The sequence below is a fragment of the Streptomyces wuyuanensis genome (assembly GCF_900103455.1).
GTDB lineage: Bacteria > Actinomycetota > Actinomycetes > Streptomycetales > Streptomycetaceae > Streptomyces > Streptomyces wuyuanensis.
The window spans coordinates 1-167,318 of sequence record NZ_FNHI01000019.1; the positions used below are offsets into that span (position 1 = coordinate 1).

Annotated in this window: 133 protein-coding genes and 10 pseudogenes; 69 read left to right on the forward strand and 74 right to left on the reverse strand. The window is 72.3% G+C overall.

Annotated elements, in window-relative coordinates; all coding sequences use genetic code 11:
- Positions 1–171: transposase (locus BLT82_RS38110; RefSeq protein ID WP_244529598.1), on the reverse strand; the 171-nt coding region annotated here is incomplete at its 3' end.
- 156 nt (positions 172–327) lie between these two features.
- Between BLT82_RS38110 and BLT82_RS25170 the strand changes: the two genes are divergently transcribed.
- Both BLT82_RS25170 and BLT82_RS25175 read left to right on the forward strand, forming a co-directional pair.
- Positions 328–651, forward strand: coding sequence for a molybdenum cofactor biosysynthesis protein (locus tag BLT82_RS25170; protein WP_342029424.1), 324 nt, complete (start codon positions 328–330; stop codon positions 649–651).
- 753 nt (positions 652–1,404) lie between these two features.
- The gene (locus BLT82_RS25175) at positions 1,405–3,162 is read left to right on the forward strand and encodes a lysyl oxidase family protein (RefSeq protein WP_093658714.1); all 1,758 of its coding nucleotides are present in this window, start codon (positions 1,405–1,407) and stop codon (positions 3,160–3,162) included.
- 356 nt (positions 3,163–3,518) lie between these two features.
- On the opposite strand, the pseudogene BLT82_RS25180 reads toward BLT82_RS25175, so the two are convergent.
- Positions 3,519–3,844: pseudogene (locus tag BLT82_RS25180) on the reverse strand (hypothetical protein).
- 58 nt (positions 3,845–3,902) lie between these two features.
- Positions 3,903–4,307 (reverse strand): annotated as a pseudogene (locus BLT82_RS25185) (DJ-1/PfpI family protein); the annotation flags it as partial.
- Positions 4,308–4,369: 62 nt separating this feature from the next.
- Between BLT82_RS25185 and BLT82_RS38850 the strand changes: the two are divergent.
- Both BLT82_RS38850 and BLT82_RS38115 read left to right on the forward strand, forming a co-directional pair.
- Positions 4,370–4,498 (forward strand): annotated as a pseudogene (locus BLT82_RS38850) (linear amide C-N hydrolase); the annotation flags it as partial.
- 50 nt (positions 4,499–4,548) lie between these two features.
- The gene (locus BLT82_RS38115; protein ID WP_244529579.1) at positions 4,549–4,689 is read left to right on the forward strand and encodes a hypothetical protein; all 141 of its coding nucleotides are present in this window, start codon (positions 4,549–4,551) and stop codon (positions 4,687–4,689) included.
- Between the two features lie 199 nt (positions 4,690–4,888).
- Here the strand turns inward: BLT82_RS38115 and BLT82_RS25190 are convergent, their stop codons facing one another.
- Complete coding sequence (locus tag BLT82_RS25190) at positions 4,889–5,335, reverse strand: hypothetical protein (protein WP_093658716.1); 447 nt, start codon at positions 5,333–5,335, stop codon at positions 4,889–4,891.
- A 227-nt stretch (positions 5,336–5,562) separates the two neighbouring features.
- Positions 5,563–6,726 (reverse strand): NAD-dependent formate dehydrogenase, encoded by a 1,164-nt coding sequence (locus tag BLT82_RS25195; protein ID WP_093658718.1) that lies wholly within the window; start codon positions 6,724–6,726, stop codon positions 5,563–5,565.
- A gap of 268 nt (positions 6,727–6,994) precedes the next feature.
- Between BLT82_RS25195 and BLT82_RS38855 the strand changes: the two genes are divergently transcribed.
- The 3 genes from BLT82_RS38855 (at position 6,995) to fmdA (ending at position 9,350) form a co-directional block, all read left to right on the forward strand.
- Positions 6,995–7,273 carry an FmdB family zinc ribbon protein gene (locus BLT82_RS38855; protein ID WP_093658720.1) on the forward strand — a complete coding sequence of 93 codons (279 nt, stop codon included), beginning with the start codon at positions 6,995–6,997 and terminating at the stop codon, positions 7,271–7,273.
- A gap of 151 nt (positions 7,274–7,424) precedes the next feature.
- The gene (locus tag BLT82_RS25205; RefSeq protein WP_093658722.1) at positions 7,425–8,066 is read left to right on the forward strand and encodes an AmiS/UreI family transporter; all 642 of its coding nucleotides are present in this window, start codon (positions 7,425–7,427) and stop codon (positions 8,064–8,066) included.
- A gap of 33 nt (positions 8,067–8,099) precedes the next feature.
- Entirely contained in the window at positions 8,100–9,350 is a 1,251-nt protein-coding gene (gene fmdA / locus BLT82_RS25210) for a formamidase (RefSeq protein WP_093658724.1), read from the forward strand.
- Between the two features lie 251 nt (positions 9,351–9,601).
- Here fmdA and BLT82_RS25215 read toward each other — a convergent pair whose 3' ends face one another.
- Together BLT82_RS25215 and BLT82_RS25220 are read right to left on the reverse strand one after the other, a co-directional pair.
- Positions 9,602–10,258, reverse strand: a complete 657-nt coding sequence (locus BLT82_RS25215; RefSeq protein ID WP_093658726.1) for a fasciclin domain-containing protein — start codon at positions 10,256–10,258, stop codon at positions 9,602–9,604.
- Between the two features lie 91 nt (positions 10,259–10,349).
- A complete protein-coding gene (locus tag BLT82_RS25220; RefSeq protein ID WP_093658728.1) occupies positions 10,350–11,960 on the reverse strand; it encodes a molybdopterin-dependent oxidoreductase in 1,611 nt (536 codons plus the stop codon).
- 331 nt (positions 11,961–12,291) lie between these two features.
- Between BLT82_RS25220 and BLT82_RS25225 the strand changes: the two genes are divergently transcribed.
- From BLT82_RS25225 to BLT82_RS38120, 3 genes and pseudogenes are all read left to right on the forward strand, one after another.
- On the forward strand, positions 12,292–12,885 hold the full coding sequence (locus BLT82_RS25225; RefSeq protein ID WP_093658730.1) for a sigma-70 family RNA polymerase sigma factor: 594 nt from the start codon (positions 12,292–12,294) through the stop codon (positions 12,883–12,885).
- A complete protein-coding gene (locus tag BLT82_RS25230) occupies positions 12,882–13,628 on the forward strand; it encodes an anti-sigma factor (protein ID WP_244529580.1) in 747 nt (248 codons plus the stop codon). Before BLT82_RS25225 ends, BLT82_RS25230 begins: the two co-directional genes overlap by 4 nt.
- A 27-nt stretch (positions 13,629–13,655) precedes the next feature.
- A pseudogene (locus tag BLT82_RS38120) lies at positions 13,656–13,742 on the forward strand (mycothiol transferase); the annotation flags it as partial.
- 70 nt (positions 13,743–13,812) lie between these two features.
- Here the strand turns inward: BLT82_RS38120 and BLT82_RS25240 are convergent.
- The 5 genes from BLT82_RS25240 to BLT82_RS25260 all read right to left on the reverse strand — a co-directional run bounded on the left by BLT82_RS25240 (position 13,813) and on the right by BLT82_RS25260 (position 22,199).
- Entirely contained in the window at positions 13,813–17,367 is a 3,555-nt protein-coding gene (locus BLT82_RS25240) for a tetratricopeptide repeat protein (protein WP_093658734.1), read from the reverse strand.
- Positions 17,345–17,737 carry a hypothetical protein gene (locus tag BLT82_RS25245; protein ID WP_093658736.1) on the reverse strand — a complete coding sequence of 131 codons (393 nt, stop codon included), beginning with the start codon at positions 17,735–17,737 and terminating at the stop codon, positions 17,345–17,347. The genes BLT82_RS25240 and BLT82_RS25245 overlap by 23 nt, the downstream gene beginning before the upstream one ends.
- 309 nt (positions 17,738–18,046) lie before the next feature.
- Positions 18,047–19,702, reverse strand: coding sequence for a hypothetical protein (locus BLT82_RS25250; RefSeq protein ID WP_093658738.1), 1,656 nt, complete (start codon positions 19,700–19,702; stop codon positions 18,047–18,049).
- A gap of 332 nt (positions 19,703–20,034) precedes the next feature.
- The gene (locus BLT82_RS25255; RefSeq protein WP_093658740.1) at positions 20,035–21,159 is read right to left on the reverse strand and encodes a PP2C family protein-serine/threonine phosphatase; all 1,125 of its coding nucleotides are present in this window, start codon (positions 21,157–21,159) and stop codon (positions 20,035–20,037) included.
- Positions 21,160–21,461: 302 nt separating this feature from the next.
- Positions 21,462–22,199: a hypothetical protein gene (locus BLT82_RS25260; protein WP_093658742.1), complete on the reverse strand. Its 738-nt coding sequence runs from the start codon at positions 22,197–22,199 to the stop codon at positions 21,462–21,464.
- A gap of 343 nt (positions 22,200–22,542) precedes the next feature.
- On the opposite strand from BLT82_RS25260, the gene BLT82_RS25265 reads away from it, so the two are divergent.
- Positions 22,543–22,737 (forward strand): hypothetical protein, encoded by a 195-nt coding sequence (locus BLT82_RS25265; protein ID WP_208868032.1) that lies wholly within the window; start codon positions 22,543–22,545, stop codon positions 22,735–22,737.
- Between the two features lie 42 nt (positions 22,738–22,779).
- Here the strand turns inward: BLT82_RS25265 and BLT82_RS25270 are convergent, their stop codons facing one another.
- Positions 22,780–23,724: a hypothetical protein gene (locus BLT82_RS25270; protein ID WP_093658744.1), complete on the reverse strand. Its 945-nt coding sequence runs from the start codon at positions 23,722–23,724 to the stop codon at positions 22,780–22,782.
- 223 nt (positions 23,725–23,947) lie between these two features.
- On the opposite strand from BLT82_RS25270, the gene BLT82_RS25275 reads away from it, so the two are divergent.
- The 3 genes from BLT82_RS25275 to BLT82_RS25285 all read left to right on the forward strand — a co-directional run bounded on the left by BLT82_RS25275 (position 23,948) and on the right by BLT82_RS25285 (position 25,731).
- Positions 23,948–24,541 carry a recombinase family protein gene (locus BLT82_RS25275; RefSeq protein ID WP_208868034.1) on the forward strand — a complete coding sequence of 198 codons (594 nt, stop codon included), beginning with the start codon at positions 23,948–23,950 and terminating at the stop codon, positions 24,539–24,541.
- A gap of 225 nt (positions 24,542–24,766) precedes the next feature.
- Positions 24,767–25,261, forward strand: coding sequence for a MarR family winged helix-turn-helix transcriptional regulator (locus tag BLT82_RS25280; protein WP_093658748.1), 495 nt, complete (start codon positions 24,767–24,769; stop codon positions 25,259–25,261).
- A complete protein-coding gene (locus BLT82_RS25285; RefSeq protein ID WP_093658751.1) occupies positions 25,258–25,731 on the forward strand; it encodes a MarR family transcriptional regulator in 474 nt (157 codons plus the stop codon). The genes BLT82_RS25280 and BLT82_RS25285 overlap by 4 nt, the downstream gene beginning before the upstream one ends.
- Before the next feature lie 192 nt (positions 25,732–25,923).
- Here the strand turns inward: BLT82_RS25285 and BLT82_RS25290 are convergent, their stop codons facing one another.
- Positions 25,924–26,823, reverse strand: coding sequence for a hypothetical protein (locus BLT82_RS25290; RefSeq protein WP_093658753.1), 900 nt, complete (start codon positions 26,821–26,823; stop codon positions 25,924–25,926).
- A gap of 171 nt (positions 26,824–26,994) precedes the next feature.
- On the opposite strand from BLT82_RS25290, the gene BLT82_RS25295 reads away from it, so the two are divergent.
- Both BLT82_RS25295 and BLT82_RS25300 read left to right on the forward strand, forming a co-directional pair.
- On the forward strand, positions 26,995–27,534 hold the full coding sequence (locus tag BLT82_RS25295; protein WP_093658755.1) for a GNAT family N-acetyltransferase: 540 nt from the start codon (positions 26,995–26,997) through the stop codon (positions 27,532–27,534).
- Positions 27,535–27,982: 448 nt separating this feature from the next.
- The gene (locus BLT82_RS25300; RefSeq protein WP_093658942.1) at positions 27,983–28,525 is read left to right on the forward strand and encodes a GNAT family N-acetyltransferase; all 543 of its coding nucleotides are present in this window, start codon (positions 27,983–27,985) and stop codon (positions 28,523–28,525) included.
- A gap of 39 nt (positions 28,526–28,564) precedes the next feature.
- On the opposite strand, the gene BLT82_RS25305 is transcribed toward BLT82_RS25300, so the two are convergent.
- Positions 28,565–28,852 carry a DUF1905 domain-containing protein gene (locus tag BLT82_RS25305; protein WP_093658944.1) on the reverse strand — a complete coding sequence of 96 codons (288 nt, stop codon included), beginning with the start codon at positions 28,850–28,852 and terminating at the stop codon, positions 28,565–28,567.
- 403 nt (positions 28,853–29,255) lie between these two features.
- On the opposite strand from BLT82_RS25305, the gene BLT82_RS25310 reads away from it, so the two are divergent.
- The 3 genes from BLT82_RS25310 (at position 29,256) to BLT82_RS25320 (ending at position 32,811) form a co-directional block, all read left to right on the forward strand.
- A complete protein-coding gene (locus BLT82_RS25310) occupies positions 29,256–30,095 on the forward strand; it encodes an SDR family oxidoreductase (protein WP_093658757.1) in 840 nt (279 codons plus the stop codon).
- Between the two features lie 470 nt (positions 30,096–30,565).
- Positions 30,566–31,705 (forward strand): tetratricopeptide repeat protein, encoded by a 1,140-nt coding sequence (locus tag BLT82_RS25315; RefSeq protein WP_093658946.1) that lies wholly within the window; start codon positions 30,566–30,568, stop codon positions 31,703–31,705.
- Positions 31,706–31,737: 32 nt separating this feature from the next.
- The gene (locus tag BLT82_RS25320; RefSeq protein ID WP_093658948.1) at positions 31,738–32,811 is read left to right on the forward strand and encodes a polyprenyl synthetase family protein; all 1,074 of its coding nucleotides are present in this window, start codon (positions 31,738–31,740) and stop codon (positions 32,809–32,811) included.
- A 426-nt stretch (positions 32,812–33,237) separates the two neighbouring features.
- Here the strand turns inward: BLT82_RS25320 and BLT82_RS25325 are convergent, their stop codons facing one another.
- The 5 genes and pseudogenes from BLT82_RS25325 to BLT82_RS25345 form a co-directional block, all read right to left on the reverse strand.
- The gene (locus BLT82_RS25325) at positions 33,238–33,855 is read right to left on the reverse strand and encodes a TOPRIM nucleotidyl transferase/hydrolase domain-containing protein (RefSeq protein ID WP_093658760.1); all 618 of its coding nucleotides are present in this window, start codon (positions 33,853–33,855) and stop codon (positions 33,238–33,240) included.
- Between the two features lie 601 nt (positions 33,856–34,456).
- Positions 34,457–35,200 carry a lysophospholipid acyltransferase family protein gene (locus tag BLT82_RS25330; RefSeq protein WP_093658762.1) on the reverse strand — a complete coding sequence of 248 codons (744 nt, stop codon included), beginning with the start codon at positions 35,198–35,200 and terminating at the stop codon, positions 34,457–34,459.
- A 367-nt stretch (positions 35,201–35,567) separates the two neighbouring features.
- Entirely contained in the window at positions 35,568–35,903 is a 336-nt protein-coding gene (locus BLT82_RS25335; protein WP_208868033.1) for a hypothetical protein, read from the reverse strand.
- Positions 35,904–36,663: 760 nt separating this feature from the next.
- A pseudogene (locus BLT82_RS25340) lies at positions 36,664–37,125 on the reverse strand (response regulator transcription factor); the annotation flags it as partial.
- Positions 37,095–38,435, reverse strand: a complete 1,341-nt coding sequence (locus BLT82_RS25345) for a lysine N(6)-hydroxylase/L-ornithine N(5)-oxygenase family protein (RefSeq protein ID WP_093658766.1) — start codon at positions 38,433–38,435, stop codon at positions 37,095–37,097. The gene BLT82_RS25345 and the pseudogene BLT82_RS25340, both read right to left, overlap by 31 nt.
- 119 nt (positions 38,436–38,554) lie before the next feature.
- Between BLT82_RS25345 and BLT82_RS25350 the strand changes: the two genes are divergently transcribed.
- On the forward strand, positions 38,555–39,502 hold the full coding sequence (locus BLT82_RS25350) for a methionyl-tRNA formyltransferase (protein WP_093658768.1): 948 nt from the start codon (positions 38,555–38,557) through the stop codon (positions 39,500–39,502).
- A gap of 80 nt (positions 39,503–39,582) precedes the next feature.
- Here BLT82_RS25350 and BLT82_RS25355 read toward each other — a convergent pair whose 3' ends face one another.
- The 3 genes from BLT82_RS25355 to BLT82_RS25365 all read right to left on the reverse strand — a co-directional run bounded on the left by BLT82_RS25355 (position 39,583) and on the right by BLT82_RS25365 (position 42,675).
- A complete protein-coding gene (locus BLT82_RS25355) occupies positions 39,583–40,407 on the reverse strand; it encodes an ABC transporter ATP-binding protein (protein WP_244529601.1) in 825 nt (274 codons plus the stop codon).
- Positions 40,408–40,520: 113 nt separating this feature from the next.
- Positions 40,521–41,630: a FecCD family ABC transporter permease gene (locus BLT82_RS25360; protein WP_093658772.1), complete on the reverse strand. Its 1,110-nt coding sequence runs from the start codon at positions 41,628–41,630 to the stop codon at positions 40,521–40,523.
- Between the two features lie 4 nt (positions 41,631–41,634).
- The gene (locus tag BLT82_RS25365) at positions 41,635–42,675 is read right to left on the reverse strand and encodes a FecCD family ABC transporter permease (protein WP_093658774.1); all 1,041 of its coding nucleotides are present in this window, start codon (positions 42,673–42,675) and stop codon (positions 41,635–41,637) included.
- A 172-nt stretch (positions 42,676–42,847) separates the two neighbouring features.
- Here BLT82_RS25365 and BLT82_RS25370 point away from each other — a divergent pair, with 172 nt between their 5' ends.
- Together BLT82_RS25370 and BLT82_RS25375 are read left to right on the forward strand one after the other, a co-directional pair.
- Positions 42,848–61,972, forward strand: a complete 19,125-nt coding sequence (locus BLT82_RS25370) for a non-ribosomal peptide synthetase (protein ID WP_093658776.1) — start codon at positions 42,848–42,850, stop codon at positions 61,970–61,972.
- 77 nt (positions 61,973–62,049) lie between these two features.
- Complete coding sequence (locus tag BLT82_RS25375; RefSeq protein ID WP_093658778.1) at positions 62,050–62,259, forward strand: MbtH family protein; 210 nt, start codon at positions 62,050–62,052, stop codon at positions 62,257–62,259.
- Between the two features lie 94 nt (positions 62,260–62,353).
- On the opposite strand, the gene BLT82_RS25380 is transcribed toward BLT82_RS25375, so the two are convergent.
- From BLT82_RS25380 to BLT82_RS25390, 3 genes are all read right to left on the reverse strand, one after another.
- Positions 62,354–63,421, reverse strand: coding sequence for an iron-siderophore ABC transporter substrate-binding protein (locus BLT82_RS25380; RefSeq protein WP_093658780.1), 1,068 nt, complete (start codon positions 63,419–63,421; stop codon positions 62,354–62,356).
- Positions 63,422–63,586: 165 nt separating this feature from the next.
- Positions 63,587–65,398, reverse strand: a complete 1,812-nt coding sequence (locus tag BLT82_RS25385) for an ABC transporter ATP-binding protein (protein ID WP_093658782.1) — start codon at positions 65,396–65,398, stop codon at positions 63,587–63,589.
- Positions 65,395–67,119 carry an ABC transporter ATP-binding protein gene (locus tag BLT82_RS25390; protein WP_093658784.1) on the reverse strand — a complete coding sequence of 575 codons (1,725 nt, stop codon included), beginning with the start codon at positions 67,117–67,119 and terminating at the stop codon, positions 65,395–65,397. Before BLT82_RS25390 ends, BLT82_RS25385 begins: the two co-directional genes overlap by 4 nt.
- A 324-nt stretch (positions 67,120–67,443) precedes the next feature.
- On the opposite strand from BLT82_RS25390, the pseudogene BLT82_RS25395 reads away from it, so the two are divergent.
- Both BLT82_RS25395 and BLT82_RS25400 read left to right on the forward strand, forming a co-directional pair.
- Positions 67,444–69,016 (forward strand): annotated as a pseudogene (locus tag BLT82_RS25395) (amidohydrolase).
- 198 nt (positions 69,017–69,214) lie between these two features.
- Positions 69,215–69,709: a peroxiredoxin gene (locus tag BLT82_RS25400; RefSeq protein WP_093658786.1), complete on the forward strand. Its 495-nt coding sequence runs from the start codon at positions 69,215–69,217 to the stop codon at positions 69,707–69,709.
- A gap of 146 nt (positions 69,710–69,855) precedes the next feature.
- On the opposite strand, the gene BLT82_RS25405 is transcribed toward BLT82_RS25400, so the two are convergent.
- Entirely contained in the window at positions 69,856–70,014 is a 159-nt protein-coding gene (locus BLT82_RS25405) for an Arc family DNA-binding protein (protein ID WP_093658788.1), read from the reverse strand.
- Between the two features lie 90 nt (positions 70,015–70,104).
- On the opposite strand from BLT82_RS25405, the pseudogene BLT82_RS25410 reads away from it, so the two are divergent.
- The 5 genes and pseudogenes from BLT82_RS25410 to BLT82_RS25430 all read left to right on the forward strand — a co-directional run bounded on the left by BLT82_RS25410 (position 70,105) and on the right by BLT82_RS25430 (position 75,157).
- Positions 70,105–71,285: pseudogene (locus tag BLT82_RS25410) on the forward strand (RNA-guided endonuclease InsQ/TnpB family protein).
- 10 nt (positions 71,286–71,295) lie between these two features.
- Positions 71,296–71,808, forward strand: a complete 513-nt coding sequence (locus tag BLT82_RS25415; RefSeq protein ID WP_093658790.1) for a DUF1707 SHOCT-like domain-containing protein — start codon at positions 71,296–71,298, stop codon at positions 71,806–71,808.
- A 164-nt stretch (positions 71,809–71,972) separates the two neighbouring features.
- Entirely contained in the window at positions 71,973–72,887 is a 915-nt protein-coding gene (gene htpX / locus BLT82_RS25420; RefSeq protein WP_093658792.1) for a zinc metalloprotease HtpX, read from the forward strand.
- 56 nt (positions 72,888–72,943) lie between these two features.
- On the forward strand, positions 72,944–73,561 hold the full coding sequence (gene pspAB / locus BLT82_RS25425; RefSeq protein WP_093658794.1) for a PspA-associated protein PspAB: 618 nt from the start codon (positions 72,944–72,946) through the stop codon (positions 73,559–73,561).
- Between the two features lie 240 nt (positions 73,562–73,801).
- On the forward strand, positions 73,802–75,157 hold the full coding sequence (locus tag BLT82_RS25430) for a mycothione reductase (RefSeq protein ID WP_093658796.1): 1,356 nt from the start codon (positions 73,802–73,804) through the stop codon (positions 75,155–75,157).
- Between the two features lie 143 nt (positions 75,158–75,300).
- Here the strand turns inward: BLT82_RS25430 and BLT82_RS25435 are convergent, their stop codons facing one another.
- Positions 75,301–78,999 (reverse strand): S8 family serine peptidase, encoded by a 3,699-nt coding sequence (locus tag BLT82_RS25435; protein ID WP_093658798.1) that lies wholly within the window; start codon positions 78,997–78,999, stop codon positions 75,301–75,303.
- A 219-nt stretch (positions 79,000–79,218) separates the two neighbouring features.
- Complete coding sequence (locus tag BLT82_RS25440) at positions 79,219–79,671, reverse strand: DUF6463 family protein (protein ID WP_244529584.1); 453 nt, start codon at positions 79,669–79,671, stop codon at positions 79,219–79,221.
- 97 nt (positions 79,672–79,768) lie between these two features.
- Here BLT82_RS25440 and BLT82_RS25445 point away from each other — a divergent pair, with 97 nt between their 5' ends.
- Both BLT82_RS25445 and BLT82_RS25450 read left to right on the forward strand, forming a co-directional pair.
- Positions 79,769–80,326 carry a TetR/AcrR family transcriptional regulator gene (locus BLT82_RS25445; protein WP_093658800.1) on the forward strand — a complete coding sequence of 186 codons (558 nt, stop codon included), beginning with the start codon at positions 79,769–79,771 and terminating at the stop codon, positions 80,324–80,326.
- A gap of 455 nt (positions 80,327–80,781) precedes the next feature.
- The gene (locus tag BLT82_RS25450; RefSeq protein ID WP_143041531.1) at positions 80,782–81,087 is read left to right on the forward strand and encodes a hypothetical protein; all 306 of its coding nucleotides are present in this window, start codon (positions 80,782–80,784) and stop codon (positions 81,085–81,087) included.
- Between the two features lie 431 nt (positions 81,088–81,518).
- On the opposite strand, the gene BLT82_RS25455 is transcribed toward BLT82_RS25450, so the two are convergent.
- On the reverse strand, positions 81,519–84,137 hold the full coding sequence (locus BLT82_RS25455; RefSeq protein ID WP_093658954.1) for a SpoIIE family protein phosphatase: 2,619 nt from the start codon (positions 84,135–84,137) through the stop codon (positions 81,519–81,521).
- A gap of 345 nt (positions 84,138–84,482) precedes the next feature.
- Here BLT82_RS25455 and BLT82_RS25460 point away from each other — a divergent pair, with 345 nt between their 5' ends.
- Together BLT82_RS25460 and BLT82_RS25465 are read left to right on the forward strand one after the other, a co-directional pair.
- Positions 84,483–84,956, forward strand: a complete 474-nt coding sequence (locus BLT82_RS25460) for a VOC family protein (protein ID WP_093658804.1) — start codon at positions 84,483–84,485, stop codon at positions 84,954–84,956.
- 302 nt (positions 84,957–85,258) lie between these two features.
- Positions 85,259–85,609, forward strand: a complete 351-nt coding sequence (locus tag BLT82_RS25465) for a DUF6191 domain-containing protein (RefSeq protein ID WP_093658806.1) — start codon at positions 85,259–85,261, stop codon at positions 85,607–85,609.
- 9 nt (positions 85,610–85,618) lie between these two features.
- Here the strand turns inward: BLT82_RS25465 and BLT82_RS25470 are convergent, their stop codons facing one another.
- Positions 85,619–86,098, reverse strand: a complete 480-nt coding sequence (locus tag BLT82_RS25470; RefSeq protein WP_244529589.1) for a MarR family winged helix-turn-helix transcriptional regulator — start codon at positions 86,096–86,098, stop codon at positions 85,619–85,621.
- Positions 86,099–86,383: 285 nt separating this feature from the next.
- On the opposite strand from BLT82_RS25470, the gene BLT82_RS25475 reads away from it, so the two are divergent.
- Positions 86,384–87,289, forward strand: coding sequence for an NAD(P)H-binding protein (locus tag BLT82_RS25475; RefSeq protein ID WP_093658808.1), 906 nt, complete (start codon positions 86,384–86,386; stop codon positions 87,287–87,289).
- A gap of 84 nt (positions 87,290–87,373) precedes the next feature.
- On the opposite strand, the gene BLT82_RS25480 is transcribed toward BLT82_RS25475, so the two are convergent.
- Positions 87,374–88,831 carry an MFS transporter gene (locus BLT82_RS25480; protein ID WP_093658810.1) on the reverse strand — a complete coding sequence of 486 codons (1,458 nt, stop codon included), beginning with the start codon at positions 88,829–88,831 and terminating at the stop codon, positions 87,374–87,376.
- A gap of 232 nt (positions 88,832–89,063) precedes the next feature.
- On the opposite strand from BLT82_RS25480, the gene BLT82_RS25485 reads away from it, so the two are divergent.
- Positions 89,064–89,642 (forward strand): TetR/AcrR family transcriptional regulator, encoded by a 579-nt coding sequence (locus tag BLT82_RS25485; protein ID WP_093658812.1) that lies wholly within the window; start codon positions 89,064–89,066, stop codon positions 89,640–89,642.
- Positions 89,643–89,727: 85 nt separating this feature from the next.
- Here BLT82_RS25485 and BLT82_RS25490 read toward each other — a convergent pair whose 3' ends face one another.
- Positions 89,728–91,005 (reverse strand): ROK family transcriptional regulator, encoded by a 1,278-nt coding sequence (locus BLT82_RS25490; protein ID WP_093658958.1) that lies wholly within the window; start codon positions 91,003–91,005, stop codon positions 89,728–89,730.
- Positions 91,006–91,313: 308 nt separating this feature from the next.
- Between BLT82_RS25490 and BLT82_RS25495 the strand changes: the two genes are divergently transcribed.
- A complete protein-coding gene (locus BLT82_RS25495; RefSeq protein ID WP_093658814.1) occupies positions 91,314–91,598 on the forward strand; it encodes a hypothetical protein in 285 nt (94 codons plus the stop codon).
- A gap of 454 nt (positions 91,599–92,052) precedes the next feature.
- On the opposite strand, the gene BLT82_RS25505 is transcribed toward BLT82_RS25495, so the two are convergent.
- From BLT82_RS25505 to BLT82_RS25515, 3 genes are all read right to left on the reverse strand, one after another.
- Positions 92,053–92,562, reverse strand: coding sequence for a hypothetical protein (locus BLT82_RS25505; RefSeq protein ID WP_093658818.1), 510 nt, complete (start codon positions 92,560–92,562; stop codon positions 92,053–92,055).
- 325 nt (positions 92,563–92,887) lie between these two features.
- On the reverse strand, positions 92,888–93,550 hold the full coding sequence (locus tag BLT82_RS25510) for a response regulator transcription factor (protein WP_093658820.1): 663 nt from the start codon (positions 93,548–93,550) through the stop codon (positions 92,888–92,890).
- Positions 93,538–94,665, reverse strand: a complete 1,128-nt coding sequence (locus BLT82_RS25515) for a sensor histidine kinase (RefSeq protein ID WP_143041532.1) — start codon at positions 94,663–94,665, stop codon at positions 93,538–93,540. Before BLT82_RS25515 ends, BLT82_RS25510 begins: the two co-directional genes overlap by 13 nt.
- Before the next feature lie 161 nt (positions 94,666–94,826).
- Here BLT82_RS25515 and BLT82_RS25520 point away from each other — a divergent pair, with 161 nt between their 5' ends.
- The 3 genes from BLT82_RS25520 (at position 94,827) to BLT82_RS25530 (ending at position 96,889) form a co-directional block, all read left to right on the forward strand.
- Complete coding sequence (locus tag BLT82_RS25520) at positions 94,827–95,396, forward strand: RICIN domain-containing protein (RefSeq protein ID WP_143041533.1); 570 nt, start codon at positions 94,827–94,829, stop codon at positions 95,394–95,396.
- Between the two features lie 697 nt (positions 95,397–96,093).
- Positions 96,094–96,348 (forward strand): EF-hand domain-containing protein, encoded by a 255-nt coding sequence (locus BLT82_RS25525; protein ID WP_093658960.1) that lies wholly within the window; start codon positions 96,094–96,096, stop codon positions 96,346–96,348.
- Positions 96,349–96,598: 250 nt separating this feature from the next.
- A complete protein-coding gene (locus BLT82_RS25530; protein WP_093658826.1) occupies positions 96,599–96,889 on the forward strand; it encodes a WhiB family transcriptional regulator in 291 nt (96 codons plus the stop codon).
- 127 nt (positions 96,890–97,016) lie between these two features.
- Here the strand turns inward: BLT82_RS25530 and BLT82_RS25535 are convergent, their stop codons facing one another.
- Entirely contained in the window at positions 97,017–97,502 is a 486-nt protein-coding gene (locus BLT82_RS25535; RefSeq protein ID WP_093658828.1) for a PaaI family thioesterase, read from the reverse strand.
- 93 nt (positions 97,503–97,595) lie between these two features.
- Here BLT82_RS25535 and BLT82_RS25540 point away from each other — a divergent pair, with 93 nt between their 5' ends.
- Positions 97,596–98,078 (forward strand): winged helix-turn-helix transcriptional regulator, encoded by a 483-nt coding sequence (locus BLT82_RS25540; RefSeq protein WP_093658830.1) that lies wholly within the window; start codon positions 97,596–97,598, stop codon positions 98,076–98,078.
- 124 nt (positions 98,079–98,202) lie between these two features.
- Here the strand turns inward: BLT82_RS25540 and BLT82_RS25545 are convergent, their stop codons facing one another.
- On the reverse strand, positions 98,203–98,763 hold the full coding sequence (locus tag BLT82_RS25545; RefSeq protein ID WP_093658832.1) for a TetR/AcrR family transcriptional regulator: 561 nt from the start codon (positions 98,761–98,763) through the stop codon (positions 98,203–98,205).
- Between the two features lie 123 nt (positions 98,764–98,886).
- Here BLT82_RS25545 and BLT82_RS25550 point away from each other — a divergent pair, with 123 nt between their 5' ends.
- The 3 genes from BLT82_RS25550 to BLT82_RS25560 all read left to right on the forward strand — a co-directional run bounded on the left by BLT82_RS25550 (position 98,887) and on the right by BLT82_RS25560 (position 101,433).
- A complete protein-coding gene (locus BLT82_RS25550; RefSeq protein ID WP_093658834.1) occupies positions 98,887–99,573 on the forward strand; it encodes an SDR family oxidoreductase in 687 nt (228 codons plus the stop codon).
- Positions 99,574–99,626: 53 nt separating this feature from the next.
- Positions 99,627–100,676, forward strand: a complete 1,050-nt coding sequence (locus tag BLT82_RS25555) for a hypothetical protein (RefSeq protein ID WP_093658836.1) — start codon at positions 99,627–99,629, stop codon at positions 100,674–100,676.
- A gap of 142 nt (positions 100,677–100,818) precedes the next feature.
- Positions 100,819–101,433, forward strand: coding sequence for a hypothetical protein (locus BLT82_RS25560; protein WP_093658838.1), 615 nt, complete (start codon positions 100,819–100,821; stop codon positions 101,431–101,433).
- Positions 101,434–101,561: 128 nt separating this feature from the next.
- Here BLT82_RS25560 and tpg read toward each other — a convergent pair whose 3' ends face one another.
- Together tpg and tap are read right to left on the reverse strand one after the other, a co-directional pair.
- Positions 101,562–102,116 carry a telomere-protecting terminal protein Tpg gene (tpg, locus tag BLT82_RS25565; protein WP_093658840.1) on the reverse strand — a complete coding sequence of 185 codons (555 nt, stop codon included), beginning with the start codon at positions 102,114–102,116 and terminating at the stop codon, positions 101,562–101,564.
- An 8-nt stretch (positions 102,117–102,124) separates the two neighbouring features.
- Entirely contained in the window at positions 102,125–104,350 is a 2,226-nt protein-coding gene (gene tap, locus BLT82_RS25570; protein ID WP_093658842.1) for a telomere-associated protein Tap, read from the reverse strand.
- A 362-nt stretch (positions 104,351–104,712) separates the two neighbouring features.
- On the opposite strand from tap, the gene BLT82_RS25575 reads away from it, so the two are divergent.
- The 4 genes from BLT82_RS25575 (at position 104,713) to BLT82_RS37265 (ending at position 107,548) form a co-directional block, all read left to right on the forward strand.
- On the forward strand, positions 104,713–105,429 hold the full coding sequence (locus BLT82_RS25575; RefSeq protein ID WP_093658844.1) for a chloramphenicol phosphotransferase CPT family protein: 717 nt from the start codon (positions 104,713–104,715) through the stop codon (positions 105,427–105,429).
- 158 nt (positions 105,430–105,587) lie between these two features.
- A complete protein-coding gene (locus tag BLT82_RS25580; RefSeq protein WP_093658846.1) occupies positions 105,588–106,271 on the forward strand; it encodes a ribonuclease H family protein in 684 nt (227 codons plus the stop codon).
- A gap of 469 nt (positions 106,272–106,740) precedes the next feature.
- Complete coding sequence (locus BLT82_RS25585; RefSeq protein ID WP_244529590.1) at positions 106,741–107,418, forward strand: helix-turn-helix domain-containing protein; 678 nt, start codon at positions 106,741–106,743, stop codon at positions 107,416–107,418.
- Positions 107,408–107,548 (forward strand): DUF6126 family protein, encoded by a 141-nt coding sequence (locus tag BLT82_RS37265; protein ID WP_167746081.1) that lies wholly within the window; start codon positions 107,408–107,410, stop codon positions 107,546–107,548. Before BLT82_RS25585 ends, BLT82_RS37265 begins: the two co-directional genes overlap by 11 nt.
- 538 nt (positions 107,549–108,086) lie before the next feature.
- Here the strand turns inward: BLT82_RS37265 and BLT82_RS37270 are convergent.
- Both BLT82_RS37270 and BLT82_RS25590 read right to left on the reverse strand, forming a co-directional pair.
- Positions 108,087–108,263, reverse strand: a complete 177-nt coding sequence (locus BLT82_RS37270) for a hypothetical protein (RefSeq protein ID WP_167746082.1) — start codon at positions 108,261–108,263, stop codon at positions 108,087–108,089.
- A gap of 212 nt (positions 108,264–108,475) precedes the next feature.
- Positions 108,476–109,051: a CGNR zinc finger domain-containing protein gene (locus BLT82_RS25590; protein ID WP_093658848.1), complete on the reverse strand. Its 576-nt coding sequence runs from the start codon at positions 109,049–109,051 to the stop codon at positions 108,476–108,478.
- 271 nt (positions 109,052–109,322) lie between these two features.
- On the opposite strand from BLT82_RS25590, the gene BLT82_RS25595 reads away from it, so the two are divergent.
- Both BLT82_RS25595 and msrA read left to right on the forward strand, forming a co-directional pair.
- On the forward strand, positions 109,323–109,745 hold the full coding sequence (locus BLT82_RS25595; RefSeq protein ID WP_093658850.1) for an Ohr family peroxiredoxin: 423 nt from the start codon (positions 109,323–109,325) through the stop codon (positions 109,743–109,745).
- Positions 109,746–109,887: 142 nt separating this feature from the next.
- Complete coding sequence (gene msrA / locus BLT82_RS25600; RefSeq protein ID WP_093658852.1) at positions 109,888–110,403, forward strand: peptide-methionine (S)-S-oxide reductase MsrA; 516 nt, start codon at positions 109,888–109,890, stop codon at positions 110,401–110,403.
- A gap of 46 nt (positions 110,404–110,449) precedes the next feature.
- Here the strand turns inward: msrA and BLT82_RS25605 are convergent, their stop codons facing one another.
- The 3 genes from BLT82_RS25605 to BLT82_RS25615 all read right to left on the reverse strand — a co-directional run bounded on the left by BLT82_RS25605 (position 110,450) and on the right by BLT82_RS25615 (position 112,778).
- Positions 110,450–110,830: an FAD/NAD(P)-binding protein gene (locus BLT82_RS25605; RefSeq protein WP_143041534.1), complete on the reverse strand. Its 381-nt coding sequence runs from the start codon at positions 110,828–110,830 to the stop codon at positions 110,450–110,452.
- Positions 110,827–111,918 (reverse strand): FAD/NAD(P)-binding protein, encoded by a 1,092-nt coding sequence (locus tag BLT82_RS25610; protein WP_244529604.1) that lies wholly within the window; start codon positions 111,916–111,918, stop codon positions 110,827–110,829. The genes BLT82_RS25605 and BLT82_RS25610 overlap by 4 nt, the downstream gene beginning before the upstream one ends.
- A 164-nt stretch (positions 111,919–112,082) precedes the next feature.
- Positions 112,083–112,778 (reverse strand): SDR family oxidoreductase, encoded by a 696-nt coding sequence (locus BLT82_RS25615; protein WP_093658858.1) that lies wholly within the window; start codon positions 112,776–112,778, stop codon positions 112,083–112,085.
- Positions 112,779–113,122: 344 nt separating this feature from the next.
- Between BLT82_RS25615 and BLT82_RS25620 the strand changes: the two genes are divergently transcribed.
- Complete coding sequence (locus BLT82_RS25620) at positions 113,123–117,544, forward strand: DUF7507 domain-containing protein (RefSeq protein ID WP_093658860.1); 4,422 nt, start codon at positions 113,123–113,125, stop codon at positions 117,542–117,544.
- 314 nt (positions 117,545–117,858) lie between these two features.
- Here BLT82_RS25620 and BLT82_RS37275 read toward each other — a convergent pair whose 3' ends face one another.
- Complete coding sequence (locus tag BLT82_RS37275; protein WP_093658862.1) at positions 117,859–118,239, reverse strand: hypothetical protein; 381 nt, start codon at positions 118,237–118,239, stop codon at positions 117,859–117,861.
- Positions 118,240–118,778: 539 nt separating this feature from the next.
- Here BLT82_RS37275 and BLT82_RS25630 point away from each other — a divergent pair.
- Together BLT82_RS25630 and BLT82_RS25635 are read left to right on the forward strand one after the other, a co-directional pair.
- Positions 118,779–119,381 (forward strand): tetratricopeptide repeat protein, encoded by a 603-nt coding sequence (locus tag BLT82_RS25630; protein WP_167746083.1) that lies wholly within the window; start codon positions 118,779–118,781, stop codon positions 119,379–119,381.
- A 6-nt stretch (positions 119,382–119,387) separates the two neighbouring features.
- On the forward strand, positions 119,388–120,662 hold the full coding sequence (locus BLT82_RS25635; protein WP_093658866.1) for a glycosyltransferase: 1,275 nt from the start codon (positions 119,388–119,390) through the stop codon (positions 120,660–120,662).
- A gap of 241 nt (positions 120,663–120,903) precedes the next feature.
- Here the strand turns inward: BLT82_RS25635 and rfbD are convergent, their stop codons facing one another.
- From rfbD to BLT82_RS25660, 5 genes are all read right to left on the reverse strand, one after another.
- Entirely contained in the window at positions 120,904–121,806 is a 903-nt protein-coding gene (gene rfbD / locus BLT82_RS25640) for a dTDP-4-dehydrorhamnose reductase (protein ID WP_093658868.1), read from the reverse strand.
- Positions 121,803–122,777, reverse strand: coding sequence for a dTDP-glucose 4,6-dehydratase (rfbB, locus tag BLT82_RS25645; RefSeq protein WP_093658870.1), 975 nt, complete (start codon positions 122,775–122,777; stop codon positions 121,803–121,805). Before rfbB ends, rfbD begins: the two co-directional genes overlap by 4 nt.
- 214 nt (positions 122,778–122,991) lie before the next feature.
- A complete protein-coding gene (locus BLT82_RS25650) occupies positions 122,992–123,621 on the reverse strand; it encodes a dTDP-4-dehydrorhamnose 3,5-epimerase family protein (RefSeq protein ID WP_093658872.1) in 630 nt (209 codons plus the stop codon).
- Between the two features lie 51 nt (positions 123,622–123,672).
- A complete protein-coding gene (gene rfbA, locus BLT82_RS25655; RefSeq protein ID WP_093658874.1) occupies positions 123,673–124,611 on the reverse strand; it encodes a glucose-1-phosphate thymidylyltransferase RfbA in 939 nt (312 codons plus the stop codon).
- Between the two features lie 115 nt (positions 124,612–124,726).
- Complete coding sequence (locus tag BLT82_RS25660) at positions 124,727–125,884, reverse strand: FAD-dependent oxidoreductase (protein WP_167746084.1); 1,158 nt, start codon at positions 125,882–125,884, stop codon at positions 124,727–124,729.
- Positions 125,885–126,182: 298 nt separating this feature from the next.
- Here BLT82_RS25660 and BLT82_RS25665 point away from each other — a divergent pair, with 298 nt between their 5' ends.
- Positions 126,183–127,037 (forward strand): class I SAM-dependent methyltransferase, encoded by an 855-nt coding sequence (locus BLT82_RS25665; protein ID WP_093658878.1) that lies wholly within the window; start codon positions 126,183–126,185, stop codon positions 127,035–127,037.
- Between the two features lie 57 nt (positions 127,038–127,094).
- Here BLT82_RS25665 and BLT82_RS25670 read toward each other — a convergent pair whose 3' ends face one another.
- The 4 genes and pseudogenes from BLT82_RS25670 to BLT82_RS25685 form a co-directional block, all read right to left on the reverse strand.
- Positions 127,095–127,655 (reverse strand): nitrobindin family protein, encoded by a 561-nt coding sequence (locus BLT82_RS25670; RefSeq protein ID WP_093658880.1) that lies wholly within the window; start codon positions 127,653–127,655, stop codon positions 127,095–127,097.
- A gap of 215 nt (positions 127,656–127,870) precedes the next feature.
- A complete protein-coding gene (locus tag BLT82_RS25675) occupies positions 127,871–128,722 on the reverse strand; it encodes a phosphotransferase (RefSeq protein ID WP_093658882.1) in 852 nt (283 codons plus the stop codon).
- A 247-nt stretch (positions 128,723–128,969) separates the two neighbouring features.
- Positions 128,970–129,683 (reverse strand): annotated as a pseudogene (locus BLT82_RS25680) (bleomycin resistance protein).
- A 160-nt stretch (positions 129,684–129,843) separates the two neighbouring features.
- Entirely contained in the window at positions 129,844–130,602 is a 759-nt protein-coding gene (locus BLT82_RS25685) for an SDR family NAD(P)-dependent oxidoreductase (protein WP_093658884.1), read from the reverse strand.
- Between the two features lie 177 nt (positions 130,603–130,779).
- Between BLT82_RS25685 and BLT82_RS25690 the strand changes: the two genes are divergently transcribed.
- On the forward strand, positions 130,780–131,664 hold the full coding sequence (locus BLT82_RS25690) for an AraC family transcriptional regulator (protein ID WP_093658886.1): 885 nt from the start codon (positions 130,780–130,782) through the stop codon (positions 131,662–131,664).
- 15 nt (positions 131,665–131,679) lie between these two features.
- Here BLT82_RS25690 and BLT82_RS25695 read toward each other — a convergent pair whose 3' ends face one another.
- Positions 131,680–132,522 (reverse strand): hypothetical protein, encoded by an 843-nt coding sequence (locus BLT82_RS25695; RefSeq protein ID WP_093658888.1) that lies wholly within the window; start codon positions 132,520–132,522, stop codon positions 131,680–131,682.
- A 514-nt stretch (positions 132,523–133,036) separates the two neighbouring features.
- On the opposite strand from BLT82_RS25695, the gene BLT82_RS25700 reads away from it, so the two are divergent.
- A complete protein-coding gene (locus BLT82_RS25700; RefSeq protein WP_093658964.1) occupies positions 133,037–133,354 on the forward strand; it encodes a hypothetical protein in 318 nt (105 codons plus the stop codon).
- Between the two features lie 56 nt (positions 133,355–133,410).
- Here the strand turns inward: BLT82_RS25700 and BLT82_RS25705 are convergent, their stop codons facing one another.
- A complete protein-coding gene (locus BLT82_RS25705; protein ID WP_093658890.1) occupies positions 133,411–135,135 on the reverse strand; it encodes an MOSC and FAD-binding oxidoreductase domain-containing protein in 1,725 nt (574 codons plus the stop codon).
- A 430-nt stretch (positions 135,136–135,565) separates the two neighbouring features.
- Between BLT82_RS25705 and BLT82_RS25710 the strand changes: the two genes are divergently transcribed.
- Entirely contained in the window at positions 135,566–136,435 is an 870-nt protein-coding gene (locus tag BLT82_RS25710) for an alpha/beta fold hydrolase (protein ID WP_093658892.1), read from the forward strand.
- Between the two features lie 217 nt (positions 136,436–136,652).
- The gene (locus tag BLT82_RS25715; RefSeq protein WP_093658894.1) at positions 136,653–136,922 is read left to right on the forward strand and encodes a type B 50S ribosomal protein L31; all 270 of its coding nucleotides are present in this window, start codon (positions 136,653–136,655) and stop codon (positions 136,920–136,922) included.
- Between the two features lie 45 nt (positions 136,923–136,967).
- Here BLT82_RS25715 and BLT82_RS25720 read toward each other — a convergent pair whose 3' ends face one another.
- From BLT82_RS25720 to BLT82_RS25735, 4 genes are all read right to left on the reverse strand, one after another.
- On the reverse strand, positions 136,968–138,902 hold the full coding sequence (locus tag BLT82_RS25720; RefSeq protein ID WP_093658896.1) for an ABC transporter permease: 1,935 nt from the start codon (positions 138,900–138,902) through the stop codon (positions 136,968–136,970).
- Between the two features lie 92 nt (positions 138,903–138,994).
- Entirely contained in the window at positions 138,995–139,801 is an 807-nt protein-coding gene (gene modA / locus BLT82_RS25725; protein ID WP_093658898.1) for a molybdate ABC transporter substrate-binding protein, read from the reverse strand.
- A 97-nt stretch (positions 139,802–139,898) separates the two neighbouring features.
- Positions 139,899–140,294 carry a TOBE domain-containing protein gene (locus BLT82_RS25730; RefSeq protein ID WP_093658900.1) on the reverse strand — a complete coding sequence of 132 codons (396 nt, stop codon included), beginning with the start codon at positions 140,292–140,294 and terminating at the stop codon, positions 139,899–139,901.
- Between the two features lie 158 nt (positions 140,295–140,452).
- The gene (locus BLT82_RS25735; RefSeq protein ID WP_167746085.1) at positions 140,453–141,463 is read right to left on the reverse strand and encodes a glutathione S-transferase family protein; all 1,011 of its coding nucleotides are present in this window, start codon (positions 141,461–141,463) and stop codon (positions 140,453–140,455) included.
- A 400-nt stretch (positions 141,464–141,863) separates the two neighbouring features.
- On the opposite strand from BLT82_RS25735, the gene BLT82_RS25740 reads away from it, so the two are divergent.
- Positions 141,864–142,088 (forward strand): response regulator transcription factor, encoded by a 225-nt coding sequence (locus tag BLT82_RS25740; RefSeq protein WP_093658904.1) that lies wholly within the window; start codon positions 141,864–141,866, stop codon positions 142,086–142,088.
- A gap of 280 nt (positions 142,089–142,368) precedes the next feature.
- Here BLT82_RS25740 and BLT82_RS25745 read toward each other — a convergent pair whose 3' ends face one another.
- Complete coding sequence (locus BLT82_RS25745) at positions 142,369–143,190, reverse strand: SGNH/GDSL hydrolase family protein (protein ID WP_093658906.1); 822 nt, start codon at positions 143,188–143,190, stop codon at positions 142,369–142,371.
- Positions 143,191–143,598: 408 nt separating this feature from the next.
- On the opposite strand from BLT82_RS25745, the gene BLT82_RS25750 reads away from it, so the two are divergent.
- Positions 143,599–144,528: a GNAT family N-acetyltransferase gene (locus BLT82_RS25750; RefSeq protein ID WP_093658908.1), complete on the forward strand. Its 930-nt coding sequence runs from the start codon at positions 143,599–143,601 to the stop codon at positions 144,526–144,528.
- A gap of 65 nt (positions 144,529–144,593) precedes the next feature.
- On the opposite strand, the gene BLT82_RS25755 is transcribed toward BLT82_RS25750, so the two are convergent.
- The 4 genes from BLT82_RS25755 to BLT82_RS25770 form a co-directional block, all read right to left on the reverse strand.
- Positions 144,594–144,908 (reverse strand): hypothetical protein, encoded by a 315-nt coding sequence (locus BLT82_RS25755; protein ID WP_093658910.1) that lies wholly within the window; start codon positions 144,906–144,908, stop codon positions 144,594–144,596.
- Positions 144,909–145,130: 222 nt separating this feature from the next.
- Positions 145,131–146,318, reverse strand: a complete 1,188-nt coding sequence (locus BLT82_RS25760) for a GDSL-type esterase/lipase family protein (protein ID WP_093658912.1) — start codon at positions 146,316–146,318, stop codon at positions 145,131–145,133.
- Positions 146,319–146,496: 178 nt separating this feature from the next.
- Positions 146,497–147,066, reverse strand: coding sequence for a TetR/AcrR family transcriptional regulator (locus tag BLT82_RS25765; protein WP_093658914.1), 570 nt, complete (start codon positions 147,064–147,066; stop codon positions 146,497–146,499).
- Between the two features lie 268 nt (positions 147,067–147,334).
- Positions 147,335–148,426: an NAD(+)/NADH kinase gene (locus BLT82_RS25770; protein ID WP_093658916.1), complete on the reverse strand. Its 1,092-nt coding sequence runs from the start codon at positions 148,424–148,426 to the stop codon at positions 147,335–147,337.
- A 177-nt stretch (positions 148,427–148,603) separates the two neighbouring features.
- Here BLT82_RS25770 and BLT82_RS25775 point away from each other — a divergent pair, with 177 nt between their 5' ends.
- From BLT82_RS25775 to BLT82_RS25785, 3 genes are all read left to right on the forward strand, one after another.
- Complete coding sequence (locus BLT82_RS25775) at positions 148,604–148,945, forward strand: DUF5713 family protein (RefSeq protein WP_093658918.1); 342 nt, start codon at positions 148,604–148,606, stop codon at positions 148,943–148,945.
- A gap of 312 nt (positions 148,946–149,257) precedes the next feature.
- Positions 149,258–149,977: a restriction endonuclease gene (locus BLT82_RS25780; protein WP_093658920.1), complete on the forward strand. Its 720-nt coding sequence runs from the start codon at positions 149,258–149,260 to the stop codon at positions 149,975–149,977.
- Between the two features lie 117 nt (positions 149,978–150,094).
- A complete protein-coding gene (locus BLT82_RS25785; protein WP_093658922.1) occupies positions 150,095–150,931 on the forward strand; it encodes a DUF1206 domain-containing protein in 837 nt (278 codons plus the stop codon).
- Between the two features lie 92 nt (positions 150,932–151,023).
- Here BLT82_RS25785 and BLT82_RS25790 read toward each other — a convergent pair whose 3' ends face one another.
- Both BLT82_RS25790 and BLT82_RS25795 read right to left on the reverse strand, forming a co-directional pair.
- Complete coding sequence (locus BLT82_RS25790) at positions 151,024–151,470, reverse strand: hypothetical protein (protein WP_244529594.1); 447 nt, start codon at positions 151,468–151,470, stop codon at positions 151,024–151,026.
- Positions 151,471–151,695: 225 nt separating this feature from the next.
- Complete coding sequence (locus BLT82_RS25795; RefSeq protein ID WP_093658926.1) at positions 151,696–152,403, reverse strand: SDR family NAD(P)-dependent oxidoreductase; 708 nt, start codon at positions 152,401–152,403, stop codon at positions 151,696–151,698.
- A 102-nt stretch (positions 152,404–152,505) separates the two neighbouring features.
- On the opposite strand from BLT82_RS25795, the pseudogene BLT82_RS25800 reads away from it, so the two are divergent.
- Positions 152,506–153,340: pseudogene (locus tag BLT82_RS25800) on the forward strand (helix-turn-helix transcriptional regulator); the annotation flags it as partial.
- A gap of 270 nt (positions 153,341–153,610) precedes the next feature.
- On the forward strand, positions 153,611–153,874 hold the full coding sequence (locus BLT82_RS25805) for a GlsB/YeaQ/YmgE family stress response membrane protein (RefSeq protein WP_093658928.1): 264 nt from the start codon (positions 153,611–153,613) through the stop codon (positions 153,872–153,874).
- A gap of 132 nt (positions 153,875–154,006) precedes the next feature.
- Here BLT82_RS25805 and BLT82_RS25810 read toward each other — a convergent pair whose 3' ends face one another.
- Positions 154,007–155,053, reverse strand: a complete 1,047-nt coding sequence (locus BLT82_RS25810; protein ID WP_093658930.1) for a class I SAM-dependent methyltransferase — start codon at positions 155,051–155,053, stop codon at positions 154,007–154,009.
- Positions 155,054–155,303: 250 nt separating this feature from the next.
- Here BLT82_RS25810 and BLT82_RS38715 point away from each other — a divergent pair.
- Both BLT82_RS38715 and BLT82_RS38150 read left to right on the forward strand, forming a co-directional pair.
- Positions 155,304–156,536 (forward strand): annotated as a pseudogene (locus BLT82_RS38715) (BTAD domain-containing putative transcriptional regulator); the annotation flags it as partial.
- A 1,141-nt stretch (positions 156,537–157,677) separates the two neighbouring features.
- On the forward strand, positions 157,678–158,376 hold the full coding sequence (locus BLT82_RS38150; protein WP_244529611.1) for a hypothetical protein: 699 nt from the start codon (positions 157,678–157,680) through the stop codon (positions 158,374–158,376).
- A 32-nt stretch (positions 158,377–158,408) separates the two neighbouring features.
- On the opposite strand, the gene BLT82_RS25820 is transcribed toward BLT82_RS38150, so the two are convergent.
- Positions 158,409–159,305 carry a PIG-L deacetylase family protein gene (locus BLT82_RS25820; RefSeq protein ID WP_093658932.1) on the reverse strand — a complete coding sequence of 299 codons (897 nt, stop codon included), beginning with the start codon at positions 159,303–159,305 and terminating at the stop codon, positions 158,409–158,411.
- Positions 159,305–160,513, reverse strand: coding sequence for an MFS transporter (locus BLT82_RS25825; RefSeq protein WP_244529595.1), 1,209 nt, complete (start codon positions 160,511–160,513; stop codon positions 159,305–159,307). Before BLT82_RS25825 ends, BLT82_RS25820 begins: the two co-directional genes overlap by 1 nt.
- Before the next feature lie 408 nt (positions 160,514–160,921).
- Between BLT82_RS25825 and BLT82_RS25830 the strand changes: the two genes are divergently transcribed.
- The 3 genes from BLT82_RS25830 to BLT82_RS25840 all read left to right on the forward strand — a co-directional run bounded on the left by BLT82_RS25830 (position 160,922) and on the right by BLT82_RS25840 (position 164,195).
- Positions 160,922–161,845 carry an endonuclease/exonuclease/phosphatase family protein gene (locus BLT82_RS25830; protein ID WP_244529596.1) on the forward strand — a complete coding sequence of 308 codons (924 nt, stop codon included), beginning with the start codon at positions 160,922–160,924 and terminating at the stop codon, positions 161,843–161,845.
- Positions 161,846–162,218: 373 nt separating this feature from the next.
- Complete coding sequence (locus BLT82_RS25835; protein WP_093658934.1) at positions 162,219–162,986, forward strand: hypothetical protein; 768 nt, start codon at positions 162,219–162,221, stop codon at positions 162,984–162,986.
- 447 nt (positions 162,987–163,433) lie between these two features.
- Positions 163,434–164,195: a metallophosphoesterase family protein gene (locus tag BLT82_RS25840; RefSeq protein ID WP_093658936.1), complete on the forward strand. Its 762-nt coding sequence runs from the start codon at positions 163,434–163,436 to the stop codon at positions 164,193–164,195.
- Between the two features lie 33 nt (positions 164,196–164,228).
- On the opposite strand, the gene BLT82_RS25845 is transcribed toward BLT82_RS25840, so the two are convergent.
- The 3 genes from BLT82_RS25845 to BLT82_RS25855 all read right to left on the reverse strand — a co-directional run.
- Positions 164,229–165,581, reverse strand: a complete 1,353-nt coding sequence (locus BLT82_RS25845; protein ID WP_404205269.1) for a PP2C family protein-serine/threonine phosphatase — start codon at positions 165,579–165,581, stop codon at positions 164,229–164,231.
- A gap of 406 nt (positions 165,582–165,987) precedes the next feature.
- Entirely contained in the window at positions 165,988–167,025 is a 1,038-nt protein-coding gene (gene sbnB, locus BLT82_RS25850; RefSeq protein WP_093658938.1) for a 2,3-diaminopropionate biosynthesis protein SbnB, read from the reverse strand.
- 143 nt (positions 167,026–167,168) lie between these two features.
- On the reverse strand, positions 167,169–167,318 hold a 150-nt coding region (locus tag BLT82_RS25855; RefSeq protein WP_143041536.1), incomplete at its 5' end, for a TauD/TfdA family dioxygenase.

The following is a 167,318-nucleotide window of genomic DNA, read 5'->3' on the forward strand; positions in this document are numbered from 1 at the left end:
GACGCGTTCCTCGCTGACCTGCCCGTACTCCGCGTTGCAGAGGGCGTCGGCCTCCGCCGACATGAGCGCATCGGCGAACGTCTTCACCATCGCGCGCAGCAGATCGGGACTCGCCGAGGCGAGGTTGTCCTCGGCGAGGGCGTGCAGGGGCAGACTGTCTGGTGCGGTCATCGTGCTGATCTCCTTCGAGGCTTCGACACTTCGAAGATCAGCCGGTGGCCGTTCGTCTATGCGGGCGCCATCCCGATGCCGGAGCAAACCCCCGGATCAGGTCGAACCCGTACACCACTTCCCAGGACGCAACCCCGCCGCGCCGCCATTACTCTGATGGCAGCGGAGAATCTTCCGTTGCACATCAATGCTGCGGTCGACCTTCGGCAGACGCGTCGGAACGTGCTCCTCAAGGGAGTGGATGTCGATGCGTGTGTGGGGTCGATGATCAGTTTGGACAGCGGTGGCGGCCCGGTCCTGCTGGCGGTCAACAGCGCGGCACGGCCCTGTGCCTGGATGGAGACCACTATCGGAGCCGGTGCCCAGCGCGCGCTGAGAGGCAAGGGCGGCGTGCGCTGCACACCCCTTTCCGATGGTGTTCTGACTTTGGGAGCCGCAGAATTCACCATCACTGACATGGAGTCTCAAGGAGCGCACTGAGGAGAACCCCGTCCCGAGGAGCCCGAAGCCGCTTTGGCGCGCAGACTGGGCAAGTCGGTGCGTGCAGCGCAGGCTCCGGGCAAAATACGGTGGGTGCGGCGCAGGCTCCGGGGAAACAGCCGCCGTGCTGACGCTCGGGCAACGACGAGGATTGCCGACCGGCACGGTACAACGTCAGCAACACCCCTGAGCGCGGCGTGACTTCGCAACACCCGCTCCAGCCCGGGCCGGGCATTCCCCCGCGTAAGCCGCCCTACCTCGACAGGGCAGCTTCCCCCGGAGAACCGCGCGTCCGGCCGAGCCCCGCTCGCGAGAGTCCGCCGGGCCCGACGGGAGACCGCCCAGCGTCCGGACACTTCGACGGCGGGGCCGCGACCGGGCGCGAGACAGGGGGAGCGTGGTCCGACGGCGAGCCCGGCCTGGAGCAGGACGTCGATCTCGCCGATGGCGTCACGCCGCCCCGCCCCGTGCAGCCGATGGTTCAGGAAGTCAGCAGTCCGGACTGGGGTCCTGAACACCGCGGCATCTTCTACCAAAAGGTCTACCGCCAGTTCGGGCATACCCGCGACAACGGCCTGTTCCTTTCTGCACCGGCTCTATCCGGCCAACCTCGCAGCGTCTTCGGCCCTGCGGACAACCGAGCGTCCGGTCCGTTCCTCTCACCACCCGGGGATGCGGTTGTCGCATGTCGTCGAGCCGCGTCGCCCGCTGTCTGCTTGCTTGCCGCACAGCATCCCGGAGGACGAGGGAACGATGACCAGAACGCGTACCACCCGGCTACGGCGTCCGCTGCTCGCGGGCACCACGGCCATCGCCGCCATGGCCGTGACGGCCGGGTTCGTGGCCAACACGTCGGACTCGGCGAAGGCCGCGACGGGGCCCAACATGAGCCTCATCGCGGCGAGCACCTCGATCACGCTCACGTCGTGGAAGGAGGATCCGGGCGTCTACCTGGATCTCGGGACCTACCTCACCGCGGAGGGGATGCCGCTGGAGCTGAAGGTGACCCGGAAGTCCTACAAGGACCCGGTGGTCATCACCCAGACCGTGTACGAGGGCGGTAAGGCGAAGGCCAAAGCGCTTCCCAACGGCACCGTGAAGGACTTCTCCGGGCTGCCGGGCTTCGCGGAGATCACCATCACCGACAAGGCGGGCAAGCAGGTCCTGCGCCGTGCCGAGAGCTTCTGCCCGAACAACGCCAGTGGCCGCGTACGGCCCGACGCGCCCGCCACCTCGAAGTATCCGGAGAGCTGCCCGACCAACCCCTTCACCCTCGGTTCCGTGTGGGGTGTGGAGAAGGGCTGGGCCGCCAACACGTACGCGGGTTCCTACACCAAGCCGGTCAAGCTGGCCGCCGGCAGCTACACCGCCAAGGTCTCGGTCGCCAAGAAGTACCGCGACCTGTTCGGCATCGCGAACAAGCCCGCCACGGTGAAGGTGACCGTGGAGGAGCGCAGCTTCGAGGACGGTCGGGGCGTCGCGCCTCGGAGCGCCAGGTCCGATGAGCACGCCGGGCACCGCGCCGCCCACCAGGCTCCGCCGGCAGCAGGCGCCGCACACGCCGGCCACGGGCAGGGGCACGCCCCGACGCCCGCCCAGGCCGCCGCGCCGGTGACGAGCGGCGCGGGTCCTTCGTACAACGTCGGTCACGGGCCGTTGAAGGCCGCCCCTCCGGCTCTGCCGTGGGCACTGAAGAAGCAGCAGGCGGGGCGTTCGATGAAGGTCGGCGACACCGCGGGCCGGACGGACGGCTCGCGCAAGGCGCCCGCGCTGGGGCCGCAGTCCAAGCGGCCCACCGGCAAGCCCTCCGTCCCGAACGTCCCCAAGCCCGACCTGCGGTCGCTGCCGGCCTACGGCATCACCATCAGCGACGGCGGAGAGGACGTCCCCGGCAAGGACTACCTGGCCTTCAGCGCCAATGTGTGGAACGCCGGCCCGGCTCAGCTCGTGGTGGACGGGTTCCGCGCGCCCGGCAAGACCAAGATGGACGCCTACCAGTACTTCTACGACGCCAAGGGCAAGCAGGTCGGCTACACCCCGACCGGCACCATGGAATGGGACCCGCGGCCGGGCCATGTGCACTGGCACTTCACCGACTTCGCCAGCTACCGGCTGCTGAAGGCGGACAAGAAGGAAACCGTGCGCAGCGGCAAGGAGGCCTTCTGCCTCGCCAACACCGACGCGGTGGACTACACGGTGAAGAACGCCAACTGGCACCCGTACAACACCGATCTGGCCACCGCCTGCGGCCAGGAGAACTCGATCTCCGTCCGCGAGGTCCTGGACGTCGGCTCCGGTGACACCTACACGCAGGACCTGCCCGGCCAGTCCTTCGACATCACCGACGTGCCCAACGGCACGTACTACATCCAGGTGCTGGCGAACCCGGAGAACCGGCTGAAGGAGACCAGCACCGCCAACAACAGCGCTCTGCGGAAGGTCGTGCTGGGCGGCAAGCCGGGCAAGCGGACGGTGACGGTGCCGGCGCACGACCTGGTGAACGCGAACTGACGGTACGTCCGCAGTATCACGGCCGCTCGTGGCGTCATTGAAGGGGATCCGCCCGACGGCCGTGATCCGCCGGGCGGGTTGGGACGGTCGGCGCCCGCCGTTGTGACAGGTGATCAGCGAGGAAGGCCTCCCCATGCGCTTCACGGGGAGGCCTTCACATCCCGACTGCCCACGCCCGCCCGCGCAACCCGCCGTCAGAGCACGGCTCGTCGGTCGCGGCGCCCGTCGCGTCGTGGCCTGCACCTTCATGCTTCTTGCCGGCGTGTGACTCTCGAAGCAGGCACTCACAGCCGGCCGTGCGTCGAACGTCATCGGATGCCGCACCGTGAGCAGCCCGGGCATCTCGAGCACCTTGGTCACGGTCGGTGCTCGGCGCCCGCCCGGCCGGTGCGGCGCACTCCGGTGACCTTCGAGGCGGGGAGGCGGCCGGCCCTTGAGGTGCCCGTCAGGGTGTCCCCGTCGATCCGCACCGTGAAGGCCGGGTTCAGCCGCAAAGGCTTGGTGACGGCCTGACTCCATGTGAGGCGGTCGCCGTCGAGGACGACGTCGCCGAGGGGTACTTCCTCTCCCGCGCCGTGGGCGGTCCCGGTGAGGGCGCCTTCTCGCGCCGGAACTCGGCCACGGCCTTGATCCTGCCGATGGGCGTCGAGACGGACAGGTCCCAGGTTCCTTCTACGGACATGGCGGTTCTTTCCTCGCAGAAGCGGTGTGCGGGTCACGGGCCAGGGCGTTCGGAGGGCGGCGGGCGCGGGCCCGTGGTTGCGCCAGAGCGTGCCGCGGCGCTCGTGGGCGAACAGTGCCTCGACTGCATGGGCGATCCGGGGTCCCACCCCGCGTTCCAGCAAGTACAAGCCCAAGTCGAGGCCCGAGGTGACACCGGCACCGGTGACGAGATCGCCGTCGTCGACGACCCGGCCGTTCACCACGTGAACCCCGGCGGCGTCGAGCATGTCCAGGCCCATGTGGTGAGTGGTGGCACGGCGCCCCTCCAGCAAGCCGGCCATGGCCAGGACGAGCGAACCCCCGCACACCGCTCCGACCGTCACCTCCGGTTCGGCCATCGCCGCTCGCAGCAGCGCGGGCAGCTCCGTCGCCAGGGTGCGGCCCAGCAGCACCGGGATGAGTTCGTCCGGCCGCCACTCCCCTGCCGGCAGACGGCGGACGGCAGACGGCAGACGGCCTCAACGAGGCCGGCCTGTCGGCGCACATGCTCTGCCTGGACGAGAGCGGCCCCGGCCCCCGCGACCCGGCACAGTCCCGTCTCCAGGTCGCCCTGTGGATCCGGTACCTGCTCGACAGCGCCGCGAGCGTCGGCCAGGCCCTGGACCTGCTCGACACCTTCCGGCTGGTGCCGATCGAAATGCGGAGCTGCGCGGCCCGGTCCACGTGGCCCTGGAGGACGGCTCCGGAGACGCGGCGATCATCGAGTACCCGGCGGGTGAACGTCGGGTGCACCACGGCCGCGAGTACACGAGCATGGCGAACGCACCCGCCCGCGACGAGCAACTGCGTCTGCTGAGCAGGTGAGCCCTGCGCAGGCTCGGCCACGAGGAACCGACAGCGAACTCCACCTGCCGGGAAACGTCAACGCCCGTCGACCGCTTCCCGGCGGGCGACCCGCTTCAGCTCGCCGCTGCCGGAACCGGGCGACGGGCAGGAGGCGCATCGCACTGGCGTCCGTCCCGACGCTGACGGGCGTCGATGATCAAGCCATTGGCGAGTCGGCTCAGAAGCTCGGCCCGTCAGGCCTGCCTCCGTCGATCTCGCATGCCTGGCAGGCGGGCCTGCCGCAGATGCACTGCATGATCGCTTCGAGTACGCCTCGATCGTGGTAGAGGCATTCGTCCTTGCAGGTGTGGCGCGGGATGAACCCGGCCTCGATCTCCCCCGGCCAGGGCTCGTGGCCGTCCCGGCATCGGGCGAAGCGCTCCGGGTCGGCGGAGTGCAGCTCGTGCATCGCGCTGCGGGCCGCTTCCTCCAGCTCCCGTACCCGCGTCACCAGGGCCTTGAGCTCGGCGGCGACACCGGCATAGTGGTCGGCGCCCGTCCGCACGTGGGCGGCTCGCAGCGCCATGGCTGCGTTGCCCAGGAACCTTCCGGCGTCCTGGAGGTCGGTCACGTGATGCAGCTGGATGCCCTTCACGCCCCTGACCCATACGGCCTCGGTGCTCACAGCTTCACCTTTCCGGCGTTCACCTTGCTCTGTGGGAAGCGCTCTGCCTTTCGGTGTGCGCGGCGCCCTTGCCACCGGATTCACATAAAGGAGAGGTAGATATGAACGCTAAAGCCGTCGGATAGGTACGTCCAGGAAAGAACCAGTGAATCGACTCACAATGGGCATACGGACGCCCCTGGTCCGGCGCCCGTACGAAGCCCCGGTCGGTATGTGCCGGCCCCCATCTATCCGGCCACCGTGTACGAGTGCGCTCCCGCCCCGGCGAGCCCGCCGCCGTCGACGATGAGGTACTCCGGGCGGATCGGGCGCTCGGCGAACCAGCACTCCAGGATCTCCCGCACCCCGGCCGCGTAACGCGCCTGGGCGGAGAGTGTCGACCCCGACACGTGCGGTGTCATCGCCTCGTGCGGCATGGTCCGCCAGGGATGGTCGGGCGGGGGCGGCTGCGGATACCAGACGTCTCCCGCGTATCCGGCCAGCCGACCGCTGTCGAGGGCCCTGACCACGGCGTCCCGGTTGACGATGAGCGCGCGTGCGGTGTTGACGATGTACGCGCCGCGCTTCATCGCCCCGAGCAGCTCGTCGTCGAAGAGGTCCAGGGTCTGCGGATGCAGCGGTGTGTGGATCGACAGCACGTCGACCGAGGACGCCAGGGAGCGTGCGTCGGGGTGGTATGTCAGCTCGAGTTCCTCCTCCACTTCCTTGGGCAGACGGTGCACGTCGGAGTAGTGGAGTCTGACGTCGAACGGCTTCAGGCGGCGCAGCACGGCCTGGCCGATGCGGCCGGAGCCGAGGACGCCGACGTCCATGCCCTCGATGTCGTAGGCGCGCGAGACCGCGTCGGCGATGTTCCAGCCTTTCTTCGTGGTCACCCACTCGTGGGCGGGCATGTAGCTGTGCACCAGCGTCAGGATCTGCATCACGGCGTGCTCGGACACACTGATGCTGTTGCTGAAGGTCACTTCCGCCACGGTCATGCCGTGCGAGATGGCGCTGGGCAGGTCCACGTGGTCGGAGCCGATCCCCGCCGTGATCGCCAGCTTGAGACGGGGCGCCGCGGCGATGCGCTCGGGGGTGAGGTAGGCGGGCCAGAAGGGTTGTGAGATGACCACGTCGGTGTCGGACAGCTCGCGGTCCAGGACGGAATCCGGCCCTTCCTTGTCCGAGGTGACGACGTAGCTGTGGCCCGCCCCCTCCAGGAAGCGGCGCAGGCCGAGTTCGCCCGAGACACATCCGAGCAGCTGCCCCGGGGTGAAGTCGATCGCCTCGGGGGTCGGCGCGCTCTGCCCGCCCGGATAGCCGGTGATGGTGGGTATGTCATCGCGAGCGTACGGCGGTGGATATCCGCCAACGGGGTCGGGATACAGCACAGAAAGGATCTTCGCCATGGCCGTCCTCCATCGATCGGGCCGCAGCTCAGGTAGGAAATCCCCCGCTACTGATCGAGCATACGCCGGACACGCAGTCCGAAAACCACCGCCGGCACCGAAAACCCTCACCGGCACCTCGAGGCCGGACCGGTGCGACCCGCCTTGACAACTCTCAAGCCGAGACGTCTCCTTGAAAGAGGCAGAAAGATTCCCCGACGGGCGCCCCTCGGGGCGCGTCGGGGACGTCGAGGTTGACCAGAGTGCGCCGGCATCCGGAGGCGACTTGATGGCAACCTATGAATACTCATGCAGCCTTTGCGGGCCTTTCGACGTCAAACTGGCCATCGGTACGGCACCGCAGACCTACGGCTGCCCTGTTTGCTCGGCCGTGGCCAGACGCGTCTTCTCGGCCCCTGCCCTTTCCGTGATGCCACACGGGGTCGCCTCCCTGCACGAACGGGAGGAGAAGTCCCGTGAGGCTCCGGCAGTCGTCTCCGAGGTGCCGTCGGGCAAGCGCCCGCAGCCGCGGCCCCACCCGGCACTCTCGCGGCTGCCGCGACCCTAGGGCGGTGATCGGCTGCACAGAGCCTCTCGGGTTTCTCGTGCGGGTTCCGGCGCCGGAACGCGGACGCCGGTCCCGTCGTGGCGGTATTCCGTAGCGCCACGAGCGTCATGACGGTATTCCGTCCCCACGCGGACTTAGGAGGTGCGTCCCCGTGGGAAACGTGGGACTGCTCTTCGTCGGTGCCGTGCTCTTCATCAACGGACTGCTGTTGCTGGGGAAGGTCGACGCCAAGGCCGGGGCGGTGTTCAACCTCTTCGTGGGCGCACTGCAGGTGCTGACACCGACCTATCTCATCTTCATCGCCGCCGGCAACCCGGCCCTAATTCTGGCGGCATCCGGCATCTACTTGTTCGGATTCACGTACCTCTATGTGGGAATCGGCCTGCTCACCGGTCTCGACAGCAGCGGAGTCGGCTACTACTCCCTCTTCGTGGCAATCGTTGCCCTGGGGTACTCGTTCGTCAATTTCCGCCTCTTCAGGGACTACCCGTTCGGGGTCATCTGGCTCTACTGGGCATTCCTGTGGTTCCTGTTCTTCCTGCTGCTCGGCCTCAAGATTTCCCACCTGACCACCTACGTGGGCTGGGTGACGGCCATCCAGGGCTGGGTCACCGGCGTCATCCCCGCCTTCCTGCTGCTCTCGGGCTACTGGAGGCACCCCGTCGAGACCGCCATCGCCCTGGCGGTCTTCGGAGTCGTGGTGTTCGGGGCGCTCTGGCCGCTCACCAGGCGACGGCGTCCGGCCACCGCCTCGTCGGACGCAGCAGCCGAAAGCACGGGCTCAACGTCCTGAACGTCCGGACCTGATCAGAAATGAGAGACCGACATGCCTGAAGTCATTTTCAGTGTGGACCAAACGAAGTCGATGCGTGATCAGGACACTCCTGGGCACAACAGGTGGCACCCGGACGTCCCCACCGCCACCATGGTGAAGCCCGGAGCCGAGTTCCGTATGGAATGCCGTGACTGGACCGACTGCCAGGTAGGCAACAACGACTCCGCGAACGACGTACGCGACATCGACCTGACCATCCCCCACATGCTCAGCGGCCCGATAGGCGTCGAGGGGGCCGAACCGGGCGACCTGCTCGTCGTCGACATACTCGACCTCGGCCCCGTGCCACAGCAGTCCGGGGACTCGGCGGGCCAGGGCTGGGGCTACACCGGCATCTTCGCCAAGGCCAACGGCGGCGGCTTCCTGACCGACTACTTCCCCGACGCCTACAAGGCGATCTGGGACTTCCACGGCCAGCAGGCAGTCTCCCGCCATCTGCCCGGGATCCGCTTCACCGGCATCACCCACCCCGGGCTCTTCGGAACGGCTCCTTCGGCGGAGCTGCTGGCGCGGTGGAACGCCCGCGAGAAGGCACTGATCGACACGGACCCGGACCGGGTGCCGCCCCTCGCCGTACCCCCGGACGCCTCCCACGCCCTCGCCGGCACGGCCACCGGGGATCTCGCCCAGCGCATCGCCGCGGAAGGAGCGCGCACGGTGCCGGCCCGTGAGAACGGAGGAAACCACGACATCAAGAACTTCACGCGGGGTTCGCGGGTGTTCTACCCCGTGCACGTGAAGGACGCCAAACTCTCCGGCGGAGACCTGCACTTCAGCCAGGGCGACGGAGAGATCACGTTCTGCGGCGCCATCGAGATGGGTGGCTTCATCGACTTCCACGTCGACTTGATCAAGGGCGGAATGGAGACCTACGGGATCTCCACCAACCCTGTGTTCATGCCCGGAAACGTCGAGCCGCGCTACTCGGAGTTCCTCACGTTCATCGGAATCTCCGTCGACCACGACACGGACACGAACTACTACCTGGACGCGACGCTGGCCTACCGCCGCGCCTGCCTGAACGCCGTCGAGTACTTCAGGAGGTTCGGCTACAGCGGTGAGCAGGCGTACCTCCTGCTCGGCTCCGCGCCCGTCGAGGGACGTATCAGCGGCATCGTCGACATCCCGAACGCGTGCTGCTCGCTGTACGTGCCGACCGCCATCTTCGACTTCGACGTGCGGCCGTCTCCCTCCGGACCGATGAAGGCCGATCGCGGCCAGGCCGCGCTGACCAGCACCTGACCGGACAGCCACGGTCCCCGGCCACGGCCCCGCAGACCCCGCCTGCGGGGCCGTGAGCATGGGCCCGGCGTCCGTGCGCGACGCCCCGGTCGAATCTCTCCCGTGCGGATCCGTCAAGCCGGCGGGCCTGACCCGCGGTCGTTGGACGGGCAGTGCGTCGCCACCGCTGAACCGCCATGGCTTCCGAGCTCGCCGACACACACGCCAAGGCCGGGCAGCCGGAGCAAATCCGGCGACCCGGCCTGCGCAGATCAGGACTTGGGCATCAGGACCGTGTCGACGATGTACACGGTGGCGTTGGCCGTGGGGACGTTGCCGCAAACCACCTTGGAGTTGTCGTTGACGGTGTAGCTCTGGCCGGAGCCCCTGGTGGTGAGGGCGGACTTCTGGAGGGTGTCGTAGGTGCCGGTGCCGAGTTGCTGCGGGGTGAGCCTCTCACCGACGACGTGGTAGGTGAGGATCTCGGTGAGCATCTGCTTGTCGGCGAGGACCTTGTCCAGGTCGGCCTTGGGAATCTTGGCGAAGGCGTCGTTGGTGGGGGCGAAGACGGTGATGTTCTCGGCGTTGTTCAGAGTGTCCACCAGGCCCGCCTTCTTCACGGCGGCGACGAGGGTCGACAGTGCGGGGTTGTTGGAGGCGGCTGTGGCGACGGGGTCCTTGGCCATGCCGTCGAAGGAGCCGGCTCCTTCCTTCGGCACGGAAGCGCAGGCCGGACCGAAGGGGCCGGCCGCGGGTGCGGCCTCGTCCACAGCGGGCGTCGACTGCTCCTCGGCCGGGGCCGAGGTGGCGGCCTTGTCCGCGGCCGCGTCGGAGCCGCTGTCGCCACCGCCGCAGGCGCTCAGGGTGAGCGGCAGAACGGCGGCCGCGGTGACGGCGACGGCGGTACGACGGAAGCGCAGGGCATGCATCTCTGTCTCCTTGGGTGTTCTCATGGCTACCTGACGTGATGGTCAAGTGGTGTGAGGGCCTGCCGCACAGCGCGGCGAGGCAGGCGGTGGTCTAGCCGACGCTGACGAGCACGGAGTGCCGGCCGCTCGCACCGTCGGGCGCCGTCCGGGTTCGCATCTCCGTCTGCGTCTCTCCGGTGCGGTCGGTCGCGCGGACGGTCAAAGTGTGGCTTCCGGGGGTGGCGTTCCAGGGGAAGGACCACTGGCGCCAGGTGTCGGTGGTGTGTTCGGCCGCGAGGGCGGCGGGCTTCCAGGGGCCGTCGTCGACGCGGATCTCCACGCTGTCGATGCCTCGGTGCTGGGCCCAGGCGACTCCGGCGACCATGACGGTTCCGGGTTTCGGCCGGGCGAACGGTTTGGGGGTGTCGATGCGGGACTGGGTCTTGACCGGAGCCTTGGGGGCCCAGTTGCGCCTCACCCAGTAGGCGTCGTAGTCGGCGAAGGTGGTGAGTTCGATGTCCTCGATCCACTTGCAGGCGGACACGTACCCGTAGAGCCCGAATACCACCATGCGGACCGGGAAGCCGTGGTCGAACGGGAGGGGCCGGCCGTTCATGCCGACCGCGAGGATCGCGTCGCGACCGTCCATGACGTCCTCCACCGGAGTTCCCAGTGTCATGCCGTCGACGGACCGGGACACCAACTGGTCGGCGGGACCGCCGCGTGACGGGGGCTTCACTCCCGCCTCCTGCAGGAGAGAGGCGAGCCGTACGCCCGTCCAGCGCGCGTTTCCCACGTAAGGGCCGCCGACCTCGTTGGAGACACAGGTCAACGTAATGTCTCGCTCGATCAGTTCACGCTCGAGCAGGTCCTCGAAGGACAGCGTGAGCGGACGGCGCACGCCATTGCCGTGGAGCCGCAGACGCCAGGTCGTCGCGTCCACTTTCGGAACCACCAGGGCCGTGTCGACCCGGTAGAAGTCCTTGTTCGGAGTGATGAACGGCTTCAGGCCCGGGACCTTCAGCACCGCACCGGAAGGTACGGGTCGGGCCGGGGAACCGGAAGCAGGCAGACGGACCGCCGCCCGGGACCTCAGGGCGCTGCCGCTTCGGGCGGAGGCGAGTTCACGTCCCAGCACGGTTGCCCCGGCCGAGGCGGCGGCAGCGGCGGAGGCGGCGATGAGGAATCCCCGGCGGTCCCAGTCCCCGGCCCCGGCAGGGGTGCCGGGCGCGCTGTCGCAGCTCACTGCCAGTCGGCCCGCCAGCAGATACAGCAGCGCGGACGCGGCGAGCGCCCCCACCACAGACGGCAGCGCGTCCGCCCAGGACGCCGAATCCGGTCGTCCGAGCGCGGCCGCGGCACCCGTCACGCCGAACAGCAGCGACCCGAACACGGCCGTCCTCCGGTGCCGGAGTGCCAGTAGGCCGTGTACGACGGCGAACACCGACAGCACCATCACGATGCAGAGTTGCAGAACCAACTTGTCGCTGGTCCCGAACTGACGGACAGCCCAGTCCTTCACCGGCGCCGGGGTGGCGTCGACGACCCAACCACCTACCGCCTTCACCGGGCCTGCCTCCGGCCTGACCGCGGCCCCTGCGAGTTCCGCCACTGCCAACGCCCCGAAAGCAGCCAGCAAACCACTGGCACAGGCCAGGAGCCGACGGCTCACGGAAGAAGCACTCTCGATCGTCACACCGGGAATTCGGCACGCCCGCCGCATCCGGATTGGTCCGCCATGCGAATGGATGAACGGGGGCGGACTTCGTTGACACAGGACCAGTGCATCCACTCCCCCACGGGAGGACCCGAGCCATCCATCGGTGCGGGCAGCCGGTGCACGGTTCGTGGGTCATCGGGTGATGCGGAGAGACCGGACGCTGACCGGACCCGCGGGCCCGGCGGTCCGGACGCGAACCCGGATTGAACGCTGCCGATCGGGACAACGGCGTACGGCGCGCTCCGGTACCGGATTCCTCGCGCGCCAATCCGCATGGCGCTCAGCAGCGAATGGCTGAAGAGGGCTGCTTCGCCCTGATTCGTTGAGGAGATTCATGCCTGTCCCACGACCCGCCCGGCCCATCGCGGCCGCCGCCGAACACGGTCCGTCAGCGGACGCTCTCCTCGTCCAGGTCGCGCGCGGCGATCAGGACGCTTTCGGTGAGCTCTACGACCTGGTCAGTGGTGCGGTGTTCGGCACCATCCGCGGTGTTCTACGCGACCCCGCCCAGTCGGAGGAGGTGATGCAGGAGGTGATGATCCAGGTCTGGCGTACGGCTCCCAGGTTCCAGGCCGACAAGGGCAGCGGAATGAACTGGGTGCTGACGCTGGCGCACCGTCGCGCGGTGGACCGCGTCCGCTCGGAGCAGGCAACCGTCGACCGCGACCACAAGGCGGCGCTCCTCGACAGCACACCCGCCTACGACCACGTCACCGAGCAGGTCGAGGCGCGTCTCGAGCGCCAGCAGGTGCGGCGCTGTCTGCGGTTCCTCACCCAGCTCCAGCGGGAGGCTGTCACCCTCGCCTACTACCGGGGCCTGACCTACCGAGAGGTGGCGGAACTTCTCGGAGTGCCACTCGGCACCGTCAAGACTCGGCTTCGTGACGGGCTCATCCGGCTCCGCGACTGCATGGGGGTAGAGGCATGATGCGCCGCGCAGACAGCGCCGGCCTGCACACGGCGACCGGCGCGTACGCCCTGCACGCACTGCCCGACAACGAACGCGGCAGCTTCGAACGGCACCTCGTGGACTGCGGCGCATGCGCTCAGGAAGTCCGTGAGTTGCAAGCGACGGCCGTCCGGCTCGGTCTGGCCGCGACCGTACGGCCGGCTCCCGAAGTGCGGAACCGGGTCGTGGAGCGGATCCGGCACATCCGGCAGGAACCGCCACCGGTGGCCCAGTACCGGACACACCGGCTCCGCCGTCTCCCCCGTTTCGTCCTTGCGGCCGCCATCGCCGTCGGCGTCGCGGGCGGTGTTGCGTTCTGGCAGTACCGGGAAGCCGGCGACGCCCTCGCCGGGGCGGAACACGCACAGGCCGGGGTCGCCGAGGTCTCCCGAGTGCTGACGGCTTCGGACGCTACCTACACCAGCGGTAGGACGAAGGACGGTGCACGGACGACCGTGGTCGTCTCGCGAGAACGCGACCAGGCGGTACTGCTCGCCTCCGGCCTCCCGGCGCTGCCGAAAGGCAAGGTCTACCAGCTCTGGTTCGACGACGCCGGAACCATGCGCGATGCGGGCCTGCTCGACGGTGACACACGAACCCACACCGTCCTCATGCACGGTCCTGCCCGTGCCGCGTCCGGCATCGGCATCACCGTCGAGCCTTCCGGCGGCTCGGCCGCGCCGACGAGCGCACCCCTGATGCTCATGGAACTCCCCGCCTGACGGAACGCGGCAACCACCGGCCCCGCCCGCACCTCCGTCCGCTGGGCACCTGCCCATCTGCTCGAGGAGACCGGCCGCCACTACGGCCACGCCGACATCCTCGGCGAACTGATGGTCGATCAGCCGGACGCTGCCCCCGGCGAAAGCAGACGACAGTTCCGTCATGGCCAACGAGCGCGGTCCGTCAGGCTCGAGTGGTTGACCTGGTGACATACGTGCGCACGGAGTCGGGAAGCTCCCGGCCCGTCACGGCGGTCCACGTGTGGGTCAGGGCGTCGAGGCCGAGCGCGGCGGTGAGGCGGCGCAGGTGGTCCGCCCCCGGGCCCGTGCCCGGGTTGGGGAAGTCGTCGAACTGTGTCACGCAGCGCACGACGTGCTCCAGCGCGGCGGGCAGGTCGCCCTGGCGCTGGGCGAGTGAGCCGAGCGCGCCGTGGCTGGTCGCCGTGCCGGGCCTGTTGCCGGCCTCCTCGAAGTCGGCGAGGGCCTGCCGGTACCACGATTCGGCCTCTGCGTAGCGGGAGCGTGCCTCGGCGAGCCGTCCCAGTGCGTGGTGTGTCGTGCCGAGCGAGGAACGGTCGGCGATGGCGGTGAAGGCGGGGAGGCTGCGCAGGAGCCATCCTTCCGCCTCGTCCCAGCGCTCCCGCAGGTGCGCGAGTTCGCCGAGGAGGTAGTCGATTCGGGCCGCGCCGACGGCGTCGCCCAGCTTCTCCCGGGTGACGAGGGCGTCGCGGTACAACCGCTCGGCCGTGTCCAGGTCTCCCCGGTAGTGGGCGACTTCGCCGAGCGCGAGCGTCACCGCCGCCTGGCCCGGGACGTCCTGGAGCGCCCGGAGCGTTCCCAGCGCCACGCGGTAGTGCCGCTCGGCGTCGTCCCAGCGCCGCCGCATCCACGCGACCCAGCCGAGCTTCTGTCGCGCGGTCGCGGTGCCGCCCTGGTCCTTCACGGCTTCGCATTCGGCGCGGCTCTGCTCGTACCAGCGGTCGGCCGCGTCCCATTGGCCTTCCGCGAGCGCGAGGTCACCGAAGCCGAGGCAGATGGCGGCCACGCCCTGCCGGTAGCCGAGGTCGCGGGCGGCCGTGAGCGCTTGGTCCAGCCACGCCCTTGCCTCGGCGAGGCGTCCCGTCTGCATGTAGACCCTGCCCAGTTGGGAGGCGACGACGGCGCTTTGGCGCCGCCGCCGCTCGTCGTCGGGCTGGTCGAGCAGCAGGGCGTGGGCCTTGTGGTAGGTGCTCTCGGCGGTGGCGAAGTCGGCGAGGGGCGAGGCGGTCAGCTCGGCGGTGACGAACAGCAGCCAGAGACTGCTGCCTTGCTCGGTCGTCCTCGGCGGGTTGCCCTCGTCGTCCTCGACGGCCAGCTGGACCCGATCGGTCCAGCGGCGCAGCTCCTCGGTGCGGCCGGTGCGCGTCCATTCGGAGTGCAGCAGGAGTCCGAGGTGGCCGGCGGCCTGCCACCACCCTTCGTCGAGGGCTTCGCGGAGCGCGTGGGTGAGGTTGGCGGTGTGGAGCTCCGCGACCGCGGTCCCGATCTCCGCGTTGCCCGACACGATCTGTGTGTACGTCCAGGCCGCCAGTCTCGTCATGGCGTAGACGAAGGAATGCCGTGCGGCGCACAGCTCCGCGTCGAAGTCGGCGCCCTCGTCGGCCGCGTCTGCCTGCCACTGGTCGCGGAAGTGGGCCGGCAACGCGGGGTGCAGCCGGTACACGGCGCCCCCGACTTCGACGAGCAGCCCTGCGCGCGCGGCCTCCTCGAGCGCCGCGCTCCACTGTTCGTGCGGGGTCGCGCGGAAGCGCTCGGGGGCGCCGCTCTCCTCCGACAGCAGGGCCAGCACGTCCGCGTCGGCGACGGCGTGGCACAGGGCGGTCGCGGCGAGGAGCCCGCGAGTGCGGGGTGTGAGCCGGGCGGTCGAGTAGGCGAGGCTCGCGGCCAGCGAACCGGTGCGGCCCGTGCCGTATCCGGTGGGCAGCGGGGTGGTGCCGCGCAGCCCGGCGAGGAGGACGTCGGCGTCGGTGTTGTCCAGGTGCGGCAGGACGAGGCGCATGGTCAGGGGGTGCCCGTCGAGCCACCTGAGCAGTTCGGCGAAGGCGGGCGCTGCACGGCGGGGCAGTGCGTTGGGGTAGGGCGCCAGCAGGTCGTCGGTGTAGGCGGAGCTCTCCTCGGGGGACAGGCCGGTGAGCTCGATCCGGCGCAGCTCACCGAGGCGGCTTTCCGGGGTACGGCTCGTCATCAGCACCGCGCTCGCGCCGAGGTCGCCGAGGAAGCCTGCGATCGCGGCAAGGTCGTCGTCGTCCAGCGCCTCGACGTTGTCCCAGACAAGCAGCAGCCGTTCGCGGTGCAGCAGGTCCCGGACCATGGTGCGCCGCCGGGTCTCGTCCGCCGCGGCGAAGGGCTGGCCGAGGACGCTCATCCCGATGCCCGCAACCACCGCTGCCGCCCCGAAGGCAGGCAGTCCGGGGTCGAAGGTGTGCCATACGACGTGTTCGGGCGCCCGGACGCCTCCCGTGTCGCGCCACCAGCGGCCGAAGGCCTTCGCCAGTTCGGACTTCCCTGTACCGGCCGGACCGTGCAGCAAGGTCACCGGGCAGGCGGCGATCGAGGCTTCCAACTGGTGGAATTCGTGGTCGCGGCCGACGAACGTTCCCACCCCGGCGAGCGGATCGCGGACGGCGGGCCGCGCGACGGGGGACGCGAAACGGGGGAAGCGCACGTCCGCGCGGGCGTAGTGCACCGGTATGAGCCAGTCCTGCAAGGGGATGTGTCCCGTGGGGCCGGGACGGTCCGGGTGGCGCGACATCCTGGCGCGTCCGGCGACGACCGCGTCGGACACGCTGCCGCCCGCGAAGAGGTTCGCGTAGAAGGCGGTCATGAAGTGCGTGGCGGCGACCGCGTACACGGTGTAGGCCATGGCCACGACGGCGACGACGCCGTCCGCGATGAGCCTGGTCGCGATCGCGGTCTCCAGGGCGGCGCCCACGGCACCCGACTGGCACGCGTTGAGCACGACGACCGGGACCCTGGCGTCGGCCAGTACCCGGGCCACCTGGGAGGCGCGGACGCGTTCGGCGCCCACGCCTGGTTTCTCGAACAGGAGCATGGCCTCGTCGCCGAGTTCGCCGTGGCAGTCCAAGTGGACCACCTGGAAGGGCCGTCCCTGTTCAGAGGCCGCGGCGAGCGCGTCGGCGAGGCCGTCCAGCGTCGGCGGCCGTACCACGACGACCTCCACGGTGTCGTTGTCGACGGCGGCGAGCATGGGCCGGGCGATCGCACGGAAGGCCACGTCGCGGGCCCCGGACGGCCGGGAGATCATCATCAGCACCCGCGGCCGCTTCCCGGTCACGGCGAAGCCGGGTATGTCGTCGGGGGTGTCGAGCACCCGGGTGAACCGCACACCGTCCAGCGCGAGCGGGGTCGGGCGCGCCGGGTCCGTGATCAGCTCCCACGGCAGGCGCAGCCACGCTGGGTGGCTGGAGCGCAGTTCCATGACGGGCGCCTGCGTCATACGCCACGTCCGGTAGGCGTCGGGCACGTCGCCGAAGGCCGCTGCGAACATCCGGCGGCCCCAGCCGGTCAGTTCGGCGGCGATCCGCCTGCCCCGTTCGGCGTACTCGCCGAACGGGACCTGCGGGTAGTCTTCCAGGTACCAGCGCAGGTCGGCAGGTCCGGTGTCACCAAGCAGGGCGAGGTCGTCTCCGGCGGACGTGACGACGGCGCGCCCGGGTTCAGGGAAGCTGACCCGCGCCACTCTGTCCCCGGTCGCCCTCCTGGCCGGTGTCCTCGCGCACGATCTGCTCCACCACCGCCTCGATGACGGCGTCCCGCTCCGCGGCGGACACCGTCCCGTCGCCGGCCAGCTCGATCCGGATGCGCCGTGTGACGACCTCGCGGCGCCGCTCGGCGCCCCGGCTGCGCAGGTCCTGGACGATGACCCAGCCCGAGGTGGCCGCGGTGACGATGAGCGACGTGAGCGATATGAGGTCCAGGTAGCGGTGTGTCCCGCCGTCCGGTGAGCGGAGCCGCGCGAGGACGTCCGCGCGCAGGCTGTCCCCGCCGCCGACACGCTCCACGGCCGCGAGTGCGGCTCGCTCTACGGCCTCCAACGGGATCTCAGTCATCGATCACGTCCCCCTCCCCTGCCCAAGCTGTGACAACGGGACCATATCCGGGCCCGGCGGTCGAACGCGCGGCGTTTGCGAGATTCCGGACAGGCTTCACAGACGAACGCTGCCTGTGCAGCGCGTGCGAGGTACAGAGATCGAAATGCCCTCTGGCTGCTCACCGGAGTCGACAACCGCGAGCTGACAAGAGGGCCCGCTTTCACACTCTGGTTCCGGCCAACTCATCGGCTCCAGCGCCTCGTTCGAAGCGGCCGAGTACATTGGGCGGACAGAGAAGCGCCGCTTACGGCCCCTGCTCCTGCGGATTCAGGAGAGGCGGGCGGTCGTGAGGGTGAGGCCCGGACGGAGTTCGCCGCAGCCTGCGTTGGGGTTCCTCTCGTACCGGTTCAGCACCCTCGGCACCTCTCGGGCGGCCCATGACCTGGTGGCGGCAAGCCGCTGTGGGTCGGGAGCGGCGTCTGCGCGCACCCAGTCGCCGCCGGTGCCCTCGGAGAAGAGGCGGATGTACCCCGCGGCTGTCAGCCGGGAAACGGTCAGTCCGGGTGTGGTGACCCAGATGCCGTGGGTGTGGATGAAGGTGGGTCGGAGGGTTGTCAAGACGTGGTGCCGCAGGGCGGTCATGTCCCGGTTGGCGTAGGCGTCCGCGATGGTGGGCTCGGTCAGGCCCGCGAGGTCTCTGACGGCGAGGTCGCTCGTGAGGAGAGTACCGCCGAGGTCCGGGGCGAGAAGTGTGCCGTCGGTCAGTTCCAGGCGCTTCGCGTACTCGTTGAACACGGCACCGTATCGGTGGGCGACATGGCACACGGGCAGAGTGGGATGGGCTTGGAATGAGGCGGCGCGCTCCCGTTGCCCGCTCCAGGACACGAGCAACGCCGTGCAGACGGTCACGCCGGCCACGATCCTGGCGCGCTGGGATCCACGTTCCACCTGGTCCGTCAGGGCGATGCCGACGGCGAGCGACGCCAGCGCCCACACCGGCGTCGCGAAACGGAACATGCGCATCCAGTCGGGATTGAGCACACCGAAGGCAGCGAGGGTGAGGGCAAGAGGCACGAGCACGCCCGGCAGTGCCGTCCGCACCGGTCCGGGGCGTCCCAGGGCCACTCCCGTCACCAGAGCGCCGGCCAGCACGGCCGTCCACCCGGCGAACGACAGGAGGGACCCGGTCCCGGCGAATGACTCCCACGTCGGGGTGTCCTGCGCCTTCGCCAGCGCGGTGTTGGGCACGAGCCGGCCGAAGACGGCATAGCGCCAACCGAGGAAGGCGGCATACGGCACGACGAAGGCAGCGACCGCACAAACCGCCGCTCGTGCTGACGCGCCCAGCGTCGCTCGACGCACCCGCAGCAGCACCACCACGGGGTAGGCGGCTGCCAGTACTGCCCCGTCCGGGCGGGTCAGAGCCGCCATCAGCGCCAGAAGACCCGTCACCACAGCGGGCCCTGTGGTGGTGAGCCGGTTCTCCAGCAGGGCACGCGCGAGCACGGCACCCGTCAGCGTGGCCAGCAGGGCGTACAGCGGATTCTCCAGACCGGAGAACATCCAGGCCACGAACGACATGTTGCCGGCGAGGAACACACCGCAGAACAGCACGACGACCCAGGAGTTCGACACCAATCGCCGAGCGACGCGCGAAACGGCGATCAGGATCCCCAGCGTGCACAGGACACCGAGGGCCTTCGGGTACAGGACCTGATCCGGCACACCGAAGTAGGTGCGGTGATCGAACAGGCCCAGACGCCTGCCCAGAACCAGCAGAGCGAGCCAGGTCGGGTTGGAGTAGCCCTCGACCGGGGGCGACCCGGCCTGTTGCACCGGCCCGAGACCCTCGTCGATGCTGCGGGCGTACGCGAAGGTGATCGCGGCGTCGTCGACCACCCAGCGACCGAGCTGCGAGCCCCGCGCGGTGATCAGGACCGTGCCCAGCAGGACGGCTGCCGTGTCGCGAAGCGAGCGACCCATGAGGCCGGATCTCGCGGGCCAGGACCACGCGTCTTTCTGCGCGACGGGGAGGACTTCACGGACACTGGAAGGAGGCAAGGCAAACCCATCGCTCGATCGACCTGGGCATATGAGAGAGCAACGGCCCACCAGGCCCGCCGGTTACGCCCGATACACCGGCAGTGGCGCACACGTGAGGCTCTCAGGCCGGGACGGATGCGCCGTGATCGTCAGCCTTCCGGCAGGGACACTCCTCCACGGACGTACGGCCGTCCGGATCACCGTTGCCGAAACGCCCTCGCAGAACGGCGGCACATGCCCCACGGGCACGGCCGCCGGCCCGTACGGGGTACCTACTCGGCCCTCTCGACGACCACCATCGCGACATCGTCGGCGAGGCAGCCCGCGGCGTGCCGCACCAGTGCTTGGTGGAGCTCGTCCAGGAACTCTCCGGGGGCGCTGCCGCGCACGGCCTCGAAGGCATCGGGCAGCGCGAAGAATTCGTCGTCGCCGTTGCGTGCCTCGATCACACCGTCCGTGTACAGCAGCAGGCGGTCGCCGCGGGCGAACCGATAGGACTCCGCCTTGCCTTCGGAGGGCTCGGCCATGAACTCGTCGAGGCCGAGCGGCGGCAGCGGGCACCATGGCGTCAGGGCCTCCGCCCTGCCGCAGTGGAGCATCAGCGGCGGCGGATGGCCGCGGTTGACGATTTCCACCACCGGCTCCCGCGGGACCTGGGCGACCAGAGCCGTGACGAATCCCTCCAGCCGGGCGTCCGGGTCCACGCCCGGGGACAGGCGCTCCCGTTCCAGGGCCGCCGCGCAGTGGTCCATGACGTCCACCAGGTTCTCCTGGTAGTGGGCGGCCTCCCTGAAGGCCCCCAGCACGGCAGCGGCGGCGCGCACTGCGGGAAGGCCCTTGCCCCGGACGTCGCCGACGATGAGCCGTACGCCGAAGCGGGTTTGTACGGCCTCGTAGAGATCGCCGCCGATCTGGGCTCCGGTCTCCGCCGCGACGTACATGCTGCCCGCGCGCAGCGGGCCGATCCGGGCGGGCACCGGTCGCAGCAGCACCTCCTGCGCGGCGGCGGCGATCCTGCGGATCTGGTTGAGCTCGTTCTCGCTTCGCGTGCGGGCGGCGCTACTGATGGTGATGCTCGCCGTTGACACCAGTGCGAGGGCGAGGAGGTTCGTGTAGACCTGCTGAGTGTGCCAGGCCTGGTTGTAGGTGGCGGTGATCATACTGACGACGAGCGCGAAGGCGGCCGCCGCGATCGTGCCCCTGGGACCCATCGCCACCGCCGCCAGTGCCGGTGTCGCGGTCAGCAGCGGTCCCGTGTACATGACGTGCAGCGGCGTGAGCTCGACAACGACCACCAGGACCGCGATGGCGAAGGGCAGGCATTGCGCGAGCACCCAGAGGACCCGGTGGTGACCGTCCGCTCGCGGGCGCACTGATGAGCGGATGTCCGACCGCATACCCTCAGCCTGCCTGCTCAGGGCACACTCTTCCACTCATCACGGCTCCATGCGTCACGGCCGGCTGCGCTCATCACGGTCAGCACAGGCAGACGGGCCCGCGCGGAGGGTACGAGGGTCTTCATGCACCCCTGCCGGCCGGCCGATGCCGGTCAGCGATGAGTCGGCCGGGCAGCCCTGGTCACCGGCTTCCCGGCCATCGGGGGAGATCGCTGCGCAAGTCATGACCATGCCACCGCCCCGCCCCACACCGGACGGAACGATTCACCGGTCAGCCTGTCACGCGACCCCTCGGACGGGCCCTAGAAACGGTCCGTGCCGAACACATTCCGCGCGGCCGACACCAGCTCGCGGCGTACCCGGATGTGGTCCTCCTTCCGCGTCTCCCTCTCGCTGGCGGCGGCCTCCCAGTGCCGTTGCGTCCTGTCCAGCAGGAGAGCCGCCTGCTCGCTGCCGAATCCGGAAACAGCGTCGAGAGCCTGCGCCGCGTCCGTGAACTCCTGGGACGATTCCCTCTGCGCAGGGGTGAACCGGTCGTCGAGCTCCCAGAGTCTCCCGACCGCCTCTCTTGCCCGGACCGCTGCCGGTTCCCCCTGCTTCGCCCGCCTGCGGAGCTCCTTCACGGCGCGCGCGGCGGGAGCGGCCTGCTGAGCGGTCCAGTACATGCGGCCCACGGCCTTGCGGAGATCGTCGACGGGATCGAGGAGCGCCGCCGGTGCCGCCAGTTCGGCCTCGGCGTGGGCGAGCGTGAACGCGTGCCAGCGCCGCCGGGCGTCCGGGAGGGAGTCCGTGGTGTAGAGCTGGTCCGCCGCTTCCATGCATTCACTCGCGGCTCGCAGGTAGGCCGCGAGGAGCGACCAGCGGCGGTCGTACAGAGCCTGATGGTGCGTAGCCTGCGCCGCTATCTGGGCGGCTTGCTGAGCGGCCCTGGCCTGGGCCTGGCCGCCTCGCGCCTGGACCCATCCTCCGAGCACCGTGCCCAGGGCCGTACCGCCCACGGCGACGGCTCCGATCACGGCCGACGTGACACTCGCGTCCACGTGACACCCCCCTGGTCCGCGTTGTGCAGGTGAGTCCGGGCGGCTCCCGGACCGTCCGGCACACGGCCGCACGACCTTACCCGCGTGAGGGTTCCGTCGGCCTCGCGGCAACATACCGGCAGGCGTGACGGATCGTGCGACCCGTTGTGGTCGCGTCGCCCCCGGGGACGGAACCGGACGAAACAGCGACTCGGCAGACGACCAATCGCCCTGACGGCGATTGCTCTTTCCTTGCCCTGCTCCGCAGGGGTCCGATTCCTCCCCGGCCTGAAGGCCGGGGCATCGTCGGAGGTATCAGGTGAACACGCTGCTGTTGCAGCAGGCCTTGGCCGAGCCGAAGTGAGTGGAGAAGCTCAGCGCCAAGGACCGGCGCGGTCTGACGGCGCTGTTCTGGTCGAACGTCAACCCGTACGGCACCTTCCGCCTGGACATGGACAAGCGCCTCGACCTGGGGACGGTCGCCAACGTGCCCCACCCCCGGGGCCCGGCGGACGCCGCCGACCGATCGCGTGCGGTGACACGAGGAAAGGTGTCCTGAAGCAGACGCGTTATGGTTCGCCCGGGTCAGCCGCAGGGTCCTCTATGCGTCGGTCCAGCGGATCGGGTGACCGGATTGATCGGCGGTCAGCCAGGATCCGTCTCCGAGGAGCTGGATGTCGTAGGGATTCTCCGCGTGCGCATCGAACGCAGCTTGGACCTGGCCGGAGCGCACATCGACGCGGTAGTGGCGGAACCACTCCTGCTCGTCCTCAGTTTCGCCGGCGAGGGTGACGATGACGGTGTCCTGGTTCAGGTAGCCGCCGCTCCATTCCACACAGATCTCGTCCGGGTCGTGTCCGAAGGCGTCGACGGCGAGGATGAACGTCACCTCGCCGTCCGGGTAGGTGTGGATGGCGACGTCGGCCTGCTCGTGGGCGACGGTCACGAACTGGCGTCCGTCGGGCGCCAGGTCGATGAGGCACCGGTCGCTCCAGGGATAGCGGATGAGATCCATCCGGCCGTCGGCCACCGACGCGCGGTAGATGACCGAGCCGTCCTGTCCTTCTCCCACATCGAGGAACACCTGATCGCCCGCTGGGTGCATCAGATGCTGACCACCATGGCCGACTGTGTCCAGATCCGCCTGCGCGATGACCGCTCCGGTCCCAGCGTCCAGGGCAACCCACTGATCGGGGCGGTTACGACCGGCCATGGCATCAGGCCGGTAAACCCAGACCACAAGTCCGTCCAACGACAGCACGCAGCTGGGCCGGTGCCCGAATTGCTGGTCTGACTGCGGCTCGAACTCCGACCGCCAGACTTCGGTCCCGTCTGCTGTCACGCAGACAACTGCGTCCAGGGTCGTGTAGTAGGCGCGCTGGAGATCTGCGGGAACGGCGTGGTCGACGACGTCATCCTCGGCAGACGGCCGACAGATCATGGCGGGTGACAGCACACCTCCGACATCGGCAGCCAGGTCATAGGCGCAGATGCTTCCGTCAACGAGCCGCGTGATGACCTGGAGGGGTCGAGTGGATTGAGCCATGTCAGGAGGTTAGCCTCCAGCGGATCTTCAAGAAGCCATCGTTTTCTGAAGGTCTGGCGCTCAAGACCGAACAGCCGCGACACGCCTTCAAAAACTCCCTCAGAAACCCGGACTGCAACAACCCTGTGCACATCGTTGCTTGAGAAGATCTCGTGCGTAACGCCCCCTCCTGGAGCCCTCCGAACTCCTCACGCCCTCGCCCGCCGTCCTCACCGACATCCGGATCGGCTACGCGAGGGTGTCGACCGGCAGGCAGAAGCTCGACTGTCAGATCGACGCGCTCACCACGGCGGGATGCCGCCGCATCTTCGCCGACAAGAAGTCCGGCAAGAACGACCTGCGACCCGAGCTGAAGGAGTGCCGCGCCTTCCTCACCCCTGGCGACACCCTCGTCGTCCCCGCGCTCGACCGCTACGGCCGCAGCCTCCAGGACCTCGTCAAGATGGTCGCCGAGCTGCGTGAGCGCGGCATCGGCTTCCGGTACCTGCACGAGGCACTCGACACCACCACCCCCAGCGGGCGCCTGATCTTCCACGTCTTCGCCGCCCTCGCCGAGTTCATCCGCGAACTCATCGTCGCCGGCACCCACGAGGGCCTCGCAGCCGCCCGCGCCCGCGGCAAGGTCGGCGGACGCCCCACGGTCGTCAACGAGGACCTCATCCGCGCAGCCCGCGACATGCTGCCCGACCCGGAGAACAGCGTCACCACCATCGCCAAGATCCTGGGCGTCTCCGTCGGCACGCTGTACCACCACATCCCGGACCTCAAGGAGCTGCGGAACTCCCGCGTCCCACGACTGATGGAGGGCGGCAAGTAGCCCCGCAGCCACTTTGCACCGTGGGTCAGAGACAGGAGACCGGGGCCCTACTCGGCCGTCGCCCTGCCCGCCACCGCTCCCGGCCGCCCCCGATGCGGTCCAGTATCCGTCCCGACACGGCCAGTTGCCGCCCGCTGCTCCCACGCCGGATGCCCGAGGGATGCCCGAGGGATGCCCGAGTAAAGATAGTAGCCATGGACATAGTAGCCATGTACTTTGTTCCGCATGAGCAAGGGCACACCGGGTCCCACGCCCGGTTTCCTGGTATGGCGGCTCGCCAACAAGTGGCGCGTCGCGGTCGATCGCGCGGTGGCTCCGCTGGGGCTCACCCACGCCCAGTACTCGCTGGTCGCGTCGCTGTACGGCATGCAGCGCGCCGGTGAACGGCCCAGCCAGCGCCGACTCGCCGACCACACGGGCCTGGAGGCGCTGTACGTCTCGAAGCTGGCGCGCGCCCTGGAATCGGCCGGCCTGATCGAGCGCACCCGAGATCCCCGCGACCCGCGCGCCGTACAGCTTGCGCTGACCGAGCCGGGCCAGGCCGTCACGATGCAGGCCATCGCGGTGGTCCAGGGACTGCTTCAGCAGCTGCTGGAGCCGCTCGGCGGTCTCGACACCCCACGGACACGCGCGTTCACCGACGAGCTGACGCTCCTGCTCGACGCACCTCTCGCTCCATCCGTACCGAACGACGAGAGCACTCAGGGGACAACACCATGACCACCACCGCATCCACCACCACAGCGCCGGGCGGCGGCGCGCCCGGCGCCGACGCCCGCGCCCTGGGCCTGGCCCACCACGCCGCCCGCGGCGTGCTGGAGCATGTTCTGGCCCGGCACGGCATCACGTTCCGGCAGCAGATCGCCCTGCGCGCCGCCGTCACCGCCGACGCCCCGCAGACGCCGGACGATCTCGTCACCCAGGTCCGCGCCTCCCTCAAGGCCGACCCTGCCGACATCCGCACCACACTCGACGAGTTGCTGGCCGGGCAACTGCTCGTCACGGACGGCACGCAGCTTCGGGCCACCGACTCGGGACGCGAACTGCTCGCCGCCGTCGGCGCGGAGACCGCGCCCATCAGCGCCCGTATCTGGGGCGGCATTCCCGCCGAGGACCTCGCCGCCGCCGGCCGCGTCCTCACCATGGTCACCGAGCGCGCCAACACGGAGCTGGCTGCGCTGACCGGCTGACCGCCCGCGTCCGGTCGGCATTCCGGAGGCGGGGCCGAGCCGTGAACCCCCGTTCGGAAGAAGGGCACACGGGGCGCTGTTCCGCGTTGCCCAGGCCGAGTGATGCGCCCGGCGCGATGCCGCGCTCCGGGGCAGCGACAGCACGTCACGGCTGGACCGGTGCCGCGGTCGCCCGCGGCACCGGTCCGTACGTCATCTCAGGCCGTACGCACGGATGACGGTCTGGGTGACCGAGCCCCCCGTCTCGTCCGTGGCGGTGGTCCGCAGTGACACGAACGACGCGGAGGCGGGTGCGGCCGGGAAGGCCTTCCAGGTGCCGTCGCGGTGCACGGCCTTCTGCCGGTGCCAGGTGGACCCGTCGTCGTAGGAGACCTCGATCCGGACGGAGGTCACCTCGGTTTCCGGGGCGCCGAGGACCACGGGAGTGATCGCGACGGCCGCGTTGCGGCGGGCCCGTCCGTCGGCGTCCAGGTCGACGTCGTAGTCGAGTTGGACCAGCGCGATGGTCTTCTCCTGCGATTCCCCGGAGACGAACGACCACTCGGTGTGCGTGGTCGTCGAGTAGGGGCCGAGCGCGGAATCGTCGTTGGTGGCGTCGACCACGAGCCGGTACGGCAGCCGCTCCGGAGCGAGGCCCGTGGCGTATCCGCTGTCGTAGTCCGATTCGGAGAGCACGGTGTCGCCCTGGTGGAGTGACGCTCGCTGGGACAGGCCTCTGCCGTACCCCTCGCCGGCGTGGGACGTTCCGCCGTCGCCCCATGCGCGCGTCCTGAAGTACAGCACGCTGCCGTCCCGCCGCACCGGCAGGTCCTCACTGATCATCCGCGGCCGCGTGATGGGGGTGAGCCACCGCTCCTCGCGCGTATCGGCGGAGGGATACACGGCCCGTTCCGACACCTCGCTCAGCACGTCCTGGACGGTCACCTGCTGCTGCCACCCGATGTCGCCGCCCGTGGATACCCAGTCGGTGCGCGGTCCGCGCGCCACGGGCTCGGCGAGGAAGCTCCACACGCCGCCGAAGACATAGCGCGGATAGTCCATCCGGGTCTCCGTGACAGGGCTGTTCCCGCCCTGTCCGAAGGTGACGTTCACCCGGGCCAGGTTCCGGGAGTCGGCCCGGTGTGTCAACTGCCGCGTCGGACACCGTCTTGATGGGGGACCTTTGAAACGGCCGGGGCTGCTCCTCGCTCCACTTGCTTGGCCTTTCAACTGATCGTTCCGCGAAACTTGATCGGCGCCGAGCCTGCTGATTGGTTGGTCGGCATGACTGAACTCGGACCCGTCGCCTGGCCGCCTGCCCCGATCGAGACCGAGCGGCTCGTGCTCCGAGAGCCCGAGGCCCGGGACCGTGCGGCGTTCATCGAGCTGCTGGCGTCGCCGGAGGTGCACACCTACCTTGGCGGCCCCCGGCCGCGCGGCGAACTCGAGCGTGAGGTGCCCGAGGTGCCCGCGCGGTGGCCGGGAAGTTTCGTCGTTGATCTCGACGGGGCGGTGATCGGCCAGATCCTGCTCAGGAGGGCAGCGGAGCATCTTCGCCCGGCTGCTGCGGGGAAGGCCGACCTCGGCTACCTGTTCCTGCCGCGGGCGTGGGGATTCGGGTATGCCGCCGAGGCGTGCACGGCGGCACTCGACTGGTTCGACGGCGTCCTTCCCGGCGAGCCGGTGGTGCTCACCACCCAGTCCGCCAACGTCCGCTCGATGCGCCTCGCGGCAAAACTGGGGTTCACCGAGGCGGAGCGGTTCCAAGCCTGGGACGCCGAGCAGTGGCTCGGCTTGCGGTCCCCGGTCAGGCCGTCCGCTTGAGCTCGTGCTCGACCACGCGGAGCCACGCCGCGACGGGCACTGCTGAGACGGAGCCCAGCGCGACCGAAACGTGGACGAAGCCACGTCGGGTGCCTGACGCCACTGGCCGGCGGTCCGCTCACCGTTCGGACAGGCCCGGATCGTCTTACGGTCCGGGCCCAGACGCCGGCGAGCGCGAAGTCACGGCGGCGGGCGCCCACCCGGCATCAACCGCGCGGCACACAAGCAACGCGACACCGTCGTACGCTGCATCACTCGCCTCAAGCAATGGCGCGGCCCGGCCACCCGCGAGGAGAAGTCTCGCCACGGTCTGCCTGCCGGCCTCCTCATCGCGGGAACCCACCTCTGGTCCGCCCGCTGAAAGAACGGACGGCTCACGGCCGGAGGCACTGCCCCTGTGGATCGAAGCAGATGGCGGAGAGCCCACTTTGTGGTCCAGCATGACTCAATGGTCACGCTTGAGACTCCCCGCTTGATCCTGCGTCGCTGGCGCGAGGAAGACGTTGCGCCCATGGCTGCGATCAATGCCGACCCCGAGGTCATGCGGTGGATCCGTGATGGCAGCGTCCGTGACGAACGGCAGACCCGCGGCGGGATCCAGGCATGGGAGAGCGAGTGGGAGTCACGCGGCTTCGGCCTGTTCGCCGTGGAGATCCGGTCCACCGGCGAGCTGGCCGGGTTCACAGGCCTTTCGGTGCCCGACTTCTTGCCGGAGGTACTGCCGGCGGTTGAGATCGGCTGGCGGCTGGGACGTTCCCACTGGGGGCAGGGCTTGGCCACCGAGGCCGCTGCGGCCGCTGTACGGTTCGGGTTCGAAGAGCGAGGGCTGAAGCGGATCGTCAGCATCACTCAGGTGGGCAACGACGCCTCCGAACGGATCATGACCAAACTGGGAATGCATCCGTTCCGTGAGACCGTCAATCCCACCGGCGGCCGGCGGGTCCGGGTGTTCGAGTTGTCGTCGGACCAGTACGTCACAACCCCTCGTTGAAGGCGCCAACGAGGACGGTAGCCCCGTACCGACCGCGAGTCAGAGGCGGACGGTCATCTCCACGGTCACATCGTCACCCACCGAGATGCCCTGTGGCTTGCGCACGGCGACCTTGAGCGGCAGCAGGTAGCCACCGTCCTTGGGGAACAGCGATGTTGTGAAAGCGGTCCCGCCGATCCGGCACCCGACGGGGATGACGCCCCACCCGTACGTGGCCATCGCGGCCACTTCGCCGATGTCGGCGGACTGCTCGTCCGGTACGGGGACGAAGTAGTACGGCGCAGGCCCGCGCCATTCGACGACCCGGCCGGCGAAGACGAGTTCCATGAGGTCGGTCCCCAATCCCTTTCCTGCCGGCGATCGCGACGCGCCAAGAGTACCTGCGGCCTCCGTCGGCCGACGAAGGAAACCCGTCACATCGTCGCTCCGTCTTCCGCCGCGGCCCGGGGCCGGCCCGGGCCTCCGCCGAGATCGCGCAGGCGGTCAGCACCGCGGGCGGGCTCCGCTCGTACCCGGCACTCTCCTGGCGGGCGACGGCGGGCGCACCGACCGGATCGTCGCCCTCCGGCCGGGCGTCGCCGACTCGGGGAACGCCCCGGCAGTGCGCCGGGAACGCCCTCGCACGCCCCTCCCGCGGTGCTGACCGCGAGCCGGCGGAGAGACGACCATGAAGTGCCGCGGTGTTCGCCCGGCGGCGGGGAATCGGTGAGACCGACTTTCAGGGGGATCGATGGCTCAACGCTGGCTCGTGACGGGGTGTTCCTCGGGGCTCGGGTACGCACTGGCCGATGCGGCCGCTCAAGCAGGCCACCGGGTGGCGGTCACGGCTCGCAGGACCGAGGCGATGGACGGGCTGGCCCGGGCATGGCCGGGCCGGATCACGCCCCTCGCCCTGGAGCTGCGGGACGCGGCCCAGTGTGCGGAGGCCGTACACACCGCCGCCGACGTGCTCGGTGGCATCGACGTCCTCGTCAACAATGCGGGAGGCGGACTGTTCGGCACGGTCGAGGAGCTGTGCGACGACGAGGTCCGGGATCAGCTGGAAACCCTGGTCGTCGGGCCGTGGCGTCTGACTCGCCTCGTCCTGCCGCTCATGCGGGCCCAGGGCCACGGGCACATCGTGAACGTTTCCTCGGTGGCCGGCCGGATGGCCTTCCCGGGGCTGGCCGCGTACGTGGCCGGCAAGCACGCCCTCGAAGGCATGAGCCAGGCGCTGGCCGCCGAAGTCGCCCCGCACGGCGTCCGCGTCACCGTAGTGGCACCGGGGCACTTCGCCACCCGCTACGGGACAGCCCTCGGTGAGGCGCGCCACCGGCTCCCGGCGTACGCGGAGTTGACCGGCGACATGCTCGACGCCTGCCGAGGCATGGCGGACGACCCCGCCGCCGGACGGCCCGAAGACTTCGCGACCCGGGTCCTCGACATCGTCCGCGCCGGCGCATCGGCGCCCCTGCGGATTCCCGTCGGCGACGATGCCTACGCGTACCTGGACATCGCCGAGCGGGCGGCACGAGAGGAGCTGGCCGCCGCCCGCGCCCTCACTCGGGCCGCGCCGTCGCCCCAGGGTTGACGCATCGCATCGTGAACGTGCCTTTTGGGCAGGTCGGTTGTGTCCCCAGGGCCGCTCCCGTCCGTGTCGCCGCCCGCATCGTGCCCGGGCGGCGTCATGGGCGACGCGCAGGAGCCTCATGACCGTGCCCTTCGTACGCTCGCCGGGATCGACGGCCGGGATCCGGTCGAGCGCGCTCCATGGCCGAGTCCGGCATGGCGGCGGCCGCCCTCCACGGACCGGGTTCGGCATCACGCGTTCGGGGCCGCGCGGCGGCATCGCCGGTTGAGGCTGCCGCGGTCCGTTCACCGCGAGCGCACGTCCCGGGCGCCGCAGTACCGCCGTACGACTCGCTGACGATCTCGTCCGGTGCCCGTAGCACTTGAGTATGACCCGGCGCCCGTACCGAGACCGATATCGCGGGCCGTGCGGAACCTCTTCTCTCCGTCGGCATCTTGATCATCAAGTCGACGGCAGAGGAGAGGTACTTGATGATCAGTCAGGTGAGTGGGACGGAGCGGACGAAGGCTTCCGCTCCGGAGTACCAGGGGGCTCTGGGGTCGTTGTCGGTGAACTCCTCCCTGCCGGAGGTGCTCGCCCGCGGCGTGGAGGAGCTGCGGACCGCGGAACAGGCCGGTGACCGGCGGGAGGTGGCGCGCTGCGGACTGGCCGTGGCGGAGGCGAACCGGAGGCTGGGGCGGATCGAGGAGGCCGACCGGGCGTGGAAGGCGAGCTACCGGGCGGCTCGTGCGGCCGGGCACGAGGGCGCGATGGCGTGGGCCCTGTGGAGCGGGGGCACGCTGGCTCGGCAGCGGGGGTCTTTCGCTCTGGCGTACCGGCTGCTGCGGCTGGCGGCCGAGATGGGCAAACGGGGCGGCGACGTCGTGGTGCGGGGCTATTCGCTGGCGGGGCTCGCCGAGACCGGGCGTATACAGGGCGACTACGAGGCCGTGGGCAGGCTCCACGAGCAGCTGCTGGCCGAGGCACGCCGGCGCGGTGAGGCCCGGCACACGGTGTGGGCGCTGGAGGGCATCGCGCAGATGCACCGCAACACCGGCGCGTACGACAAGGCGCTGGCGCTGTTCGAGGAGGCGGCGGAGACGGCGCTGAGGGCTGAGGACCGGCGCGGGTGGGCGTGGGCGCTGCGGGGCATCGCGGATGTGGTGTCCGTGCGCGACGGGGAGGTGGAGCGTGCCCTGTCTCTGCTGTCGGAGGCGGAGGAGGCATGCCGCGAGATGCGTCTGTCGAGCGCGCTCGCCTACAACCACAAGATGCGGGGCAACGTGCTGTACCGGGCGGGCCGGTACGCCGAGGCCCGCGACCTGTATGCGCGGGCGCTGGACGAGTTCCGGGAGATCGAGGAGCCGCGGGGGACGGCGTTGTCGCGGCTGGGGCTGGTCAAGGCCCGTGCCCGGCTGGGCCGGGACGCCGCCCGCAGCGCCGCCGAGCTGGCGGAGGTGCGCTTGATGCTGGACCGCATCGGGCTGCGGCACGCCCGGGAGATGGTGGAGAAGGCCGCGGCGGAGTTGGGGGTGGGGCCGCTGCCGGACTCGGCAGGGGGCGGGGATCCGGTGCTCCCGGCGGGCGGGGCGGAGGCCCTGCGGACGGCCGATGTGGAGGGGTTGCGGTGAGCTCCTCCTTGTCACCGGTGTACGCCGCTTCCGTGCCGGCCGGCGCTGCCGCGGAAGTCGCCTCGCACGGCCACCGCGCGGAGGTGGGCGGTGTTCTTCGGCGCTGCCGTGAGTTGGTGCGCCCGGCGCTGGTGGAGGCGGTGGGGCGGCTGCATCCGTGGACAGGTGAGATGGCCGCGCACGCGCTGGGCTGGTGCGATGCGGCCGGGACGCCCGACCCTGCCGCCTCCGAGGGCAAGGGGGTGCGGCAGGCGCTGGCCGTGCTGGGGGCCGAGGCGGTCGGGGCGGACGGCGGCGTGGCCGTCGCGGGGGCGGTGGCCGTGGAACTGGTGCACACCTTCTCCCTGATGCACGACGACATCATGGACGGTGACGCCCTCCGGCGGCAGCGCCCCGCGGTGTGGAAGGCCTACGGGACGGGTCCGGCGGTTCTGGCCGGGGACGCGCTCCACTCCCTCGCCGTGCATTGTCTGGCCGAGGCGCCGGGACCCTGGACGGGGGACGCGGTCCGGCGGTTGTGCGGGGCGCTCAACGCACTCGTGTGCGGGCAGGCGGAGGACCTTCGGTTCGAGCGGCGCCCGTGGAGCGGGCCGGGTGCGGTGGGCATGGAGCAGTACCGCGCGATGGCGGAGCACAAGACGGGGGCCTTGCTGGGCTGCGCGGTCGCGCTCGGCGCCGTGCTCGGCGGCGCGCCCTCCGGAACCGTTGCGGCGCTGGAGCGGGCCGGGCGGCATCTGGGCGTGGCCTTCCAGGCGGTGGACGACCTGCTGGGCATCTGGGGTGAGCCGATGGTGACGGGCAAGCCCGTCCACGGCGACCTGCGGCTGCGCAAGAAGACCTACCCGGTGCTGGCCGCGGTGGCGGGAGACGGACCGGCCGCGCGGGAGCTTGCCGTGCTGCTGGAGTCCCCCGGGCCGCTGGACGACGCGGCTGTGGCGCATGCCGCCGTGCTGGTGGAGGAAGCCGGTGGGCGGGCCGCGGCCCGCGAAGAGGCGCGCCGCCATCTGGACGCCGCGCGCCACGGTCTGCGGGGGTTTGCACTCGCGCCGGGCGCGGCGGGCGATCTGGACGCGCTGTTCGCCTCCCTGCTGGACCGCGACTGGTAGAGAGTGACGGCCGGCCGTCGGGGCGGGTGCCGACGGCACGGCCCCGGCGCGCCGCCGGGGGCGGCTTCGGCTCGGGGCGGATCACGGCAGTGCGTTCCACCGGTGGTTGCGTGGCACAGGTCGTCGCTCCCCTGGCAGACGGGTCGGCCGCGGTGAACGCGATGCTTCGGGCCCACCCGGGCGATCGGCACGAGGAGTGCGAACGGCAGGGTGGGCAGCGGGTGGTGCACGGCCCGGCCCCGGTGCCTGTCACGACTTCGCGCACGCGGTCTCCGACGATGTGAGGCTGCCGACCGGTCTCGTATGCACTGACGGGCCTCCGGCCCCCGGCAGGGGAGTTCCGTCGGGACGGATGCGGTCCGGGTACCGCCACGCCCCGGCCGCGTGCCGGAGTCTGCTTCTGCCGAGACCGGCGTCGCCCGGCGGTCAGACGCCGGCCAGCAGGTCGTCGAGTGGGGGCGGTACGCGGTCGGGGTCGAGGGCTTCGACGAGGACCCGACCGTATTGGATCTTGCGCCCCTTCTTCGTACCGAGGAAGCGCCGCAGTTGCTGCTGTGAGGTGCGGCCCTGTTGGGCGGGCTGGTGCTGGAAGGTCTGCAGGGCGCGCAGGTCGCCCTCCGCCCGGACGAGTTCCGCCACCCGCGTCACGCCGAGCGCGCGGATGAGCTCGTCCTCCAGGTCCGCCGCGCAGACGAAGAAGCCCTGTCGTGCCTCGCCGGCCCGCTCCCAGCCACGGGCGTAGTAGCGGCGTTCCGCCTCGTCGCACAGTCCCGCGAGGCGCAGACCCAGGCCGGATGGCCCGAGGAGGGAGGCGAACCGTCCGACGTTCATCGCGCCGCCCATGGACAGGACGCAGATTCCTTCGGCCGCCAGGTCCCGGCCGCGGCCCGCGGCGAGAGCGTCGACCGCGGCGACATCGCTCGGCCCTTCGAGCAGGACGACTGTGCGGACGCGCAGCCGCGCGGCCAGCTCGCGCGCGGGGTCGCCGGGGCCGCCGGCCGCCCACGCGGTGACCGCTTCGCAGAAGGGCCCCATGTCAGTCATGGCACGATTCTGCGTGCTTCCCGCCCGTCACGGTAGGGAATTTCCCGTGCGGCCGGACGTCGTGCGACGGTCGGCACTCGGGGCGTGGCGTCCTGCCCACGGCGACGGCTTCCTCGGTGAGTGGCGGTCCGCGATGAGGCCCCGAACGCGGCGCCGCGCAGGCCGGCCGGGAAAGGGGGCAGCGGGGCTAGGTTCCTGACCTGTTCGGACGATCTGCTCACCGGCAGCATCCTGCCGCAACGAACGGTGCACCAGGTGCGCGTTGACGTGTTCAGACGGCGGCAGACGAGGGTGCAGGCACGCTGGTCCGGCCTGTCCGGCTGAAAGGTGCAGAAAGCGCCGCGATCGAGGTGGACTGGGCACGGCTCGGAGCCGCTCCGGAAGCCTCGCTCGAAGGCGTGCAGGTTTCCGCCCTCACGGGATGTCCGACCCGGCGGACGGCGCAGTCTGGGCTGCGGGGCTGCGGGGCTGCGGGGCTGCGGGGCTGCGCGAGAATGCAGGGGAGCTGGGACGGCGCATGCCCCGTTGACCGGAGCAGCCCCGGCTCCGGCGAACCGGTCACCATTCCTCACCGCTGCAACCGGCCCTGAGAAGCAACCTGCTACTGCCGTCGTGCGACGTCGGGAACCGCGTCGGGTGCCGGAGCGTTCCACGTCTCGTGCCGCGGTTCCGCGGTGTTCCTGAGCGGGTACGCGGCAGGCTCGCCGAGGTGCGCGGCCGCTGTCCGCCAGGCGGCCGTGACCGCGGCATGCGCCTGCACCGTACGGGCGGTGCGGTCCCCTCTGAGAAGGACCGGTGTCCCGACGTGGACGTGGAGCGCCGGGCGGCGCAGCGGCGCGGTGGCCAGTCCGGCGATCTGCTTGGCGACGTTGCCCGAGGTGACCCGGCGGGCGCCTGCCTGGCCCACGGGGACGACGGGCGCGCCGGCGCGGGCGGCAAGTCGCGCCAGGCCGCTGCGGAAGGCGACGGGCGGGGTTTCGGCGGCGTCGCTGCGGGGCGGGATTCCGCCTTCGCCGTAGATGAGGACCATCCGTCCCTCGGCCAGGGCGGCCACTGCGAGGTCGAGGCACCCGGCGGCGCGCCGGTGGTCGCCCCGGTGTACGGGAATGTGGCTCCCTCGGTCCAGTGCGCGGCCCAGCAGGGGTATGCGCCACAGTCCGGCGGTCGCCATCACGACCGGTTCGACGCCGAGGCGGTGCAGGGCGGCGAGCACGACGGCAGGATCGGCGAGCGAGGTGTGGTTGGCCGCGATGATGCTGCCCGGTGCGAGGACGGCACCGGTGTCCGTGGTCACGGTGAGTCGGCCGACGGTCGGCACCAGGACCTCGGCGAGGCGGCTGAGCATGTGTTCTCCCGGTCTCGACGGTGATGGTCCACATCGTCGGGGCCAGGACGCGGCCGGGCATGAGCACTCGTACTCACCGTCGCCGGTGCCGGATACCCAGGCCGGGAGCACCGGCCGGGCGGTCGTCGGCCGGCCGAGCGCCTCCGCCGGCGGTACCAGGCGGACGCCGCGGCCGGCGGCCGTCAGGCGTCCGCGACCGGTCGCACGGTCGCCCGGCGGTGGGTTGCGGGATCAGGCGGGCCGCCGGGCTGCCGGCGCGGCGTCCCAAAGACGCGGGACCACCGGGGCGTTCGGCGGCCCCACGCGGCGCGGCGGATGCCAGGGGATGTCCCCGGCACCCGCCGCGGGCCGGTGCGCCGATGCCGGGTCAGTGTTCCCCGGCTGTGCCTCTGTGCAGGTAGGCGCGGTCCACCGTCTGCCGGACGCGGTTGCCCTGGCTGTCGGTCGCGGTCACCCTCAGCGTCACGTACGCGTCCCCGTGTACGCGGGTGGGCCGTTCGATGAGGGCGGTGAACCGCCCATCGCCCTTTCCGGCCGTGTGCGCCTCGCTCCACGTCCTGCCGTCGTCGTAGGACGTCTCGGCCTTCAGCGTCACCCTGCGCGGAGCGGCCATGCCGTCCTGCATGCGGACGGTGAGGCCGACGCTGTGGCGCGGGGCCGGGCCGATCGCGTTGTGCGCGTCGACGGGGACGGCGTAGTCCACCTGGAGCAGCGGCAGCTCCTCCGGACGGGCGGTGGTGTCCGACCGGAGTCACATGCGTGACATGGCGCAATGTTGTCAACGCCGGGCGGGAGGCCCGCCGAGATCGCGGTCGGCGAGGGGGCCGGCTGCCGGGTCGGGTCCGGCCCTGGTCGGGACCGTGCAGGCTGCGGGTCGGTTCAAGGGAGCGGGATTCCCCCGGCGGTGACCCCTGCCGCTGCAGGGACGGCTGTTGTGACCCGTGCCGTTGCCGGTGCCGGCCCCGCCTTCGTACTTGCTCATGGCGCCGCGACGTTCAACTCGCCTGCGGGGGTGGCACATGGGAGCCTGCGGGCCGTTCGGCCGAAGCCGATGCGGACGGATCGACCGGAGCATGGTCAGCGTGGACTCGACCTCATGCCCTGCCCACCAGTACGCCGCGGGAGCCCGTGCCGAAGCGCCGCGCACCCCGGGCCGGCCCGCAGATGATCCCAACCCTCGAACGGTGCCTACGTCTTCCATGGAACGGCGACCGTTGCACCGCTCCGGCTCCGGCTCCCTCGTGCCACGTCAGACGGACGTCGCGGCCGAGCAGTCACGCCGGCACTGACTCGTCGGACGGCCGCGGAGGGCGAGCCGCAGGCGGGACGGTCGGGGTCCCTGCCGGAGGCGGCCTCAACCCCGCCGCCGTGGAGGCCATGCGCGAGGCGGGCTTCCTCGGGGCAAGCTCCTCGATCAGCCCTTCGGCGGGCCTCCTGATCTCGTCGCGGGCATACCTCCCGGCTCAGACGAGGCCGGCCCGGTGGACGAGCAGGGCTGTCTGGACGCGGTTGTTCAGGTCGAGTTCGGTCGGGATGTGGGAGACGTGGGCCTTCACCGTCGGCAGGCTCATGAAGCGGGCCGCGGCGATTTCCGCGTTCGTCATCCCGCGGGCGACGGCCAGGGCGACCTCGCGTTCGCGGTCGCCGGGCCGGGCCAGGAGGCCGTGGGCTTCGGCCTGTTCGCCCTGGCCTGCCGGCGCCGCGGGCCGGTCCGGCTCGGTCACGGCGCCGATCAGCTGCTTGATCGCGGCCGGTGACAGGACGGGGTCTCCGGCCATGACGTTGCGCACCGCGGCGATGATCTGCGCCGGCGGGGTGTGTGGGAGGATGCACCCGGCAGCGCAGGCGCGCAGGGCACGCAGGACGTAGCCGTCGGTGGTGAAGGTCGTCAGGATCAGCACGTCCGGGGGTCGGGGCCGGGCACGCCCTCCCCGCGCCGCGCGAAGAGCGAACCGCAGATCTCCCCCGCGCGGACCGCGGTGGTCGACAGCAGGGTCGACGCGAGACCGTGGGTGTGCTCCGTACCGCCCTGGAGGTAGACGGCCGCGGTCACGTTGGGCGCGGTCTCCACCCGGTGGTCACGGCCGACCCGCAGTGCGTCCTCCTCGTCCCTGAGGCAGAGTTTGCCGACCTCGCCGAGGTCGTCCCCGAGACCGCGGGGCCGGTACCCGGTCGCGTGGACGAGCAGATCGGCCTCGAGCACCTCGCGCTCGCCCGTCGGGAGGAACTCCACGGTCATCCGGACGCCGCCGGGACGCGTCCCGACCTCCCGGATACGGGAGACGTTCATCATCCGCAGCCGCTGCCGGCCCCGGACCTTCTCCCGGTACATCGTCCGCGACAGGGACTGGATCAGATCCATGTCCACCACCGAGTAGTTGGTGCTGCGGTGGTAGTCGAACAGCGAGCGCTTCACGTCGGTGGGGGCGCCGTAGTAGACGTCGACGGCCTCGGGGTCGAAGATCCTGTTGGCGAACGGGCTGTCGTCGGCCGGCGTGTAGCCGTACTTGGCGAACACGGAGCAGATCTCCGCGTCGGGGAAGCTCCGGTGGAGGTAGTCGACCGCCTCGGCGGCGCTCTGGCCGGCGCCGAGCACGACGGCGCGGCGCACCGGTGCGCCGGAGTTCAGGAGTTCTCCGACCCGAGGCAGCAACTCGCTGTTGTGCCAGACGCGTTCGGACAGCGCCGTACCGGGCGGCAGGTGCGGTTCGAGGCCGGTCGCGACGCAGATGGCGCGGGTGCGGCGGACCGTCGTTGGTCCGGGGTCCGCGGGGTCGCGGGTGACGACGTCGAACCAGCGGACCTCCCCACCCTCGGCCGCGGGGCGGACGGCCACGACCTCGGCCGAGTACTCGACGAGGTGCGCGAGGCGCGCCGCGGCCCACTCGAAGTAGTCGTGGAACTCGATGCGCAGGGGGAAGAGCGACTTCTGGTTGAGGAAGTCGACGAGCCTGCCGCGCTCGTGCAGATGGGCGAGGAAGCTGAAGTCGCTGGTCGGGTCGCGCAGAGTGACGAGGTCCTTGAGGAAGGAGACCTGCATGGTGGCATCGTCGATGAGCATGCCCCGGTGCCAGCCGAAGCCCGTCTGCCGCTCGAGGAAGAGGGCGCGGAACGGGTCGCCGGGGGTTCTCCCGGTGCGCTCCTGGACGGCGATGGCGAGTGCCAGGTTCGACGGCCCGAAGCCGATGCCCAGCACGTCGTAGATGTGATCCGGGTTGTCGCGCAATGTCGTCACCGCGTCATCGCCTCCCCCAAGGGGGTTCACAGTGCCCCGAGTTGGGAACACGGGCTCCCCTGAGCAGACACATGCTAGATAAGGTTAGCCTTACCTTTCAATGGCTGAGGAGGGCTCACATGCGGGTCATCATGTTCGGCTATCAGACCTGGGGACACCGGACGCTGCAGGCGCTGCTGGACTCCGAGCACGACATCCCCCTGGTCGTCACGCACCCGAAGAGCGACCACGCCTACGAGAGGATCTGGAGCGACTCGGTGGCCGACCTCGCCGAGAAGCACGGCGTGCCCGTGCTGCTGCGCAACCGGCCTGACGACGCCGAGCTCCTCCAGGCGATCGCGCGGGCGGAGCCGGATCTCATCGTGGCGAACAACTGGCGCACCTGGCTCCCCCCGGAGATCTTCGACCTCCCCCCGCACGGCACCCTCAACGTCCACGACTCCCTGCTGCCCGCCTACGCAGGCTTCTCCCCGCTGATCTGGGCCCTCATCAACGGCGAGAAGGAGGTGGGTGTCACCGCCCACCGCATGAACGCCGAACTCGACATGGGCGACGTCCTGTTGCAGCGGTCGGTGCCGGTCGGGCCGGCCGACACCGCCACCGACCTCTTCCACCGCACGGTGGACCTGATCGGCCCCCTCGTCGCCGACTCGCTCGCCCTCATCTCCTCGGGGAAGGCGGTGTGGACGCCGCAGGACACCACCCGGTCCAGCTTCTTCCACAAGCGCTCGCCGGAGGACAGCCGGATCGACTGGACCTGGCCCGCCGAAGTGCTCGAACGCTTCGTCCGCGCACAGTCCGACCCGTATCCCAACGCCTTCACCCACCACCGCGGCAGGCGCCTCAGGATCGTCACCGCCGCCGTCTCCCAGGGGCGCTACGGAGGCACACCCGGGCGGATCTTCATCCGTGAGGGGGACGGGGTCGTCATCGTCGCGGGCACCGAGGCCCGCTCGGGGCGGCTCCCGGGCCTGGTGGTCCGGCGGGTGCGCACCGAGGACGGCTCCGAACTCGCCGCGACGGAGTACTTCCGCACCATGGGCGGCTATCTGACGGACCGCGTCTGAGCGTTCGGCCTCCGGCCCCGGAGCCGCGGTTGTCCGCGCCGGGCGGCCGGAGGACGTCCGGCCGCCCGGCGACGGGCGGTTCAGCCCACCGCGTCCCGGACGGGCGCCTCCACGGAGCCGGGCTGCGAGCTGTGGTGACGGCCGACGGGGATCACCATGGGGGTGCCGCTGACGGGGTCGTCGCCGACGACGCAGCGCAGTCCGAAGACCTCCTCCACCATCGCGGCGGTGACGACCTCGGCGGGCGGGCCCTCCCCCACGATGCGGCCGGCCTTCATGGCGATGATGTGGTCGGCGTAGCGGCAGGCGTGGTTGAGGTCGTGCAGCACCATGACGACGGTCCTGCCCTGATGCCGGTTCAGGTCGGTGACGAGATCCAGGACGTCGATCTGGTGCGCCAGGTCCAGATAGGTGGTGGGCTCGTCCAGCAGCAGTACGGGCGTGCCCTGGGCGACCGCCATCGCGATCCAGGCCCGCTGCCGCTGCCCGCCGGAGAGCTCGTCGACGGCGCGGTGCGCGAGGTCGGTCATGGACGTGGCGCGTAGGGCGTCGTCGACCGCCTGCTCGTCGCCCGACGACCACTGCCGCCACCAGGTCTGGTGCGGTGAGCGGCCGCGTCCCACGAGGTCGACGACGGTCAGCCCCTCCGGGGCCACCGGCGACTGGGGCAGAATGCCGAGGCACTGGGCGAGTTCGCGGGTCGGGATGGAGTGCACGGAGCGCCCGTCCAGGTGCACGGCGCCGGCCCGGGGTTTCAGCAGCCGGGCGAGCGCGCGCAGCAGAGTGGACTTGCCGCAGGCGTTCGCCCCGACGATCGCCGTGACGCGTCCCGGCGGAACGGCCACGTCGAGGTCCTCCACGACGATCCGGTCGTCGTATGCGAGCCGCAGTCCCCGCGCACCCAGTTCGGGGGCTCCTTCCCGCGGCCGGACCCGGTGGCCGTAGGCCTGCCGTTCGCGGGACGGCGTGCGCGGCTCGGCACCCTGCGGGCGGTCCTCGTACGTCGATGACACGTTCCTCAACCTCCTGAGCCGGCGCGGTTGGCGCGGACGAGCAGCCACAGCAGTACGGGGGCGCCGAGCGCACCGGTGACGATCCCGACCGGCAGCTCGGTGCCGGGGGTCAGCTTCCGGGCGGCCAGGTCGGACACGAGCACCACGAAGGCGCCCGCCAGACCCGAGGCGACGGGCGGCGGGAAGGCCGTGCCCGCCAGCCGCTGGGCGATCTGGGGGGCGGCCAGGGCGACGAACGCCACCGGGCCGGCGGTCGCCGTGCCGAAGGCCACCAGCCCGACGGCGCAGACCAGTACGGCGATGCGGACCGTCTGCACACGGGTGCCGAGGCCCCGGGCGACGTCGTCGCCGAGCTGGAGGGTCCGCATCTGCCGTCCGAGCAGCAGGGCGGCGGGCAGGAGTACCGCGAGGGTGAGGGCGAGCGGACCGATCTGCTGCCAGGTGCGGCCGTTGAGGTTGCCGACGAGCCAGCCGAGGGCCGCCTGCGCCTCGAACTGCCGGCCGTGGGCCATGAGGTAGTCGGTGGCGCTGGTGCAGATCCAGGCGACGCCGACGCCGACGAGCACGATCCGGTAGCCGGTCGTGCCCCGCTTCCACGCGAGCACGTACACCAGGACCGCCGCCGTCAGCGCGCCGAGCAGCCCCATGAACTGCGTACCGGGGCCGAAGTCCCAGCCGAGGACGATGCTCGCGACCACGGCGGTGCCCGCACCCTGGGTGATGCCCATCATGTCCGGGCTCGCCAGGGGATTGAGCGTCATCGTCTGGAGCAGCGCGCCCGAGACGCCGAAGGCGATGCCGACGAGCAGGCCGGCCACGGCCCTGGGCAGGCGGAGTTCGTGGACGATGAGGCGGGTGCCGGGGTCGCCGGCGCCCGCGAGCGCCCGCAGCACGTCGGGGAGCGGCAGGGAGATGTCCCCGACGGAAATGCCCACCCAGAACACGGCGAACGTACCGGCGGCGAGCACGGCGCACACGCCCAGCAGCCGGGGGCTGAGGACGCCGGAGACGGGCGGGACGGCGAGACGGTAGGCGAGCCGGCCGGGGAAACGTCCCGGGGGCATCGCGCCGGCGGGGCGTTCCGGGCCCGGGGCGGGGGCGAGTTCGGTGGTCATGGTGTCACAGCTCCGCGAGTCGTCGGCGGCGTACCATCGCGATGAAGAACGGCCCGCCGACGAAGGCGACCAGGACTCCGGCCTGGATCTCGACCGGGCGGGCGACCAGCCGGCCCGCGATGTCGGCGGCCAGCAGCAGGCAGGGGGCGAGCAGCGCCGACAGGGGCAGCAGCCAGCGGTGGTCGGGACCGACGCCGGCGTACCGGGCGAGGACGCGGGCGATGTGCGGTACGACGAGGCCGACGAAGACCACCGGGCCGATCACGGCGACGGCCCCTCCGGTGAGCAGGGTGACGGCGACGACGCCCTGGGCGCGGAGCGGCCCGGTCCCGAGCCCAAGGGACTTGGCGACGTCGTCGCCGAGGGCCAGGCTGTTGAGTCCGCGGGCGCACGAGAGGGCGAGGACGGCGCCGACGGCCAGGAACGGCAGTACCCGCAGCAGGACTTCCCCGTCCTGTCCCGCGAGGGAGCCGGCCGACCAGAAGCGGTAGCGGTTGAGGGCGTCGGGATCGGTCAGGGCAACGGCGCTGGTGAGGGAGAACAGCACGGAGGTCACGGCTACGCCGGCCAGGGCGAGTTTGACGGGGGTGTATCCCGACCGGCCGAGCCCGCCGAGCAGATGGACGAGGACGGTCGCGGCCAGGGCGCCGGCGAACGCGAACCAGATGTAGCCGTGGAGCGATCCGAGTCCGAGGACGCCGACGGCGAGCACGACGGCGAAGGCCGCGCCGGCGCTCACGCCGAGGATTCCGGGGTCCGCGAGCGGGTTCCGGGTCAGCGCCTGCATCAGCGCGCCGGAGAGGCCCAGGGCGGCTCCGGTCACGAGCCCGAGGACGGTGCGCGGGAGCCGGACGGACCAGATCACGTTGTCCACCCGGGAGCTGGGTGCGTCGCCGAGCAGGGTGTGCCACACCTGGTCGAGCGGAACGCTCAACGCGCCGAACGTCATCGAGACACCGCACAGCGCCAGGAGCACCGCCCCGGTCAGCGCGAGCAGCAGCACTGCGCGGGGGCCTTTCGCCGCCCGGACCGCCAAGGTCCCCACGTCGCCTTCCTCCACGGTCGGGCCTGTGTGACTCCAGGACGAGTGTGGCCGTCGCGCCCCCTTCAGGGGAAGCCCACAGACACCCTGTGAATTAGGTAACCCTTACCTTAGTATGACGCCGATCCCCCGGCCCGGTGCCGGGACCGGCCCGCTTGGGGAGGGACGGCAAGACGTGTGCGGTTCCGAGGAAGTTCTGGCCTACTGGCGGCGGGTTCTGACGCCGCTTCCGCAGGATGTCTCGCTCCCCCGAGACCGTCCGTTCGTTCCGGCCGAGGAACGGGAACGGCAGACGCGGGTCCTGCCCGGGGTGCCGGACGCCCCCGACTCCGTGCTGCTGGCCGCGTTCCTGACACTGCTTCACCGCTACAGCGGGGCCACCGACCTCACCGTCGGGCACGACGGTCTGCCGCTGCGGGTCTCCATCGAACACGAGCCCTCCTTCCGCGAGTTGGAGCGCCGGGTGGAGCACGCGCGGCAGGACGCCGAGGCCCATCGCGCCCCTCTGGACGTCCTCGCCGACGAACTGCGTCCGCAGCCGGTGCGCGACGGCGCGGGACCGTTCTTCAACACGGCCTTCGCCACGGCCGCCCGTCCCGCCGACGGATTACCGGACCCGGTGGACCTGCTGCTGGAGGTGGGTGAGGGCACGGTACGGGCCACCTACGCCACCGCCCTCTTCGACGGCGCCACCGTCGAGCGCGTACTCGGCCACTACCGGACCCTGCTGACCGACGCGCTGGCCCGTCCGGAGGCGCCCGTCGGGGCGCTCGCACTCATGGACACGTCCGAGTACCGGCAGGTGGTACGTGACTGGAACGCGACCGGGCACGGGGTGCCGGCGACGACCTGGCCCGCGCTGTTCGCCGAACAGGTCCGCTCCCGTCCCGACGCCGTAGCCCTGGTCTTCCGGCACGAGCAACTGACCTACGCCGAACTGGACGAGCGGGCCAACCGCCTCGCCCACGCGCTGATCGCGCGCGGGGCGGGCCCCGAGCGGATCGTGGCGCTCGCGCTGCCGCGCTCGGTGGACCTGATCGTGGCCGAGGTCGCGGTGCTGAAGTCCGGTGCCGCCTATCTGCCGGTCGACCACGACTATCCGGTGGACCGCGTCGCCTACATGCTGGCGGACTCCGCTCCCGTCTGCATGGTGACGACCGCGGAGACGGCCGCCGAACTGCCCGGGCAGGACGGGATGGCGGTGCTGGCGCTCGACGCGCCGGCCACCGGAGCCGAGTTGGCCGAGCGGCCCGCCCACGATCCGACCGACGCCGACCGCGGCGCCCCCCTCACCGTCCTGGGCGCCGCCTACGTCATCTACACCTCCGGCTCGACCGGCCGTCCCAAGGGCGTCGTGCTCGCGCACAGCGGTGTGGCCAAGCTCGTCGCCACCCAGACCGAACGGTTCGGCATCGGCCCGCACAGCCGGGTGCTCCAGTTCGCCTCGCCGAGCTTCGACGTCGCCTTCTGGGACCTGTGCCTCGGACTCCTCTCGGGCGGACGGCTCGTCGTCGTACCGGCCGAACTCCGCGTGCCCGGCGCCCCGCTCGCGGACTACGCGCGCGCCCACGGCATCACCTTCATGATCCTTCCGCCCGCGCTGCTCGCCGCCATGCCCGAGGACGTACCCCTGCCGCCCGCCGCGACGCTGCTGGCCGGCACGGAGCGGGTCGCCCCTGAGCTGGTGGGCCGCTATGCCCGCGGGCGCATGATGTTCAACGCCTACGGGCCGACCGAGGCGACCACCAACTCCACACTGGGGCTGTGCGATCCGGACATCCCCGCCGGCTCCATCGTGCCGATCGGTGTGCCCGACCCCGGCACCAGGGCGTACGTCCTCGACGCCTGCCTCAGGCCGGTTCCCGCCGGTGTCACGGGTGAGTTGTACCTCGGGGGCGCGGGGCTCGCGCGCGGCTATCTGGGCCGCGCGGCCCTGACCGCCGAACGGTTCGTCGCGGACCCCTTCGGCGAGCCGGGCGAGCGGCTCTACCGCACGGGCGACCTGGTCCGCTGGAAGGGCGACGGCAGGCTGGAGTTCCTCGGCCGCGCCGACGCCCAGGTCAAGATCCGAGGTTTCCGCATCGAGCCCGGCGAGATCGAGTCCGTGCTGCGCGGCCATCCCGCCGTCGACCAGGTCACGGTGATCGCGCGTGAGGACAGGCCCGGTGACCGGTGTCTCGCCGCCTACGTCGTACCGGCGCTCACCCAGCCGCGCGGCGCCGACCCGTACGCCGGGGTCGAGGAGTGGAAGGAGATGCACGAGCTCCTCTACCGGGCGGCCGGAGCGGACGGCCTCCGGGAGAACTTCGCCGGCTGGAACAGCATGTACGACGGCCGGCCCATCCCCTTCCAGGAGATGCGCGAGTGGCACGAGGAGACCGTCCGGAGCATCCGTGACGCCGGGCCCGCCCGCCGGGTGCTGGAGATCGGCGCCGGCAGCGGCCTGGTCCTGTCCCGGATCGCCCCCGGCTGCGAGTCGTACTGGGCCACCGACCTGTCCGGGGAGGCGGTCGCCGCGCTGCGCGCCCATGTCGGCCGCGACCCGGAACTGGCGCGCAGGGTCGAGCTGCTGACCCGTCCCGCGCACGACACCGAGGGGTTGCCGGCCGGTCACTTCGACACGGTCGTGCTCAACTCCGTGGCGCAGTACTTCCCGAGCGCCGAGTACCTCGAGGACGTGCTGCGGAAGGTGTCGGCGCTGCTCGCCCCCGGCGGCCGGGTCTTCCTCGGGGACGTGCGCAACCTGCGGCTGCTGCGCACGCTGCGCGCGGCGGTCGAGTCCCGCCGCGCCTTCCTCCGCGGCGACGACGACCCGGACAAGACCGCGCTGCGCTCCGCCGTGGAGCGGTCGGTGCGCTGGGAGGGCGAACTGCTTCTCGACCCGGACTACTTCGCCGCCCTCGACGGGTTCGACACGGAGATCCGGATGAAGCGGGCCGTGTGCCACAACGAGCTCAGCCGCTACCGGTACGACGTCGTGCTGCGGCCCGGCGGGCGCCCGGCGGCCGCCGACGGCGGGCAGGAGGTGAGCTGGGCCTCGGCCACGGCGCAGGGCGGGCCCGCCCGGCTCCTGGCACGACGCCCGCAGCGGCTGCGGATCACGGGAGTGCCCAACGCCCGCCTGGCCGACGACCTGGCGGACCTGCGGCGGCTGGAGGGCGCGGGCGGCACGGCCGAACCCGGCGCGGACCCGGAGGACTTCCACACCGTCGCGGCCGAGCACGGCTACCACGTGGCCCTCACCTGGAACGGCGACGCCGACGACGGGGCGTTCGACGCGGTCTTCGCCCTCGGCGGCCCCCCGGACGGGCTGTACCGCACCGCCGGTGCGTATCCGCACGCCAACCGTCCGGCGCCCTTCCGCGACCCGGCGGCCCTGATGAGGACGCTGCGCGAGCACGCCTCCGCGGCGCTGCCCCACTACATGGTGCCCGCGGCCTTCGTCCCGGTGCACGCCCTTCCCGTCACCCCGAGCGGCAAGATCGACGCCCGGTCGCTGCCCGTTCCGGACCGTGCGGCGGCGAGCGTCGGCCGAGCGCCGCGCACCCCGCGCGAGACGCTGCTCGCCCGGCTGTTCGCCGAGGTCCTCGGGCTGGACCGGGTCACGGCGGAGGACGACTTCCTGGCGCTCGGCGGCGACAGCATCACGGCCGTCCAGCTGCTGATCAGGGCCCGGGAGGCGGGGCTGCGGCTCACCCCCCGCGAGGTGTTCCGGCACCGTACGGTCGAGGAGCTGGCGAAGGCGGCCGTCGACCGACCGACGGCGTCCGCCGACCCGGGCTCGGACCTGCTCGGCGAGCCGGACGCTGCGGAACTCGCCTTCATCCAGGGTGCGGATCCCCTGGCGATCGAGGAACTGCTCCCCCTGACCCCGCTCCAGCAGGGCTTCTTCTTCCACTCGCTGACCGGTGGGCCGGGCGGCGACACCTATGTGGTGCAGCAGGTCCTGGACCTGGCGGGCCCGGTCGACGGCACCACCCTGCGCCGGGCGGCACAGCACCTGCTCGACCGTCACGCGCCGCTGCGGGCCGGCTTCCGGCAGCGCTGCGACGGCACTCCGGTGCAGGTCGTCGTGCAAGACGCCGTGCTGCCGTGGCGGGAGATCGACCTCTCCTGCGAGGAGGACGCGGACCGCGAGGCGCTGGGCGAGGCGGTCTTCGCACAGGAGCGGGAGGAATCATTCGACCTGGCGGCCCCGCCGCTGGTGCGCTGCGCTCTGGTGCGTCTGGGCGAGCGGCGCAGCCGCCTCGTGCTGACGTTCCATCACATCGTCGCGGACGGCTGGTCGCTGCCCGTGCTGCACCGCGAACTGATGGCCGGCTACGGCGCGGCCGGCCCAGCGCTCGCCCCGGTCACGCCGTACCGCGCCTTCCTGCGCCGACTCGGCGAACAGGACCGCGACACCGCCCGCGAGGCATGGCGCTCCGCGCTCGCCGGGATCGACGGGCCCACCCGGCTGGTGGACACCCCGTCCACGGGCGGCGCCGTGCGTCCCGCGCACGTCAGGGTGGAACTCTCCGAAGGGACCACCGCGCGTCTCGCCGAACGGGCCCGGGAGCACGGTGTGACGCTCGGAACGGTTCTGCAGTCCGCCTGGGGGCTGCTGATCGGCCGGCTCACGGGCCGCGACGACGTGCTCTTCGGCACCACCGTCTCCGGCCGTGACAGCGAGGTCGACGGTGTCGGCACGATGGTGGGCCTGTTCATCAACACCCTGCCGACCCGGCTGCGCTGGACTCCGCGGGAGTCCCTCGGGAGCATCCTGTTGCGGCTCCAGGACGAGCAGGCGCGGCTGCTGGACCACCAGCACCTCGGTCTGGCGGAGATCCAGCGTCTCGCCGGCCACGCCGGCGGGGGCGAACTCTTCGACACCCTGCTGGTGGTCGAGAACTACCCGGCCGGCGGGCACCTGAGTGACCCCTCGGGCAGCGTCCGGATCACCGGGGACGTGTTCCACGACGCCGTCCACTACCCGCTCGCGCTCGTGGCCCGGCCCGGACGCCGCCTCGACCTGCGGCTCAAGCACCACGCGGAGCGGCTCGACGCAGGCACCGTACGGGCGATCGGCGACCGGCTGGTGCGGATCCTGGAGGCGTTCGCCGCCGACCCCGCCCGCACGGCGGGCTCCGTCGAACTGCTGGCCCCGCACGAGGCTCTGTGCGCTCATCCGTCGGGCGAGGAACGCGCGGTCCCGGCGACGACGCTGGCCGACGCGTTCGCGGCGCAGGTGGCCAGGACCCCGGGCGCCACGGCGGTTGTCTTCGAAGGGGAACGGCTCGACTACGGCGAACTCGACGTCCGTGCCGAGGCGTTGGCGGAGCGGCTGGGGAGGCGGGGCATCGGCCCGGGCGACTTCGTGGCCGTGGCCGTACCCCGGTCGGCGGAGCTGATGGTGGCACTGCTCGGGGTGCTGAAATCCGGCGCCGCCTATCTGCCGCTGGACCCCGACTACCCGGCGGACCGCGTGGCCCACATGCTGGCCGACTCCGGTACGACGACGGTGGTCGCCGTCGCCCGGACCGCAGCCGCGCTGCCGGACCGTTCCGGGACCGCGGTCCTGCTGCTCGACTCCTCGGACAGGGCGGTGGACGACGGGACCGCCGCCGTCTCGGGTTCCCGCCGCCCGGCCCACCCCGACGACCCGGCCTACCTCATCTACACCTCGGGTTCCACGGGACTCCCCAAGGGCGTGGTCGTCACCCACCGGGCCATCGTCAACCGGCTGGCGTGGATGCAGGGCGCCTACGGGCTGCGCGCCGACGACCGCGTCCTGCAGAAGACCCCGTCCAGCTTCGACGTGTCCGTGTGGGAGTTCTTCTGGCCGCTCCTCGAAGGCGCCGCCGTCGTCCTCGCCCGCCCGGACGGCCACCGCGACCCGGCGTATCTGGCGGCGCTGGTGCGGGAGCAGGCCGTCACCACGATGCACTTCGTGCCGTCCATGCTGGAGGCTTTCCTGCGGTCGGACGAGATCACCGGCGACCCCGGCTGGTCGGCGTCCCTCCGGCGCGTGCTGAGCAGCGGCGAGGCGCTGCCGCTCACGGCGGCGCACCGGTGGCACACGCTGACGGGAGTGCCCTTGCACAACCTGTACGGCCCCACGGAGGCGGCGGTCGACGTCACCCACCACCCGTTCGACCCGCGCGAGGACGGCGGCGGACCGGCCGTGCCCATCGGAGGGCCGGTCTGGAACACCGGGCTGCGGGTGCTGGACCTGTGCCTGCGACCGGTTCCGGACGGGGTGCCGGGCGAGCTGTATCTGGCCGGCTGCCAGCTCGCGCGCGGCTATCACGCCCGCCCGGCGCTGACGGGCGAGCGGTTCACGGCCGACCCGTACGGGCCGCCCGGCAGCCGGATGTACCGCACCGGCGATCTGGTGCGGCGCCGCGCGGACGGGGTGATCGAGTACCTGGGCCGCACCGACCGGCAGGTGAAGCTGCACGGCATCCGGATCGAGCCGGGCGAGATGGAGTCCGCGCTGCTGCGGCTGCGGGGCGTGGGCCACGCCGTCGTGACGGTGCGGGACGACGCGCTGGTCGCGTACGTGGTGCCGTCGGATCCCGGCGCGGACGCCCTTCAGGTGCCCGAACTACGTGCGGGACTTGCGGAGTTGCTGCCCTCCTCCATGGTTCCCGGCGCCTGGGTCGTCCTGGACGGCCTGCCGCTGACGCCCAGCGGCAAACTGGACCGGGCCGCGCTGCCGGCCCCGAGGCTCGTGCGAGCGGCTGCCAGGGCGCCTCGCGACGCCCGTGAGCGGCTGCTGACGGACGTCTTCGCGGCGGTGCTGGACGTTCCGGACGTCGGCATCGACGACGACTTCTTCCTGCTGGGCGGCGACAGCATCAGCTCCATCGCCGTCTGCAGCCGGGCGCGTCGCGCGGGTCTGGAGCTGGGCCCGCGCGAGGTCTTCGAGCACCGCACCCCCGCGGCGCTCGCCGCGGCGGCGGGCACGGTCGCGGCGGCCGACCGGGACGCGGCCACCGCCGTGTACGCCCTGACGGACGAGGAACGGGAGCGGGTGGAGCGGCTCGCCCCCGGCCGGATCGAGGACGTGTGGCCGCTGGCCCCACTGCAGGAGGGCCTGTTCTTCCACTCGGCCTACGACGACGGCGCCCTGGACGTCTACACCGTCCACGAGTCCTTCGACCTGGCCGGCGGGGTGGACATCGGGCGGCTGCGGGCCGCCACTCGGACGCTGCTGGCCCGCAATCCCAGCCTGCGGGCGGGCTTCACGAGCGAAGGCCAGCGGCGGCCGGTGCAGTTCATCGTGCGCGAGGCCGGAGTCCCGGTCCGGGAGGTGGATCTGTCGGGGCTCCCCGAGGCCGAACAGGAGGTGAGGCTGCGGGACTTGATGGACGAGGAGCGAGCCCGCCGCTTCGACCTGTCCCGGCCGCTGCTGTTCCGGATGCTGCTCGTCCGGCTCGGTGCCGGGCGCGGGGACCGGCTCGTGATCGGGCGCCATCTGATCCTCTGGGACGGCTGGTCGGCGTGGCTCTTCCTGAACGAGCTGTTCGCCCTCTACGAGAGCGGCGGCGACGCGGCCGGCCTGCGGGACCCGGGTTCGTACCGGGACTACCTGAGCTGGCTGGAGCACCGGGACGACGCACGCGCGACCGGTGCGTGGCGGGCGGCACTGGCCGGCTTCGACGAGCCCACGCTGCTGGCGCCGGCCGTCGGCGACCGGGGCCCGGCACCGGTGATCCCGGAGCACCTGGACGCCGTCCTCGACGCGGAGGCGGCGGACCGGCTGCGCGAGACCGCGCGTAGGCACGGCCTGACCCCCAACACGGTGCTGAACGCCGCCTGGGGGCTGGTCCTCGCCGGTGCGACGGGCCGCACCGACGTCGCCTTCGGCACCACCGTGGCGGGGCGGCCGAGCGAGGTGCCGGACGTCGAGAACGTCGTCGGCATGTTCCTCAACACCGTCCCCACGCGGATCGCGTTCGACCCGCGCGAGCCGGTCGTGGAACTGCTGCGCCGCGTCCAGGGCGAGCGGATGGAGCTCATGCCGTACGAGTACCTGGGGCTCGGAGTGCTCCAGGCCGAGACGGGACACCGCCGGCTGTTCGACACCCTGTTCGTGCTGCGCAACGCCGACACCGACGAACGGCTCGCGGCGCTGCGCGACCGGTACGGTGCCACGGCCGTGGCGAACGTGGACGCCACCCACTACCCGGCCAACCTGGTCGTCACGCCCGGCGAGCGGATCCGCGTCACCCTCGCGTACCGCCCCGACCTGCTGGACCGGACGTACGCGCGAAGCCTGCTCGACCGGTTCGTGCTGCTGGTCGGACGGCTCGTGGCCGACCCGTCGGCGCCCGTCGGCTCGCTGGACCCGCTGCTCCCGTCGGAGGCCCTGGCCCTGGCGCGGGAGGAGTCGGCGAGCCGGCAGCGGGTGCCGCACGAGACGGTCGCGGACATGCTGGCCGCGCAGGCGGCCCGGACGCCGGGCGCGACGGCCCTGGTCTTCGGCTCCGCGACGTTGACCTACGCCGAGCTGGACGCACGCTGCAACCGGCTGGCCCGGCTGCTCCTGGCTCGCGGAGCCGGTCCTGAGCGGGTCGTCGCGCTGGGCCTGCCCCGCTCTCTCGACACGGTGGTGGCGCTGTTCGCGGTGCTGCGGACCGGCGCCGCGTATCTGCCGCTTGAGCTGGACCATCCCGCGGAGCGGCTGTCCCTGATGCTGGCCGACGCCCGCCCCCTGCTCCTGCTCTCGACGGAGGCGGTGTCACGGACCCTCTCCGGCGACACCCCCCGGGTACTGCTCGACGACCCGGCCGTGGCGGCCGAGCTCGACGGGCTGTCACCGGCACCGGCAGGCGCGTCGTTCAGCCTGGAGCACCCGGCGTACGTGATCTACACCTCCGGCTCCACGGGGCGGCCGAAGGGAGTGGTCACCCCCTACGCGGGCCTGACGAACATGCAGCTGAACCACCAGAGGGAGATCTTCGCCCCGGCGGTGGCGTCGGCCGGGGGGCGGCGGCTGCGCATCGCGCACACCGTGTCGTTCGCGTTCGACATGTCGTGGGAGGAGCTGCTGTGGCTCGTCGAGGGCCACGAGGTGCACATCTGCGACGAGGACCTGCGGCGTGACGCCACCGCCCTGGTGGCGTACTGCGAGGAGCACCGCGTCGACGTCGTCAACGTGACCCCGACGTACGCGCACCTCCTGATCGAGGAGGGCCTGCTGGAGGGCCACCGCCCGCCCCTGGTGCTGCTCGGCGGGGAAGCGGTCACCGAGGCGGTGTGGACCACCCTGCGGGACACCGAGGGGACGTACGGCTACAACCTGTACGGGCCCACCGAGTACACCATCAACACCCTCGGCGGCGGTACGCGGGACAGCGCGACCCCGACCGTGGGCCGCCCGATCCGCGCCACCCGCGCACGGATCCTGGACACCTGGCTGCGGCCGGTGCCGGACGGGGTGGCCGGCGAGCTGTACATCGCCGGCGTCGGTCTCGCCCGCGGCTACCTGGGCCGGCCGGGTCTGACCGCGGAACGGTTCGTGGCCGACCCGTACGGCAGGCCCGGCGAGCGCATGTACCGCACGGGCGACCTGGTGCGCAGGCGAGGTGACGGCAACCTGGACTTCCTCGGGCGCACGGACGACCAGGTCAAGATCCGCGGCCACCGGGTGGAACCGGGCGAGATCGAGGCGGTTCTGGCGCAGCACCCGGAGGTGGCCCAGGCGGCGGTGGTGGCGCGTGACGACGAGTCGGCCCCCGGCGCCCGGCGGCTGGTGGGTTACGTCGTCCCGGCCGGACCCGGGGCGGAGTCCCGTGAGTGGGCCGAGCGGGAACAGGTCGGCGAGTGGCGGGAGATCTACTCGGCCGAGTACAGCGAGATCGGTACGGCCCTGTTCACCGAGGACTTCGCCGGCTGGGACAGCTCGTACGACGGGCAGCCGATCCCCCTCGAGCACATGCGTGAATGGCGAGAGGCCACCGTGCGGAGCATCCGCGAACTGCGGCCGCGACGCGTTCTGGAGATCGGTGTCGGATCGGGGCTGCTGCTGTCCCGGCTCGCCCCGGACGCCGAGACGTACTGGGCAACGGACTTCGCCGAGCCCGTGATCCGCAAGCTCGGCGAGGACCTCCGGGCGGATCCGGAACTGGCGGAGAAGGTGGAGCTGCGCTGCCAGAGCGCCGAGGTGACCGACGGTCTGCCCGCCGGGTTCTTCGACACCGTCGTGATCAACTCCGTCGCCCAGTACTTCCCGAGCCTGGACCATCTGCACCAGGTGATCCGGGGCGCCATGGCCCTGCTCGCGCCGGGAGGCGCGCTGTTCCTCGGTGACGTCCGCGACCTTCGCCAGGCCCGGGTCTTCCAGGCGGGCATCCAGGCGGCCCGCGCCGGCGAGGACACGGACCCCCGGTCGCTGCGGCCGGCTGTCGACCGGGGACTCGCCCTGGAGAAGGAACTCCTCGTGGACCCGGACTGGTTCACGACCCTCGGCGTCGGCGCCGAGGTGCGCACCAAGGCCGGCCGGCACCACAACGAGCTGACGCGCTACCGGTACGACGTCGTCCTGTACGAGGACACCTCCGATGCGGTCGGGTTGGAGCACACCCCGGAACTCGGCTGGGCGGGGTCCGGGGACCTGACCGCTCTCCTCGCGGCCGGGCAGGCCGCGCCGGAACGCCTGCGGCTGCGCCGGGTGCCGGACCCGCGGACCGCCGGGGACCTGGCCGTGCTGCGGGCGATGGACGCCGTGCCGCCCGGTCCGCCGGCCGCGGCCGGCGTGGAACCGGACGACCTGCGAGAACTCGGGGAGGCGCACGACTACCGGGTGCTGACCACCTGGTCGGAAGAACCCGGCTTCTACGACGCCGTGTTCGTCCGCGGCACGCGGGGCGCGCGGACGACGGGGCTCCACCGGCCGCGCCCGGACCGGGGCACGAGCCCGTACGCCAGTGCTCCGGCCGCGGGCCGCGGCAACGGGGCGCTCGTGCGCAGGCTGCGCGAGGACCTGGGCCGGCGGCTGCCCGCCTACATGGTTCCGGCCGCTTTCGTGGTCCTGCCCGGACTGCCGATGAACGACAACGGCAAGCTCGACGTGCGGGCGCTGCCGGACGCCGAGCCGGCCGTGGCGCTCTCGGCGGGGCGCGGACCGCGCACCCCGGTCGAGGAGGTGCTGTGCCGCCTGTTCGCCGAGGTGCTGGGGCTGCCCCGTACCGGGGCGGAGGACGACTTCTTCGACCTCGGCGGCCACTCCCTGCTCGCCACCCGGCTGATCAGCAGGGCCCGAACCGAGCTGGGCGCGGAGCTCGCGATCCGCGATCTGTTCGAGGCCCCCACGCCCGAGGCCCTGGCGCTGCGGGCGGGCGCGGGCCGGCCGGCCCGCGCCGTGCTGACGACGGCCGTCCGGCCCGAACGGATCCCGCTCTCGGCGGCTCAGCGGCGGCTGTGGCTGGTGGAGAGGATCACCGGAGGCGGGGTCGCTTACCACTTCCCGCTGGTGTTCCGGGTCCGCGGGCTTCTCGACGAGGCCGCGCTGCGGACCGCGCTGGCGGATGTCATGGGCCGTCACGAGGCGCTGCGGACCCGCTTCGAGACCGTGGACGGCGAGCCGTACCAGCGGATCGTGCCGGCCGGTGAGGCCGTACCGGAGTTCCGCGCGGCCGACTGCCCCGAGGACGAGCTGGCCGCGCGCGTCGAGGAGGCACAGCGGCGCCCCTTCGACCTGGCCGCGGATCTGCCCCTGCGTGCCGAGGTGCTGCGGCTGGGCGCGGAGGACACCGTGGTGGCGGTGGTGCTGCACCACATCACCACCGACGAGTGGTCGGACCGGCCGTTCCTCTCCGATCTGAACCACGCGTACGCCGCCAGGGCAGCCGGCCGGGAGCCGGAGTGGACCGCGCTGCCGGTCCAGTACGCCGACTACACCCTGTGGCAGGAGCGGCTGCTCGCCGACGTCGGCGAGCGGCAGCTCGGCTACTGGACGCGGACGCTGCGCGGGCTGCCCGAGGAGATCCCGCTGCCGCTGGACCGGCCGGGCGCGGTCCGCGCGACGGGCCGGGCCGCCGTCGTGCGGACGACGCTGCCGGACGCGTCGGCAGCGGCGCTGAGGGAACTGTCGGCCACCCACCAGGTCAGTATGTTCATGCTGTGCCAAGCGGCGACCGCGGCTCTGCTGCACCGGCTCGGTGCGGGAGACGACATCCCTCTCGGGACCCCCATCGCCGGGCGCACGGACAGTGCGGTCGACGACCTCGTCGGCTTCTTCGTCAACACGCTCGTCCTGCGCACGGACCTGTCCGGGGACCCGTCCTTCGCGGAGCTGCTGGGCCGGGTCAAGGAGGCGGCGCTGGCGGCGTTCGAGCACCAGGACGTGCCGTTCGACCGCGTCGTGGAGGCGGTCAATCCGGCCCGGGTGGCCGACCGCAACCCGCTGTTCCAGGTGATGCTCGGCTACCACCACCGCCCCGACGGCGACCCGGACCTGTTCGGGCTGCCGACCGAGTGGTTCGACATGGACACCGGCATGGCCAAGTTCGACCTGGACTTCACCGTGGCCGACCACGGGCCGGGCCGGGACATGACGCTGCTGCTGGAGTACGCCACCGACCTCACCGACGCCGGGACCGCGGCCCTGCTGGCCCGGCGGCTCGTGGGCCTGCTGGAGCAGGTCGCCGCCGATCCCTGGCGGCCGGTCGGCTCGCTGCGCGTCCTCACCGACGAGGAGGAGGCCGCCTCGGCGGCGGTCTGGAACGCCACGGACCGGCCGGTGGAGACCCGATCGGTCCCGGAGATCCTCGACGACGCGGTCCGTGCGGCGCCCGACGCCCCGGCCCTGGTCGCGGGCGGGGAGCGGCTCACCTTCCGCGGGCTGTCCGACCGGGTCGAGGCGGTCGCGCGACTGGTGACGGCCAGGGGCGCGGGCCCCGAGACGGTGGTGGGGCTGGCGCTCCCCAGGCGTCTGATGGTCCCGGCGATCCTGGGCGTGCTCCGCTCGGGGGCGGCCTACCTGCCGCTGGATCCCGAATACCCCTCTGAGCGGATGGAGTTCATGCTGCGGGACGCGGGAGCGCTGTGCGTGCTGACCACGGCCGCCATCGATGCCCGGCTCCCGCGCGGCTGCGAGCGCGTCCTGCTCGACGACGCGGCGGCGGGCCCGGCGGATGCGCCCGGCGGTCCCACGCGGCGCGGGGCCGGGGGCAGCGCTGCGGTCGCGCCCGGTAACGCCCCGGCGGACGGCCCAGGTGATCCTGCGTCGCACGCGCCCGGTGGCGCCCCGGCGGACGGCCCGGCGGCCGTGCGCCCACAGGCCGCGGGGGCCGCGGAGCACCGGTCGGGCGACGGCACCCGAGCCCGGCCGGCGCCGTCCAACGCCGCGTACGTCATCTTCACCTCCGGTTCCACCGGCACCCCGAAGGGCGTCGTGGGCACCCACCGCGGGCTGAGCAACCTGTTCGCGGCGCATCGCGACGACCTGATCCGGCCCGCGCAGCGGGCAGCGGGACGCACCCGCCTGCGGGCCGTGCACGCGGCGTCGTTCAGCTTCGACGGCTCCTGGGAGCCGCTGCTGTGGCTGCTCGCCGGGCACGAACTGCATGTGACCGACGAGTCCACGATGGCCGACCCGGCCGCGCTGATGGCCTGTCTCGAGCGGGAGCGCATCGACTTCCTCGACGTCACACCGACCTATCTGCGCGAGCTGATGCACCATGGATTCCTCTCGCCCGGCGGCGAGTTGCCCGGCGTGATCGCCGTCGGCGGTGAGGCGACGCCGGCCCCGCTGTGGGAACGGCTGTGCGCGCTGCCCGGGGTTCAGGCCCACGACCTGTACGGCCCCACGGAGTGCGCGGTCGACGCCTACGGCCGGCACGGGCCGGGAACAGACGGCTCCGCCCCCTGGGCGGCCCCGCTCGACAACGTCCGCGCCCATGTCCTGGACCGCGCGCTCCGGCCCGTCCCCGTGGGAGTGGCGGGCGAGCTGTACCTGGCGGGCGAGGGGCTGGCCCGCGGCTATCTGAACCGCCCGGGGCCGACCGCGGAGCGGTTCACGGCGGATCCCTTCGGCGCACCGGGCAGCCGGATGTACCGCACGGGCGACCTCGTCAGGCGACGCGGCGACGGCGGGCTGGAGTTCCTGGGGCGCGCCGACGGCCAGGTGAAGCTGCGCGGCTTCCGCATCGAACCCGGCGAGATCGAGTCCGCCCTCGCCGAGCACCCGGACGTGGCGTCCGCGGCCGTGGTGGCGCGCGAGGACGACCCGGGGGCGCCCAGGCTGGTGGCGTACGTCCTGCCCGCCGGGGGCCGGGCTCCGGACCCGGCCGAACTGCGGCTCCGTGCCGCTTCCGTGCTGCCCGCGCACATGGTGCCGGCGGCCTTCGTCGCCGTTCCTGCGCTCCCGCGCACGGTGAGCGGCAAACTCGACGAGAGGGCGCTCCCGGCACCGGAGTTCGCCGGGGCGGGCACGGGCCGGCTGCCCCGCTCGCCCCGCGAGGACCTGCTCTGCGAGGCGTTCGCCGCCGTCCTCGGCGTGCGTGACGTGGGCGTCGACGACGACTTCTTCGCGCTCGGGGGCCACTCGCTCCTGGCGATGCGGCTGGCGGCGAGGATCCGGACCGTCCTGGGGGCGGAGGTGTCCCTGCGAACGGTGTTCGACGCACCGACGCCGGCCCGCCTCGCCGAACGGCTCGCGGCGGACGGCGGGGCCGTGTCCGGCTCCCGGTCCGCGCCCGCAGCACGGACGCGCCCGGAGCGGCTCCCCCTTTCCTCGGCCCAGCAGCGGCTGTGGGTGCTCTACCGCGTGGAGGGCCCCAGCCCCACGTACAACATCCCCTCCGCCTGGACGCTGACCGGCGATCTGGACGTGGACGCGCTGCGCGCGGCGGTGCACGACCTGGCCGAGCGCCACGAGACGCTCCGCACGGTCTTCCCCGAGGAGGGCGGCCGGGCCTTCCAGCGCGTCCTGGACCCCGGTGGGCTCCGAGTCCCCTTCGTGGTGGAGGACGTCGCACCGGACCGCCTCGCGGACCGGATGGCGGAAGCGGGGGCGTACGGTTTCGAACTGGACCGCGAACTCCCGCTGCGCGTCCACGTGTTCCGAACGGGAGAGGACGAGTGGGCCCTGCTGCTCCTGCTCCACCACATCGCCGGTGACGAATGGTCGGAGGCCCCGCTGCACCGGGATCTGGCCCTGGCCTATGCCGCGCGCGCGGCGGGCAGGGCACCCGACTGGGCGCCGCTGCCGCTCCAGTACGCCGACTACACGCTCTGGCAGCGGGAGGTCCTCGGCGACGAGCGGGACGCCGGAAGCCGCGCGGCCCGCCAGCTCGCGTACTGGCGCCGGGTCCTCGACGGGCTTCCCGAGGAGCTGGCGCTGCCCGCCGACCGGACCCGTCCGCCGGAGACGAGCCACCGGGGCGGCTCGGCCGACCTCTGCCTCGACGCCGAACTGGCAGCGGCCCTCCACCGGCTGGCCCGCGAGCACGGCGTCAGCGTGTTCATGGTGCTGCAGGCCGCGGTGGCCACCCTGCTCACGAGGCTCGGCGCGGGCCACGACATCCCCATCGGCAGTCCGGTGTCGGGGCGGACCGACGCCGCCCTGGAGGATCTGGTCGGGTTCTTCCTCAACACCCTCGTGCTGCGCACGGACACGTCCGGCGATCCGACGTTCCGGGAGTTGCTCGCCCGGGTACGGGAGACCGATCTGTCCGCCTTCGACCACCAGGACGTTCCGTTCGAACGGCTGGTGGAGGTGCTCAACCCGCGGCGGTCGCTCGCACGCCATCCCCTGTTCCAGGTGATGGTGGTGTACCTGGCGTCCGGCGGGGAGGAGACGGACCTCTTCGCGATGCGGTCCCGCAGGGCCGAGGTGGCGCAGGCGTCGGCCAAGTTCGACCTGTCCTTCGACTTCGTCGAGCGGGCCGACGGCACCGGGGTCGACGGCGTACTGGAGTACGGCACCGATCTGTTCGACCACGACACGGCACAGGGCTTCGCCGACCGGCTGCGGCGCGTGCTGCGGGCCGTGGCGGCGGATCCGGACGTCACGGTGGAACGGGTGGGGATACTCGGTGAGGACGAACGGCGCCTGCTGACCGCCGGCTGGCAGAGCCGGCCGCTCCCGGCGGCGCCGACGACGGTGCCCGCGCTGTTCGACGCGTGCGTCCGCGCATGGCCCGGGGCGCCGGCCGTGGCCTCGGACGGAGTCGAACTCACCTACGACCGACTCGACGCGGGATCCAACCGCCTCGCCCGGCTCCTGATCGGGTACGGCGCGGGCCCCGAAAGCCTCGTGGCCCTGGCCCTGCCGCGCACCGCCGCCTTCATGGAGGCGGTCCTCGCCGTCCACAAGGCGGGCGCGGCCTATCTGCCCCTGGACCCCGACGCGCCGGCGGGGCGTACGGCGCACGTCCTCGCACACGCGCGGCCCGTCCTCACCCTCACCACGGCGGAACTCGCCGACACGCTGCCCCCGGAGAGCGCACGGGTGGTGCTGGACGACCCGGGGACGGCCGAACGGATCGCCGCCCAGGACCCCTCCGCCGTCACCGACGCCGAACGGACCGGTCCGCTGAGCCCGCGCCACCCCGCGTACGTGATCTACACCTCCGGCTCCACCGGCCTTCCCAAGGGTGTGGTCGTCACCCACGAGACCCTCGGCCATCTGTTCCACAGCCACCGCGAGACGCTGTACGCGCCGGCCGTCGCGTCGACCGGCCGGAGGCACCTGCGGGCCGGCCACGCCTGGTCGTTCTTCTTCGACGCGTCCTGGCAGCCCCAGCTGTGGCTGCTCGACGGGCACTGCGTGCACATCGTGTCCGAGGAGGTCCGGCACGATCCGGAACTGCTCGCCGCGGCGGCCGTCCGGCACGGGTTCGACTTCCTGGAGGTCACCCCTTCCCTGTTCGCGCAGATGGCCGGAAGCGGACTGCTGCGGGAGGGCGAGTGCCCGCTCGCGGTGGTCGGCGTGGGTGGCGAGGCGGTGCCGCTGGCGCTCTGGCGGCGGCTTGCCTCGCTGCCGGGGACCGAGGCGTTCAACCTGTACGGGCCGACCGAATCGACGGTCGACGCCCTGGTGGCGCGGGTCGGCGACAGTGAACGCCCGCTCGTGGGGCGGCCGGTGGCCGGGACCCGGGTCCATGTGCTCGACGGGCTGCTGCAGCCGGTGCCGCCGGGTGTGCCCGGTGAGCTGTACCTGTCCGGCGGCGGGCTCGCCCGCGGCTATCTGGGCAGCCCGGGGCTGACGGCGGAGCGCTTCGTCGCCGACCCGTTCGGCCCGCCCGGTTCCCGGCTCTACCGCACCGGCGACCTGGCCCGCTGGACCTCGGACGGACGCGTCGACTTCCTCGGGCGCGCCGACGAGCAGATGAAGATCCGCGGCTTCCGCATCGAGCCGGCGGAGATCGAGTCCGTACTGGCCCTGCATCCCGCCGTGGACCGGGCTGTGGTGACGGTCCATCAGGACGGCTCCCGGCGCCGCCTGGTGGCGTACGCCGTGGCCGCCGGGGTCGAGCGGGCGGACGCGGGGGCGCTGCGCGCACATGTCGCGGCCCACCTTCCGGACCACATGGTCCCCTCGGCCGTCGTCCTGCTGGAGCGCTTCCCGGAGCTGGCGAACGGAAAGCTGGACCGGAGCGCGCTCCCCGCCCCCGACTTCTCCGCGATGTCCTCGGGCCGCCCGCCGGGCAACGAGAGGGAGCGGGCCCTGTGCACGGTCTTCGCGGAGGTGCTGGGACTCGAACGGGTCGGTGTGGACGACGACTTCTTCGTCCTCGGCGGCGACAGCATCATGGCCATGCAGCTCGTCAGCCGGGCCCGTGCGGCCGGGGTCCGGATCAGCCCTCGCCAGGTGTTCCGGCACCGGACGCCGGAGGGTCTGGGCACCGTGGCCGAGGCCGCCGGCGTCGCCGCCCCGCTGCCCGAGGACGACGGCACCGGTACCGTGCCCCTGACCCCCGTGATGCACTGGCTGCGGGAGCTCGGCGGCCCGGTCGAGACGTACCACCAGGCGGCGCTGGTGCGCACCCCGGCGGAGCTCGACCTGCCCGGACTCACCGCCGTGCTCCAGTCGATCGCGGACCGGCACGACATGCTGCGGGCGACGCTGGTGCGGCCGTCACGCGACGACACCGACGACTGGTCGCTGCACGTGCCGCGGCCCGGCACGGTCGATGCCGCCGGCTGGATCGCGCGGGTGGACGTCTCCGGTCTCGGCGCACAGGCCCTGGGCGAGACCGTCCGGGAGCACGCCCACACGGCGCGGGCCCTGCTGGACCCGGACGCGGGAGTCATGGTCAAGGCCGTCTGGTTCGACGCGGGCGGCGCGCCGGGACGGCTGCTGCTGGTGGCCCACCACCTCGTCGTGGACGGTGTGTCGTGGCGGGTGCTGCTGCCCGACCTCGCGGCGGCGTGGCGCGACGTGTCGGCCGGGCGGCCCGTGCGGCTGGACCCCGTGGAGACCTCCTTCGCCCGATGGTCGAGGCTGCTGGCCGAGCTGTCCGGAGCCCCGGACCGCGAGGCGGAGCTGCCGCTGTGGACGGCCGTTCTGGACGGCGGCACGGAACCCTTCCCACTGCTGCGCGAGCCGGATCCGGACCGCGACACTACGGCGTCGCTGCGCGAACTGGAGCTGCGGCTCCCCCCGGAGTTCACCGGGCCGCTGCTGTCGGCCGTGCCGGCCGCGTACGGGGCGGGCGTCAACGACGTGCTGCTGGCGGGCCTCGCCCTGGCGTTCGCGGACCACCTGCGCCGCAACGGGGGCTCGGACACCTCGGTCCTGGTGGATCTCGAAGGCCACGGCCGCGTGGAGGAACTGGCCGGCGACGATGTGGGGCTCTCCCGCACCGTGGGCTGGTTCACCAGCGTCTTCCCGGTCCGCCTCGACGCCGGCACGGCCGATCCCACCGAGGCGATGGCGGGCGGTCCGGCGGCGGAGGAGGCCGTGCGGCGGGTACGCGGGCATCTTGCGTCACTGCCCGCGGGCGGGGCCGGCTACGGCATGCTGCGGCATCTCAACCCGCGCACCCGCGAGGTCCTGGCGAGCCGCGTCCCCCCGCGCATCGAGTTCAACTACCTGGGCAGGTTCGGCGTCCCGGAGGAGACCGACTGGTCGTACGCCCCCGAGGAGGAGCACGCCGACATCGGCCCGGGGCCCGCGATGCGGGAGGGTCACGCGCTGGGCATCGACGTGGTCACCGAGGACCGGGCGGACGGGCCGGTGCTGGCCGCCCACTGGTCCTACGCGGAGGGGCTGGTGACCCGCGAAACGGTCCGGGACCTGGCCGAGACCTGGTTCCGGGCCCTGAAGGGGCTGATCGACCGGGCCGAGCGGCGGGGCCACGGGTGAACGGCACCCGGGTTGCCTGCCGGGAGGCGCGGCGCCACCGGAGTCCGCCGGCACGTCACGAGGAGGAGATCGAAGTCATGACCAATCCGTTCGAGGACGCCGACGGCGTCTACTCGGTGCTCGTCAACGACGAGAACCAGCACAGCCTGTGGCCCGACTTCGTGGATGTGCCGGCCGGCTGGCGGGCCGTCCACGGGCCGGCGTCCCGGCAGTCCTGTCTGGACTGGATCGAGGCCCACTGGACGGACATGCGGCCCAGGAGCCTGGCCGAGTCGATGGACGGCTGAACCCGGGGCCCGTCGCCCCGGCGGCGGGTGCCGAACCTGCGGGGCCGGCCCCGGAGTCCACCGCGGCCGGCCCCGCCGCACGTCCGGGACGGAGTCAGGAGGCGGGCTGCTCGACCTTGGTGGCGGGCGAGCCGTCGACGGCCGCCGCCAGCTGCGGGGCGAGCCGTTCGATGACGTACGGCAGGCTGAGCACGGACACGAAGGACGTGGCGTGCCCGAAGTCGCTGGTCTCGTCGACGAACACCTCGCGCCCCTCCTTCACGACCTTGAGGTCCTTGTACGAGGCGTCCTTGTGCAGCTTCTGCGTGTCCTTCGCCACGTCGCCGACGATCCAGACGACGGCGCCCTGGTCGAGCAGGTCGGTGCGCTCCTTGCTGATGTTGGCGCCGAACTTGTCACCGATCGCCTTGTCCAGACCGTCGGGCATGGTGAAGCCGAGGCCCGTGAGGACGCGGGAGCGGGAGTCCTGGCTGCCGAAGACGAAGATGCCCTCGTACGGGGTGGCCATGACGGCGGTGGTGCCCTTGAAGGCGGGGTGCTCCCTGGCTGTGGCCGCGATCTCCGCCTCGACGGACTCGACGGCCTTCGCGGCCTCCTCCGCCTTGCCGAGCGCGCGTCCCACGGTCTTCGTCTGCTCCTGCCAGGGAATGCCGTAGTCGTTGTGCTCCTTCGGCTGGGCGACCACGGGCGCGAAGGCGGAGAGCGACGCGTACTGCTCCTTGGTCAGCCCGCCGTACAGCGCCAGGATCAGGTCCGGCTTGAGGGCGGCGATCCGCTCCACCTGCGGGCCGGTCCCGGTGTCCTTGAGCACGGTCGGGGCCTGACCGGCGCCCAGTTCGTCCTGCGCCCAGGGTCCGATGGCTCCCTGGTAGCCGCCGAGCCACTCGGTGGTGCCGACGGGGACCTTCCCGAGGGCGAGCACCGCGTCCTGGTCGGTGAGGCCCACGGTGACGATGCGCTTGGGTTCCGACTTGATCGTGGTGCTGCCGTACTTGTGGGCGATGGTCACCGGGAAGGCGCCCCCACCGCCCGACGTACTCGCCTCGGCTCCGGAGCCGGCGGATCCGGTGTCGGAGCCGCCGCCGCACGCGGCGGTGGCGAGCAGCATGAGGGCGGAGGCCAGCGCGGCGGCGAGGCGTGGGGCTCTGCGGGAGCGGGGCATCGGTCTTTCCTTCGTTCGGGCTCCGGTGGAGCGGTCGTGCGGGGGGTGGCGGCTGGTGCGGTTCCTGAGGAGCGGCGCGAGCGGGCGTCCTGTGGTCCGGGCGGTCGTACGGGGACGGGCGGGCGGTCGTACGGGGGCGGCGGGGGCGGCCGTGTCGCGCGGCGGCTAGGAGTCGGTGTCGCGCGTGTCCGACCAGGCCTCCCACAGCGCCGCGTAGGGGCCCTGGGCGGCGCGCAGTTCGTCGTGGGTGCCGGACTCGACGATCCGCCCGGCTTCCATGACCACGATCCGGTCGGCCGCCGCCGCCTGGCTCAGCCGGTGGGCGACGACGAGTGCCGTCCGGCCGTCCACGGCGCGTGCCACCGCCTTCTCGAGCGCGCGCGCTCCCGCACTGCCCGCTTCGGCGGTCGCTTCGTCGAGGATCACGAGCGGCGGATCGGCGAGGATCAGCCGGGCGAGGGCGAGGGCCTGCGTCCTCGCCCCGTCGAGCCGGTGTCCGCCGTCCCCGACGACGGTGGCGAGACCGTCGGGGAGTTCCTCCGCCCAGACGAGGGCGTCGACGCGGTCGAGCGCCGCGCGCAGTTCCTCGTCGGTCGCGTCGGGTCTGGCCAGCCGCAGGTCTTCGGCGAGCGGGCCCGTGAAGACATGGGTTTCCTGGGTGACCAGGGCCACGGTGCCGCCTGCGGCGACCGGCCCGAGTTCCGTCGGCGGGGCTCCTCCCACCAGGACCGCCCCCGTGGTCGGCGGCTGGATGCCGGCGATCAGCCTGGCGAGAGTGGTCTTGCCCGCGCCGCTGGCGCCGACCAGTGCCACCCGCTCGCCCTGACGGATGGTCAGGTCGATGTCGTGCAGCACGGGGTGTCCCGGCCGGTAGGCATGGCCCACGCCGCGCACGGTGACGTCGCTGCCGCCTGCCACCCGGGGGCCCTTCGCGTTCCCCGGCGCCGGCCCGTCGGTGACGCCGACGAGCCGGACCAGGCTCGCGTGGGCGGACTGGGCGTCGTCGAGCAGGACCAGCGCCGCGTTGACCGGGGTGAAGAGGCTGTGGAAGTAGAGGGCGGCCGCGGTCGCGGTGCCGATGGACGCCGTCCCCTGGCGGACCAGCCAGTAGCCGGTGACCAGGACCGCGGCGAGGCCCAGGTATTCGGCGATGTGCAGCCTGCCGTAGAAGCCGAGCACCAGCCGCACACCGCGCATCGTCAGCCCGACGACCGACCGGGACCGCTCGGTGACCCGCCGGGTGTGCTCCCGCTCCAGGCGGAAGGCGCGCAGTGTGGAGCTTCCGCCGATGGTGTCGAGCAGCTGCTGCTGCTGGGCGCTTCCGGCCACGCGCTGCTCGGCGTAGAGCGGCACCGCGCGGCGCACGTACCAGCGGGCGGTGAGCGCCTGGACGGGCACCGCGATCAGTGCGGCGAGCAGGAACCTCCAGTCGAGCAGGGCGAGCGCCCCGAAGGTGAGGACGATGGTGAGGAGCGAACGGGCCAGCTCGGGCAGTGCGTTGCGGACGGCCTCGGCGATCAGGGACACATCGGCGGTGACGCGGGCCGTGAGGTCCCCGGCGCCCGCCTTCTCGACCCGGTCGAGCGGCAGCTGGAGAGCCCGCTCGACGAACCGCTCGCGCAGCCTGGCCAGCGTCGTCTCGCCCAGCCGGGAGATCAGGGACAGCCCGAGCCCGGTGGTGACGCCCTGGGCCACGGCGACGGCCACGAGCAGCGCGGCGGTGAGGGTGATGGCGTCGGACGGCCCTCGCTCCGCGGCGAGGTCGACGATCCGGCCCAGCAGCGGCTGGACGAGAAGGCCCACGGCGGTGGCGGCGGTCATGACCGCGAAGGCGGTCACCGCCAGGGTGCGTTGCGGACGCAGCAGCCGGGCGACGGCGGCGCGGGTCCTGGCCGGGGTGGCCACGGGGAGCAGCGGTCCGCTCGCTTGGGGCTCGCGGGCGGCCGTGTCACGGCCGGCGGCCGGGGACTCCGTCATGCGAACACCGCCGTCCGGTAGTCGGCGTGGGTGCCGACGAGGTGTCCGTGGTCGCCGGCGGCCGCCACCCGGCCGTTCCGAAGGAGGACGACGCGGTCGGTGACGGCGAGGAGCGCGGGGCTGTTGGTGACGAGGACGGTCGTCCGGCCCCTGCGGAGCTCCTTGATGCCTGCGGCCATCCGCATCTCGGTGACGGCGTCGACGGCGGTGGAGGGCTCGTGGAGGACGAGGACGGGAGCGTCGGCCGCCAGGGCCCTGGCCAGGGCGACGCGCTGGCGCTGGCCGCCGGACAGCGAGCGTCCCCGGGCGGTGACCGCGGTGCCGGTGCCGTCGGGCAGGGAGCGCGCGACCTCGTCGGTGCCCGAAGCGGCCATCGCGGCGGCGGGGGTCACGGGGCCCTGCCCGCCTGCAGGTGCGGCGGCGGCGACGTTGTCGAGGAGCGTTCCCTCGAACAGGTCCGCATCGTGCTCGGCCACGAGGATCACCCCGCGTGCCTGTGCCAGGTCCAGCGTGGTGAGGGCTCTTCCGTCGAGTTCGACGGAGCCCCGGTCGGGGTCCGTGCGCCGGCCCAGGCAGTGCAGCAGCGCCGAGGCGTCCGCGGGGTTCGCGGCGACGACGCCGACGGTCTCCCCCGCCTCGATGTCGATGTCCACCGCGTCCAGTGGGCCGTACGAGAGATCGCGCAGACGCAGGCGGCCTTCGGCGGCGAGCGGCCGCGCGGCGGCGTCGGGCGTGCGTGGCGGCACCGTGCTCACGGCGGGGCGTGCGCCGAGTACTGCGGCGATGCGTGCGGCCGACGCGCGGCCCTGGGCGAGCTCGGCGTTGACCCAGGAGAACTCGGAGAGCGGGCCGATGAGGAAGAGGGCGAGCGCGACGCACGACACGAGCTCGCCGATCCCGATGTCGCCGCGGGCGGCGAGCCGGCCGCCGACGAGCGCGACAAGGGCGATGAAGGCACCGGTCAGGAGCGTCACGACCCCGTTCTGCCAGGCCTCGGCGCGGGCCGCTCGCAGGGTCGCGGACAGTGAGTCGCGGCTGATGCCCCGGTAGCGGGCCGTCGCGGCGGGCTCTGCGCCGATGCCCTTCAGGACGCGGAGTCCGGCCACGAGGTCGGCGGCCACGCCCGAGGCGTGCGCCGCGCACTCCTGTTCGGTCTCGCTGCGCCGCTCCAGCGGCTTGCTCAGCAGGTGTCCCAGCCACAGCAGCAGCGGGGTGCCGAGCAGTACGAGCAGACCGAGACCGACGGACATCCTCAGCAGGAAGACGGCACCCACCACGAGACCCACGGCCGCGCCGGCGCCGACGATCAGGGCCATGGTCACGGCGCCGACCCGTTTGGCGTCCTCGGTGGCGATGTTCGCCAGTTCGCCCGGCAACCGGCCGTCCTCGGCGCCGCCTTCGGGTGCGAGGACGCGCTCGACCAGTGCGACGCGGAGCAGATGTGCCGCGGTCACGGAGGCGCGTTCGCCGGCGAGGGCGCCGTACCGGAAACCGAAGGAAAGCCCGACGTAGACGACGGCGAGTACGCCGAGCCACAGCATCAGTCCAGCGGCATCCCCTTCGACGACTCCCTGATCGACGGCCAGTCCGATGAGGACGGGGACGATGGCCTCGCCGCCCTGATGGCACGCCCCGAGGAGCACGCCGAGCGCGACGGAGCGCCGCCGGCCGCGGACCACGGACCGCAGCACGTCCCGTCCCCTGAGCTCCGGCTTCCCCACGCATCCCCTCCGGATACGGCTCAGAAGTGCCCAGGAACCGCATGACAACTTAGGCAAGGCTAACCATCTTTGATGGCCTTCGCCACCCTTCCGGAGCGGAAGTCCCCGATCGCCGCGAGGCAGTCGGGCGGCCGCGCGCCGCTCGGGTCGCCGCCGGGTCGTCCGGCACCGGATGCCCGCCGCCACACCGTCGGCCGCGCCGCCTACCGACGTGCGGATCGCGCCACTTCGCCGATACAGGCTTCTTCTGGCAGGGCCTGCCCGAGCGTAAGGTCGTGCCGCTGGTCCCGCCCGCTCACCCGAAGCGCAGGAGAGGACTCTTCCCTGCTCTGCACGAGGATCACCAACGCCCGCATCGTCACGATGGATCCGGCCCGTCCGCTCGCCCGCGAACTCGGCGTCTGGCAGGGGCGCGTCGTCGGGCTGGACGAGGACGTCGCCGGGCTGACGGCACGTCGTACGGTCGACCTGGACGGCGCCGCGGTACTGCCCGGCTTCATCGACAGCCATGTTCATCTGGCCTGGGCAGGGCTCAAGGCGTCGGCGCCGGCCGTGGCGCCCGGCGCCCGGGCCGACGACGTGCTGCAGGCGGTCGCCGAGGCCGTGACGCGGGTACCGGCCGGCGGCTGGGCGGACCTCGGCGGCTTCGACCGGCGCACGCTCGACCGCCCGTTGACGGCCGCCGACCTGGACGCCGTGAGCGACGGGCGCAGGGTCTTCCTCGGGGACGTCTCGGGTCACGCCTGCCTGGTGAACTCGGCGGTGCTGGAGCGACTTCCCGCCTGGGCGGTCCACCCCGACGGCTTCCTCGTCGAGGAGGCGATGGGGGCCGCGCTGCAGTCCAGGCCGGCGCACTCGCTCGAAGAACTGGCAGCGGCCGTCGAGCGCGCGGCCCGCGTGTGCCGTGCCGAAGGGATCACCGGCTGCGCGGAGGCAGGCATCGGCGGGCAGATGTTCGGCCGGGGGCCCGTCGAGGCCGCGGCCTACCAACTGGCGCGGGAGTAGGGCCGGCTGACGCTCCGCGTCCAGCTGATGGTGTCGGCCGACGCCCTCCGCCCGGTCGACACGGCACCGGAGGACACCACGTCGCGGGCGCTCTCGCTGGGGCTGCGCACCGGGTTCGGCGGCGGAGCGCTGTCGCTCGGAGCCCTGAAGGTCTGGGCGGACGGCGGGATGATGGCCCGTACGGCCGCACTCACCAGTCCCTACCGGGAAGGCGGCTCCGGCTCCGGCTCCGGCCAACTGCTGAGCTCTCCGGAGGCGTTGGAGGCCACGATCGTCGAGGGACACCTCGCGGGCTGGCAGCTGGCCGTGCACGCCATCGGCGACCGCGCCGTCGACGTGGCCCTGGACGCCCTGGAGGAGGCGCAGAAACTGCGCCCCCGTCCGGACGCGCGCCACCGCGTCGAGCACGCGGGCCTGGTGCGCCCGGACCACAGCTGCCCCGGATGGCCGCCCTCGGCGTCACCTGCGTCGTCCAGCCGGGCTTCCTCCGCCACTACGGGGACGACTACGCCTCCGTCATGGGTGAGGAGAGGGAGGGATGGCTCTACCGCGGCCGCGCCTTCCTCGACCACGGCGTGCGACTGGTGGCCAGCTCCGATCGCCCCGTGGCCGACGGATCGCCGCTCGGGCCGTCCAGTTCATGGTCGAACGAGCCTCGCTGTCCGGTCGCCCGATCGGACCCGACGAGGCGATCACGGTGGAGGAGGCGCTGCGCTCGTACACGACCGAGGCGGCGCGCGCCTGCCACTGGGACTCCGACGCGGGCAGCATCACCCCCGGAAAGCGTGCGGACCTCGTGGTGCTGGGGGACGATCCGCTGCGGACCGATGCGTCCCGGATCGGCGACATCGAGGTCGTCCGTACGTTTCTGGAGGGCGACGACGTCCACTGAGGAGAGCCGTCGGCTGCCGGGCGGGCGTCGGTGCGGGACCCGTTCCTCATGGTGGAGCCGGCCCGCATCCGTGTCACGGCCCCGGGATGCCGGGCGCCCCGGTGGCCCCGCTCCTCGGCAGACCTGACACGATGGGCGCCACCGCACGGGCCCCGGCCGGTGCCAGCCCATCACGGTCGTTCCGACACGGAGGCGTACATGAGCGCAGGCCCTCGAGTGGGCGAGCAGATCGCCGACTTCTCGCTGCCCGGCGGTGTCCTGGTGGGCGACTCGTTCGAGCGCCGCGAGTTCACCGCATCCGGGCAGTCGGGCACACCACTGGTGCTCGCCTTCTACCCGGGCGACGACACTCCGGTGTGCACCAAGCAGCTGTGCTCGTACTCCAGCGGACTGGAGGCGTTCGAGGACTGCGGCGCGCTGGTGTGGGGCATCAGCCCGCAGAGCGTGGACAGCCACGAAGCCTTCGCCCGGAAGCACTCACTGCGCATCCCGCTGCTCGCCGACACCGACCGCGCGGTGTCCAGGGCGTTCGGGGTCAGCGCCCCGGGCTTCGGCCTGCGCCGCGCGGTGTTCCTGATCGCCCCGGACGGAACCCTCCACTGGAAGCACGTCTCCCTCCTCGGCATGACGTTCCAGAGCGTGTCGACTCTCTCCGCCCACCTGGAGAAGATGGGGAAGCACCGTTCCCGATAGGCCTGCCCGAGCCGGCGGGGCCCGGCGGCTGCGGCGGTCGAGGCACCGTGATCCGGATTCACCTGACACCTCCGAGGATGCCCCGGTCTTCAGGCCGGGGAGGAATCGGACCCCTGCGGAGCAGGGCAAGGAAAGAGCAATCGCCGTCAGGGCGATTGGTCGTCTGCCGAGTCGCTGCCGCGCCCGGCCTCAAGCCGGTGCAGGATCTCGGAGTTGAGGGACCTGCGGGCGGACTTGGCCTGAGAGACCAGCCACTCGTGCAGGTCGGCGGGCAGCCTGAGCGTGATGCGCACTTCATGATCCATGCCCTCAATCGTAGTGGCAGAATGGTGGCATGACGACACCGCAGCTATCGGGGGGGCGCCGGGCATGCCCGGTACACCTACCGGCTTCGCGTGTCGTCGCCGCCCGCACTGGCCTCGAAGCCGAGTGGGCGCGCTGCCGGTGGGTGTGGAACGAGGGCGTGGCCGTGTCCCGCAAGGCCCACGCGGCGAACCAGGGCGCCGCCGAGAAGACGACGTGCGGACCGGCGCAGCTCGACAAGATGCTGACCGAGGCCCGCAACGCCATGGCCTGGCTGCGTGAGGGTGCCTCGGTGCCGCAGCAGCAGACCATCCGCGATTTCGCCAAGTCCCGCGCCAAGGCGCTCAAGGACATCAAGGCGAAGCTGCCGCTCCGGCAGCGTGCCGGGATGCCCCGCATCAAGCGGAAGCGAGACGCGCTGCCGACGCTGAACTACACGATGCGCGGGTTCCGGCTGAAGGACGGCCGCCTCCACATCGCGGGCGGCATCGCCCTGACGGTCGTCTGGTCCCGCGAACTCCCGGCCGCACCCAGCAGCGTGCGGGTCCACCAGGACTTTGTCGGGCACTGGTACGCGTCGTTCGTCGTCGCCACCGAAGCACAGCCGCTCCCGGCAACGGGTGCCGTACTCGGTGTGGACTGGGGCGTGAAGGAGACCGCCACCACCACGTCCGACGCCCACGACCTCCCGCACGCCGAGCACGGCAGGCGTGCGGCGCAGCGCCTCGCCCACTACCAGCGGATGATGGCCCGCCGTAAGCCCGCGCGCGGACAAGCCGCCTCCAAGGGCTACCGCGAAGCCCGGAAGCAGACCGCGAAGCTCCACAAGAAGGTGGCCCGGCAGCGGCAGGACACCGCCCGCAAGTGGGCCAAGCGCGTCGTCCGCGACCACGACGCAATCGCTGTGGAGGACTTCCGGCCGAAGTTCCTCAGCCGCACCACCATGGCCCGCAAGGCCGCTGACGCGGCGATCGGCGCTACCAAGACGGCCCTGATCGAGATGGGCCGCAAGCATGCACGGGACATCCGTCTCGTGCATCCCGCGCACACCACCATGGATTGCGCGTCGTGCGGAGCGAGAACCAAGCACGCACTTCCTCTCTCGGAACGTACCTACACCTGCACCGCGTGCGGAGTCGTCTCCCCTCGGGATAAGAACTCCGCGCGCGTGATGCTGGTCCGGGCTGGTCTCAACCCGGCTGGTGCTGATCGTGTAAGAGCCGGCGGACCGCTGGTCCCCAGCCAACGTGAGCCAGGAATCCCCGTCCCTTAGGGCGGGGAGGATGTCAAAGAAGACGACCGCGACAGGGCCCGTGCAGCGACTGCAGGACGCCTACGCCCAAGGGCACCTCTCGCACGAGGAGTTGGACGAGCGCCTTCACCGGCTGCTCGTCGCCAGGACGCACGGCGAGCTCGTGTCGACGCTGGCCCCACTCCCGGAGGAGGTTGCGGCCACCCCGTCCACGATCGCCGTCGCGGGCGGACGGATCCGGCGGCGCGGTGCATGGCGAGTGCCCCGGTTCCTCAAGGTCGAGTCCGCATACGGAAGGGTGCACCTGGACCTGTCCCGGGCGGTCATCGAGCATCCGGTGATCGCCATCGAGTTGCACCTCGGCACCGGCAAGGCCAAGATCACGGTGCCTCGCGACGCGATCGTCGACGCCGAGGACGTGCGAACCGGGTGGAAGGACACGCTCTACAGGACCCGGCGGCGCACCCGCCCCGGCGGGCCGACGATCCGGATCTCCGGGGCCATGGGGTTCGGACGCCTGAAGATCCGCCACGCGTGGCGTTGACGGCGCGTCCGTCCTGCCCGGGCACCGCTGTAACCACTGGAGTCACCTAGCCGGTCAAGATCCCGTCGCGCCAGTCCTCGGGCACCCCTCGTCCGGCCCCTGGGCGGCGGCGCATACTCGGTGGTGAGGGGTGGGAAGCAAATTCCGCCTGGAGTGTGAGCCAGATGCCAGGGACCCGTTCTCGTTCACGGTATGCAGCCGACCGGGGACTGACCACCCGCATGGTGACGACCATGTTCCTGATCGGGCTGCTGTACGTCGTCTTCGTGGGCGTTCTGCTGGCCGTCCTCCGGGACTCCTGGCCGATCGTGCTGGTCATCGCGGGCGGCCTGTTCGTCGCGCAGTTCTGGTTCAGCGACCGGATCGCCGCGTACAGCATGGGCGCGCGCGAGGTCACCCCCGAGCAGGCGCCCGAGTTGCACGGAGCCGTGGACCGCATCTGCGCCCTCGCCGACATGCCCAAGCCCCGCGTGGCCATCGCCGACAGTGACGTGCCGAACGCGTTCGCCACCGGCCGCGGCGAGAAGACGGCCCTCGTCTGCGCCACCACCGGACTCCTCCGCCGCCTGGAGCCGGAGGAGCTGGAGGGTGTGATCGCGCACGAGCTGTCGCACGTCGCCCACCGCGATGTCGCGGTGATGACCGTCGCCTCGTTCCTCGGTGTGCTCGCGGGCATGATGGCCCGTGTATGGCTCTACAGCGGGCTGGGCCGCAGCAGCCGCGACAGCAACACCGCCATCGCGGTGCTGGTCGTCCCGCTGGTGAGCGCCGTCGTCTATGTGATCAGCTTCCTGCTGACCCGGCTGCTGTCCCGTTACCGGGAGCTGTCCGCCGACCGCGCCGCCGCGCTCCTGACCGGTCGCCCGTCGGCGCTGGCTTCGGCGCTGACCAAGGTGACCGGCCAGATGGCCAGGATCCCGACGCAGGACCTGCGCAAGGCGGAGCCGTTCAACGCCTTCTGGTTCGCCCCGGCGTTCTCCTCCAAGGAGAGTCTGGGCAGGCTGCTCTCCTCGCATCCGACGCTGGAGCAGCGCCTGGACCAGCTGGGCAGGATCTCGCTGCAGCTCGGCCGCTCGTGACCCGTCCCGTACGCCCGCTCACTCCACCCGCTCCACCCGAGGAAGGGACTCCGCCCATGGGACTCCTCGACGCCATCCTGGGCCGCGGCAAGCCGGTACCGCCCGACCTCGACCGGCTCTTCGGTCTGCCCGCTGCGGCGATCACCCTCCAGGCGGGAGCCGGGTTCGTGCCGACCGGGGCCGGGTCGGTGTGCTTCGCCGGTGTCGAGGGCGGGGCCTTCGCAAGGGTCCGGGACGACGTTCGCGACCTGCTCGACGCCGACACCGACCGGGGCGGGACTCCGGTGGCGTTCACCCGGGACGCGTACGGGTACACCTGGCTCCTGGCCCGGCACCCGGCCGACGACACGGCCTCCCTGGTCAACGACCTGCATGCCGTCAACACCCTGCTCCAGGACGCCGGCTTCGGCCCGCACCTGCTCTGCTCGCTGGTCGGATTCCGCGACACCGCGGCCGAAAGGGACCTCGCCCTGGTGTACCTCTACAAACGCGGCTCCTTCTATCCCTTCGTTCCCCTGCCCGGAACGGCCGAGAAGCGCGACAACGCCCTGGAGCTCCAGGTCCGGGCGCTGCTCGCGGACGACCTGCCGATCGAGGACGATCTGAGCCGGTGGTTCCCGCTGTGGGGCGCGCCCGGAATCGGCGCAGCCGAGGAAGGCGACGGGAACGGTTGACCACCGGGCACCCGGCGGAGACGCGCCGCTCCGTCCCGCCGGCGCCGTTCGTGGCTGCACGCGCCCGGCCGTGCGAGCCGGGACCGCCCGGCGCGCCCCTCGCGGCACCCCCCGGTAAGGGCGTTTGCACGCCTCTGGCAGTGACGTCAGAATCGGAACCAAGGGACTTGTGGCCTCCTGCGGAGGACCACGCGCCGCGCGCTGCGAGGCCGGCATTTCGCCGACGGAAGGTGGGCGGGCATGCGGCACTACGATCTGGTGGTTCTGGGCATGGGCAGCGGCAACATGCTGCTCGACGACGAAATCGCCCATCTGCGCACCGCGGTCGTGGAGCCCGACCGCTTCGGCGGGACCTGTCTCAACCGGGGCTGCATTCCGAGCAAGATGTTCGTCGTCACGGCCGACGCGGTCGAGGGCGCGCGGGCGGCTGCGCGGCTCGGCGTCGACGCGACCGTCGACCGGGTCGACTGGAAGGCCGTCCGCGACCGGGTGTTCGGCCGCATCGACCCGCTGCACGACAGCGCGGTGAACTACCGCAGGGAGCACGGTGTCGACGTGTACACCGAGGAGGGACGCTTCGTCGCGCCGAAGGTGCTGCAGGTCGGGGCGGAGCAGCTCACCGCCGACACGTTCGTCCTCGCCGTCGGGTCACGGCCCCTGGTGCCGGACGTGCCCGGCCTCGACGCCGTGCCCTTCCACACGTCGGACACCGTCATGCGGATCGACGACGTCCCGTCGTCCATGGTCGTCATCGGCGGAGGCTTCGTCGCGGCCGAGTTCAGCCATGTCTTCGGTTCGTTCGGCACCGGCGTGACCATCGTGCAGCGCGGGCCGCGTCTGCTGACGTCTGAGGACGAGCAGGTGTCGGCGCGTTTCACCGAACTCGCCTCGCGGCGGCACCGCGTACTCCTCGACACCGTGGTCGCCTCCGTCGCCCAGGACGGGGGCGGCGTTGCCGTCACGGTGAACGGTCCGGACGGCGACGAGGTCCTGCGGGCGGCGACGCTGCTGGTGTGCGTCGGCCGCCGCCCCAACACCGACCGGCTGGACGCGGCCGCCGGAGGACTGGAACTGGACGAGCACGGCCACATCGCGGCCGACGAGGCCTACCGGACATCGGTGCCGGGGGTCTGGGCACTCGGCGACGTGGTCAACCACTTCCAGCTCAAGCACATGGCGAACGCCGAGTCGCGGATCGTGCGGCACAACATGGTCCATCCGGAGGACCTTCGCACGCTGACCAACAGGGTTGCGCCGCATGCCGTGTTCACCAGCCCGCAGATCGCCGCGGTCGGGCTGACCGAGCAGGAGGCGCGGCGCCGCGGGATCCCGTACCTGGCCAGTGTGCGCGACTACGCGGACACCGCGTACGGCTGGGCGTTGGAGGACACCACCAGCTTCGTGAAGGTCCTGGCCGATCCACGGGAGCGGACGATCCTCGGCGCCCACATCATCGGCCCTCAGGCCGCCACGCTCATCCAGCCGCTGATCCAGGCCATGGCCCTGGGGCAGACGGTGGACCAGGTCGCCCGGGAGGCGCTGTACATCCACCCCGCCCTCACCGAGGCCGTCGAACAGGCCCTGCTGGGGCTGTAGTCGGCGCCTCCGCGGCGTCCATGGACGAGGAGGCACGTGGTGGGACCGGATGACGTGTCTCCGGTTCCACCGGCGTCGGGCATGGGGAACGGGCGGGGCGACCGAGGCCGCCCCGCCCGTCGGGTCGCCCCGCCAGGTGTCCGTCAGCGCAGGCCGAAGGCCCGGGTGATGGTCTGGGAGACGCTGTTGCCGGCACCGTCCGATGCGGTGACCCGGAGGCTGACGAAGCCTGCCGACCTGGGCGCGTGCAGACTCGTGCGCCACGCCTCACCACGGCGGTCCACGGCGTGCCGCTGCCAGGTCGCCCCGTCGTCGTACGAGACCTCGACGGAGACCTTCCCGATCGACGCCGTGGTTCCGGGCAGGTGCGAGGGTGTCACCGTCAGCGCGGCGCGCCGGTCGGCCCGGCCCGTCCTGTCCGTGTCCACGCCGTAGTCGAGCTGGATCAGCGGCAGGGCCTCGGCCGACTCGCTCCCGGTGGCCGCCGACGTGAACCGCCACTCGGTCGTCGTGTGCGTCGAGTACGGATGGGCCCAGTCGCCCCGGTCGTTGTCGACCACCAACCGGTAGGGCTGCCGCTCCGCCGCGAGGCCGGGGACCTGCAGCCTCTCCGCGTTGCCCCAGTCGAGTTGCCGGTCGCCCTGGTAGAGGGTCATCGAGTTCTTCACGTCGAAGTTTCCGAGGGCTTCGCCGACATGGCCGGCGCCGGAGTCGCCCCAGCCGGGCGCCGGGATGTACACGGTGTCGAGGTAGCGCACCGGCTGATAGCCGATCGGGCCCATGCGGGGGCGCTGGATCGGGCCGAACCAGTGGGCCCTGCCGGGCTTTCCGGCCGGGTAGCGCAGCACGTTCAGGGAATGCTGCCCGGTCTCCGTGGGGATGAAGGCGTCCTCCAGCCAGGCGGCTTCGGCCGTGACCCAGTCGGTGCGCTCTCCCTGGGCGGGAGCCGTGAGCTGGTTCCCGACGACCCAGCCCCGCCAGACATCGGCGCGGAACTCGTTCGCCTTGCCGGGACGGTGGTTGCGGAAGGAGACGTCCACCCGGCCCACGTCGCGCGGCCCGATGCGCCAGGTCGGGTCGGCCGGCACGGCGCCGGACCAGTGGTGGACCACGTCGTAGAGGTAGTCGGTGGTGGGCTGAGAGGTGACCTTGAGCGTGGTGGAGCCGCGCCGGATCGCCTCGATCAGCGCGTCGCCCCGGTCGGCGTCGAGCGTCGCCACCGTCAGGGGTGCCGGGCTGTGCGGGCTCCAGGGAGACTCGTCCCAGGGCCCCAGCCGGCCGAGTCCGTCGTTGACGACCAGGAGCATCCGCGCGCCCGCGGCAGCGGCGGCGGCCGCCTGCTCCCGGATCTCCACGGTGTCGCTGCGCCGTACCACCACGGCCTTGCCCCGCACGTCGCGCAGGGCCGGCTCCCGGGACGAACCCTCGCCGGCGAAGACCGCCTTCAGGGTCCGGGTTCCTGCGGGCAGGGGCTCGGCCGCGCGCTTGACCAGCAGGTCGCCGTAGCTCCGCGAGCCCGCGCCGATGGTCAGCGCGGGCTGCTCGAGCCGGAACCGGGCGCCGAACTCGAACTCTCCGTCGGTGACCTTCCGTCCGGTCGGCAGTGCCCAGATGCTGTCGTAGGACTCGTCGGGCAGCATGGACGACTCGACCAGGCTGTCGCCGAACGACCGGTGGACGTCCAGCCGGGGAGCGACAGCGGTCGTCTGCCTCGGCACCTGCGCCAGGATCCGACGGGCCTTCCGGCCGTCGAGGGTGACGGTGCGGTCCCGGTCCAGCCGGACGTCGTTGAAGCCGAGCAGCGCCATGCCCAGCGAACGCGGCCCGTTGGCCCCTCGCACGTCGGCGGTCAGCCATCCGCTGTAGGTGCCGACGGGAAGCCGTGCGGTGCCGGTGCCGGACGCGTCGAGGTCCATCACCGTGAAGAGACCGGCGGCGGTGAGGAGGACCCGGCCTGCCAGCGGCTTGCCGGACCGGTCCTTGGCGACGACGGTCAGCGTCTGCCGCTGTCCCTCCTTCGCGGTGCCGATCAGGGTCCGGGCCCGGACCTTGCCGGTGCCGTCCCTGCCGTTGATCATGCCGCTGACCGTCCGGTCGGCCGGGAGCCGGTCCAGGTTCGCGGTCAGGGTGACCGAGGTGGTGCCGTGTGCGGGAATGGTGACCCGGTCCTCGGAGAGGGCGAACAGCCCGGCCGGGACGTCCGCATCGATCGCCAGGTCCAGCGCGACCGGGGCGTCACCGGTGTTGGTGTACGTCACCTTCCGTACGTCGGTCTCGCCCGGCTCGTGCGGCCAGGAGTGGAAACCCGAGGAGACCCCGGCGGTCGCGAAGACCGAGGTGCGCACCGCCGCGAGGGCGTCGAGCCGGCCGCCACCCGCCTGGTACGGGGTGTACGACGGCGTGGCCTTCGCGCTGCTGACCAGCGCCTCCTTCAGCTGCGAGCCGGTCCAGTCCGGGTGGGCGGCGGCGAGCAGCGCGGCGGCGCCGGCGACGTGCGGTGTCGCCATCGACGTACCGCTCATCGTGGTGTAGTAGCCCGAGCCGCCCCGCCGGTGGTGGGAGCGGGCCGCGAGGATGTCGACTCCTGGTGCGGTGATCTCGGGCTTCAGCCCTCCGTCGCCGTCACGCGGGCCCTGGCTGGAGAACTCGGCGAGGCGGTCCTCGGAGTCGACGGCTCCGACGGTCAGTGCGGCGTCCGCGGCCCCGGGGCTGTTGATGGATTGCGGGCCGCCGTTGCCGGCCGCGATCACGAACAGCGCCCCGGTCTCGCGGCTGAGCCGGTTGACCGCCTCGCTCATCGGGTCGGTGCCGTCGCCGCTGCCGCCCAGGCTCATGCTGACGATCCTGGCCTTCTGGTCGCGGGCGGCCCATTCCATGCCCGCGATGATCCAGGACGCCTCTCCCCCGCCGTCGGCGTCGAGGACCTTCCCGACGGACAGGCGGGCGCCGGCGGCGACGCCTCGCTCCTTGCCGTCCGACGCGCTGCCGGTGCCGGCGACGGTCGAGGCGACATGCGTGCCGTGGCCGTGGTAGTCGGTCATCTCCGGCTCGTACGGGACGAAGCTGGCGGTGTCGTCGACCTGCCCGGCGAGATCCGGGTGCTCGGCGTCGAGACCGGTGTCGAGCACGGCCACCTTCACGCCCTTGCCGGTGTTGCCCTCAGCCCAGACCTGCTGGGCACCGATCTGGGCGGTCGAGTCCGCCAGGCTGGCCTTCACCTTGGCGTCCAGCCAGACCTTGGCGACTCCACCCGCGAAGGCCGGTCCGGCCGTCCGGGCGGCCGTGGAAGAGCCGCCGGTGAGCGCCGACCAGAACGCGGGAGCCTGCGCGCGGTTCTGTGCGAGGGCCGCGCCCTGGATGCTTCCGAGCCGGCGGACGACCGTCGAGCCCGGCATCTTCGGCTGGGTGCGGGACTCGGCGGCGGCATCGGTGTAACTCACGATGAGCGGCAGCCTGGAGGAGTGCGCGTCGTCGTAGCCGTCGGCTATCAGCCGGGTGACGTTGAACAGTTGCCTGTCCAGTTTCCCCGCGCTGACGTACGGCAGGACGGAGTCGGGATAGACGTACGTCGAGCCGTCGACGACGGCTCGGTGGAAGCCGCCGGTGGTTCCGTTCGCTCCCTGGAAGGAGCGAACGGCCGTGCCGTCGGACGCGGTTCCGATCGTGACCTTGTCACCGGTGATCAGGGTGACGGTGTGCGTGCCGCCGGCCGCGGGTGGCCGGGACGCGGCGCCGGCCGGCGGTACCGGCCCGGACGGGTTCCCGGGCGAAGCTGCGGCCGGCAGGACGCCCATGGCCAGGGCGGCGACCGCGGCGAGCGCGATCGGCCCTGACCTGGACATGGCAACGGCAGGCAAAGAAGACCCCCAGAGGGCGCGAAGGACGAGAGACGACCTGGATGATCGAGGGCGACTCGGGTCGCGCACAATGGGATTGGGCTGGCGCTCCCGCGCCATGGCGCAGGTTCGCCAAGGGGTGCGGCACCTCGCCGGACCCGCGGCCGGACGGTGCACGGGGTTCCGGCTACCCCGGGGGCCCGCCGGCCCGACCCGCGCGAGACGTCAGGGGTCAGGCCGCGCCGCTCCCCCGCTCTCCGGTCGCTGCCGGCCGGTCCCCCTCCGCGACGCGAGGACGACGAGGACGCCGGCGACGGCGCCCGCGAAATACGGCGACGGCACGAGCAGGACCCCGCCGGTCAGGCACCACGCGGCCAGCCCCCAGCCGATGCCGGCGGGCACGGCCACCCCGCGTCCGGCGAGGTGCCACGTCAGGCAGCCGAGCAGGATCAGGGGCACGGCGAAGCTCCCCGGCCCGGCCCAGAAGGTCAGCTGGTTCGCGAGCGACTCCCCCGCTCCGTCGCCACCGTCCATGAGCGGTACCGCCGCCCACAGGCCGCGTTCCGCCCAGCCGATGACGGTCTCCCGGTCCATGGCGGCCAGCAGCAGCAGATGGCCCGTTCCCAGCCCGACCATGATGCCGCTCGCCCACCGCAGCAGTCCCCCGCGCGTACCCATCGGCCTCGCCCCCTCGCTCTGTACGCAACCGTATATTTGATGTGTACGGTACCGTACACATCTCTCGACACCCTCATCACCGAGAACAGGCGGACAGTTGGCTCCCAACGCCCGGACTCCCCGAAGCCGCTGGGTCGAAGCAGGACTCGAAGCCCTCGCCGAGGGCGGGCCGGACGCCGTCCGGGTCGAGGCCCTGGCCGCTGAACTCGGTGTGACGAAGGGCGGCTTCTACGGGTACTTCGACGGCCGCCCCGCGTTGCTCGACGAGATGCTCGACGAGTGGGAGCTTCGCTGCACCAGGAGCATCCTCGATCAGGTCGAGTCGGAGGGCGGGGACCCCGCGGAGCGGGTCCGGCGCGCCGGCGAGCTGACCTTCTCGGACGATCTGCACCGTGTCGACCTCGCGGTCCGTGAGTGGGCCCGCCACGACCCGTCGGTCGCGACGCGGCTGCGCCGGGTCGACAACGCCCGGATGGAGTTCCTCCGCGCCATGTTCGGCAGCTTCATCGCCGACGCCGACGAGGTCGAGGCACGCAGCACCCTCACGTTCGCCCTCGCCGTCGGCCGCCACTTCATCGCCGCCGACCACCCGGGTCGCACCACCCGCGAGGCCGTCCGGCTCGCCGGGGAACTCCTCCTGCGCCGGCGGCTGTGACCGCCCGCGAACCCCGCCTTCGCGCGCTCCGGTTCGAGCAGTGCCCGCGTCCCGCCGGTCGGCACAGCGGTACGGGCGGTGGTCCGCACCCCGGTGATCGGCGCCCCGGTCCGGTCCCGGAACCGACGGCGCCACGGCCACTGCCGCGGGATCCTCGGCGCCGGACCGCTCGCGGGCGGCCGCGTGGGATCAGCGCGGTTGCGGCGACGGGCGGGCCGCACGGGTGACGGCTCCCAGAGCAGGCGCGTACCGCTCGCACGCGCGATGGCCCGCAAATGGCGTCCCGTGTTGCCGACGTACCAGATCGACCGGGTCCGCGTGCGGCCATGGTAGGCGGGAACACCGTCGTCCAGCAGAGCCGTGAGCCTCGGCTGGTCCAGCGACGCGGCGGAGAACTCGTACAGCTCGGTCAGCCGTGGAGCGATCAGGCCGTAGTCGAGCATGCGGGCGAGGGCGTGTTCGTCGAGGACGGTCTCCTCGACGGGTGCGGCGACCGGGTACTCGGGCGGGAAGGACCGGCCGAGATCGAGGAACATCCGGACGTTCCGGTGGCGTGGGTCGGCCATCAGCGGCCCCAGCGACGCCAGCCGGCCGAGCGCGAGACGCGGTTCCGCGAGCATCGCGTGGTTGAACAGGACGCGGAGCAGCGCGACGTTCATCATGAACCACTCCACCTTGCGCTCGGCGGCGGCCAGGTCCTCGTGGCCCAGGTAGCCGGCGACGATGCTGGCGTTGTGCGCGCGGTACCAGCGGCGGGGTGACGGTGCGCGGATGAAGTCCGCCCAGCACTCGACGCTGGGGGCACTGGGCACGCCCGCACCCCAGGCGCACAGCAGATGGGCCTCGGCCTTGCCCCGCAGCAGCCGTTCGTTGACGGCGCGCCACCAGGCGCTGCCCGGTGGGTCGGAGGTCTCCGGAGCCAGTACGCCGCGGGCGAGTGACCAGCGCAGGAAGCTCGGCTCGGCACGGCCGTACCGGCGTCGGGGTCCCGTCGCGTGCCGGTAGAACTCCCGCGCCAGCTCATAGCGTCCGGCCGGATCGTCCCGTACCCGCGCGACCTGCTGCTCCGCGCGCGCGGCCGCGTCAGCCACGGCTGCTCGCTCGGATCGGCGTCATGCGGGAACCTCGAGGCTTCCAGGGCCGGCGCCCTGCCGGGGTGGCGTCAACTCGGTGTGGGGTGGCGAACCGGGGATCACCGTATCGCGGCACGGCGGGAACACCTCAGCTTGTGCCGGGCGCCCCGGGATTGGCGCGTCGGCCCGGCGCGCCGGCGTCCTCGGAGCCGGTGCCTTCGGGGACGGTGAGATCCCCGAACGAGTCGAGGTCCGGGAAGGCGTCGAGGTCGCCGAAGGTGCGCCTCGGCCCCGGGGGGTTCGAGGGGTTGTTCGGACCAGATCGTCTTGCCGTCGCCGGCGTACCGGGCGCCCCAGCGCTGCGCGAACCGGGCGATCAGGAAGAGACCGCGGCCGCCCTCGTCGGTGGTCCGGGCGTGGCGCAGATGGGGGGCGGTGCTGCTGCCGTCGGAGACCTCGCAGATGAGCGTGCGGTCACGGATCATCCGCAGCCGGATCGGCTCGGAGGCGTAGCGGATGGCGTTGGTGACAAGCTCGCTGACCACCAGTTCCGTGGTGAAGCTGAGGTCTTCGAGTCCCCAGGCGGCGAGCTGGCGGACCGCGCCCGCACGGGCCGGCGCGACGGCCGCGGGGTCCTTGCTGACGTCCCAGGTGGCCACGTGCCGGTCGCCCAGGGCGTGCGTACGGGCGAGGAGCAGCGCCGCGTCGTCGCCCGGCCGGTGCGCAGAGAGGCGGGCGACGGCGGCGTCGCAGAGTTCCTCCGTCGAGGCCCGGGGCGCGGCCAGGGCGTCGAGCAGCATGTCGAGCCCCTGGCCGGCGTCGAGGGAGTGGCTCTGGATCAGGCCGTCGGTGTAGAGGGCGAGGACACTCCCCTCCGGGACGTGGATCCGAGTGGATTCGAACGGCAGACCTCCGAGGCCGAGAGGCGGACCACTGGGGAGGTCCACCAGCCGGGCCGTGCCGGTGGGCGTGACGAGCGCCGGCGCGGGGTGGCCGGCGCGTGCGAGGGTGCAGTCGCGGCCGACCGGGTCGTACACGGCGTAGAGGCAGGTCGCACCGGTCACCCCGGACGATTCGTCGCCTTCCTCGGCGATCCTGCCGACCATGTCGTCGAGGTGGGCGAGGACCTCGTCGGGGGCGAGGTCGATCCCGGCGAGGGTCTGCACGGCGGCGCGGAGGCGTCCCATGGTGGCGGCGGCGTGGATGCCGTGGCCGACGACGTCGCCCACGACCAGGGCGACGCGGGCGCCGGAGAGCGGGATGACGTCGAACCAGTCCCCACCCACGCCGGCTTCGGCGTCAGCGGGCAGGTAGCGGTACGCAGCGTCGACGGCGTTCTGTCCTGGCAGGTCCCGGGGCAGCAGGCTGCGCTGGAGCGTCAGCGCGGCGGAGTGCTCGTGGGTGTAGCGGCGGGCGTTGTCGATGCAGACCGCGGCGTGTCCGGCCAGTTCCTCCGCGAGGACGAGGTCGTCGGACCGGAAGGGCCCCTTGGGCTGCCAGCGGCCGAGGGTGGCCACGCCGAGGACGGTGCCGCGGGCACGGACGGGCACGATCATCAGCGAGTGCGTCCCCAGGTCGCGCAGGTAGGCACCGCGGGCCGGGTTCCCGGCGGCCCAGTGGTCGTCGTCGGGGTCGAGTTCCGCGGCCAGTGTGGGGGTTCCGTCGACGAGCGCGCGCGTCCCGGGGGACGCCGGCGCGTAGTCGCAGGGCTCGCCCGGTGGGGTGGGCGTCGCGGGCTCCTCGCGGAGGGCGCGGTGTCCCGCGCAGCGGAGGGTGGCGGAGGCGGTGAGGGCGGCTGGGCCGGCGGGGGGCTCCTCACCGCACAGGACCGAGTCGAGGAGGTCGACGGTGACGTGGTCCGCGAGCCCGGGAACCGCCGCGTCGGCCAGTTCCTGCGCCGTGCGGAGGACGTCCAGCGTGCCGCCCAGGCGTTTGCGGGCCTCGTTCAGCAGTGTCAGCCGCTGCCGGGCGCGGTGGTTCTCGGTGGTGTCGAGGATGATGTAGCAGGCGCCCAGCGGTTGTCCTTCGTCGCTCTCCAGGCGGAAGCACGAGGTGGAGTAGGTGACTTGGTCCGGCTCCGACAGGACGTGACCGAAGTACTCGCGGCCCGTCGAGGGGCGGCCGGTCTCCAGGACCCGGCGTATCTCCGTCTCGGTCTCCTCCACGTCCAGGTCCGGGAGGACGTCGCCCAGGCGCCGCCCGAGGAAGCGTTCGCGGGCGATGCCGGACAGGTTCTGCATCGCGTCGTTGACCCATACCACCTGCAACTCGGTGTCGAACATCGCCATGCCGACCGGGGCGGTGCGGGTGATCCCCTCGAGCAGGGAGCGGCCTGCGGTCGACCACCAGGTACGTGCGGTGTCGGCGGCGAGAACCAGCCGCATGGGCCGGTCCCCGGAGTCCTCGACGGGCAGGACCCTGAGCTCCAGATCGAGCCGCCGGCCGTCCGGACGGCGCACGCTCCACCGGCCCTCCCAGCCGTCCCGGGCTCCCGGCCCGGCGGCGAGGTCGAGGGTCCCCGCCCGGTGCTCCGGGTCGTCCGCGGCCGTGCCCGCCACCGGCCGGAACACGTCCGAGAGCGGTCTGCCCAGCGCCCACGGGGCCGGGCATCCGAGAAGTGCGGCGGCCCCCTCGCTCCAGCCGCGTACCAGACCCGCGCCGTCGACCACGACCACGGCGGTCGCCGAGGTCTGGGATGTGTCCGCTGCCGCGGAGCGAGTTCTGCCGGGAGCGCTCATGCCCGCCATCCGGTGCAGCCGCCTTCCCGGCCTGCGGACGCTCGCGCGACACGGCTGCCGGGCTGATTCCACCTTACTCGCGGCGGACACTCGGCCCGGTGCCACAAGGCGCCGACCGGCTCCGGAGCCCGGCGCGGTGACGCCCTTCCCCCTCGGCGAGGGGCGGGCCGACCACTGCCCAGCGGGGGCATATATCCGGACATCCTTGCACCTTTCCAGTTACGCGCATATGCTCATATGCGTCTCAGGTCCGTGCCGAGCCGTCGGCCGACCCCACGCCGAAGCGGCGGTACGGACCCATGAGCGGTCGCGCCGTGCGGCCGTTGCACAGAACAAGGACACGCAATGGATCTCAAACTCGAAGTCGTCATCCTTCCCGTCTCCGACGTCGACCGGGCCAAGGCCTTCTACGAGACGGCGGGATTCCGCCTCGACCTCGATGCCGCTCCCAGTGACGAGTGGCGGTCCGTGCACCTCACGCCGCCCGGCTCCGAGTGCTCGATCATGTTCGGCACGGGCCTCACCAACGCCGCGCCCGGCTCCACCCAGGGCCTCTACCTCGTCGTCTCCGACATCGAAGGGGCCCGCGCGGAGCTCGTCGCCCGCGGCATCGAGGTGAGCGAGGTGTTCCACGACGCCGGGGGGATCCTCTACCACGGCCACGAGGCCGGAGACACCACCCATGGCCTGGCAGGCCAGGAGCGGATCGCGGGACCGCACCCCGACCGCGCCAGCTACGGCTCCTACGCCACGTTCAGCGACCCGGACGGCAACGGCTGGGTGCTGCAGGAGGTCACCCAGCGGGCTCCCGGACGCTGATCCCACGCCCCGCCGCCGGCGTGCGCCCGGCCGTCGGAACGCGGGAGCGGCCGTCTCCCCTCCGGCGCGGTCTACGGCCGCGGGACGCCTCCGGGCCGGGATCCACACCCCGGCCCGGATGTCCTCCTCGCCCGGGCGCACACCAGCCCGCCCGTACGCCCGGGCGCTCGCGCGCAACGCCATTACGCCGGTACGGCCTTGCACCGGCTACCGCGAACTGCGCCGGGCGCCGTGGCCGGTCGGCGCCGGCACTCCCGCCTGAGGGGCCGTGCGTGTGCGGCCCCCGTCCGGATACTGCGTGCATGGGATTCGCCGTCTTCCTGATCACGCCCGGGCTGGTCATCCTGCTGGCCGTCATGGCCTTCGCCGACCGGCTGCTCCTGCGTGCGGGGCGGGCCGGGCTGCTGCCGTGGCGGAACAGCGTCAGGCAGGGGCAGATCTCGGCGACGGGTTTCGAGCAGCTGCACGCGACGTTCTCGCCGGGCAAGCAGAGCGAGTTGAAGGAGCGGCAGAGTGCGCTCCTCCTGCGGGACGACGAGGAGGACGGGGCGCCGCCGAACCGGACCACGATCGATCCGGACGGCGGAACGGCAGTCGTCCGCGTGCCCGCGGACCGGCGGGGCGAGCCGGACGGGTCCCCCGCGGGGGAATGAGGTCTCCGGCTACTCGGCCCACGGCTCGAAGCCGGTTCGGAGGACGGCTTTCAGGGCCTCGCGCATCCGGGCCGCCTCGTCGGTGCCGTAGCTGCCCTCGAACCGGGCCTGCACGGCCTCCCACAGCGGCAGCGCGGCGTTCATCCGGCTGATTCCTTCCGGGGTGACGGTGACGATCCGTGCGCGGCGGTCGGCCGCCGACGGCTCCACGGTCACCAGGCCCTCCCGCGCCAGCGGCTTGAGGTTGGACGCGAGGGTGGTGCGATCCATGGCGATCATCTCGGCGAGACTGCCGATCGTCACCTCTCCGTGCGCAGTCAGCATCTGGAGGATGCTGAACTGGGTCGCGCGCAGTCCGGCCGGGCCCAGCGCCTTGTCGTACGTCGCGCCCAGGTAGCGGGCCGCCTTGCGCAGCGCCAGGTTGTTGCACAGGTCCCCGCGGTTCGTCGGCGCAGAGCTCATGATCTCCTCCAGAACGTACCCGTCCATGATAAGAGCAGATGCTCGTAAACGCGAAGGGTGCCGCCGCCCGGGGGCCGGAGCGTCTCCTCCCCGTCGGGGCGCGGTCGGGCCGGGAGCCCGCCGGGCACTCCCCGGGTGGCCGTCACGCCCTCCATCGGGAAGCCTCGTCCTGGAGGTCCCCGCGAGACCCGCTCCCCGGTGCGTGGCGACTTCCCGGCCGGAGGCCTGCGCCGACAGCACGGGCGGCCGGTGGACCACACGACGCGGGCGGCCCGTGGACCGCACCCTTCAGTCACCGAAGGAGACCGACCGATGGTTGCCGGCAACGCCGTTCTCATCGCCAACGCCGGAGGCGTCGGCCGTACCGTCCTGGAACAACTTCGCGCACAGGACGTCCCCGTGCGCGCCATGGTCCGCCACGACGACGACCGTGCGGCCCGGCTCCGTGCGCTCGGAGCGGAGGTCGTCGTCGGCGACCTGACCCGGCCGGAGAGCGTGGCGGCCGCACTGCAGGGGGTCGGGAGGGTGTACTTCGCCATGCCCGTGTCGCCCGACCACCTGCTGGCGACCACGGTGGTGGCCAGCGTGGCACGGGAGCACGGGGAGCTGGAGGGCCTCGTCGGCATGTCCCAGATGACGGTGTCTCAGATGACCGCCACCAGCACCGGTGAGTCGCACCAGCAGCGTCTGCACTGGCTGGCCGAGCAGGTGCTGAACTGGTCGGGCCTGCCCGTGGTGCACATCCGCCCGACGTCGTTCCTCGACAACCCGCTGTTCACCACGCTTCCCGCCCGGACCATCCGGGAGAACGGCACGATCGTGCTGCCCTTCGGTGAGGGGCGCACCTCACCGGTCGCGGTGGCCGACGTCGCCCGGGTGGTCGCCACCGTGCTCCGCGACCCCGCCCCGCACATCGGGCGCGTCTACGAACTGACCGGACCGCGCACGGTCGACATGTACGAGATGGCGGAGGAGTTCTCCAGGGCGCTCGGCCGTCCGGTGACGTACGTGGACGTCCCCCTGGACCGCTGGCGTGCCGAGGTGCTCGCCAAGGTGGGACTCCCGCCGCACACCGAACAGCACATCGCCACGATGGCGCGGCTGCACCGGGAGAACCGCTACGACCGCGCGTCCGACGACGTCGAACGCGTGACGGGCGTCGCCGCCCGGTCGATCGAGGAGTTCGTGGCCGCCCGCAAGGACTTCTACCTCGGCTGAGCCCCGGCGCGGCCGCCGCCCGCTGCCGCGCCGGGGACGCCACACGAGACGGTTCGGGCCCGCCCGGGCGAGTGGGCGGCGGGGTCAGTCCCGGGCGCCGGTGGTGACCGCCGGCTGTTCCAGGGGTGCGGAGCCGTCGGCACCGACGGCTCCACCGGACCGGACGGCACGGCCGGAGCGCCGCGCGGGAACGAGCAGTGCCGCCAGTGCCGCGCCCAGGCAGAGCAGGGCCAGCAGCACGAACCCCTGGGTGTAGCCGGCGGCGTGGGGAAACCCGGACGGCTGCAGGCTGCCGGTCACCAGCACGCCGGTCAGCGCCGCGCCGATGGAGCCGCCGATGGTCCGTACGTTGGCGTTCACGCCGGTCGCGGCACCGGTCTGCTCGGCCGGAACGCCGCCCACGATCAGATTGGCCATGGACGCGAAGGCCAGGCCGGTGCCGAGGCCGAAGACGCCGGCGACCACGGCGACCTGCCACGGCCGGTCGTGCCAGGCGGCGAGGAGGCCACAGGCCAGCGCACCGAGCCCGGCACCTGCGGTGAGGAGCTTCTTCGCTCCGAGGGCGGGCTCCAGTCGGCCGCTGAGGACGCCCGAGAGGAACATCGCGACCAGCATCGGCAGCATGAGCAGTCCGGCCGCCGTCACGCTCGCGCCGAAGCCGTAGCCCGCGGAGCGCGGTGTCTGTACGAAGGCGGGGAGGAAGGACCAGATCGCGTACATGCCGGCGCCGAACAGCAGAGCGGCGGCGTTGGTGGTCCACACCGCACGCAGCCTCATGACCCGCAAGTCGATCAGCGGGGAGCGGGAGCGCGACTCCGCCCGCATCCACACGGCGAAGAGAACCACGGCGGCGGCGAACATGCCGAGCGACAGGGGCGACGTCCAGCCCCAGCTGGTCGCCTGGCTGAGGGGCAGCAGCAGGGTCACCAGCCACCCCGAGAGCAGCGCGGCGCCCACCCAGTTGACCCGCCCCACGGCCCGTCGGGGCGACTCGGGAACGAAGCGCTGGGCCACCAGGGCGATGACCGCGACGACACCGACCGGGATCCAGAACAGATAGCGGTATCCGAGCGCGGACACGACGGGACCGGCCGCCACCATGCCGACGCCGCCGCCCGCGGCGATCACCGCGGACAGATTGGCGATGCTCGGACCGACCCGCCCAGGGGCGAACTCGTCCCGGATGATGCCGAAGGACAGCGGCAGCAGCGCGCCACCGACGCCCTGGACGACCCGGGCGACGATCAGGACGCCGATGCTCGGCGCGAGCGCGGCGAGCAGGCAGCCCGCCGCCAGGGCCAGCAGCACCGCGACGAGGGTGCGCTTCTTGCCGATCAGGTCGCCGATCCGGCCGAGGATCGGGGTGAAGATCGACGCCGACAGCAGGTACGCCGTCATCACCCAGGTCGCCGTGGACTGCGAGGTGTGCATGGCCTGCTGGACGGTGGGCAGGGCGGGCGCGATCAGCGACTGGAGCATGGAGAAGACGCCCGCACCGGTCGCGAGGACCGTAAAGGTGAGGCGGGTGGAGCTGCGGGGCATGAATGGCCTTCCGAACAGGATGCGGCGGGCGTCGTCCGGTCGCGGTCGTACGGCCCGGGGTTCCGGCTGCGAGACGGGGAGACCGGCGGGACGTCGGCGTACGGGCCGGCGCCGGGCGAGCGGTGCGCCCCGGGCGGTCCCGCCCCTCGACTGGTAAAGTGGAGGGGTGCCTCCACTGTAGCGGAGGTGATCCTCCGCTTCAACTTCCACCCCGTCGGTCGAGGAGGCCGCCATGGCAGCCCAGCCGTTCCCCGTCAGCGAGATCGTCGCGTCACGGCGCCCTCATCGCAGGGACGCCGCCCGCAACTACGACGCGCTGCTGGCCGCCGCGCGCGAGGCATTCGCCGAGAACGGCGCCGAGGCGTCCCTGGAGGACATCGCCCGCCGCGCGGGCGTCGGCATCGGCACGCTGTACCGCAACTTCCCCACCCGGCGCCACCTCTTCGAGAGCGTGTACGCGGACGAGGTCAACGCCCTGTGCCGGGTGGCCGAGGACGTCGCCGCACAGGAGCCGTGGCAGGCGCTCACCTCGTGGCTGCGCCGGTTCGTCGACTACACGGTGACGAAGCGGGCCATCCGCGAGGCGCTCAACGACGAGTCGGAGATCTTCCTGGCCTGCCGGGACTCCATGTACCAGGCCGGTGGCCCGCTGTTCGAGCGGGCCCAGGTGGCCGGGGAGGCGCGCGGGGACATGACCTTCGACGACCTGCTGCGGATGGTCGCGGGGATCACGGCGACGAACTTCCCCGACGACGCCCAGCGCGATCGCGTCCTGGCGATCGCGCTCGACGGGGTTCGCACGGCGCGCTGAGCACAAGGGGCCGGCGGGCGCCGGCGCTCCGGCACCGCATCGCTGCGGGCGCCGAGGTGACCGGCCTGCGGAGACCGCCCCGGACTCAGCGCATGCGCAGCCCGGCCGGGGTCTCGGTGCGCCCGAACACGGGCGCCAGTACGAGCTGCGCGGCGCCTTCGGCGATGCGGTAGGCGCTGCCCCCCGCCGGCGCCACCATCAGGCGGGTCCGGGACCGGAGCGCGCCCCGCACCCCTCGTACGAACTCGGACTCGGCCGCGGCGACGGCCCGGCCCCCGAGCAGCACCTGGTCGATGTCGAGCAGTTCGGCCAGATTGGTGACGCCGACGGCGAGCACGCGTGCGGCGTCGGCGACGTCGCCCCGGGCGATCGCCGCCAGGCACAGCGCCTCCAGGCACCCTCGCTTGCCGCAGGCACAGGAGGGCCCGTCGAGCTGGACGACCTGGTGCCCGAACTCGCCGGCCCCGGTCCGCACGCCCCGGTACACGGCGCCCTCCAGCACCAGCCCCGCGCCGATTCCGGTGCCGAGGTGCACATAGGCGAATGAGCCGCTCTCGCCCTGGAGCAGTATCCCCAGGGCGGCGGCATTGGTGTCCTTGTCGAGTGCCACCGGCAGACCGAGCCTGCTCGCCAGCTCGTCGCGAAGACGGTAGCCGTCCCACTCCGGATACCCCGTGACCCGCAGCGGGACGCCCTCGCGGTGATCGAGGGGCCCCGGCATGGCGACGCCGACCCCCAGCACCCGTGCCGCGCCCTCGTCGCCCTCCTCGCTGTCGCCGCCCTCGTCCACCCGGTTATCGGGCCCCTCGGGCTCCCGCCGCGCACGGGTCCGCTCCCCCGCGTCCGGAAATCCTGCGACACGCGCGCGCGGGGCGCCCCCGGGACCTCTGCCGCCGAGAGACTGCGCGAGCAGCGCGCGCACCTGGTCCGCCACCTGGTCGGTCACGACGTCGGGTCCCGCTCCGAGGTCGGCGGACACCGCCCGAGTCGCCACTCGCGAGCCGGACAGATCCAGCAGGACCGCGGTCATCTCGTCCCGGTCCAGCTGCACGCCCACGGCGTACGCCGCCGACGGTTCCAGGCGCAGCGCCGTACGCGGCTTGCCCCCCGTCGACGGATGCCGACCGGCCTCCGTGAGCAGCCCGGCATCCCGGAGGCGGGCCGTGATCTTGCTTACCGCCTGCGGGGTGAGACCCGTGTAGTCGGCGATCTCGGGACGGCTGATTCCGTCCTCCCCTGCCTTCCGCAGCAGATCGAGCACCAGCGACGCGTTGTGGTTCCGGAGCAGGGACAGATTGCCGCCCTGGCCGCTCCCCTGCTCGGCGGTCGCCGAAACGGCCGCCTCCTCGCCCGACGGGCCGATGGGATCTGCCCAGTGCACATGCACACTCCCATTGTGCGCCCGGCCGGCGGTTCGGCAACGGCGTTGTCTAAGAGGTCGCTCCTTACGGGCCCGGCAACTGTTGAACGGTCCATGTCGGACCGGGTCCGGCGGCTGGTCCGGACGGGCGGCGCGGCTGCGGGCGGGCCGTCGAGGACCCCCGCGGGCCGCCATTCGGACCACCTGCCGGTCCCTTCCGGTGATTGCCGCACGGCTCCCGAGCGGAGCCCGGGGCGCAGGGGTACGGCGTGGGCAGCGGAAGCCCGCCCCCACTCGTGAGGAGATCAGCCGTGTACGCAGCCGTCAGAAGGTACTCAGGGGTCACCGACCCGGTCGAGGCGGGCCGCCGCGTGAACGAGGGGTTCGTGCCGCTCATGCGGGGGATCCCCGGCCTGCTCGCCTACTACTGGGTCGACGCCGGGAACGGGGTCATGGTCTCCACGAGTGTCTTCGAGGACGAGTCGGGGGCCGAGGAGTCGATCCGGAAGGCGGCGGACTTCGTCCGGGACCACCTCGCGTCGCTGCTCCCCAACCCGCCCGAGGTCATGGCCGGCCAGGTCGTGGCCTCCGTGTAGCCCGGGCCCCGACCCGGGGAGGAGCCGGTGCCCTCACCGGCACCCGGACGGCACCCGCTTCCCCCTCACCGAGCCCGCGGGGACCGCGGACCCGCAGAAGAAGCGCGTGGCCGGCGGCGAGGACGGCCCGCCCCGCCACCCCGTGCCCCGCTCCGCCCGGCGGCTGGGGAAGGCGGTGGACCGGGCGAAGACCTCGCACACGGCCCGGAAGCAGCTCGCGGCGGACGCGGAGAAGGACTTCAGGTTCGCAGCACGCTGGATCTCGTACCCGGAGGGCGCAAAGGAAGGTCTGGCCGTCCTCGTTGTGCAGTTCACCCGAGATCTCGACCGCCGTTGCGGCAAGGGCGTGGTCGGAATCCAGACCGCGATCGCGAGGGAGGCGGTGCCGTCGGGCACCCACGGGGTGCCCCGCTCGACGGCGCCGGGGCACCCCGTCCGCACACCCGCGAAGGGCTCAGCAGCCGCCGCAGTTGTAGTAGGTCACGTCCCAGTGGTTGCCCTCGTCCGCGTAGATGTTGCCGGACGCGGACTTCCACTGCGGGGCGCCGTCGCCGCGCGGGCCGATGTACGTGAAGGTGTTCTTGATGTAGTTCCCGACGCAGGTGTACTTGCTGTAGTCGAGTTTGTAGCCGTTCCAGTGCGAGTACGTGCCGCCGGCGTGGCCGGTCTCCGTACCGCCGGTGATGTTGAGCCCGCAGCCACTGGCGCTCTTCAGGGTCTGGGCGCCCTTCGCGGTGGCCTGGTTGAGCTGCTCGAAGGAGGTGCAGGTCGGGTTGTTGCGGTCCGAACAGCCGCCGGACGACGACCAGGTGATTCCTGACGCTCTGAACATCGAAGTCGCCGTGGCATGACTGATCTTGGTGACGGCGTGGGCGTCCGTCGCGCTGGTGACCACGCCGAATCCCGGGGCGAACAGCGCCCCCAGGACGAGCGCGAGCGCGCTGAGGACAGAGCGGACCTTCATATCGGGGTTCCCTCCTGCTGACCGTGGGCGACCGTCCTGCCGCGCACCGCATCGTCACGAAGCCGGCTGACGACGGCGCGAACTGCCGGTGCCCACAAGGCTGATGGGGCGGGGGTTGCAGGTGGAGCACAGTGATGATGCCCGAGGTCTACGCGCGTCCGCCAGAGGGCCGCGCAACCGCTCTCCGGCGCATGCCGCCAGACCGCGCGTGCCGTAACGCACGCCTGCATCCCCGCGCGCACCGCCGTGCCCTGCCCCCCGCCGTGCCCTGCCCCGGCAGAACGTCCCGGTCGCGTGTCCCGGCGGGCCGCCGCCCCGCGGGCGGTCAGTCCTCCGTCCAGCCGTCCTCCCGCACCCTTGCCGCCAGGTCGATCTTGGTGTACGTCGGGCGGCCGGCCTGCTGGTACTTGTCCTTGACCCGGTCCAGGTAGTACTTGGCCGTGTGGGGGCTGACGCCGGCACGGCGCGCCGTGGCCTTCAGCGTGAGGCCGGAGGCGTACTCCACCAGCACCTGACGCTCCTTCGGCGACAGGCTCGGCCGGGTGGGCCCGTCGTCGTGCGCCCAGGCGAAGGCCAGCTCCGCGGAGTGGGCCGTACCGCCCGCGGCCACCGCCCCGACCGCCCGCACCAGCGTCGGCAGGTCGTGGTCCTTGGTGAGGTAGCCGTCCGCGCCGGCCGCGATCGCGGCGACGATCCGCCTGCGGTCCGCCACGGTGCTGATGACGAGAACCCGCGGTCCGGCCGCCCTCAGCCGCCGGATGTTCTCCGGTGGTTGCGATCCGTCACCGAGCACCAGGTCCAGCAAGACGACGTCGTACGGCAGTCGCGCCTGCCCACCGTGGACGGCGCCCTCGTCCGCGAGGAGGTGCCCGACCGTGCACGCCGTCGCCGCCAGCCGCACGTCCGGCACGTCCTCCAGCCAGACCCGCAGCCCGTCGAGCAGCATGCGGTCGTCGTCGACCACCGCCACGGTGATCACGCCGGCCACCGCAGTTCGATACGGGTGCCCTCACCGGGAGCGCTGTCGACGTCGGCCGCGCCTCCGCTCTCCCGCATCCGCGCGCCCACCGAGAAGCGCAGGCCGAGTCCCTCGGGAACATCGCGGGGATCGAAGCCGACGCCGCGGTCGACCACGGTGACCACGACCCGGCCGGCCCCACCGGTGACCGTCACATGGGCTCGGGAGGTACCCGCGTGCCGCAGCACGTTGTTCAGGGCCTCCGTGACCGCGTCGCCGAGCGCGGCCGCGGCGGGGGCCGGTACCTCCGCCAGGCCGTCGTACTGCGCGTTCACGCGCAGCCCCAGACTCTCCGCCGACCGTACCGCCCGCTCGATCGCCCCCGCCGTCCCCGGTGCCCGGTCCTCGTCCGCCTGCTGCTGCAGCACCAGACGCCGCAGATACGCCGCTTCCCTGGCGCACCGCTCCCGCACGGGCGGCGCGTCGGCGTCGGCCCGGCCGCTCGCGATCGCGGTCAGCGTCGCCAGCACGGTGTCGTGCAACGCCCTGTGGTGCGCGATGCGTTCCGCGTATCGTGCCCGCTCGGCCTCGGCGGCGAGGGCCTGGGCCGTCGCCGCGTCGAGCAGGCTGCCCTGGCGGCGCAGGTACCACCAGAAGACGCGGGCCAGCACCGCCGAGGAGACGATCGCGTTGAGGTGGGCGGCGATCACGGCGACGTCGGCACCGGTCGGCCAGTAACCGGCCGTGTGGGTCGCCACGAGGGCCACCACCGCGCCGGCCACCACCGCCGGTCGGGGGAACGCGACGGCCGCCGCCGCGCTCGCCGACCCGCCGAGCAGCATCGACCACGCGATGTCCGCCGGCCGGTGCGCCCCGCCCGCGTACACCAGGAACGGCAGCAGACACCCCACGAGCACCACGTCCACCAGCGGCGGCCAGGTGCCGAACCAGCCCTTCGACCGGGCCGTGCCGAAGACCAGCAGACTCGTCGACACGGCGACCGCGAGCCCGGCCCAGGACAGGGGGCTGTCCCGCTGGTGCTGAACGACCGCGAGCACGGCGACCACCAGGTGGCTGGCCCGGTACAGGCCGGTCGCGAGGACCATGAACGACTGTGCCCGCTGAAGCCCCGAACCCACACTCACGGCAGGTCTCCCCCGCCCACGCAACCCCCCTGAAACGGCGGTACTGCCCGATCGCCGGGGCCCGTAGTTTTCGAAGCGTTCCGGCACCGGACCCGACGAGCCATCAGACCATCGCGTCGTGTCACGGCGCCGCCCGGAATTCAGGCAAAGAAGGAGGCAAAGTGGCTCGAAGTGTGCGCCGCGGGGGAATACTCGCGGTCCTGGCATCACTGCTCGTCCTGCTGATCCCCGGTACCGCCACCGCGGCGGACCCACCGGTGCGCTACACGTCGTGGATCACCAACGCCGCGATCTACGAGATGCGGGCCTCGTACTCGTGGCAGTGCATGGACGTACGCGGCGAGTCGCAGAATCCCGGCGCGGTCATCCAGCGGTTCGACTGCAAGGGCCGGCTGCACCAGCGCTTCTACTTCCAGCCCTCCGGCACGCCCGGTCTCTTCATGATCGGCGTGTACGGGAAGTACTGCATCGGCGCCCAGAACGCCTCGGTCGCGGACGGTACGCCCATCGTGCTCGGCCACTGCCAGGGGCCGGGTCAGCACTTCCGCTGGGTGGACCGCGGCAACAACCACTGGGAGATCGTCGAGGCCGCGAGCGGCAAGTGCCTCGTGGACACGGGCCGTCGCAGTGCGATCCAGCTGGGCGCGTGCGGGAACATCGCCGAGCCGTACCCCAGCCTCTGGACCCCGCGCTACGACCGCCAGTACAACTACACCAGCGTCTGGGGCTGAACGGTCCCCTGCGACCGGGCCGTCCGGTCCGACGCGAGCGGCCCGGCTAGGGCCAGGGCGGTCCGGCGAGGGCCAGGGCGGTCCGGCGAGGGCGGGGCCCGGCCTGCCGGGCGCCGAGCCGGGGCCACCGCCCGGGCAGGTCCCGCCGCCGTCGCGAGGGCACTCGGACACCGCGAGTCGCCCTGCCGCCGCAAGGTCGGGCGGCTGCCTCGCGGGCGCACGCAGCACGACATCACCACCCGAGGTGCCGCGGCGAGGACAGGGGTCTTGCCGCGGCACCTCTCCGTGTCCGGCCACTGCCGTGGCGGGCTCTCGGTCCCCGCGAACCGTGTTCCGTGTTCCTTGTTCCGTGAGCGGTGAGCGGTGAGCGGTGAGCGGTGAGCCGTGTTCCGTGGGCCGTATTCCGTGAGCCGTGAGCCGAGTCGCGCTCCGCGAACGTGCTCCGTGGCGGCGGCGAGCACCGCGCAATCACCGCCGCTCCCACTGCCGGGACGGCCGATCACCGCCCGCTCCCTTCAACCAGCCGAGAACCGCGGGCCGCCCGGGTCGCGGTCCTCCGTGGCGGGCCGGGCGGCCGATGCGATGCCGATCACGTGCCCGGCACGGTGGAACCAGGCAGCGGCGATCAGCGTTTGTTCCCGTGAGCGGCGGGCCCGCGCCGCCCATCCGTATCGGTGAAGGGGACGGGGACGACGTGATGAGCGAAAAGGCCCGCAAGCTGTTCGAGGCGCTCGACCTGGACAGGAACGGCACGCTGACCCGCGAGGAAGTGATCACTGCGCTGCGGACGAAGGGCCCGGACCTGGCCGCGGCGGGGGACCTGCCGTTCTGGGGCCTCGGGGACGCCGACGCCTCCTCGGCGCTGTTCGACGCGGCGGACCAGAACGGGGACGCGGTGCTCACCCTCGAGGAGTTCGCGACGGTGGTGGACCGCCGTTTCGGCTGGCGATGAGCCGGAAGGCCGCCCCGAGCGACGGGCGGCTCCCAGAGCGGCGGTTCCCCCGGCGATGCCGTTCCCAGCCGGCCCCTGGCCGCACGGGCTCGGTCCCCATGGGGGGGCCGGGGAACCGTCTCACATGGCGCAGGCATGCGCTCCGCCCTCGCGGGCAATGCGGTGTGGGCGGCCCGACTGGCGGTCATCCGCCGGTAGTTCGTCCGCGCACCGTTGGCGCAGCGACGCCTGAAGAGGGGGAGAGGACACGATGGGGCCGAAGGAGCACTGGCGGGAACAGGCGGCCTGCAGCGGCAGGGAGGCGGACGAGTTGTTCGCCGAAGCCACCCGGCAGAACAAGGCCAAGGCCATCTGTGCGAAGTGCCCGGTGCAGACCGAGTGCCTGGCCGAAGCACTCGACACCGGAGTCCGGTTCGGCGTGTGGGGCGGCATGACCGAACGCGAACGACGCGCGCTGCTGCGCCGGTCCCCGCACGTCACTTCCTGGCGTCGCGCGCTCGAGGCGGCACGCCGCGACCACCCGCGTCCACGCGCCGGCTGAGAGCGGCGGCCATCGGAGAACCGGCTCCCCGATCGGCCGCTCTCGCCCGCGGCCCCACCCCGGGGCGCGGGGTTCGCCGTCGGGGCCGGCGTACGCGGCATTGCGCCGCGACACCTGCCCCGCTCGCTCACACGGGGAAGATCAGGCAGCTGCTGGTCGCGTGGGCGAGGACCCGGTCGGCTCCGTCGTACAGCTCCGCCTGCGCCAGCGCCGTGCGCCTGCCCCGGTTCAGGACGGTGCCCACGGCCCGGACCTTCCCGGTGTCCGCGGTGATGGGCCGCAGGAACTTCACCGACAGATCGAGCGAGGTGTACCCCTCCCCGTGGTTCAGCGTGGTCTGAACGGCACAGCCGGCCGCCGAGTCGAGGAGGGTCGCGTAGACGCCTCCGTGCACGCTGCCGATGGGGTTGTAGTGCTCCTCGCCGGGGACCAGGGAGAACACCGCGCGGCCGTGCTCGACCTCGTCCAGGGTGAAGCCGAGACCGGCGCTGATGGGCGGCGCGGGCAGTCGGCCGGCGACCAGGTCCCGAAGGAAGTCGAGTCCGGACTGCCGGCCCACGGCGGCCGACGAGATCGCCGGGTCTTCCCACTCGTACGTCCGTGACCTGCCCATGTCCGATCCCCTCGTCCGCCGGTTCGGTGATCGACGCTAGACGCGACCGCAGCTGGCTGTCAATCTCGAAGCCAGCTTGCGTAGGATGCCACCATGGAATGGCTCGAGTTCAGCACCGACAACTGCTCGGTCCGGCGGACGGTCGCCCTCGTCGGGGAGAAGTGGTCGCTCCTGATCCTGCGCGACGCCGTGAACGGGATCCGCCGCTTCGACCACTTCCACCGGCACGTCGGGCTCTCCGAGGCCGTCCTCGCCGACCGGCTCCGCAAACTGGTGGCCGCCGGGATCCTCGAGACCACGCCCTACCGCGAACCGGGCAACCGGACCCGCCACGAGTACCGGCTCACCGCCAAGGGCTGGGACCTGTGGCCCGTGGTCGTCGCGCTCATGCAGTGGGGCGACAAGCACGCCGCGGACCCCGAAGGCCCCGCGGTGGCCATCCACCACACCGGGTGCGGCGCCCCCGTGCACCTCTCCGCCACCTGCGGCGACGGACACGGCGCGCTCACACCGCGCGACATCACCGCCGCTCCCGGCCCGGCGGCACTCCGGAACCCGGCTCGGCGCGAAGTCTGAGGTCGGCGCCGAGCGGGCCCGCACGGGACACAACCACACGCGGCCGGCCCGCTGCGGTTCAGGCGGTCGCCTCCGAGCCGCACCGGCAGGCCATGACGGAGGGGCGGCGGGCAGCCGCGTCCCTCTACGCGGGCGGGGACAGCGCCGAGCGGGCGGCCGCAAGGATCTCGTCGGACAGCGGCGAGCCCTCGGTGGCGCGGGCCAGCACGATCGCCCCGATCATGGTGCACAGCCTGGCGATGCCGTCCTCGTCGCCGGTGGCGAGCCACCCGGCGAACTCCGCCACCCCGTCGGCATAGGTGCGGCGCGCCTCGACGTCACCACCGTCCCGGGCCATGTCCGAAGCGAGCGCGGCGGCCGGACACCCTCCTCCCGGATTGTCCCGGTGCCGGGGTGACAGATAGGCCTCGATGAGGGCACGCTGCGCGATCTCCCGGCTGCCGCCGTTCTCGGCCAGGGCGTCCGCGTGACGCTCGGCGAGTTCGCCGAACGCGTGCGTGAGCGCCTCGTCGATCAGGGCGTCCTTTGAGGCGAACTGCTTGTAGAAGCCGCCGTGGGTCAGGCCGGCCGCCTTCATCAGATCGGCGACGCTCACGCTCGTGCCCTGTTCACGGAACAGCCGGGAGGCCATCTCGACGACCCGCCTGCGGTTCTCCTGCGCCTGCGCCTGTGAGACCCGTCCCATGAGCACCTCCCTCATTTGGATGACGACTGTCATCTATTGTACATTCGATTTAGATTGTTCTCATCATCTATCTGGCGCGTGGGCCCTGCCCGGACCGCACGGGCCCATCACCTGGGAGAAGTCATGGAACTCAAGGACGCCGTCGCCGTGGTCACCGGGGCCAACCGGGGCCTGGGCCGCCATCTCGCCCTCCAGCTGATCGACCACGGAGCGAAGGTCTACGCGGCCGCGCGCCGGCCCGAGACGGTGGACGTGCCCGGAGCGATCCCGCTCCGGCTGGACGTCACCGACGAGGACTCCGTCCGAGCCGCCGCCCGCCTCGCCCCGGACACGACCCTGCTGGTGAACAACGCCGGGATCTTCACCCCCACCCCGCTCGTCGGCGGCGACCCTGACGCCGTACGCCTGGAGATGGAGACGAACTTCTACGGCCCCCTGGCGGTGACCCGTGCCTTCGCCCCGGTCATCGAGAGCAACGGCGGCGGCGCCCTCCTCAACGTGCTGTCGGTCCTGTCCTGGTTCCATCCGGCCGGGCTCGGCGCGTACTCCGCGGCAAAGACGGCTTCCTGGGCGATGACCGACGCCGTCCGCGAGGAGTTGGCCCCGCGCGGCATCGCCGTGACCGCGCTGCACGTCGGCTACATGGACACCGACATGGCGGCCCACATCCCCGCCGAGCAGAAGGCAGACCCCGCAGCCGTGGCCACTCTCGCCCTGGACGGCCTCGCCGCAGGACTGACGGAGGTCCTCGCGGACGACATCACCCGGCAGGTGAAGCAGAACCTCGCCGCCGCCCCGGCCGCCGTCTGAGCGGCCGCCCGCCCCGGGACACCACCCGCCATCCACCACCGGAAAGCCCCCTCATGGACAGCACTGCAGAAACCGCACCCCAGCGCGAGCGGGATGCCGACGCGACGCCACAGCTCCCCGCACCGCCCACCCCGGCCGCGGCGGGGCGGCCGCCGGTGCGTGCCTGGCTCCAGCCGGCCGTGATCGCGCTGGTCGTCGTCGCCGCGTTCATCGGCTGCTACGTCGGCCTGCAGCGCGATCCCCGCCCCCATCAGGTGCCCATCGCGGTCAGCGGACAGGCGCTGGCCTCGGAAGTGGGCCGGGCCATGAGGGACAGCGTCGAGGTCCGAGCGGTCGCCGACGCCGCGGCCGGGCGCCAGGCACTCGAACGGCACGACGTCTCCGCCGCGCTCAGCACCGGCGGCGACGGCCGGCTTCATCTCGACGTGGCCGGGGCCGACGGCCTGTCGACGACCGCCGCGGTGAAGGACCTCGTGAGCGCCTACGCCGGCGGCGCGGGCCGACAGGTCACCACCGAGGACATCGTGCCGCTCGTCCGCTACGACGCCCGCGGGCTGGCCGGCTTCTACATCGCCTTCGGTGTGTCTCTGGCCGGGTTCGTCCTCGCCCAGAACGCCCTCGGCCTGGCGAAGCTGCTGCGCCTGCGCCACCGGTTCTGGTTGATCACCGGTACCTCCGCTGCCATCGGCGTCGTCGCAGCCGCCATCGCCGGTCCCGTGCTGCACGCCGTACCGGCGCCCTTCGTCCCTCTCGCGTTCACCCTCACGCTGCTCTCCGCGGCGGCGGCCTTCGCCACCAAGCTGCTGGGCACGTATCTGGGGCCCGTGGGAATCCCCGTCGCCACCCTCCTGCTGCTGACCGTCGGAAACGCCACGAGCGGCGCCACCACCGGCGCCGACCTCCTGCCCACCGCCGCCCGAGCCGTCTCGGGCCTGCTGCCGCCGGGGGCCGCCGTGCGGGCCATCACCGACCTCAGCTACTTCCACGGCGCCCACGCCGCGGGTCCCCTCGTCACACTCGCCGCATGGGCCGTGATCGCAGCGCTCCTGGTCGCGTACCGCTCCCGCTCGCGCCGGGTCCGCGCCACGGCCCCGGCGCCATGACGCCGAGCGAAGGAGTGGCCGGCGGCCCCGCCCGGGCCGCCGGCCACGGGACCGGGGATGGGGACGACACCCTGGAGGGATCTGGCACGATGCCCGTCATCGCCGGGCGCGGTCGACGGCCGGCGGGAAGACGAGGAGCGCTTTGATCTCTGAATACCAGCGACGACTGCGAGAACGGCTGCTGTCCGTCCCCGTCGTTCCGCCGCCCGCACCCTGGCGTCCCGTCCTGGACTGGTGCATCCCCATCGGCGGACTGCTCGGCATCGGCTTCGCCCTCGAACCCGACGGCGACCGCGACCTGGTCATGGTGGTCTCGGTCGACGGCCATGGACTCTTCGACGCCGTCACCGGCGAAAGGATCGCCCGGGACCGTGCTCCCGACCCCGACACCAGCACGCCGGACGGGGTGCCGGACCTCTCCGTACCCGGCCTCGGCCCTCTCGACGGAAGCCGGGTGCGCATCGCCGGACTCTTCGGAGGCGGGCTGCACACCACCACTGTCGACGGCTGGACTCTGGAGACCGTCAGCCCCGAGTGGCCGAACGACCGTGTCCTGCTGTCGGTGGACGGAGGCATCCCCCACGACGGACCGCACGGTGAACGCTGGTGGCACATCTTCGACTCCGACCACTCCGAACTGCGGGCCGCCGGTTTCTCGCCGTCCGGACGCACTCTCGCTGTCGCCACCAGCAGTGACCTGACCCTCTGGACCCGCCCTGCGCCCGGCACGGCGGCCCCGGACGAGGCCGGCGTCTGACGCGCGACGACCTCGCCGCGACGCTCGGCGCGCAGACCTGCGCCCGCCCGCGCCGCCCTGCTCACCGGCGGCGCTGTGACGACCGTCGGCACAACGGCCCGCCCGAGCGCCCGATCCACGAGCGCGTGTCAGAAGTCGAACTCGACGTAGTCGATGTCGGTGAACTCCACGGACAGGCCCGCCGCGCGACGGCCTCGGTCCCGGAAGTACTCCTCCTGGAGGCCCTCCGCCGCGATCGACTTCAGCTCCTGCTCGGTCGCGCCCCGGGCCTGGGCGTCGAAGAGCCGGGCGGCGTACCGGGGCGGCAGATGCTGGGTGACGAGCCGGATGCGGGCGTCGTCGGTGCTGCCGGGAGCTGCGGTGAAGCCGAACCTGGCGCGGGTCTCGATCACGATGCCCGTCGACGTGGCGGCCTGCTTCTTGGCCCGTTCCCGCACCCGGGGCTGCCAGCGCCGCCGCACCTCCCCGGAGAGACGGGCCGCGAGTTCCGGGCGGGGCCGCTTGATCTCGTCCTTGACGTAGCGCTCGACGGTGCGTTGGGAGATGCCCAGTAGCTCCGCGACGGCCCGTGTGCCCTTCAACTGCCGGACCAGGAACCGCATCTGGGCAGGCGCACCCTTCGGGGCGGGGCGGGTGATCCTGCTCGCCACGGCGTTGTCGAGACTGTCGTCGAACATGCCCATCGCGCGGCCTACTCCCCGTCGTTCGCGGCGTCGACGCCCTTGATGTGCTGGGCCGGGTTGTGTCCCTCATCGAGCATCCGGACGGCCCACAGCAGTTCCCGGGTGCCTTCGTGCTTGACCATGCCGGGGCTGACACCGAGCCGGAAGCTGCCGGGTGCGGGCTTGCCGTCCGGGGTGTGCGGAAGGACGTCCAGTGGGGAGGGTCCGTCGGAGAGGTACACGGCGCAGTCCGACAGCACCGCGATCGGGACGAGCGCGTCCTCGCCCAGGGTGAGACGGCCGGCGGGCGCCGGTTCCTCCTGTGTCGCGAGCGCCGTCTTGAGGAGCTTGCGGTGCATGTTGACGCGTGCGGTGGCGATGACGGCGGCCCGGATGTCCGGGCGCCAGGTGGGGCGCTCCAGTGCGGGCCAGCGCTCCCCCGCCCGGTATCCGGCGCCCTGCGGCCGCTCGCGGAGCTTGCCGATCCCGCCCTTGACGGTCGCCTTGATCGCGGACAGGACGGCGGCCGTACCGGGGGCCGCCTGCCGGTGGGTCTCCATCGCGGCGAGGAACTCCGCCTCGCCCGCCCCGGCCACGACCCCCAGGTCGGCCATGGTCGCCCGATAGGCCTCGCTCAGGTGCTTGTACCAGGGGTCGAGGTACGGGCCGTACTCCGGCCGCAGCCACGCCTCGACGGGGTCGATCGACACCGGCAGCCGGTAGGTCGCGACGAGCTCTGCCGCGTAGGCGACGGTCGGTGTCGCGTACCACGCGGGACCATCGGGACGTTCGCCGTGCGGTGTGAAGGGGTTGGGCATCCGCGGATCGATCTCGATGCCCGACAGGTCGACCAGCCACGACCCGGGCACCTTCTTGTCGAAGGTGGGCGTCCGCACATGGACGGGGGCCGACAGGCCGACCGCCAGACGGTTCGCGGCCGCGAGGAACGCGGTGTTCACGTCGATGCCGACCGCGTACCGGCGCGCGCACTCGGCGTCGGTCAGCAACTGCGGGTCGCGGATCCAGTCGAAGGCCTCTTCGTCGAGGACCTGGTCGGGCGTGCGCTTGTGGTGGCGCGGGTACAGGCCCGCGACGATGGGATGCTCGGCCGGGGCCTCGGGCGGAGCGGGATCGACCGGCTCGGCCAGTGAACCCGGCAACGGGCCCGACGTCCATCCGCCGGTCGCCTCGTCCCGTACGGCCCGGGTTGGCGGCCGCAGCGCGGTCATCAACTCCAGTCCGCAGACGGCCGTCGAGCCGCGCGGGGTGATGACGCGGGACGCATAGGTGCCGAGCACGGCGGCGACCTCGGGCGCGGGGAGCCGGCCGGTGTCACCCCAGGAGCGGGCATCGAGCGCGTCCCACGGCAGGACCGCGAACTGCACGCACTGGCGCCGGCCGTCCTCGGCGGGCCGGTAGACACGCGCCCAGGGTCCGAAGCCGCGCTTGGTGAGCTTCCAGCCGGCCTCGGCGACCTGCCGGACCGCTTCGTGGTCTCCGGGGAGGCGGAGTGTCCGCCTGTCCTCCAGCACGGGGGGCAGCCCCAGCCGTTCGGCGGCCGCCGCCGTGATCACGACGAGCGGGTCGGCGTCCTTGCCCGAGCGGTGCAGCCTCGCCGCGCCGAGCTTCGCCTCGCCCAGCGCCCACTCCACGACCTCTACCAGGGTCTGGGCCGGGCAGTCCAGCACCAGCCCGCCCAGGCAGTACACGGATCCGTCCCCGTCGAGCACACCCAGCGGACCGTGCGCGAAGCGCGCGTCGGCCACCGCCCGGGGCGTCTCCGGCATGCGCGCCTGCCCGGTTCTCGGTGCGGCCGGCCGACGAGGTGCCGCGGCGGGGGCTTCGCGAACCGGCCGGGACTGCGGCGGCAGCCGCGTCGCGTGTGCCAACGCCCCGGGGGCGGGCGTGACTTCGGCCGGCCGGTCCAGGCCGGGGGCCCCACCCGAATGCGCGGCCGGGGCCTGCGCCGTCGGCACACTCTCCGTGGCGTCGGGTGCCGGGTACCGTGCGGCGAGCCCTTCCAGCAGCCGGGCGTACGCGGCGCGCTTCGGCGGCCGTGGTTCCGTCCTGCCCGCCTCCCAGCCGCTCACCGCCTCGCGGCGGACCTGCAGCGCCTTCGCCACCTGCTCCTGGCTCAGGCCTGCGGCCTCACGCAGCCTCTTGCGCTCGGTGGGGGAAGGGAGCGACTCCCTCGCGGCCACCGCGTCCAGGAGTGCGTCCACCGCACCGAACAGCGCGTCCTCATCGTCAGCCACGTGATCACCTCGCCCCGAACGCTACCCCAACCGCTCAGTCCACCGCGTGCGGATCGCTCAAGCCGTCCCCAGCGGCCCCAAGTCGCCTCGCGCCGCACCGAGCAGCCTCGATCCGTCTCATGGGCGCGGAACTCTCACCCGTGCCGGTGGCGTCGTACGCGCTTTCGGCGCGACGGCGGAGCGGGGACGCCGAAGAGCGCCGGGACCCGCACCGGGCCCAACGCACCGGCACCACCTCGGACTACGCTGCTTGCCGATCACGCGGACGGTCCTGGACGCCGTTGCCCGACGCGGGTGGCGGCATGCCTCGGCGGACGGGGCAGCGGTGACGGAACGTCGCCACCCTCAGCGAAGGAGCCCAGATGCCCGGATCCAGGCGTGGCGGCGCGCCCGAGCCGAAGGTCCCGGGGACAGTCCCCGGCGGGACCTCTTCGGGGCTGATCGTCTTTCTGAACGGGACGTCCAGTTCGGGCAAGTCCAGCATCGCGAGGGAACTGCTGCGCATCCTGGACGAGCCCTGGTTCCACCTGCCCGTGGACGCCTTCCACGCGATGCGCTCCAGCCGGGAGGTCGCCCCCGAGGAGCTTCCGCTGATTCTCCGGCGCACATGGACGGGGTTCCACCGGGCGGTGGCCGGCATGGCGGCGGCAGGCAACAACGTGGTGGTGGACCATGTCCTGAGCGAGGAGTGGCGCCTGGTGGACTGCCTGGAACTCTTCGACCCGAGGAAAGTCGTCCTGGTCGGTGTGCGGTGCTCGCTCGACGAACTGCTGCGGCGCGAGTCGGCCCGTGGCGACCGTCCGCCCGGCCTCGCGGCCCGCCAGTTCCCACAGGTCCACTCGTACGGCCCGTACGACGTGGAATGCGATACGACCACGACCGATCCCGTGGACTGTGCCCGGCAGATCAGTTCGTATCTTGCTCGAAGGTCGTTTCCCACCGCCTTCGAGCAACTCCGGGCCGAACTCCTCCCGGACGGGCACGGTGCCGGAGGTGACACGCTGTTCCCTGGTCCCCGCCTCGAACGGGCGACCCCCACCGATGGCTCCGGCTGCCCGCCGCCCGGGCAACGGCCGTAGCGCAGGGCGGGGCGGAGGCGACGGGGTGCACGGTGTGACCCGCGCCGTGCACCGGCCGGACGGGACGCGGGCTCGCGCGGCCGTCCGTGCGCCGCCGTCGCACCTCGCCGTCCGCGCCCCGTGCCGACCGCCGCGCCGAGGCACGACAGCATCGGGGCATGGTGGAATGGATCATCGCCGCGTGCGACGGGGCGTCGAAGGGGAACCCCGGGCCGGCGGCCTGGGCCTGGGTCGTCGCCGGCGCGGACAGCGAGGTGGTGTCCTGGGAGGCGGGTCCGCTGGGCCGGGCGACCAACAACGTGGCCGAGCTGACGGCGTTGCGGCGGCTGCTGGAGGCCACGGACGCGGGAGTGCCGCTCGAGGTGCGCATGGATTCGCAGTACGCGATGAAGGCGGTCACCACCTGGCTTCCCGGCTGGCGCCGCAAGGGCTGGAAGACCGCCGCCGGCACGCCGGTGGCCAACCGGGACCTGGTGGTGGCGATCGACGCACTTCTGGCGGGCCGGGATGTCGAGTTCGTCTACACCCCGGCCCACCAGGTCGGCGGAGATCCGCTGAACGCGGCTGCCGACGCAGCGGCCGGCCACATCGCCCGCAGCCAGGAGCCCGCCGGCTCGACCCTCGGCTCGGTGCTGCCGGCCGCCGAGTCCCCGGCCCGGCCCCGCCGGTCGGACGGGTCCAAGCGACGCTCGTCCTCGGCCGGTTCGTCACGAGGTTCGGTCAAGGCGAAGTTCCCGGGCCGCTGCTCATGCGGGCGCCCGTACGCCAAGGGCGAGACGATCACCAAGAACGCCGGAGGGTGGGGTCATCCTTCCTGCGCCACGGCCGCCGGCTCTCCGTGAACGGCCTCTGCCGCCGGCGGGCGCACTCCGCGGGCCCGCCCCGGCAGGCCGGGGCTCGCGCGACGCCCTGATCCGGATCGTCCGCGCCGCTCACCGGCCGGGCAACGACGCCGCGCGCAGGGCCGTCGGCCATGCGGACCGATCGGCGCGAGGCCGACGCGCCGGACATCGAACGCACCCCGCACCAACGCCAAGCCGGGCTGCCCGGCCGGGAGTCACCGGACCTGAGTCACCGGACCTGAGTCACCGGATCTGAGGGTGGCCGCGCCGCCCGGCCTCGGTGCCGAGCCTGTCCTCGGTCCTCGGTGAGACTGCTCGGGAGTCGCGGATGTGAGATCCCGGAGCGCAGTCCGCACTGGCGGTGATCGGCGAGCGAAGAGCGCATGCGGGGGGGCACGCCCTTCGAGCCGCTTATTGCCTCTGAGGCAAAATGTTTGCCTACGGGGAACGGCTATGGCTCAATGGGGGCATGGCCGAAGACACCACCGCGATGAGCACCAGGGAGACGAGCGCCGCCCTCTCGAGTGTCGCATCCCAGCTCAGGGACCTGAGGAAGCGAAGCGGTCTGACCGTCGAGGCGGCTGCGGTGCGACTGGGGCTCTCCCCCGCCCATCTGTCCCGGCTGGAGACCGGGCACCGGCAGCCGTCGCTGCCCGTGCTGCTGACGCTGGCGCGTGCCTACGGCACCACGGTCTCCGATCTGCTCGGGGAGACCCCTCCGGAGCGGGACCCCGTCATCAGGGCCACGACCACGGGGTCGTTGGGGGCGGACGGCTGGACCTACCGGCAGGCCGGCGAATCCCGACGGGCCATGCAGGCACTCCGTGTGCACGTCCCACCGCAGGTCCGGGAGGAACTGGTCCGGGTCCATGCCGGTGAGGAATGGCTCTACGTCCTCTCCGGCCGGCTCAGGCTGTCGCTCGGCGGCGAGGAGCACATCCTCGATCCGGGTGATTCCGCCCACTACGACAGTCTGACCCCCCACCGGATCACCGCCGTGCCGCCGGGGGGCGCGGACCTCCTCTTCGTCCACACGCTTCTGCAGAGCCACGCGAGTGATCTGTGCATAGGAGGCGGGGACCGTCCGAATCCGCCCGGCGCCGACCGGCGTACGGGCCCTCCAGAAGGTGACGATCATGCTGAGTGAGAAGACCGGCGTCGAGCGCGGGGACGGCCGGTTCCCCAAGGGATTCGCCCTGCGCCTGTTCGCCTACATCGTGGCGGGGCATCTCGTGGCGGGCTTCCTCTACCTGCTGTTCTCCGTCGGCGCGAAGTAGACGACCACCGCGCCCCGCCTTTCCGCCCCTCGCGGCCGCCTGCCCGCCCGGCAGCGGCGCACGTACCCGGCGCACGGCCGGGGGTGGCGGTGTCGCCACCCCCACGCCGCCGTCCACTCCCGGTCCCCGAGGTCGCCTGTGGACCGGTACGGACACCCGGCAGGTCGCCAGGACCTCCTCGAGGTTGCGCTCCCAGTCGGCGCCTACACCCATCCGCCGAGCCAGCAATCCCGGCGGCTCGCCGCCGTCGTGGTCGGTCGGCTGCATGACGTGCCGGCACAACTCCCGCTGGAAGTCGACGAGTTCCAGTTCGGTTCGCAGGCCGGCCTCGCCCCGCGGGGCGGCCGCCTCGCCGTCAGAACGCCTGGAGAAAACAACCGACGGCGATCACTCCGGCCGCCGCTATCGAGGAAATCTTGATCAGGATCTTCCGGGTCATCACAAGTGCCTCCAGGGGGAGGGAGTTCGGTTGGCCGGCATCAGCGGTGGACGGCGGCCGAAGTGCACAGGGGCTCGGCCGCCGCGCGGCCGCGGTGGCTCACAGGCACGTACGGACGAGCCACTCGTCCGGGTTGTACGCGAATCGCGCCGAGTCGTGCGTCACGGCCGGCCGTTCCTCGACCATGTCGTCCCAGCGGATGCGCTCCGGCAGCCGTGAGAACCTCAGCCGGCGGGCCGCTCCGGCCTCGTCCGCGGTCTTGTGCTCCTGCTCCATGTCAACGCCTCCTCAGCGGCGGATCGCGCCGCTCCTGACGGCAGTCGTCCCGTCCTCGAACGGAGCGGGCCGGATCTCGGCGCTCTCCTGCGGCCTCGCGGCCCGAGAACGCGGATCGGGGGACTGCCCCGGCAGCTCGGTGGAAGACCGATCCTCACACGCCGATCGTCACCCGTCAAGGGGGTGACGATCGGGAAGTCACAACCAGGGGATCACGGCCGGGATCCGGTCGACGCCGTCGCCTTCGCACTCGCACGCTTGCGCGCCCGGTAGGCCGCGGCTTTGATCTTGTTGCCGCACGGATCCATCTTGCACCACTCCCGGCGCGCCCCCCTGGAACGGTCGATGTAGAACTGGGTGCAGTCCGGATTCGCGCACTCCTTGAGCAGCGGGACCTCCGGGCCACTGAGGACCGCGACGGCATCACGGGCGACATGGGACAGCGCCTGCCGGACGGTGGCCTCGACGCTGCGCCCGGCGTCGGTGAGCTGCGGCACGGGAGCCGGCCGCCGCGCCGCGGCGTTCACCAGGCCCAGCGCTTCCCGCTCGTAGGCATCGCCGTCGATCCTTGCGACGACCAGCCGGTAGATCGCCTCCCGCAACTCCACGGCCTCGCGGAGGTCGGCCGGCCCGCACGCCAGGTCGCCGTCCGTGATGCCGCACTCACGGAACCAGGAGCTGAGACTTTCGGGCGAGTGGAGCATCTCGCGAGGGTTGGGGCCGCGCCGAACCCGCAGCGTACCCGCGAAGTCGAGAGCCGGACTTCCGGCCGGAAAGCCATGTTCCATATCACCATTCTGACAGGTGACGATTCCATGCGCAACGCTCGCCCGGGGTGACTCACCGTTCACGCCCCGCCGCGAGCCCACCCGGCAGCGCCCCCGCGGCAACGCCAGGACGGGCGCGGCGACGAGCCGATGCATCACCGACTTGACAGGTGACGCACGACCCTGCACTATCGAGTCACCACCTGAGCAGGTGACGCATCCGATGCGGCCCTGCGGATGGCTTCCGGGCTTACGGGACACGTAAGGCCCCCGACACCCCCAGAGGAATGCAATGCCGAACAGCTACACCACCGTCGTGAACGTCACCGGTGAGGGCCGCAACGGCGGCCGTGTCCTGTCCGACGACGGTCTGCTCGACACCACGCTGTCCCACCCCAAGGAGCTCGGCGGAGCCGGCACCGCCACCAACCCCGAGCAGCTCTTCGGGGCCGGCTGGGCCGCCTGCTTCCTCGGCGCCGTCCGTATCGCGGCCGCCGAGCGCAAGGTGAAGCTGACGAGCACGGAGATCAACGCCGAGATCACCCTGCAGCACGGCGACGACGGCTACTCCCTCGCCGCGGTGCTCAACCTCGAGCTCGGCGGAGTGGACGACGCCCGGGCCGCCGAGCTCGCGGACGCCGCCCACCAGATCTGCCCGTACTCCAAGGCGATCCGCGGCAACGTGCCCGTTACGATCCACGCCACCGCCGTCTGACCGGACGCGGAACCGGCCGGTAGCGACCGGCCCCTGATCCGGCGGGTCCCGCATCCCGCTCCCCGGCCCGAACCGGGATGCGGGACCCGCCCGCACCACGCACCACGCACCACGCACCACGCACACAGGAGGCGGGACCGACATGACGAACGCACCTCAGCAGAAGGCATGGCTGGCAGGCGGTTGCTTCTGGGGGATGCAGGACCTGTTGCGAAAGCTCCCCGGTGTCCTGGACACCCGCGTCGGATACAGCGGTGGCGACATGCCCCGTCCGACCTATCAGCGCCATGGAACCCACGCGGAGGCGATCGAGATCACCTTCGACCCCGCGGCCACCGACTACCGCACGATCCTGGAGTACTTCTTCCAGATCCACGACCCGACCACGAAGAACCGGCAGGGCAACGACATCGGCTCCAGCTATCGCTCTGCCATCTTCCATCTCGACGAGGAGCAGCGGCGCGTGGCCGAGGAGACCATCGCCGATGTCGAGGCGTCGGGCCTGTGGCCGGGAACGGTGGTGACGGAGGTCGTCCCGGCTGGCGAGTTCTGGGAGGCCGAACCCGAGCACCAGGACTACCTGGAGCGTTACCCGGACGGCTACACCTGCCACTTCCCGCGCCCCGGCTGGCGGCTGCCGAAGCGGTCCGCCTCCTGATCCGGTCCGGGGCGCGTCCCCGGCGGTCGCGCGTCCCCGGGCCACCTCATGGCGTGACCAATTCGCGGGCGATCTCCCGGGCCAGTTTCACGATGACGGGAATCGCGGCCGTGATGAACAGCGAGCCGAACGTCATGTCGCCGAGGGCGTAGAAGCACTCCTGCGACCCGCCGTCGGCGACGAGCCGGCTGCTCTCACGCCGAACCCGGAGGCCGCCGTGCGGGTGCGCCGTGGCCGCGGACGCCTCGACCAGGGACCGTACGAGGGGCGCCGCGGCCGGGGGGACCCGGTCCGGCGCCACGGATACCGCGTTGACCACCGTGTCGGCGTGGATCCGACTGCCGTCCGCGGCGACGGCGAACCCCTGCCGGGTGCGGCGGACGTCGTTCAGTCCTCCCATCACCCGGAGCGGCCCCGCTTCGCTCATCGCCAACAGGGGGCCGCGGTGGACGGCGGCATCGGGCAGCACAGCGAATGGAGGGCGCGGTAGTGGCGGCGCAGTAGTTCGGCGCGGTCCCGGTACGGCATCAGCGGCCACACGTCGACGGCGACGGGCAGGGTGTGCTGCAGAATGCGCAGTCCGAGGTTCTGCCCGTGGACCAGCTCCAGCTGACGCCGCAGCCGGCGTACGGGGTCCTCGCGGAGCAGTGCGAACTCGGTCTCGAGCTCGGCGAAGTCCTGTCCCGCCGAGGTGAGTTCCTCGCGCAGCACCCGAACGACCTCGTCGAAGCCGACCTCTCCCCCGCCGCTCAGCGCGTGGAATCGGTCGGGGGTGAAGTGCCGCAGGGTGTGGATGACCGGCTGCTGACGGACCGCGGGCAGTACCCCGTGCCGCGAGAGCATGTACACGGGTCCCCGGTGTCCGCCGGCCCGCAGGGCGAGCACCACGTCCACGGCGGTCAGACCCGTGCCCAGGACGGCGACCGTGTCGTGCGGGTCGATGCCGGCCAGGGTCTCCGAGACCGGATAGGGATCGGGAACGAAGCCCGGTTCCGGCCCGCGCAGACCGAATCCGTCGTGGGGGCCGCCCGCTCCCGTGCACAGGACCACTCGGTCGGCCCGGTGCCGCGTGCCGCGTTCCGTCGTCAGCACGGCTCCCCCGGCGCCCGGGGCGGCATGCACCACCCGCTCCCTTACGAGCCCGACCCTCCACCCGCACTCGTCGAGCCGGGCCCTGCCGTGCCGAGCCACCGTCTCCAGGTACTCACCGAACAGGGCCCGAGGAGGGAAGGCGGCGACGTCGTAGGGGCCGAGATCCCGCAGGTCACCCGGCTGCCACCGGCGGTCGGCGAGCCAGCGGTCGAAGTGACGGGGGTCTCCGCCTCGCACCGACATGGCGCGCGAAGGGAGATTCACCACGATGCAGTCGGCGTCCCGCTGATAGGGGCGACCACGCCACAGTCGGTCCGACGGCTCGAAGACGGTGACCGCGGCCGGCGGCGCGGACGTCTGGGACAGCGCGTCCAGCAGACACACCGCTCCCCCACCGCCCCCGACGATCGCGATCTCGCGCATACGGGCCACGACGTGCACCTTTCGCCGGCCGTCGGCCACGGCGGCGGCTCGCCACGGGAGGTGCCGAAGCCATCTCCCATTCTGCTCCGGCGAGCGGGGTCGGCCACCCCGGGGCGTGGCACGCTCGGAGGCGCGGGCACGGGTCCCGGGCGCCCGGGTGGGTCTCAGGCTTCGGGAGCGTGGACGGGCTCGGACAGTGCCGCCTTGACGCGCCTGGTCTCGTCGTCGGCGAGTACCTCGAACTGATCTCTCGTCAGAGCGTCCATGGTCAGCTCGGCGACCGTGGAGGCATCGATCTTCGAGGCGTCCGTCCAGGCGCTGAGGTCCGTGTCCACGAAACCGGCGTGCACGCTCACCACCAGGGTCCCCTGTGCGTGCAGGGCCTTCCGCAGCGCATCCGTCAGCGACCACTGCGCCGCCTTCGAAGCCGCGTAGCCGGGGAAGAGCGGCTGACCGACCCACGAGGCGAGCGACAGCATGTTGACCAGTGCGCCCCCTCCGTTGCGGGCCAGGATCGGAGCGAAGGCACGGGACACGGCCCAGGTGCCGAAGTAGTTGACCTCCATCGCCCGGCGGGCGCCGTCGAAGGCACCGTCCATGAGCCGGGTGCTCGCGCCGCCGATTCCGGCGTTGTTGATCACGATGGAGACGTCTCCCGCGGCGGCGGCCGCCGCCGCGACGCTCTCGTGGTCGGTGACGTCCAGCCTCAGCGGGACGAGGTCCTGGTCGGTCACGCTTGCCGGGTCGCGTACTCCGGCGTAGACCTTGGCCGCGCCGTGGTCGACCAGCGAACGGGCGAAGGCGCGGCCGATGCCGCGGTTGGCGCCCGTCACGAGGGCGACTGATCCCTTGATGTCCATCGTTCTTCCTCTGGAACGGGCATGCCTTGTGCAGGCGGGCTCTCGGACGTCGTCTCCTGCCCTGGCCGTCCGGGTCGGGCTCGGCCGGTCCGGCGGAAACGGGTTGCCGTATCAGCTCACCCCGGCACCGGCTCCGGCACAAGCGGGCGCGTCGGCGGCGCGGCGGGATCCCCGCCCGGGCCGGTCGCCGGCCGGCGCCCACGACCACGCCGCCGGGGGTGCCCGGGCCTCCCCGCACTGCCCGCCGGCGGCAGGACGACCCGGGCAGCGACGTTTGGGGACACCGATCAGTTGTGATGTATTTCGCATCAAATTTCACATTCTGACCCCTCCGGGAGTCGTCCATGTCTGAAGTGAGGCCCCCAGGCGGGTCGCACCCCGCGCCCGGCGCGGTGCGTGCTTCTTCCCGTGCCCGGCGCTGCTGGTCCGGGTTCCTCGGCGCGGTGCTGCTCCTCGGCCCGGTTCCCGCGGTTCCGGTGACGGCGGCACAGGGTGCCCAGGTCCCGTGGCAGCGGCCGGAGGCCGCCAGGCCCGGGAACCCCGCGTCGGACGGCCCGCCGAGGTCCACCGGGACGAGCACGAAGCAGCCGCCGTCTGCCCCGGCCGCCCGGCAGCCGGCGGCACACAGAGCAGCGCTCCCGCTGGACTGCTCGGGGAACACCATCTACGCACTCCAGAACGGCGCTTCCGCATCCGACCCGGGCACCCTGCTCGCCCTGAACGCCGCCACCCTCGCCGGTCCGACCCCCACCGTGACCGCGAACGTGGTGAGCCGGATTCCCCAGGGGGGCCAGACGAACGCCCTCGGCGTGCTGCCCGGCGGCACCGGTGCGTACCTCGTCAATCGCACGGGCACCGCGTCCTCCATCGTCGTCCACGGTTACGACGCGGCGAGCGGCGCGTGGACCAGGTACCCGGGAACGACCCCCGGCAACGGGGTGGTCGTGGTCGCCGGGGCGATCGACCCGGCCAGCCGCATCTACTACTACGCCGCCCTCGGCACCGGTACGAGCACCACACCGGGCAAGGTCTCCGTCTACGGGTTCGACACCGAGACCAACACGGCGATTCCCGGCGTGATCGCCACCTTCGACCTGCCCATCACCAGCCGCTTCAGCGCCAACGGGGACATCGCCTTCGACGCCTCGGGCAATCTCTACATCGTCACCTCCGCCAACAGCTCCAACAACGCCGCGATCGGTGTCGTGCGCGGACCGCTGCCCACCACCGGCTCCGCGACCGGGGTCTCGCTGACGGACACACTGCTGACCACCATCAACAACCCGCAGCAGCGGCAGTACAACGGGATCGCCTTCAACAACGACGGCGAGTTGTTCATCCAGTTCAGTGCGCCCGCACCGGCCACGGCCACCTATCTTCAGGCCGTCAACCCGAACAACGGAGCCCTCATCGGGCAGCCGAAGCTGCTCTCGGACACGACCTTCGCCTCCGTCGACCTCGGAGCCTGCTCGACCAACCCGACGCTGACCTTGCGGAAGAACGTCGCCGGCCGGTTCGCCTCCTCCACGGCCGCGAACGACCAGTTCACCCTCTCGATCACCGGCGGCGGCATCAGCGGCGGCAACACCGCCACCACAACCGGGAACACGAACGGTGTTCAGACACCGGCGGCGGGGCCGGTCATCGGTGTCGCGAACACCACGTACAACCTCGCCGAGACCGCCGCCAACGGCGGCAGCCTCGACAACTACGTGACCACCTACGCCTGCGTGGACACCGCCGACGGCAACGCGCCCGTCACCTCGGGCACCGCCACCTCGTTCGCCCTGCACTTCCCCGCCACCCGGCCGGGTGGCAGCAGCCCCCGGATCCTCTGCACCTTCACCAACACCGCGAAGCCCCCGTCGCCGTCGCTGACGCTCGCGAAGACGGCCGCACCCGACGAAGTCACCGCCGCCGGCCAGCTGGTCACGTACACCCATGTGGTCACCAACACGGGCAATGTGACGCTGACCGGCGTCGACGTCAGCGAGACGGCGTTCTCGGGCTCCGGCACGGACCCGGAGGTGTCCTGCCCGGGCACGTCCCTCACCCCCGGCCAGTCCATGAACTGCACCGCCACCTACACCACCACCCAGACCGACATCGACAACGGCGAGATCGACAACACCGCCACCGCCACCGGAACCCCACCGACCGGACCCGCCGTCACCGCCACCGACGACGCCACCGTCACCGCGGACCAGGACCCCTCGGTGTCCCTGGTGAAGACGGTCGTCGGGGACGACGGCCCCTTCCGCTCGGGTGAAGTGCTCACGTACACCTTCCTCGTCTCCAACACCGGCAACGTCACCCTCTCCGGCATGGAGCTGAGCGACATCGCCTTCTCCGGATCGGACCCGGCCCCCGAGGCGTCCTGCCCGGACACCGCGCTCGCCCCGGGCGAGTCGATGACGTGCACGGCCACGTACACACTGACGCAGGCCGACGTCGACTCGGGATCGGTGACGAACACCGCCCGGGCGACCGGCACCCCGCCCGCGGGACCGCCCGTGGCGAGCCAGTCCTCGGCCCTGTTCACCCCGCGGGTCAACCCGGCGCTGGCACTGGCCAAGACCGGCGAACCCGTCGTGGCGACCGCCGTCGGCCAGCTCGTCGCCTACACGCTCCTCGCCACCAACACCGGCAACGTGACACTGACGGACGTGGACGTCGCCGAGACCGCCTTCTCCGGCTCCGGCGCCCGCCCGCAGGCCGTCTGCCCGACCGGACCGCTGGCACCAGGGGCGTCCGTCGCGTGCACGGCCACCTACGTCGTCAGCCAGGCCGACTTCAACGCGGGCAGGCTGACGAACACGGCCGTCGCCACGGCCGACCCGCCCACCGGCCCCTCGGTGACCACACCGCCCGCCGGAGCGACGGTCACCATGGAGCAAGCCCCGGCGCTCACCCTGGCCAAGTCCGCCTCGCCGGGCGAGGTGACCGCGGCGGGCCAGCAGGTCGACTACACCTACGTCGTCACCAACACGGGCAATGTGACGCTCACCGCCGTGGACGTCAGCGAGACGGCGTTCTCGGGCTCCGGCCCGGACCCGGAGGTGTCCTGCCCGGGCACGTCCCTCACCCCCGGCCAGTCCATGAACTGCACCGCCACCTACACCACCACCCAGACCGACATCAACGCCGGCGCGGTGACGAACGGCGCCGCCGCCACCGGCACGCCGCCGACCGGTCCCCCCGTGACGGCCACCGCCACCGACACCGTGACCGCGCTGCAGGACGCCTCCCTGTCGCTGGTGAAGACGGTCGTGGGCGACGGTGGCCCGTTCCGTTCCGGTGAGGTGCTCACGTACTCGTACCTGGTACGCAACACCGGCAACGTCGTTCTCTCGGCGCTGGACGTACGCGACCTGGCCTTCAGCGGTTCGGGTCCCGATCCCGAGATCACGTGTCCGGACACCGCACTCGCTCCGGGCGAGGCGGTGACGTGCACGGCCACGTACACGGTGACCCAGGCCGACGTGGACACCGGCCAGATCGAGAACACCGCGGTGGCCACCGGCACACCACCCGGCGGCACGGCGGTGGAATCCAACGAGTCGACCGCCGTCTTCACACCCCGACGCACCCCCGCGCTCTCGCTGGCGAAGTCGGCGTCCCCCTCCGCGGTGACCGCCGACGGCCAGGACGTGCACTACACACTGGTCGTCACCAACACGGGCAACGTGACCCTGAACGCCGTCGACGTGAACGAGACCGTCTTCACCGGCACCGGACCGCGCCCGGTGATCACCTGCCCCGAGGGTTCCCTGCTGCCCGGACAGTCCAAGACGTGCACCGCCGGATACACCGTCACCCAGGCGGACGTGAACGCGGGCGCGGTGGCGAACACGGCGGTCGCGTCGGGCACGCCCACGGGCGGCGGCCCCGCCGTCACCGCGACGGCGAGCGACACCGTCACCGCCGGACAGAGTCCCGCACTGGCCCTGGTGAAGACCGCGGCTCCCGCCGTCGTGACGGGTGCCGGCCAGCGCGTGGACTACCGCTTCACCGTGACCAACACCGGCAATGTGACCCTCACCGGCGTCGCGGTGACGGAGCCCGCCTTCACCGGTACGGGACCGGCTCCCCTCGTCGCCTGCCCCGAAGGCGCACTGGCTCCGGGACAGTCGAGAACGTGCGCGGCCTCCTACACCGTCACCCAGGCGGACGTGAGCGCGGGCGCGCTGACGAACGCCGCCCTCGCCACGGGCACTCCGCCCACCGGCCCGCCGGTGACGGCCACCGCCGACCAGACGGTCATCGCGACCTTCTCCCAGATCGCGTCGCTCAGCGTCGTGAAGAGCGCGAACCCCGTCGAGGTGAAGCGGCCCGGCGCGGAGGTCGAGTACCGCTTCGTGGTGACGAACACCGGCAATGCGACGCTGTCGGACGTCACCGTGGACGAAACCCGGTTCACGGGGTCCGGCCCGCGGCCGGACGTCTCGTGCCCGCGGACGTCACTCGCGGCAGGCGAACGCATGACCTGCACGGCGACCTACCGGGTCACCCGGGAGGATTTCCGCGAGGGCTCGGTGCAGAACACCGTCGTCGCCACGGGCACCCCGTCCGGTGGCCCCGCGGTGACCTCGCCGCCCTCCAGCGCCGAAGTGACCATGACTCCGGGGCACGGGCACCATGACAGGCCGCAGAAGCCCCATCGCCCCGGCCACGACGGGCACGACAAGCCCGATCGCCCGCACCACAAGCCCCCCAAGCCGCACGGCGACGGTCAGCGGGAGAAGGGGCCGCGCCAAGAGGCGTAGCCATCACGCGGAACGAGTGGGCCGGGTCCTCCGTACGGGGATCCGGCCCACTTCTTTCACCGGACCCGCGCGACCGTCCGGACGGACGGTCACTCGCCCGTCGACGCCGGCACTTCGCGGAGCTTCCCGGAACGCCGCACCGGAGTCCGCCCGGTTGCCAAAGGGCCCCGGAACACGGCGGTGCCCCGAGCCCATGTGCGGACTCGGGGCACCCGACTGCCTCCCGCGGGAGCGGAACCGCCTCAACGGCCCCACGGCGCTCCGACGTTGACCACCTCTTCAGACCGGCTGCCCCGGTCCCCGCTGCGACGAGGTTACGGCGCGTCAGCGGTCGTGCAGATGGCGAAGGCGATGACTTCGGCCCCACCGGAGGTGGTGGCCTGCCAGCCGGTCGCCGGGTCTCCGGTCGGCGCGCTGTGGTGGACGACGATCCCCTGGACACCCTGGGAACCGCCACCGACGGCGAACTGGCCGACATCACACTGAGCAGTGGACTGGGGCCCCTGGGCACCCGTCGCCACCGAGGTGACCAGGGTGGCGCCCTGAGGTCCCTGCACGCCCACGTCGCCCTGTGCGCCCTCGGCGCCCTGGGCACCGGTGATGCCCTGCGCACCGGTGATGCCCTGCGCACCCGTGGCCCCCCGAGGACCTGCCCTGATCAGGAGTTTCTCGGCACGTGCCAGGGAAATGCCCACCCGGCGGGGGCATCGCTCGCACCTCGGCGCGGACGGCCTTGGTTTCGTGCCCCTGACACATGACCGCCGGATTTCGGCCTTCCAGGACGGCACGCTTCCCGGCGAATTCCTTCGGAGCCGCGGACCGCGGACCGAGAGCGCCAATACTCCGCTTGTCCGTAAGTCACACCACTACGGGGGCATCCATGTGAGTCCTCGCACGTGATCGCGGGGCTTTGGACGACTCCGGCGGAAGCACAACGGCGACGGGCCCGGAACTGCACCGCGAAACGGGCACTGCCGGGCCGCCCCTCCGGCAGCCTACGGGGATCCGGACCGCGTCACCCACTGCGGAAGTACGTACGTTTGGGTGGTCTGACCGGCCCAAGTACCCATGGCAGATGACGACATACCGGGTTACCTCGTAACTTTGCCGTCAGTGACGGTGGTTCGGGACTCTCCCGTCGGCACCGTCCCCCGACATCCCTCCTGTGGCCGTTCGGCGGCAGCCGGATGGCCACTCCCACTCCATGAGATGTGACCAAGTGAAAAGTTGGCGATTGTGGACAGGCCTCGGCGCAACGGTCGCGGTCGCCGCCGGGGCGGTCACCTGGGCGGTCATGTCCCACCCTGCGGCCACCCCGGACGGCAAGTCCGAAAAGGCGCCCCTCACCCCGCTCAATGCCCACGCCCTGCTCCAGGCCGGTCATGTGCAGGCGCAGCACAAGGACTTCGACGGGGCCGAGGCCACCTTCAAGCGGGTCCTGGAGATGGAACCGGGCAACAAACTCGCCTGGTACAACGTGGGCGTCGTCTCCGCACGCGACGGCAGGCCGGCAGACGCGCTCAAGGCCTACGACACCGCACTGAAGATCGATCCCTCGTTCACCTCGGCGCTGTTCAACCAGGCCGTGTTGCTCAAGGGAAGTGATCCCGACCGGGCGATCGCGCTGCTGAAGCGGACCGTCACCATCAATCCGGAGGCCTCCACGGCCCATTTCCAGCTCGGCGACACGCTGGCTCGCAAGGGCCGGGACGCCCAGGCGCGGGATGCCTACCGCCGGGCCGTCGCGGTCGATCCGTCGCTGCACTCCCAGGTTCCGAAGAAGTTCAGGGACTCCACGCGGCCGAACCCCACATCCACCACGAGCGCAGGCAGGTAGCCCCAGATGACGTCGAATGCGACACCGAGGTTCTCCGTCTTCACCCCCAGCCACCGGCCACGTTTCCTGGACGAGTGCCTGGCGACACTTCAGGCCCAGTCCTGCTCCGACTGGGAGTGGATCGTGCTGCTCAACAACGGTGCGCGGTGGCGGCCGGAGCAGCCCGACGACCGTGTCCGGGTGGAGATCGCGGACGGGCTCCGGGGGGTGGGAGCGGCGAAGCGCAGGGCCTGCGAACTCGCGCGCGGCGAGATCCTCGTGGAACTCGACCACGACGACCTCCTGGCGCGGGACTGCCTGGCCGAGCTCGGGAAGGCGTTCGACGAGCACCCGGAAGCCGTCCTCGTCTACAGCAACACCGCCCAGATCACCGAGGACGGCGGACGCGACGACACCCGGTTCAACGAGACGCACGGCTGGCAGTACGAAGAGGTCGACGTCGACGGCCGCCGGCTGCTGGCCGCGAAGACGATGGCACCGACGCCGCACAACGTCTCGTACATCTGGTACGCGCCGAACCACGTGCGGTCGTTCCGCAAGGACGTGTACGAGAAGGTCGGCGGCTACGACGCAACCCGCACCGTCCTCGACGACCAGGACCTGATGTGCCGTCTGTTCCAGGCGGGGGACTTCCACCACATCGAGCGCTGCCTCTACCTCCAGCGCATCCACACCGCCAACACGCAGCGCGACCCCCAGATCAACGCGCACATCCAGCGGGAGACGGTGGCCCTGTACGACAAGTACATCGAGGCCAACGCCCTCGCCTGGACGCAGCGCCGCGGGCTGCTGGCACTGGACCTCGGCGCGGCCCACCGGAAGCCGCCGGGGTACCTGGGAGTGGACCAGCACGCGGGGGACGGCGTCGACATCGTCGCCACCCTCCCCGGCAGGCTCGACCTGCCCGACAACTCCGTCGGCCTGCTGCGGGCGGTGGACTTCCTCGAGCACGTGCCGGCGAAGGTGCCGTTGATCAACGAGTTGTACCGGCTGCTGGCGCCCGGGGGCATGCTCCTCACCATGACGCCCAGCTCCGACGGCCGCGGGGCCTACCAGGACCCCACGCACGTGGCGTTCTACAACGAGAACTCCTTCTGGTACTACACCGACAACCAGTACCGGGCGTTCGTCCCCGAGATCGAGGCGCGGTTCCAGAACTCCCGCCTCGTCACGTACTTCCCGACCGACTGGCACTCCAAGAACGACATCTCCTACGTGGTGGCGAACCTCATCGCCATGAAGGAGGGCGCGGCGCGCTGCGGCGGACCGCTGCTCGTGTAGTCCCCCTGCCCGCCCCAGGGCGCCGTCCGCCCGCGGAGGGACTTGCCGGGCACGGCGTGGTACCGCCCCGGGTGACAGAGGACGAGGCCGCAGCTTCCGGGCTGCGGCCTCGTCCGTTCGCGGGTCCCGGCGGCCCGACGCTGCCGGGGCGGTGGTCGGCCGCCGGCTCACGGGAACCCGGTCGGCCGGCGGTCTTCGGCCGGTGCCCGTTCCGGGACGGGGCGGCACCGTGGGTCCGGCGTCAGCCCGAGGTGCGTGCAGCGGCCGCCAGCGCGGCGAACGCCGGCGTGTTCAGTGCCTCGGGCAGTTGGGCGTCCCACCGGGGCTGGGGCGGGACGCCCGTGCGCGGCCAGCCGTCGTGCCCCAGCACCCCGAACGCCGGCCGCGTGGCGGGCCGTGGAAAGGCCACGGCGCCGACGGGGCGGATCCGTTCGGGGTCGAGACCGCCGAGCCGGAAGGTCTCCCTGGCCAGTCCGTACCAGGTGGTGTGGCCGGTCGCCGTGCCGTGGTAGACGCCCGCCGGCGCGCGGCCGGCGAGGGCCGCGCGGCCGAGCGCGGCCAGCTGGCGGGCGAGCGCACGGGACCAGGTCGGCTGCCCGTGCTGGTCCGCGACCACGTCCAGCGTCTCGCGTCGGCCGGCGAGTTCGAGCATCGTGGTCACGAAGTTGCGTCCGTGCGTCCCGTACAGCCAGGCGGTGCGCACCGTGTAGCCGGTGTCGGGCAGGAGTTCGGCCACCGCGCGCTCCCCTGCCAGCTTGCTCCGGCCGTAGGCGTTGACGGGGGCGGTCGGCGCGCCCTCGGCGTAAGGGTCCTCGGCGTCGCCGGGGAAGACGTAGTCGGTGGAGACGTGCAGCAGGACCGCCCCGCTGTCCGCGCAGGCCCTCGCGAGATGGCGGACGCCGCTGCCGTTGACGGCGGTCGCCGCCTCCTCGGCGCGCTCGGCCGCGTCGACGTCCGTCCACGCCGCGCAGTTGACGACCACACGGTGTCCGTCGACGGCCGCGCGCACCGCGGCCGGGTCGGTGATGTCGAGCTGGTGCCGGGTCAGCCCGGTCACGTCGGCGCCGCGGTCGGCGGCGAGTTCCGTCAGCACGTCGCGGCCGAGCATCCCGCCCGCGCCGGTCACCAGCCAGTTCGTGGTCATCGCGGCTCCGCCGCGGCCTTCAGCGGCTCCCACCAGGACCGGTTCTCGCGGTACCACGCGACGGTGGCGGCCAGCCCTTCGGCGAAGGTGATCTGCGGCGCGTAGCCGAGTTCTTCGCGGATCTTTCCGTCGTCCAGTGAGTAGCGCAGGTCGTGGCCCTTGCGGTCGGGCACGTACTCGACCCGGTCCCAGTCCGCGCCGACGGCGTCGAGAAGCAGGCCGGTGAGCTTGTGGTTGCTGACCTCCGTCCCACCGCCGATGTGGTAGATCTCCCCGGCCCTCCCCCGGCGCAGGGCGAGGTCGATGCCGCGGCAGTGGTCGGAGACGTGCAGCCAGTCACGGATGTTGCGGCCGTCACCGTAGAGGGGGACGGACCTGCCGTCGATCAGGTTGGTGATGAACAGCGGGACGACCTTCTCGGGGAACTGGTGGGACCCGTAGTTGTTCGTGCACCGGGTGACGACCACATCCAGTCCGTGGGTGCGGTGGTAGGCGAGCACGAGGAGGTCGGCTGCGCTCTTGGAGGCGGAGTACGGGGAGTTGGGCGCGAGCGGCGACGTCTCGGTCCACGAGCCCTCGCTGATCGAGCCGTACACCTCGTCCGTGGAGACGTGCAGGAACCGCCCCACGCGATGGCGCAGCGCGGCGTCGAGCAGTACCTGGGTGCCGACGACGTTGGTGCGGACGAAGGGACCCGCCCCCTCGATCGACCGGTCCACGTGCGACTCGGCCGCGAAGTGCACGACTGCGTCGTGCCCCGCCATCACCTGGTCGACGACATCGGGATCGCAGATGTCACCGCGCACGAACCGGTAGCCGGGATGCCCGGCCACCGACGCAAGATTCGCCTCGACGCCGGAGTACGTGAGGCTGTCGAGGACCGTGACGCGCAGTGCGGGATCCGTCCGCAGCCGTTGCCGGACGTACTCCGAACCGATGAATCCGGCTCCGCCGGTCACAAGAACGCGCATGATTCTCCGATGCTGTTGCCGCCCGTCGTCGTCCCGGGCGTCCGGTGCTCTTTCCGACGAGCGTGGTGGAATGGCTGCGACGCCCCGGGCGCACGCGTGCGCACACCGTCGGGCGTGCCGGTTCCGCTGACTCGAATCCGCATGACGAGATCCACGCGAACGACGAAAGGTCCGCGGGGCGGGCATCGACCGAGGCCCTCCCGCCGCCCGCGTACTACGCCGTCGTCATCGCCGCCGTGTTCGTCTCCGAGTCGGTTCTCAGACGCCGCCGGTGGGCCAAGCACTCCTCGTAGGAGGGCAGGAGCCCCCGCCGCTCGGCTTCCGCGAGCGTGGGCGCGGCGGCGTCCTTCTCGGAGAGCTCCGGCGCGAGGTCCGGGGGCCACTCGATGGCCAGCGCAGGGTCGAAGGGGTTGACCCCGTGCTCACGGTGCGGCGCATAGCCCTCGGAGCAGAGATACACCACGGTGGCTCCCTCCTCCAGGGCCATGAAGGCGTGGCCCAGCCCTTCCGAGAGGTAGACGGCCCGGTGCTCCCGGTCGTCGAGCCGGACGGCCTCCCACTGTCCGAACGTCGGGGAACCGGTGCGGATGTCCACGACCACGTCGAGCACCGCCCCGCTGACGCAGGTGACGTACTTCGCCTGCCCGGGCGGGACCGACGCGTAGTGGATGCCGCGAAGCGTGCCGCGCACCGAACGGGAGCAGTTCGCCTGCTCCAGCCGGAGAGTGTGGCCGGTCAGCTCCCGGAACCGGTCGGCCCGGAACCACTCGTGGAAACGGCCCCTTCGGTCGGTGAGGACGCGGGGGGTGTCCGCCCAGGCCCCTTCGATGCCAAGTGGTCTCATGTCGTCCGTTCCTTCCGCGCGTGCGGGTGTGCCGGCTGCCGCGTCCCTCCGTCAGGGCGTCGGGACCGGCTCCGTCCGCAGCGGCTCGTACGTGTGGGTCCCGCTGCCGCGCTGGGGCATGAGGGTGCACGGCGCCTCGTCCAGCAGGCCGAGCAGGTACTGGCCGTAGCCGCTCTTGAGCAGTGGCCGGGCCAGGGAGCGGAGCCGGTCGTCGTCGATCAGCCCGGCCCGCCAGACCGCTTCCTCGACACAGCCGATCTTGAAGCCCTGACGCTCCTCGATGACCCGGACGAACTCCGAAGCCTGGACCATCGACGCGAGGGTGCCCGTGTCCAGCCAGGCGGTGCCGCGGTCGAGCTTCGTGACCTGGAGCTCACCGGCCGCCAGATAGGCGCGGTTGACGTCGGTGATCTCCAACTCGCCCCGTTCGCTGGGCCGCAGGCCGCGGGCGATCTCCACGACACGGTTGTCGTAGAAGTACAGGCCGGGCACCGCGTACCGGGACTTGGGCCGGGCCGGCTTCCTCGATCGACAGGGCCCGGCCGTGCTCGTCGAACTCGACCCGTAGGCCGAGGGGTTGGCGACCTGGTACGCGAACACCCGGCCCCCGATCGTGTTCGCGCAGTGGGCCAGCCGGGTGCCGAGGCCGCTGCCGTGGAAGATGTTGTCACCCAGGATGAGTGCGACCGGCTCGTCCTCGATGAACTCCGCGCCCAGTACGAAGGCCTGGGCGATGCCCTCCGGTCGTTCCTGCACGGCGTAGGTGATCCGCAGTCCCAGCCGGCTGCCGTCGTCGAGCAGCCGTTGGAACTGCTCCTGCTGATCCGGGGTCGTGATGACGAGGATTTCACCGACCCCCGCCATCACCAATGTGGACAGCGGGTAATAGACCATCGGTTTGTCGAACACCGGGAGCAGTTGCTTGGACACCGAACGGGTCAGCGGCCACAGCCCCGAACCTCTGCCCCCAGCCAGCAGAATTCCACGCATGGGGCAACCGTAAGGGCCCCTGCCTCACAGACTTGGATGCGGCATGCGGCTGTTGCGCAAGACGAGGGCTGACAACACGAGGAGTTCGGCTCGACGGCGGGCCCGCGCACGACGGTCAGACGCGGGTCGGTCCGGCGACCGCCTCGGCCAGCAGACGGCGCCCGGCCGGGGTGGCAAGGACGCCGCGGAGGGCGGTGTCCCTTACGGTCCGGGCGGGTGCCGAGCGCAGGACCCAGGCTCGGGTGGCGAGGTCGGTGCGGGCGAGCACGCCCACCGCGTCGGAGCGCCGTGCGCGGCGCCAGGCCGTGAGCCCGTCCGCGGACGGGCCGGCGCGGGCGGTCGCGTCGGGCAGGACGGCGGCGAGGGAGACGGCGTCACGCAGGCCCAGGTTGAGTCCCTGGCCGCCGACCGGACTGCACACATGGGCGGCGTCTCCGATCAGGAGCACCCGCCGGCTTCGGTGGTGCACGGCGAGGCGCCGCTGTGTGCGGAAGGTGCTCGTCCAGCGGCATTCGCGGACCGTGGCCGTCCACCCCCGGGCCGCCGCTTCGGCTGCCAGAGCCTCCGTGCCGTCCGTGTCGCCCGGCCGCGGGCCGTGGGGCAGGTGCAGCACCACCCGAGCCCAGCCCTCGAGGTGCATCGGCAGCACCACGAGCAGCCCGCGTGGCCCGCCGATCATGTGGACCCTCCCGGGGTCCAGTGACGGATCCTCCACCCGAAGGTCGGCGAGCTGCCAGGTGCCGGGATAGGTCCGGCCGCGAAACGCCGCACCGGCCAGGGCGCGCAGAGTGCTCGACGCTCCGTCGGCCGCCACCACCCAGCGGGCGCGCAGCGGATCGAGGGCGTCCGACAGCACGGTGACACCGCCGGCGTCCTCCTCGGCCGATCGGACCGCCGCGGAACGGTGCACGCGCACACCGGCGCGCCCGGCCTCCTCGGCGAGCAGGCCCTCGGTCGCGCACTGCGGAACGGTCAGGATGTACGGGTACGGGGAGCTCAGCCGTGCCAGACCGAAGCCGCCGAGCCTGCGGCTCTGCGACCACATCTCGACCGCGTCCACGCGCCTGCCGAGCGGATGCAGCGACTCGGCCAGCCCACTCGGCGCGAGGGCCTCCAGGGTCCTCGCGTGCAGGTCCGTCGCCCGGGACTCGGTAACCGGCCCCGGACGGCGTTCCAGCACGACCACGCCCAGACCCGCCCGGGCCAGCAGCAGTGCGGCGCTCAGTCCGACGGGCCCCGCCCCCACGACCACCACATCAGTGTCAACCCCCATATCCGGCACTCTAGTCGGAACCGGATCAGGCCCGGAGTGGTCGGCCGTACGGGACCGTCCGGGGTGGAGTGCGGCGGCGTTTCCCGCCGCCGCACGGCAACCGGCAGGGACGCGGACGCACCCTGCGGGACCCGTGCCCAGACCCGTACCCGCGCATCGGGCACCCGCCGGGCGGCGCTCCACGCTCCCGGGCGGCGCGGAAACGGTCCCCGGCGGATGATGGGAGGAGGACGACGCGGCCGCAGGCCGTCTCGTGTGCGTGCGTGCCGGCGGCAGGATGGCGAGGGAGGTGTCCGTCATGGGCGATGTGACGGGCGCGAGCGACATCGACCGGGCCGTGAAGGCCAAGCACCGGGCGATGTGGGCGCTGGGCGACTACTCGGCGGTGGCGGACCAGCTGATCCCGGCCCTGGGCAGGACGCTGGTGGACGCCTGCGGCATACGCCCTGGGACGCGGGTCCTGGACGTGGCGGCAGGTACCGGCAACGCCGCGATCCCGGCGGCAATGGCCGGGGCCGATGTCGTCGCATCGGATCTGACGCCCGAACTCCTCGATGTGGGCAGGCTGATCGCGGGGAGACTCGGCGTCGAACTCGAATGGCGCGAGGCCGACGCGGAAGCGCTGCCCTTCGGCGACGGCGTCTTCGACACCGTCATGTCCTGCGTGGGAGTCATGTTCGCACCGCACCACCAGGCCGGCGCGGACGAGATGCTGCGAGTCTGCCGGCCCGGGGGCACGATCGGGCTGCTCAACTGGACCCCCGAGGGCTTCATCGGCCGCATGTTCGCGACGATGAAGCCGTACGCTCCCCCACCACCGCCCGGCGCGCAGCCCCCGCCGCTGTGGGGCGTCGAGGACCATGTGCGGGCTCTGCTCGGTGAGCGGGTCGTCGCGGTGGAAGCTCGCCGGGACACCGTACGCGTGGACCGGTTCACGACCCCCGAGGAGTTCCGCGACTACTTCAAGAAGAACTACGGGCCCACGATCGCGGTCTACCGCAACATCGCCGACGATCCCGAACGCGTCGCCGGCCTGGACCGGGAACTGGCCGCCCTCGCACGCGAGCACGCCTCCCCCACCGGCGCCGCCGACGACGGCTCCGGCATGGCCATGGACTGGGAGTATCTGCTGCTGACCGCGCGCCGCCGCTGACGCGTGACGCGGTCTCGAGCATGCCCGGCCCCCGTGGTCGGACCGACCGCCCCCTGGTCAGGACGACCGGCCCCGGTCTCCGCGTCGCAGCCGCGCCGCAAGATGGTGCTGCAGCGGCCGTCCGACCGCCGCGAGGTCGTGGACGAAGTCGAGCGTCGCAACGTCGGTCAGGGTGTAGCGGCGCCGGGTGGCGGTGACCTCCTTGGCCGTGGGGGTCAGCGCGACCTGATGGGTGGTGAGGTCGAGGGTGCCCTGGTCCACGCGACCGACCAGGATCTCCGCGATACCGGTGGGCTGGGTGATCAGTGCTTCCACGCGCCCCTCGGGCTGCACCCGCCACCATCCGCTCTCCCGGGCCGCGGGCCTGAGCGGGTCTTCGTCCGCGTCCAGCAGCCATGCGCGAGCCTCGTAGCGGAGGAACGGCCGTCCGTCATGGCTGAAGGTGACCTCCTGTCCGTACGTGAACTCCTCTGCGAGCGTCGGGTACCCGCCGCGCCCCCGCCCGGTCCAGGCCCCCAGGAACCCGATCAGCGGCGCGAGCAGGGGATGCGGCTCGGGCGCCTCGTCCGGTCGAAGGGCATCGGGATACGGGGGCTGCTGGACGGGCTCGAACGCCATGCGTGCTCCTGAGGTGGGGCGGGTACCGGGGGCAGCCTATGGGCTGTGCGCCTTTCGATCCTCGACGGAGAGGCGGCGTCCTCCAGGGGCCGCCGTCGGGCCTCGCGACGACGGTGGACGGTTCCACCGGCTCTCACACCGATTGCCCACGGGCCCGGCCGTGATGGAGTCCCCGCGCAACCCGGCCGGCCGGCTGCCTCCCCGCGGGCCCGCGATCAGCCGTGGAGTCCGGGGCCGTTGGGGCCGAGCGCTCCTCGGATCCGGCCGAGCCACTCCGCGCCCAGCCGGCGCCCGTTCGGGAGTTGGTCGTCCCGGTCCCAGCGCCATGTTGTGATCATCGCCAGCACGAGGATCCGGCACTCGCGCAGCAGGTCCTGATCGACACCCGGGTAGTGCGCGCCGACTTCTTCGGGCGCATGGGCGAGGTCGAACTCGACGGGCCCGCGGCAACACGTCTCGAGGTCTGTGAACAGCAGCCCGTTCCTCGTGGAGAGCACGTTGCCGGGGTGGGGCTCGCCGTGCAGCAGCTGCTCGGTGCCGCCGCGTTCGCCGATCGCCCGGCTGAGGCGGCGCAGCGTGTCGCCGAGCAGATCCCGGTCGGCGTCGGCGAGCGCCGGAGACCGCTCGCGGTCCGCCACGAGTCGTCGGGCCTGCTCGACCCGGTCCGTGAATCGCGGCGTCGGGACGTCGACCGTGCGCATGCCGGCATGCAGCCGCTCGAGCGCGTGGGCGTACTCGGCTGGTGAGACCTGCCGAGTCGGCACGGGTTCGTAGTAGGTCCACAGCGTGACCACGAAGCCGTCTCGCTCATGGACGCGTGGCTCCGCACGCGGGTCGAGGGCGGCCACCGGGCACCCGGATTCGGCGAGCCGCCGGGCAAGCTCGACTTCGAGGTGTGCGACGTGATGCGCCGCAGGCGCCACCCGGGCGAGGACGTCGCACGGCAGAAGACGCAGAGTGAGCTTGTTCGAGTCTTGGATAACGATCGCGTCATCGGCCGTGAGGCCGAGTGATGAGGCCGTCGACACGGCCGCGGCCACCGCCCGCGGAACCTCTGACGCCTGCATCGTCGTCGCGTGACCTCTCTCCCGGGCGCTGCCATGTCCTTCCCTGCGGCGGCGCAACCCGGGCACCTTATCTCGCCGTTGAGGGCGAGCCAGGGCGATTTGACGGGCGAGGAGCGGCCCAACCGGCGATTCGCGCCTGGGGCTTCCCCTGCGCCCCTTCGGCTTCTGGGCCGACAACCGGCGGACGGCGCAGCCCGATTCGGTCGCCCCGCGCCGACCGGGGCTCCCTCGTGCCCGGCCCGCGGCATCACGGGCGGATCCCCGGCCGCAGATCCTCCAGTCGCGCGAGAGCGTCCCGGGCCGACTCCCGCTCCTCGGCGGTGAGGTGGATCGCCGCGGCTTCGGCGAGTGCGGACAGCGCCGTCTCCTCGTCGGCGAGGCGCCCCGCGACGTCCGCGCGCAGTACGAGGAGCCGAAGGAGTTCGACGGGTGCCGGCCGCTCGTCCCCGAGGCGCAGCGCGCGGTCGATGACCTTCGCCGCGCCCGCCGGATCCTCTTTGGAGTCCGCGAGGAGGGAGGCGTGGTGCAGGGCCTTGGCGAAGGTCCCGTCGGGCGGGCGCCGGTGGCTCTGGTCGTCGCTCGTCTTCCGGCCGATGCGGATGCAGTTGCCGCCCGGATCGGTCATGAGGAACTGCCGCACGCCGTACGACGTGTCCTTCAGCGGTCCGATGCGCGGCAGCCCACGGGTCGGGATCCTTCCGTACGCCTCCTTGAGGCCGGCCCGGAATGCCTCGTACAGCCCGTCGACGTCGTCGGTCAGGACCTAGCACGTGCTCACCGACTCGGCGGGCTCGTGCCGTTTGATCCCAAAGAACTGGAGTTCGATGCCGCCCCGCTCGACGACCGCGTAGGGCCTGGGGCTCCGCTGCCGGAAGGTCACCTCGAATCCGAGAGCGGTGTAGAAGTCGAGAACGGGCTCGATGGTCCGGCACGGCAGGATCGGAATGGTCCTCTCGTTCACGCCCCCACTCTAATCAAAGTTGACTAGAAAGGGGACCCGGTGTGTTCGCCGTATGTGAAGGGGGCCGGTCGCGCCTGCGGTCCTCGCCTCCGCGGCAGCCCCGTCCGACGCGCGCCGCGCCCGCGGCGCGTTCCGCGGGTACGGCGCGGGCGGCCTGCCGTCAGAGGTTGTAGCCGCCGGCGACCTCGATGTTCTGGGCGGTGATCCAGCGGCCCTCCTCGGAGAGCAGCGTGGCGATCACCATGCCGATGTCGTCGGGTTCGCCGACCCGGCCGAGCGCCGTCTTCGCGGCGATGGCCGGGATCACCTCGGGAAACCGCTCGAAGGCGTCGTCGGCGAGGCGGGTCCGCGTCGCGCCCGGTGCGATGGCGTTGACGCGGATGCCGCGCTTGCTGAACTCCTTGGCCATGTAGCGGGTCAGCACCATGAGCCCGCCCTTCATCGAGGCGTAGGCCGAGTAGCCCTCCTCCATGCCGGACTCCATCGCGGAGTTGCTGGTCGTGTTGACGATGGCACCGCCGTCCTCCATGAGCGGCAGCAGCCTCTGCGTCAGGAAGTACGGCCCCTTGAGCAGGACCCGGGCGAACTTGTCGAACAGTTCCTCGGTCGTGTCCTCGAACATCGCCATCTGCGCGAAGCCGGCGTTGTTGACCAGGTAGTCGAACGTGTCGCGCTGCCAGGTCTCGCGGAGCGCGGTCACGACGGAGTCGCGGAAGGCAGGAAAGCCGCCGCTCCGGCCCACGTCCAGGGGCAGCGCGACGGCCGCGCCCCCCAGCTCCTCGATCGCCGCGACCGTGTCCAGGGCGCCCTGCCTGTTGGTGCCGTAGGTCAGGATCACTCCGGTGCCGCGCTTCGCGAGCTGCAACGCCGCGCTCTGCCCGATACCCGAACTGGCGCCGGTGACGATGGCGACCTCCATGATGTGCCTCCTGTGCATTAGTGGAGCCGTCCAGCTCCGCCTGGTGGTGCGACTTCTCCATGGAAGCACTCTGACCTGCACCAACAGAAGAATGATCCTCTCTCGCCCTTGCACAATCCTGTCGCCTTGAGGAGACACGGCTGTCCTGCCGCGTTCTCCGGGTGCTTCAATGAAGGCATGCTTCTGGATGAGCTCCGTACGCTGCTGACCCGGCATGCGCGGGCCGACTGGACCACCGGTCTCGACGGCGTACTCGTCTCGAGGGTCGACCGGGCCGACCCGCCGACGCCGTCGATGTCGGGAACCGTCCTCGCGGTCATCGCCCAGGGCGCAAAGCGCCTCGCGCTCGGCGACCGGGTGTACGAGTACCACGCCGGCCAGTACCTCGTGGCCTCGGTCGACCTGCCGGTCACCGGCAACTTCGTCGGGGCGAGCCCGGATCGTCCGGCGTTGGGTTTCGGCCTGACGCTGGAACCGCCGGCCATCGCCGATCTGCTGCTGCGGACGGCTTCCGGAACGGCGCCGCGGAGCACCAGGGCGTCGACCGGCCTCGCCGTGAGCGATGCCTCCGACGAGCTTCTCGACGCCGTGGTGAGGCTGTTGCGCCTGCTGGACCGGCCACGCGACATCGACGTACTCGCACCGCTCTACAAGAAGGAGATCCTGTGGCGGCTGATCACCGGCCCCCAGGGGGCGATGATCCGTCAGATCGGTCTGGCCGACAGCAATCTCACGCACATCGCGCGAGCCGTGCGGTGGATCCGCGAGAACTACGCCACGTCCTTCAGGGTGGAGGACGTGGCACAGTTCATCGGGATGAGCCCGTCCGCCTTCTACCGCAACTTCCAGGCCGTCACGGCCATGAGCCCCATCCAGTTCCAGAAGCAGATCCGGCTCCAGGAGGCCCGGCTGCTGCTGGCCGCGCGCCCCAAGGACGTCGCGAGCGTCGGCCACAGCGTGGGCTACGACAGCCCTTCGCAGTTCAGCCGGGAGTACCGCCGCCTCTTCGGGGCACCGCCCAGCCAGGACGTGACCGTGCTGCACGGCGCAGCCGTGCCGTAGCCGCGACCCGGGCGGTCAGCGGGTGCGCACTGCCGTCACCGTGAAACGCTCGACCGCGGCCACGTGTCCTCCGGTGGACGCGACCACGGTGAGCACGGGGTCACTCGCCCCGGAGAAGGGGACCGTCACCTTCCAGGGCTGGTTGTCGCCGCCTGCGGGGGTGCAGCACTTGGAGGTGCCCAACGGCGCGTCGGACGACGGCTGGAGCACCTGGACGTTGATGCTCTCGTCGACACCGGTGATCCGGCCGCCGGTCGGCAGCGGGGAGCGCACGAGCGCCCCGTACGCGGGCGTGGTGAGGGAGAACGTCGTGTCGTCGGTGCCGACGACCTCCCAGGGCGCGTCCGGGCCGGTGCCGAACCGCACCAGGTGGATCACCGCGGCGGTGCCGCTCTCCGGCCCCGTGGGGGCCACACCGACTCGGGCGTGCCTGCCGCTCACCTTGCTCGATGTGACCCTGTCGATCTCCTTGAAGCCGAGATGGTCACGGGTGAACGAGAGTGCCGTCCGATCCGGATCGAGGTGCCACGACTGGTGGCCGCCCGCACGGTAGGAACGCTCCCACGCCTCGGCCTGCGCGAGCGTGGTGAAGGGCCACAGCGGCTGGAGGGCCCACGAGCCCAGCGGTGGTGTGCCGTTGGGGGTCTGTGTGGGCGCGGTGGGGGTCTGCGACGAAGCCGAGGGGTCCGGCGTCGGGGACGACGGTGCGGACGTCGTCGGCGTCGGCGCGGGCGTGCCCGGCGCGGCGGACATCGAACCCGATGCGCTCGGGGAGCCGGCGGAGCCGCTGCAGCCGATCAGGGCCAGCGCGGCCGCGGTCGCCGCGGCGAAGTGCCGTAACGGCAGCCAGGTATTCATACGTGCGCCCCAGGAGTGGTGGAGCCGGTCACGAACCGGTGTGTACCGCCATGGTGCCACCAGTTCCGTCCGCGTCACAGGAACTCGTCGCACGAACAGCCACCGTGGATGGCCGACGCGCTGGCTCGGGACGTTCCCGGGCCGGCCCGGCCGCCGCCCCCCGCGACGTGCAACTTCCTGGGCGCCGTGCTCTGCTGGAGACATGCACGGCCGGCTTCGCGCGCTGCCGCAGGCAGGTGCCCCTCATGGGGGAAGCCCCGTCGGCGGCGGTGCCGGGCGGCTCCGGGACGACGGGCGAGAGGTCCGGACCGCCCCGGTCACCAGGGCGCCGGCCGTCGTGCGCCTGGAGGGGACGCCGCGGTCCCGAGGGCTGCCCTGCGGGACACCGGCGGTCGGAGAATCCGGACAGGTGATCGAGGGGTGACTCCACGCCCGGTGCACACCCGTGCTCCGGCGCGCCGGCCGCACCGGAGAACGGTGGCGTGCTCGGCGCACGACCGGGAAGGCCATCTTCATGACTGTCTACGTCGTCACCATTCCCGGCACGTTCCTCAAGGAGCCGTCCGCTTCGGCCCGTACGGAGCTCGTGCGGGCTCTCCGGCCGGCCGACCCGCGCACCACCGAATTCGGGGCTGCCGAGGACCTCGACATCCTCACGTTCTATCCGGACTCCACCGCCTTCAGCCTCCGCCTCGAGGTCGAGGCCCACGACAACGCCTCCGCCGAGGCCAGGGCCCGCCAGCTCGCCACGGACGCCCTCAGGTCGGTGGGAATCCCCGAGGAGGAAGTACCCCTCGGGCAGCCGGTGATCACCGGTATCGACGCGGATTAGGCACGGCGGCGGGCGCTGCCGCGTCCGGGCGCATGGGGCGTCGGGCCTCCCGGGGTTCAGAGGTCGAGGACCACTTCGCCCTTCGGCCGGCTGCAGCAGGTCAGCACGGAGCCGGCCTCGGGAGGCTCGAGCGGTGACGGGGCGTAGGTGACGTCACCCGATACGAGCGGCGTGACACAGGTGTGGCAGACGCCGGTGCGGCAGGACCAGCGCGTGGGGATGTCGCAGGCCTCGGCGAGTTCGAGCAGCGATGCGCGGGCGGGTGACCAGGGTGTGGTGATGCCGCTGCGGGCGAAGGTGACGAGCGGGCCGGTGCCCGGAGGGCCGGTCGGCCGGTGGGGGCGCACCGCGGCGGTGGGTGTGACGCCGGGGTTGACGGCGGCGAGAGCGCTGAAGGCCTCGGTGTGGATGCGCTCGGGAGCCAGTCCGTACTCCTGCAGGTGGGATTCGAGGGCGTGCATGAAGGCGGCCGGTCCGCAGAGGTACGCGTCGGCGTCATGGGGGATGCCCAGCTCGGCCGGCGAGCCTGCGGTCATGCGGCCGTGCCGGATGCGGGGCTCGCCGGGCCGAGTGGCCGGGGCGCCGGGTGCCGTGTAGTAGATGCACTCGTGCCCGTGGGCGAGTCGGGCGACGAGTGCGTGGGCCTCGTCCGCGAAGACGTGATGTGCTCGGTCGCGGGCCGTGTGGATCCACCACACCGGGCGCTGATCGCGTGCGGTGGCGAGTCGGTGGAGCATGGCGAGCACGGGCGTGGCCCCGATGCCTGCGGAGACGAGGAGGACGGGGCCGGTCCCGTCCTCCAGGACGAAGGTTCCCCGGGGGCTTGCGACGTCGACGAGGTCCCCAGGGCGGAGGCCGGAGTGCAGATAGCTGCTGACCTGCCCGTGGGGCTCTCGTTTCACACTGATGCGGTAGGTCCCGGCGCCGGGGGCGGAGGACAGGGAGTAACTCCGCACCGTGGGTGCGGCGTTGCCCGTGGTGGCCAGCCGGAGTGAGAGGTACTGGCCGGGCCGGGCCGGCGGGAGCGGCGTAGCGTCGGTGCTGTCGAGGTAGATCGAGGAGACGGCGGGGGTCTCGGGGACGATACGGGCGACGCGCAGGGTCCTGAACCCCGGCCACGCGAGCTCCTGGTCGGGCTCCCGGGCGGTGGCGAGTTCACGGAACGACTTCTGCCATCCGGGGCTGAGGGCGGGAATGTCGAGCGCTCTGCGCAGCAGGGCTGGGTCGCGGTCGGGGAGGTAGAGCAGCGCGTCGGTGTCGGCGACGGTGAGCTCCTCCGGGCCCCGGCGGAGGAGGGTGATCGCATCACCGGCCTCGACGCGCCCTTCGCTGAGGACACGCAGGTAGAACCCGGGGCGGTGGTGGGCGACCAGCAGTGACGCCATGGCGGGCTCACCGAGCCTCATGCCAACCCGGTAGCAGGTGACGCGCGGTTGGGTGACCTCGAACTCGGCTTCGCCGATGCGGTACCGGTCGCCGATGCACACGTCGTCGTCCGGCATGCCGTCGACGGTGAAGTTCTCTCCGAAGATCCCGAACGTCAGGTCGTCCCGGCCGAGTTGTTCCCGCCAGTGGCAGTATGAGTCCGACTGGTAGACGAGGACGGCGCGCATCTCGCCGCCGTGGCCGGCGAGGTCTCCCTGGCCGTCGCCGTCGATGTTCAGCCGCCGCACCGTCCTCGCGCCCCGCACGGGAGCCTTCCAGGCGCCGGTGTGGACGGTCCTTCCCTGCCAGGAGACGTCCTTGGGGGTGCCTACGTTGACGGACAGCAGCGTTGCCATCGCGGTTCTCCTGCGTGAGGACTCGCCGGTCGGCAGGTGTCACGGCGCCGGCGTGCACTGCGGCCGATCCTAGTTCTCGGGGGTGTTCGTCGCCATTTGCCGACCGACTGGGCCGGGCCGGCCGGACTCCGGGCTGCCGGAGGGCCCGGGTCGGGGCGGACACGCTCACAGGGCACGGCGGCCGGGCTCGCTCCCGGCCGCTGCCGGGCGGAGGGTTGAAACGGGACGCCCGCCCCGATCGACTCGCAGGCGGGAGAGGCCGCGTCGACTCACGGACCCGAGAGCGCACGTCCCGCCCGCCCGGACGGCCTGTGTGGCAGCCGCCCCGCGCATCACCCGGACCACATAACCATCAACATCATGTTGACAGGTTAGCCAAGACGTGCTCGACTTGCCCTGTAACCATTCACTTCACACAAAGGGGTTAGACATGATCCCCTCGGTTCACCACCGCACCGCCACCGTCGACGGACTCGAGGTCTTCTACCGGGAGGCCGGCGACCCCCAGGCGCCGGCCGTGGTGCTGCTCCACGGCTTCCCCACCAGCTCGCACATGTTCCGCCACCTGATTCCGGCGCTCGCCGACCGCTACCACGTCATCGCACCCGACCACATCGGCTTCGGCCAGTCCGCGATGCCCTCCCTGGCGGACTTTCCGTACACCTTCGACGCGCTCACCCGGATCACTTCCGGCCTGCTCCGGCGGCTGGAGGTCGACCGCTTCGCGATGTACGTCCAGGACTACGGCGCGCCCATCGGCTGGCGGCTCGCGCTCCAGGCCCCGGACCGCGTCACGGCGATCGTCAGCCAGAACGGCAACGCCTACGAGGACGGCTTCGTCAAACCCTTCTGGGACGCCGCGTTCGCCTACGCGCAGAGCCCCGGGCCCGACACCGAAGGCCCGATGCGCAGCGCTCTGACCTCGGAGATCACCCGTTGGCAGTATGTGAACGGCGTCGCCGACCCCAGCCTCGTCAGTCCGGACAACTGGCTGCACGACCAGGCTCTCCTGGACCGTCCCGGCAACGACGAGATCCAGCTCAAGCTGTTCCGCGACTACCCCACCAACGTGGACCTGTACCCGCAGGTGCACCGGTACTTCCGGGACTCCCGGGTGCCCTTGCTCGCGGTCTGGGGCGCCAACGACGAGATCTTCGGCCCCGCGGGAGCGGAGGCATTCGGGCGCGACCTTCCCCAGGCCGAGATCCATCTGCTCGACTCCGGCCACTTCGCCCTGGAGAGCCACCTTCCGGACATCGCGGAGCTCATGCGCGACTTCCTCGGCCGCGCGCTCTCCTGACGCGTCCCCTCCCCGCCGTACGGCGCCGCGCCGTACGGCGGCTCTGGCGCGGGCTCCCTGAAGTGGCGCTGTTGCGGGCCCCCTGACCAGGGTGGAAGGTGAAATGCAGGCCGCCCGGGAGAGGACGGTCCCGCCGGACCGCTGCCGCACGCCGTTCGGAAGGCTGCGGGCCGATCGGGGCGGCTCTCCGGCCGGCCCCGCCCCTGAAGGAGCGCTCATGCAGCAGGACAAGCATCCGGACTACAGCCCCGTGGTGTTCCGCGACCGCGCGGCCGGCTACGCCTTCCTCACTCGGTCGACGGCGACGAGCGACCAGACGATCGAGTGGGACGACGGCGAGACCTACCCGGTCGTGGACGTGGAGATCTCCTCGGAGAGCCACCCCTTCTACACGGGCAAGGCCCGGACCGTGGACTCGGAGGGCCGTATCGCCCAGTTCGAACGCCGCTACGGCGGTGACGCGCCCGGCGCCGGGACGGGCGGCTGACCGAGCTCCCCGGCAGCGGCCCGGCCGCCCCACCGCGACAGGGGTTCAGCGCGGGACCAGGGTCGTCTCGGTGGCCTTGACGCTGGTCCACACCGTCGTCCCGTCGGCGAGACCTAGTTCGGCGGCGGCCTGCGGAGTGATCTCGGCAACCAGGTCGGGAGCGGCTTCCGAGGTGACGAGGACCCGGAGCCGGCTGCCGCTGGCGGTGATCTCGCGGACGGTGCCGGGCCACACGTTGCGAGGACTGCCGGACGGGCGCTCCGGGTGCAGTGAGACGGCTTCGGGAGCGATGATCGCGAGGGCGTCGGTGCCGGGCGGCAGGGGGTCGGAGACGACGAGGGTGCCCCCTTCGGAGAGCCGGAGCCCGTGGGGCGTGGTGGTGCCCGGCCAGGCGTTGCGGCCGAGCATGCGGGCGACCCAGGGAGAGCGGGGGTGGCGGGTCACCTCCGCCGGGGGTGCGTCCTGAAGGGCGCGGCCGTCGTCCAGTACGAGGACGCGGTCGGCCAGGGCGACCGCCTCGACGGGGTCGTGGGTGACGATGAGGCAGACGCCGCCGAAGCCGTCGAGGTGGTGGCGGAGGGTGTGCCGGACGCGGGCGCGGGTGGTCTGGTCGAGGGCGGCGAGCGGCTCGTCGAGAAGCAGGGCCCGGGGACGTGCGGCGAGGGCGCGGGCGAGGGCTACGCGCTGGGCCTGGCCGCCGGAGAGCTGGGCGGGTCTGCGGTGTGCGAGGTGGCCGACGCCGAGCCGGTCGAGCCACTCCTGGGCCTCACGGCGCGCCTCGGCCCGGGGAGTGCCGTGTGCGCGCAGCCCGTAGGCCGTGTTCGCGAGGGCCGTGAGGTGCGGGAAGAGCGCGCCGTCCTGCGGAACCCAGGCAACACCCCTGTGGTGGGGCGGCAGTTCGGTGACGTCGGTGTCGCCCAGCGTGAGTCGGGCGTGAGCGCGGGTGGTGAGGCCGAGCAGAGCACGCAGGAGGGTGGTCTTGCCGGCGCCGTTGGGACCGACGACGGCGATGGTGGTGCCGGGTTCGGCGTCGAGCGTCAACTGGTTGAAGCCGGTGACGTGGGCGTGCAGGGGCCAGCGCTCCCGATGCTCCGCCGGGGAGGAGGTGACCCGGGGAGCGTCGGCGGGGTCGGCCGCGGCCGCCACGGGCTTCGTGGCGCGCTCGCGGGCCGTGGGCGTACCGCTCCAGCGGCCCCTGAGCGCGATCAGCACCAGCATGGCGATGGCGAGCAGCAACAGCGAGACGGAGGTGGCGGCCTCGGGCGCTTCCTGCAGGAGCAGGTACACCTGGAGGGGCAGGGTCTGTGTGGTGCCGGGGAGATTGCCCGCGAAGGTGATGGTGGCGCCGAACTCACCGAGGGCCCGGGCCCAGGTGAGGGCGGCTCCCGCGATGAGTCCGGGCGCGACCATGGGCAGGGTCACGGTGAAGAACACCCGCACGGGTGAGGCACCGAGGGACGCCGCCGTCTCCTCGTAGCGCGGCCGCAGACCGCCGAGGGCCCCTTCCAGGCTGATCACCAGGAACGGCATGGCGACGAAGGTGGCCGCGAGCACCGCGCCCGAGGTGTGGAACGGCAGGGTGATGCCGAACCAGTCCTCCAGGTACGGCCCCAGAAGGCCCCGCCGGCCGAAGGCGAGCAGCAGCGCGACGCCGCCGACCGTCGGCGGCAGCACCATGGGCAGCAGGACCAGGGAGCGCACGAACGCCTTGCCGCGGAACGGAACGCGGGCCAGGAGCCATGCGAGCGGCACCCCCAGCAGCAGGGACAGCCCGAGCGCCCAGAACGAGACGAGGAGGGAGAGGCGCAGGGCCTCGACGGTGCCTGGGGCGGTCAGGTGGCCGGCGAGTCCGTCCCACGGAGTGCGGGCGAGGACGCCGACGAGGGGCAGCAGCAGGAACGCCACGGCGAGCAGGGCCGGAACCGTCAGCGCGAGTGGTGTGCGGGAGCTGCGGCCTGTGCGGCGGCGGGGCTGTTGCATCGGCGTGGTCCTGGGGCGAGTCGGTGGGCGCCGGGTGAGGGGCTGTTGCCCGAGGGGTGACACGGGGCGGCCCCTCACGACGGCTCTTGTGATCAGGGCTGCTGGAAACCGGCGTCCCGCAGGATCTTCTGCGCCTCGGGCGAGGAGAGCCATGCCACGAACTCCGCCGCGGCCTCGGCGTTCTTCGAGGTCTTCAGGGTGGCGGCCGGGTACTCGGCGATGGCGTTCTGCGCGTCGGGGATCTCGACGGCGTCGATCTTGTCCGGTGCGGTGGTGGCGTCGGTCCTGTAGACGATCCCGGCGTCGGCCTCGCCGAGCTCGACCTTGCTCAGCACCGCGCGCACGTTGGGCTCCTGCGAGACCGGCTTCACGGTGATCTTCCGGGCGTCCAGGATCTTCTTGCTGTAGCGCCCCACCGGGACCTCGGGTGCGGCGAGCACGACCTTCAGCCGGGGATCGGCGAGGTCCTCGAGGTCGTCGATCCCGTCCGGGTTGCCCTCGGCGGTGGCGATGACGAGCCGGTTCCTGGCGATGATCTCCGGCGTACCGGTGTCGGCCTTGAGGCCGCCCATGGTCCTGGTGTCGGCGGTGACCAGGGCGTCGGCGGGAGCTCCCTGCTTCACCTGCGCGGCGAGCTCCTGCGATCCGGCGAAGGAGAACGTGATTCCGGTGCCGGGGTGGGACTTCTCGTAGGCGGCACCGGCGGTCTTGAAGACATCGGTGAGGGAGGCTGCCGCGAGCACCGTGAGGTCGGCCCTGGCCGCACCGGAGGCGGAGGATGCGGGCTCGGCACCGATGTCGGAGTTCGCGGTGCCGTTGCCGCACGCGGTCAGCGGCACGAGGAGGGCTGCCGTCAGGGCTGCGGCGGCGGCGCGGCGGCGGGGGAAGTCGAGCGACATGTGGCTGGGGCTCCCGGAGGACGAGATCGGCACGATGGCCGACTGACGGTCGTGATGAGCCGCGCCGGGACGGCGACGCCGCTGGGGTGCGCAGGGGTCAGGTGCGGTCGATGTGCACGCTGGTCGACTTCACACGTGCGGTGGCCTGCATGCCGACCTCGAGTTTCAGTTCCTCGACGGCCTCCCTGGTCAGCAGGGACACCAGACGGTGCGGGCCCGCCTGGATCTCCACCTGCGCGGCGACGTCGCCGAGTTTCACGGCGGTGACGATGCCGGGGAACGCGTTTCGGGCGGAGGTGTAGGAGGCGTCCACCTCACCGTCGCCGGACTGTGCGAGCTCGACGGAGAAGGCGGCCAGGTCCCGGCCGTCGATGAGACGCCGCCCGCCCTCGTCGCGATGGGTCGCGATCCGGCCGGCGTCCGCCCAGCGGCGTGCGGTGTCGGGGCTGACGCCGAGCAGCCGTGCCGCCTGTCCGATGGTGTAGGACTGCATACGCGCCACCGTAGAGCTCTCCAGCTCTTATCTGCAAACCATTCGTCGCTTCTTCACGGCATCTGCGGTATCTGCTGGAGGAATGCACGACGACGCGGCACGCCAGCACAGCACGGCCGCCGGGAGCCATGGCCCGGCCGCTCGACGGGCCCCTGGATTCAGCCGGCGAGAGGGCCGTGGCCGGCCGGTACCGCCTCCTCGGGCTCGACCGGCCCGGGTGGCGTGCCGTCGCCGAAGGGTGTGCCGCCGAGCGGCGCGCGGTCGTGCGGCTCGAGCCAGTTCGCCAGGTCCGGTCCGGCCGGCACGACTCCGGTGGGATTGATGTCGCGATGGACCAGGTAGTAGTGCCGCTTGATGTGGTCGAAGTCCACCGTGTCGCCGAAGCCCGGTGTCTGGAACAGGTCTCGCGCGTACGCCCACAGCACCGGCGCCTCCGACAGCTTCCGGCGGTTGCACTTGAAGTGGCCGTGGTAGACGGCGTCGAAGCGCACCAGAGTGGTGAAAAGCCGTACGTCGGCCTCGGTGATCGTGTCGCCGACGAGGTAGCGGGAGCCCTCCAGCCGGTCCGAGAGCCAGTCGAGGCGGGCAAAGAGGCGCTCGTACGCGGCGTCGTACGCCTTCTGCGAGCCGGCGAATCCGGCCCGGTAGACCCCGTTGTTCACGTCCTTGTAGACGACCTCGTTCACCGCGTCGATCTCGGGGCGCAGCGCCGGCGGGTACAGCGCGGGGGCCCCTGGGCGGTGGAGCGGCGTCCACTCGAGGGACATGTCGATCGTGATCTGCGCGAAGTCGTTGGTCACCACCTTGCCGGTCGTCACGTCGACGATCGCCGGGACCGTGATGCCCCGTTCGTACCCGGGGTGGCGGGCGAGGTACGCGTCCCGGAGCCGTTCGATGCCGAGGACCGGGTCGCGCCTGCCGGGGTCGAGGTCGAAGGTCCAGCTGCGCTCGTCGTGCGTGGGCCCGGCGATGGCCATGGGCAGCGCCCGCTCGAGGCCGAGGAGCCTGCGTACGATCACCGCGCGACTGGCCCACGGACAGGCGCGGCTCACCACCAGACGGTAGCGGCCCGCCTCCACCGGGAAGCCGTCGCGTCCGTCGGCGGTGATCCTCGTGGTGATGTACCGGCTGTCGCGCGCGTACTCCCCGCCGGGGTTCACATAGCTCATCTGATCGCCCTACCCGTCAGCCGCGGGGCCGAACGCTCCCGCGACTGCGGACGGGTGGGACACGCGGTGGAGGACGGCGAGAAGGTGCACGCGCAACGGGCGGCCGCCGCCGTGCAGCAAGGGCAGCCGGCATCGCCCCGCGACCGGTACGGGCGGCCGCCGCCTTGCGGACGGCACGGCAGCCGGCCCGCCCGGACGCACGCCCCTCCCCCGCGCACCGGGCCGTGACGCGGCCGCCGGCTCCCCTGTGACGCGCCTGTGACAGTCGACGGACATCACGGTGAAACCAGCCCCGCAACCTATCTGGAAAGAGGGCAAAACGCACTCTTCGGGCATATGCCCCTCTGCTTCCGAGGGTGTGAGCAGTGAGGACCAAGCCGATTCCGCCGGAGGAAATCCCATGAGCCTCACCCTCACCACCCCCGACGTCGAGACCCCCGTCCTGGCCCCGCGCGAGCGCGAGACCCTGCGACATATCGCGGCAGGCCGCACCTATGTACAGACCGCCCGCCACATGGGCCTGTCCAAGCACACCGTCGACGCCTATCTCCGGCGGATCCGGGCCAAGCTCGACATCAACACCACCGCCGAACTCACCCGACTGGCCATCTCCCTCGGCCTCTGAGGTCACGCCCCACGAGAGGGCACCCCCTCCTTCGAGGGGACGACGACCGGGCGGCGCGACACCCGCGGCCGCCCGGCACCGATCCGGCCGGACGCCGGAACGAACCGCCCGAACAGACCGGGCGGTTTCCGCTTGTACGCGCGCGTCGCACAGCAGCGGCGGCCGCGATGGTGAGCCACCGGTCGTCCCGGGAGCGTCCGGGCCTCGCCGACGGGTCCCGGGACGAGACCCGTCGGGGCCGGCGGTCCTTGAGGCGCCTCGCCTCCGGCTTCCACCCTGCTCAGGTCCGTTCCTCACCGAGGGCGGTACCGGCGGAGCTCTCCATCGCGAGGAGGTGCGGGCGCTTGGGGGCGCGCCCGTCGCCCGACGAGTGGCCACGCAGGCGTCTGCCGAGCCAGGGGCCGAGATGGGAGGCGACCCACCGGAGTTCCGCGCCTGCGGCCCGCCACCCGGTCGGGAGGGGGACGTCCGGAGCCGGCAGGGAGTGGGTCCAGGTGTCGTCGCTGCCGGGCAGCGCGAGGGCGTGGGCCATGGCGGCGGCGATCCGCTGATGCCCGAGAGGGCCGGCGTGGAGCCGGTCCTGACTCCACAGCCGCGGATCGGCGACGACAGGATGCCGGCCGGTCTCGGCGACGATCACTCCATGGCGCCGGGCCGCGTGGCGGATGCGGTCGTTCAGGTCGATCACACGGGAACCGAGGGGCCGGGCGAGCGGAATGACGCGCGCGATGTCGGGGAAGGTGAGCGTGGCGACGCGGGCGCCGTCCGCGGTGAGCGCGGCGAACATCGCCTCGATGTGACCGGCCACCTCGTCGGCGTCGAACCGCGGTCGCAGCACGTCGTTGACTCCCGCGACCACGGTGACGAGGTCGGGGCGGAGGGCGAGCGCCGGAGCGAGCTGCTCGGCACGGACCTCGGCGGCCAGGCGTCCCCGAACGGCCAGGTTCGCGTACCGCAGACCGGGGTTGTGGCGTGCCAGCTCCTCGGCGAGCCGATCGGCCCATCCCCGCAGTCCGGCGATGTCGTCGCCGTCGCCGAGACCCTCCGTCTGACTGTCGCCGAGCGCGACGTAGCGCAGTCGGTGCGGTTCAGTACCGGACATGGGAGCCCCGCCCTCCGCGCGTACCGGCGGCCTTGCGTTCGCCGCGACCACGATCGCCGCTCGGCGGGGCGCCGTCCTCCGCACGCACAGCGCGGCGGGGCACCCGCACGATGAGCGCCGCGCCCCTTCCCCGGCCCGCCGATCCGGCCTCCCCCGGAGGCACAAGCCGCAACACCATCCGAACCCCCTCCTCGCGATCCCCGTCCCCACGAACAGGCGAACCGATCCTCAGAATACTCATGAATATGACTAGTCGTGTTTCTGAGCACCAGCCCTGATGCGGTGGCGGTCGGTCCTGGTTGGACGGGCCGCGGTGCCATGCCGAACGCGGGACGGGTGTCGGCCGACCGCAGGCGATTCCCGCGAATGCGGTCGACGGAGCCGGCGCACAGGAGCAGGGTCTGTGCCATGACCGATCATCCGCCGCCCGCACCCCTGCCGGACCCCTACCGGAGCCGCCCCGCCACCGCCGCCGATGCCTTCGTCGTCCACCGGCTGGTGGCCGCCTGTGAGCGCGAGCGGCTCGGCCGCATTCGTACCGGTCTGGACGCCGTCGCCGCCGATCTCCGCAGGCCCGGGCTGAACCCGGCGATGGACACCCTGCTCGTGCACGCCCCGTCCGGGGCGGTGGCGGGTCGTGCCTGGGTGCACGGCGGCCGACGGTGCCGGATCGACGTCCACCCCGGGCACCGGGGGCGGGGACTGGGCGCCGCGTTGCTCGTCTGGGCCGAGGCCCGTGCACGCCAGGTGGGCGGCCGACGGCTCGCGCAGACCGTCTGCGACGGCGACAGGGCGGCCGTCGTGCTCCTGCGTTCCCGCGGGTACAGCCCGTTCGTCACACAGTGGCTGCTGGAGATCACGCTGCTCACCGAGCCGGCGGTGCCCGAACCGCCGGAGGGCGTCACGGTACGGCCCTTCCGGTCGGGTGACGAGCGGGCCGCGCACCAACTGACCGAGGACGCCTTCGCCGAGTGGCAGAAGCGACGGAAGCCGTACGAGGAATGGGCCCGCCTGACCGTCGAGCGCGACACGTTCGCGCCGGAGGTGTCGTCGGTGGCGTTCGCCGGTGGTCACATGGTCGGCGCGGTACTGGCGCTGGACGTCCCGGGCGCGGACGAGGGGTACATCGACCGGGTTGCCGTGCGAGCCGACCACCGCAACCGCGGGCTGGCCGGCCTGCTGCTGCGGGAGACGTTCCGCGGTTTCCACGGAGGAGGGCAGCGGGTGTGCACTCTGTGGACCCACTCGCGGACCGGGGCACTGTCGCTGTACGAGCGCGCGGGCATGACCGTACGCCACAGCTCGACGGTCTTCGGCAAGGACCTCCCCCAGGAGTAGCGGTCGCCCCGCGGGACGTCGGCCGATCGCTGAGGGCTCGGGGGCTCCGGTCCAGCGCGCCCTCGTCACCGTCCGCCGGACGGGGACGACTCGTCACCGTCCTGCGGCCCGGTGGCTCGGTCGGGACGGGCGGCGGGGCGGCCCTCGCGGGCGTCGGCCTTCTCGACAGTGCGCAGCACGGCCCAGCAGCCGAGTGTGACGGCACTCAGCGTCCAGGCGTTCTGCCAGACGAACGGCCACCACGGGGCCGAGGGCCGGGCGAACGCCTCGATCGCGCTGAGGAGTACGGCCGCGGCGAGCACTCCGCACACGAGCCGCTCGGTGAAACGGGTCCTGCGGGCGCCGCTGGGGGATCCGTCCGGCGGGCCGTCTGTGCGCATACGGTGTGTTCCCCTGGTTCGCGCCCGTGCGGGCTCCCTGTCGGCCGTTCCGGAGCTCCCGACTCCCGCGCGGCGGGCGCGGGCTCACTCCGACCCCGTCTCATGGGTTGCCCGACGCCGGCGGTGCAAACGGCGGCGGGGAGCGGAACCGGTGTGAACCCGTGCGCATGTGTGCGACGGACGGCGTTCGCCGCCGTACCCGAAGCGCGGGAACCGGACGTGTCAGGAGTCCGGCCCGGCCAGGGGTCCGCCGGCGGCCAAGGCCAGTTCGGCGAAGCGCTCGCCGATGCGGCGGTGCGTGGCGGCGTCCGGGTGGAGTTGGTCCGGGAGGGGCAGTTCGGCGGTGTCGGCCTCGCCGTAGAGAGCGCGGCCGTCGAGGTAGTGCAGGTTCGGGTCCCCGGCCCTCCGCTCCCCCACGACGCGGGCCAGTTCGTCGCGGATGACGCGCAGGGTCAGCTTCCCGCCCGCCCGCTCCGCGGGATCGCCGACGGCCCGGAAGCGCAGTCGACCCGCGCTCAGCGCGCTGAAGTCCGGCACGCTCGGACCGGGCGTGTCCTCGTGGATGGGGCACAGGATCGGCGAGACGACCAGCAGCGGTGCGTCGGGGTGGCCTTCGCGAACGGTGTCGAGGAAGCCGTGGACGGCCGGAGCGAAGGCGCGCAGCCGCATCAGGTCGGTGTTGACGACGTTGATGCCGATCTTGACACTGATGAGGTCGGCGGGGGTGTCCCGGAGGGCGCGGGCGGTGAAGGGGTCGAGCAGGGCGCTGCCGCTCAGGCCCAGGTTGATCAGCTCCACGCCGCCGAGGGCGGCGGCGAGTGCGGGCCACGTGGTGGTGGGGCTCGCCGCGTCGGAGCCATGGCTGATCGAACTGCCGTGGTGCAGCCAGACTCTGCGGTGCCCGTCCGGCGCGGGTTCGACGGGAGCGTCGGTGCGCAGGGCGACCAGCTCCGTGGTCTCGTTGTGCGGCAACCAGATCTCGACGTGCTTCGTGCCCTCGGTCATGCCGGTGAAGCGGAGGGTGCCCACCGGGCCGGGCCGACTCTCGACGGTCCCGGTGGCCATGTCGATGGTGAGCGTGTTGCCGCCGACCACACTGCCCTGGCCGGCGAGCCGACCGTCGACGAGCAGGTCGTACACGCCGTCGGGGCGGGGCGGGGCGCCCGCGTACTCCCTCTTGGTGGGGAGTGTGTCCAGTTCCACGGCGGTCGCCCGGGTACGGAACGCCAGCCGTACGCCGGAGGGTTGGGCCTCCGCCATGGCGAGCTGTCCGTCGGCGCACTGGGCGCGGGCCCGGGCGGGCAGCCGGTGCGGGAGCACGCCGTGAGCGGTGTGTTCCAGTTCGAGGGTGCCGCGGACGAGGTCCGCGGTGAGGGGCGTGGTGATCCAGTCGTGCTCTGTGCTGTGCATGGGTCGGCCTGTTGCTCGCAAGGTCGGGACGGAAGGGGCGATCACGGTGGTGGGACGGGAGGAACGCCGAACGGTTCGGACAGGGCCGAGCGGTTCGGATCCGGTCGGCGGCCTTCCGCCGGGCCTGCACGTAGCAGGTACGGGGACGGGGCAGGGCGGGGACCGAGCGCGGCCGCGGTCAGGGCGCGGGCCAGTTGCGCAGCAGGGCGTCGAGCGCGTCCAGGGCTCGTGACCAGGATTCCTGCGAGTCGGGGGCGCTGTGGCTGAACCCTCCCGCCAGCTCCAGGCTCACGTATCCGTGGAAGACACTGCCCAGCAGCCGGACCGCGTGCGTCCGGTCCGGCTCGCTCAGGTCGTAGCCGCGCAGGATCGCCCGTGTCATCTGCGCATGCCTGCCGCCCGCGCCGGCGGCCGCCGCCTCCGGGTCGAGCCTGAATCGTGCCGCGTCGAACCGGCCGGGATGCTCGTGGGCGTAGTCGCGGTAGACGTTCGCGAAGGCGGTCAGGGCGTCCTTGCCGGAACGGCCCGCCAGTGCGTCCGCAGCCCGGTCGGCGAGTTCCTCCAACGCGAGCAGGGCGATCCTGGTCTTCAGGTCCTGGGAGCTCTTCAGGTGCGAGTAGAGGCTCGCGACCTTGACGTCGAACCGTCTGGCGAGCGCCGACACGGTCACCTGGTCGAAGCCCACCTCGTCGGCCAGCTCCGCACCCGCCTGAGTCAGGCGTTCCGTGGTGAGACCTGCGCGCGCCATGCCTTCCCCATCCCTCGGACATCCCTTGGACGGATCGACCCCCTGAGCCGACCGACGGATCCATAGTGCGATTCCTAATCCATTTAGGCAAATAATTAAATGACTTAGCCAGATTGCATGGCCACGACGGCAGCGAGGCACGTCGCTCCACGCCGCGACCGCACCGTGGATCACGGAATCGCGGTCCGGCGGGTGCGTGGGGTAGGGGCCCGTCAGGTCGAACCGGCGGGCGCGTGGGCGGCGGGCGCACGGACGCGCGCGGTCCGCCTCACAGCGCCCGGCGCGCGCCGTCGACGTCGCGGTCGGGCAGGGGCCGGCGCAGATCACGCAGATGGGCGAGGTCCTCGGGCGGCGGGGTGTCGGGCCGGTGGAACAGCGGCGCCTGGTCGACGGCCGTCGCCGGAGCGTCGGTCAGATGGAAGCGCTCACGCAGCCGGTGGTAGAACTCCAGGGGCGCCAGGCGCGCCAGGCGCAGCCGGTACGGCGCCCGGTAGGCGGCGACCCAGTCCCCGGGATCCAGCACGCCGCGATGCTGCCCGTCGACGCTGACGGCCACCCGTCCGGAATGGGGCAGCACGCGCATCGCGACCGCTTCGTCGGCCGCGGCGATGACCGTGCGGCCGAAGGCCATGTGGGGAGCGACGGGCGTGAAGACGATGGCGTCGGCAGCCGGGTCCACCACCGGCCCTCCGGCGGCGAAGCTGTAGGCGGTGGAGCCGGTCGGGGTGGCCACGACCACCGCGTCGGCCGAGTACGAGGCCAGGAGCTGCCCGGCCAGATAGACGGCCACACTCGCCTGCCGGTCCCGGGCCAGCTTCTCCAGTACGACGTCGTTCACCGCGGTGACGTCCAGCGCGACGCCCCAGTCCACCGCTTCGGCCGAGTCGGTGCGCACCGCCGGGGCGGGCAGCGCCGGACCGCGGCCGTAGCACAGCAGCGTGTCCAGGCCCACTGGCGTACGGAGCGGGCGCGACGCGCGCATCGTCAGCACCATCCGGTCCTCGATGACGGCCTCGTCCCGATGCAGGACGTCCAGGGCCTCCTCGACCTGGCCGGTGGTGATCTCGGTGAGAAAGCCGACCCGGCCCACGTTCACCCCCAGGACGGACGCCCCGTCCTTGGCCGCGATACGCGCACCCCTCAGGAACGTGCCGTCGCCGCCGAACGTGAGGATCAGCTCGGGGTGGCCCGCGGCGTCGGCCTCCGCCTGGCCGCCGCGCCTCGGTTCGCCTTCCCGCCACACGTCGATGTCGGTGCAGCCGACGCCGTGCGCGGCACACCATGCCCGGGCCGCCCGCGCCGCCGCGACGGCGGCGGGACGGCCTTGGTGGACGACCAGCCCGATCCGGTTCAGAGGCATCGCCTTCCACGCTAGACCGCCGGGTGCCGGCGCGCAGAAGGGCCGGTTCGGGCGCGTCGCGCGTCGCGACCGGTGTGCCATGACCCGTGGAGCGCGCGGCTCGTGTCAGTGCCGTGATGCATGATCGGCTCGTCGACTCCTCGAAGGGGTCGATTCCTCGAGGGGTGGGAGGGCACCATGCCGATCACGAACCAGCAGGTGGCGGGGCACGCGTTTCTGCGGCAGCTGTACGCGGACGCGTACTACCCCGATCACGTCGTGGACCAGGGCAGAGCGATCCTGCTGCGGCTGTGCGAGCGGATCGAGGCGGAGCCGCCGTCGGACGTGGCGGCCCTGTACGTGCTCACCCATGCGGCGACGGAGGAGTTCAACCTGCTGGAGGCGGAGTTCGAGGCGGCAGGAAGCGAGATCGAGACCGTCGCCCGGGAGGAGATCGCCGAGGACTTCCGGTTCGTCGCGTCGACGTACGGATTCCCGGACGCGGACGTGGAGGCGTTGATAGCCACCCGGGAGTGGTGAACAGTCGCGGTCGGCCCTGCCTCGCGAAGGGGGCTCAGGCCCCGAGGCCCAGAAGAGCCACCTCAAGTGGCATCACCGGGCGCTCGGGAAGAGCCGGCGGCTCCTTGCCGCGGCCCCGGGTCGGGGCACACCGGCACGGGCGCCGTGGCAGGTCGTACGGGTCGGGCGGACCGCCCCTCCCCTCCGGTCGGCGGATGCCGCCGTGCCGCGCGGGCCGAGGAGAAACCGGCTCGTTAGAGGCGGCGGAGACGGGGCAGAGGGGATCGAGACGATCTTGGAATGAGCTGATCCCGAATGAGGTGAACGCTGCACATGACGATACCCGTCCGGCGTCCGCGGTCCGCCGATCGAGCCGCCTTCAGCATGAGGCAGACGTTTCTGTGGTTCGCACTGACAGGGTCCGTGCTCTGCGGGTGCGGTCTGATGCTCAGGTCGCTCGTGAGGGCGGCAGGCACGGGCGGAGCTCTCGGTGGTGTCGCGCTGCTCGGCACGGCTTTCGTGCTCCTCGGACTGCGGGGTGCCGGCAGCGGGCGCCGGTCCGTTCCGCGCCCGCAGGTCGTACCGGACGAGCGGTGGGAGACCGAGCCGGTCCCCGTTGCCCCGTCGACCGAGGCGATGGCGCGGGGCGAGAGCGGCGAGGCCCTCGCCGCCATGGACGCCGAGGCGTTCGAACTGGCGATCGCCGCGTTGTGCGAGCGCGACGGCTGCACGGACGTCGAAGTGGTGGGCGGCAGCGGGGATCTGGGCGCCGACGTGCTGGCCGTCGCGCCGGACGGGCGGCGTGTGGTCATCCAGTGCAAGCGGTACGGGCCCGTCAACAAGGTCGGTTCGCAGGACATGCAGCGTTTCGGCGGCACCTGCTTCGCCGTGCACGAGGCGGACATCGCCGCCGTCGTGACCACGGGTGAGTTCACCGGTCCCGCCGCGGACTACGCGGAGCAGTGCGGCATCCTGTGCCTGGACCGGACAGCCCTCACGGCATGGGCCGACGGCACGGCCCCCGCCCCGTGGCACCGCGACGGCTCTCACTGAACGACGTGCCGCCTGGCGTCGCGGAGGCTGCGACGGTGTGACACCTCGGGCCCCTGCCCGGCCGGGCGCCCTGAAGTCGCCGCGTTCGTCCCGGGGTTTCGGGGGCAAGCGAGGGACATGAATGCACGCGCATTGACATTCCGGAGCCGCTCGGTGGCACACCGAGCGGCACGCAGCGGCGCCGTGGAGACCGGCGCCCGATGGGGCCTCGCGGCACGCGGGTTGATCTATCTCCTCATCGGTGTACTCGCGCTGCAGGTGGCCTTCGGGTCGGACGGTGGCCGCGAGGCCGACCGCGGCGGCGCGGTGGAGGAGCTCTCCGCGCAGCCCTTCGGCGCCGTGCTGTTGTGGGCCCTGGGCGCGGGTCTGATCGGCATGGTGCTCTGGCGGTTGTCGGAAGCCCTGTTCGGGGCGGCCGGTCCCGACGGGCGCAAGGCACGCAAGCGCGCTCTGTCGGCGGCGCGTTGCGTCTTCTACGCGTTCGTCGCGTACTCGGTGCTGGCCTTCGCCGTGGGTGACCGGGGCCCGGGGTCGAGCGACCAGCAGTCCCGGGACGTGACCGCCCGCGCCCTGGAACTTCCGGCCGGTCAGTGGATCGTGGGCCTCGGCGGCGTCGGGATCGCGTGCGCGGGTGTGTGGATCGGTGTGCGCGCCGCTCTGCGGAAGTACCGCAAGCACCTCAAGACTGGGGCCATGGGCCGGCGGGCCGGTCAGGCCGTGGACGTCACCGGGGTGGCCGGGGGAATCGCCCGCGGCCTGGTCTTCGCGGTGGCGGGCGGCTTCGCCGCACGCGCGGCCCTCACGTACGACCCCTCCGACGCGAAGGGGCTCGACGACACGCTCCGCACTTTCGCCACGACGGCCGCGGGTCCCTGGCTGCTCGTCGCGACGGCCACGGGACTGGTGCTGTTCGGTGTCTTCTCGTTCCTCATGGCCCGGTGGCGGAAGGTCTGAACCGCCCCGGCCCCCTTCGGTCTGCGCCTGCGCCACCCGCCGGTGGGATCGGTCCCGCCCAGGCCGGGGGCCGGGGCGGGACGCGAGAGGGATCAGCGCACGAGGTAGAGGGTGAAGGCGCCGCCCTCCTCGGCGATGCGGCCGATGTGGGCGTGGCCGCGAGCGGTCCGGTAGACACCCGTACCGCCGGTGAGGGCCACGTCGAAGTCGCTGGGCGGGGTGCCCACGGGGGTGGTCTTCAGGTGCTGCCAGGTCACCTGGCCGAGGGGCAGGCTGAACGTGCCCGTGCAGTGGGTGGTGGCGGGTGCCACCCGGGTGCAGACGGCGGCTTCGGTGCCGTAACCGCGGCCGTTGCGGAAGAGCTTGGCGGTGATGATGATCTGGTCGCCGAGCCCCGGTCCTGGTGTTCCGTTGTCGACCATCGTCGTGCCTGTGCCGGTCGACGTCAGACTGATCACCTGGACGCGGTTGTGTGCCGCGCTGCGGTGCGGATCGGACGCGTCGCCGGACGCGGAGACGGGGCTGACGAAAGCGGCCACGGACAACGCCGTAGCCGCCACCACGCCCCATTTGGAAAGGGAAAGCATGTGTTCCTCGCCTGATGCCGTCGGCTCCTCGGGTGCGGCACAGAATCGCCCTCGGCCTGACGTGGATTCAATTCCGAAACACTGGGAATGTGCTCGTTCATCCATCCGGCTCCCGCGCGGCCGGAGCCCCTTTGCGCCCGCCGCACCGGCGGTCGCCGCCTCGTCACGGCACGGCGTCTACCAGGGCAGTGGGCCCTCCGCGTCGAAGTACCCCCCGGTCGGGCCGTCGGGGCCGACCTGGGCCATGCGGACGATGATCTCGGCGCCCTGCTCGACGGTCTGTGTGCCGGTGCGGCGGTTCAGGTCCGTGGCCGTATAGCCGGGCTCCACCGCGTTGATGCGCATGGCGGGGAACGCCTTCGCGTACTGCACGGTGATCATGTTGACGGTGGCCTTCGACGCCGGGTAGGCCAGGCCCGGGTATGCGTGCGCCGGCGAGTCGGGGGCCGTGACCCGGGCGAGTGAGCCCAGACTGCTGCTCACGTTGACCACGACGGGGGCCGCGGACCGCCGCAGCAGCGGCAGGAACGCGTGGGTGACCCGTACGACACCGAAGACGTTCGTCTCGAACAGTCTCCGCATCGATTCGGCGGTCTCCTCCCCCGCACCCACCACTCCGCCGTCCGCCGTGCGCGCCTCGATCCCCGCGTTGTTGATCAGTACGTCCAGACCGCCGTCGGCCTCGACGACCTTCACGGCCGCGGCCACGGAGTCATCGTCGGTGACGTCGATGAGGACGGTGCGTGCGCCCAGTTCCTCGCCCGCCCGCCGGCCCCGGTCGGCGTCGCGACTGCCGATGTAGACGGTGTGGCCCGCAGAGACGAGCCGGCGGGCGGTCTCGTAACCGAGCCCCTTGTTGGCTCCGGTGATCAGTGTTGTCGTCATGCGTCCAGGCTGCGTCGACCGATGGGGTTCAGCCAGTCGCCCGGTGTTCCTGGGACTGCCGGTACCAGGCAGACCGGGAGGCGCGCGATGCACACTGGGGCCATGGCGAGGTCGGAGTTCGGGCGGGGCGGTTCGCCGCTGGCGCGACCGTCTGCCGCCCGAGGCCGCCGGTCTCCCCTCCGGCGGGCACCGGCGCGCGGCCGGGCTGCGCCGCGAGAGTTGGCCCTGCTGGCCGGAGTCTCGGTCGACTACGTCACTCGTCTCGAACAGGGACGCGCGGCCCACCCGTCGCCGCAGGTCGTCGAGCCCTGGCCAGGGCACTGCGGTTGTCGGGCGACGAGCGCGTCCATCTGTTCGGGCTGGCCGGGCTGGCGCCGCCCGGGCCGGAGACCATACCCGCGCGCATCACCCCGGGGGTCCAGCGGCTGCTCGACCGGATGACCGGCACCCCCGTCGCGGTGTACGACGCTTCCTGGACCGTGCTGACGGCGAACCCGGCCCACGCGGCGCTGATGGGCGATCCGAGCGGGTGGCGCGGCAACGAGCGCAACGGCGTGTGGCGGCACTTCGTCGGCCCCGGCTCCCGCGCCCGGCACACCCCCGAGTCCCTGCGGGCGTTCGAGGCGGCGCTGGTCGCCGACCTCAGGACGGCCGCCGCCCGCTATCCGGCGGACCTGCGGCTGCGGCGGCTGATCGCACGACTGCGCGCCGAGAGCGAGCGGTTCGCCGGACTGTGGGACTCCGGAGCCGTGGGCCACCACGAGTCCGCCCGGAAGACCATCGACCACCGCAGGCGGGGCCGCTGACGCTGGACTGCGACGTGCTCACCGTCGCGGGCAGCGACCTGCGCATCATGGTCCATACGGCCGAGCCCGGCACGGAGGACGCCGAGCGCCTCGCACTCCTCGTCGTGCTCGGCACACAGACGCTCGTCGGGTGGCGGGAGGCGTCTTCGGGACGGGCGCGATCGCTGCGTCCGCACCGCGGCTTCCGACACGGACGGCAGGCGGGCGGGCGAGGCGTCGACGGCCGCGGGTGGGCGGTGCTTCCGCAACACAGGGCCTTCGACCGGAGGGGAACGCGGCCGTGCCCACCGCGAGGGCGGTGGTGGGCTGCCACTGACGGGCAGCGCCCGGGCGCATCGCCGCACGCGTGTACGGGGCGATGAGGGGCATACGGAGTCCAGGACCCCTCGGGAGGGACAGCGATGGAAATCTCCGGCATCCTCAGCGCAATCGTGATCGGCATCGTCATCGGTGTGCTCGGGCGGCTCGTGCTGCCGGGGCGGCAGCGCATCGGCATCCTGTGGACGATCGTCGTCGGCATCGTCGCCGCACTGATCGGTACGGCGGTCGCGGCGGCACTCGGTGTCGCGGACACCGGCGGCGTCGACTGGATCGAATGGCTCATCCAGATCGGCCTCGCGGCGGTCGGTGTCGCCGCGCTCGACCGGGCCAAGGCGCTGCGCTGAGATCTGATCTCCGGTACACCGGCACGCACAGGTGTACACACGCGAGGGCCCCTGCGGTGGGATTCCGCAGGGGTCCTCGGTCGTGCGCCTCATCGTGTGGCCGGGTGTTCCGGGGCCGGGGGTCAGGACTGCTCACCGCCGGATCTCGTACACGGCGTTGAACCCGGTCTGCGCGGCCTTCCGGAACCGGGTGAAGCCCGCCTCCACGACGATCTCGCGGATCGCCGTCTCACCGGCCTGGGCGCCGAGGGCGTAGCCGCCCGGCTGGGACAGTCCGTTTGGCACGCACAGGAACGTGGAGCCGCTGTAGAACAGCCGTCCGACCGGGTTGAGGTTGTCCTCGATGCGGTCGGAGGCCGCGGGCTCGACCAGGAGCCAGGTGCCGTCCGGAGCGAGCGACTGCCGCACCCGGCGGGCTGCACCGACCGGATCCCCCATGTCGTGGAGACAGTCGAACATCGCTACGAGGTCGTACCCGGTGCCCGTGAAGGTCTGCGCGGTGGCGACCTCGAAGGACACCCGGTCGGACAGACCGGCCTCGGCGGCCTTCTTGCGGGCCAGCTCGATCGACTCGGCGTGGTAGTCGGAACCGGAGACGGTGGTACGCGGGTAGGCCTCGGCGATGAGCAGGGACGACGATCCCAGGCCGCAACCCAGGTCGGCGACCCTTCCGGCCGCGTTCAGCTTGGCGTCGACACCGTCCAGCGCCGGGATCCACGTACGGACGAGTTCGGCCACGTATCCGGGCCGGTAGAACGCGTCGCAGCCGATGAAGACGTCCTCGTCGTGCTCGTGCCAGCCGACCCCCTCACCGGTGCGGAACGCCTCCGTGATCCGCTCCTCGGCCCGCAGATAGCCCAGGACCACCCGGAACGCCGCGGCCAGATTGGGCCCCTCCGGGTCGGCGAGGCAGTACGCCTGCTCCTCGGTCAGCGAGAACGTCCCGGACCCGGGGTCGTAGTCGACGTAACCGCCCGCCGCCTGGCCGCACAGCCACTCGGTCAGGTACCGCCGGTGGCATCCGGTGCGCTCGGCGAACTGCTCCGGGGTCGCCGGGCCGTCCGCCAGGGCCTCGTAGAGGCCGAGCCGGTGGCCGATCACCACGGAACCGGCGGCGCCGGTGGCACCCAGGTCGCACACGAACCGCTCCAGGAACGCCGTCACCTTGTCCTGCTCCATCACTGACTCCTTCCTCAGCCGACCGGCCCGTGCCGGCCACAGGAGAAAGCCTCGGCGCGTCGCCTGTCACGGCCCTCGCACGGACTATCGTCGAGCTAACGGGCACGTCTTCGTTCCCGAGTTGCGTACGTACTGCTCGCGGCCTGCCCGTCCGCCTCCTCGTCCCGCTCCTTTTCCTCGCTCCTCGTCTCGTTCCCTTCCGATCCCTGTTCTCGTCCGTCCCCGCTTCTCGTCCTCGTACGGGGGTTCCATGGCAGTCGGGTGTCCGCCGCCGGCGGTCCGGGTGGAGGTGCTCGGGCCCCTGCGTCTGCTTGTCGACGGCACGGGAGTGGACGTACCCGGCCCGAAACGGCGTGCGGTGCTGGCACTGCTCGCCCTCTCCGAGGGCCGGATCGTCACCGTCGACCGTCTCGTGGACGCACTGTGGCCCTCTCAGGTGCCCGACTCCGGCCGACAGGCGCTGCACAACCACGTCTCCCGGTTGCGCGGGCACCTCGGTGCCGCATCCGACCGGCTCGAGACCCGGCACGACGGCTACCGGCTCGTCCTCGGGGACGGCGAACTGGACCTGGCCCAGGCACGCGCCCTCCTCGAGGCGGCACGGCACGACGGGACCGGCGGGTACGACCTGCTCCGGCAGGCGCACGAGCTGTGGCGGGGGCCGGTGCTCGCCGACCTCACCGGCGTCGAGCCCATCGCGGCCGCGGTCGAGGACTGCGCACGGCTGCGGCAGGACGTGACCGACGCCCTGGTCGCGCAGGCCATCGCCACAGGCCGGGCCGAGCAGGTCCTGAACCTGGCGGCCGCCTCCTCAGCCGCCGATCCCCTGCGCGAGCCCGCGGTCCTGCTCCTGATGCGGGCGCTGGCCGCCACCGGACAGGCGCCCCGGGCATTGCACACCGCCCGGGAGTACCGGCGCAGGCTGATCGACGAGACCGGACTCGACCCCTCCCCCGCGCTGGACGCGACCGAGCACGACATCCTCACCGGCACTCCACCGGCCCCGCAGACGCCCGCACCGGTAGCGCCACCGTCCACCGCGCAGACGCCCCGCACGCCTCCTCCGCCACCCGCCGACTCGACCGCCGGGCCCGTACCGCACCCCTGGGAACCGGCGACCGCGCCGAGGGAGACCAGTGCCACGGCGCAGCCCGATGCGCCGGCGCCGAGTGGCCCACCTGCCCCGCCCGCGTCGACGGCACCGGGGGACGCACCCTGCCGGGCGGCCACTCGGCTGATCGGCCGCGAACCGCAGCTCAGGACCCTGCGCGAGCTGCTGGCGGCCGAACGGCTGGTCACACTCGTCGGTCCCGGCGGCGTCGGGAAGACCCGCCTCGCGCTGGAGGTCGCGCGGCAGGACGGCGCGGCGATCGTCCTGCGTCTCGCGCCGGTCACCGACTCCGCCGCCCTCGCGCACGCCCTGGCCACCGCACTCAATCTGAAGGTCGACCGGGGCGATGTGCTCTCCGCCTGCCTCGCCGTCCTCGCCGACCGCCCCGGCCTGCTGGTCGTCGACAACTGCGAGCATCTGCTCGACGGCGTCCGCGACGCCGTCGACACGATCCTCGCCGGCTGCCCCGGAACCACCCTGCTGGCGACCAGCCGCGAACCCCTCGGGCTGCCCGCTGAACATCTCTTTCGGCTCGCGCCGCTGGCCCTGCCGCAGCCCGGTGAGGATCCCGCGCAGGTCCCGTCGTCGGCCCTCTTCCTGGACCGGGCCCGCCGCGTCCGGCCCGGTCCGCCGCCCACCGAGGAGGAACTGCGGACCGTCGCCGGGATCGTGCACCGGCTGGACGGGATGCCGCTGGCGATCGAGCTCGCGGCCGGCAGGCTGTCGACGTTCTCCCTCAACGACCTGAACCGCCGGCTGGAGCGCTCGCTCGACCTGCTCGCAGGCGGCACGCCGAGCGCCGATCGCCGCCACCGCACGCTCCGCGCCACGCTCGAATGGTCGTACCGGCTCCTCACTGCGGACGAGCAGCGGCTCTTCCGGCACCTGGCGGTCTTCCCCGACGGCGTCGACCTCGACACCGCCGAGCAGATCGCCGACGGCCTGGGCCTGGACAGCGACCCGGGAGCCGTACTGGCCCGGCTCGTCGACGCCTCCATGGTCGAGGCCTCGTTCGAGGGCACCACCCGCTACCGGATGCTCCAGACGCTGCGGGCCTTCGCCCTGGACCGGCTCTCGGCGTCCGGAGAGGACGACGCTGCTGCCCGCGGTCTGCTGGCCTGGGCCCGCAGGCTGACCGCGTGGATCGGCACCACCCTGGACTCCCGGGGGGAGAGCGAGGCCGACGGCACGCTGCGCCGCGAGCTGCCCAACCTGCGGGCCGCCTGGCGACTGGCCCGGGCCCGGGGCGCCGTGGACGACGCCGCGGCTGTCGTCACCGCCCTCTACGACGCCGTCGCCTACCGCGACCTGGTCGAGATCCGGGACTGGGCGGTGGAACTGGCAGCCGACGACGCACTCGACGGCCACCCCCTCGCGGGCGAGGTGCTGGGAACGGCGGCCGAGGCCACCTACCACCGCGGGGACTACCGGGGGGGCGGACCTGCTGGCCCGCGCCGGACTGGAGGGACCGGCCCGCACGACCGGGGCGTGGCACTGCCTCTCGGTCCTCTCGGTGGCCGATCTGGCCCGGGGAGCTTACGACGAGGTGGTCGAGCACTCCCTCGCCGCTCTCGCGCTCAGCGGTCCGCACCGGGAGAACCTGGGGATCGCCGCCCTCGCCATCGCCTACGCGGGCGACACGGACGAGGCGCGGCGTCTGAACGAGCAGGGGCTGGCTGGGGCGGTTTCGCCCTCGATGCTGGCGTGGGGCGCCTACGTCGCCGGGGAGATCGACAGCCTGTCGGGCCGCAGCGAGTCCGCCGAGGAGCGGTACGTACGCGCCGTCGAACTGGCCCGTGCCGCGGGGGCGACGTTCCTCGTCGGGGTCGCGACGGTGGGACTGTTGTCGCTGCGTGCCCGTACGGGCCGGGTCCGCGAGGCTCTGGGCGGCTATCGCGAGGTCATCGACTACTTCGCCCGCAACGGCAACTGGACCCATCTGTGGGTCACACTGCGCAATCTCGCCGGACTGCTGCGCCGGCTCGGCGACGACGAACCGGCGGCGCTGATCGAAACGGCGGCCGGCCGCGCCCCCGACGCGCCTGCCGTGGAGGGCCCCGGGAACGCCGCCCCAGGCCCTGGAGGCGCCGGCCCGCGGGGCGGGGCCGCGGCGCCGGACGTCCCGGCCCCGCCTGCCTCCGGCCGGGCCGCGGTGCTGGACGCGGCCCGGCGGGCGATCGAGCGGAACCTCTCCCGGACCGCGCGGCCGTGAGGCGCCGAAGGCCCGGCCGACGGCCGGACCGGTCATGTGGACGCGGCGGTTGTCGTCGGCTCCTCACTGTCGTGGTGCGCCGCCCCGGCGGTCGCGCGTGAGGTCGTCGCCGTCTCCGCAGCCGCGCGTGCCCGGGTCGAGCCCGCCGCGTCGGCGGCCGCCCACGCCGCGTGCGCTCCGGCAGTGGCCGCAACGCCGGACGCGGCCGCGTCGACGAACGACTCGTCACCGACCCAGGCCGTGAAGCGTTCCAGCCCGACGAACGCCATGAGTTCCGCCGTCTGGGTCCGCTGTGCCGCCAGCGCGCGCACCTTGCGGTCCGCCGTCCCGGCGTCCAGCTCCACGTCGACCGCCAGCAGCCGTTCGGGCGTGAGCACCGGCAGGCCGGGCGGAAAGATGCCCAGGCGCTCGTTGAGCGGTGCCCAGCGCGCGGCCCGCCGCTCGGCGAACGTGGCGTACAGCAGCCGCGCCCCGGGCGGGGCGGCCTGCTCGAACGCGGCCGTGGTCCAGGCCGAGACCGTCCGGTGGTCCGGATGGCCGGTGATGCCGTCCGGACCGAAGGTGAGGACGGTGTCGGGCCGTACGCACTCGATGATGCCGCACAGCCGTGCCACCGCCTGTGCAGGGGGCACGGCGGAGCACCGGCCGTCCGCGTGTCCGAGCCAGTGGTGCTCGTGCACCCCGAGGATCGCGAGACAGTGCGCCAGCTCGTAGGTGCGGGCGGCGGCCAGCCGGTCGGGCGGCCACACGTCCGGGTGCTCCGTGCCGAGTTCGCCGCGGGTGGCGGTCACGCACACCACCCGCGCCCCTCGGTCGCGGGCCAGCGCCATCAGTCCGCCGGAGAGGTAGGCCTCGTCGTCCGGGTGCGCCCAGACTCCCAGCACCGTCCCGAGTCGGTCGACCTCCGCTGCGGATCCGATCGTGGTCATCACCGGTTCTCCTTCCTGGCGAGGGCCGTGTGCACGACCCAGGCGGCACCGCAGCAGAAGACGGCGACCGTCCAGAGCCGTCCTGCTCCCGCACTGTCGACGACGAGACCGCCCAGCAGCGAACCGGCCGCCGAGCCGAGATGGACGGCACCGCTGTGCAGCGCGAGCAACAGCGGCGGCGCCGCGGTGCACAGGCCGATCAGCCGGTGCTGCTGTGCGGGTACGAACCCCCACACCGCAGTTCCCCAGCCGGCCACGACCACCGCCGCGGCGACGACCGTCGAAGACGTGTGCGGGAGGGCGGCGAAGGCGGCGGCGGAGACGGCCACCGCCGGCCCGACCACGCTTCCCGGACCCCGGCGGTCGGCCGCCCGGCCGCCCCACCAGGTCCCCGCGATGCCCGCGAGACCGAACACCGCGATGAACAGCCCGCTGCCCAGCGGCACGGCCGCGCCGGACAGCAGCAGGGGCAGATACGTGTACGTGCTGTACGAGGCGGTCATCAGCAGGAACGTCACGGCGAGTGTGGCGGCGACGGCCGGGGACCCCAACGGCAGGAGCCGTTCCCGTACCGCGGCACGGCATCGCGCGCCCGGCTCCGCGTCCCGGCATCGAGCGACCGGCTCCGCGCGGCGGCCCGGTTCGTCGCGGGTGAGCGCCAGGCCGACCACGGTGGCCGCGGCGAGGACGGCGGGGAGGGCGAACGCCGCCCGCCAGGTCGATGCCGAGGCCAGCAGCACGCCGGCCGGAGCCCCGAGCACCGTCGCCGCCGACATACAGCCGACGACCGTGCCGAGCGCACGCCCGCGATGGCTCGCCGGCACCGCCGCGACGGCGGCCCCGGCCGCGGCAGGCACGAAGGCGGACGCGGCGAGCGCGCTCAGCAGCCGTGCCGCGAGCAGCGCAGGAAGCGTGGGCGCAAGCGCCGAAAGGACGTTCAGCACCGCGAAGGCCGCAGCGGAGACGACCAGGACCCGGCGTGGCGGCTGCGCGGAGAGCAGCGGGGCGAGCAGGACCGCGCCCGTCGCGTACGTCAGCGCGAACACCGTCACCGCCAGCCCGGCACTGCCGACGGTGACACCGAGGTCCGTCGCGATTCCACCGAGGATCCCCGCGACGACGAACATGTCGGTGCCGATCGCGAGGACACCCGTGCCCAGGACCGCCACCGTGCGCCGTGCCGAGCGGGCCCGACCCTGCTCGCGCACCGCCGTCTCCCGCACCGCCGGTCCGTTCGCCGGGCGCTGAGCGTCGGAGTGCAGGTGATCTCGTCCGTCGGCACGGCGTCGAATTGCCCGCCCTGCCGTCCCGGTCGCACCGTTGGCCATCTCCGCCTCCTGGTCCCTCTCCCGGCCATCGTCGGAGTCCGGGCTGGCAGCGCCCTACCGCGGCGCTGTCACGCGGTCGGGTCGGGGCCGTGCGGCGGGAACCGGAGCAGGACGCGCGCGCGTCGCCGGTCATGACCGTGTGCGGCCTGGGGAGTGGGCCGCGGGAAAGGCGGGTGGACGGTGGCGGGCGGGAACGGGCGCGTGGGGACGGGGGCCGGCCGGGCGTGCCGCCGGGCGCCTTCGCGGCGCGGCGGGGAGCGGACGGGCGCCCCGCCGCGGCGCGGAGTGGTGTCCTGGGACGCGCTGCTGGTTCTGGTCCCCGTTCTCCTGGCCGGTCTGCTGGTGTTCCACTCGGCGGTGCCCAACGCGTTCGGCCGCCTGGGCAGTCTCCTCGAGACGTTCCTCCCCTGGCTCGCGTCGGCCTTCCCGGTCCTGCTGGTGGCGGCGCTGCTGCGTCGCTCGCTCGCAGGCGCCTGCGCCCTGCTCCTGGCGTTGACGGCGTGGGCCGGCGTCTTCGGCGGCCGGCTGCTTCCGCCTTCCGGCACGGACCGTGACGACCTCACGGTCGTGCAGCACAACATCAGCGACGAGAACCCCGATCCGGCCGCGGCGGCGCGGGAGCTCGCCACGACCGGAGCGGGCCTCATCGCCCTGCAGGAGGTGACCGAGGGCGCCCTGCCGGCCCTGACCGCGGCACTGGCACCGCGCTACCCGCACCGCGCGGTCGTGGGAACGGTGGGTCTGTGGTCGGCGTACCCGCTCACCGATGTGCGAAGGGTCGACATCAGACCGCGGGGGATCGCCGAGGGCTGGGACCGCGGGCTGAGGGCGACGGTCCGGCTGCCCGGGCAGGGGGAGGTGGCGGTGTACGTCGCCCACCTCCCCTCGGTCCGGCTCGGCTGGGACAGCGGCTTCCGCTCGGCCGACCGGGACGAGAGCGCACGACTGCTCGGTGCGGCACTGGCGGCCGAGCGGCTGGAGAGGATCGTTCTGCTCGGGGATCTCAACGGCACGGTGGAGGACCGGGGACTCGACCCGGTCCTCGCACGGCTCGGTCCGCCGCGCTCGGGGCATGCGTTCAGCTGGCCGGCGTCCTTCCCGCTGGCCCGGATCGACCAGGTCATGGCGCGCAACGCCACGGTGAGGGAGATCCGGGCGCTGCCGGCGACGGGCAGCGACCATCTGCCGCTCGCCGCACGCATCCGCTTCTGAGGACACCGCCGAGGGTCGCGTCGTGGGCGACGGACGGTCGTTCACGCTGCCGGCAGGGCAATCGCCCGGCGGCGACGGAAGCGCGCTCCGTTGCGTCGATCTTCCCGGCCGAGACGGTCAACTCACCGCACGGCAACGGCGGGAACGTCCCCACCACCGGCGCGCACCAGCGCGACGACCTGCTCCGACCAGAAGGAATCCGGCACAACAACGCCGCGTTTCGAGGCGGGTTCCGGCCGCACCGCAGTCCGTCGTACCCTCGAACGCCCGGACGGTGTTACGACCACATGCCCCGAACTTCGGGCAAACGGCGTACCCTGCATCACAACATTCCCACCACCGGCAGCAGGAACAGCCGCGTCAGGAGAGCACCATGACATCGACGCCCACCGCAACGCACAGCATCGAAGCGACAACGGAGCTGCTTCAGGCGGAGCTTCCCCTGCTGGAGGAGCAGCAGATCACACTGCAGAAGGAACTCGCCGCCGTCTCCGAGCGGTTGGAGTCGGTACGCGCGGCTCTGGCGGCGCTGAGCGCACTGTCGGCGACCGTGGTCCCGGGGCCGCGCGCCGCCGAGCCGGTCGTCGAAACGCCGGTCGTGGCCGAGGACCCGGCCGAGCCCGTCGCCGAGATCGCCGCGGAGAGCGGGGAACCCGTCACCGGATCCGCCGCGACGGAGGACACGCCCGCGACGCCGGAGCCCGAGGCCGAGTCGGGGACGGCGTCCGGCCGTCCTCGTACGTCGCGCAAGAGCGACACCGCCACCAAGGCGAAGGCGAAGGCGAAGAAGCCGGCCGCTTCCGCCTCCAGGCGCCGTCCGGCGACGAAGGCTCCCACCACAGCGGTCAAGTCCGTGAGGTCGAAGACGAAGACGAAGACGGCGGGCACCGCGAAGAAGGCGGCGGCGAGCGCGGCACCGGCCGAGGCGGCCCAGGAGACCGGCGGGCTGACCGAGCAGGTGATCGCCGTACTGTCCCGTCAGGCCGACACCGCGCTGCGGGCCCGGGACGTGGCGCAGGCCCTCGGCCGTGACGAGAGCGCCGGGAGCATCAACACCGTGCGCAGCACGCTCGACCGGCTGGTCGCCACCTCCCGTGCCCACCGCGCCGGCCGCGGCCTGTACCAGTTCCCGACCGGCTGAACCGTTCGCCGGGTCGGCCCCGGCTTCGACGCCGGCACGGCGCGGACGGCAGCGCACGTTCCGGCACGGCACCACACGGCACAGCGCGGACGGCCCGGCCCGCCACCCGTCCGCGTGCTTCTCGCACCCGAGTTGGCACGACCCGCCGGCCGGCGGCGGCTCCTCCCCGGCCGGCTGCGACGCGCAGACGGATCCACGTTTTTTTCGACCCGAACCCGTCCGCGCAGAGCCGCCGCAGGGCCTCGACGGCCGTCTTGCCCACCCCGTACCGGCCGTCGGGGCACGCGGTCGTGCAACGCGGTCGCGTTCGGAGCGCGGCGCCACCCGGTCGGGGCACGGGCAGAGGACGTGCCCCTTGGACACGGCCGGCCGACGCCGGGCGGCCGGGCCGTACGCGGCGGGCGAAACGCCCGGCGCGCGCCGTGGTTTCGCCGCACCGTGGTGAGCATGCCGAGCCGAGTAGCAGTGCTGTCCGACATCCACGGAGTCCTGCCCGCCCTGGAAGCGGTCCTCGCCGAGCCGGAGGTACGGGACGCCGACCGCATCGTCCTCACCGGGGACATCGCGGCCGGTCCCCAACCGGGCCGTGTCCTGGACCTGCTCACCTCTCTGGGCGACCGGGTCGCCTGGGTGAGCGGCAACGCCGACCGCGAACTGGTCGGGTTCCGCCGTGGAAGGAGTGGTCTCGCCGGCGATGCCATCGGCGCCTGGGCGGCGCGTTCGCTGCGCCCCGACCAACTGGACCTCCTGGCCGGTCTGCCCGCGACGCTGCGCATGCCGGTGACAGGTCTGGGCGATGTGCTGTTCTGCCACGCCACCCCGCGCGACGACGAGGAGGTCGTACTCGTCGACTCGCGCCCGCAGCGCTGGCGGGAGGTCTTCACCGGCCTGGACGGCGATCTCCCCACGGTCGTCTGCGGTCACACGCACATGCCGTTCGCCCGGCTCGCGGAGGGCCGGATGGTCGTCAACCCGGGCAGTGTCGGCATGCCGTACGGAAGGCCCGGCGCCCACTGGGCCCTGTTGGGTCCCGGTGTCCAACTGCGTGTGACCGACTACGACATCGACGCCGCGATCGCGTACGTCACCGAGGACTCCGGCTTCCCCGGCGCCGCCGCGTGGGCGGACTACCACCTGCGCGCCCGTGCCACCGACGCCGAGGCCCTGGCGGTCTTCGCCGGACGGGACGGCCGGGACAGCGCCTCCTGATCGCGGCCGGCCGGCACTCGCGCGGTGGGACGGCTACGGTGCCGGGTCGGCCGCCGGCGTACGGAGGGCGAGGAGGGCGATGTCGTCGTGGCCGTCGCTGGGGTGGTTGTCGGCCAGCGCCGTGACGTACGCCTCCAGAGGGAGCCCGGCGTGGGCGACCGCTAGTTCGGCGAGGTCCGCGAGGCTGCGGTCGATGGGGTGGGCCGGGTGTTCCACGAGCCCGTCGGTGAAGAAGACCACGGTGGAGCCCGGGGGCAGGGGGTGGGTGTGGTCGGGACGGGGCAGTGAGGTGTCGACGCCGAGGGGCACTCCCGGGTCGGCGTACAGGTACCGTGCCCGATGGTCCGGGGTGACCAGCAGCGGCGGGAGATGACCCGCCGAACTCCAGTGCAGCCGCCAGGCCGGTCCGTCGGGCTCGATCCGGGCCAGGCTGGTCGTGGTGACGGGGTTGTCGGTGATGGCCTTCAGGGTGCGGTCCAGCTGGGCGAGGACGGCGCTGGGCGGGGTGCGCCGGTCGAACAGCAGGGCACGCAGCATGTTGCGCGTCTGGGCCATGGCGGCCGCCGCGTGCAGGTCGTGGCCGACCACATCGCCGATGACGATCGAGACGGCGTCGTCGGGCAGCATGATGGCGTCGTACCAGTCGCCTCCGACGGAGTTGGGTTCGGTGGCGGGCCGGTAGACGGCGGCGGCCTCGAACGGACTCAGGTCGGGCAGACGTGGCAGCAGGAGCCGCTGGAACTGCTCGGCGCGGGCACGGACCTGCTCGAAGAGGCGGGCGCTTTCGATCGCGATTCCGGCGGCGCTCGCCAGGGCGATGACGATGTTCTCGTCGTGGGCGTCGAAGGGCCGTCCGTCACGCCGCTCGGACAGGTAGAGGTCGCCGTAGATCTCGCCGCGGACACTGATGGCGACGCCGAGCAGGGTGCGCATGTGGGGGTGGCCGGGCGGGAAGCCGACCGAGGAGGGGTGGGAGGCGATGTCGTCGGCGCGCAGCGGCTGCGGGTGGTGGATGAGGTGGCCGAGGACACCCCGGCCTCGGGGGAAGTCGATACCCGCCAGGTCGGCGCGCTCCTGGTCGGACAGACCGGCGGTGATGAACTGCTCCAGATACCCGCCGGACTCGTGCAGCACTCCCAGTGCTCCGTACCGGGCGCCCACCAGATCCATGGCGGTGGTGACGATACGGTGCAGCACCGCCGGCAGCTCCACCTCCCGGCTGATGGCCAGCACCGCGTCGAGCAGGCTCTCCAGCCGGTCCTTGGCCCGGGCCAGCTCCCTGAACTGCTCGGCGATCCGGCCGAAATCCGGCAGGGCGTCGTTGTCGGGAGGTGGTGTGTCGGGCGCGGTCCCGTCGTCGGGCTGCGGTGTCTCCTGTCCTTCCATCACGACGGCCCGGTGTCCCGGACCCGGCTCGGTCCGGCCGCAGACCCGGGCACAGCCACCGGCACCGGCACCGGCACCGGCACGAGAGAACGCTCCCGGGGCGCCGGACGCCTGCGCACCGCCTCGTCGGTGATCGGTGCGGGGCTCATGCGAAGTCGTGTCCTTCGTCGTGCTGGGGGCATCGTGGTCCTGCGGGTGACCGGCTGCGGAATCCTCCCAGCGTGACACGCTCCGACAGGCCCGAGCTCCCATTACTCCTTACGCGGCATGCCACCGCCGGGCCGTTCCGGCGTCCCCGCGGTGGCATGCCGCGTAAGGTCGCTCTCCGGCGCGGTACTCCCCGTCGGTGGCCGACGCGCCGGCCCCGCCGGGCACGAAGCCGGCGGGGCCGAACGGGTTCGGGGTCTCAGCCGTAGCGGCGCAGCTCGTGGAAGAAGTCACCGATGACGTGCAGTTGACCGGCGCGTTCCGTCTCGTCGTAGACGTACTTGCCCACGGCCAGGTCGAGCACCCCGAGGCCGAAGGGCGAGAACACCACCGGCCGGTCGTCGGGCACCTGCGCCTTGCCGCTCATGGCGTCGGCGAGGGTGCCGGTGAGGAAGTCCCGGTTGCCGGTGAGCTGCTCGGCCAGGTGCGGGGAGGTGTCGGCCTTGAGGCAGTGCTCGACGTCGTCGACGAAGTTGGCCGAGGCGAGCAGGATCTCCGGGGCGAGGTCGCGCAGGGAGACGTGCAGCACCAGCGGGTTGTGCGCGAACCACGAGGGGTCGGTGACGTGCGGCTTCGCGGCGATCGTCGCGAAGACGACCATGTCACTGGAGCGGATGAGTTCCTCGGGGTCCTCGTGGACGGTGATTCGGCCGGGGGTGCCCGTCTGCTGCAGATATCCGGCGAACCCGGTGGCGCTGTGCGCGGACAGGTCGTGCACGCCGATCTCGTCGAAGGACCAGCCGGTGCCGGCGAGGAAGGTGTGGATGTAGCGGGCGATCAGACCGGTGCCGAAGAACCCGACCCGCGCCGGGCGTTCGGTCCGGTCGCGGCCCAGCCGGTCGGCGGCGAGCGCCGCCATCGCGGCGGTCCTGGTGGCGCTGATGATGGAGCTCTCCAGGCAGGCGAACGGGTAGCCGGTGTCGTGGTCGTTGAGGATCAGGACGGCCGAGGCCCGTGGGATGCCGGCCGCGACGTTGTCGGGGAAGCTGGAGATCCATTTGAGGCCGTCCACGCGGACCTGCCCGCCGATGGAGGCCGGCAGCGCGATGATCCGGGAGTTGGGGCGGTCGGGGAAGCGCAGGAAGTACGAGGGCGGGTTCACCGAGTCGCCCTCGGCGTGCAACCGGTAGGTGGCCTCGACGAGGTCGGTGATCTGCTTCTCGCGATGGTGCAGGGCACTTTGGACCTGGGCGCCGGAGATCACGGCGAAGGGCGGCACTGCGGTCGGCTGGGACATGGAGGACTCCCGGGGGACGGGGCGGCGGGTGGGAAAGGTCGACGGGGTGGACGGGCTCGCTGTGCCGGCCGTGGCCGGACGGCCCGGATCCGGCGTGGCCGGGTGGGGATCGGGGGCCTGGCGGGAATGGCGGGCGGGCGCGGTCATCGGGTGGCCCGTCCGTCCGCCGCGGGAGCGTCGACGAGCCTCTGCGGGTCCGCCATCCCGACGAGGATCTCGCGGGGGCCGTCGTAGGGCTCGCGGCTGTGGGCGGTGCGGATGTTGTCGACGAGCATCAGGTCGCCGGGCTGCCA

What these genes read in the sequence shown, in the direction of transcription:
- BLT82_RS25530 (WP_093658826.1), top strand. Translation starts at nt 96,599, where the DNA reads ATGGGGCCGAAGGAGCACTGGCGGGAACAGGCGGCCTGCAGCGGCAGG.
- BLT82_RS25225 (WP_093658730.1), top strand. Translation starts at nt 12,292, where the DNA reads ATGCCTGTCCCACGACCCGCCCGGCCCATCGCGGCCGCCGCCGAACAC.
- BLT82_RS25780 (WP_093658920.1), top strand. Translation starts at nt 149,258, where the DNA reads ATGACGATACCCGTCCGGCGTCCGCGGTCCGCCGATCGAGCCGCCTTC.
- rfbA (WP_093658874.1), bottom strand. Translation starts at nt 124,611, where the DNA reads ATGCGTGGAATTCTGCTGGCTGGGGGCAGAGGTTCGGGGCTGTGGCCG.
- BLT82_RS25285 (WP_093658751.1), top strand. Translation starts at nt 25,258, where the DNA reads ATGACCACCACCGCATCCACCACCACAGCGCCGGGCGGCGGCGCGCCC.
- BLT82_RS25485 (WP_093658812.1), top strand. Translation starts at nt 89,064, where the DNA reads ATGGCAGCCCAGCCGTTCCCCGTCAGCGAGATCGTCGCGTCACGGCGC.
- BLT82_RS25735 (WP_167746085.1), bottom strand. Translation starts at nt 141,463, where the DNA reads ATGAGCTATGTGAACCCCGGCGGGGAGTACGCGCGCGACAGCCGGTAC.
- BLT82_RS25765 (WP_093658914.1), bottom strand. Translation starts at nt 147,066, where the DNA reads ATGGCGCGCGCAGGTCTCACCACGGAACGCCTGACTCAGGCGGGTGCG.
- BLT82_RS25535 (WP_093658828.1), bottom strand. Translation starts at nt 97,502, where the DNA reads ATGGGCAGGTCACGGACGTACGAGTGGGAAGACCCGGCGATCTCGTCG.
- BLT82_RS25745 (WP_093658906.1), bottom strand. Translation starts at nt 143,190, where the DNA reads ATGTCCGGTACTGAACCGCACCGACTGCGCTACGTCGCGCTCGGCGAC.
- BLT82_RS25695 (WP_093658888.1), bottom strand. Translation starts at nt 132,522, where the DNA reads ATGAATACCTGGCTGCCGTTACGGCACTTCGCCGCGGCGACCGCGGCC.
- BLT82_RS25670 (WP_093658880.1), bottom strand. Translation starts at nt 127,655, where the DNA reads ATGGCGTTCGAGCCCGTCCAGCAGCCCCCGTATCCCGATGCCCTTCGA.
- BLT82_RS25360 (WP_093658772.1), bottom strand. Translation starts at nt 41,630, where the DNA reads ATGACCACCGAACTCGCCCCCGCCCCGGGCCCGGAACGCCCCGCCGGC.
- BLT82_RS25300 (WP_093658942.1), top strand. Translation starts at nt 27,983, where the DNA reads ATGGTCACGCTTGAGACTCCCCGCTTGATCCTGCGTCGCTGGCGCGAG.
- BLT82_RS25255 (WP_093658740.1), bottom strand. Translation starts at nt 21,159, where the DNA reads ATGCGGTCGGACATCCGCTCATCAGTGCGCCCGCGAGCGGACGGTCAC.
- BLT82_RS25330 (WP_093658762.1), bottom strand. Translation starts at nt 35,200, where the DNA reads ATGCTCAGCCGCCTCGCCGAGGTCCTGGTGCCGACCGTCGGCCGACTC.
- BLT82_RS25220 (WP_093658728.1), bottom strand. Translation starts at nt 11,960, where the DNA reads ATGCGGCGGGCGTGCCGAATTCCCGGTGTGACGATCGAGAGTGCTTCT.
- sbnB (WP_093658938.1), bottom strand. Translation starts at nt 167,025, where the DNA reads ATGTCCCAGCCGACCGCAGTGCCGCCCTTCGCCGTGATCTCCGGCGCC.
- BLT82_RS25385 (WP_093658782.1), bottom strand. Translation starts at nt 65,398, where the DNA reads ATGACGGAGTCCCCGGCCGCCGGCCGTGACACGGCCGCCCGCGAGCCC.
- BLT82_RS25170 (WP_342029424.1), top strand. Translation starts at nt 328, where the DNA reads ATGGCAGCGGAGAATCTTCCGTTGCACATCAATGCTGCGGTCGACCTT.
- BLT82_RS25550 (WP_093658834.1), top strand. Translation starts at nt 98,887, where the DNA reads ATGGAACTCAAGGACGCCGTCGCCGTGGTCACCGGGGCCAACCGGGGC.
- BLT82_RS25430 (WP_093658796.1), top strand. Translation starts at nt 73,802, where the DNA reads ATGCGGCACTACGATCTGGTGGTTCTGGGCATGGGCAGCGGCAACATG.
- BLT82_RS25590 (WP_093658848.1), bottom strand. Translation starts at nt 109,051, where the DNA reads ATGGAACATGGCTTTCCGGCCGGAAGTCCGGCTCTCGACTTCGCGGGT.
- BLT82_RS25175 (WP_093658714.1), top strand. Translation starts at nt 1,405, where the DNA reads ATGACCAGAACGCGTACCACCCGGCTACGGCGTCCGCTGCTCGCGGGC.
- BLT82_RS25295 (WP_093658755.1), top strand. Translation starts at nt 26,995, where the DNA reads ATGACTGAACTCGGACCCGTCGCCTGGCCGCCTGCCCCGATCGAGACC.
- BLT82_RS25400 (WP_093658786.1), top strand. Translation starts at nt 69,215, where the DNA reads ATGAGCGCAGGCCCTCGAGTGGGCGAGCAGATCGCCGACTTCTCGCTG.
- BLT82_RS25325 (WP_093658760.1), bottom strand. Translation starts at nt 33,855, where the DNA reads ATGACTGACATGGGGCCCTTCTGCGAAGCGGTCACCGCGTGGGCGGCC.
- rfbD (WP_093658868.1), bottom strand. Translation starts at nt 121,806, where the DNA reads ATGACCACGAACTGGCTGGTGACCGGCGCGGGCGGGATGCTCGGCCGC.
- BLT82_RS25310 (WP_093658757.1), top strand. Translation starts at nt 29,256, where the DNA reads ATGGCTCAACGCTGGCTCGTGACGGGGTGTTCCTCGGGGCTCGGGTAC.
- BLT82_RS25785 (WP_093658922.1), top strand. Translation starts at nt 150,095, where the DNA reads ATGAATGCACGCGCATTGACATTCCGGAGCCGCTCGGTGGCACACCGA.
- BLT82_RS25270 (WP_093658744.1), bottom strand. Translation starts at nt 23,724, where the DNA reads ATGGCTCAATCCACTCGACCCCTCCAGGTCATCACGCGGCTCGTTGAC.
- msrA (WP_093658852.1), top strand. Translation starts at nt 109,888, where the DNA reads ATGACGAACGCACCTCAGCAGAAGGCATGGCTGGCAGGCGGTTGCTTC.
- pspAB (WP_093658794.1), top strand. Translation starts at nt 72,944, where the DNA reads ATGGGACTCCTCGACGCCATCCTGGGCCGCGGCAAGCCGGTACCGCCC.
- BLT82_RS25805 (WP_093658928.1), top strand. Translation starts at nt 153,611, where the DNA reads ATGGAAATCTCCGGCATCCTCAGCGCAATCGTGATCGGCATCGTCATC.
- BLT82_RS37265 (WP_167746081.1), top strand. Translation starts at nt 107,408, where the DNA reads ATGCTGAGTGAGAAGACCGGCGTCGAGCGCGGGGACGGCCGGTTCCCC.
- rfbB (WP_093658870.1), bottom strand. Translation starts at nt 122,777, where the DNA reads ATGCGCGTTCTTGTGACCGGCGGAGCCGGATTCATCGGTTCGGAGTAC.
- BLT82_RS25685 (WP_093658884.1), bottom strand. Translation starts at nt 130,602, where the DNA reads ATGGAGGTCGCCATCGTCACCGGCGCCAGTTCGGGTATCGGGCAGAGC.
- BLT82_RS25480 (WP_093658810.1), bottom strand. Translation starts at nt 88,831, where the DNA reads ATGCCCCGCAGCTCCACCCGCCTCACCTTTACGGTCCTCGCGACCGGT.
- BLT82_RS25380 (WP_093658780.1), bottom strand. Translation starts at nt 63,421, where the DNA reads ATGCCCCGCTCCCGCAGAGCCCCACGCCTCGCCGCCGCGCTGGCCTCC.
- modA (WP_093658898.1), bottom strand. Translation starts at nt 139,801, where the DNA reads ATGTCGCTCGACTTCCCCCGCCGCCGCGCCGCCGCCGCAGCCCTGACG.
- BLT82_RS25770 (WP_093658916.1), bottom strand. Translation starts at nt 148,426, where the DNA reads ATGCCTCTGAACCGGATCGGGCTGGTCGTCCACCAAGGCCGTCCCGCC.
- BLT82_RS25620 (WP_093658860.1), top strand. Translation starts at nt 113,123, where the DNA reads ATGTCTGAAGTGAGGCCCCCAGGCGGGTCGCACCCCGCGCCCGGCGCG.
- BLT82_RS25305 (WP_093658944.1), bottom strand. Translation starts at nt 28,852, where the DNA reads ATGGAACTCGTCTTCGCCGGCCGGGTCGTCGAATGGCGCGGGCCTGCG.
- BLT82_RS25810 (WP_093658930.1), bottom strand. Translation starts at nt 155,053, where the DNA reads ATGGAGCAGGACAAGGTGACGGCGTTCCTGGAGCGGTTCGTGTGCGAC.
- BLT82_RS25675 (WP_093658882.1), bottom strand. Translation starts at nt 128,722, where the DNA reads ATGCAGGCGTCAGAGGTTCCGCGGGCGGTGGCCGCGGCCGTGTCGACG.
- BLT82_RS25845 (WP_404205269.1), bottom strand. Translation starts at nt 165,581, where the DNA reads ATGGAAGGACAGGAGACACCGCAGCCCGACGACGGGACCGCGCCCGAC.
- BLT82_RS25710 (WP_093658892.1), top strand. Translation starts at nt 135,566, where the DNA reads ATGATCCCCTCGGTTCACCACCGCACCGCCACCGTCGACGGACTCGAG.
- BLT82_RS25230 (WP_244529580.1), top strand. Translation starts at nt 12,882, where the DNA reads ATGATGCGCCGCGCAGACAGCGCCGGCCTGCACACGGCGACCGGCGCG.
- BLT82_RS25405 (WP_093658788.1), bottom strand. Translation starts at nt 70,014, where the DNA reads ATGGATCATGAAGTGCGCATCACGCTCAGGCTGCCCGCCGACCTGCAC.
- BLT82_RS25700 (WP_093658964.1), top strand. Translation starts at nt 133,037, where the DNA reads ATGACTGTCTACGTCGTCACCATTCCCGGCACGTTCCTCAAGGAGCCG.
- BLT82_RS25460 (WP_093658804.1), top strand. Translation starts at nt 84,483, where the DNA reads ATGGATCTCAAACTCGAAGTCGTCATCCTTCCCGTCTCCGACGTCGAC.
- BLT82_RS25615 (WP_093658858.1), bottom strand. Translation starts at nt 112,778, where the DNA reads ATGGACATCAAGGGATCAGTCGCCCTCGTGACGGGCGCCAACCGCGGC.
- BLT82_RS25475 (WP_093658808.1), top strand. Translation starts at nt 86,384, where the DNA reads ATGGTTGCCGGCAACGCCGTTCTCATCGCCAACGCCGGAGGCGTCGGC.
- BLT82_RS25440 (WP_244529584.1), bottom strand. Translation starts at nt 79,671, where the DNA reads ATGGGTACGCGCGGGGGACTGCTGCGGTGGGCGAGCGGCATCATGGTC.
- BLT82_RS25465 (WP_093658806.1), top strand. Translation starts at nt 85,259, where the DNA reads ATGGGATTCGCCGTCTTCCTGATCACGCCCGGGCTGGTCATCCTGCTG.
- BLT82_RS25505 (WP_093658818.1), bottom strand. Translation starts at nt 92,562, where the DNA reads ATGAAGGTCCGCTCTGTCCTCAGCGCGCTCGCGCTCGTCCTGGGGGCG.
- BLT82_RS25585 (WP_244529590.1), top strand. Translation starts at nt 106,741, where the DNA reads ATGGCCGAAGACACCACCGCGATGAGCACCAGGGAGACGAGCGCCGCC.
- BLT82_RS25750 (WP_093658908.1), top strand. Translation starts at nt 143,599, where the DNA reads ATGACCGATCATCCGCCGCCCGCACCCCTGCCGGACCCCTACCGGAGC.
- BLT82_RS38855 (WP_093658720.1), top strand. Translation starts at nt 6,995, where the DNA reads ATGGCAACCTATGAATACTCATGCAGCCTTTGCGGGCCTTTCGACGTC.
- BLT82_RS25375 (WP_093658778.1), top strand. Translation starts at nt 62,050, where the DNA reads ATGACCAATCCGTTCGAGGACGCCGACGGCGTCTACTCGGTGCTCGTC.
- BLT82_RS25575 (WP_093658844.1), top strand. Translation starts at nt 104,713, where the DNA reads ATGCCCGGATCCAGGCGTGGCGGCGCGCCCGAGCCGAAGGTCCCGGGG.
- fmdA (WP_093658724.1), top strand. Translation starts at nt 8,100, where the DNA reads ATGCCTGAAGTCATTTTCAGTGTGGACCAAACGAAGTCGATGCGTGAT.
- BLT82_RS25470 (WP_244529589.1), bottom strand. Translation starts at nt 86,098, where the DNA reads ATGGACGGGTACGTTCTGGAGGAGATCATGAGCTCTGCGCCGACGAAC.
- BLT82_RS25720 (WP_093658896.1), bottom strand. Translation starts at nt 138,902, where the DNA reads ATGCAACAGCCCCGCCGCCGCACAGGCCGCAGCTCCCGCACACCACTC.
- BLT82_RS25795 (WP_093658926.1), bottom strand. Translation starts at nt 152,403, where the DNA reads ATGACGACAACACTGATCACCGGAGCCAACAAGGGGCTCGGTTACGAG.
- BLT82_RS25245 (WP_093658736.1), bottom strand. Translation starts at nt 17,737, where the DNA reads ATGACTGAGATCCCGTTGGAGGCCGTAGAGCGAGCCGCACTCGCGGCC.
- BLT82_RS25605 (WP_143041534.1), bottom strand. Translation starts at nt 110,830, where the DNA reads ATGAGCGAAGCGGGGCCGCTCCGGGTGATGGGAGGACTGAACGACGTC.
- BLT82_RS25755 (WP_093658910.1), bottom strand. Translation starts at nt 144,908, where the DNA reads ATGCGCACAGACGGCCCGCCGGACGGATCCCCCAGCGGCGCCCGCAGG.
- BLT82_RS25760 (WP_093658912.1), bottom strand. Translation starts at nt 146,318, where the DNA reads ATGCACAGCACAGAGCACGACTGGATCACCACGCCCCTCACCGCGGAC.
- BLT82_RS25740 (WP_093658904.1), top strand. Translation starts at nt 141,864, where the DNA reads ATGAGCCTCACCCTCACCACCCCCGACGTCGAGACCCCCGTCCTGGCC.
- BLT82_RS25215 (WP_093658726.1), bottom strand. Translation starts at nt 10,258, where the DNA reads ATGCATGCCCTGCGCTTCCGTCGTACCGCCGTCGCCGTCACCGCGGCC.
- BLT82_RS25525 (WP_093658960.1), top strand. Translation starts at nt 96,094, where the DNA reads ATGAGCGAAAAGGCCCGCAAGCTGTTCGAGGCGCTCGACCTGGACAGG.
- BLT82_RS25555 (WP_093658836.1), top strand. Translation starts at nt 99,627, where the DNA reads ATGGACAGCACTGCAGAAACCGCACCCCAGCGCGAGCGGGATGCCGAC.
- BLT82_RS25455 (WP_093658954.1), bottom strand. Translation starts at nt 84,137, where the DNA reads ATGAGCGCTCCCGGCAGAACTCGCTCCGCGGCAGCGGACACATCCCAG.
- BLT82_RS25775 (WP_093658918.1), top strand. Translation starts at nt 148,604, where the DNA reads ATGCCGATCACGAACCAGCAGGTGGCGGGGCACGCGTTTCTGCGGCAG.
- BLT82_RS25315 (WP_093658946.1), top strand. Translation starts at nt 30,566, where the DNA reads ATGATCAGTCAGGTGAGTGGGACGGAGCGGACGAAGGCTTCCGCTCCG.
- BLT82_RS25715 (WP_093658894.1), top strand. Translation starts at nt 136,653, where the DNA reads ATGCAGCAGGACAAGCATCCGGACTACAGCCCCGTGGTGTTCCGCGAC.
- htpX (WP_093658792.1), top strand. Translation starts at nt 71,973, where the DNA reads ATGCCAGGGACCCGTTCTCGTTCACGGTATGCAGCCGACCGGGGACTG.
- BLT82_RS25280 (WP_093658748.1), top strand. Translation starts at nt 24,767, where the DNA reads ATGAGCAAGGGCACACCGGGTCCCACGCCCGGTTTCCTGGTATGGCGG.
- BLT82_RS25195 (WP_093658718.1), bottom strand. Translation starts at nt 6,726, where the DNA reads ATGGCGAAGATCCTTTCTGTGCTGTATCCCGACCCCGTTGGCGGATAT.
- tpg (WP_093658840.1), bottom strand. Translation starts at nt 102,116, where the DNA reads ATGGGCATGTTCGACGACAGTCTCGACAACGCCGTGGCGAGCAGGATC.
- BLT82_RS25650 (WP_093658872.1), bottom strand. Translation starts at nt 123,621, where the DNA reads ATGAGACCACTTGGCATCGAAGGGGCCTGGGCGGACACCCCCCGCGTC.
- BLT82_RS25250 (WP_093658738.1), bottom strand. Translation starts at nt 19,702, where the DNA reads ATGGGTCGCTCGCTTCGCGACACGGCAGCCGTCCTGCTGGGCACGGTC.
- BLT82_RS25435 (WP_093658798.1), bottom strand. Translation starts at nt 78,999, where the DNA reads ATGTCCAGGTCAGGGCCGATCGCGCTCGCCGCGGTCGCCGCCCTGGCC.
- BLT82_RS25595 (WP_093658850.1), top strand. Translation starts at nt 109,323, where the DNA reads ATGCCGAACAGCTACACCACCGTCGTGAACGTCACCGGTGAGGGCCGC.
- BLT82_RS25840 (WP_093658936.1), top strand. Translation starts at nt 163,434, where the DNA reads ATGCCGAGCCGAGTAGCAGTGCTGTCCGACATCCACGGAGTCCTGCCC.
- BLT82_RS25635 (WP_093658866.1), top strand. Translation starts at nt 119,388, where the DNA reads ATGACGTCGAATGCGACACCGAGGTTCTCCGTCTTCACCCCCAGCCAC.
- BLT82_RS25730 (WP_093658900.1), bottom strand. Translation starts at nt 140,294, where the DNA reads ATGCAGTCCTACACCATCGGACAGGCGGCACGGCTGCTCGGCGTCAGC.
- BLT82_RS25660 (WP_167746084.1), bottom strand. Translation starts at nt 125,884, where the DNA reads ATGGGGGTTGACACTGATGTGGTGGTCGTGGGGGCGGGGCCCGTCGGA.
- BLT82_RS25350 (WP_093658768.1), top strand. Translation starts at nt 38,555, where the DNA reads ATGCGGGTCATCATGTTCGGCTATCAGACCTGGGGACACCGGACGCTG.
- BLT82_RS37270 (WP_167746082.1), bottom strand. Translation starts at nt 108,263, where the DNA reads ATGGAGCAGGAGCACAAGACCGCGGACGAGGCCGGAGCGGCCCGCCGG.
- BLT82_RS25580 (WP_093658846.1), top strand. Translation starts at nt 105,588, where the DNA reads ATGGTGGAATGGATCATCGCCGCGTGCGACGGGGCGTCGAAGGGGAAC.
- BLT82_RS25540 (WP_093658830.1), top strand. Translation starts at nt 97,596, where the DNA reads ATGGAATGGCTCGAGTTCAGCACCGACAACTGCTCGGTCCGGCGGACG.
- BLT82_RS25835 (WP_093658934.1), top strand. Translation starts at nt 162,219, where the DNA reads ATGACATCGACGCCCACCGCAACGCACAGCATCGAAGCGACAACGGAG.
- BLT82_RS25690 (WP_093658886.1), top strand. Translation starts at nt 130,780, where the DNA reads ATGCTTCTGGATGAGCTCCGTACGCTGCTGACCCGGCATGCGCGGGCC.
- BLT82_RS25415 (WP_093658790.1), top strand. Translation starts at nt 71,296, where the DNA reads ATGTCAAAGAAGACGACCGCGACAGGGCCCGTGCAGCGACTGCAGGAC.
- BLT82_RS25820 (WP_093658932.1), bottom strand. Translation starts at nt 159,305, where the DNA reads ATGACCACGATCGGATCCGCAGCGGAGGTCGACCGACTCGGGACGGTG.
- BLT82_RS25705 (WP_093658890.1), bottom strand. Translation starts at nt 135,135, where the DNA reads ATGGCAACGCTGCTGTCCGTCAACGTAGGCACCCCCAAGGACGTCTCC.
- BLT82_RS25545 (WP_093658832.1), bottom strand. Translation starts at nt 98,763, where the DNA reads ATGGGACGGGTCTCACAGGCGCAGGCGCAGGAGAACCGCAGGCGGGTC.
- BLT82_RS25610 (WP_244529604.1), bottom strand. Translation starts at nt 111,918, where the DNA reads ATGCGCGAGATCGCGATCGTCGGGGGCGGTGGGGGAGCGGTGTGTCTG.
- BLT82_RS25665 (WP_093658878.1), top strand. Translation starts at nt 126,183, where the DNA reads ATGGGCGATGTGACGGGCGCGAGCGACATCGACCGGGCCGTGAAGGCC.